Annotated in this window: 203 protein-coding genes, 1 other RNA gene and 8 pseudogenes; 106 read left to right on the forward strand and 106 right to left on the reverse strand. The window is 61.9% G+C overall.

Features of this window, described 5'->3' with window-relative positions; translation table 11 throughout:
* Positions 1-220: 220 nt before the first annotated feature.
* The 3 genes from ACMCNM_RS26710 to ACMCNM_RS26720 are packed head-to-tail and all read right to left on the reverse strand — an operon-like array spanning position 221 to position 5,423.
* On the reverse strand, positions 221-3,274 hold the full coding sequence (locus ACMCNM_RS26710; protein WP_412765722.1) for an efflux RND transporter permease subunit: 3,054 nt from the start codon (positions 3,272-3,274) through the stop codon (positions 221-223).
* Positions 3,271-4,338: an efflux RND transporter periplasmic adaptor subunit gene (locus ACMCNM_RS26715; protein WP_186703100.1), complete on the reverse strand. Its 1,068-nt coding sequence runs from the start codon at positions 4,336-4,338 to the stop codon at positions 3,271-3,273. Before ACMCNM_RS26715 ends, ACMCNM_RS26710 begins: the two co-directional genes overlap by 4 nt.
* Positions 4,335-5,423: an efflux RND transporter periplasmic adaptor subunit gene (locus ACMCNM_RS26720; RefSeq protein WP_412765723.1), complete on the reverse strand. Its 1,089-nt coding sequence runs from the start codon at positions 5,421-5,423 to the stop codon at positions 4,335-4,337. The genes ACMCNM_RS26715 and ACMCNM_RS26720 overlap by 4 nt, the downstream gene beginning before the upstream one ends.
* Positions 5,424-5,812: 389 nt before the next feature.
* On the opposite strand from ACMCNM_RS26720, the gene ACMCNM_RS26725 reads away from it, so the two are divergent.
* A complete protein-coding gene (locus ACMCNM_RS26725; protein ID WP_186681404.1) occupies positions 5,813-6,268 on the forward strand; it encodes an REP-associated tyrosine transposase in 456 nt (151 codons plus the stop codon).
* 105 nt (positions 6,269-6,373) lie between these two features.
* On the opposite strand, the gene ACMCNM_RS26730 is transcribed toward ACMCNM_RS26725, so the two are convergent.
* The 7 genes from ACMCNM_RS26730 to ACMCNM_RS26760 all read right to left on the reverse strand — a co-directional run bounded on the left by ACMCNM_RS26730 (position 6,374) and on the right by ACMCNM_RS26760 (position 14,684).
* Positions 6,374-7,267, reverse strand: coding sequence for an ABC transporter permease subunit (locus ACMCNM_RS26730; protein ID WP_027592258.1), 894 nt, complete (start codon positions 7,265-7,267; stop codon positions 6,374-6,376).
* Entirely contained in the window at positions 7,264-8,184 is a 921-nt protein-coding gene (locus tag ACMCNM_RS26735; RefSeq protein WP_027592257.1) for an ABC transporter permease subunit, read from the reverse strand. The genes ACMCNM_RS26730 and ACMCNM_RS26735 overlap by 4 nt, the downstream gene beginning before the upstream one ends.
* Positions 8,181-9,323 (reverse strand): polyamine ABC transporter ATP-binding protein, encoded by a 1,143-nt coding sequence (gene potA, locus ACMCNM_RS26740; RefSeq protein ID WP_027592256.1) that lies wholly within the window; start codon positions 9,321-9,323, stop codon positions 8,181-8,183. Before potA ends, ACMCNM_RS26735 begins: the two co-directional genes overlap by 4 nt.
* 71 nt (positions 9,324-9,394) lie before the next feature.
* On the reverse strand, positions 9,395-10,489 hold the full coding sequence (locus tag ACMCNM_RS26745) for a polyamine ABC transporter substrate-binding protein (RefSeq protein ID WP_099430737.1): 1,095 nt from the start codon (positions 10,487-10,489) through the stop codon (positions 9,395-9,397).
* Between the two features lie 159 nt (positions 10,490-10,648).
* Positions 10,649-11,746 (reverse strand): polyamine ABC transporter substrate-binding protein, encoded by a 1,098-nt coding sequence (locus ACMCNM_RS26750; RefSeq protein WP_027592254.1) that lies wholly within the window; start codon positions 11,744-11,746, stop codon positions 10,649-10,651.
* Between the two features lie 169 nt (positions 11,747-11,915).
* Positions 11,916-13,277, reverse strand: coding sequence for an aspartate aminotransferase family protein (locus ACMCNM_RS26755; protein ID WP_099430739.1), 1,362 nt, complete (start codon positions 13,275-13,277; stop codon positions 11,916-11,918).
* 48 nt (positions 13,278-13,325) lie between these two features.
* Entirely contained in the window at positions 13,326-14,684 is a 1,359-nt protein-coding gene (locus tag ACMCNM_RS26760) for a glutamine synthetase family protein (RefSeq protein ID WP_027592252.1), read from the reverse strand.
* A gap of 574 nt (positions 14,685-15,258) precedes the next feature.
* Between ACMCNM_RS26760 and ACMCNM_RS26765 the strand changes: the two genes are divergently transcribed.
* Positions 15,259-16,635, forward strand: a complete 1,377-nt coding sequence (locus ACMCNM_RS26765) for a glutamine synthetase family protein (protein WP_027592251.1) — start codon at positions 15,259-15,261, stop codon at positions 16,633-16,635.
* A gap of 346 nt (positions 16,636-16,981) precedes the next feature.
* Here ACMCNM_RS26765 and argA read toward each other — a convergent pair whose 3' ends face one another.
* Both argA and argE read right to left on the reverse strand, forming a co-directional pair.
* Positions 16,982-18,280: an amino-acid N-acetyltransferase gene (argA, locus tag ACMCNM_RS26770; protein ID WP_027592250.1), complete on the reverse strand. Its 1,299-nt coding sequence runs from the start codon at positions 18,278-18,280 to the stop codon at positions 16,982-16,984.
* A 124-nt stretch (positions 18,281-18,404) separates the two neighbouring features.
* Positions 18,405-19,547: an acetylornithine deacetylase gene (gene argE / locus ACMCNM_RS26775; protein ID WP_186681408.1), complete on the reverse strand. Its 1,143-nt coding sequence runs from the start codon at positions 19,545-19,547 to the stop codon at positions 18,405-18,407.
* 114 nt (positions 19,548-19,661) lie between these two features.
* Here argE and ACMCNM_RS26780 point away from each other — a divergent pair, with 114 nt between their 5' ends.
* Positions 19,662-21,038 (forward strand): inorganic triphosphatase, encoded by a 1,377-nt coding sequence (locus tag ACMCNM_RS26780; protein WP_412765724.1) that lies wholly within the window; start codon positions 19,662-19,664, stop codon positions 21,036-21,038.
* Positions 21,039-21,156: 118 nt separating this feature from the next.
* Here the strand turns inward: ACMCNM_RS26780 and ACMCNM_RS26785 are convergent, their stop codons facing one another.
* The gene (locus tag ACMCNM_RS26785; RefSeq protein ID WP_412765725.1) at positions 21,157-21,627 is read right to left on the reverse strand and encodes an Lrp/AsnC family transcriptional regulator; all 471 of its coding nucleotides are present in this window, start codon (positions 21,625-21,627) and stop codon (positions 21,157-21,159) included.
* Between the two features lie 126 nt (positions 21,628-21,753).
* Between ACMCNM_RS26785 and ACMCNM_RS26790 the strand changes: the two genes are divergently transcribed.
* The 3 genes from ACMCNM_RS26790 to ACMCNM_RS26800 all read left to right on the forward strand — a co-directional run bounded on the left by ACMCNM_RS26790 (position 21,754) and on the right by ACMCNM_RS26800 (position 24,240).
* On the forward strand, positions 21,754-22,059 hold the full coding sequence (locus tag ACMCNM_RS26790) for a hypothetical protein (protein WP_412765726.1): 306 nt from the start codon (positions 21,754-21,756) through the stop codon (positions 22,057-22,059).
* A 91-nt stretch (positions 22,060-22,150) separates the two neighbouring features.
* Entirely contained in the window at positions 22,151-23,836 is a 1,686-nt protein-coding gene (locus ACMCNM_RS26795; protein WP_412765727.1) for a GspE/PulE family protein, read from the forward strand.
* Between the two features lie 89 nt (positions 23,837-23,925).
* Positions 23,926-24,240, forward strand: a complete 315-nt coding sequence (locus ACMCNM_RS26800) for a DUF2388 domain-containing protein (RefSeq protein ID WP_027592244.1) — start codon at positions 23,926-23,928, stop codon at positions 24,238-24,240.
* A 28-nt stretch (positions 24,241-24,268) separates the two neighbouring features.
* On the opposite strand, the gene gcvP is transcribed toward ACMCNM_RS26800, so the two are convergent.
* The 10 genes from gcvP to ACMCNM_RS26850 form a co-directional block, all read right to left on the reverse strand.
* Positions 24,269-27,142, reverse strand: coding sequence for an aminomethyl-transferring glycine dehydrogenase (gene gcvP, locus ACMCNM_RS26805; RefSeq protein ID WP_412765728.1), 2,874 nt, complete (start codon positions 27,140-27,142; stop codon positions 24,269-24,271).
* Positions 27,143-27,326: 184 nt separating this feature from the next.
* A complete protein-coding gene (gcvH, locus tag ACMCNM_RS26810) occupies positions 27,327-27,710 on the reverse strand; it encodes a glycine cleavage system protein GcvH (RefSeq protein ID WP_027592242.1) in 384 nt (127 codons plus the stop codon).
* Between the two features lie 51 nt (positions 27,711-27,761).
* Positions 27,762-28,844: a glycine cleavage system aminomethyltransferase GcvT gene (gcvT, locus tag ACMCNM_RS26815; protein WP_027592241.1), complete on the reverse strand. Its 1,083-nt coding sequence runs from the start codon at positions 28,842-28,844 to the stop codon at positions 27,762-27,764.
* A gap of 129 nt (positions 28,845-28,973) precedes the next feature.
* Complete coding sequence (locus tag ACMCNM_RS26820) at positions 28,974-30,590, reverse strand: ABC transporter permease (protein WP_412765729.1); 1,617 nt, start codon at positions 30,588-30,590, stop codon at positions 28,974-28,976.
* A 146-nt stretch (positions 30,591-30,736) separates the two neighbouring features.
* Positions 30,737-31,738 carry an extracellular solute-binding protein gene (locus ACMCNM_RS26825; RefSeq protein ID WP_099430747.1) on the reverse strand — a complete coding sequence of 334 codons (1,002 nt, stop codon included), beginning with the start codon at positions 31,736-31,738 and terminating at the stop codon, positions 30,737-30,739.
* A 102-nt stretch (positions 31,739-31,840) separates the two neighbouring features.
* Positions 31,841-33,058 carry a 2-octaprenyl-3-methyl-6-methoxy-1,4-benzoquinol hydroxylase gene (locus tag ACMCNM_RS26830; protein ID WP_412765966.1) on the reverse strand — a complete coding sequence of 406 codons (1,218 nt, stop codon included), beginning with the start codon at positions 33,056-33,058 and terminating at the stop codon, positions 31,841-31,843.
* Positions 33,059-33,067: 9 nt separating this feature from the next.
* Positions 33,068-33,550 carry a DUF4442 domain-containing protein gene (locus tag ACMCNM_RS26835; RefSeq protein WP_412765730.1) on the reverse strand — a complete coding sequence of 161 codons (483 nt, stop codon included), beginning with the start codon at positions 33,548-33,550 and terminating at the stop codon, positions 33,068-33,070.
* Complete coding sequence (gene ubiH / locus ACMCNM_RS26840) at positions 33,547-34,746, reverse strand: 2-octaprenyl-6-methoxyphenyl hydroxylase (protein ID WP_265968692.1); 1,200 nt, start codon at positions 34,744-34,746, stop codon at positions 33,547-33,549. The genes ACMCNM_RS26835 and ubiH overlap by 4 nt, the downstream gene beginning before the upstream one ends.
* Positions 34,743-36,077 (reverse strand): Xaa-Pro aminopeptidase, encoded by a 1,335-nt coding sequence (pepP, locus tag ACMCNM_RS26845; protein WP_099430752.1) that lies wholly within the window; start codon positions 36,075-36,077, stop codon positions 34,743-34,745. Before pepP ends, ubiH begins: the two co-directional genes overlap by 4 nt.
* A gap of 21 nt (positions 36,078-36,098) precedes the next feature.
* The gene (locus ACMCNM_RS26850) at positions 36,099-36,653 is read right to left on the reverse strand and encodes a YecA family protein (protein WP_027592234.1); all 555 of its coding nucleotides are present in this window, start codon (positions 36,651-36,653) and stop codon (positions 36,099-36,101) included.
* A gap of 181 nt (positions 36,654-36,834) precedes the next feature.
* Here ACMCNM_RS26850 and ACMCNM_RS26855 point away from each other — a divergent pair, with 181 nt between their 5' ends.
* The 4 genes from ACMCNM_RS26855 to ACMCNM_RS26870 all read left to right on the forward strand — a co-directional run bounded on the left by ACMCNM_RS26855 (position 36,835) and on the right by ACMCNM_RS26870 (position 38,207).
* Positions 36,835-37,017 carry a TIGR02449 family protein gene (locus tag ACMCNM_RS26855; RefSeq protein WP_033693939.1) on the forward strand — a complete coding sequence of 61 codons (183 nt, stop codon included), beginning with the start codon at positions 36,835-36,837 and terminating at the stop codon, positions 37,015-37,017.
* Positions 37,014-37,334 carry a cell division protein ZapA gene (locus ACMCNM_RS26860; RefSeq protein ID WP_027592233.1) on the forward strand — a complete coding sequence of 107 codons (321 nt, stop codon included), beginning with the start codon at positions 37,014-37,016 and terminating at the stop codon, positions 37,332-37,334. The genes ACMCNM_RS26855 and ACMCNM_RS26860 overlap by 4 nt, the downstream gene beginning before the upstream one ends.
* 17 nt (positions 37,335-37,351) lie before the next feature.
* Positions 37,352-37,531: non-coding RNA, 6S RNA (gene ssrS, locus ACMCNM_RS26865), on the forward strand.
* Positions 37,532-37,598: 67 nt separating this feature from the next.
* Positions 37,599-38,207 (forward strand): 5-formyltetrahydrofolate cyclo-ligase, encoded by a 609-nt coding sequence (locus tag ACMCNM_RS26870; RefSeq protein WP_027592232.1) that lies wholly within the window; start codon positions 37,599-37,601, stop codon positions 38,205-38,207.
* Positions 38,208-38,226: 19 nt separating this feature from the next.
* Here ACMCNM_RS26870 and ACMCNM_RS26875 read toward each other — a convergent pair whose 3' ends face one another.
* Positions 38,227-38,379: a hypothetical protein gene (locus tag ACMCNM_RS26875; RefSeq protein WP_172960392.1), complete on the reverse strand. Its 153-nt coding sequence runs from the start codon at positions 38,377-38,379 to the stop codon at positions 38,227-38,229.
* 178 nt (positions 38,380-38,557) lie between these two features.
* Here ACMCNM_RS26875 and ACMCNM_RS26880 point away from each other — a divergent pair, with 178 nt between their 5' ends.
* The 4 genes from ACMCNM_RS26880 to ACMCNM_RS26895 all read left to right on the forward strand — a co-directional run bounded on the left by ACMCNM_RS26880 (position 38,558) and on the right by ACMCNM_RS26895 (position 43,892).
* A complete protein-coding gene (locus ACMCNM_RS26880; RefSeq protein ID WP_099430754.1) occupies positions 38,558-39,007 on the forward strand; it encodes an EVE domain-containing protein in 450 nt (149 codons plus the stop codon).
* Positions 39,008-39,101: 94 nt separating this feature from the next.
* On the forward strand, positions 39,102-40,061 hold the full coding sequence (locus ACMCNM_RS26885) for an HlyD family secretion protein (RefSeq protein ID WP_412765731.1): 960 nt from the start codon (positions 39,102-39,104) through the stop codon (positions 40,059-40,061).
* Positions 40,058-42,778, forward strand: coding sequence for a ribosome-associated ATPase/putative transporter RbbA (gene rbbA, locus ACMCNM_RS26890; protein WP_412765732.1), 2,721 nt, complete (start codon positions 40,058-40,060; stop codon positions 42,776-42,778). The genes ACMCNM_RS26885 and rbbA overlap by 4 nt, the downstream gene beginning before the upstream one ends.
* Position 42,779: 1 nt before the next feature.
* On the forward strand, positions 42,780-43,892 hold the full coding sequence (locus tag ACMCNM_RS26895) for an ABC transporter permease (RefSeq protein WP_412765733.1): 1,113 nt from the start codon (positions 42,780-42,782) through the stop codon (positions 43,890-43,892).
* 171 nt (positions 43,893-44,063) lie between these two features.
* On the opposite strand, the gene ACMCNM_RS26900 is transcribed toward ACMCNM_RS26895, so the two are convergent.
* Both ACMCNM_RS26900 and ACMCNM_RS26905 read right to left on the reverse strand, forming a co-directional pair.
* Positions 44,064-44,498 (reverse strand): type II toxin-antitoxin system PemK/MazF family toxin, encoded by a 435-nt coding sequence (locus ACMCNM_RS26900; protein ID WP_099455683.1) that lies wholly within the window; start codon positions 44,496-44,498, stop codon positions 44,064-44,066.
* Positions 44,499-44,718: 220 nt separating this feature from the next.
* A complete protein-coding gene (locus tag ACMCNM_RS26905; protein WP_027592226.1) occupies positions 44,719-45,123 on the reverse strand; it encodes a flagellar basal body-associated protein FliL in 405 nt (134 codons plus the stop codon).
* Positions 45,124-45,280: 157 nt separating this feature from the next.
* Here ACMCNM_RS26905 and ACMCNM_RS26910 point away from each other — a divergent pair, with 157 nt between their 5' ends.
* Positions 45,281-46,258 (forward strand): NADPH:quinone oxidoreductase family protein, encoded by a 978-nt coding sequence (locus ACMCNM_RS26910; RefSeq protein WP_412765734.1) that lies wholly within the window; start codon positions 45,281-45,283, stop codon positions 46,256-46,258.
* Between the two features lie 141 nt (positions 46,259-46,399).
* Here ACMCNM_RS26910 and ACMCNM_RS26915 read toward each other — a convergent pair whose 3' ends face one another.
* The 5 genes from ACMCNM_RS26915 to trxA all read right to left on the reverse strand — a co-directional run bounded on the left by ACMCNM_RS26915 (position 46,400) and on the right by trxA (position 51,750).
* Positions 46,400-47,050 (reverse strand): gamma-glutamylcyclotransferase, encoded by a 651-nt coding sequence (locus ACMCNM_RS26915; RefSeq protein ID WP_099430759.1) that lies wholly within the window; start codon positions 47,048-47,050, stop codon positions 46,400-46,402.
* 246 nt (positions 47,051-47,296) lie between these two features.
* A complete protein-coding gene (locus tag ACMCNM_RS26920) occupies positions 47,297-48,265 on the reverse strand; it encodes a CDP-6-deoxy-delta-3,4-glucoseen reductase (protein ID WP_027592223.1) in 969 nt (322 codons plus the stop codon).
* On the reverse strand, positions 48,265-49,731 hold the full coding sequence (ubiD, locus tag ACMCNM_RS26925) for a 4-hydroxy-3-polyprenylbenzoate decarboxylase (RefSeq protein ID WP_412765735.1): 1,467 nt from the start codon (positions 49,729-49,731) through the stop codon (positions 48,265-48,267). The genes ACMCNM_RS26920 and ubiD overlap by 1 nt, the downstream gene beginning before the upstream one ends.
* A gap of 201 nt (positions 49,732-49,932) precedes the next feature.
* Positions 49,933-51,192, reverse strand: a complete 1,260-nt coding sequence (gene rho / locus ACMCNM_RS26930; RefSeq protein ID WP_003253661.1) for a transcription termination factor Rho — start codon at positions 51,190-51,192, stop codon at positions 49,933-49,935.
* Between the two features lie 228 nt (positions 51,193-51,420).
* Positions 51,421-51,750, reverse strand: a complete 330-nt coding sequence (trxA, locus tag ACMCNM_RS26935) for a thioredoxin TrxA (protein ID WP_009684153.1) — start codon at positions 51,748-51,750, stop codon at positions 51,421-51,423.
* 244 nt (positions 51,751-51,994) lie between these two features.
* Between trxA and ppx the strand changes: the two genes are divergently transcribed.
* Entirely contained in the window at positions 51,995-53,497 is a 1,503-nt protein-coding gene (gene ppx, locus ACMCNM_RS26940) for an exopolyphosphatase (RefSeq protein WP_412765736.1), read from the forward strand.
* Here ppx and ppk1 read toward each other — a convergent pair.
* The gene (ppk1, locus tag ACMCNM_RS26945; protein ID WP_027592218.1) at positions 53,484-55,721 is read right to left on the reverse strand and encodes a polyphosphate kinase 1; all 2,238 of its coding nucleotides are present in this window, start codon (positions 55,719-55,721) and stop codon (positions 53,484-53,486) included. The two genes, ppx and ppk1, sit on opposite strands and share 14 nt — an antisense overlap.
* 216 nt (positions 55,722-55,937) lie before the next feature.
* On the opposite strand from ppk1, the gene ACMCNM_RS26950 reads away from it, so the two are divergent.
* Positions 55,938-56,582 carry a DedA family protein gene (locus ACMCNM_RS26950; protein WP_172961384.1) on the forward strand — a complete coding sequence of 215 codons (645 nt, stop codon included), beginning with the start codon at positions 55,938-55,940 and terminating at the stop codon, positions 56,580-56,582.
* A gap of 501 nt (positions 56,583-57,083) precedes the next feature.
* Here ACMCNM_RS26950 and ACMCNM_RS26955 read toward each other — a convergent pair.
* Positions 57,084-57,710 (reverse strand): annotated as a pseudogene (locus tag ACMCNM_RS26955) (sterol desaturase family protein); the annotation flags it as partial.
* Positions 57,711-57,822: 112 nt separating this feature from the next.
* Between ACMCNM_RS26955 and elbB the strand changes: the two are divergent.
* Positions 57,823-58,491: an isoprenoid biosynthesis glyoxalase ElbB gene (elbB, locus tag ACMCNM_RS26960; protein WP_027592215.1), complete on the forward strand. Its 669-nt coding sequence runs from the start codon at positions 57,823-57,825 to the stop codon at positions 58,489-58,491.
* Between the two features lie 146 nt (positions 58,492-58,637).
* Here the strand turns inward: elbB and ACMCNM_RS26965 are convergent, their stop codons facing one another.
* Positions 58,638-59,093 (reverse strand): YaiI/YqxD family protein, encoded by a 456-nt coding sequence (locus ACMCNM_RS26965; RefSeq protein WP_186703088.1) that lies wholly within the window; start codon positions 59,091-59,093, stop codon positions 58,638-58,640.
* A gap of 199 nt (positions 59,094-59,292) precedes the next feature.
* Between ACMCNM_RS26965 and ACMCNM_RS26970 the strand changes: the two genes are divergently transcribed.
* A complete protein-coding gene (locus ACMCNM_RS26970) occupies positions 59,293-62,151 on the forward strand; it encodes a class I adenylate cyclase (RefSeq protein ID WP_412765737.1) in 2,859 nt (952 codons plus the stop codon).
* A gap of 69 nt (positions 62,152-62,220) precedes the next feature.
* Here ACMCNM_RS26970 and rnk read toward each other — a convergent pair whose 3' ends face one another.
* The 3 genes from rnk to cyaY all read right to left on the reverse strand — a co-directional run bounded on the left by rnk (position 62,221) and on the right by cyaY (position 63,310).
* Entirely contained in the window at positions 62,221-62,631 is a 411-nt protein-coding gene (rnk, locus tag ACMCNM_RS26975) for a nucleoside diphosphate kinase regulator (RefSeq protein ID WP_027592212.1), read from the reverse strand.
* A 132-nt stretch (positions 62,632-62,763) separates the two neighbouring features.
* Positions 62,764-62,976: a DUF1289 domain-containing protein gene (locus tag ACMCNM_RS26980; RefSeq protein ID WP_027592211.1), complete on the reverse strand. Its 213-nt coding sequence runs from the start codon at positions 62,974-62,976 to the stop codon at positions 62,764-62,766.
* Between the two features lies 1 nt (position 62,977).
* Positions 62,978-63,310, reverse strand: a complete 333-nt coding sequence (cyaY, locus tag ACMCNM_RS26985) for an iron donor protein CyaY (protein ID WP_027592210.1) — start codon at positions 63,308-63,310, stop codon at positions 62,978-62,980.
* Between the two features lie 190 nt (positions 63,311-63,500).
* Between cyaY and lptM the strand changes: the two genes are divergently transcribed.
* The 6 genes from lptM to ACMCNM_RS27015 are packed head-to-tail and all read left to right on the forward strand — an operon-like array spanning position 63,501 to position 68,111.
* Positions 63,501-63,704 (forward strand): LPS translocon maturation chaperone LptM, encoded by a 204-nt coding sequence (gene lptM / locus ACMCNM_RS26990; protein ID WP_033693895.1) that lies wholly within the window; start codon positions 63,501-63,503, stop codon positions 63,702-63,704.
* Positions 63,705-63,713: 9 nt separating this feature from the next.
* Positions 63,714-64,961, forward strand: a complete 1,248-nt coding sequence (gene lysA / locus ACMCNM_RS26995; protein WP_027592209.1) for a diaminopimelate decarboxylase — start codon at positions 63,714-63,716, stop codon at positions 64,959-64,961.
* Positions 64,962-64,965: 4 nt separating this feature from the next.
* Complete coding sequence (gene dapF / locus ACMCNM_RS27000; protein WP_027592208.1) at positions 64,966-65,796, forward strand: diaminopimelate epimerase; 831 nt, start codon at positions 64,966-64,968, stop codon at positions 65,794-65,796.
* Between the two features lie 13 nt (positions 65,797-65,809).
* Complete coding sequence (locus tag ACMCNM_RS27005; protein ID WP_099430767.1) at positions 65,810-66,520, forward strand: DUF484 family protein; 711 nt, start codon at positions 65,810-65,812, stop codon at positions 66,518-66,520.
* Positions 66,520-67,419 (forward strand): tyrosine recombinase XerC, encoded by a 900-nt coding sequence (xerC, locus tag ACMCNM_RS27010; protein ID WP_027592206.1) that lies wholly within the window; start codon positions 66,520-66,522, stop codon positions 67,417-67,419. Before ACMCNM_RS27005 ends, xerC begins: the two co-directional genes overlap by 1 nt.
* A complete protein-coding gene (locus ACMCNM_RS27015; protein ID WP_186681443.1) occupies positions 67,416-68,111 on the forward strand; it encodes an HAD family hydrolase in 696 nt (231 codons plus the stop codon). The genes xerC and ACMCNM_RS27015 overlap by 4 nt, the downstream gene beginning before the upstream one ends.
* Before the next feature lie 166 nt (positions 68,112-68,277).
* On the opposite strand, the gene sutA is transcribed toward ACMCNM_RS27015, so the two are convergent.
* From sutA to glnK, 3 genes are all read right to left on the reverse strand, one after another.
* Positions 68,278-68,604, reverse strand: a complete 327-nt coding sequence (gene sutA, locus ACMCNM_RS27020) for a transcriptional regulator SutA (protein WP_027592204.1) — start codon at positions 68,602-68,604, stop codon at positions 68,278-68,280.
* A 431-nt stretch (positions 68,605-69,035) separates the two neighbouring features.
* Positions 69,036-70,367, reverse strand: coding sequence for an ammonium transporter (locus ACMCNM_RS27025; RefSeq protein ID WP_027592203.1), 1,332 nt, complete (start codon positions 70,365-70,367; stop codon positions 69,036-69,038).
* Positions 70,368-70,414: 47 nt separating this feature from the next.
* Positions 70,415-70,753: a P-II family nitrogen regulator gene (gene glnK / locus ACMCNM_RS27030; RefSeq protein ID WP_002555808.1), complete on the reverse strand. Its 339-nt coding sequence runs from the start codon at positions 70,751-70,753 to the stop codon at positions 70,415-70,417.
* 385 nt (positions 70,754-71,138) lie between these two features.
* On the opposite strand from glnK, the gene ACMCNM_RS27035 reads away from it, so the two are divergent.
* A complete protein-coding gene (locus ACMCNM_RS27035) occupies positions 71,139-71,399 on the forward strand; it encodes an accessory factor UbiK family protein (protein ID WP_085272187.1) in 261 nt (86 codons plus the stop codon).
* Between the two features lie 3 nt (positions 71,400-71,402).
* On the opposite strand, the gene ACMCNM_RS27040 is transcribed toward ACMCNM_RS27035, so the two are convergent.
* A complete protein-coding gene (locus tag ACMCNM_RS27040; protein WP_412765738.1) occupies positions 71,403-73,430 on the reverse strand; it encodes a DUF4034 domain-containing protein in 2,028 nt (675 codons plus the stop codon).
* 385 nt (positions 73,431-73,815) lie between these two features.
* Here ACMCNM_RS27040 and ACMCNM_RS27045 point away from each other — a divergent pair, with 385 nt between their 5' ends.
* The 3 genes from ACMCNM_RS27045 to ACMCNM_RS27055 all read left to right on the forward strand — a co-directional run bounded on the left by ACMCNM_RS27045 (position 73,816) and on the right by ACMCNM_RS27055 (position 76,501).
* Positions 73,816-74,280 carry a helix-turn-helix domain-containing protein gene (locus ACMCNM_RS27045; RefSeq protein WP_027592200.1) on the forward strand — a complete coding sequence of 155 codons (465 nt, stop codon included), beginning with the start codon at positions 73,816-73,818 and terminating at the stop codon, positions 74,278-74,280.
* Positions 74,280-74,855, forward strand: coding sequence for a PIN domain-containing protein (locus tag ACMCNM_RS27050; RefSeq protein ID WP_085272185.1), 576 nt, complete (start codon positions 74,280-74,282; stop codon positions 74,853-74,855). Before ACMCNM_RS27045 ends, ACMCNM_RS27050 begins: the two co-directional genes overlap by 1 nt.
* Before the next feature lie 158 nt (positions 74,856-75,013).
* Positions 75,014-76,501: a YifB family Mg chelatase-like AAA ATPase gene (locus ACMCNM_RS27055; protein WP_412765739.1), complete on the forward strand. Its 1,488-nt coding sequence runs from the start codon at positions 75,014-75,016 to the stop codon at positions 76,499-76,501.
* 100 nt (positions 76,502-76,601) lie between these two features.
* On the opposite strand, the gene ACMCNM_RS27060 is transcribed toward ACMCNM_RS27055, so the two are convergent.
* Together ACMCNM_RS27060 and ACMCNM_RS27065 are read right to left on the reverse strand one after the other, a co-directional pair.
* Positions 76,602-76,955, reverse strand: a complete 354-nt coding sequence (locus ACMCNM_RS27060; RefSeq protein ID WP_186681496.1) for a response regulator — start codon at positions 76,953-76,955, stop codon at positions 76,602-76,604.
* Positions 76,956-76,984: 29 nt separating this feature from the next.
* Positions 76,985-77,977 carry a response regulator gene (locus tag ACMCNM_RS27065; RefSeq protein WP_412765740.1) on the reverse strand — a complete coding sequence of 331 codons (993 nt, stop codon included), beginning with the start codon at positions 77,975-77,977 and terminating at the stop codon, positions 76,985-76,987.
* 244 nt (positions 77,978-78,221) lie between these two features.
* On the opposite strand from ACMCNM_RS27065, the gene ACMCNM_RS27070 reads away from it, so the two are divergent.
* Both ACMCNM_RS27070 and ACMCNM_RS27075 read left to right on the forward strand, forming a co-directional pair.
* Positions 78,222-83,324, forward strand: coding sequence for an AAA family ATPase (locus ACMCNM_RS27070; protein WP_412765741.1), 5,103 nt, complete (start codon positions 78,222-78,224; stop codon positions 83,322-83,324).
* Positions 83,325-83,516: 192 nt separating this feature from the next.
* Complete coding sequence (locus ACMCNM_RS27075; RefSeq protein ID WP_099430780.1) at positions 83,517-83,801, forward strand: HigA family addiction module antitoxin; 285 nt, start codon at positions 83,517-83,519, stop codon at positions 83,799-83,801.
* A 3-nt stretch (positions 83,802-83,804) separates the two neighbouring features.
* Here ACMCNM_RS27075 and ACMCNM_RS27080 read toward each other — a convergent pair whose 3' ends face one another.
* Both ACMCNM_RS27080 and ACMCNM_RS27085 read right to left on the reverse strand, forming a co-directional pair.
* Positions 83,805-85,592 carry a monovalent cation:proton antiporter-2 (CPA2) family protein gene (locus ACMCNM_RS27080; RefSeq protein ID WP_252826214.1) on the reverse strand — a complete coding sequence of 596 codons (1,788 nt, stop codon included), beginning with the start codon at positions 85,590-85,592 and terminating at the stop codon, positions 83,805-83,807.
* A gap of 145 nt (positions 85,593-85,737) precedes the next feature.
* A complete protein-coding gene (locus tag ACMCNM_RS27085; RefSeq protein ID WP_412765742.1) occupies positions 85,738-86,712 on the reverse strand; it encodes a GlxA family transcriptional regulator in 975 nt (324 codons plus the stop codon).
* 179 nt (positions 86,713-86,891) lie between these two features.
* Between ACMCNM_RS27085 and ACMCNM_RS27090 the strand changes: the two genes are divergently transcribed.
* Both ACMCNM_RS27090 and ycaC (ACMCNM_RS27095) read left to right on the forward strand, forming a co-directional pair.
* Entirely contained in the window at positions 86,892-87,272 is a 381-nt protein-coding gene (locus ACMCNM_RS27090; RefSeq protein ID WP_412765743.1) for a helix-turn-helix domain-containing protein, read from the forward strand.
* 82 nt (positions 87,273-87,354) lie between these two features.
* Entirely contained in the window at positions 87,355-87,981 is a 627-nt protein-coding gene (ycaC, locus tag ACMCNM_RS27095) for an isochorismate family cysteine hydrolase YcaC (protein ID WP_027592192.1), read from the forward strand.
* Between the two features lie 75 nt (positions 87,982-88,056).
* Here the strand turns inward: ycaC (ACMCNM_RS27095) and ycaC (ACMCNM_RS27100) are convergent, their stop codons facing one another.
* Positions 88,057-88,686 (reverse strand): isochorismate family cysteine hydrolase YcaC, encoded by a 630-nt coding sequence (gene ycaC / locus ACMCNM_RS27100; protein WP_099430781.1) that lies wholly within the window; start codon positions 88,684-88,686, stop codon positions 88,057-88,059.
* Between the two features lie 135 nt (positions 88,687-88,821).
* On the opposite strand from ycaC (ACMCNM_RS27100), the gene ACMCNM_RS27105 reads away from it, so the two are divergent.
* Together ACMCNM_RS27105 and ACMCNM_RS27110 are read left to right on the forward strand one after the other, a co-directional pair.
* Positions 88,822-89,733, forward strand: coding sequence for a LysR substrate-binding domain-containing protein (locus tag ACMCNM_RS27105; protein ID WP_027592190.1), 912 nt, complete (start codon positions 88,822-88,824; stop codon positions 89,731-89,733).
* Positions 89,734-89,895: 162 nt separating this feature from the next.
* Positions 89,896-91,158, forward strand: coding sequence for an OprD family porin (locus ACMCNM_RS27110; protein ID WP_412765744.1), 1,263 nt, complete (start codon positions 89,896-89,898; stop codon positions 91,156-91,158).
* A gap of 163 nt (positions 91,159-91,321) precedes the next feature.
* Here ACMCNM_RS27110 and ACMCNM_RS27115 read toward each other — a convergent pair whose 3' ends face one another.
* The 4 genes from ACMCNM_RS27115 to ycaC (ACMCNM_RS27130) all read right to left on the reverse strand — a co-directional run bounded on the left by ACMCNM_RS27115 (position 91,322) and on the right by ycaC (ACMCNM_RS27130) (position 95,725).
* Positions 91,322-93,163: an amidohydrolase gene (locus tag ACMCNM_RS27115; protein WP_186681499.1), complete on the reverse strand. Its 1,842-nt coding sequence runs from the start codon at positions 93,161-93,163 to the stop codon at positions 91,322-91,324.
* A gap of 390 nt (positions 93,164-93,553) precedes the next feature.
* Positions 93,554-94,372, reverse strand: coding sequence for an alpha/beta fold hydrolase (locus ACMCNM_RS27120; protein WP_085272179.1), 819 nt, complete (start codon positions 94,370-94,372; stop codon positions 93,554-93,556).
* Positions 94,373-94,411: 39 nt separating this feature from the next.
* Positions 94,412-94,978 (reverse strand): antibiotic biosynthesis monooxygenase, encoded by a 567-nt coding sequence (locus tag ACMCNM_RS27125; protein WP_027592186.1) that lies wholly within the window; start codon positions 94,976-94,978, stop codon positions 94,412-94,414.
* 117 nt (positions 94,979-95,095) lie between these two features.
* A complete protein-coding gene (gene ycaC / locus ACMCNM_RS27130; protein ID WP_085272178.1) occupies positions 95,096-95,725 on the reverse strand; it encodes an isochorismate family cysteine hydrolase YcaC in 630 nt (209 codons plus the stop codon).
* 257 nt (positions 95,726-95,982) lie between these two features.
* On the opposite strand from ycaC (ACMCNM_RS27130), the gene ACMCNM_RS27135 reads away from it, so the two are divergent.
* Together ACMCNM_RS27135 and ACMCNM_RS27140 are read left to right on the forward strand one after the other, a co-directional pair.
* Positions 95,983-96,135 (forward strand): hypothetical protein, encoded by a 153-nt coding sequence (locus ACMCNM_RS27135; protein WP_177323865.1) that lies wholly within the window; start codon positions 95,983-95,985, stop codon positions 96,133-96,135.
* A 335-nt stretch (positions 96,136-96,470) separates the two neighbouring features.
* Positions 96,471-97,898: a mechanosensitive ion channel family protein gene (locus ACMCNM_RS27140; RefSeq protein ID WP_099430783.1), complete on the forward strand. Its 1,428-nt coding sequence runs from the start codon at positions 96,471-96,473 to the stop codon at positions 97,896-97,898.
* 107 nt (positions 97,899-98,005) lie between these two features.
* Here ACMCNM_RS27140 and ACMCNM_RS27145 read toward each other — a convergent pair whose 3' ends face one another.
* Entirely contained in the window at positions 98,006-99,292 is a 1,287-nt protein-coding gene (locus tag ACMCNM_RS27145) for an NAD(P)/FAD-dependent oxidoreductase (RefSeq protein WP_412765745.1), read from the reverse strand.
* 181 nt (positions 99,293-99,473) lie between these two features.
* Positions 99,474-100,964 (reverse strand): aldehyde dehydrogenase family protein, encoded by a 1,491-nt coding sequence (locus ACMCNM_RS27150; protein WP_012274799.1) that lies wholly within the window; start codon positions 100,962-100,964, stop codon positions 99,474-99,476.
* A gap of 135 nt (positions 100,965-101,099) precedes the next feature.
* Between ACMCNM_RS27150 and ACMCNM_RS27155 the strand changes: the two genes are divergently transcribed.
* A complete protein-coding gene (locus ACMCNM_RS27155) occupies positions 101,100-101,984 on the forward strand; it encodes a LysR family transcriptional regulator (RefSeq protein ID WP_027592182.1) in 885 nt (294 codons plus the stop codon).
* Positions 101,985-102,209: 225 nt separating this feature from the next.
* On the opposite strand, the pseudogene ACMCNM_RS27160 reads toward ACMCNM_RS27155, so the two are convergent.
* Positions 102,210-102,476: pseudogene (locus tag ACMCNM_RS27160) on the reverse strand (transposase); the annotation flags it as partial.
* 278 nt (positions 102,477-102,754) lie between these two features.
* On the opposite strand from ACMCNM_RS27160, the gene ACMCNM_RS27165 reads away from it, so the two are divergent.
* Positions 102,755-104,149, forward strand: coding sequence for a VOC family protein (locus tag ACMCNM_RS27165; protein ID WP_412765746.1), 1,395 nt, complete (start codon positions 102,755-102,757; stop codon positions 104,147-104,149).
* Between the two features lie 3 nt (positions 104,150-104,152).
* On the opposite strand, the gene ACMCNM_RS27170 is transcribed toward ACMCNM_RS27165, so the two are convergent.
* A complete protein-coding gene (locus ACMCNM_RS27170; protein ID WP_027592180.1) occupies positions 104,153-105,106 on the reverse strand; it encodes a LysR substrate-binding domain-containing protein in 954 nt (317 codons plus the stop codon).
* A gap of 154 nt (positions 105,107-105,260) precedes the next feature.
* Here ACMCNM_RS27170 and ACMCNM_RS27175 point away from each other — a divergent pair, with 154 nt between their 5' ends.
* Positions 105,261-106,649: a NorM family multidrug efflux MATE transporter gene (locus tag ACMCNM_RS27175; RefSeq protein ID WP_412765747.1), complete on the forward strand. Its 1,389-nt coding sequence runs from the start codon at positions 105,261-105,263 to the stop codon at positions 106,647-106,649.
* Positions 106,650-106,680: 31 nt separating this feature from the next.
* Here ACMCNM_RS27175 and ACMCNM_RS27180 read toward each other — a convergent pair whose 3' ends face one another.
* A complete protein-coding gene (locus ACMCNM_RS27180) occupies positions 106,681-108,345 on the reverse strand; it encodes a putative bifunctional diguanylate cyclase/phosphodiesterase (RefSeq protein WP_412765748.1) in 1,665 nt (554 codons plus the stop codon).
* 286 nt (positions 108,346-108,631) lie between these two features.
* Here ACMCNM_RS27180 and rep point away from each other — a divergent pair, with 286 nt between their 5' ends.
* Together rep and ACMCNM_RS27190 are read left to right on the forward strand one after the other, a co-directional pair.
* Complete coding sequence (rep, locus tag ACMCNM_RS27185) at positions 108,632-110,641, forward strand: DNA helicase Rep (protein WP_099430788.1); 2,010 nt, start codon at positions 108,632-108,634, stop codon at positions 110,639-110,641.
* Positions 110,642-110,706: 65 nt separating this feature from the next.
* Positions 110,707-111,279 carry a xanthine phosphoribosyltransferase gene (locus ACMCNM_RS27190; RefSeq protein WP_003253535.1) on the forward strand — a complete coding sequence of 191 codons (573 nt, stop codon included), beginning with the start codon at positions 110,707-110,709 and terminating at the stop codon, positions 111,277-111,279.
* Between the two features lie 116 nt (positions 111,280-111,395).
* Here ACMCNM_RS27190 and ACMCNM_RS27195 read toward each other — a convergent pair whose 3' ends face one another.
* The 5 genes from ACMCNM_RS27195 to dadA form a co-directional block, all read right to left on the reverse strand.
* On the reverse strand, positions 111,396-113,255 hold the full coding sequence (locus tag ACMCNM_RS27195; protein WP_412765749.1) for an acetyl-CoA hydrolase/transferase C-terminal domain-containing protein: 1,860 nt from the start codon (positions 113,253-113,255) through the stop codon (positions 111,396-111,398).
* Positions 113,256-113,483: 228 nt separating this feature from the next.
* The gene (locus ACMCNM_RS27200; protein WP_033693936.1) at positions 113,484-113,888 is read right to left on the reverse strand and encodes a c-type cytochrome; all 405 of its coding nucleotides are present in this window, start codon (positions 113,886-113,888) and stop codon (positions 113,484-113,486) included.
* A 154-nt stretch (positions 113,889-114,042) separates the two neighbouring features.
* Complete coding sequence (locus tag ACMCNM_RS27205) at positions 114,043-114,591, reverse strand: cupin domain-containing protein (RefSeq protein WP_027592174.1); 549 nt, start codon at positions 114,589-114,591, stop codon at positions 114,043-114,045.
* A 123-nt stretch (positions 114,592-114,714) separates the two neighbouring features.
* Positions 114,715-115,788 carry an alanine racemase gene (alr, locus tag ACMCNM_RS27210; protein ID WP_412765750.1) on the reverse strand — a complete coding sequence of 358 codons (1,074 nt, stop codon included), beginning with the start codon at positions 115,786-115,788 and terminating at the stop codon, positions 114,715-114,717.
* A 146-nt stretch (positions 115,789-115,934) separates the two neighbouring features.
* Positions 115,935-117,239: a D-amino acid dehydrogenase gene (gene dadA / locus ACMCNM_RS27215; RefSeq protein ID WP_186681483.1), complete on the reverse strand. Its 1,305-nt coding sequence runs from the start codon at positions 117,237-117,239 to the stop codon at positions 115,935-115,937.
* A 155-nt stretch (positions 117,240-117,394) separates the two neighbouring features.
* Between dadA and dadR the strand changes: the two genes are divergently transcribed.
* The gene (gene dadR / locus ACMCNM_RS27220; RefSeq protein WP_003258963.1) at positions 117,395-117,883 is read left to right on the forward strand and encodes a transcriptional regulator DadR; all 489 of its coding nucleotides are present in this window, start codon (positions 117,395-117,397) and stop codon (positions 117,881-117,883) included.
* A 2-nt stretch (positions 117,884-117,885) separates the two neighbouring features.
* On the opposite strand, the gene ACMCNM_RS27225 is transcribed toward dadR, so the two are convergent.
* A complete protein-coding gene (locus ACMCNM_RS27225) occupies positions 117,886-118,239 on the reverse strand; it encodes a YkgJ family cysteine cluster protein (protein WP_027592171.1) in 354 nt (117 codons plus the stop codon).
* A gap of 195 nt (positions 118,240-118,434) precedes the next feature.
* Between ACMCNM_RS27225 and ACMCNM_RS27230 the strand changes: the two genes are divergently transcribed.
* Entirely contained in the window at positions 118,435-119,727 is a 1,293-nt protein-coding gene (locus ACMCNM_RS27230) for an NAD(P)/FAD-dependent oxidoreductase (RefSeq protein WP_412765751.1), read from the forward strand.
* Positions 119,728-119,755: 28 nt separating this feature from the next.
* Here the strand turns inward: ACMCNM_RS27230 and ACMCNM_RS27235 are convergent, their stop codons facing one another.
* A complete protein-coding gene (locus tag ACMCNM_RS27235) occupies positions 119,756-119,986 on the reverse strand; it encodes a DUF1127 domain-containing protein (RefSeq protein ID WP_412765752.1) in 231 nt (76 codons plus the stop codon).
* Between the two features lie 178 nt (positions 119,987-120,164).
* Between ACMCNM_RS27235 and ACMCNM_RS27240 the strand changes: the two genes are divergently transcribed.
* Positions 120,165-121,595, forward strand: coding sequence for a PLP-dependent aminotransferase family protein (locus ACMCNM_RS27240; RefSeq protein WP_177323868.1), 1,431 nt, complete (start codon positions 120,165-120,167; stop codon positions 121,593-121,595).
* A gap of 60 nt (positions 121,596-121,655) precedes the next feature.
* Complete coding sequence (locus ACMCNM_RS27245) at positions 121,656-123,209, forward strand: phospholipase D family protein (RefSeq protein WP_412765753.1); 1,554 nt, start codon at positions 121,656-121,658, stop codon at positions 123,207-123,209.
* A gap of 121 nt (positions 123,210-123,330) precedes the next feature.
* On the opposite strand, the gene ACMCNM_RS27250 is transcribed toward ACMCNM_RS27245, so the two are convergent.
* Together ACMCNM_RS27250 and ACMCNM_RS27255 are read right to left on the reverse strand one after the other, a co-directional pair.
* The gene (locus ACMCNM_RS27250) at positions 123,331-124,470 is read right to left on the reverse strand and encodes an MFS transporter (RefSeq protein WP_238210126.1); all 1,140 of its coding nucleotides are present in this window, start codon (positions 124,468-124,470) and stop codon (positions 123,331-123,333) included.
* Positions 124,471-124,609: 139 nt separating this feature from the next.
* Positions 124,610-126,103 (reverse strand): aldehyde dehydrogenase, encoded by a 1,494-nt coding sequence (locus ACMCNM_RS27255; RefSeq protein ID WP_027592165.1) that lies wholly within the window; start codon positions 126,101-126,103, stop codon positions 124,610-124,612.
* Positions 126,104-126,299: 196 nt separating this feature from the next.
* Here ACMCNM_RS27255 and ACMCNM_RS27260 point away from each other — a divergent pair, with 196 nt between their 5' ends.
* On the forward strand, positions 126,300-126,659 hold the full coding sequence (locus tag ACMCNM_RS27260) for a cupin domain-containing protein (protein ID WP_027592164.1): 360 nt from the start codon (positions 126,300-126,302) through the stop codon (positions 126,657-126,659).
* Between the two features lie 77 nt (positions 126,660-126,736).
* Here the strand turns inward: ACMCNM_RS27260 and rpmG are convergent, their stop codons facing one another.
* Both rpmG and rpmB read right to left on the reverse strand, forming a co-directional pair.
* On the reverse strand, positions 126,737-126,892 hold the full coding sequence (gene rpmG / locus ACMCNM_RS27265; protein ID WP_003253507.1) for a 50S ribosomal protein L33: 156 nt from the start codon (positions 126,890-126,892) through the stop codon (positions 126,737-126,739).
* An 11-nt stretch (positions 126,893-126,903) separates the two neighbouring features.
* The gene (rpmB, locus tag ACMCNM_RS27270; RefSeq protein WP_003253504.1) at positions 126,904-127,140 is read right to left on the reverse strand and encodes a 50S ribosomal protein L28; all 237 of its coding nucleotides are present in this window, start codon (positions 127,138-127,140) and stop codon (positions 126,904-126,906) included.
* Between the two features lie 360 nt (positions 127,141-127,500).
* Here rpmB and ACMCNM_RS27275 point away from each other — a divergent pair, with 360 nt between their 5' ends.
* On the forward strand, positions 127,501-129,090 hold the full coding sequence (locus tag ACMCNM_RS27275) for an ABC transporter substrate-binding protein (RefSeq protein WP_085272164.1): 1,590 nt from the start codon (positions 127,501-127,503) through the stop codon (positions 129,088-129,090).
* Positions 129,091-129,209: 119 nt separating this feature from the next.
* Here ACMCNM_RS27275 and radC read toward each other — a convergent pair whose 3' ends face one another.
* Entirely contained in the window at positions 129,210-129,890 is a 681-nt protein-coding gene (radC, locus tag ACMCNM_RS27280; protein WP_186681492.1) for a RadC family protein, read from the reverse strand.
* Positions 129,891-130,017: 127 nt separating this feature from the next.
* On the opposite strand from radC, the gene coaBC reads away from it, so the two are divergent.
* From coaBC to argB, 4 genes and pseudogenes are all read left to right on the forward strand, one after another.
* Positions 130,018-131,229, forward strand: coding sequence for a bifunctional phosphopantothenoylcysteine decarboxylase/phosphopantothenate--cysteine ligase CoaBC (gene coaBC, locus ACMCNM_RS27285; RefSeq protein ID WP_027592161.1), 1,212 nt, complete (start codon positions 130,018-130,020; stop codon positions 131,227-131,229).
* Positions 131,230-131,234: 5 nt separating this feature from the next.
* Positions 131,235-131,690: a dUTP diphosphatase gene (gene dut, locus ACMCNM_RS27290; RefSeq protein WP_027592160.1), complete on the forward strand. Its 456-nt coding sequence runs from the start codon at positions 131,235-131,237 to the stop codon at positions 131,688-131,690.
* A 135-nt stretch (positions 131,691-131,825) separates the two neighbouring features.
* Positions 131,826-133,199 (forward strand): annotated as a pseudogene (locus tag ACMCNM_RS27295) (phosphomannomutase/phosphoglucomutase); the annotation flags it as partial.
* Between the two features lie 30 nt (positions 133,200-133,229).
* Entirely contained in the window at positions 133,230-134,135 is a 906-nt protein-coding gene (gene argB, locus ACMCNM_RS27300) for an acetylglutamate kinase (RefSeq protein ID WP_027592158.1), read from the forward strand.
* Positions 134,136-134,313: 178 nt separating this feature from the next.
* Here argB and pyrE read toward each other — a convergent pair whose 3' ends face one another.
* Entirely contained in the window at positions 134,314-134,955 is a 642-nt protein-coding gene (gene pyrE, locus ACMCNM_RS27305; protein ID WP_008091580.1) for an orotate phosphoribosyltransferase, read from the reverse strand.
* An 80-nt stretch (positions 134,956-135,035) separates the two neighbouring features.
* Between pyrE and ACMCNM_RS27310 the strand changes: the two genes are divergently transcribed.
* Entirely contained in the window at positions 135,036-135,815 is a 780-nt protein-coding gene (locus ACMCNM_RS27310; RefSeq protein WP_003253401.1) for an exodeoxyribonuclease III, read from the forward strand.
* Between the two features lie 61 nt (positions 135,816-135,876).
* Here ACMCNM_RS27310 and rph read toward each other — a convergent pair whose 3' ends face one another.
* The gene (rph, locus tag ACMCNM_RS27315) at positions 135,877-136,599 is read right to left on the reverse strand and encodes a ribonuclease PH (protein WP_412765754.1); all 723 of its coding nucleotides are present in this window, start codon (positions 136,597-136,599) and stop codon (positions 135,877-135,879) included.
* A 225-nt stretch (positions 136,600-136,824) separates the two neighbouring features.
* Here rph and ACMCNM_RS27320 point away from each other — a divergent pair, with 225 nt between their 5' ends.
* On the forward strand, positions 136,825-137,688 hold the full coding sequence (locus ACMCNM_RS27320) for a YicC/YloC family endoribonuclease (RefSeq protein WP_085272162.1): 864 nt from the start codon (positions 136,825-136,827) through the stop codon (positions 137,686-137,688).
* Positions 137,689-137,701: 13 nt separating this feature from the next.
* Positions 137,702-138,322, forward strand: coding sequence for a guanylate kinase (gmk, locus tag ACMCNM_RS27325; RefSeq protein ID WP_027592155.1), 621 nt, complete (start codon positions 137,702-137,704; stop codon positions 138,320-138,322).
* Between the two features lie 113 nt (positions 138,323-138,435).
* On the opposite strand, the gene ACMCNM_RS27330 is transcribed toward gmk, so the two are convergent.
* From ACMCNM_RS27330 to ACMCNM_RS27340, 3 genes are all read right to left on the reverse strand, one after another.
* Positions 138,436-139,977 carry an APC family permease gene (locus tag ACMCNM_RS27330; protein WP_027592154.1) on the reverse strand — a complete coding sequence of 514 codons (1,542 nt, stop codon included), beginning with the start codon at positions 139,975-139,977 and terminating at the stop codon, positions 138,436-138,438.
* Between the two features lie 112 nt (positions 139,978-140,089).
* The gene (locus tag ACMCNM_RS27335; protein ID WP_412765755.1) at positions 140,090-140,863 is read right to left on the reverse strand and encodes a gamma-glutamyl-gamma-aminobutyrate hydrolase family protein; all 774 of its coding nucleotides are present in this window, start codon (positions 140,861-140,863) and stop codon (positions 140,090-140,092) included.
* 4 nt (positions 140,864-140,867) lie between these two features.
* Complete coding sequence (locus ACMCNM_RS27340; RefSeq protein ID WP_371097094.1) at positions 140,868-142,211, reverse strand: glutamine synthetase family protein; 1,344 nt, start codon at positions 142,209-142,211, stop codon at positions 140,868-140,870.
* A gap of 244 nt (positions 142,212-142,455) precedes the next feature.
* Here ACMCNM_RS27340 and ACMCNM_RS27345 point away from each other — a divergent pair, with 244 nt between their 5' ends.
* From ACMCNM_RS27345 to ACMCNM_RS27365, 5 genes are all read left to right on the forward strand, one after another.
* A complete protein-coding gene (locus ACMCNM_RS27345) occupies positions 142,456-143,328 on the forward strand; it encodes a LysR family transcriptional regulator (protein ID WP_027592151.1) in 873 nt (290 codons plus the stop codon).
* Positions 143,329-143,507: 179 nt separating this feature from the next.
* Positions 143,508-143,771, forward strand: coding sequence for a DNA-directed RNA polymerase subunit omega (gene rpoZ, locus ACMCNM_RS27350; protein ID WP_012312123.1), 264 nt, complete (start codon positions 143,508-143,510; stop codon positions 143,769-143,771).
* Between the two features lie 59 nt (positions 143,772-143,830).
* Positions 143,831-145,939 (forward strand): bifunctional GTP diphosphokinase/guanosine-3',5'-bis pyrophosphate 3'-pyrophosphohydrolase, encoded by a 2,109-nt coding sequence (gene spoT / locus ACMCNM_RS27355; protein WP_027592150.1) that lies wholly within the window; start codon positions 143,831-143,833, stop codon positions 145,937-145,939.
* Positions 145,940-145,962: 23 nt separating this feature from the next.
* Positions 145,963-146,343, forward strand: a complete 381-nt coding sequence (locus tag ACMCNM_RS27360) for a RidA family protein (protein ID WP_027592149.1) — start codon at positions 145,963-145,965, stop codon at positions 146,341-146,343.
* Between the two features lie 55 nt (positions 146,344-146,398).
* Positions 146,399-147,124, forward strand: a complete 726-nt coding sequence (locus ACMCNM_RS27365) for a hypothetical protein (protein ID WP_099430803.1) — start codon at positions 146,399-146,401, stop codon at positions 147,122-147,124.
* Positions 147,125-147,254: 130 nt separating this feature from the next.
* On the opposite strand, the gene ACMCNM_RS27370 is transcribed toward ACMCNM_RS27365, so the two are convergent.
* Positions 147,255-148,112 carry an SDR family oxidoreductase gene (locus ACMCNM_RS27370; RefSeq protein WP_412765756.1) on the reverse strand — a complete coding sequence of 286 codons (858 nt, stop codon included), beginning with the start codon at positions 148,110-148,112 and terminating at the stop codon, positions 147,255-147,257.
* A 192-nt stretch (positions 148,113-148,304) separates the two neighbouring features.
* Between ACMCNM_RS27370 and exbB the strand changes: the two genes are divergently transcribed.
* From exbB to ACMCNM_RS27400, 6 genes are all read left to right on the forward strand, one after another.
* Positions 148,305-149,276 carry a tonB-system energizer ExbB gene (gene exbB / locus ACMCNM_RS27375; protein ID WP_027592146.1) on the forward strand — a complete coding sequence of 324 codons (972 nt, stop codon included), beginning with the start codon at positions 148,305-148,307 and terminating at the stop codon, positions 149,274-149,276.
* Between the two features lie 3 nt (positions 149,277-149,279).
* The gene (gene exbD, locus ACMCNM_RS27380; protein WP_027592145.1) at positions 149,280-149,708 is read left to right on the forward strand and encodes a TonB system transport protein ExbD; all 429 of its coding nucleotides are present in this window, start codon (positions 149,280-149,282) and stop codon (positions 149,706-149,708) included.
* Complete coding sequence (locus tag ACMCNM_RS27385; protein WP_027592144.1) at positions 149,705-150,436, forward strand: energy transducer TonB; 732 nt, start codon at positions 149,705-149,707, stop codon at positions 150,434-150,436. The genes exbD and ACMCNM_RS27385 overlap by 4 nt, the downstream gene beginning before the upstream one ends.
* Positions 150,437-150,530: 94 nt before the next feature.
* Entirely contained in the window at positions 150,531-151,457 is a 927-nt protein-coding gene (locus ACMCNM_RS27390; protein WP_027592143.1) for a hydrogen peroxide-inducible genes activator, read from the forward strand.
* Between the two features lie 3 nt (positions 151,458-151,460).
* Positions 151,461-153,539, forward strand: coding sequence for an ATP-dependent DNA helicase RecG (recG, locus tag ACMCNM_RS27395; RefSeq protein ID WP_027592142.1), 2,079 nt, complete (start codon positions 151,461-151,463; stop codon positions 153,537-153,539).
* A 78-nt stretch (positions 153,540-153,617) separates the two neighbouring features.
* Positions 153,618-155,021, forward strand: coding sequence for an aminoacyl-tRNA deacylase and HDOD domain-containing protein (locus tag ACMCNM_RS27400; RefSeq protein ID WP_186679410.1), 1,404 nt, complete (start codon positions 153,618-153,620; stop codon positions 155,019-155,021).
* A 131-nt stretch (positions 155,022-155,152) separates the two neighbouring features.
* Here the strand turns inward: ACMCNM_RS27400 and ACMCNM_RS27405 are convergent, their stop codons facing one another.
* The 4 genes from ACMCNM_RS27405 to ACMCNM_RS27420 form a co-directional block, all read right to left on the reverse strand.
* Positions 155,153-155,527, reverse strand: coding sequence for a helicase (locus ACMCNM_RS27405; protein ID WP_027592140.1), 375 nt, complete (start codon positions 155,525-155,527; stop codon positions 155,153-155,155).
* Between the two features lie 147 nt (positions 155,528-155,674).
* The gene (locus ACMCNM_RS27410; protein WP_027592139.1) at positions 155,675-155,974 is read right to left on the reverse strand and encodes an HU family DNA-binding protein; all 300 of its coding nucleotides are present in this window, start codon (positions 155,972-155,974) and stop codon (positions 155,675-155,677) included.
* Between the two features lie 188 nt (positions 155,975-156,162).
* Positions 156,163-157,311, reverse strand: a complete 1,149-nt coding sequence (locus tag ACMCNM_RS27415; RefSeq protein ID WP_186679399.1) for an NAD(P)/FAD-dependent oxidoreductase — start codon at positions 157,309-157,311, stop codon at positions 156,163-156,165.
* A gap of 34 nt (positions 157,312-157,345) precedes the next feature.
* Positions 157,346-157,513 (reverse strand): rubredoxin, encoded by a 168-nt coding sequence (locus tag ACMCNM_RS27420; protein WP_027592137.1) that lies wholly within the window; start codon positions 157,511-157,513, stop codon positions 157,346-157,348.
* Positions 157,514-157,682: 169 nt separating this feature from the next.
* Here ACMCNM_RS27420 and ACMCNM_RS27425 point away from each other — a divergent pair, with 169 nt between their 5' ends.
* Both ACMCNM_RS27425 and ubiA read left to right on the forward strand, forming a co-directional pair.
* Complete coding sequence (locus ACMCNM_RS27425) at positions 157,683-158,240, forward strand: chorismate--pyruvate lyase family protein (RefSeq protein WP_027592136.1); 558 nt, start codon at positions 157,683-157,685, stop codon at positions 158,238-158,240.
* Positions 158,240-159,130 carry a 4-hydroxybenzoate octaprenyltransferase gene (gene ubiA / locus ACMCNM_RS27430; protein ID WP_186679396.1) on the forward strand — a complete coding sequence of 297 codons (891 nt, stop codon included), beginning with the start codon at positions 158,240-158,242 and terminating at the stop codon, positions 159,128-159,130. Before ACMCNM_RS27425 ends, ubiA begins: the two co-directional genes overlap by 1 nt.
* Before the next feature lie 105 nt (positions 159,131-159,235).
* Here ubiA and ACMCNM_RS27435 read toward each other — a convergent pair whose 3' ends face one another.
* Positions 159,236-159,604, reverse strand: a complete 369-nt coding sequence (locus ACMCNM_RS27435; protein WP_186679393.1) for a hypothetical protein — start codon at positions 159,602-159,604, stop codon at positions 159,236-159,238.
* Between the two features lie 172 nt (positions 159,605-159,776).
* On the opposite strand from ACMCNM_RS27435, the gene phoB reads away from it, so the two are divergent.
* The 3 genes from phoB (at position 159,777) to ACMCNM_RS27450 (ending at position 163,299) form a co-directional block, all read left to right on the forward strand.
* Positions 159,777-160,466, forward strand: a complete 690-nt coding sequence (phoB, locus tag ACMCNM_RS27440; RefSeq protein ID WP_003253341.1) for a phosphate regulon transcriptional regulator PhoB — start codon at positions 159,777-159,779, stop codon at positions 160,464-160,466.
* Between the two features lie 45 nt (positions 160,467-160,511).
* Positions 160,512-161,819, forward strand: a complete 1,308-nt coding sequence (gene phoR / locus ACMCNM_RS27445) for a phosphate regulon sensor histidine kinase PhoR (RefSeq protein WP_186679390.1) — start codon at positions 160,512-160,514, stop codon at positions 161,817-161,819.
* Between the two features lie 139 nt (positions 161,820-161,958).
* On the forward strand, positions 161,959-163,299 hold the full coding sequence (locus ACMCNM_RS27450; protein WP_027592132.1) for a hemolysin family protein: 1,341 nt from the start codon (positions 161,959-161,961) through the stop codon (positions 163,297-163,299).
* A 16-nt stretch (positions 163,300-163,315) separates the two neighbouring features.
* Here ACMCNM_RS27450 and ACMCNM_RS27455 read toward each other — a convergent pair whose 3' ends face one another.
* The 8 genes from ACMCNM_RS27455 to ACMCNM_RS27490 all read right to left on the reverse strand — a co-directional run bounded on the left by ACMCNM_RS27455 (position 163,316) and on the right by ACMCNM_RS27490 (position 173,893).
* Positions 163,316-164,212 (reverse strand): peptidoglycan DD-metalloendopeptidase family protein, encoded by an 897-nt coding sequence (locus ACMCNM_RS27455; RefSeq protein ID WP_027592131.1) that lies wholly within the window; start codon positions 164,210-164,212, stop codon positions 163,316-163,318.
* Between the two features lie 237 nt (positions 164,213-164,449).
* Complete coding sequence (locus ACMCNM_RS27460; protein WP_412765757.1) at positions 164,450-165,340, reverse strand: response regulator; 891 nt, start codon at positions 165,338-165,340, stop codon at positions 164,450-164,452.
* 165 nt (positions 165,341-165,505) lie between these two features.
* The gene (gene phoU / locus ACMCNM_RS27465) at positions 165,506-166,276 is read right to left on the reverse strand and encodes a phosphate signaling complex protein PhoU (RefSeq protein ID WP_412765758.1); all 771 of its coding nucleotides are present in this window, start codon (positions 166,274-166,276) and stop codon (positions 165,506-165,508) included.
* Positions 166,277-166,370: 94 nt separating this feature from the next.
* Positions 166,371-167,204 (reverse strand): phosphate ABC transporter ATP-binding protein PstB, encoded by an 834-nt coding sequence (gene pstB / locus ACMCNM_RS27470; protein ID WP_027592128.1) that lies wholly within the window; start codon positions 167,202-167,204, stop codon positions 166,371-166,373.
* A 72-nt stretch (positions 167,205-167,276) separates the two neighbouring features.
* A complete protein-coding gene (gene pstA / locus ACMCNM_RS27475) occupies positions 167,277-168,947 on the reverse strand; it encodes a phosphate ABC transporter permease PstA (RefSeq protein ID WP_027592127.1) in 1,671 nt (556 codons plus the stop codon).
* A gap of 17 nt (positions 168,948-168,964) precedes the next feature.
* Positions 168,965-171,253: an ABC transporter permease subunit gene (locus tag ACMCNM_RS27480; protein ID WP_085272157.1), complete on the reverse strand. Its 2,289-nt coding sequence runs from the start codon at positions 171,251-171,253 to the stop codon at positions 168,965-168,967.
* 139 nt (positions 171,254-171,392) lie between these two features.
* Entirely contained in the window at positions 171,393-172,391 is a 999-nt protein-coding gene (locus tag ACMCNM_RS27485; RefSeq protein WP_027592125.1) for a phosphate ABC transporter substrate-binding protein PstS, read from the reverse strand.
* Between the two features lie 212 nt (positions 172,392-172,603).
* On the reverse strand, positions 172,604-173,893 hold the full coding sequence (locus tag ACMCNM_RS27490) for an MFS transporter (RefSeq protein ID WP_027592124.1): 1,290 nt from the start codon (positions 173,891-173,893) through the stop codon (positions 172,604-172,606).
* Positions 173,894-174,249: 356 nt separating this feature from the next.
* On the opposite strand from ACMCNM_RS27490, the gene ACMCNM_RS27495 reads away from it, so the two are divergent.
* Both ACMCNM_RS27495 and ACMCNM_RS27500 read left to right on the forward strand, forming a co-directional pair.
* Positions 174,250-174,648, forward strand: coding sequence for an acyl-CoA thioesterase (locus ACMCNM_RS27495; RefSeq protein WP_003253317.1), 399 nt, complete (start codon positions 174,250-174,252; stop codon positions 174,646-174,648).
* Positions 174,649-174,720: 72 nt separating this feature from the next.
* Positions 174,721-175,617: a D-hexose-6-phosphate mutarotase gene (locus ACMCNM_RS27500; protein WP_412765759.1), complete on the forward strand. Its 897-nt coding sequence runs from the start codon at positions 174,721-174,723 to the stop codon at positions 175,615-175,617.
* A gap of 280 nt (positions 175,618-175,897) precedes the next feature.
* Here the strand turns inward: ACMCNM_RS27500 and ACMCNM_RS27505 are convergent, their stop codons facing one another.
* The 5 genes from ACMCNM_RS27505 to ACMCNM_RS27525 form a co-directional block, all read right to left on the reverse strand.
* Positions 175,898-176,431 carry a DUF3299 domain-containing protein gene (locus tag ACMCNM_RS27505; RefSeq protein WP_412765760.1) on the reverse strand — a complete coding sequence of 178 codons (534 nt, stop codon included), beginning with the start codon at positions 176,429-176,431 and terminating at the stop codon, positions 175,898-175,900.
* 48 nt (positions 176,432-176,479) lie between these two features.
* Positions 176,480-176,725 (reverse strand): GlsB/YeaQ/YmgE family stress response membrane protein, encoded by a 246-nt coding sequence (locus tag ACMCNM_RS27510; RefSeq protein ID WP_027592121.1) that lies wholly within the window; start codon positions 176,723-176,725, stop codon positions 176,480-176,482.
* 108 nt (positions 176,726-176,833) lie between these two features.
* Positions 176,834-177,916 carry a 5-(carboxyamino)imidazole ribonucleotide synthase gene (locus ACMCNM_RS27515; protein WP_099455735.1) on the reverse strand — a complete coding sequence of 361 codons (1,083 nt, stop codon included), beginning with the start codon at positions 177,914-177,916 and terminating at the stop codon, positions 176,834-176,836.
* 10 nt (positions 177,917-177,926) lie between these two features.
* Complete coding sequence (gene purE, locus ACMCNM_RS27520; protein ID WP_016489856.1) at positions 177,927-178,418, reverse strand: 5-(carboxyamino)imidazole ribonucleotide mutase; 492 nt, start codon at positions 178,416-178,418, stop codon at positions 177,927-177,929.
* 171 nt (positions 178,419-178,589) lie between these two features.
* A complete protein-coding gene (locus ACMCNM_RS27525; protein WP_172960396.1) occupies positions 178,590-179,522 on the reverse strand; it encodes a LysR substrate-binding domain-containing protein in 933 nt (310 codons plus the stop codon).
* A gap of 182 nt (positions 179,523-179,704) precedes the next feature.
* Here ACMCNM_RS27525 and aspA point away from each other — a divergent pair, with 182 nt between their 5' ends.
* The 4 genes from aspA (at position 179,705) to ACMCNM_RS27545 (ending at position 184,669) form a co-directional block, all read left to right on the forward strand.
* Positions 179,705-181,129, forward strand: coding sequence for an aspartate ammonia-lyase (gene aspA, locus ACMCNM_RS27530; protein ID WP_027592118.1), 1,425 nt, complete (start codon positions 179,705-179,707; stop codon positions 181,127-181,129).
* A gap of 177 nt (positions 181,130-181,306) precedes the next feature.
* Positions 181,307-182,299, forward strand: a complete 993-nt coding sequence (locus ACMCNM_RS27535; RefSeq protein ID WP_027592117.1) for an AraC family transcriptional regulator — start codon at positions 181,307-181,309, stop codon at positions 182,297-182,299.
* 223 nt (positions 182,300-182,522) lie between these two features.
* Positions 182,523-183,566, forward strand: a complete 1,044-nt coding sequence (locus tag ACMCNM_RS27540) for a histone deacetylase family protein (RefSeq protein ID WP_252826261.1) — start codon at positions 182,523-182,525, stop codon at positions 183,564-183,566.
* Positions 183,566-184,669: a polyamine ABC transporter substrate-binding protein gene (locus tag ACMCNM_RS27545; protein ID WP_186679361.1), complete on the forward strand. Its 1,104-nt coding sequence runs from the start codon at positions 183,566-183,568 to the stop codon at positions 184,667-184,669. Before ACMCNM_RS27540 ends, ACMCNM_RS27545 begins: the two co-directional genes overlap by 1 nt.
* A gap of 79 nt (positions 184,670-184,748) precedes the next feature.
* Here ACMCNM_RS27545 and ACMCNM_RS27550 read toward each other — a convergent pair whose 3' ends face one another.
* Positions 184,749-185,015 carry a VCBS domain-containing protein gene (locus ACMCNM_RS27550; RefSeq protein ID WP_412765967.1) on the reverse strand — a complete coding sequence of 89 codons (267 nt, stop codon included), beginning with the start codon at positions 185,013-185,015 and terminating at the stop codon, positions 184,749-184,751.
* Positions 184,998-185,174, reverse strand: a pseudogene (locus ACMCNM_RS27555) (glycine/betaine ABC transporter permease); the annotation flags it as partial. The pseudogene ACMCNM_RS27555 and the gene ACMCNM_RS27550, both read right to left, overlap by 18 nt.
* Positions 185,175-185,245: 71 nt before the next feature.
* Here ACMCNM_RS27555 and ACMCNM_RS27560 point away from each other — a divergent pair.
* The 7 genes and pseudogenes from ACMCNM_RS27560 to ACMCNM_RS27590 all read left to right on the forward strand — a co-directional run.
* Positions 185,246-185,506: pseudogene (locus ACMCNM_RS27560) on the forward strand (transposase); the annotation flags it as partial.
* Positions 185,507-185,737: 231 nt separating this feature from the next.
* Positions 185,738-185,911 carry an integrase core domain-containing protein gene (locus ACMCNM_RS27565; RefSeq protein ID WP_412765761.1) on the forward strand — a complete coding sequence of 58 codons (174 nt, stop codon included), beginning with the start codon at positions 185,738-185,740 and terminating at the stop codon, positions 185,909-185,911.
* A 108-nt stretch (positions 185,912-186,019) separates the two neighbouring features.
* Positions 186,020-186,328 carry a transposase gene (locus ACMCNM_RS27570; protein WP_012723623.1) on the forward strand — a complete coding sequence of 103 codons (309 nt, stop codon included), beginning with the start codon at positions 186,020-186,022 and terminating at the stop codon, positions 186,326-186,328.
* Positions 186,329-186,336: 8 nt separating this feature from the next.
* Positions 186,337-186,927, forward strand: a complete 591-nt coding sequence (locus ACMCNM_RS27575) for an IS3 family transposase (protein ID WP_412765968.1) — start codon at positions 186,337-186,339, stop codon at positions 186,925-186,927.
* A 41-nt stretch (positions 186,928-186,968) separates the two neighbouring features.
* A pseudogene (locus ACMCNM_RS27580) lies at positions 186,969-187,930 on the forward strand (IS3 family transposase); the annotation flags it as partial.
* Between the two features lie 241 nt (positions 187,931-188,171).
* Entirely contained in the window at positions 188,172-189,140 is a 969-nt protein-coding gene (locus ACMCNM_RS27585) for an IS110 family transposase (protein WP_186683369.1), read from the forward strand.
* A 110-nt stretch (positions 189,141-189,250) separates the two neighbouring features.
* Entirely contained in the window at positions 189,251-190,534 is a 1,284-nt protein-coding gene (locus ACMCNM_RS27590; RefSeq protein ID WP_412765762.1) for an aromatic ring-hydroxylating oxygenase subunit alpha, read from the forward strand.
* A gap of 167 nt (positions 190,535-190,701) precedes the next feature.
* Here ACMCNM_RS27590 and ACMCNM_RS27595 read toward each other — a convergent pair.
* The 3 genes from ACMCNM_RS27595 to ACMCNM_RS27605 form a co-directional block, all read right to left on the reverse strand.
* A protein-coding gene (locus tag ACMCNM_RS27595; protein WP_412765763.1) for an IS3 family transposase occupies positions 190,702-192,059 on the reverse strand; the annotation gives its coding sequence in 2 pieces (ribosomal slippage) (positions 190,702-191,583 and positions 191,586-192,059; 1,356 coding nt in all).
* A gap of 55 nt (positions 192,060-192,114) precedes the next feature.
* Entirely contained in the window at positions 192,115-193,491 is a 1,377-nt protein-coding gene (locus ACMCNM_RS27600; protein ID WP_412765969.1) for an IS30 family transposase, read from the reverse strand.
* A 391-nt stretch (positions 193,492-193,882) separates the two neighbouring features.
* Positions 193,883-194,833: a LysR family transcriptional regulator gene (locus ACMCNM_RS27605; protein WP_412765764.1), complete on the reverse strand. Its 951-nt coding sequence runs from the start codon at positions 194,831-194,833 to the stop codon at positions 193,883-193,885.
* Positions 194,834-195,319: 486 nt separating this feature from the next.
* On the opposite strand from ACMCNM_RS27605, the gene iacA reads away from it, so the two are divergent.
* Both iacA and ACMCNM_RS27615 read left to right on the forward strand, forming a co-directional pair.
* Entirely contained in the window at positions 195,320-196,489 is a 1,170-nt protein-coding gene (gene iacA, locus ACMCNM_RS27610) for an indole-3-acetate monooxygenase (protein WP_085274412.1), read from the forward strand.
* A 17-nt stretch (positions 196,490-196,506) separates the two neighbouring features.
* A complete protein-coding gene (locus tag ACMCNM_RS27615; protein ID WP_274888830.1) occupies positions 196,507-196,869 on the forward strand; it encodes an IacB protein in 363 nt (120 codons plus the stop codon).
* Positions 196,870-197,669: 800 nt separating this feature from the next.
* Here the strand turns inward: ACMCNM_RS27615 and ACMCNM_RS27620 are convergent.
* The 5 genes from ACMCNM_RS27620 to ACMCNM_RS27640 all read right to left on the reverse strand — a co-directional run bounded on the left by ACMCNM_RS27620 (position 197,670) and on the right by ACMCNM_RS27640 (position 203,204).
* Positions 197,670-199,028, reverse strand: coding sequence for a spinster family MFS transporter (locus ACMCNM_RS27620; protein ID WP_412765765.1), 1,359 nt, complete (start codon positions 199,026-199,028; stop codon positions 197,670-197,672).
* Between the two features lie 94 nt (positions 199,029-199,122).
* Positions 199,123-200,430 carry an MFS transporter gene (locus ACMCNM_RS27625; protein ID WP_238348950.1) on the reverse strand — a complete coding sequence of 436 codons (1,308 nt, stop codon included), beginning with the start codon at positions 200,428-200,430 and terminating at the stop codon, positions 199,123-199,125.
* A 22-nt stretch (positions 200,431-200,452) separates the two neighbouring features.
* Entirely contained in the window at positions 200,453-201,697 is a 1,245-nt protein-coding gene (locus ACMCNM_RS27630) for an OprD family outer membrane porin (RefSeq protein ID WP_412765766.1), read from the reverse strand.
* 114 nt (positions 201,698-201,811) lie between these two features.
* Positions 201,812-202,771, reverse strand: coding sequence for a PDR/VanB family oxidoreductase (locus ACMCNM_RS27635; protein WP_099453744.1), 960 nt, complete (start codon positions 202,769-202,771; stop codon positions 201,812-201,814).
* 10 nt (positions 202,772-202,781) lie between these two features.
* Positions 202,782-203,204: an aromatic-ring-hydroxylating dioxygenase subunit beta gene (locus ACMCNM_RS27640; protein WP_412765767.1), complete on the reverse strand. Its 423-nt coding sequence runs from the start codon at positions 203,202-203,204 to the stop codon at positions 202,782-202,784.
* A 276-nt stretch (positions 203,205-203,480) separates the two neighbouring features.
* On the opposite strand from ACMCNM_RS27640, the gene ACMCNM_RS27645 reads away from it, so the two are divergent.
* The 3 genes from ACMCNM_RS27645 (at position 203,481) to ACMCNM_RS27655 (ending at position 206,209) form a co-directional block, all read left to right on the forward strand.
* On the forward strand, positions 203,481-204,149 hold the full coding sequence (locus tag ACMCNM_RS27645) for a TetR/AcrR family transcriptional regulator (protein ID WP_412765970.1): 669 nt from the start codon (positions 203,481-203,483) through the stop codon (positions 204,147-204,149).
* 307 nt (positions 204,150-204,456) lie between these two features.
* A complete protein-coding gene (locus tag ACMCNM_RS27650; RefSeq protein ID WP_412765768.1) occupies positions 204,457-205,674 on the forward strand; it encodes an acyl-CoA dehydrogenase family protein in 1,218 nt (405 codons plus the stop codon).
* A gap of 13 nt (positions 205,675-205,687) precedes the next feature.
* Positions 205,688-206,209 (forward strand): flavin reductase family protein, encoded by a 522-nt coding sequence (locus ACMCNM_RS27655; RefSeq protein ID WP_412765769.1) that lies wholly within the window; start codon positions 205,688-205,690, stop codon positions 206,207-206,209.
* A 73-nt stretch (positions 206,210-206,282) separates the two neighbouring features.
* Here ACMCNM_RS27655 and ACMCNM_RS27660 read toward each other — a convergent pair whose 3' ends face one another.
* Positions 206,283-207,182: a LysR substrate-binding domain-containing protein gene (locus ACMCNM_RS27660; protein ID WP_412765770.1), complete on the reverse strand. Its 900-nt coding sequence runs from the start codon at positions 207,180-207,182 to the stop codon at positions 206,283-206,285.
* 126 nt (positions 207,183-207,308) lie between these two features.
* Between ACMCNM_RS27660 and ACMCNM_RS27665 the strand changes: the two genes are divergently transcribed.
* The 6 genes from ACMCNM_RS27665 (at position 207,309) to leuD (ending at position 213,180) form a co-directional block, all read left to right on the forward strand.
* On the forward strand, positions 207,309-208,169 hold the full coding sequence (locus ACMCNM_RS27665; protein WP_412765771.1) for a dioxygenase: 861 nt from the start codon (positions 207,309-207,311) through the stop codon (positions 208,167-208,169).
* A gap of 14 nt (positions 208,170-208,183) precedes the next feature.
* Positions 208,184-208,987, forward strand: a complete 804-nt coding sequence (locus tag ACMCNM_RS27670) for a citryl-CoA lyase (protein ID WP_412765772.1) — start codon at positions 208,184-208,186, stop codon at positions 208,985-208,987.
* Positions 208,988-209,229: 242 nt separating this feature from the next.
* Positions 209,230-210,384, forward strand: a complete 1,155-nt coding sequence (locus ACMCNM_RS27675) for a CaiB/BaiF CoA transferase family protein (protein WP_412765773.1) — start codon at positions 209,230-209,232, stop codon at positions 210,382-210,384.
* 2 nt (positions 210,385-210,386) lie between these two features.
* The gene (locus ACMCNM_RS27680; protein WP_412765774.1) at positions 210,387-211,154 is read left to right on the forward strand and encodes a hydroxypyruvate isomerase family protein; all 768 of its coding nucleotides are present in this window, start codon (positions 210,387-210,389) and stop codon (positions 211,152-211,154) included.
* Positions 211,151-212,554 (forward strand): 3-isopropylmalate dehydratase large subunit, encoded by a 1,404-nt coding sequence (gene leuC, locus ACMCNM_RS27685; protein ID WP_412765775.1) that lies wholly within the window; start codon positions 211,151-211,153, stop codon positions 212,552-212,554. The genes ACMCNM_RS27680 and leuC overlap by 4 nt, the downstream gene beginning before the upstream one ends.
* Positions 212,551-213,180: a 3-isopropylmalate dehydratase small subunit gene (leuD, locus tag ACMCNM_RS27690; protein ID WP_412765776.1), complete on the forward strand. Its 630-nt coding sequence runs from the start codon at positions 212,551-212,553 to the stop codon at positions 213,178-213,180. Before leuC ends, leuD begins: the two co-directional genes overlap by 4 nt.
* 353 nt (positions 213,181-213,533) lie before the next feature.
* Here leuD and ACMCNM_RS27695 read toward each other — a convergent pair whose 3' ends face one another.
* Complete coding sequence (locus tag ACMCNM_RS27695) at positions 213,534-214,031, reverse strand: winged helix-turn-helix transcriptional regulator (protein ID WP_412765777.1); 498 nt, start codon at positions 214,029-214,031, stop codon at positions 213,534-213,536.
* Between the two features lie 240 nt (positions 214,032-214,271).
* On the opposite strand from ACMCNM_RS27695, the gene ACMCNM_RS27700 reads away from it, so the two are divergent.
* The 8 genes and pseudogenes from ACMCNM_RS27700 to ACMCNM_RS27735 all read left to right on the forward strand — a co-directional run bounded on the left by ACMCNM_RS27700 (position 214,272) and on the right by ACMCNM_RS27735 (position 220,634).
* On the forward strand, positions 214,272-215,255 hold the full coding sequence (locus ACMCNM_RS27700; protein WP_412765778.1) for an MBL fold metallo-hydrolase: 984 nt from the start codon (positions 214,272-214,274) through the stop codon (positions 215,253-215,255).
* A 6-nt stretch (positions 215,256-215,261) separates the two neighbouring features.
* Positions 215,262-216,155 (forward strand): alpha/beta hydrolase, encoded by an 894-nt coding sequence (locus ACMCNM_RS27705; RefSeq protein ID WP_412765779.1) that lies wholly within the window; start codon positions 215,262-215,264, stop codon positions 216,153-216,155.
* Positions 216,156-216,202: 47 nt separating this feature from the next.
* Positions 216,203-216,613, forward strand: a complete 411-nt coding sequence (locus ACMCNM_RS27710) for a hypothetical protein (RefSeq protein ID WP_412765780.1) — start codon at positions 216,203-216,205, stop codon at positions 216,611-216,613.
* Between the two features lie 56 nt (positions 216,614-216,669).
* Positions 216,670-217,083, forward strand: a complete 414-nt coding sequence (locus ACMCNM_RS27715) for a tautomerase family protein (protein WP_412765781.1) — start codon at positions 216,670-216,672, stop codon at positions 217,081-217,083.
* 345 nt (positions 217,084-217,428) lie between these two features.
* On the forward strand, positions 217,429-218,325 hold the full coding sequence (locus tag ACMCNM_RS27720; RefSeq protein WP_412765782.1) for an alpha/beta hydrolase: 897 nt from the start codon (positions 217,429-217,431) through the stop codon (positions 218,323-218,325).
* 227 nt (positions 218,326-218,552) lie between these two features.
* Positions 218,553-219,494, forward strand: a complete 942-nt coding sequence (locus tag ACMCNM_RS27725; protein ID WP_412765783.1) for an NAD(P)H-binding protein — start codon at positions 218,553-218,555, stop codon at positions 219,492-219,494.
* A 121-nt stretch (positions 219,495-219,615) separates the two neighbouring features.
* Positions 219,616-220,293 (forward strand): annotated as a pseudogene (locus tag ACMCNM_RS27730) (alkene reductase); the annotation flags it as partial.
* 119 nt (positions 220,294-220,412) lie between these two features.
* Positions 220,413-220,634, forward strand: a complete 222-nt coding sequence (locus ACMCNM_RS27735) for a hypothetical protein (RefSeq protein WP_412765979.1) — start codon at positions 220,413-220,415, stop codon at positions 220,632-220,634.
* A 265-nt stretch (positions 220,635-220,899) separates the two neighbouring features.
* Here the strand turns inward: ACMCNM_RS27735 and ACMCNM_RS27740 are convergent, their stop codons facing one another.
* A complete protein-coding gene (locus tag ACMCNM_RS27740; protein WP_412765784.1) occupies positions 220,900-221,190 on the reverse strand; it encodes a Sir2 family NAD-dependent protein deacetylase in 291 nt (96 codons plus the stop codon).
* Between the two features lie 94 nt (positions 221,191-221,284).
* Here ACMCNM_RS27740 and ACMCNM_RS27745 point away from each other — a divergent pair, with 94 nt between their 5' ends.
* The 3 genes and pseudogenes from ACMCNM_RS27745 to ACMCNM_RS27755 all read left to right on the forward strand — a co-directional run.
* Positions 221,285-221,710, forward strand: coding sequence for a hypothetical protein (locus ACMCNM_RS27745; RefSeq protein ID WP_412765785.1), 426 nt, complete (start codon positions 221,285-221,287; stop codon positions 221,708-221,710).
* Positions 221,697-222,110 (forward strand): hypothetical protein, encoded by a 414-nt coding sequence (locus ACMCNM_RS27750; RefSeq protein ID WP_412765786.1) that lies wholly within the window; start codon positions 221,697-221,699, stop codon positions 222,108-222,110. Before ACMCNM_RS27745 ends, ACMCNM_RS27750 begins: the two co-directional genes overlap by 14 nt.
* 341 nt (positions 222,111-222,451) lie before the next feature.
* Positions 222,452-222,577, forward strand: a pseudogene (locus tag ACMCNM_RS27755) (transposase); the annotation flags it as partial.
* A gap of 232 nt (positions 222,578-222,809) precedes the next feature.
* Here the strand turns inward: ACMCNM_RS27755 and ACMCNM_RS27760 are convergent.
* Together ACMCNM_RS27760 and ACMCNM_RS27765 are read right to left on the reverse strand one after the other, a co-directional pair.
* On the reverse strand, positions 222,810-222,998 hold the full coding sequence (locus tag ACMCNM_RS27760) for a hypothetical protein (protein ID WP_412765787.1): 189 nt from the start codon (positions 222,996-222,998) through the stop codon (positions 222,810-222,812).
* A 252-nt stretch (positions 222,999-223,250) separates the two neighbouring features.
* The gene (locus ACMCNM_RS27765; protein WP_412765788.1) at positions 223,251-223,541 is read right to left on the reverse strand and encodes a hypothetical protein; all 291 of its coding nucleotides are present in this window, start codon (positions 223,539-223,541) and stop codon (positions 223,251-223,253) included.
* Positions 223,542-223,569: the final 28 nt, after the last annotated feature.

Consider the following 223,569-nt stretch of genomic DNA (forward strand, 5'->3'; position numbering starts at 1 on the left):
TGAAGGGGATTTGCGCCTGGCTTGAGGGCAATAGTAGTGAGGCGGGGATATTCTTAAAAATACTGTTTAAGAATGTTTATATAACCGTTTTTACAAGCCACACATTTCCCCTGTAGGAGCAGCCTTGTGCTGCGAAGAGGCCGGTACATTCACCCTCAAATACGGATGGCTGTACCGGCCTCTTCGCAGCACAAGGCTGCTCCTACAACGGGAAATGTTGTCAGGATGATTGTTTTTCTGGCTCGCGGATTTTGTACCAGGCCACATACAGCGCCGGCAAAAACAGCAGCGTCAGCAAGGTGGCCACGATGATCCCGCCAATCATGGCGTAGGCCATCGGCCCCCAGAACACCTCGCGGGCAATCGGGATCATGCCCAAGCTGGCCGCGGCCGCCGTCAGCAAGATCGGCCGCCGCCGGTGGTTGGTGGCCTCCACCACCGCATCCCACGGTGACAACCCCTGCGCCTCGAACTCATCGATCTGGGTCACCAGGATCACCGAGTTACGAATGATGATACCGGCCAGGGCCAGAATCCCGAGAATGGCCACAAAGCCCATCGGCGTACCCGTAGGCACCAACGCCAGCACCACCCCGATCAAGCCCAACGGCGCCACGCTGACCACCAGGAACAGCTTCTGCACGCTGTGCAGCTGGATCATCAGGAAGGTCGCCATGAGGAACAGCATCAACGGAATGACCTTGCGGATCGGCCCTTGCGCCTTGGCGCTCTCCTCCACCGTACCGCCGGTCGCCACCTCGAAGCCGACCGGCAGTTTGCTGGCGAACTCGTCGATCTTGGGCTTGAGCTGAGCCACCAGGTCGGTGGGCTGGATGTCGCCATTGACCGACGCCTTGATGGTGATGGTCGGCTTGCGATCACGCCGCCAGACCAACGGCTGTTCCAGCTCGTAACGCACCGTGGCGAAGGACAGCAGCGGAATCGAGGTGCCATTGGGGGTGAGGATCTGCAGGTTCTGCAAGGTATCGGGCGAGCCACGCTCGCTGTCTTCGGCGCGGGCAACCACGTTGACCAGGTAGATGTTGTCGTTGACCTGGGTAATCGGCACGCCGGTGACGATGCTGTTCATCACGTTGGCCACGTCTTCGGACGACAGCCCCAGCTGACGCGCTTTGTCTTGGGCAATCTCGATGCGCAGCACTTTGCCCGGCTCGTTCCAGTCGTAGATCATCTCGCCGATGTGCTCGTTGGCATCAAGCAAGGTGGCGAGCTCGATGGCGTGCTTGCGCACCTGGTCGATGTCCTGGCCGCTGACCCGGTACTGGATCGGCCGGCCCACCGGCGGGCCCATCTCCAGCGATTGCACGTTGGTACCGATGCCGACGAACTCTTCGCGCAGCAGTTTCTGCAGGCGATCCATCATGCCCTGGCGCTCTTCGAAGCCTTTGCTGACGATCACCAACTGCGCGTAGTAGGGGTTCTGCAATTGTTGGTCGAGGGGCAGGTAGAAGCGAATCGCGCCCTGGCCAATGTAGGTGCTCCAGCGCACCAGGTCCGGGTCGTCCTTGATCCTGGCCTCCAGCCGGTCGACGACTTTACGGGTCTCTTCGATCGAGGCGTTTTGCGGCAGGTTGAGGTCGACCAGGATTTCGGGGCGGTCGGATGATGGGAAGAACTGGTTCTGCACGAAGCGCTCGCAGAATATCGCCAGTGCAAACAGCAGCACGGTGCCAATGATGGTCAGCCAGCGGTTGCGCATGCACCACAGCAGGCCGCCCTCGAATGCCCGGCCCACGCGCCCGGGTTCGGCCTCGTGGGCTTTGACCTTGCTGCTGAGGATATGCACGCCCAGCACCGGGGCGAAGAACACCGCCACCACCCACGACACGATCAGCGCCACGGCGATCACCGCGAACAGTGTGTAGGTGTACTCACCTGCCGAACTGGCGTTGAGCCCGATCGGCACGAAGCCGGCCACCGTCACCAGGGTACCGGTCAGCATCGGAAACGCCGTCGAGGTGTAGGCAAAGGTCGCGGCCTGCTCTTTGCTCTCGCCCATTTCCAGGCGTGTGACCATCACCTCCACGGTGATCATCGCATCGTCCACCAGCAGGCCCAGGGCGATGATCAAGGCGCCCAGCGAGATCCGTTGCATGGTGATGCCGCTGTACTCCATGAACACGAAGACCATGGCCAGCACCAGCGGGATCGAGCAGGCCACCACCAGCCCGGCGCGCACGCCGAGGCTGACGAAGCTCACCGCCAGCACGATCACCACGGCCTCGAAGAGTGCGCTGGTAAAACCGCCCACCGCCTGTTTGACCACCACGGCCTGGTCGGACACGGTGTGCACACCCACCCCCACCGGCAAGTCGGCGATCACGCTGTCCATCTTCTTCTTCAGCGCGGCGCCGAACACCTGGATGTTACCGCCCGCCTTCATGCCGATGGCCAGGCCAATGGCGGTCTGGCCGTTGAAGCGGAACATCGGTGACGGCGGGTCGACGTAGCCGCGCTCGATATCGGCAATGTCGGCAAGGCGGAAGAAGCGGTCATTGATCCTCAGGTTGACCGTTTCCAGGTCCTTTTCGGAGGCGAACTGGCCGGTGGTGCGCACCGAAATACGTTCGGGGCCCGCCTCGATCACCCCTGCCGGGGTCACCGCGTTCTGCGATTGCAGCGCCTGCATGACCTGGCGCTGGTCGATACCCAAGGCCGCCAGTTTGCGGGTGGAGAAGTTCAGGTACAGCACTTCGTCCTGGGTGCCGACCAGCTCGATCTTGCCGATGTTGGGCACTTCGCGCACTTCGGCGCGGGCCTGCTCCACGTAGTCCCGCAGTTGCCGCAAGGTCAGGCCATCGGAGGTGAAGGCGTAGATCGAACCGAACACATCACCGAATTCATCGTTGAACGCCGGGCCCTGGATGCCCTCGGGGAACTGGCCGCGGATGTCCTGGATCTTCTTGCGCACCTGGTACCAGATGTCCGGGATGTCCTTGGCCTTGGTGGTGTCGCGCAGGTACACGTAGACCGTTGACTCGCCCGGGCGGGTGTAGCTTTTGGTGTAGTCGAGCGAATCCAGCTCTTCGAGTTTCTTCTCTATGCGGTCGGTGACCTGGTACAGGGTTTCATCCTGGGTCGCACCGGGCCAGCGGGTCTGGATGACCATGGTCTTGATGGTGAACGACGGGTCTTCCTCACGGCCCAGGTTGAAGTAGGAAAAAATCCCCATCAGCAAGCCGACGAACATCAGGTACCAGACGAACGATTGATGCTTGAGCGCCCATTCGGACAGGTTGAAGCTTCCTTTCATTGCGCATCCTCGTCGAAGGTGACCTTCTGGCCAGGCTTGAGGCTGTTGACGCCGGCAGTCACCACGCGCTCGCCTGGCTGCACGCCGGAGGCGATGACGATGTGTTCGCGGGTGCGGTCGATCAAGGCGACATCCCGGGTCGCCACGGTTTTCTGCTGCGTGTCGATCACCCACACCTGGGTCTTGCCGTCACGCTCGAGCAAGGCGCTCAGTGGCAGTTCACTGCGCGGCGTGACCGCAGAACTCAGGCTCACGCTGATCGCGGTGCCAAGGTGGAAGGCGGCCGGTGTGCTGGCCAGGGTCAGGCGTGCACGCCGGGTGCGCGTGGTGGCGTCTGCTTGCGGTTCCAGCTCGCGCAACGAGGCCGTGGTGTTGATGCTGGGGTCGAGCTGCGAGGCCACGGTGAAGGTGAGGCCCTTGTCGAGTTGCTCGCCCACGCCGATCGGCAGGTCGATCACGGCTTCCTTGACGTCTGGCCGGGCCAGGGTCACGACAGCCTGGCCCGCCGTTACCGTTTGCCCAGCTTCGGCCTGCCAGGCAGTGATCACCGCCGCGTGGTCGGTGCGCAGGGTGCTGTAATCAAGCTGGTCACGCGCCTGGCTGACCGCAGAGCGTGCCTGCTCCAGCGCCGCACCGGTGGTTTTCAGGTTGGTCTGGGCAATGTCCAGCTGGGCCTGGGCACCGACACCGCGGTCGTACAGCTGCTGCTGACGGCGCGCGTCGGCCTGGGCGTTTATCCACTGCGCCTGGACCTTGGCCAAGTCGCCTTCGGCGGCGCGCAACTGGTTCTGCTGGTCGGTGGGGTCGAGGGTGGCCAGTGTGTCCCCAGGTTTCACCTGCGCCCCCACATCAAGCCAACGCCGGGCAATACGCCCGGACACGCGAAAGCCCAAGGTGCTCTCGAAGCGCGCCTGAATGCTGCCGGCAAAGCGCCCAAGTTGCGCTTGCACCTGCGGTTCGACCTTCACCGAAAGCACCGGCCGAACGGGCTCGATCGCTTCTTCCTCAGAGCTGCAAGCAACCAGCAACAGCCCGACCGGGAGCATCAACAGCAAGCGCTTCATGGCGCATCCCCCGCAGCCTTTTCATCGATTTTTTCAACCTGCATGCCGGGGTGCAGCAATTGCCCGCCATTGACCACCACGGTCTCCCCGCCTTTGAGGCCGTTGGCGACCACGATCTTGCCGGTGAGGTAGCGCGCCACTTCAACCTTGCGCAGTTCGACCTTGTCGCCCTCGCCCACCACCCAGACGGCAGGCTCATGCAAGGCCTTGGTCAAGGCCGACCAGGGCAGCTCGATGCTGGAGCGCCCCTGGGTATTGGCAGTGGCCGTCACCGGTGAGCCCAGCTGCATGCCGGGCGGCACGTTCCGCAGGCCAACCTTGACCTGCACCGTGCCACTTTGCGCTGAAACGGTTGGCGTCACTTCACGCACGAACCCTTGCGCCTGGACGTTGGGGTCATCGAGCAGCTTCACGATCACCCCCTCATCGCTTGGCGGTGCCACCAGCAACGATTCATACACGTTGAACACTGCATCACGGTCGCCATCGCGGGCGAAGCCGAAGATCGGCATGGTGGCCTGCACCACTTGGCCGACCTCGGCCTGGCGCTCGGTGATCACGCCGGCGGCTTCGGACACCAGCGCGGTGTAGCTCAGCTGTTCATTGGCATTGGCCAGCTGCGCCTGGGCGGCCTTGAGCGCGCTCTGGTTGCTGCGCAATGCGGCTTCGGCGGAGTCGTACTCGCTCTGGCTGGTATAGCCCTTGGGCAGCAGCTTTTGCTGACGCACGAAAGCCGCGGCCGTCTGCGTCACGCGCGCTTGGGCGGCGAACACCTCGGCCTTGGCCGAGTCGACGTTGTTCTGCAGGTCTTTCGGGTCTAGCCGTGCCAGTACCTGGTTGGCCTTGACGTGATCGCCCACATCGACGCTGCGCGAAATGATCTTGCCGCCCACACGGAACGACAAGTCGGTTTGCACCCGCGCTTGTATGTCGCCGGTCAAGGTCACCCTGGCAGCGAAATCGGTAGGCTGGACCTGTTGCACACCGACCCGAGGCAGCATCTCGGGGGTTTCTTCCTTGCTACAGCCGGTGAGCATGTACAGCACACTCAGGCCTGCCAGCACCAGTGGACGCGTCACCCTCATGCAGGCTCCTAGCTTGCGCACAAATGATTTGTGAGATGCGACTGTCAGCGTAGTTCAGGGTTCAGTAAACGGCGATACGGCCTGTTCGCCATATACCAAAGCGCCCCATGCTCACCACAGGAGTCAATGGCGGGTTGATGTGCTGAGTTCACGGGCCTCTTCGCGGGCAAGCCCGCTCCCACAGGAAATTCCACTGGCTTGAAACTGTGATGTACCTGGAAAGTCCACTGGCTTGAAAGCTGTGGTGTACCTGTGGGAGCGGGCTTGCCCGCGAAGAGGCCTTTCGAGACACAGAGCCATCCCTGCCATATCCAGAAACCATCAGCCACCGTGCAATGCCACATCAACCGCTATGTTTCAGGGGGACTTCGCCATCAAGGAAGATCCCGATGTGTCCAGCCCAATCCAAACTGCTTCGCCGGGGCCGCTTTTCAGAACCCGGCAGGCTCTACCTGCTGACGACGATTACCCATCAGCGCATACCGCTGTTTCACGACTTCCATCTTGCTCGCCAAGTGGTTAGGCAGCTACGCCTCTCGGATCACAATCAGGACTGCCGGTCATTGGCCTGGGTGGTGATGCCGGACCATCTGCATTGGTTGGTCGAGTTGAAAGAAGTGACCTTGAGTACGCTGATGCGCAGGTTCAAGTCCCGTACAGGGATAGCGCTGCGCAGAGCAGGCGTAAGGCACAAGCCAATATGGCAGGCAGGCTATCAAGACCATGCACTGCGGCGAGAAGAGAGTGTGGTGCATGTCGCCCGGTACATTGTTGCCAACCCCATGCGGGCGGGGCTGGTCGACAGTGTCAGGGAATACCCCCACTGGGATGCAGTGTGGCTTTGAATTCGTGCTGAAACATTCGCGGGCAAGCCCGCTCCCACATGAACACCACAGACCTCAGGCTTGTGGATATCCCTGTAGAAGCGGGCTTGCCCGCGAAGAGGTGGGTCAGACCGGCGCAGCTGCAGCCGTCGGGCGCTTGACCTGTGGCTGCGACACGTTTGCCGCGGCCCCTTCTTCGATGGCCTGCTGAATCGCCTTGCGACGGTGCTCTTCAGCGCGGCGGCTGAAGTACCAGACCATGAAGGTCACCAGCGACACCGACAACAGGATCAGGCTGGCCACGGCGTTGATCTCTGGCTTCACGCCCAGGCGCACCGCCGAGAACACTTCCATCGGCAAGGTGGTCGAGCCCGGCCCGGACACGAAGCTCGCCAGCACCAGGTCATCCAGCGACAGGGCAAACGACATCATGCCGCCCGCCGCCAGCGATGGCGCGATCATCGGGATGGTGATCAGGAAGAACACCTTCCACGGCTTGGCACCCAGGTCCATCGCGGCTTCCTCGATCGACAGGTCTAGCTCACGCAAGCGTGCCGACACCACCACCGCCACGTACGCCGCACAGAACGTGGTGTGGGCGATCCAGATGGTGACGATGCCACGCTCTTGCGGCCAGCCGATCATCTGCGCCATGGCCACGAACAGCAGCAACAGCGACAGACCGGTGATCACTTCGGGCATCACCAACGGCGCGGTGACCAGGCCGCCGAACAGCGTGCGGCCTTTGAAGCGGGTGACCCGGGTCAACACGAAGGCCGCCAGGGTACCCAGCGCCACCGCTGCCACCGCCGTGTAGCAGGCGATTTCCAGCGAGCGCATCACCGACCCCATCAGCTGGGTGTTGTCGAGCAGGCCGACGTACCACTTGATCGACCAGCCCCCCCACACTGTCACCAGCTTCGAGGCGTTGAACGAGTAGATCACCAGGATCAGCATCGGCAGGTAGATGAACAGCAAGCCGAGCACCAGCATCAGCTTGGAGAAACTGAAGCGCTTCATGCCCTGCCCTCCATTTCTTTGGCCTGGCTGCGGTTGAACAGCAGGATCGGCACGATCAGGATCGCCAGCATCACTACCGCCAGCGCGGACGCTACCGGCCAGTCACGGTTGTTGAAGAACTCTTGCCACAGCACCTTACCGATCATCAGGGTTTCCGGGCCGCCCAGCAGTTCTGGGATCACGAACTCGCCCACTACTGGGATGAACACCAGCATGCAGCCCGCGATGATGCCGTTTTTCGACAGCGGCACGGTGATCTTCCAGAAGCTGTTGAAGGTGCTCGAACCCAGGTCCGATGCGGCTTCCAACAGGCTCGGGTCGTGCTTCACCAAGTTCGCGTACAGCGGCAGGATCATGAACGGCAGGTACGAATAGACCACGCCGATGTACACCGCCAGGTTGGTGTTGAGAATCTGCAGTGGCTGGTCGATGAGCCCCAGCCACAGCAGGAAGCTGTTAAGCAGCCCGTTGTTGCTGAGGATGCCCATCCAGGCGTAGACGCGGATCAGGATCGCCGTCCAGGTCGGCATCATGATCAGCAACAGCAGCACAGTCTGCGACTCTTTGCGGGCGTTGGCGATGGCATAGGCCATCGGGTAGCCGATCAGCAGGCACAGCAAGGTGCTGAAGAAGGCCATCTTCAACGAGCCCAGGTAGGCCGAGATGTACAGCTCGTCTTCGGTCAACAGGCCATAGTTGGCCAGGTTGAGCACCAACTGGATCTTGTCTTCGACGTAGCTATAGATCTCGGTATACGGCGGGATCGCCACGTCGGCTTCGGCAAAGCTGATCTTCAACACGATGAAGAACGGCAGCATGAAGAACAGGAACAGCCAGATGAACGGCACGCCGATCACCAAGTGCCGCCCCTCCGGGGTCAAGCGCTGGAAGGCTCGCTTGAGCTTGCGCAGTTTCATGACCGCAGTACCACGCCGCTGTCGTCTTCCCACCACACGTACACTTCATCGCCCCAGGTCGGACGTGTGCCCTGGCGCTCGGCGTTGGCCACGAACGACTGGACGATCTTGCCGCTCGGCAGCTCGACGTAGAACACCGAGTGGCCGCCCAGGTAGGCGATGTCATGCACCTTGCCGCGCGACCAGTTGTGCTCGCAGGTCGGTTGCTGGGTCGTGACCAGCATCTTCTCCGGACGCAGCGCGTAGGTGATGTGCTTGTCTTCGACCGACGTGGTGATGCCGTGGCCAACGTAGATCTTGCGTTCCAGTTCAGGGCTGGCAATGATCGCGTGGCCTTCGGCGTCGTCGACCACTTCACCTTCGAACAGGTTGACGTTGCCGATGAACTCGCACACCAGGCGGCTGGTCGGGGTCTCGTAGATATCCACAGGCGAGCCGATCTGGGCGATCCAGCCCAGGTGCATGATGGCGATGCGCTGGGCCATGGTCATGGCCTCTTCCTGGTCGTGGGTCACCATCACGCAGGTCACGCCCACACGCTCGATGATTTCCACCAGCTCAAGTTGCATCTGCGAACGCAGCTTCTTGTCCAGGGCGCCCATCGGCTCATCGAGCAACAGCAGTTTCGGGCGTTTGGCCAACGAACGCGCCAGGGCCACACGCTGGCGCTGGCCACCCGACAGCTGGTGCGGCTTGCGCTTGGCGTACTGGGTCATGTGCACCAGCTTGAGCATCTCGGCCACACGGGCGTCGATGTCCGCCTTGGGCAGCTTGTCCTGCTGCAGGCCGAAGGCGATGTTCTGCGCCACGGTCATGTGCGGGAACAGCGCATAGGACTGGAACATCATGTTGATCGGCCGCTCGTAGGGCGGCATCTCGGTGATGTCGACGCCATCGAGCAAGATCCGCCCTTCGGTGGGGCGCTCGAAGCCAGCCAGCATACGCAGCAAGGTCGATTTGCCGGAACCGGAGCCACCCAGCAGGGCAAAAATCTCACCCTTGCGGATTTCCAGGGACACATCGTCCACCGCTACCGTTTCGTCGAACTTTTTCGTGACCCGGTCGATCTTGACCAGCACCTGCTTGGGTTGCTGGCCACCCTCGAGGGCTTTCTTATAGGCTCCGGAGGCAACTGCCATGAGTGAAACTCCCAACAAGATTTTTGTGCCCGCGCGGCCTGTTCTGCAGGGGCCGCGGCGGGTCTGGATTGTTACTTGCCCGACTTGACCTTGGTCCAGCTACGGGTCATCAAGCGTTGCACCTTGGGCGGCAACTCACTGTTGACGAACATCTTGTCCAGCACTTCCTGCGGTGGGTAAACCGCGGCGTCAGTCCTCACGGCCTGGTCCATCAGGTCGCCAGCCTTGGGGTTCGGGTTGGCGTAACCGACGTAATCACTGACCTGGGCGATAACCTCAGGTTTCAGCAAATAGTTGATGAAGGCATGGGCCTCTTTGACGTTCTTGGCGTCCTTGGGGATCGCCAGCACGTCGAACCAGAGGTTGCCGCCTTCTTTGGGAATCGCATACGCCAGGTTCACGCCCTTCTTGGCTTCTTCGGCGCGGGCCTTGGCCTGGAAGATGTCGCCAGAGAAGCCCGCCGCGACACAGATGTCGCCGTTGGCAAGGTCGGTGATGTACTTGGACGAGTGGAAGTAGGTGACGTAAGGGCGCACCGCCAGCAGCTTCTGCTCGGCAGCCTGGTAGTCCTTGGGGTTGCTGCTGTTGGGGTCCAGCCCCATGTAGTTGAGCACCGCCGGGAGCATTTCGTCCGCCGAGTCGAGGAAGGCCACACCACACTTGGAGAGCTTCTTCATGTTCTCGGGTTCGAACAGCACAGCCCAGGAATCGATGGTGTCGACGCCCAGCGCAGCCTTGACCTTTTCAACGTTGTAACCAATGCCGTTGGTGCCCCACAGGTAAGGCACGGCGTACTGGTTGCCCGGATCGTTCTTTTCCAGGCGTTTCATCAGCGCCGGATCCAGGTTGGAATAATTGGGCAGCAGGCTTTTGTCGAGCTTCTGGAACGCGCCCGCCTTGATCTGCTTGCCGAGGAAATGGTTGGACGGCACTACCACGTCATAGCCGGTGTTGCCGGCCAGCAGCTTGCCTTCCAGGGTTTCGTTTGAGTCGAACACGTCCTGCACGGGCTTGATACCCGTTGCCTTCTCGAAGTCCGCGAGTGTGGTCGGGCCGATATAGTCGGACCAGTTGTAGAAATGCACCGTAGGCGCCGCTTGGACGCTGCATGCCAGCGTCAGGCCCGCTCCAGCCATCAAGGCCTTGCGTAATACAGAAATAGACAAGTGGGTGGTCCTCACAATCAGTGCCTGGGTAGCGGCAATGTGGCCGCACACGCAAAACCGGCGCGCAACTTACCTTCGCAGCTTCGATGCCGCAATCATCAATTGCCTTTCATGGCCTCTGGGCCGGGCAACCCCGGCCCAGAGCGCCTTGCATCGGGCTTACTTGCCCGACTTGATCTTGGTCCAGCTGCGGGTGATCACACGCTGCACAGAAGCGTCAGGCGCAGCGATCGCGTACAGCTGCTTCTTCACTTCGGCAGGCGGGTAGATGCTCGGGTCGCTGGTGATGTCTTTGTCCACGAACTGGGTGGCGGCAGCGTTGCCGTTCGGGAAGCGCACGGCGTTGGTGATCTCAGCCATGATTTCCGGCTGCATCAGGAAGTCCATGAACTGGTAGGCAGCGTCTTTATGCTCGGCATCTTTCGGGATGGCGACCATGTCGTAGAAGGTACCGGCACCTTCTTTCGGAATGACGTAGTCCACTTTGACCTTGTCGCCAGCTTCGTGGGCGCGGGCCTTGGACTGCTCCAGGTCACCCGAGTAACCGACGGCCACACAGATGTTGCCGTTGGCCATGTCGCCGATGTACTTGGAGGAGTGGAAGTAGGTGATCGAAGGACGGATCTTGAGGAACAGGTCCTCGGCGGCCTTCAGGTCTTCCTTCTTGGTGCTGTTGCTTGGCAGGCCCAGGTAGTGCAGCGCGGCCGGGATCATCTCGGTCGGCGCATCCAGGAAGCTCACGCCGCAGCTCTTGAGCTTGGCGATGTTCTCAGGCTTGAACACCACGTCCCACGAATCGATCTTGTCCACGCCCAGCGCGGCCTTGACCTTCTCCGGGTTGTAGCCAATGCCGATAGAGCCCCACATGTACGGGAAGGCGTGCTTGTTGTCCTTGTCGCTGGCATCGCCAACGGCCTTGAGCAGGTCGGTGTCGAGGTTCTTCCAGTTCGGCAGTTTGGAACGGTCCAGTTCCTCGTACACGCCAGCCTTGATCTGCTTGGCCAGGAAGTTGTTCGACGGCACGACGATGTCATAGCCCGACTTGCCTGCCAGCAGCTTGGCTTCCAGGGTTTCGTTGCTGTCGAAGACGTCGTACTTGACCTTGATGCCGGTCTGCTTCTCGAACTTGGCGATGGTGTCCGGAGCGATGTAGTCCGACCAGTTGTAGACGTTCAATACCTTGTCTTCAGCCTGAACAGCGGTCGCCATGGCACCCATCAGGGCGGCGGCCAGCAACGTCTTGCCCATTTTCTTCATGCGTCATGCTCCAGATTTTTTTGATTAGCCATCCGTTCAGCTGCCAGGTCCCGCAGTACACGCGTCGGGCGACTGAAACAGTCGCTAGTCTGGCAAGTTACAAGGCGCTGTTTCAAGGAAAGCAGCCCCTTGTAACCAACTAATGTCACAACGCTAGCCTAGCAGGTGCTCATCTGATCGCTTCGAGGGTCAGGTCGAGGCACTTGCGCGCCTTTTCCACCAGCTCGTCGATCTCTGCATGGCTGATTACCAGTGGTGGCGCGATGATCATGGTGTCACCGACCGCGCGCATGATCAGGCCGTTCTCGAAGCAGAAGTTGCGGCAGATCATGCCCACGCCCTTGCCTTCGTAACGGCTGCGGGTGGCCTTGTCCTTGACCAGCTCGATCGCGCCGAGCAGGCCCAGGCCGCGTACCTCGCCCACCAACGGGTGGTCTTGCAGCTCACGCAAACGCTTTTGCAAATACGGTGCCGCTTCTGTGCGCGCCTGCTCGACGATTTTTTCGTCGCGCAGAATGCGCAGGTTTTCCAGGCCTACGGCGGCCGCGACCGGGTGACCTGAATAGGTGAAGCCGTGGTTGAAGTCGCCGCCTTCGCTGATCACCTTGGCCACGGTGTCACGCACGATCACACCGCCCATGGGGATGTAACCGGAGGTCAGGCCCTTGGCGATGGTCATCAAGTCTGGCTTGAGGTCGTAATAGTCGGAGCCGAACCACTCGCCGGTACGGCCGAAACCGCAGATCACTTCGTCGGCCACGAACAGGATGTCGTACTTGGCGAGGATCTCCTTGACCTTCGGCCAGTAGGTTTCTGGCGGGATGATCACCCCACCGGCACCCTGGATCGGCTCGGCGATGAAGGCGGCGACGTTGTCTTCGCCGACCTCGAGGATTTTCTTCTCCAGTTGCTCGGCAGCCCACACACCGAATTCGTCCGGGCTCATGTCGCCGCCCTCACCGAACCAGTACGGCTGCGGGATGTGCACGATGCCCGGAATCGGCAGGCCGCCCTGCTCGTGCATGCCGCTCATGCCGCCCAGGCACGCACCGGCGAAGGTGGAGCCGTGGTAGCCGTTGATGCGGCCGATGATGGTCTGCTTGTGCGGTTTGCCCTTGAGTGCCCAATAGTGACGGACCATGCGCAGCACGGTGTCGTTGCCTTCGGAGCCGGAGCCGGTGAAGAACACATGGGTCATGCCTTCCGGCGCCACGTCGGTGATGGCTTTGGCCAGTTCCAGCGCAGGCGGGTGGGCGGTCTGGAAGAACAGGTTGTAGTACGGCAGCTCGCGCATCTGCTTTTCGGCAGCCTGCACCAGCTCTTCACGGCCGTAACCTACCGCCACGCACCACAGGCCGGCCATGCCGTCGAGGATTTTGTTGCCCTCGCTGTCCCACAAATGCACACCCTGGGCCTTGGTGATGATGCGCGGCCCCTTTTCCTTCAGCTGTTTGTAGTCGCTGAAGGGCGCGAGGTGGTGCTCGCCGCTCAGGTTTTGCCATTCACGGGTTTGCGGGTTTTTGACGCTCATGTGCTTCTCCGTTATCCGACAGCCGCGCTCCTGCGGCACCAGGGTTGATCAGACAGCAAACAGCAGGAACTCACGCTCCCAGGAACTGATGACGCGTTTGAAGTTTTCGTGCTCGGCGCGTTTGGTGGCGACGTAGCCAGTGATGAACTTCTTGCCCAGGTACTGGACCAGCGCACGGCTGATTTCCATGCGTTCCAGGGCGTCTTCGATGGTCAGCGGCAGGCGCAGGTTGCGGCGTTCGTAACCGCGGCCCTGCACCGGTGCACTGGCTTCGATGCCTTCGACCATGCCGATGTAGCCGCACAGCAAGCTGGCGGCGATGGCCAGGTAAGGGTTGGCATCGGCGCCCGGCAGGCGGTTCTCGACCCGGCGGTTTTGCGGGCCGGCATCCGGTACACGCAGGCCGACGGTGCGGTTTTCTTCGCCCCACTCGACGTTCACTGGCGCCGAGGTGTCGGGCAGGAAGCGGCGGAACGAGTTGACGTTGGGGGCGAACAGCGGCAGCGCTTCGGGGATGAACTTCTGCAGGCCACCGATGTGGTGCAGGAACAGCTCGCTCATGCTGCCGTCTTCGTTGCTGAAAATATTCTTGCCGGTGACCACATCAACCACGCTCTGGTGCAGGTGCATGGCACTGCCCGGCTCGCCGGTCATGGGCTTGGCCATGAACGTTGCGGCCACGTTGTGCTTGAGCGCGGCCTCGCGCATGGTGCGTTTGAACACCAGGATCTGGTCGGCCAGGTGCAGGGCGTTGCCGTGACGGAAGTTGATTTCCATCTGCGCCGTGCCGTCTTCGTGGATCAGCGTGTCGAGGTCCAGCTGCTGCAGTTCGCACCAGTCATAGACGTCCTCGAACAGCGGGTCGAATTCGTTGGCGGCCTCGATCGAGAACGACTGGCGGCCAGTTTCCGGGCGGCCCGAACGGCCTACCGGAGGCTGCAGCGGGAAGTCCGGGTCTTCGCTGCGCTTGGTCAGGTAGAACTCCATCTCGGGCGCGACGATTGGCTGCCAGCCTTTGTCAGCGTAGAGCTTGAGCACTTTTTTCAAGACGTTGCGCGGCGACAGTTCGACCGGGTTGCCCTTCTTGTCGTAGGTGTCGTGGATCACCTGCGCCGTCGGCTCGATGGCCCAGGGCACCAGGAACACGGCGTCTTCGTCGGGGCGGCAGATCATGTCGATGTCGGCCGGGTCGAGCAGCTCGTAATAGATGTCGTCGTCGACGTAGTCACCCGTCACGGTCTGCAGCAGCACGCTCTCAGGCAGGCGCATGCCTTTTTCGGCGATGAACTTGTTGGTCGGCGAGATCTTGCCGCGCGTGATGCCGGTCAGGTCGCTGATCATGCATTCGACTTCAGTGATCTTGTGCTCTTTCAACCAATCGGTGAGCTGGTCGAGGTTGTTACTCATAAATACCTCAGGAGGTAAGGTGGTCCGCGCCTTGATTCTGGATGGAGAAGATTGCTAAAGCAAAAACCCCCACGCAGGAGCACAGTGGATACACTGAAAACAAGCGTGTCCGTAATGAGTTTGAAGGGCAGAAAGGCGAATCGAAGCGTGTGAAGCCGCTACGGGGAATGGTCCGGGTGCGCCAAGCGTCAATTATTGCGGCCAGGGCGGCCACACCGTTGACGGTGCGTGCATGAACGACAGGGGTACCCGACGGCACTGCGCAGGCAGTGCTTTCAGGTCGCGACAAGCGGACCATGTGACCCTCGTATTATTGTGTTCTGGGTTGAATCCGAGCTTAGCCTTGTTCATTTTTTTACACAACACCTCCGTAAAAAATAAAACACGGCACGCTTGAGATAGCCCTTCACGCGGGAAATAGCGGATAATGGTTCGCCCCGATATGCAGCAAATCTGCCGTAGATGTGCCATTTCAGGGCATCATGGGGTTGGCTTGACATCAGTAGGGCTTTTCGATTGACTGGTCTTGCAAGCCCCCCTTGATTGATATTTTTAACAACAAAGGTGTTGCATCATGTCGGTACCCCCGCGTGCCGTTCAGCTTAACGAAGCGAACGCGTTCCTTAAGGAACATCCTGAGGTTCTCTACGTTGACCTTCTGATTGCAGATATGAATGGTGTGGTGCGCGGCAAGCGCATAGAGCGCACCAGCCTCCACAAGGTTTACGAGAAAGGCATCAACCTGCCGGCCTCCCTCTTCGCCCTGGATATCAACGGTTCCACCGTCGAAAGTACCGGCCTTGGCCTGGACATCGGCGACGCCGACCGCATCTGCTATCCCATCCCCGATACGCTGTGCAACGAGCCGTGGCAGAAACGCCCCACCGCACAGCTGCTCATGACCATGCACGAGATCGAAGGCGAGCCGTTCTTCGCCGACCCTCGTGAAGTGTTGCGTCAGGTTGTCAGCAAGTTCGACGACATGGGCCTGACCATCTGCGCCGCGTTCGAGCTGGAGTTCTACCTGATCGACCAGGAGAACGTGAATGGCCGCCCGCAACCGCCGCGCTCGCCGATCTCGGGCAAGCGCCCACAGTCGACCCAGGTGTACCTGATCGACGACCTCGACGAATACGCCGACTGCCTGCAGGACATCCTCGAAGGTGCCAAAGAGCAGGGTATTCCGGCCGACGCCATCGTCAAGGAAAGCGCCCCGGCGCAGTTCGAAGTCAACCTGCACCACGTACCAGACCCGCTCAAGGCCTGTGACTATGCGGTGCTGCTCAAGCGTTTGATCAAGAACATCGCCTACGACCATGAAATGGACACCACGTTCATGGCCAAGCCCTACCCGGGCCAGGCAGGCAACGGCCTGCACGTTCACATCTCCGTGCTGGACAAAGATGGCAACAACATCTTCACCAGCGAGGATCCCGAGCAGAACGCCGCGCTACGTCACGCTGTCGGCGGTGTGCTCGAGACCCTGCCCGCGTCCATGGCGTTCCTCTGCCCGAACGTCAACTCGTACCGTCGTTTTGGCGCGCAGTTCTATGTGCCGAATGCACCGAGCTGGGGCCTGGACAACCGCACCGTCGCGCTGCGCGTGCCGACCGGTTCTGCAGACGCCGTGCGCATCGAGCACCGGGTAGCCGGCGCCGATGCCAACCCGTACCTGATGATGGCGGCCGTGCTGGCCGGCGTGCACCACGGCCTGACCAACAAGATCGAGCCGGGCACGCCGATCGAAGGCAACTCGTACGAGCAGTTGGAGCAGAGCCTGCCGAACAACCTGCGCGATGCCCTGCGCGAGTTGGACGACAGCGAGATCCTCAACAAGTACATCGATCCGAAGTACATCGACATCTTTGTCGCGTGCAAGGAAAGCGAGCTGGAGGAGTTCGAGCACTCGATCTCCGACCTCGAGTACAACTGGTATCTGCATACCGTGTAACTGAAAACGCCGCCCACAAGGGCGGCGTTTTTCTGAAACCGGTGTCGCCTGCTTCGCGGGGCAAGCCCGCTCCCACAAGTCCTGCGCAAGGCTCAGGCCTAGTGAGATTCCTGTGGGAGAACTTGCCGAACAACCTGCGCGGCTGAGCACTCGATCTCCGACCTCGAGTACAACGGGTATCTGCATACCGTGTAACTGAAAACGCCGCCCACAAGGGCGGCGTTTTTCTGAGACCGGTGTCGCCTGCTTCGCGGGGCAAGCCCGCTCCCACAAGTCCTGCGCAAGGCTCAGGCCTAGTGAGATTCCTGTGGGAGCGGGCTTGCCCCGCGAAGAGGCCGGTACAGGCTTACAAGGACTTCTCGAAAATCTTGGAGTTGCGCTGGTAGTTGTACAGCGATGCCCGCGCCGCCGGCAGCCGCTCCACGCCACTGGGCGCAAAGCCCCGCTCACGGAACCAGTGCGCAGTCCGCGTAGTCAGCACGAACAACGTATTCAGCCCCATCTGCCGCGCACGGCTCTCGATGCGCTCCAGCAACTCATCGCCCCGCCCGCCATGCCGGTACTCCGGGTTCACCGCCAGGCACGCCAACTCCCCCGCCTCGGAATCGGCAATCGGGTACAACGCCGCGCACGCGATGATCATGCCCTCGCGCTCGACCACACTGAACTGCTCGATTTCCCGCTCCAGCACCTCGCGCGAACGGCGCACCAAGATGCCCTGCTCTTCCAGCGGGCTGATCAGCTCCAACAGGCCGCCCACATCCTCGATGGTCGCCTCACGCACGACTTCGAACTGCTCCTGCGACACCAGCGTGCCGCCGCCACCGCGGGTGAACAGCTCGGTCAGCAAGGCGCCGTCTTCGGCATAACTGACGATATGGCTACGCGCCACGCCGCCCTTGCAGGCCTCGGCGGCCGCATCCAGCAATTCGCCCTGGTAGTCGCTGCCCAGGCGCAGCAAATGCGGCGCCACCTGCTGTGGACGCAGCTCACGCACCAGCTTGCCCTGCTCATCCAGCAGGCCCGGTTCGGCGCCGAACAGCAGCAGCTTGTCGGCACCCAGCTCGATGGCCGCGCGGGTGGCCACGTCTTCGCAAGCCAAGTTGAAAATTTCGCCTGTGGGCGAGTAACCCAACGGCGACAGCAATACGATGGAACGCTCGTCGAGCAGGCGGCTGATGCCTTTGCGATCGACCCGGCGCACTTCACCAGTGTGGTGGTAGTCCACCCCCTCGAGCACACCGATCGGCCGCGCCGTGACCAGGTTGCCGGACGCCACGCGCAGGCGCGAGCCCTGCATCGGCGAGGCGGCGATGTCCATCGACAGGCGTGCTTCGATGGCCAGGCGCAAGGCACCCACGGCATCGATCACACAATCCAGGGTCGCCGCATCGGTGATGCGCATGCCACGGTGGTAGTGCGGGGTCAGGCCACGGTCGGCCAGGCGGCTCTCGATCTGTGGGCGCGAGCCATGCACCAACACCAGCCGCACGCCCAGGCTGTGCAGGAGCACCAGGTCGTGGACGATGTTGCCGAAATTAGGGTGGTCCACCCCATCGCCAGGGAGCATGACTACAAACGTGCAGTCGCGATGGGCATTGATGTACGGGGAAGCATGACGCAGCCAGTTGACGTAATCGGGCATGACAGGGCCTGTGGATAAGTGGACGGAGAACGGCGATACAGGGGGCGTTCAAGATCATCGTCGGAACAGGCTTGCGGTCACGCGCGGTCTCCTCTAGGCAGGAACGAATAAGCTCAATGGACGTTTAGTGCAGGCAATAGTGCCGAATCAAGTCACGCAATAGACGCACGGTAGGCTCGATTCGTGACATTTCCAGGTACTCGCCGGGCTGATGGGCACAGGCGATGTCGCCAGGGCCCAGCACGATGGTCTGGCAGCCCAGCTGCTGAAGATAAGGTGCTTCGGTGCCAAACGCTACCGCTTCGGCGCGGTGACCGGTCAGGCGTTCGGCCACCTGTACCAGCTCGGCGTCCGCAGCCTGCTCGAAGGCAGGCACTTCCGGGAACAGCGGGGCATAGTCGATGCGCACCTCGAACCGCTCCGCCACCGGCGCCAGCTTCTGGCGAATCGCTGCCCGCAGTTGCTCGACATCCATCCCCGGCAACGGCCGCAGGTCGAATTCCAGCGCGCATTGGCCGCAGATACGGTTGGGGTTGTCGCCGCCATGGATGCAGCCGAAGTTCATCGTCGGTGTAGGCACGGTGAACTGTGGGTTGCGGAAGGTTTGCTGCCATTCGCCGCGCAACTGCATCAGTTCGCCCATCGCAGCGTGCATAGCCTCCAGGGCGCTGCGCCCGAGGGACGGGTCCGACGAATGGCCGCTGCGCCCGAGGATGTCGATGCGGTCCATGAGGATGCCCTTGTGCATGCGGATCGGCCGCAGGCCCGTGGGCTCGCCGATCACTGCGGCGCGGCCCAACGGTTGGCCGGCCTCGGCCAAGGCACGCGCGCCGGACATGGAGCTTTCTTCGTCGCAGGTGGCGAGAATCAGCAGCGGCTGCTTGAAGTCATGCTCCAGCAACGGCACCACCGCCTCGATGACCAAGGCGAAAAAGCCCTTCATGTCGCAGCTGCCCAGGCCCACCCAACGGCCATCGACTTCGGTCAGCTTCAGCGGGTCGCTCGACCACAGCTGCTCGTCGTAGGGCACGGTGTCGCTGTGCCCCGCCAGCACCAGGCCACCCGGGCCGGTGCCACGGCTGGCCAGCAGGTTGAACTTGCCGGGGCTGACCTGCTGGATGTCGCACGTGAAACCCAGGTCACCCAACCAGCCGGCCAGCAGGTCGATGACCTGACGGTTGGACTGATCCAGCGCAGGCTGGGTACAACTGACCGAAGGTGCGGCGATCAAAGCGGCGAACTGGTCTTTCAGCGTCGGCAACGGCATGCCTGTACTCCTCGGAAGCGTTGCCCATCATAGGACCATCTGCCGTCTGGAATAAACCGTTGACGGCCGACTCCTGTAGACTCTCTGCCAACGAGCCCCTCCTTCGAGCCTGCGATGCACAAAGAAACCGAACTCAAGCTCCGCGCCAGCCGCGAGACCCTTGCCGCCCTGCGTGAGCACCCCCTGCTGAAAAAGCGCAACAAGTCCGGTTGGCAGACCCGTGAACTGCTCAACCAGTACTTCGACACCCCGGAGCGCGAGCTTTCCGCCGCCCGTGTCGCCCTGCGCCTGCGCCGCGATGGTGATGCAATCATCCAGACCTTGAAGTGCCGCGGGCAAAGCGTGGCCGGGCTGTCCGAGCGCAACGAGTACGAGTGGCACCTGGACAAGGTCAAGCTCGACCTGAAAAAGCTCGACGGCACCTGCTGGCCCGAGCAGTTGGCTGCGCTCGACAAGAAAACCATCAAGCCGCTGTTCACCACCGACTTCAGCCGTGAATACGCCGAAATCGCTTGGGGCCGCGGCAAGAGCAAGGTCGTGATCGAGGCCGCGCTGGACCAGGGCTTCGTGATCGCCGGCAAGCGCAAGGAAGAAATCTGCGAGTTGGAGCTCGAGCTGCGCGAAGGCGCACCTGAAGCCCTGCTGGAACTGGCCGCCGAGCTCGCCGCCAGCCTGCCGCTGATGCCTTGCGACATCAGCAAGGCCGAGCGTGGCTACCGCCTGCTGGAGCCCGAAAGCTACGAGCTGGGCCTGCCCCAGACCGAGCTGGACGCCGAAATGGCCCTGGACGATGCCTTCGCCGCCCTCGCCTGGCAGTTGCTCGGCAGCAGCCAGCGCCTGGCCGAGCAATACCGCCACAATGGCCACTGGCGCCTGTTGCAGGACTGGGTGCAGTCCCTGGCCGAACTGCGCGCACTGGTCGCCAGCCTGGGCCAGGCCGCACCGCGCGCCACCACCCGCGAACTGCGCGCCAGCCTCGACGCGCTGCTGGAAGACTGGCGCCCACTGGTGCAGGCCGGCAACGATGACGAAGACATCCGCCGCGCTGCGCCTGAGCAATTTGCCGAAGAACTCGAAGACGTGCGTTGGGGCCAGTTCTCGCTGGAAACCTCGCGCTGGCTGCTGGCCCGTGGCTGGACCGTCGAGCGCAAAGGCCGTGGCGAACGCCAGGGCAAGGCGCAGCTGGCCAGCTGGATGGCGCACCTGCTGGGTGAAGAAGGCCGTTCGCTGAAACTGCCGCTTTACACCCAGCGCCCGGAAGACCTGGCCGAACAGCTGCCGCGCATCGAACAGCTGCTCGCCTGGCTGCACCATGCCCGCCAGGTGCTCGAAGCGCCGCAGATGGACCGCCTGTACGGCGACCTGAAAAAGCTGCACGAGCTGGCTGAACTGCCGCTGTCCGAAACGCCCGTCGAGCTGCTTGAAGCCCGTATCGAGCAGGCCCGCGCGGTTGATCAGAGCCGTGGCTGGAAGTACCTGCTCAAGGCCTGATCGGCGTCGCTAGCCCTGTAGGAGCAGCCTTGCGCTGCGAAGAGGCCTGTTTTGCCATAGATTTTTTCTGGTCAAACCGGCCCCTTCGCAGCACAAGGCTGCTCCTACAGGTCGTGTGCTACCTCGACAGTGGCAGGCTGGTGGTGGATTTGATCTCCGAAAGCGCCACGATCGAATTGACCTCCTGAATCCCCGGCACATTCGACAATTTTTCGAAGAAAAACCGCTCATACGCCTCAATGTCCGAGGTAACGATACGCAGCAAGAAGTCCACCGAGCCCATCAGCACATAACATTCCAGCACCTCCGGAAAACCTCGGATCGCCTCGGTGAACTCGGTGAAATTGGAGCGCCCGTGCGCGTTGAGCTTCACCTCTGCAAAAATCTGCGTGTTCAGGCCGATCTTCTTGCGGTCGAGCAGCGTCACCTGCCCACGTATCACCCCCTCCTCCTTCAGCCGCTGAATGCGCCGCCAGCACGGCGACTGCGAAAGCCCCACACGCTCGGCGATCTTTGCGCTGGACAGCGAAGCGTCCTCCTGCAGCAATTCAAGGATGCGCCGGTCATAGGCGTCCAATTCGCTGTGCATGAATAATTCTCCAGATCACGATATTTCGAATAGAACAATCTGCCATACCGGCTAATTGATCGAATCATAGCGAAAAAATACCCGCCTCAACGTGCAAGAATTTCTCTCACATTTGCGGAGACCAGCATGAACGCACTGCCACGTACCGACGCCTGGGCCGCCAGCAACGCCCACAGCACCGTGCACTACCGCCTGCAGGCCGAGGCCGAGCCCGACAGCTTGTGCCGGGTGCTCAACCTGTTTGCCTTGCAGTTTCTGACCCCACACCACGTGCAGGTCAGACAACAGGATGACTGGCTCGCCATCGAGATCGGCATTGGCGGGCTGAGCTGGCACCGGGCCGAGGTGATTGCGCAAAAATTGCGCAACTTGGTGTGTGTGGGCGAAGTTAGCCTGATGAACCTGGCGCGCGTGGAGCTGGCGGTGGTCTGACACCGCAAGATCCAGAAACCCTTTGCCCGCCGTAAGCGCACCACACCCGGCTAGCCTTTAACAGGACTCCCCTCCTGGCAAGGACGCCGCCATGCATAGCCCCGACAACCAAGCCCTCGACCTCAAGCGCCTGCTCCAGGCCTTGCTCACCGACCGGCACCTGGACGCCAGCGACACCCTGCTAGTACTGGAGCAGGCCGCGTCACGGCCGACCTGCCACCCTCTGGAGCTCATCGCCGCCCCCGGCCTTGAAGACCGCAAGCACCCCGGCCAGCCCCTGGACCTGGACCGCCTCTGCCAATGGCTGGCTGACAAGATCGGCCAGCCGTTCCTGCGCATCGACCCCATGCAACTCGACATGGCCCAGGTCAGCGGGCTGATCTCCCCCGCTTTCGCCCAGCGCCATGGCATTCTCGTCGTCGCCGCCGACCCCTCCGGCGTCACCGTGGCCAGCGCACAGCCCTATCAGGATGACTGGCAAGCGGACCTGGCCAGGAGCCTGGGCAGGCCCATCCGCCGCGTGCTGGCCAGCCCGCTGCAGATCCGCCAGCTGGGGCAGTCGTTCTTCCGCCTGGCCCAATCGGTACAGGGCGCGCAGCACCAGCAGTCAGCCAGCCTGGGCGAGCTCGAACACCTGCTGGAGCTGGGCAAACGCCAGGCCGAAGCCAGCGCCGACGATGCCCATATCGTGCACATCGTCGACTGGCTGCTGCAGTACGCCATCGAGCAACGCGCCAGCGATATCCACCTGGAGCCCCGTCGCGAAAAAGGGCAGCTGCGCTACCGCATCGACGGCCTGCTGCACACCGTCTACGCCTTCCCCGCTGGCGTCACCCTGGCGCTGGTCAGCCGCCTCAAACACCTCGGGCGCATGGATGTGGCAGAGAAACGCCGGCCACAGGACGGCCGGTTGCAAAGCCGCCTTGCCGGCGGCGGCGAAGTGGAATTGCGCCTGTCGACCTTGCCGACGCCCTTTGGCGAAAAACTGGTACTGCGCCTGTTCGACCCGCAACAGCTGCATGAAGGCTTCGACCGCCTGGGCCTGGAAGGGCAGCAACTGGAGCAATGGCGCGCGCTGCTGGGCCAACGCCAGGGCATCATCCTGGTGACAGGCCCCACGGGTTCAGGCAAGACCAGCACGCTTTACGCCAGCCTCAAGCTGCTGGCCACCCCGCAAGTCAATCTGTGCACCATCGAAGACCCCATCGAGCGGCTGGAGCCGGCCTTCAACCAACTGCAAGTCCAGCCCGCACTGGGCCTGTGCTTCGCCGACGGCGTGCGGGCGATGCTGCGCCAGGACCCGGACATCATCATGATCGGCGAGATCCGCGACCGGGAAACCGCCCTGGTGGCCGTGCAGGCAGCCCTCACCGGGCACCTGGTGCTGTCGACCCTGCACACCAACGATGCCTGCGGCGCGATCACCCGGCTGCAGGAACTGGGCGTGGCTGATTACCTGATCAAGGCAACGCTGATCGGGGTCATGGCGCAGCGCCTGATTCGCACCTTGTGCGGCGATTGCCAGGGTTGTGCCTCGGCAGCCAGCGGCCAGCCCTGCCGCACCTGTCGCGGTACCGGTTTTCAGGGCCGTACTGGCCTGTTCGAACTGTTGATACCCAGCGAAAGCCTGCGCGCGCAGATAGGCCCACACACCGACCTGGCACAGTTGCGACGCCAGGCGCTGACCGAAGGCTTGGTAGACCTGCGCCGCTGCGGGGAGGCGAAAGTGGCCCGGGGCCTGACCGCTACAGAGGAAGTGCTAAGGGCCTGCTCCTGAGCAAAAAACCCTTGTATTCAAGGAACTTGCACCCCCTCGGCAGGATCAAACCGCGCATCTTCAACCCTCACCCTTCGAGGTGTTTCAACATGCGTCTCAAAACCGCCATCGCGACCGCTGCCTTGCTTTCGCTGCCAATGGGCTCCGCCATGGCCGATACCTTCTGGCGTAACGTGATTTCTTCCGGTGCAACCACGGCGTCGACCTACCTGACGTCGAAGGATCACAAACTGGTAATGGCCGCGCAGGATGACGCCGGCAGCTTCGTGGCCAGTGAAGGCGCAATCCGCGGGCCGTTCCTGGAATCGGCGATGCGCCAGGTGCGCGCTGAAAACCCAGGGATGCAGGCCAGCGACATGGAACTGGCCAATGCCATCTTGGCCAAGAACGCGGTAGCCGAATAAGTTTTTGGGGGGCCAGCCCCCCCAAAAATCAGCGATAAGCCTCCACCGGCACACACGCGCAAAACAAATTCCTGTCCCCATACACATTGTCGACCCGGTTCACCGCTGGCCAATACTTGTGCTGGCGTACGTGAGCGCTGGGGGCAATGCCTTGCTCCAGGCTGTACGGCCTGTTCCACGGTGCCAACACGTCAGCCAAGGTATGCGGCGCATGCTTGAGCGGGTTGTCTTCGGCCGGCCAGTTGCCTTCCTGTACCTGAGCGATTTCTGCACGGATCGCCAGCATCGCTTCGACGAAACGGTCCAGCTCGGCTTTCGACTCACTCTCGGTTGGCTCGACCATCAGCGTGCCCGGTACCGGGAATGACATGGTCGGGGCATGGAAGCCGTAGTCCATCAAACGCTTGGCCACGTCTTCCTCGCTGATGCCGGTCTGCGCCTTGAGCGGCCGCAGATCGAGAATGCACTCGTGGGCCACGCGCTGGTTACGCCCGCGGTAAAGCACCGGGAAAGCCCCGCCAAGTTGGCTGGCCAGGTAATTGGCCGAGAGGATCGCCACCTCACTGGCATCGGCCAGTTGCGGGCCCATCATGGCGATATACATCCAGCTGATCGGCAGAATGCTCGCACTGCCCCAAGGCGCGGCACTGACCGCGCTGTTGTTCGGGTCCAAACCCGGCACCGGCACCACCGGGTGGCTGGCGACAAAGGGCTTGAGGTGGGCGCGGATACCGATCGGGCCCATGCCGGGGCCGCCGCCCCCGTGGGGGATGCAGAAGGTCTTGTGCAGGTTCATGTGCGACACATCGGCGCCGATGTCGGCTGGGCGCGTCAGGCCGACCTGGGCATTGAGGTTGGCGCCGTCCATGTACACCTGGCCACCGTGTTGGTGCACCACGTCGCAGATTTCGCGAATACCCTCTTCATACACCCCGTGGGTCGAGGGGTAGGTGACCATCAGGCACGACAACCGATCCCCGGCCGCTTGCGCTTTGGCCTTGAGGTCCGTGAGGTCGACGTTGCCGTCGTCGTCGCAATCGACGATCACCACCTCCATGCCGGCCATCTGCGCCGAGGCCGGGTTGGTGCCGTGGGCGGAGGACGGAATCAGGCACAAGGTACGCTGAGGCTGGTGGCGGCTGCGGTGGTAGCGGGTGATGGCCATAAGGCCGGCGTATTCGCCCTGCGCGCCGGAGTTGGGCTGCATGCAGATGGCGTCGAAGCCGGTGATGGCGCATAACCAGCTTTCCAGCTCGTCGATCATCGCCTTGTAGCCCACTGCCTGGGCAGCCGGGGCGAACGGGTGCAGCTGGGCGAAGGCTGGCCAGGTGATGGGGATCATCTCGCTGGTGGCGTTGAGTTTCATGGTGCAGGAGCCCAGCGGGATCATTGACTGGTTCAGCGCCAGGTCCTTGTTTTCCAGCTGCTTGAGGTAGCGCAGCATCTCGGTTTCGCTGTGGTGCAGGTTGAAGACCGGGTGCGCAAGGATCGGCGTGCGCCGCACCAGCCCCGCCGGGATGCCTTCTGACAGCGCCAACTGGTCGAGCGCGGCAATGTCCAGGCCGTGATCGACGCCGAGGAAAATATCCAACAGGCGCAACACGGTCTGCTCGTTGCAGGTTTCGTCCAGGCTCACGCCCAGGTGCCCGCGCCCGAGGATGCGCAGGTTGATACGCGCGTGCTCGGCACTTTCGATGATCGCCGCCTGCGCGCCGCCCACCTCCAGCGTCAAGGTGTCGAAGAAATGCTGGTTGAGCCGCTTGATGCCCTTGGCCTCCAGGCCGGCCGCCAGAATGAAGGTCAGCCGGTGCACCCGCTGGGCGATGCGCCGCAAGCCTTCTGGGCCATGGTAGACAGCGTAGAAGCCGGCGATGTTGGCCAGTAGCACCTGGGCCGTGCAGATGTTGGAGTTGGCCTTCTCGCGGCGGATGTGCTGCTCGCGGGTCTGCAGGGCCATGCGCAGTGCGGTGTTGCCCCGGGCATCGCGCGACACACCGATGATGCGCCCGGGCATGGCCCGCTTGAAGTCGTCGCGACAAGCGAAATAGGCGGCATGAGGGCCGCCGTAGCCCATCGGGACGCCAAAGCGCTGGGTCGAGCCCAACACCACATCGGCGCCCAGCTCACCGGGTGGCGCCAGCACCACCAGGCTGAGCAGGTCGGCGGCGACGCAGGCCAAGGCATGCTGGCTGTGCAGATGATCGATCAGCGGGCGCAGGTCGCGTACCTCGCCGTGGGTGTCCGGGTACTGCAGCAAGGCGCCGAATACCGAATGCTTGGCCAGGTTATCCACAGAATCGACGATCAGTTCGAAGCCAAACCCTTCGGCGCGGGTTTTCAGCACCGAGAGGGTTTGCGGGTGGCAGTGCTCGTCGGCGAAAAACGCGTTGCTCTTGTTGCGTGCCACGCGCTTGGCCAGCGCCATGGCCTCGGCAGCGGCGGTGGCCTCGTCGAGTAGCGAGGCGTTGGCCAGGGTGAGGCCGGTGAGGTCGATGACCATCTGCTGGAAATTCAACAACGCTTCCAGCCGGCCTTGGGCGATTTCGGGTTGGTAAGGCGTGTAGGCGGTGTACCAGCCAGGGTTTTCCAGCACGTTACGCAGGATGACGGTCGGCGTGACGGTGCCGTGGTAGCCCATGCCGATGAGGCTGGTCCAGACCTGGTTCTGCTCGGCATAACCGGCGAGCTTGGCCAATGCGGCCTGTTCGTCCAGCGCCGGCGGCAGGTCGAGGGGGCGATTGAGGCGGATCCCCGGCGGGACCGTCTGCTCGATCAGCTCGCTGCGGCTGGCAACACCCAACGCGCTGAGCATGGCCTGCTGCTCCGAGGCATCGGGGCCCAGGTGGCGACGCAGGAACGGGTTGAGCTCTTGCAGTTGATGCAGGGACGGCGACTGGGACATGACGACGCTCTCTTCCTAGACCAGGCCTCATGGAGACTTATAAGTCTAGGAAGGATTGCCGATTGTGCGGGGAAACTTGCTTGCAGGCCCGGCCTCATCGCGGGCAAACCCGCTCCTACAGGGGTATCAGCTGCAGTGCAGTACCTGTGGGAGCGGCTTTAGCCGCGAAGAAGGCGACGCGGTATTACTCGCCGATGGCAGCCTGATAACCCGCAGCATCCAGCAGCTTGTCCAGCTCAGCCTTGTCGCTTGGCTTCAGCTTGAAGATCCAGGCACCGTAAGGCTCTTCGTTGAGCAGCTCTGGGCTGTCGGCCAGTGCTTCGTTGACCGCGATCACTTCGCCACCGATCGGGGCGTAGATGTCGGAAGCAGCCTTGACCGACTCGACCACGCCAGCCGCGTCGCCTTGGGCGAACACCTTGCCGACTTCCGCCAGTTCGACGAACACGACGTCACCCAGGGCTTCCTGTGCGTGGTCGCTGATGCCAACGGTCACTGTGCCGTCGCTTTCCAGGCGTGCCCACTCGTGGCTTTCGGCAAAACGCAGTTCGGCGGGGATATTGCTCATGTCTTGAATTCCTCGATTGGCTCAGCGGTCGGCCCGCCGGTTAAAAATTATTCAAATCAGGATTTTGCCGTGGCGCACGAAGGTCGGTTTGACCACCCGCACCGGGTACCACTTGCCGCGAATCTCGACCTCGGCGCGGTCGCCGGTGGCCATGGGTAAACGCGCCAGGGCAATAGACTTGCTCAGCGTAGGAGAGAAACTACCACTGGTGATCTCTCCTTCGCCAATGCCGGCAACGCGAACCACCTGATGGGCACGCAAAACGCCGCGTTCTTCCAGCACCAGGCCAACCAGTTTTTCCTTCACACCTTGCTCGATTTCCGCCAGCAGGCCCGCGCGGCCGATGAACTCGCGCTCAGCCGGCTCCCAGGCGATGCTCCAGCCCAGGTTGGAGGTGAGTGGGGTATGGGTTTCGTCGATGTCCTGGCCATAAAGGTTCATGCCGGCTTCCAGGCGCAGGGTGTCACGGGCGCCCAGGCCACTGGGGGCGATGCCGGCGCCGACCAGGTCGTTGTAGAAGGTAACGGCCTCGTGGCCTGGCAGGATGATCTCAAGGCCGTCTTCACCGGTATAACCGGTGCGGGCAATGAACCAGTCGCCGTCGGCAATGCCTTCGAACGGGCGCAGCGCGCGAATCAGCGCGGCGCGCGAGGCGCTGAGCAAGGCGGCGACCTTGTCCCGCGCCTGCGGGCCTTGGATGGCCAGAATAGCCAGGTCCGGGCGCACCTCGAAATCGACCGAGAACCCGCTTTGCTGGGCCTTGAGCCAAGCCAGCACCTTGGCGCGGGTAGCAGCGTTGGTGACCAGGCGGTAGCCGGCTTCGGTGCGATAGGCGATGAGGTCATCGATGACCCCGCCCTCTTCGTTGAGCAGTGGGCTGTACAGCGCCTTGCCGACACTGTCGAGGCGGGCAACATCGTTGGCCAGCAAATGCTGCAACCAAGCGGTAGCATCACGGCCACTGATGTCGATCACGGTCATATGGGAAACATCGAAGACCCCGCAGTCACTGCGCACCTGATGGTGCTCCTCGACTTGCGAGCCATAGTGCAGGGGCATGTCCCAACCGCCAAAATCGACCGTCTTGGCGCCGAGCGCCAGGTGCAGGTCATACAAAAGCGTGCGCTGTCCCATGGGTTTCTCCTTCCGGGCGTGGCGAAGCGGCGGCGGTCGATGACGTTTGGTCGTCAGCTCTTCTTGTAGGACCCGCCGCGCGAATGCCGCGCATTGTAGCCGCATGGGCGCAGGCTGGCATCCTTACTGTCAGTGACCGGGGCGCCGAGCTGAGCGGCGAATCAGCCCGATGACCGGCAGCAAGCCCACCAGCACCAGGGTCAAGGCAGGCAGCGAGGCACGCGCCCACTCGCCCTCGCTGGTCATCTCGAACACCCGTACCGCCAAGGTGTCCCAGCCGAACGGGCGCATCAGCAAGGTGGCCGGCATCTCCTTCAACACATCGACGAATACCAGTAGGGCAGCACTCAGTGCACCGGGCACCAGCAACGGCAGATACACCTTGAAAAACAATGCCACGCCGCCGACGCCCAAGCTGCGCGAGGCCTCCGGCAATGAGGGCCGGATACGCTCCAGGCTGCTTTCCAGCGGCCCGTAGGCCACGGCGATGAAGCGCACCAGGTAGGCCAGCAGCAAGGCCGCAAGGCTGCCCAGCAGCAAGGGTTTGCCAGCGCCGCCCAGCCACGTCGAAATCGGCACCACCAGCTGGTTATCGAGGTAACTGAAGGCCAGCATGATCGACACGGCCAGCACCGAGCCTGGCAGGGCATAACCAAGGTTGGCCAGGCCGACCCCGGCGCGGATGCCGCCGGTCGGCGCCTGGCGCCGGGCGAAGGCCAGCAGCAGCGCCACGCTCACCGTGATCAATGCAGCCATGCCGCCCAGGTACAAGGTGTGCAACACCAGGCCGACATAACGCTCGTCCAGGTCATGCCGCCCACGCTGCCAGCACCACACCAGCAGTTGCAGCAGCGGTATGACGAAGGCACAGGCGAACACCAGCAGGCACCAGCCGCTGGCCAGCAGCGCCTTGGCCCCACGCAGGTGATAGAGCGCCTTGCCGCGCGCGCGCTCATTACCCGTGCGGCTCGCGCCGCGGGCACGGCGCTCGCCATACAGCACCAGCATCACCGCCAACAGCAGCAGGCTGGCCAACTGGGCCGCGCTGGACAGGCTGAAGAAGCCGTACCAGGTCTTGTAGATGGCGGTGGTGAAGGTGTCGAAATTGAACACCGCCACCGCACCGAAGTCGGCCAGGGTTTCCATCAATGCCAGGGCGATACCGGCACCGATGGCCGGCCGCGCCATGGGCAGTGCGACGCGCCAGAACGCCTGCAGCGGTGACAGCCCCAGTACCCGGGCCGCCTCCATCAGCCCCCTGCCCTGCGCCAGGAAGGCCGTGCGCGCCAGCAGGTAGACATAGGGGTAGAACACCAGCACAAGCACGATGATCACCCCGCCCGTGGAGCGCACGCGCGGCAGGCGCATCGGCCCGAACACTTCGCGCAGGGCGCTTTGCACCGGGCCGGCAAAATCCAGCAGGCCGACGAAAACGAATGCCAGCACGTAGGCGGGGATGGCAAACGGCAGCATTAGCGCCCAGTCCAGCCAGCGCCGGCCAGGGAATTCGCAGAGGCTGGTGAGCCAGGCCAGGCTGACCCCCAATACGGTCACGCCGATGCCTACGCCTACTACCAGGGTCAGGGTGTTGCCGAGCAGGCGGCTCATCTGGGTGTCGAGCAGGTGTGACCAGATCTGCAGGTCGATCGACTGCCATGACAGCAGCAGGACGCTCAGGGGCAACAGCACCAGGGCGGCGACCAGGGCGACCGGGACGTACCAGCGACGTTGGGGGGTGTGGGGCAAGTTCAGAACTCTCGGTTGCGATTGCGACCGCTGCGCGGTCGTTCGCGGGCAAGCCCGCCCCCACAGGGTTTACACACGCTTCAGTGGAAAACCTGTGGGAGCGGGCTTGCCCGCGAAAGGGCCCTTGCAGGCCCCGGAAGGATAACTTAGTTCCAGCCAGCCCGATCCATCAAGCGAATCGCTTCGGCCTGGCGCTTGCCAGCGATTTCGACCGGAATGCTGTCAGCCTTGAAGCTGCCCCAGGCCGCTACCTCGTCCGATGGCTTGACCTTCGGGTTGGCCGGGAACTCCTGGTTGATGTCGGCGAACAGCTTCTGCGCGTCCTCGCCGGTCATCCATTCCACCAGCTTTTTCGCAGCCTCAGGGTGCGGGGCATGCTTGGTCAGGCCGATACCCGACAGGTTGACGTGCACACCGCGGTCACCTTGGTTGGGCCAGAAGATCTTGACCGGCAACGTGGGGTTTTGTTTGTGCAGGCGCCCGTAGTAGTAAGTGTTGACCACGCCCACGTCGCACTGGCCAGCTTCGATGGCCTGGATCACGGCGTTGTCATCGGAGAACACGTCGGTGGACAGGTTATTCACCCAACCTTTGACGATGGTTTCGGTTTTCGCCTCGCCGTGGTTCTCGATCAAGGTGGCGGTCAGCGACTGGTTGTAGACCTTCTTCGCAGTGCGCAGGCACAGACGCCCTTCCCACTGCTTGTCGGCCAAGGCTTCGTAGGTGCTCAGCTGCTCCGGTTTGACCCGGTCGGTGGAGTAGATGATGGTGCGCGCGCGCAGGCTCAGGCCGGTCCAGTCATGGGACGAGGCCCGGTATTGCGGCGGGATGTTCTGGTCGATGATGTCCGATTTGATCGGTTGCAGGATGCCCATCTGCTCGGCCTGCCAGAGGTTGCCGGCATCGACAGTCAGCAGCAGGTCGGCCACACCGTTCTCGCCCTCGGCCTTGATGCGTTGCATCAACGGGGCTTCCTTGTCGGTGATGAACTTGACCTTGACCCCGGTCTTGGCGGTGTAGGCGTCGAACACCGGCTTGATCAGCTCGTCGATGCGCGAGGAGTACACCACCACTTCTTCCGCTGCCTGGGCAGTGCCGCCGAACAACGTCAGGGCCAGGGCGGCCAGTAGGGGCTTGCGTGGCAACATGAAATGCACTCCTCGGATCGTATGAGAGGCGCAAATGGTAGTGAATCCCATTTTGTCCCTCACCCTCGGAGCCGTTACCGGATGTTGCAGGCCGTGCTAACGTCAGGGCTTGGCCAATTCTGGCAGGTCTCCGCTCAAGCCCAACGCTTGGCGCACGAACAATGCCTTGGCCTCTGGCATCTGCTCCACCAGCTTCAAGCCACTGTTACGCAACCAGCGCAACGGCAGCGGATTGGCCTGGAACAGCCGCTCGAACCCTTCCATGGCGGCCATCAGCCCCAAGTTGTGCGGCATGCGCCGGCGCTCATAGCGGCTCAGCACCTTTACATCTGCCAGCCGTTCGCCGCGCTCGCTGGCATTCACCAGCACCTCGGCCAGCACGGCGGCATCAAGGAACCCCAGGTTGACGCCCTGCCCGGCCAACGGGTGAATGGTGTGCGCGGCATCGCCGATCAGCGCCAGGCCCTCAGCCACATAGCGCTTGGCATGGCGCTGACGCAGCGGCACGCACACGCGTGGGTCGGCCTGTAGCGCCTCGCCCAGGCGCCCCTCGAAGGCCCGCTCCAGGGCCTTGAGGAAGGCCGGCTCGTCCAGCGCCATCAGTTGCTCGGCATGCTCTGGCGTGGTCGACCAGACGATCGAGCACCAGTCCTGCTGGCCCTCACGTGTCAGCGGCAGAAACGCCAGCGGGCCCTCGTCGGTAAAGCGTTGCCAGGCCGTGGCCTGGTGCCCCGCGCTGCAACGTACGCTGGTGACGATGGCGTGGTGCAGGTAATCCCACTCACGGGTTTCGCAGCCGGTCAGGCGGCGTACCGCCGAGTTGGCGCCATCCGCCGCCACCACCAACGGCGCCCGCAGTTGGCGGCCGTCGGCCAGGGTCAGCAGCCACTCGTCACCGGAACGGCGCAGTTGCTCGAGCCGCGCGTTGGGCAACAGGCCGATGTCGCTGTCATGCAGACGCTCCAGCAAGCCATCCTGCACCACCCGGTTTTCGACGATGTGGCCGAGCACCTGGGCATGCACGCTGGCCGCCGAGAAGTGGATCTGGCCCGTACCGCTGCCATCCCAGACGTGCATGTCGGTATACGGCGTGGCCCGTCGCCGGGCGATGCCATCCCAGGCGCCTAGGCGCTCCAGAATGCGCTGGCTGGCCGCCGACAGGGCACTGACGCGCGGCTCGAACGGCGCTTCGGTATCGAAGGGTTTTACCGACAGCGGGCTGCCGTCGAGCAGGAGAATGTCCAAGCCACTGTGGCGCAATGCCAGGGCCAGGGCGCTGCCGACCATACCGGCACCGACAATCAACAGATCTGCGCGCATTTCCATGCCTTACGCCTGCCTCGCTTGCGGCTTGAGCCGCACGTATAGGGTTTTATCGACCCGCGCTACCAGTTCGCCGGCGCCGTCGCGGATGTCCACCTGCAGCCGCGGCAGGCACTTCTTGCCGGTGGCGGTCTGCTGGCGAATGTCGTCGAGCAGGGCGTCATCGAGGTGGAACTCGGCGTACACGGGGCCTTTGCCCGGCGAGATGAAATCGATGCTCGCCGCCTTGTCCCAGACGATGTACTCGCGCCCCAACTGCTCGATCAGCAGCAGCATGTAGAACGGGTCGACCATCGAGTAGAGGCTGCCGCCGAACTGGGTACCGACGTAGTTGCGGTTCCAGCGGGTAAGCTTCATGCGGACCTTGACGCTGCGCATGTCCGGGCTGATGTGCTGCACGCGGATACCGGCGCCCAGGTACGGCGGGTAAAAGTTCAGTAACCAGCGCAACATGCGGGCCCTGCGCGCCAGTCTGCGCGGATTGCTCATGCCTGGCCCCGCGGATCGGGGCGCGTACCCAGGCCCATGGCCTGGCGGGCAAACCAGCTTTTTGCCGGCGGCAGCAGGTCGAGCCCGAGCAGGCCAATGTTGCGCCCGGCAGCCAGCAACGGCTGGTTGCTGCCGAACAGGCGGGTGACCTGGTCGGAGAAGCCGATGGTCAGCGCCTGGTCCAGGCGCTGACGCTGGTGGTAGGCCCGCAAGGTGCCCAGGTCACCGGGGTGCTGCGGGCCCGCCAGCAGAGCGTGTGCAAGCACCTGGACGTCACGCAGCGACAGGTTGAAGCCCTGGCCGGCAATGGGGTGCAGGCTGTGCGCAGCGTTGCCCAGCACCACCAGGTGCGGACGTACCTGTTCTTCAGCCTCGACCAGTGCCAGCGGGTAGAGATGCCTTGCACCCACTTGGCGTAAGGCCCCAAGACGATAGCCGAAGGCGTCCTGCAGTTCGCGCAGGAAGCTGCGTTCATCAATTTCGGCCAAGCGCTGAGCGTCCATGCCCTGACGGGTCCAGACCAGCGCGCAGCGGTTTTCCGGCAGTGGCAGCAGGGCCATCGGGCCGGTTTCGGTGAACCGCTCGAACGCCTGGCCGCGGTGGGCTTCGCCAGGCGTGATGTTGGCGATCAGGGCGCTTTGCTCATAGGGCGTGCGGCGCACATGAATACCCAGCTGCTCACGCAGGCCAGAGCGGCCGCCATCGGCCAGCACTGCCAAGTCGCATTCCAGGCTGGTGTCATCATCCAGCTGCAGGCGATAACCGCCTTCGATGGCGTGCATCGCCCTCACTTCGGCGGGGCAACGCCAGCTCACCACCTCAGGGTCCAACCCCTGCCACAGGCACTGCCCGAGCCAGGCGTTTTCCACCACGAAACCCAGCGCTGGCACGCCTTCTTCGTGCGCATCGAGGCGCGTGGCACCGAACCGGCCACGGTCCGATACCTGAATCTGCAGGATAGGCTCGGCGCGCTGGCTGATGGCCTGCCACAACCCCAACTGCTGGTAGATCTGTTGCGTGCCATACGACAACGCCGACGAGCGTGCATCGTAGCTGGGCTGGAAGCTATGGCCGGGTGCGAACGGCTCGATCAGCAGGATCTTCCAGCCTCGCGCCTTGGCCCCGGCCTGCAGGGCCAACGCCAGGCTCGCGCCGACCAGGCCGCCACCGATGATCGCCAAGTGGACCCGGTTCATGCCGCGTCCTTGCGCGCAGCCTGCATCAGCGCCTCAATCTCGGCGACTGTGCGGGGTACACCCGACGTCAGAATTTCACAGCCCTGCCTGGTCACTACCACGTCGTCCTCGATCCTTACGCCGATGCCGCGCCACTTCTTGGCCACCGCCTGGTTGTCGGCGGCGATGTAGATGCCCGGTTCGACGGTCAGCGCCATGCCGGGCTCCAGCACGCGCCACTGGCCGCCCACTTTGTATTCGCCCACATCGTGCACATCCATGCCCAGCCAGTGCCCGGCGCGGTGCATGTAGAACGCGCGGTAGGCTTCGCTTTCGATCAGCCCCTGCACATCGCCCTTGAGCAGCCCCAGCTCCACCAGGCCCTCGGTGATGACCTGCACGGTCGCCTCGTGGGCGTGGTTCCAGTGCTTGCCGGGGGCGATTTCGGCGAAGGCTGCCGCCTGGGCCTTCAGCACCAGCTCGTAGATGGCCTTCTGCTCGGGCGAAAAACGCCCGCTGACCGGGAACGTACGGGTGATGTCGCTGGCATAGCAGTCGATTTCGCAGCCCGCATCGATCAACACCAGGTCGCCGTCCTTGAGCGGGGCGTCATTCTGCTGATAGTGCAGGATGCAGCCATTGCGCCCGGCCGCGACGATCGAGCCATAGGCCGGCATTTTCGCGCCGCCTTTACGGAACTCGTAATCCAGCTCGGCTTCCAGGCTGTACTCATGCAGCCCGGCACGGCAGGCCTGCATGGCACGCACGTGGGCACGGGCGGAAATGTCTGCGGCAGCGCGCATCACCTTCACTTCTGCCGCCGATTTATACAGGCGCATGTCGTGCAGCAGATGATCCAGCGCAACGAACTCGTTCGGCGGCTGGGCACCCAGGCGCGCCTTGGAGCGGATCACGTTGATCCAGTCCATCAGCCGGCGATCGAATTCCGGGTTGCTGCCCATGGCGCTGTACACCCGCTCCCGGCCCTCGATCAGGCCCGGCAGGATCTCGTCGATGTCGGTGATCGGGAAGGCATCGTCGGCGCCAAAATCACGCACCGCACCTTCCTGGCCGGCGCGCAGCCCTTCCCACTGCTCGCGCTCAGGGTTGCGCTCGCGGCAGAACAGCACGTACTCGCCATGTTCACGGCCCGGGATCAGCGCAATCACCGCCTCGGGCTCGGGAAAGCCGCTGAGGTACTGGAAATCGCTGTCCTGGCGGTACACGTGCTCGACGTCGCGGTTGCGAATGGCAACGGCGGCGGCGGGCAGGATGGCGATGCTGTTGGGGACCATCTGCGCCATCAGCGCCTTGCGCCGACGGGCATACTCGGCCTTGGGAATGTGGCTCATGGGCAGACTACCCCCGGTTGATCAGTGCAACGATGGCTTGGACGCAGGTGCGGCCGGCTTGGCCAGTTCGGAGAACAGCAGCAGCGGCGCGACGCGCAGGTATTCCATGACTTCCATGTAGTCGCTCTCGCCGTCTTCGGACTCTTCGAGGGCTTCTTGTACCTGGGAGATTGCCACCAGGTCCTGCAGCACGTCTTTGGCTTCGGTGGACAGGTCCTTGCCACCGGCGTTCAGGCCAAAGCCCGTGATGAAGCCTTGGCACCACTGGCCCAGCGCCTCAGCACGGTCAGCCAGCGCGGCATCATCGGTCGGCAGCAGCAGGACGATGGCCATGTCATCGCTGGTGAGCTCGCCCTTGACCATCTCTTGCAAGCCGATCAGGGCGTTGCGGACGGTGTCACCGGGTTCGTTTTCCAGCAGTTGGGCGGCGTCGGCCAGCCAGGCGTCGGCATCGAAGCCGGCACCGGCGCAGCTGCGCCCGACCAGCAAGCCGTGCAGCTCGGCAGGAGTGACAGGGTGGCCGTTGCTGGTAAGCAGCATGGCGAAGGCAATGTAGGGCGATTGGGTATTGGGCATGGGCAACTAGGCGCCAGACGGCGCAATGACTAGAATGGAGACCTTGTATCCTAGCACCGGCAGGCGCGCCAAGACCATCGGCACTGGCCGTCGCGGCCCGGGGAGAGGCATCATCGCCAGGTGACTCAACGACGGAGCGATTCGAGTGCAACCCACGCAAGAGAACGACCTGCAAGCGCTGATGAGCCGATTCGAGTTGCTGATCGAACGTGTCGAGCAACTAAAACGGCAAAATGCACTCCTAGTAGCTCAGGAAAAATCCTGGCGCGAAGAGCGCGCCCACCTCATCGAAAAGAACGAGATCGCAAGGCGCAAGGTCGAGTCGATGATTTTACGCCTCAAGGCTCTGGAGCAAGACTCATGAGTTCAAGCAATAGCGTCACCGTGCAGATCCTCGACAAGGAATACTCGATCATCTGCCCGCCGGAAGAGCGCAACAACCTGGTCAGCGCCGCGCGCTACCTGGACGGCAAGATGCGCGAGATCCGCAGCAGCGGCAAGGTGATCGGCGCCGACCGCATCGCGGTCATGGCTGCGTTGAACATTACCCACGAGATGCTGCACCGCCAGGAAGACCGTAGCGCTGCCCCGGTCGCTGGCACCAACCGCGAACAGGTGCGCGACCTGCTGGATCGGGTCGATAAGGCTTTGTCCGACGACACGGATACCAAAATCGGCTGAGATTGGTATACTGGCGCCACTCCCTGGGGGATGCGCCAGTCGGTTATGTCCCTGAGCCGATACGCACAACCACGGGGGTTGCACGCTGGGGCCGGTGTGCATGTCCGCTCGACGGAAAGCCTTAACGCCCCCTGCAATCTCCACCTTGAACTTTCGGGTTCAAGGGCTACACCGATAGCGGTCTTATCGGGGAGCCTTATTTTTTTGTCCGCCCTTGCTGCGGGCATACCCCTACCAGTCGCGACAACTGGGAACGCCTGTGCCATGACCGACACCGCGCCGCTCACCCGCCCCCAGCTTCGTCGCCTGCTCCGCAATGCCCGCCGCGCACTGACGCCTGCCCAGCAGCGCCAAGCCGCCCTTGGCCTATACCGCCAGCTGGCGCAAGACCCGCTGTTCCGCCGCGCCCGGCACATTGCCCTGTACCTGCCCAACGACGGTGAAATCGACCCCTACCTGCTATTGCGCGAAGCCCAGCGACGCGGCAAACGTACTTACCTGCCGGTGCTGCACGCCTGGCCGCGCACACGCATGGTGTTTCAGCGTTTCGAACAGGGTGAAAAACTCAAGCGCAACCGCTTCCGTATTCCAGAGCCACTGACCGACCGCAAACGCCAACGCCCGATCTGGGCTCTGGACCTGATCCTGCTGCCGCTGGTGGGTTTCGATGAAGTGGGTGGCCGCTTGGGCATGGGCGGTGGTTTCTATGACCGCAGCCTGGCCTACCAGGCGCGCCGCAAGACCTGGAAGAAACCTTTGCTATTGGGGCTGGCGCATGAATGCCAGAAGGTCGAGCGGCTGGCACAGGCCAGTTGGGATGTACCATTGCAAGGCACGGTCTCGGACCGCGACTGGTACCTGGCGCCGAACTGAGCGGCGCCAGCGGAGGGCATCAACGTTGCGGCTGGCTGGCGTCGACCGGCATTTGATAGGCGGTGTCCAGCTTACGTTCCAGGAACCCTTGCGCATAACCAGTGGTGACCACACCCAGGCCAAAAATGAACACCAGGATCCACAGCAGATCCGGCTTTTTGCGTTGATTCATCGAAGATTGCCCCCCAGGCAAACTGTTTCGGCTTGGCGATTTTCTGAGTATCGCCAGAGCATCTCGCTTTAAACGGGGCGCATTTTCCGACAACCTGCGCCCACACGCAAACATTGGCGCCAACCGGCTGTCGGTTTCGTGCAACAGGTTATTTCAAACCTTTTCAGGAGCAGCATGCATGGCCTATTGGCTGATGAAATCCGAGCCCGACGAGCTCTCGATCGAAGCCCTTGGCCGGCTGGGCGAAGCGCGCTGGGACGGCGTGCGTAACTACCAGGCGCGCAACTTTTTGCGGGCCATGAGCGTGGGCGACGAGTTCTTCTTCTACCACTCCAGCTGCCCGCAACCGGGCATTGCTGGCATCGCCCGCATCACTGCGGCGGCCTACCCGGACCCGACCGCACTGGACCCAGAAAGCCACTACTACGACCCCAAGGCCACCGCCGAGAAGAACCCGTGGAGTGCGGTGGACGTGGCCCATGTGAAAACCCTGCCCAAGGTGCTCGACCTTGGCAGGCTCAAACAACAGGCTGCACTTGCCGAATTGCCGCTGGTGCAAAAAGGCAGCCGCCTGTCGGTGATGCCGGTTACCCCTGAACAATGGGCGGCCATTGTCGCGCTGAAGTGAAGGTGGGCTAGGATCAAGGGGTTTGACCGATATCAACACGCCATGGATAGCCGCACGCCACGATAGGGGCGTGCATTGAGCAGGATGCTGACTGATGAATCGATATGCCCCCAGGGTCTTCGCCACTGCATTGATCGCCCTTCTGGCGACCGCGGCAGGGCTGGGTTACTGGAAGTCGCTGCATGACCAGCTGCCGGAAGGCCTGAGCATGGGCAACGGCCGTCTCGAGGCGACCGAAGTGCAAATTGCCACCAAGGTCCCCGGGCGTTTGGCCGAAGTGCGGGTCGACGAAGGCGACAAGGTGATCCGTGGCCAACTGCTGGCCCGTATCGACACCCGCACAATGGAAGCCCAGCGCAACCAGGCCGAGGCCGAAGTGCTGCGCGCCCAGGAAAACTACGCGGCGGCCCAGGCCAGCGTGCAACTGCGCCAGAGTGAGCTGCTGCTCGCCGGCCAGGAACTCAAGCGCGTGCGCGAGATTTTCAAGCGCAACTATGCCAGCCAACAACTGCTCGACCAGCAGCAGGCCCGCTTCGACACCGCGAACGCGGCGGTGGTTGCGGCGCGCGCCCAGCTGGCAGCCGTCAAGGCCGCCATCGGCGCCGCCCAGGCCCAAGTCGCCCAGCTGACCAGCGAGATCGACGAGAGCAGCCTGCGCGCGCCCATCGACGGCATCATCCAGCTGCGCCTGGCCGAGCCGGGTGAGGTCTTGGGCGCTGGCGGTCGCGTGTTGATGCTGATCGACCCGAGCGACCAGTACATGAACCTCTACCTCCCAGCCTCCACCAGCGGCCGGCTGACCGTTGGCGATCAGGCACGCATCGTCCTCGATGCGCTGCCCGATCAGGCGTTGCCGGCGAAGGTAGCGTTTGTCGCCGCCAAGGCGCAGTTCACCCCGAAACAGGTCGAAACCCGCGATGAGCGGCAGAAACTGGTGTTTCGCGTAAAACTGCGCCTGAGCGACCCAAGCGCCGTGCCGCAAGCCAAGCCGGGCATGCCGGGCGCTGGCTATGTGCGCACGGCTGACGTGGACTGGCCGGCCAACCTGCAATGAACGCGCCGGCACTGCTGGCCGAGGGCATCAGCCACCGTTATGGTGACCTGATCGCCTTGCAGACGCTGGGTTTCAGCCTGCCCAGCGGCACCCGCTGTGCACTGATCGGGCCTGATGGGGCCGGCAAATCGACCCTGCTCGGGCTGATCGCCGGCGTAAAACGCCTGCAGCAGGGCGAGTTGCAGGTGCTGGGCGGCTCGATCCGCCAACGACGCCACCGCGCTGCGCTGTACCCCAAGGTCGCGTTCATGCCCCAAGGGCTGGGCAACAACCTGTACCCCGAGCTGTCGATCAGCGAGAACATTCGTTTTTTCGCCACGCTGTTTGGCCTGGGCCGGCAAGAATGCGAACAGCGTATGGCCAACCTGCTGCAGGCCACCGACCTGCATCGCTTCGCCGAGCGCCCGGCCGGCAAGCTGTCGGGCGGCATGAAGCAGAAACTGGGCCTGTGCTGCGCGCTGATCCACGAACCTGACCTGCTGATCCTCGACGAACCCACGACCGGGGTCGACCCCCTGTCGCGGCGACGCTTCTGGGAACTGGTCGAGCAGGTACGCGAACAACGCCCGCAATTGACGCTGCTGGTGGCCACTGCCTATATGGAGGAAGCCGAGCAGTTCGAGCATTGCCTGATGCTCGATGGCGGCCGGCTGATTGCCGCGGGCCCCAGCCACACATTGGCGGGCGTCACGCCCAGCGGCAAACTGGACGATGCCTTCACCCATTTCCAGGGGGCAGGCAGTACGCAACATGCGCCGTTGGCTATCCCGCCACGCTCGGCAAATGACGGCCTGATCGCCATCGAAGCGCATGACCTGACCCTGCGCTTTGGTGACTTCACCGCGGTCAACAAGGTCAGCTTCGCCATTGGCCGTGGGGAAATTTTTGGTTTTCTCGGCTCCAACGGCTGCGGCAAGACCAGCACCATGAAAGTGCTTACGGGCCTGGTTCCCGCCAGCGAGGGCAGTGCTAGCCTGCTGGGCCGCCCGGTGGACGCCAGCGACCTGGCCACGCGCAAGCGGGTTGGTTTCATGTCGCAGAGTTTCTCGCTGTATGGTGAGCTCAGCACCCGTCAGAACCTCACGCTGCATGCGCGCCTGTTCGACCTCCCCAAAGCCGACAGCGCGCAGCGCATCAGCGAACTGATCGAGCGCTTCGGCCTGCGCGACATCGCCGACCAGCCGTCAGGCGCCCTGCCCCTCGGCCTGCGCCAGCGCCTGTCACTGGCCGTCGCGGTGCTGCACCGCCCTGAAGTGCTGATCCTTGACGAGCCGACTTCCGGCGTCGACCCTGCCGCCCGGGATGACTTCTGGCGACTGCTGGTGGAGTTGTCGCGCGAGCAAGGCGTGACCATTTTCCTCTCTACGCACTTCATGAACGAAGCCCAGCGCTGCGATCGCATTTCGTTCATGCACGCCGGGCGCGTGCTCGCCTGTGACACGCCTGATGCCCTGCAACGCCAGTACGCCGGCGAAACGCTGGAAGACGCCTTTGTGCGCTGCCTGGAGCAAGCCCAGGAGGCCGTACCCCAGGCCCCGCAAAACACTGTGCTGGAACAGCCGGCAGCGGCCACACCACCGTTGCGCCAAGGTTTCAGCCTGCGCCGCCTGCTGGCGGTGGCCAGCCGGGAGGGCAAGGAGCTGCTGCGCGACAAGGTGCGCCTGGCCTTCGCCCTGCTCGGCGCCGTGTTCATGATGGTGATCTTTGGCTATGGCATCTCGCTGGATGTAGAGAACCTCGCCTTCGCCGTTCATGACCAAGACCAAAGCCCGCAAAGCCGGGCCTACCTCGAAGCGTTTCGCGGATCACGGTATTTCGCTGAGCAGGCGCCGATTCGCGATACCCGTGAAATGCACCAACGCCTGCAACGTTCCGAAATCAAACTGGCGCTGGAGATCCCACCCGGCTTTGGCCGTGACCTTTACGCCGGTCGCCAACCGGTGGTGGCTGCCTGGCTCGACGGCGGCATGCCGTTCCGTGCGGAGACCAGCCGCAACTATGTTGAAGCGGTGCACCAGGCGAACCTCGAACAATTTGCCGCGGCCAGCCAGCAACCGGTGCAGCGCCAGGAGCCGGTGCGCCTGGAAACACGCTTCCGCTACAACCAGGACGTGGTCAGCGTGAATGCCATCGGGCCCGGCGTCATGGCGCTGATCCTGGCGTTCATCCCGGCCATGCTCACCGCCCTGGGCATCGTCCGGGAAAAAGAACTTGGCTCCATCACCAACTTCTACGCCACGCCCCTCACCCGCCTGGAGTTTCTGCTCGGCAAGCAGCTGCCCTACCTGGCCGTAAGCCTGGTCAACCTGGCGTTGCTGGTGGCGATGAACCGCTGGTTGTTTGCCGTACCGCTCAAGGGCAGCGTGCTGGCCCTGGCCTGCGGCGGCGTCGCCTACCTGCTGGCGACCACCAGCCTGGGCTTGTTGATCTCGGCCTTCACCCGCACCCAGATCGCGGCCATCCTGGGCACCATGATCATCACCAGCCTGCCGACCATCCAGTTCTCCGGCCTGATCGTGCCACGCTCGTCGCTCGATGGCGCCGCGGCAGTGATGGGCCAACTGTTCCCGGCGGGTTACTTCCTGGACATCGCGGTCGGCACCTTCACCAAAGCGCTGGGCCTGCGCGAGCTGTGGCCGCAGTGCCTGATCCTGCTGAGCTTCTTCGCCGTGTTCACCGGCCTGAGCCTGGCCATGCTGAAGAAGCAGGAGGCCTGACATGTCGCGCCTGAACCATACCCTGCGCCTGGGCCTGAAAGAGCTGACCAGCCTGCGCCACGACAGCGTGCTGCTGCTGTTTTTGCTGTATGCCTTCAGCGTGGCGATCTACATGCCGGCGGCGGGCTCGGTGATCGGCGTGCACAACGCCAGCGTTGCCGTGGTGGACGAAGACCATAGCCAGCTCTCGCGCAAGCTCACCGAGTCACTGCAACCGCCCGAGTTTCAACCTGCCGTGCCGCTGCCCCCAGACCGCCTGGACCAGGCCATGGACAGCGGCCAGTACACCTTCGTGATCAATGTGCCGGTGAACTTCCAGAGCGACCTGCTGGCCGGGCGCTCACCCGAGCTGCAGATCAACGTCGACGCCACGGCCATGAGCCAGGCGTTCATGGGCGCCGGCTACATCGGCCGGATTTTCGAGCGTGAGCTGCTCGACTATGCCCAGCGCACCACAACCCAGAGCCCCGTGCTGATCAACCCCAAGGCACTGTTCAACCCCAACCTGGAGGGTGGCTGGTTTCTGGCCGTGATCCAGATCATCAACAACATCACCATCCTGGCGATCATCCTCACCGGCACGGCGCTGTTGCGCGAGCGTGAGCACGGCACCCTCGACCACTTGCTGGTGCTGCCGCTAACCGCTTTGGAAATCATGCTGGCGAAAATCGCCAGCAACGCGCTGGTGGTGGTGCTGTGTACCTGGGTGTCGCTCATCGTGGTGGTCAAAGGCGCCCTGGGCGTGCCGCTGTCTGGCTCCATGGGGCTGTTCCTGGCCGTGACCGCGCTGTACCTGTTCGCCAGTACCGCATTGGGCATCTTCCTCGCCACCCTGGCGCGCTCGACACCTCAATTCGGCCTGCTGGCGATCCCGGTCATCATCCCGATGCTGTTGCTGTCTGGCGGCAGTACCCCGCTGGACAGCATGCCGCAGTGGCTGCAGTGGGTCATGCAGGGCTCGCCGTCGACGCATTTCGTCAGCCTCGGCACCGCGATCCTGTTCCGCGACGCCGGCGTGGCCGTGGTATGGCCAGACATCCTGGCCCTGGCCGTGATCGGCCTGGTGTTCTTCAGCGTGGCGCTGGCGCGCTTTCGGCGGACGCTGGCGTCCTGAGAGAGTGTCGCTGGGGAATATGAGAACGACACAAAGACAAAGGGCGCCTTCCGGCGCCCTACTCACAGACAGGTCGGCTTGTCATCGCCATCTACCTGCCCGGCTCTGTGATTGCTGGTTAACCAGGATCCGCAGAGTCTTACAAGCCCCTTACGGGAACAGGATGGATTATCACGCATCAGGTGCTTTATTGACAACAGACTGCACTGTTGCTGGATGTGTGAAGCCCAGCGTGAAGCAAACGGCGGCCCTAACAGCGGCAAAATGCTCGGGCTGCATTGTAAAAGTCATATATTCCCGGCCACCTCCCTGCCGCGACTTGACGCGGCATCTGTCCAGCCTGGAGGTTGCAACCGTGTAGATCATGTCGCACTTGGCCCAGCATGTCAGATCAGGGCCAGGCAAATAACTCGGCAGGACAACGTGATGCCTGGCCAAGTGATCAGGAGCAGTGGTGCTCAACGGGATTATCGTCACCAACTGGCGATTTTGACTGTGCTTGCGAAGAACGACGACGGGCCGCACCTTGATCATTTCAGGTGCTTGAAATCCTGAAAAATCGCACATCAGTACAGTCGCCTCTTTCGGTTGGTACTTCAAAGGCATTGCCAATACTCTCGAGCAACTGAAGACGAGGCACAATTTAACGCGGCCATCGCATCAGAAACTGTAAATTGGCGGACGTACAAGGAAGACAGAAAGGTCCTACGACTAGGGTTAGTCTGAGCTCGTTTCAGACACAAATGACGAGGCCCTGCTGGAGGCCTGCGCCCTAATAGAAGCCGCTGTCGCCGGCTTGCCGGCGATGGGCCCCAAGGGTTTCAGGTCACTGCACAATCAGGTTGTTGAACAGCAGGTCTTCGACAATTGGCTTGCCCTCTTCCGCTTCCATCACCTGCTGCACCTGCTTCAAGGCTTCCTGGCGCAGTTGCTCCTTGGCGTCGACGTTGCTCATCTTGTCCACCGTCTGCTGGGTGAACAACGCCACCAGCTGGTTACGGATCAAGGGCTCGTGGTGTTTCACAGCCTTGGCGGCTTCATCACCGGTCACGCGCAGGGCTACGTCGGCCTTGTAGACACGCAGCTTGGGGCTGCCGTCGAGGGCATAGTTACCGACAAAGGGTGGGCTCAGGGTGATGTAGGCGACCTTGGGCGCCCCTTCCTTGGCTTCTTCGGCCACGGCCGCAACTGGCAGCATCAGGGCCAGCACCATCAAGATCCACGCTTTCACGAATTCGCTCCTCAATACAATTGGCGCCAGCTTACCCAGCACACCGCTCAAACCCAAGCCCTGGCTTATGCCGGCCCATCAGGGTAGGCCATGCTCGTTGACCAGGCAGGTGGCCCTCCTACACTTATCGGCCACTACCCGCAAAGGAATAGCCCCGATGAAAGCTGTGTTGTGCAAAACCTTGGGCCCGGCGCGCGACCTGGTACTGGAAGACGTCGCCAGCCCCGTGCCGAAAAAGAACGAGATCCTGCTGGATGTGCAGGCTGCGGGCGTCAACTTCCCCGATACCTTGATCATCGAAGGTAAATACCAGTTCCAGCCACCGCTGCCGTTTTCCCCAGGTGGCGAAGCGGCCGGTGTGGTGGTTGCGGTCGGCGAGAAGGCCGGTGCGTTCAAGGTGGGCGATCGGGTCATGGCCCTCACGGGGTGGGGTGCGTTCGCCGAACAGGTGGCGGTGCCCTTCTACAACGTGATGCCGATCCCCGAGCACATGGACTTCACCACCGCCGCCGCCTTCGGCATGACCTATGGCACCTCGATGCATGCACTCAAGCAGCGCGGTCACCTACAGCCGGGTGAAACCCTGCTGGTGCTGGGGGCCTCAGGGGGTGTGGGCCTGGCGGCCGTGGAAATAGGCAAGGCCATGGGCGCCCGGGTGATCGCTGCAGCCAGCAGCGCCGAAAAACTGGCCGTGGCCAAGGCTGCCGGCGCCGATGAGCTGATCGACTACAGCCAGGCCAGCCTCAAGGACGAGATCAAGCGCCTGACCGGCGGCCAGGGCGTGGACGTGATCTACGACCCGGTGGGTGGCGAGCTGTTCGACCAGGCGGTAAGGGGCCTGGCCTGGAATGGCCGGCTGCTGGTGGTGGGGTTTGCCAGCGGGGCGATCCCACAGCTGGCGGCGAACCTGGTGCTGCTCAAGGGCGCAGCGGTCGTGGGGGTGTTTTGGGGGGCGTTTGCCCAGCGTCAGCCGGAGCAGAATGCAGCTAACTTCCGTCAGCTGTTTGCCTGGCTGGGTGAAGGCAAGCTGAAGCCGCTGGTGTCGGAGACTTATCCACTGGCTGAGGCGGGGGCTGCCATTGAGAAGCTGGGGCAGCGGCAGGCTGTGGGTAAGTTGGTGGTGCTGACTAGCTAGCGTCTGGCTGCTTGATTGCCTGCTCGGGCCTCTTCGCGGGGCAAGCCCGCTCCCATAGATTATCCACTGCCCTCAAGTCGGCTCGGGTGCCTGTGGGAGCGGGCTTGCCCCGCGAAGAGGCCGGTACTGCCAGTCAATAAATCAGACTTCCCGCAGGTTATGACAGCGCCTGAACCGCGCCTCCAGGTTGCGATCCGGCATTTGGTGGCTGCGCAACGCATTCAACGTCTGTTCCACATACTCGCGCGTGGTGCCATATCGCCCCTTGGCACTGGCTAGGATCTGGCTGAGCAGTGTGTCGGGCAAATTCCCCGCATAGCACGGCAAATGGCGCTCCAGCACAAACCCCAAGGCCTGCACCTTGCTGCCATCACCCAACCGGCAGCTGAGCCAATGCGGGCGGTAGGCCGGGTACGGCATCTCGCGTTGCCACAGGGCCATCAGCGAATCATCCAGGTTGCTTTCATCCAGCCGATAGGCAAAACCACTGCATGACCCACCACGGTCCAGGCCAAACACCAGGCCGGGCGTTTCCGGTGTGCCACGGTGCTCGTGCGACCACAGGTACAGCCCACGGTGATAACCGTGCACCCGTGCGCGCTGCCGCTCTACCGAACTGCACTCCGGTCGCCAGATCAACGAACCATAGGCGAACAACCACACCGGCCCGCCTTCATGGCGTGACATGGTCAGTTGCATGGAGTTGATCAATTGCTCGCGGGTCAGTTGCTGGCCGAAGTCGAGCGCCGGAGGGTAAGCACTTGTCCAGGACAAACTTTCAATTGCCGACATACGCTGCCGCCATTATTCCCTGTGAACTACAGATGAATCGAGAATCGCTGTGTGCCGGGGTTTGCGCCCCGCACCTAAGGTGTCTGCATTAACCTTAGGATAGAAACGCGCCAACACTCAAGCCTGAAAGCTAAAGTTTCACGCGAACTTCCGACGATTGGAGAGCATTGTTTCGAGCGCAGTGAAAGTTATTAGCCAAGGCGGTAACAATTACCGCCTTATACCCACTCGGTTGAACTTGAGTTATTAGCCGCGCGGCGCGTAGGCAAATACATCGGCGCGCATGCGGTGTGCATCCATACCGGCCTCGACCAGGGCATCGAGGGTGGCATAGACCATGTTTGGCGAGCCGCTGGCGTAGACGTGCACGCCGTTGAGGTCGTGGATGTCTTCGCAAACGGCCTCGTGCAGCATGCCGCAACGGCCTTCCCACCCACACAGGTCACTGACGACCTTGTGCAGGAACAGGTTGGGCAGGCGCAACCATTCGTCCCAATGCTCGATCTGGTAAAAGTCCTCAGGCCGACGCACACCCCAGTAAAGGTGTACCGGATGCTTGAAGCCCTGGGCACGGCAATGCTCGACCAGGCTGTGCATCTGGCCCATTCCCGTACCGGCGGCGATCAGCACCAACGGCCCGTCTGGCAACTCGGCCAGGTGCGCATCACCGAAAGGCATTTCGATGCGCGCCAGGCGATCACGCTGCAGTTGCTCGATCAGCTGCAGCGCGCTGGGCTCACGCGCCAGCACGTGCAGTTCCAGCTCACGCCCACCATGGGGCGCAGAGGCCAGGGAGAACGCCGCCTGCTTGCCGCCCTCGCGCTCGATCATCAGGTACTGACCGGCGTGATAACGCGGCGGCTTGCCGGCAGGCGCACGCAGGCGCACGCGCCAGACGTCGCCACCGACCTCGACGCATTCGCTCACGCTACACGCCAGCTTGCGCACTGGCAGCTCGCCCAGGGCGAGCACACCGTCCCAGAGCAACACGCAATCCTCCAGCGGTTCGGCAATACAGGTGAACAGCTCGCCATGGTCGCGTACTTCGCCGTTCTGGCGGACGCTCCCTTCCACCAGTAACGCGGCGCAAACATGGCAATTGCCATTGCGGCAGCTGTTCGGGCAGTCATAGCCGAGCCGCCGCGCTCCATCCAGGATCCGTTCCCCGGGTTCAAGCGCCAGCACTGCCCCGGACGGCTGCAACGTTACCTGCATCAATCTATTCCCAACTGATCCCACAGCTCATCGATACGGCGGGTGACGGCCTCGTCCTTGACGATGACCCGTCCCCATTCGCGTGTAGTCTCGCCCGGCCACTTGTGGGTGGCGTCCAGGCCCATCTTCGACCCCAACCCGGACACCGGCGACGCGAAGTCCAGGTAGTCGATCGGGGTGTTGTCGATCATCACCGTATCACGCTTGGGGTCCATGCGCGTGGTGATGGCCCAGATCACATCGTTCCAGTCGCGGGCGTTGATGTCATCGTCGGTGACGATAACAAACTTGGTGTACATGAACTGTCGCAGGAACGACCACACACCCAGCATCACGCGCTTGGCGTGGCCTGGGTATTGTTTTTTTATGGTCACCACCGCCATGCGGTACGAGCAACCTTCCGGTGGCAGGTAGAAGTCGACGATTTCCGGGAACTGCTTTTGCAGGATCGGCACGAACACTTCGTTCAGCGCCACGCCGAGAATCGCCGGCTCATCCGGCGGGCGGCCCGTGTAAGTGCTGTGGTAGATCGGTTTTTGCCGGTGAGTGATGCGCTCGACCGTGAACACCGGGAAGCTGTCCACTTCGTTGTAATAGCCGGTGTGGTCGCCGTAGGGGCCTTCCGGCGCCATTTCGCCCGGGTGAATCACACCTTCGAGAATGATCTCGGCGGTGGCCGGTACCTGCAGGTTGCTGCCACGGCACTTGACCAGCTCGGTGCGGTTGCCACGCAGCAGGCCAGCGAAGGCGTATTCGGACAGGGTATCCGGCACCGGCGTCACGGCGCCCAGGATGGTTGCAGGGTCTGCGCCCAGCGCCACGGCCACTGGGAACGGCTGGCCGGGGTGCTTCTCGCACCATTCGCGGTAATCCAGCGCGCCGCCACGGTGGCTCAGCCAGCGCATGATGACCTTGTTGCGGCCGATGACCTGCTGGCGGTAGATGCCCAGGTTCTGGCGGTCCTTGTTCGGGCCGCGGGTAACGGTCAGGCCCCAGGTAATCAGCGGGGCCACATCGCCTGGCCAGCAGTGCTGGATCGGCAACTGGCCAAGGTCGACGTCGTCACCTTCGACCACCACTTCCTGGCACACCGCATCCTTGACCACCTTCGGCGCCATCGACACGACTTTCTTGAAGATCGGCAGCTTCGACCAGGCATCTTTCAGGCCTTTCGGCGGCTCTGGTTCTTTGAGGAAGGCCAGCAGCTTGCCGATTTCGCGCAGTTCTTCGACCGACTCGGCGCCCATGCCCATGGCCACCCGCTCGGGCGTGCCGAACAGGTTGCCCAGTACCGGGATGTCGTACCCCGTGGGCTTCTCGAACAGTAACGCCGGGCCTTTGGCACGCAGGGTGCGGTCGCAGACCTCGGTCATTTCCAGGACGGGAGAAATCGGAACCTGGATGCGCTTGAGTTCACCGCGCTGTTCCAGGCCACGGATGAAGTCGCGCAAGTCGCGATACTGCATGCAGGAGCCTCGTGTTGGCCGTATCGGTCGGGGTGCAGAGTGTAGCGCCGTTCGGCGCCTAATGGCCAAAAATGACTTGGGGCCGCTTCGCGCCCCATCGCGACACAAGGCCGCTCCTACAGGTAATGCATAATCCTGTAGGAGCGGCCTTGTGTCGCGATGGGGCGCGAAGCGGCCCCAATCGATTCCAGCCTGAAACGCTTACTTACGCTTCATCGACAAGAAGAACTCGTCGTTGGTCTTGGTCTGCTTGAGCTTGTCGACCAGGAACTCGATGGCGGCGATTTCGTCCATCGGGTGCAGCAGCTTGCGCAGGATCCACATGCGCTGCAGTTCGTCGTCGGCGGTCAGCAGCTCTTCGCGGCGGGTGCCGGAGCGGTTGATGTTGATGGCCGGGAACACACGCTTCTCGGCGATACGACGGTCCAGGGGCAGCTCCATGTTGCCGGTACCCTTGAACTCTTCGTAGATCACTTCGTCCATCTTCGAGCCGGTTTCGACCAGCGCGGTGGCGATGATGGTCAGCGAACCGCCTTCTTCGATGTTACGCGCGGCACCGAAGAAACGCTTCGGCTTCTCCAGGGCGTGGGCGTCGACACCACCGGTGAGGACCTTGCCGGAGCTCGGGATCACGGTGTTGTAGGCACGTGCCAGACGGGTGATGGAGTCGAGCAGGATGACCACGTCTTTCTTGTGCTCGACCAGGCGCTTGGCCTTCTCGATGACCATCTCGGCAACCTGCACGTGGCGGGTTGGCGGCTCGTCGAAGGTCGAAGCGACCACTTCGCCGCGCACGGTGCGCTGCATTTCGGTCACTTCTTCCGGGCGCTCGTCGATCAGCAGGACGATCAGGTGGCACTCGGGGTTGTTACGGGTGATGTTCGCCGCGATGTTCTGCAGCATGATCGTTTTACCCGCTTTCGGCGGGGCGACGATCAGGCCACGCTGGCCTTTGCCGATCGGGGCGCACAGGTCGATGACGCGGCCGGTCAAGTCTTCGGTGGAACCGTTACCGGCTTCCATCTTCAGGCGCTTGTTGGGGAACAGCGGCGTCAGGTTTTCGAACAGGATCTTGTTCTTCGCGTTTTCAGGGCGATCGAAGTTGATCGTGTCGACCTTCAGCAGGGCGAAGTAACGCTCCCCTTCCTTCGGCGGGCGGATCTTGCCGACGATGGTATCGCCGGTACGCAGGTTGAAACGGCGGATCTGGCTAGGCGAGACGTAGATGTCGTCGGGGCCGGCCAGGTAGGACGCATCAGCCGAACGCAGGAAACCGAAACCATCCTGGAGAATCTCCAGCACGCCGTCACCCGAGATCTCTTCGCCGCTTTTCGCGTGCTTCTTCAGCAGGGCGAAAATCACGTCCTGTTTGCGCGAACGGGCCATGTTTTCGATGCCCATCTGTTCGGCCATTTCCAGCAGATCGGTAATCGGCTTTTGCTTGAGTTCAGTCAGGTTCATAAGGGGAGTGACGTAATCATGTATGAAGGGAGGATTAAGCTTCTGGCTTAATGAAGCCGCGCCGCTAGAAGGCGATAGGATCGCGCACAGATTCTAATTAGGAGTGCGTCGGCGACGGCGTGCAGGGGGCACTGGAGAAGCAGTGCGAGGCCGAATGTAACACTTGCTTTTTTCGACGTCTAGTGGGTTGGAAAAGAAAAGCCCCGGTATTTCCGGGGCTTTTTCACATCACAGGTGGGCGTCGAGGAACGCGGCCAGCTGCGATTTGGACAGTGCGCCGACCTTGGTAGCCTCGACGTTGCCGTTCTTGAACAGCATCAGCGTCGGGATGCCACGCACGCCATGCTTGGCCGGGGTTTCCTGGTTGTCGTCGATGTTCAGCTTGGCGACAGTCAGTTTGCCTTCGTAGGTGGAAGCGATGTCGTCCAGAACCGGAGCGATCATCTTGCATGGACCGCACCATTCAGCCCAGTAGTCGACCAGCACCGGGCCTTGGGCTTGCAGGACTTCGGCCTCGAAGGTGGCGTCGGTGACGTGTTTGATCAGATCGCTGCTCATGGATATCTCCGGGGTCGTAAGCATAAAAACGTGGCCCATCATAGCCGCAGAGGCTGACTACAGGAAGTCACAGACGATTGAGTGTAACTATAGTTGTGCAAGACGCCGCGAATCGAAACTGTCATATGCGTGTCATAACATCGAATGGCACATTGCCCTGCATCAAGCCTTGGCGTGCCACGCGTTGGCGACAGCCCCGTATCGTGTCACGATTGCCAGGTTAACGACCGAGAACATCCAGATCATGCCGCATACCAACGCGAAGAACCTGTCTCTGATCGCCGCCATCGACCTTGGCTCCAACAGTTTTCACATGGTCGTGGCCAAGGCCCACCACACCGAGATCCGCATTCTCGAACGGCTGGGGGAAAAGGTTCAGCTGGCCGCCGGCATCGACGAAGAGCGCAAGCTCAGCGAAGAAGCCATGGAACGGGGCCTCGAATGCCTCAAGCGCTTCGCCCAACTGATCAACGGGCTGCCCGCGGGTGCGGTGCGCATCGTTGGCACCAACGCCCTGCGCGAGGCGCGCAACCGCAACGAATTCATCCAGCGCGCCGAGGCCATTCTCGGGCACCCGGTGGAAGTGATTTCCGGCCGTGAGGAAGCCCGCCTGATCTACCTCGGCGTCTCCCACACCCTGGCCGACAACCCCGGTAAGCGCCTGGTCGCCGACATCGGCGGCGGCAGTACCGAGTTCATCATCGGCCAGCGGTTCGAGCCACTGCTGCGCGAGAGCCTGCAAATGGGCTGCGTCAGCTTCACCCAGCGCTACTTCCGCGACGGCAAGATTACCCCGGCGCGTTATGCCCAGGCCTACACCGCCGCGCGGCTGGAGCTGATGAGCATCGAAAACGCCCTGCACCGCCTGACCTGGGACGAAGCCATCGGTTCGTCCGGCACCATCCGCGCCATCGGCGCAGCCATCAAGGCCAGCGGCCTGGGCAATGGCGAGGTCAACGCCGAAGGGCTGGCGTGGGTCAAACGCAAACTGTTCAAGCTGGGCGAGGTCGACAAGATCGACTTCGAAGGGGTCAAGCCAGACCGCCGCACTATCTTCCCGGCAGGCCTTGCGATTCTCGAGGCCATCTTCGACGCCCTCGAACTGCAACGCATGGACCACTGCGACGGCGCCCTGCGCGAAGGCGTGCTGTTCGACCTGCTCGGCCGCCATCACCACGAAGACGTGCGCGAGCGCACCCTCAACTCCTTGATGGAGCGTTACCACGTCGACCAAGGCCAGGCCGCGCGCGTCGAGCGCAAGGCACTGCACGCCTTCGACCAGGTAGCAAAAGCCTGGAAGCTGGAAGAGGGCAATTGGCGCGATCTTCTGGGATGGGCCGCGAAAGTGCACGAAGTTGGGCTGGACATCGCCCACTATCACTACCACAAGCACGGCGCCTACCTGATCGAGCACTCCGACCTGTCGGGCTTTTCCCGTGAGGATCAGCAGATGATGGCCCTGCTGGTACGCGGCCATCGCCGCAACATCCCCAAGGACAAGTTCGCCGAGTTCGGCGATGAAGGCGTGCAGCTGATTCGCCTGTGCGTGCTGCTGCGCTTCGCCATCCTGTTCCACCACATTCGTGGCACGCAGCAAATGCCGAAGGTACAGCTGCAAGCAGGCGACAACAGCCTCGATGTGGTCTTCCCTGAAGGCTGGCTGGAGCAGAACCAGCTGACCCAGGCCGACTTCGCCAACGAGGCGGAGTGGCTGGCCCGGGTCGGCTTCGTCCTCAGCGTACGTTGAGGACCGGGTTGCTCAGGCGCTCCAGCAGGGTCGCCTGGGCACTGCGCGGGTTCTGGTTGCCGGTCGGGGTGCTGCGCACGTAGCGCCCATCCGACTGCAGCGTCCAGGCATGGGTGTTGTCGGTCAGGTAGCTTTCCAGCTCTTTCTTCACCCGCAGCAACAGCTTCTTGCCTTCGACCGGGAAGCAGGTCTCGACGCGCTTGTCGAGGTTGCGCTCCATCCAGTCGGCACTGGACAGGTAGATCTGCTCCTCGCCGCCATTGAGGAAGTAGAACACCCGGGTGTGCTCCAGGAAGCGGCCGATGATCGAGCGCACGTGAATGTTGTGCGAAACCCCCGGAATACCTGGCCGCAGGCAGCACATACCGCGCACCACCAGGTCGATGCGCACCCCGGACTGGCTAGCCTTGTACAGCGCCTTGATGACCTTGGCATCGGTCAGCGAGTTGAACTTGGCGATGATGTGCGCAGGCTTGCCGTCCAGTGCGAACTGGGTCTCGCGGGCAATCATGTCGAGCATGCCCTTCTTCAGCGTGAAGGGTGCGTGCAGCAGCTTTTTCATGCGCAGGGTCTTACCCATGCCGATCAGCTGGCTGAACAGCTTGCCGACGTCTTCGGTGAGGGCGTCGTCAGAGGTCAGCAGGCTGTAGTCGGTGTACAGGCGGGCGTTGCCGGCGTGGTAGTTGCCGGTACCCAAGTGCGCATAGCGGACGATTTCGCCCTGCTCACGCCGCAGGATCAGCATCATCTTGGCGTGGGTCTTGAACCCGACCACCCCGTAAATCACCACCGCACCCGCCGCTTGCAGGCGGCTGGCCATCTGCAGGTTGGACTCTTCGTCGAAACGCGCGCGCAATTCGATCACCGCAGTGACTTCCTTGCCGTTACGGGCAGCGTCCACCAACGCGTCGACGATCTCCGAGTTGGCACCGGAGCGATACAGGGTCTGGCGCACGGCCAGCACATGCGGGTCCTTGGCGGCCTGGCGCAGCAGGTCGACCACCGGCGTGAACGATTCGAACGGGTGCATCAGCAGCACGTCCTGCTTACTGATCACGCTGAAGATGTTGTCAGCGTTCTGCAGCAGCTTGGGGATCGCCGGGGTGAACGGCATGTATTGCAGCTGCGGGTGGCTGTCGAGGCCGGTGATGCTGAACAGGCGGGTCAAGTTGACCGGGCCATTGACCTGGTACAGCTCGCTCTCGCTCAGGCTGAACTGCTTGAGCAGGTAGTCCGACAGGTGTTTCGGGCAGGTATCAGCCACCTCAAGCCGCACGGCATCACCGTAACGGCGCGAGAACAGCTCGCCGCGCAGGGCGCGGGCCAAGTCGTCGACTTCTTCGGAGTCCAGCGCCAGGTCGGCGTTTCGGGTCAGGCGGAACTGGTAGCAGCCCTTGACCTTCATGCCCTGGAACAGGTCGTCGGCGTGCGCGTGGATCATCGACGACAGGAACACATAGTTAGCGCCCGGGCCACCGACTTCTTCCGGCACGCGAATGACCCGCGGCAACAGGCGCGGCGCCGGAATGATCGCCAGGCCCGAGTCGCGGCCGAAGGCATCGACGCCTTCGAGCTCGACGATGAAGTTGAGGCTCTTGTTCACCAGCAAGGGGAACGGGTGCGTCGGGTCGAGGCCGATCGGGGTGATGATCGGCGCGATCTCGTCACGGAAGAAGCGCCGCACCCAGGTCTTGAGCTTGGGCGTCCAGTGACGGCGACGGATGAAGCGGATGTGGTGTTTTTCAAGCTCTGGCAGCAGCACGTCGTTGAGGATCGCGTACTGGCGATCCACCTCGGTGTGCACCAGCTCGCTGATGCGCGCCAGCGCCTGGTGCGGCTGCAAGCCGTCGGCCCCGGCCTGTTCGCGGGCGAAATTGATCTGCTTCTTCAGGCCGGCGACGCGGATCTCGAAGAATTCGTCGAGGTTGCTGGAGAAGATCAGCAGGAATTTCAGACGCTCGAGCAGCGGGTAGCTCTCGTCCAGTGCCTGCTCCAGCACCCGAATGTTGAACTGCAGCTGCGACAGCTCGCGATGAATGTACAGGCTGCTGTCGTCAAGGCCCGGGACGGTGATCGCCGGTGCCGGCGCGGGGGCCGGTGCCGCGGCCTCGACCACAGGCTCGGGCTCTGGCGCCGGCGGCAGGTCTGGCGGGGTTTGCACCATCTCTTCGGGGACTGCCTGGGCGTCCTTGATCGCGACAGGGGTGAGCACTTCATTATTCATCTGGACGTTCCTGGAGGACGTTAACGCCCTATCATCAATTGAGCGGGACGATAAGCGGCCATTATGACGCCTGTGTTACACCCACTGGCAAGCCTGCGACTTGTGGCCGAAGGCATTGTCCTTGTAGGAATTGTTCACGTCGAGACACATTTGGACACTTTCATCCACGCGCGCGAAGGGGTAGGCTGCGCGTTCATTTCGCCAGCACCTCAGAAAATGCTTCAACAATTCCTGCAGGATTTCGGCTACTTCGCCCTTTTTCTAGGCACCTTCTTTGAAGGCGAGACCATCCTGGTGCTTGCGGGTTTCCTCGCGTTCCGCGGTTACATGGACATCAAGCTGGTGTGCCTGGTGGCCTTCTTCGGCAGCTATGCCGGCGATCAGCTGTGGTACTTCATGGGCCGTCGCCATGGGCGCAAGATCCTGGCACGCAAACCGCGCTGGCAGGCCATGGGTGATCGGGCGCTGGACCACATCCGCCGCCACCCCGACATCTGGGTGCTGAGCTTCCGCTTCGTCTATGGGCTGCGCACGGTCATGCCGGTGGCCATTGGCCTGTCGGGCTATCCGCCGCGCCGCTATCTGCTGCTCAACGGCCTCGGTGCCGCCATCTGGGCGCTGGCCCTGGGCGCAGCGGCCTACCACTTCGGCGCCATCCTCGAAGGCTTGCTGGGCAATGTGAAGAAGTACGAGCTATGGGTGCTCGGCGGCCTGTTGTTGCTCGGTGTCCTGCTCTGGCTGCGCCGGCGCTTCCGCACCCTGCGTGCAGAGCGCAAGGCGGCAGCACTGGCTCAGGCCCCAGAGGCTGAGCAGGCTGTAAGCCAGGAGCAGGACCCACCCAAGCGGCGTGATCACCGCTAAGCCCAGAGCGCCAGCCAGGTACAGCGCTGGCGCATTCGACAGCAACCGCGCCCGCTCCAGGCGCACGGCCCAGGGCCGGTTCTCTAGCAGCGCGCCGAGCACGAACAGGCCCAAGGCCATGACCGACCAGCCCAGTATCAGGGCGGCGGCAGGCACGCGCTCCGCGGCCTCCATCAAATAGCTGCCCAAGGCCACATAGACGACGAACTGCGCCGCTACATAGGCCTGCTGCGCCCGCCCCAGGGCAACCTCGAACTTGCGAAACAGCGCCAGGTCCGGCTTGGCCTGCGGGTAACGCGCCGCGACATCGGCCGGGCGCCAGCCCGTGGGCATGAACCAGATCCGCCACTTGTCCCACACGCTGCGCGTGCGCCGGGCATCACGCCACAGCTGGGCGTAGAACTGCAGGTTGGCCCACAGCGGGTTCCAGCTGGCCAGTGGCGTGGTCACGCCGAACACCACGGGCTCGGCCGGGTCCTCTTCCTTGAACGTTCCGAACAGGCGGTCCCAGAGAATGAACACGCCGCCGTAATTGCGATCCAAGTAAACAGGATTTTGCGCATGGTGGACGCGATGGTTGGATGGCGTGATGAAGATCCACTCAAGCCAACCGAGTTTGGCAATGTGCCGGGTATGCACCCAGAACTGGTACAGCAGGTTCAGCGACGCCACGGTGATGAACACCAGGGGCGGCACGCCGATCAGCGCCAATGGCAGGTAGAAGATCCACGAAAAGATGAAGCCGCTGCTGGTCTGGCGCAGCGCCGTGGTGAGGTTGTACTCCTCGCTCTGATGGTGCACCGAATGGGCCGCCCACAGCACGTTGCGTTCGTGCCCCAGGCGGTGCAGCCAGTAGTAGCAGAGGTCGTACAGGACGAACGCCAGCACCCACACCCACCACGCTTGCTGGGGCAAGCGCAGCAGCGCCAGATGCTCCCAGGCCAAGGCATAGGTCAGCAGCCCGACCCCTTTGGTCAACAGGCCAGTGCTGGTCGACAAGACGCCTGTACTCAGGCTGTTGATCGCGTCGGCCAAGGTGTAATTACGCTGGCCACGCACGCGGTCAGCCACCAGTTCAACGGCGATCAATACGAAGAAGAACGGCACGGCCAGCAGTATCAGGTCCATGGTGACGACCTCAGGCGTTATCCACAAAGATTAGGCCGCGACCGCGGGAATCCCTATGGCTACATCTGCCAAACTAGAGGACATTTAGCGCCTCGACACTGGAGTAATGAGCATGACGAAAAAAGTAGCGGTGATACTTTCCGGCTGTGGCGTCTATGACGGCGCCGAAATCCACGAAAGCGTGATCACCCTGCTGCGCCTCGACCAGCGCGGGGCGCAGGTGCAGTGCTTTGCGCCGAACATCGCGCAGATGCATGTGATCAATCACCTGACCGGCGAAGAAATGCCCGAGTCGCGCAACGTGCTGGTGGAGTCGGCGCGTATTGCCCGTGGCGAGGTCAAGGACATCCGCGAAGCCAATGCCGAAGACTTCGATGCACTGATTGTGCCCGGTGGTTTCGGGGCGGCGAAAAACCTCTCGAACTTTGCCGTCGAAGGCACCAACTGCAGCGTCAACCCAGACGTACTGGCCCTGGCCGAAGCCTTTGCCGATGCCTGCAAGCCGGTTGGGCTGATCTGCATCTCGCCAGCGCTGGCGGCGAAGATCTACGGCCCAGGCGTGGTCTGCACCATCGGCAACGATGCCGGCACGGCTGCTGCGGTAGAGAAGATGGGTGGCAAGCATGAAGAGTGCGATGTGCACGACATCGTTGAAGACACCCAGCGCAAGCTGGTGACGACCCCGGCCTACATGGTTGCGAAGTCGATCAGCGAAGCGGCCGGTGGGATCTACAAGCTGGTAGACCGGGTGCTGGAGCTGACCCACGAGGGCGACCAATAACCCAAGCCTGCCCTGCCTTTGTAGGAGCGGCCTTGCGTCGCGAAAGGGCTGCGCAGCGGCCCCGGCAATTATGCCTGATGCGCAGATCGTGGGGCCTTGCGCAGCCCTTTCGCAGCACAAGGCTGCTCCTACAAAAGCCGTGGACGTCAGGTGGGCTTGGACAAGCGCGCGATAATCCGGTCCAGCGCATTGGCGAATGCCTGCTTCTCGCGCTCGCCATAAGGCGCCTGCCCTCCCCCGACCTGCCCTTGCTCGCGCAAATCGGTGAACAGGTTGCGCGTCGCCAGCCGGTCACCCATGTTGCGCTCGTCAAACTCGCGCCCGCGCGGGTCCAGCGCCGCCACGCCTTTCTTGACCAGCCGATCGGCCAACGGCACGTCGCTGCAGATCACCAATTCACCCGGCGCGGCGTTGTCGACCAAATAGTCGTCGGCCGCATCCATACCGCTGGGTACCACGATCAGCCGCACACAGGCAAAGGCCGGTTTGCTTTGCGCCTGGCCGGCCACCATCACCACCTCGAGTTTGCGCTTGAGGGCGAACTTGACGATCAAATCCTTTGCCGCCTTGGGGCAAGCGTCGGCATCGATCCATACACGCATCCGTAAACACCTCTAAATCAGCGAGACTACGCTCATGCAGCCCATCATGCCCGAAGCGGGCTGAAAGCTGGAGTCGGCGGGTTTCACCCACACGCAAGGACGCTGGAAAAATGACGCCAACAAATCGATTTAGCGCTTATCCGACTGGTTCACTCAGGCTAAACTCGCCGCAGCCCTACTGGCCTGCCACGAGCGCGCAATGAACCACCCCCAAGAAATCCGCCCAGACCTGGACGAAGGCATCGACCGGAAAGTTCTGGCGACCTTGCGTGCGCGCTTTCTGACACTCAACCAGGGTCGCCTGCAACGTGCGATGGAGGGGCTGTCGACGCGCCAGCAACAGGTACTGACACTGTTGCCGCTGCTGTTCCACGTCAACCACCCACTGCTGCCCGGCTATGTCTCGAGCAGTACGCCCGCCGGGGTGGCCGGTTTCGAGCCTGCCGACGACCTGGTCGCCGAAGCGCAACGGCTGGCACGCTCGTTCGCCTACAAGGCTCGCCAGGGGCAGGCAGCGCGCCCAATCCATGGCGTGTTCCTGATGGGCAGCCTGGGCTCGCTGGCCCAGGCCGAACAAAGCGACATGGACTTGTGGGTCTGCCATGCGCCAGGCCTGGGTGATGACCTGCTGAACGAACTGCGCCGCAAATGCCAACTGCTGGAAACCTGGGCCGCCAGCCTAGGCGCCGAAGCACACTTCTTCCTCATCGACCCGCAAGGCTTTGCACAAGGCGAGCGGGACGGCCAGCTTGGCTCCGACGACTGCGGCACCACCCAGCATTACCTGCTGCTCGACGAGTTCTACCGCACCGCCATCTGGCTGGCTGGGCGCACGCCGCTGTGGTGGCTGGTGCCGGTCTACGAAGAGCACAACTACAGTGCCTATACCCAGACCTTGCTCAGCAAGCGCTTCATCCGCAGCCAGGACGTGCTCGACCTCGGCAACCTGGCGCATATCCCCCCCGGCGAGTTCGTGGGTGCTGGGCTGTGGCAACTGTTCAAAGGCATCGACTCGCCCTACAAATCGCTGCTCAAACTGCTGCTGACCGAAGCCTACGCCAGCGAGCACCCCGCCGTGCGCTGCCTGAGCCTGGACTACAAGCATGCGGTGTTCGCCAACCAGCTCGACCTCGACGAGCTGGACCCTTACGTGATGGTCTATCGGCGCATCGAGCACTATCTGCGGCAACGCGGCGAAACGGCGCGCCTTGAGCTGGTCAGGCGCAGCCTGTACCTGAAGGTCAACAAGAAACTCAGCGGCCAGGTGCGCGCCAACGGTTGGCAGCGCCAATTGCTGCAGCGCCTGGCGGACGAATGGGGTTGGGACGAGCGCCAGCTGGCCCTGCTCGACAGCCGCAGCCAATGGAAGGTTGGCCAGGTCGCGGTCGAACGCCGCGAGCTGGTGGCTGAGCTGAACCACAGCTACCGCTTCCTCAGCCAGTTCGCCCAGACCCGCAACGCCAGCAGCCGCGCCGACCAGCGTGACCTCAATGTGCTGGGCCGGCGCCTGTACGCCGCCTTCGAGCGCCGTGCCGGCAAGACCGAGGTGATCAACCCAGGGATCGCCCCGGACCTCGCAGAAGGCACCCTCACCCTGGTCCAGGCCCCCAACCGCAAAGAGCCGGGCAGCCACCACTGGGAGCTTTACACCGGCAACCTGAGCACGCACGAGGTCACGCATTTCAGCCCGATCAAACGCTGCCGCGAGCTGCTCGAACTGCTGACCTGGGCCCATCGCAATGGCGTCATCGACAGCAGTACACGCTTCGCCGTGCACCCTGGCGCCAGTGACCTGCGCGAGCTCGAGCTGTTCAACCTGCTGGGCAGCTTGCAGCAGACCCTCGACCTGCCGCTGCCGACCGTCAGCGAAGTCCGCCTGCTGCAACCCAGTGTGGCCGACGAGATTCTGTTGCTGATCAACGTCGGCATCGACCCGCTGCGCCAGCACCGCGACCTGAACATCCTGATGACCACCGAGCGCACCGACTCGCTGAGCTACGCCGGCGTGCGCGAAAACCTGGTGCTGACGCTGGACCAGGTCACCCTCAACAGCTGGAACGAAGTGCTGGTACAGCGCTACGACGGCGAGCACGCGTTGCTGCGCTGCCTGCGCGATTACCTCAACAGCCTCGGCCAGCGCGGCCACCGCCCCCGGCTACGGGTACGCTGCTTCTGCCACAACCGCGCCCAGGCCATCGAGCAGCGGGTCGAGGAGGTGTTCGCCACGGTGCAACAGTTGCTCGACCAGGGGGCGAACTATCGCTACCTGCTGCAGGTAGCCCAGCACACCCATGTGCTGGAGCTGCTGCCCGGCCAGGTAAGCCTGGCGACCCTGGCTGACCACCAGGCGCTGCTGGACTACCTGAGCGAAGAACGCAGCCGCTACAGCCCGCTGCACCTGGACGCCAATGCCCTGCAGGACCACGACCTGGCACTGGTGCTGGAGCAGGGGCGGCCCGCGTGCATCCAAGTGTTCTATCGCCTGCAAGGCGCCTGGGCCGATCTGTATGTGCTGGATGAGTACAACGCGCTGTGGCAACAGCGCCTGCCATTGCAGGATGAAGCCCATCTGCTGCTGCCACTGCAACGCTTCCTGCGTTCGGTGCTGATGCGCCGCGATACTCAACTGCCGCTGGACGCCCTGCGCCCCGCTTCGCTGGATATCCACTATGGGCAGTTGTTGCCGTCAGGCCCGGGCAGGGCGCGCAGCATCGAGCCACGGCTGGTGCCTGTCGAGGGCAGCGGCCAGCCGTACTATGAGGTTCAGGCGATTATCCAGGGCGGTGCCGCGGGCGCCGTGACGGTCACCTTGTACTGTGACCAGCAGGAGTTCTCCGAGCTGGACCATGGCGATCAGCTGTACGCCGTGGTCGCCCGGCAGATCATCGGGCAACGCCGCAGCGCCGGTCATTACCGCTGCTACATTACCGACCTGGATTTGTCCGAACTGCTGGGTGATGAGCTGGGCGCGACCGTTTTGTACCTGCGTTACAAGCGGGAGCTGGAACAGGCGCTGAATGAGGGGCTAGAGCAGTTGCAGGCAGCGATCGGGGGATGAACCAGCGGGGCCGTATGGGAGCGGGCTTGCCCGCTGCCACAGGAGACTTGGCGCAGCGGCCCTCAAGGCTCACAGGTCGAAATCACCCGCCGCTTCCGGCTGGTACTCGACTTCCAGCAGCTTCAGCTTGAGGGTCTTGCCGCCCGGCGCCGGCCAGTCGATCTGCTCACCGACCGAAAGGCCCAGCAAGGCACAACCAATCGGCGCCAGGATCGACACCTTGCCTTCCGGCCCAGCATCCTTCGGGTACACCAGGGTCAAGTGGTAGTCCTTGCCGCTGGCCTCTTCACGGCAGTGCACGCGCGAGTTCATGGTCACCACCCCGGCCGGGACGTCCTCGTGACCGACCACCTGTTCGGCGCGGTCAAGCTCGTCCTGCAGGGCGAGCACACCCGGCGTACTTTCGTCGAGGCTGTCGATCAGACGCTCGAGACGTTGTACGTCCAATCGGGTGAGGATGAGGGAAGGCTTGGTGCTCATGATCCAGTCAGACTCCTTTGAACAGGCAATTTTCGTCGGGCAAATAAAGCAAAACCCCGCCCAAGGGCGGGGTTTATGATGACTTTGGCGTCACCGACGCAGAACCTGACACTACCACAGCCGGGCAAATACTCAAGCCCGTGCGCGCAAGGCCTCGGCTTCGCGGCAGATCTGCCGGCGCCGCTCGTCGTCTGCAGACCGCCATTCGCGGATGTGCTCCACAGGGCGGTGGCAGCCGGTGCAGACACGCTGCTCATCCAGGCGGCAGACGCTGATGCACGGCGATTTCACGGCCGTGCTGACATTGCTGTAGAGCGGCTTGGGCGGCCGCGGCTGCTCACTCATCTCAGATCTCGTCAAAGTCCAGCTTCTCGCCGGCCCGCTCCCAGACGATGCGCTCCAGCATCTCGCCGAGCAGCTCTTCGCTCTTCTCGCAGATCCACTTCTTGCTCTCTTCGTCGTAGTCGAAGTGGAAGCCACCCGACTTGTCCGCCAGCCACAACTGGCGCAGGGGCTCCTGGCGGCTGAAGATCAACTGGCTGCCGTTGTCGAACTTGATGGTCAGGACACCGGCGGAGTTCTCCATGTCCAGGTCCATGCCGCTCTCGTCGAACAGGTCTTCCAGGGCCTGTTGGGTCGCGTCGACCAGATCATGGAAACGCGCTTCGCTCAAACTCATTGCAGGAACCTCGAAATTGGCTGCGTTACAGGCAAGCCGGGCAAGATACGGGCGCTTGCCGCCGAATGCAAAGATTAGCCATTGCAGGCGGCAAGAATAGCCCGCCCGGCGGACCGGCTCTTGCATAGGCAATCCGCCGGTCGCTCGGTATACTCGGGCGCAATACTGCATATTTCAAAGGATTTCACCCATGAAGCGCCTGATTTCCTCGCTCGCGGCGCTGGTCGCGGTTGCCTGCCTCGTTTCGGCCTGCGGTCAGAAGGGCCCCCTGTACCTGCCGGAAGACGGCAAGGACGGCAAGGGCAGCCAGAAGTCGCATCAGCACAAGCACGCTCCGGCGGTACAGCCGCAAGAAGAGCAGCCTATCCAGCCCGAGCAAACGCCAGAGCAGTAAGGAAATCAGATGAACGCTTTCAATTACCGCGACGGTGAACTGTTCGCGGAAGGTGTGGCCCTGTCGGCCATCGCCGAACGTTTCGGCACCCCGACCTACGTGTACTCGCGTGCCCACATCGAAGCCCAGTACCGCAGCTATACCGACGCGCTGCAAGGCGTCGAACACCTGGTGTGCTTTGCAGTCAAGGCCAACTCCAACCTCGGTGTGCTGAACGTGCTGGCCCGTATGGGCGCAGGCTTCGACATCGTCTCCGGCGGTGAGCTGGAGCGTGTACTGGCCGCTGGCGGCCGTGCTGATCGCGTGGTGTTCTCTGGTGTGGGCAAGACCCGCGAAGACATGCGCCGCGCGCTGGAAGTCGGCGTGCACTGCTTCAACGTCGAATCCACCGACGAGCTTGAGCGCCTGCAAGTGGTGGCCGCCGAGATGGGCAAGGTTGCTCCGGTCTCGCTGCGGGTCAACCCGGACGTCGACGCCGGCACCCACCCGTACATCTCCACCGGCCTCAAAGAAAACAAATTCGGCATCGCCATCGCCGACGCCGAAGCCATCTACGTGCGTGCCGCCCAGCTGCCGAACCTGGACGTGGTCGGTGTCGACTGCCACATCGGTTCGCAGCTGACCACCGTCGAGCCGTTCCTCGATGCCCTCGACCGCCTGCTGGACCTGGTCGACCGCTTGGCCGACTGCGGCATCCACCTGCGCCACCTTGACCTGGGTGGCGGCGTTGGCGTGCGCTACCGCGATGAAGAGCCGCCTTTGGTGGCTGACTACATCAAGGCCATCCGCGCGCGCGTCGGCGACCGCGACCTGGCCCTGGTCTTCGAGCCGGGCCGCTACATCGTGGCCAACGCCGGTGTTCTGCTGACCCGCGTCGAGTACCTCAAGCACACCGAACACAAAGACTTCGCCATCATCGATGCGGCGATGAACGACCTGATCCGCCCGGCCCTGTACCAGGCCTGGATGGGCGTCAGCGCGGTCACCCCACGCGAAGGCCAAGGCCGCGCCTACGACCTGGTCGGGCCGATCTGCGAAACCGGCGACTTCATTGCCAAGGAGCGCGAGCTGAACCTGGCCGAAGGCGATCTGCTGGCTGTGCAGTCTGCCGGCGCCTATGGTTTTGTCATGAGCTCGAACTACAACACCCGTGGCCGTTGCGCCGAAATCCTGGTCGACGGTGACCAGGCGTTCGAAGTACGCCGCCGCGAAACCGTCGCCGAACTGTATGCTGGCGAAAGCCTGCTGCCGGAGTGAGCCCATGCTGCTGCGTTTCACCAAGATGCATGGGCTGGGCAATGACTTCATGGTCCTCGACCTGGTCAGCCAACACGCACACATCCAGCCCAAGCATGCCAAGCAATGGGGCGACCGCCACACCGGCATCGGCTTCGACCAGCTGCTGATCGTCGAGGCACCGAACAATCCAGAAGTGGACTTCCGCTACCGGATCTTCAATGCCGATGGCTCCGAAGTCGAACAGTGCGGCAACGGTGCGCGCTGCTTTGCCCGCTTCGTGCTGGACAAGCGCCTGACCGCGAAAAAGCGCATCCGCGTCGAAACCAAGAGCGGCATCATCGAGCTGGACGTGCAGAACGACGGCCAGGTGAGTGTCGACATGGGCCCGCCGCGCCTGGTGCCGGCCGAAATCCCCTTCGTCGCCGACGAGCAGGCACTGAGTTACCCACTGGAAGTCGACGGCGAGGTTCACGCCATTGCCGCTGTGTCCATGGGCAACCCACATGCCGTGTTGCGCGTCGATGACGTGCATACCGCGCCTGTGCATGCACTGGGCCCGAAGATCGAAAACCATCCGCGCTTCCCGCAGCGGGTCAACGCTGGCTTCATCCAGGTCATCGACCGTCACCGTGCCAACCTGCGGGTCTGGGAACGCGGTGCCGGCGAGACCCAGGCCTGCGGCACCGGCGCTTGCGCTGCGGCCGTGGCGGCTATCAGCCAAGGCTGGATGGACTCACCGGTGACCCTCGACCTGCCGGGTGGCCGCCTGCACATCGAATGGGCCGGCCCCGGCAAGCCCGTGTTGATGACCGGCCCGGCCGTACGCGTCTACGAAGGACAGGTTCGTCTCTAAGCGAGTAACCGCCATGACCGATCAGCCCAAGGTTGTACCCCAGCAGTCCACCGAGCTCGATGCCGAGGCGGTGGTCGCGTACCTGCGCGCCCACCCGACCTTCTTCGCCGAGCACGACGAACTGCTGGTCGAGCAGCGCATCCCCCACCAGCGTGGCGACAGCGTGTCGCTGGTGGAGCGCCAGCTCAAGCTGCTGCGCGACCGCAACATCGAGATGCGCCATCGCCTGTCGCAACTGATGGACGTGGCGCGAGACAACGACCGGCTGTTCGACAAGACCCGCCGGCTGATCCTCGACCTGCTCGATGCAGGCAGCCTGGAAGAAGTGGTGATGGCGGTCGAAGACAGCCTGCGCCAGGAATTTCAGGTGCCCTTCGTCAGCCTGATCCTGTTCGGCGATAACGTCGCGCCAGTGGGCCGCTGGGTCAGCAACGCCGAGGCGCACCAAGCCATCGGCGGCCTGCTGGGGGGCGGTAAAACGGTCAGCGGCAACCTGCGCGACCATGAGCTGGCGTTCCTGTTCGGTGAAGATCAGCGCCTCGAAGTCGGCTCCAGCGCCGTTGCCGCCCTCGAATACCAAGGGCTGCACGGCGTGCTGGCGATTGGCAGCCGCGACCCGCAACACTACAAGAGCAGCGTCGGCACCCTGTTCCTCGGCTACATTGCCGAGGTGCTGGGCCGTGTCGTGCCGCGCGTTACCCAGACCCTGCGTCCGGTGCGCTGATGGAACGCCAGCTGGAGGCTTATTGCGCACACCTGCGCAATGAGCGCCAGGTGTCCGAGCACACCCTGCTGGCTTACCGCCGTGACCTCGACAAGGTCATTGCCTACTGCAACGATCAGGGCATCGCCGGCTGGCAAGCGCTGCAAATCCAGCAGCTACGCCAGTTGATCGCCCGCCAGCACCACCAAGGCCAATCCTCTCGCAGCCTGGCGCGCCTGCTGTCGGCCGTGCGCGGCTTGTACCGATACCTGAACCGTGAAGGGCTGTGCCAGCACGACCCGGCCAGCGGCCTGTCTGCGCCCAAGGGCGAGCGCCGCCTGCCCAAGACGCTGGATACCGACCGCGCCCTGCAACTGCTCGACGGCGGCGTCGACGACGACTTCATTGCGCGACGTGACCAGGCCATCCTCGAACTGTTCTATTCGTCAGGCCTGCGCCTGTCCGAACTGGCTGGCCTCGACCTCGAATACCTCGACCTTGCCGGCGGGCTGGTGCAGGTGCTGGGCAAGGGTGGCAAGGCGCGCGTACTGCCTGTCGGCCGTAAAGCCCGCGAGGCCCTGCAGGCGTGGTTGCGCCTGCGCGGCATCGGCGGCCCACGCGACAGCGCCGTGTTCATCACGCGCCAAGGCAATCGCTTGAGCCCACGGGCTATCCAGATGCGGGTCAAGGTCGCCGGCGAGCGTGAGCTGGGCCAGCACCTGCACCCGCACATGCTTCGCCATTCTTTCGCCAGCCATCTGCTGGAATCGTCCCAGGACCTGCGTGCGGTGCAAGAGATGCTCGGCCATGCCGACATCAGCACCACGCAAATCTACACCCACCTGGACTTCCAGCACCTGGCCGCGGTGTACGACAGCGCCCACCCCCGGGCCAAACGCAGCAAAGGCACAGACTCATGAGCATCAAGCTGATCACCTTCGACCTCGATGACACCCTGTGGGACACCGCGCCGGTGATTGCCAGCGCTGAAGTGGTCCTGCGCGACTGGCTCGAAGCCAACGCGCCGATCCTCGGCGGCGTACCGGTCGAACACCTGTTCGCCATTCGCGAGCGCCTGGTGCAGGCCGAGCCCGGCCTCAAGCACCGTATCAGCGCCCTGCGCCGGCGGGTGCTGTTCCATGCCCTGGAAGAGGTCGGCTACAGCGAAAAGCACGCGCAGGCGCTGGCCAACGAAGGCTTTGAAGTGTTCCTGCATGCACGCCACCAGGTGGAAATTTTCCCTGAGGTGCAGCCGGTGCTGGAAATCCTGCGCCACCAGTACACCCTGGGGGTGGTCACCAACGGCAACGCCGATGTGAGCCGCCTGGGCTTGGCGGACTACTTCCGCTTTGCCCTGTGCGCCGAGGACCTGGGCATCGGCAAACCGGACCCGGCACCGTTTCTGGAGGCGCTGAAACGTGGCGAGGTCGAAGCCAGCGCGGCGGTGCATGTGGGTGACCACCCCGGCGATGACATTGCCGGCGCCCAACGGGCCGGGCTGCGGGCCGTGTGGTTCAACCCACAAGGCAAGGCCTGGGTCGGTGAGCGGGCACCCGATGCCGAGATCCAGCGGCTTTCGCAACTGCCTGAGGTAATGGCGCGCTGGCGCTGACAGGGGCCGCTTCGCGGCCCATCGCCGGCAAGCCAGCTCCCACAGGTATGCGCTGCGCCTAAGGTAGCTTTATCCTGGGGGAGCTGGCTTGCCGGCGATAGGGCTCCTAAACCCAACACGCACAAAAAAGCCCGCAGCGACGGCGGGCTTTTTTGTGGGCGACCACTCAGATAGGGCGGCTGCCGTATTTGTTGTCCGGCTTCTTGGGCGGATCGGCGACCACGTTGGCCTCCACTTCCTGCACCTTGCCACCGCGCGAAAGGAACTCTTCCATCGCTTTGGCCAGCGCATCGCGCTCCTTCTGCTTGGCTTCCATGCTCGGCATCTCGTCTACCGAGACAGCGGCCTTGGACTTGCCTTTGGCAGTGGGCGCAGGGCTATCGTCTTCGCCAGCGTCTTCCGCAACGTCGTCAGCCGCTGCTTCGAGACCCTCATCAGCCTCATCATCGTCGCCTACTTCGAGGTCGTCGTTTTCCAGATCATCGTCGCTCATGTTCTACCTCATGACTTGCGAAAAGCAGGTTGGTTATAGACCAGTGCAGCCGTAGACCGGCAGCCACCAGTGAAAATTCAACTGGCCGTGGGTTGGCCACTGCCTTGGGCATCCACCTCCTGATGGGAGGGTCGTACCCTGCAGGCCCTGCTCCTGGCAGGACCTGACGAAATCCTTGAGCCACCTGCTGGCCACGCGCTAATGGCAAGCCTAGCAAAGGCTGGGGAAGCGTGCGGACTGCATGTCAAACACCCTTCGGCGCGCATTCTAGCGCGCCCGTGGAAAAAGCAAAGCTCCATAAACGCTCGGCATCTTGTAAGTTTTCTGCCTACGTCGCGAACGTGACGGATAAACCGTTTGCCGTGCGGGAAATGGCAAAAATCAGGCGAAAAAATGCCCGGCGAACCGGGCAAGTTTTTACCGCGTCGCAGTTACAGGTTGTAGCCGCGTTCGTTGTGCTGAGCCAGGTCGAGGCCGACCGACTCTTCTTCTTCGTTGACCCGCAGGCCCATCACCAGGTCCAGCACCTTGAGGATCACGTAGGTGACGATGGCGGTGTAGACCACGGTGAAAATCACGCCTTTGGCCTGGATCCAGACCTGCATGCCGATATCGGTGACCGTGCCGAAGCCGCCCAGGGCCGGTGCGGCGAACACACCGGTAAGGATGGCGCCGACGATACCGCCGATACCGTGTACGCCGAAGGCATCCAGCGAATCGTCATAGCCCAGCTTGCGCTTCAAGCTAGTCGCGCAGAAGTAGCAGATCACACCCGAAGCCAGGCCGATCACCAGGGCGCCCATCGGGCCCACGGTGCCTGCGGCAGGCGTGATTGCGACCAGGCCGGCGACCACACCCGAGGCGATGCCCAGGGCACTCGGCTTGCCGTGGCCAAGCCACTCGGCAAACATCCAGCCCAAGGCCGCAGCGGCGGTGGCGATCTGGGTCACCAGCATGGCCATGCCAGCCGTGCCGTTGGCGGCGGCGGCAGAACCTGCGTTGAAGCCGAACCAGCCGATCCACAGCATCGCTGCGCCCATCAGGGTGTAGCCCAGGTTGTGCGGGGCCATCGGCGTGGTCGGGTAGCCTTTGCGCTTGCCCAGCACCAGGCAGCACACCAGGCCAGCGATACCTGCGTTGATGTGCACCACGGTGCCGCCGGCGAAGTCCAGCACGCCCCAGTCCCACATCAGTGCGCCATCACCGCTCCACACCATGTGCGCGATCGGTGCGTACACCAGGGTGAACCAGATGCCCATGAATACCAGCATCGCGGAGAACTTCATGCGTTCGGCGAAGGCACCGACGATCAGCGCCGGCGTGATGATGGCGAAGGTCATCTGGAAGGTGATGAACACCGCCTCAGGGAACAACGCGGTGGCCGAAGTCAGGCTGTCGGGCGTGACGCCGCTGAGAAATGCCTTGGAGAAGCCACCGACGAAGGAATTGAAGTTGAGCACGCCCTTTTCCATACCACTGGTATCGAAGGCCATGCTGTAGCCGTAGACGACCCAGAGAATGCTCATCAGACCGGTGATCGCGAAGCACTGCATCATCACCGAAAGCACGTTCTTGGAACGCACCATGCCGCCATAGAACAGGGCCAGGCCCGGGATGGTCATGAACAGCACCAGCGCCGTAGCGGTCAACATCCAGGCGGTGTCGCCGGAGTTCAGCGCTGGGGCAGCTTCCTCTGCCAGGGCGAGCCCGGGCATTACGAGGGACAATAGGGCTCCTAGCCCTGCGATCTTACGCAGAGTCATGTTGTTTTCTCCTGGGGCGTTGGGTTTGGTGAGGCTTTTTTTGTTACTTAGATCGCGTCGGTATCGGTTTCGCCGGTACGGATGCGGATCGCCTGCTCCAGATTCACCACGAAGATCTTGCCGTCACCGATCTTGCCGGTGTTGGCTGCCTTGGTGATGGCTTCGATTACCCGATCAAGGTCCTTGTCGTCGATGGCGACGTCGATCTTCACCTTGGGCAGGAAGTCGACCACGTATTCAGCACCGCGATACAACTCGGTGTGGCCCTTCTGCCGACCGAAGCCTTTGACTTCAGTGACGGTGATGCCCTGCACGCCGATTTCCGACAGTGACTCGCGCACGTCGTCCAGCTTGAACGGCTTGATGATGGCTGTGACTAGCTTCATGAAACTCTCTCCCGATTTGGTGGACTTGCCCCAGGAAAACAAACCCGTCTCAAGTCTAAGCGCAGCGGTTGGCTTTGTAACGCGTCGTCGGCATCCGGCTCCGCGTGCGCACTGCCTGGTCACAAGGAACTGCATCAGTGCATGGCTCGTACAGGTCATTGCAGAAACCTTGCCAGTTCCACTAAAACGCCAGAAAACAGCGAGTTGCACGAAATAGTCGGGATTGGCCAGTCGCCAGCATTGAAAAGATGCACGATTTCGGTGCGCGCCGGCTTGGCCCACTGCGCGAAAAATGTGCAGTGCGCACTGCTTGCTCACTGGCCAAACCGCGTTTTGCTGCGTGTTACACTGCGGGTCATTTTTCAGTTTCAGTGGACAGCCGAACATGCTCGCGCCCAAAGCCCTTCTCGATGCCCTGAGCGACCAGGCCTCACGCCTGTTCAGCAGCGATACCGCCCAGCCCCGCGCCGAACTGGAAAGCCAGTTCAAAGTGCTGATGCAGGGTGCCTTCAGCAAGCTGGACCTGGTCAGCCGCGACGAATTCGACAGCCAGATGGTCGTGCTGGCCCGTACCCGCGCCCGCCTGGAGGCCCTGGAGAAGCAGGTCGCTGAGCTGGAAGCGCGGATGGCGCCGCCCAGCGAATAAGGCTCAGGCGGAGGCCTGCAATCGATCCTCGCGCGGATTACCTGGTTTCGGCGGTAACTCGCTGGCGTGCAGCGTGCCGCGAAACAGTGTCGCGCCGCACAAGGTGAACAGCGTCTTCATCCGGTTGTGCGAGTTGAGTATCTCGGCCTGGATATGTTCGATGTCGTTATCCGCCGGCTGCAATGCGACCGCACGGTTGATCCACTCGATGGCGGCGAAGCGGCTTTGCTTGCGCGTGCCCTGCCCTTGCATCCAGGCCAGCCCTAGTTCAGCACTGGCGCGAGCGGCAATACTGGCGTCCGGGTGCTCGACCAGCGCCTGCAAGTAGTCGACGGCTTCGGCCTGTTCCTGCGGTTCGCCGAACTGACGCAGCAGAATACCCAGCTGCAGACGCGCACTGGCAGCGGTCTGCAAATCGCCCAACGCATCGTTCAACAATCGCCTGACGGCCAACATGGCACTGCGCTCATTCAAGGCTTCTGCGCTTTGCATGCGACGGCAGGCCAAGGTGTATTTCGCCTGCTTGCAACCGGTCTCTACCGCGCGCAACAACCAATAGTCGGCAGCACTCGCGTCCAGGTACTGCGCGGGGGTGTTGGGCAGCGCGCCTCGGTACAGGTCATGAAGGCTAAGGGCAGCCTCTGGCAGGCTCAGCTCGGCACAGCGTTCATAAAGGTAGAACGCTGCCTCGTGCTGGTTGGCAGCCCAGAGCAGGCGTGGCACTTCAAGCACGTCCAAACCCGGCCCTTGGCGGCCACATTGGCGCTTTACCGCAGCCAGTGACCACACACGTGCCTGCTCGTACGAGCACTGAAAACCCCACAGCCCAAACGCATGCCCAACCGCCCGCAACGCACAGGCGGCGGGGTGCGAGCGGCTCGCGCAGAGCTGCTCGATAGTGATACGAAAGGCCTGCTGGTCATCCTTCACTGCGTGGAACAGCATGACGCAGACAAAACTACGGAAGGGCTGGCCGATGCCCGGGACGAACCCAAGGTCAGGGTAAAGATTTACACTGGCGGCAAAATCGCGCAGGGCGCCGGCGTAATCCTGCTGAGCACAACCACGCAAAGCACCACGCCAGGCCAGCAAGTTGGCGCGTTCCCTGGGCCTGAGTGCTCGCAGCGACCATGCCTTGAAGACCTGCAGCCACACAGCGATCGACTGTGACTGGCCGGCATGCGGCAGTTCGAGCTGGTCCTCGATAGCCAGCCAGCGCAGTGCATTACGCTGTTCCTCGGGCCAACGCTCACACAGCGGCCCAATGGCCAGGGCGTCGATCGCGGCGTCACTGCCTCCCCAGCAGGTCAACAGGTAGGTTGCATAAGCCTGAATCGCTTCGAAACAGCCGGGGAATGCGCCAAGTGCTTGATGCAGCCAATAGTGCTGGACGTTTTCTCGCCCCTGCTCGGCCCGCTCGCACAGGCACGCCGGTAAGGCCTGAGGTAGTTCGGCCAGAGGTAGCAGGCCGTATTTCACCAGCAGCAGCGCTGCAGCCTCTTGCACCTCCACGTCGGCCTGAGCACAGGGGCTGAAGCGCACCGGCTGGCCGTCGAACAGGCCCAGCAACCAGCCTGGCTCCGCGAAATGCGCACTGATCTTCAGCATGCCGATCGCCGCTGCCACGGGTTGGTTTGAGCGCCCCATGGCACGCAGCAGGTGCGCCGCGCCAATCTCGCAAACCTGTTCCGCCGCCAGCCGACGCTCGGCGCTGATGGGCTCGGTGTTGGCAGACTCGCGGATATGGCAGGCCCGGCTGAAACAATGAAAGCCCATCACCACCTGAGGGTGATAGGCCTTGGGGCAGGCATCGATCCAGGCCTTGAGGATCTGCGTCAGGGCCTTGTCACCCTGGCTGTCCCAATCGACCAGCATGTATCCTTCGACGGCCTCCAGGTAGGCCGGGAACTCGCCGGGCGGCGACTGCCGCCAGCGCACTTCGAGGATGTCGAAGAAGCGGTTGAGTTCAACGAATGCACTGGCCTGCACCAGTTCACGGATTGCCTGGCGAGTGCGAGTGAGCGTTTGCACGGGGCAATACCTCAAGTCCATTTGTAGGAAGTTGTGTTGCCATCCCATGGCAATCACAGTAGCCCTTCAACACTAAGCCATACCCTGGATCTGCGCAAAAATAATTGGATCCATTTGTGTCGAATTCTAAGAAAACCCAGGGGAAATACCTGACCTGAAAAACCAGGACGCACACTTATTGCGCTGATCCTGGCTGCCGCCGCTAAGCTTGCCCAAGCCTCGCCCAGCTCAGCCTGCAGCCACCGACGGACAGCTGCATCACAGCGCCCAAATCATCTAGCGTTTCGTTTATTTCGACTATTGCCTGTTTCGTTTGTTTCGAATATAAATCGGATACCTGTCGTATCAGCCGCCGGGGATTCCTATTAGCTACTGGAGAACACCGATGACCACCGCCGACTTCGCCCGAACCATCCTTCCAGATGAAAAAGCGATCGCTGCGGCCACTGAGTCAAGTCGCCAGATTGCCGCTTTCGTCTCAACGAAGCTGGATACTCAGCGCATTGAGCTCGTAGATGAAAACCAGCAGCGCCAGACCGTTGAACTGCCGACTTTCGCGCTCAGACTGCTCGGCGACATCCTCAACGAACTGGCCTCGGGCAACACCGTTAAGGTGGTGCCTATCCATGCAGAACTTACCACTCAAGAAGGCGCCGACCTGCTCAACGTCTCACGTCCTCATCTGGTCAAGCTGCTGGATGAAGGGCTAATCCCGCACACCAAAACCGGGAGCCACCGCCGCATAAAATTCACCGATCTTATGGCTTACAAAGCCGATCGTGATAAAGCGAGCCAGGCCGCCATGGAAGAACTGGCGGCACAAGCTCAAGCACTTAATATGGGGTATTGATGAGGCACTCACCCTTTACCGTCATTTATGACGCCTGCGTTCTATATCCAGCGCCCTTACGTGATCTGCTGATGCATCTGGCGCTGACGGGTGTGTTTCGCGCTCGCTGGTCCGAGCAAATTCACGATGAGTGGACGCGCAATGTGTTGAAAAACCGCCCTGACGTATCGCCGACACAACTTCATCGCACAGTCGCATTCATGAATCAGGCTATTCCTGACTCCTTGGTGAACGACTATGAGCCGTTGATACATGGGCTGGACCTTCCTGACGAAGACGATCGACACGTCTTGGCGGCAGCAATCAAATGCGGCGCCACGGTGATCGTCACGTACAACCTCAAAGATTTCCCGTCCGAAATCTTGAAACGTTTTGAGATCGAGGCATTGCATCCCGATGTGTTCCTTTCCGACATTTGGGACCTTGACCAAGCAGCCGTGCTCGAGGCCGTCCAGAAGCAGCGCGCGGCACTTAAAAACCCTGTTTACACCCCCCGCGAACTAATGGATTCGCTCCTCAAACAGCGACTCCCAGAGATCGTCAAGCTTCTCTCGAACTACGAACTGCTGATCTGACCATACTGGCCAGGTGCATCCGTCCAACCCTCGCCTGCGACCGCTTCACAATGAGCCTGAAAAACCCCGACGCACACTTATTGCGCTGATCGTGGCTGTCGCCGCTAAGCTTGCCCAAGCCGCAGGAAGCGGCCCCATTCCGCGACAATGGAGCGTCCATGTCACTTGCTCTCGTCCACAGCCGCGCCCAGGTCGGCGTGCAGGCAACGGCGGTCAGCGTCGAAACCCACCTGGCCAACGGCCTTCCCCACCTGACCCTGGTCGGCCTGCCCGAAACCACGGTCAAGGAAAGCAAAGACCGGGTCCGCAGTGCCATCGTCAATTCCAGCCTGGATTACCCAGCCAGGCGCATCACGCAAAACCTGGCGCCTGCCGACCTGCCCAAGGATGGCGGGCGTTATGACCTGGCCATTGCCTTGGGCATCCTCGCCGCGAGCGGGCAGGTGCCGGTGGCCACCCTCTGCGACATCGAATGCCTTGGCGAACTGGCGCTGTCCGGCCAGTTGCGCCCCGTGCAGGGCGTGCTACCGGCGGCGCTGGCGGCACGGGAAGCAGGCCGGGCGCTGGTAGTCCCGCGGGAGAACGCCGAGGAAGCAAGCCTGGCAGGCGGGCTGGTGGTGTATGCCGTCGGGCACCTGCTGGAGCTGGTCGCCCACCTGAACGGCCAAGTGCCCTTGCCGCCGTATGCCGCCAATGGCCTGGTCTTGAACAGCCGGCCCTACCCCGACCTCAGCGAGGTACAGGGCCAAATCGCGGCCAAGCGCGCCTTGCTGCTGGCGGCCGCCGGGGCCCATAACCTGCTGTTTACCGGCCCGCCTGGCACCGGCAAGACCTTGCTTGCCAGCCGCCTGCCAGGGCTGTTGCCGCCACTGGACGAGCGCGAAGCGCTGGAGGTGGCAGCCATTCAGTCAGTCAGCGGCCATGCGCCGTTGAACAGCTGGCCGCAACGCCCGTTCCGCCACCCACACCACTCAGCCTCGGGCCCTGCGCTGGTAGGCGGTAGCAGTCGGCCGCAACCCGGCGAGATCACCTTGGCTCACCATGGTGTGCTGTTTCTCGATGAACTGCCCGAATTTGAGCGGCGTGTGCTGGAGGTATTGCGCGAGCCGCTCGAGTCCGGCGAGATCGTGATTGCAAGGGCCCGGGACAAGGTACGTTTCCCTGCGCGGTTCCAGTTGGTGGCCGCGATGAACCCCTGCCCTTGTGGCTATCTGGGCGACCCTACCGGCCGCTGCCGCTGCAGCACCGAACAGATCCAGCGCTATCGCAACAAACTGTCGGGCCCACTGCTGGACCGCATCGACCTGCACCTGACCGTGGCGCGTGAAACCACCACCCTCAACAACCAACCCAGCGGCGAGACCAGCGCCGCTGTCGCCGAACGGGTGGCCGAAGCACGCGAGCTGCAGCAACGCCGACAAGGGTGCGCAAATGCCTTTCTCGACCTCAACGGCTTGCGCCGCCATTGCCCGCTGGAGGCGGCGGACCAAGCCTGGCTGGAGACAGCCTGCGAGCGGTTGACCCTGTCGTTGCGCGCGGCCCATCGGCTGCTGAAAGTGGCACGCACGCTGGCGGATCTGGAAGGTGTGGCGTCGATTACCAGGGCTCACCTGGCCGAGGCGCTGCAGTATCGGCCTGGGAGCTGATCTGAATCCGCGATTTTGGGGCCGCTTTGCGGCCCATCGCGACGCAAGGCCGCGCCTACACGTACAGCGCCCGCCTCCGCCCGGGGGAGGCTGTGCGGCGTTATCGGTCGACCAACGCCGCCTCCACCGCCGCCAGCAACGCCTCTTCAGAAAACGGCTTGCCCAGGCACGCCACCGCCCCATGGCGCTGCGCAGCCTTCAGCGCCATGTCGTCCCAATGCGCCGACATGCAGACGACCGGCAGCCGCCAGCCCCTGCGCGCCAGCTCACGCAGCACGTCTAGCCCGGAAAGCCCAGGCATCTTCAAGTCCAGCAACGCACACCCGGCCTCGCGCGCCAGCGTCGAGGCCAAGAACTCTTCGCCCGAACCAAACAGCAATGCGCCGAAGCCTGTCGCTCGCAGCAGGTTGGCCAGGCTTTTGCGCACAGACGCATCATCGTCGACGATGCACACCCACGCCCTGTCGCGTTCGACCTCGGGGTTCATGCGGCGCCCTGGCCCTCGGCACGGGCCTCGAGCACGTTGTGCATGGCGACCAGTTCGACCAGCGAGCGGGACTGCATCTTGTTCATGATGTTCTTTTTGTGCACCTTGGTCGTCACCTCGCTGGTGCCAATCTCTTTGGCAATCTGTTTGTGCGACAACCCGCCGACCACCAGCGCGAACACCTGCCGCTCACGTTGGGTCAGGCGCGCGTACTTTTCCCTGACTTGCCGTGTATGCCGCCATGCGCGCCCAGCCGTCAGCGCACGGGCACGCAGCGCCGTCAGCAGGGTCAGCAATTGCGCCTCATCAAAGGGCTTGGTCAGGAACTCCACAGCACCCGCACGCATCGCCTGAACGGTCATGGGAATAGTGCCGTGGCCGGTCATGAACACGATCGGCCAGGGCAGGTCGAGCCGACGCACCATCGCCTGCAGCTCCAAACCGCTGGCCTCAGGCAGGTTCATGTCCAGCAACAGGCAGGCATAAGGCGTGTCGGCATGCGCTTCAAGCAGCGCCTCAGCCGAGGCGTACAGGCGATGCACAATGTCGTGCGAGCGAAAGAGGCGCCCCAAGGCGTTGAGCACCGATGGGTCGTCATCCACCACCAGCACGGGCACCGCTGCGCAATCAGCCGCGGGCTCAGCCGTATCGAGGTCGAAGGCTAGCGAAGCGTTGCGCAAGGGTCTCGCCGGCAGGTCGAGGGCCACTTCAGATGCCAGCCGATAGCCGCGGCGTGGCACGGTCTGGATCAGGCCGCGGTCACCGAACGCCTTGCGCAACAAGGAGATCTGCACCTGCAGGTTGTTGTCTTCGACCACCGTGCCGGCCCACACCTGGCTGAACAGCTCGTCCTTGCCAACCACACGGCCTTTGGCGCGGATCAGTGTTGCCAGCACCTCGAAAGCGCGCCCGCCCAACACGATCGGCTTGCCGTCGAGAAACGCTTCTCGTCGCTCCAGCGACACCTGGGCATTGCCAAATCGGATCATGGTCTTCTCGAGTCTCACGGGTCCGGGCGGTTGCGCAGCCCCGTGCAATCTAGGCCAGCGCCCGCATTCATACAATTATCCCGAGGGATAGGTTGGCCTTGGACTATACAAGCGCCCGCCACGGCCAAGGGGACGATAACGGTCAAGATGGTTCCCGTTCCTGCCAAGCCGTCTGGCCCGCGCATGCGCGGGGGGATCGCTGCGTATACTCGCGCCCTTGGATGTGGTTAGCAGGGGGTGCTTGATGCTCGATGAACGCCTCGCTTACAGGCCCATCGATTATGACCAGTCAATCGACGAGGGCTGGTTGAATCGGTGCGACATCACTCGCCTGGGGCAGGAAGGCGAGCTGACCTACTTCCGCCTGTGTGACCCCGGCACGGGGCAGGCCTGGATCGCTGTGCGGGCCCCGATCGAATCCCCTGCTGCCTGCCAGCGCCTGGAGCGCGATTATCGCCTGCGCCTCGACCCGGAGTGGGCGGTGATGCCCTCGGCCTACGTGCGTTCGGCTGAAGGGCCGCTGCTGGTGTATCCGGGCGGCCGCTCGGTCGCCGACCTCATCGCTCAAGGCCCGGCAGCGCTCCCCGGCTTCCTCGACATCGCCGTCAAAGCCGCATCAGCATTGGCGCTGGCACACGCTGCCAACGTACTGCACGGTGCCTTGCAACCCGCGCATATCTGCGTGCAGCACGCGCAGCGGGTGAGGCTTGGCGGGTTTCGCGCGGATGCGCACTCGCTCATCAGCGAGCAAGGCGCCCCCATTGGCAACTGGTCCTACCTGGCGCCGGAACAGATCTGCCCCCTCGGCTCCAGCAGCGACCAACGCAGCGATATCTATGCGCTGGGTGCCATCCTGTACCAGCTTTTGCTGGGCGAGTTGCCGCTCGCCGGGCGCGACACACTGCACTGGCGCCAGCTGCATGCCGGCGTGCAGCCACGGGCGGCCATCGAGGTCGACAACCGCGTGCCGCAGCCGCTCAGCCGCATCCTCGCCAAGGCCCTGGCCAAAGAGCCCGATGCCCGCTACCAGACCGCCCGTGCGCTGGCGGTGGACTTTGCTCACTGCCAGCGGCAGTGGCTGGCGGCCCAGGCCATCGAAGATTTCGAGCCTGGCAGCGCTGACCCCCTTTCGCCCAACCACGAACGCCTCTATGGCCGCACAGCCGAGCAGAAGGTCATCACCCTGCTGCTCAAGGCATTGCGCCGCGACAGCGCGCCCCAGGCCCTGTTCATCAAGGGCGCTACCGGCATGGGCAAGTCCAGCCTGGTACAGGCAGCGCTCAAGGGCGGCGCCGAGGGTTATTGGGCCAGCGGCAAGTGCAACAGCCTGGAACGGGCGGTGCCCTATGGGCCCTGGATCGAGATTCTCGGTTCGCTGACCACCCAGTTGCTGGCCAAGAACCGCGATGACCTTGACGCGTTACGCCGTGAAATTCTGCGGCGCATCAAAGGCCGCGGCCGTTTGCTGGGCAAGCTGGCCCCAGACTTGAAGCTGGTGATCGGGCCCATGGCCGAGTTCCCGGAAAAGCCCACACGGCTGGCCTTGCAGAAAGAGCTGCGAGCGATCGTCGAATTCCTGCAGGTGTTCAGCCGCCCCGGGCGCCCATTGGCGCTGTTTCTCGATGACATGCAGTGGGCTGACGACGCCACGCTGCACTTGCTTGATGAGCTGCTGGAGCAAGCACCCAGCAACCTGCTGTTGATCTTCGCCCGGCGCAGCGATGCACCACCCGGCAGCAAGCCCTTGGTTACCCCGGCGTCCATCCGTAGCACCACCCTAGACCTACGCCCCCTCACCGTCGGCGCCGTGATGGAGATGATCAGCGAGCGCTACCACGCCGCGCCTGACGCTGCCTTGCAGCTCGCCGAGCTGGTGCATGCGAAGACCGCTGGCAACCCGTTCTTCATCCACCAGATCCTCGGGGCGATGGTCGAGGACCAGTTGTTCACCTTCGACACCCAGACCATGCGCTGGTCGTGGTCGCTGCCAGCAGTAGCGCAACACCGCTATGCCGACAACGTCGCCGACCTGATGGTCCATCGCCTGGCACGCCTGCCTGAAGCCCAGCGCACTGTGCTGCGCTTTGCCAGCGCCGCGGGTGGCCGATGCGACGAACGCCTGCTGCGCCGCATGCTGCCACTGCCCGCCGAGCAACTGGCCGAACAGCTCAAAGCCTTGATTGGCGCGGGCTTCCTGCTGCCGGGGCACAAGGCGCTGGTGTTCTCGCATGATCGCGTACTGGACGCCGCCTACGCGCTTACCCCGTCGCGCGAGCGGCCGGCGCTGCACGCGCATATTGCCCAAACCATGCGGGCGGCCTGGCAAACGGCTCAACACGACGCGGTGTTCGAAATCGCCAACCAGGTGCAGTTGGCCAGCCCGCATGCATTTGCTGCCAGCGACTGCGAAGGGTTTCTGGTGCTGCTGCAGGAGGCCGCGTTGCGGGCGCGCGACAATGCCGCCTATGAGCAGGCCGCCGGCTACCTGCAGGCGGCCGACGAACTGCTGCGCCTCGGCATCACGCTCGGCAGCCAGGCGAACCACGCCTTTACCATCGCCTGCCTGGCCGCAGAGTGCGACATGCAACTGTCACGCATGCCACAAGCCGAAGTTCGCATCCTCGAATGCCACCAGCGTGCGCTATCGGCGCTCGACAAGGCCCGGGTATGCAAGCTTGAAGCACGCCTGCATACCTTGCGTTCGGACTACCCAGCCGCCATCGCCTGCGCCATCGGCGGCCTTGAGCTGTTGGGCATCACGCTTGCCCAGGGCATCCACCCCGAGCAAGTCGAGGCAGCCTATGGCCGTGTCCACGCCCTGATCGAGAACAAGGGCCGTCATTGCCTGGAATCGTTGCCCAGGGCCGATTCGGAAGACGCGGCGGTGGCAATCGCGCTGCTGGCGACCCTGTCATCATCGTTCTTCGTCAAGGACGACCTCTGCTTCCTGCACCTGGCCAAGATCATGGAGCTGTCATTGCTCCACGGCGTCGCCCCCGGCAGTACTTATGGCCTGGCTTGGTTCGGCGTGATGGCGGCTGAGCGCTTTGCCGCCTACCACGACGGCCATGCTTACTGCCTGGCGGCGCTCAAGCTGATCGAGCGGCACGGTTTCGAGGCCGACTTGACCAGCGCCCTGCTCGCCCTCGACCAGGTCAGCGCCTGGACGGCGCCGATGGAGTTTGCCCGGCGCACGGCACTGGAAGCGGTCGAATCGCCGCGCCTGAGCGGCGACTTGGCGATGGCCTGCTATGCCCGCAATCACCTGGTTTCCGACTCACTGTTCATGGGCCAACCCTTGCAGGAAGTCAGCGGCGAAGTGGAGCAAGGGTTGGTCACCGTTCGCGGCTACGGCTACAGCGATGTCGAACACATCCTCTTGGCCCAGCAAGCGTTCGTCGCTGTCATGACCGGCAGCAGTGGCAGAGTCGGCCTTGCGTCGCGCTCGGGGTGCGAAGCGCCTGCCGAAGCCCGCGTGCACAGCATAAAGTCCTGCACCACGCTGTTCTTCAAGCACCTCTACGCCGGCATGTCGGCCTTTTACCTGGGCGATATCAATCAGGCCGTACACCTACTCGCCAGCGCCGGCAGCCATGCCTGGGCCGCCCCTGCACACATCAACCTGGCCGACTACCACCTGTTCCGCGGCCTGACCCTGGGCAGCCCGGAAGCCCCGGGCAGCGCGATGGGCAAATTGGCTGCGCTGCACGAATTGCGCGAGCGCTTTGCTGCGTGGGCGAGCTTCAACCCGGTCACCTTCCGCAACAAGCTTCTGCTGATCGAAGGTGTGATCGCCAAGCTCAGCGGCGATGGCCTGGCTGCCATCCGCTGCTTCGACCAGGCCCAGATCGCCGCCACGGCCGCCGGTTTCATCCATGAGCAGGCCCTGGCCCACGAGCAACTGGCTGAAGTGTGCATCCCCAGTGGCTTGATCTCTGGCGCCAACCTGCACCTGCGCATTGCCCGTGACTGCTTCCACATCTGGGGTGCCACGGGCAAGGTGCGCCAGCTCGAAACCCTGCACCCGTTCTTGCGCACCCAGCCCGTGCAGGAGACCTACCGCTCTGCCAGCCAGGCCAGGCTCGACCTGGAAGTCGGCCTGGAAGCCGCGCGCGCGCTGTCCGAAGAGGTATTGCTAGAGGGCCTGATCGAAACCTTGATGGGCCACCTGACCCAGCACTCCGGCGCCGACCACGGTGCCCTGCTGATCGTCAGCGGCGCCGAGTTCCAGATGGCCGCGCTGGCCTACATCGACGATGCCGGTCTGCACGTGCGCATGGACAATTGCCAGAAGTTCCTGACCCAGGCGCCGCTGTCGATCATCAATGCCACCCTGCGCACCAAGAAACCCATGGTGTTGAACGACGCCCTCAGCGACTGCCCAGAAGCGTTTCGCCAGGAGCTGCACGCACGCAACGCCCGCTCGGTGCTGTGCCTGCCGCTGCTGCTGCAGGGTGTGCTGATCGGCCTGGTCTACCTGGAAAACCGCCTGGTGCCGAACCTGTTCGGCAGCCAGCGCCTGGCCATGCTGGAGATTCTCGCTTCGCAGGCTGCGGTATCGCTGCAAACGGCCAAGTTCTATACGCGCCTGGCCGAGGACAACCAGAGCCGCGCGCAGATGGAGGCGGAGCTGCGCCGCTCACGTGCAGAGCTAGCCCGCAGCGCGCACCTGCAGGTGATGAACGAGTTGTCCGCCTCCATCGCCCACGAGATCAGCCAGCCCCTGCTCGGCATCGCCGCCAATGCGGCCGCCAGCCTGCGCTGGCTCAAGCGCGGCCAGCCCGACCTGGAAGAAGCCATCGCCGGCCTGGAAGATATCCGCAACGACAGTGAACGGGCAGCCAACATCGTCCGCGCACTGCGGTCGCTGGCCAAACAGTCGCCGATGCAACTCAAGCCGGTGAAGCTCGATGCGCTGATTCTGGAAGTGGTGCGCCTGACATCCTCGGATGCCTTGAAAGGCGGCGTGAAGGTGCAAACCCGGTTGCAGGCCGCAACGAGCCTCATGGCCGACCCTGTGCAGTTGCAGCAGCTGATCTACAACCTGATCACCAATGCCCTGGAAGCGCTGGCGGGGTTCCGCGACGATGGCCTGTTGCGCATCACGTCTGCCGTGGTCGAGGCGGGGGTGGAGATTTGCGTGGACGACAATGGGCCAGGGATTGCGCCAGAGGAGCTGGAGCGGGTGTTTGGTGCGTTCTACACCACCAAGAGTGGCGGGCTGGGGATGGGGCTGGCGATCTGCAGCTCGGTGATTCAGGCCCATGGTGGGCAGTTGCAGGCTCAGGTTTCGGAGCTGGGCGGGTGCCGGATCAGGTTGACGGTGCCGGTTCGGGCGGATGATTGACCTGTTTTAGCCTGCGCCGGCCTCTTCGCGGGCAAGCCCGCTCCCACAGGGCCGTGTGCTTGCCCTGCAGCCCCGATTCATGATTGAAAAACTTTGGGAAACATCCCACGTAGATAGCGGACGGTATCACCGCGCAAAATAAGATCCTTGAGAACAGACTGACTCTGGACTACCAACCGGAAGCTGAAACCCATGCCTATGTATGATCCACCCCATCCCGGTGAGTCTCTGCGCGAAGACGTTTTGCCTGCTATAGGCATGAGTGTCTCGGGGCTTGCACGCCATCTCGGCTATTCGCGGGGGCAACTGTCCACCGTACTCAATGGGCGTGCCGCCCTATCTGCGGACCTGGCTTATCGTCTTGAACTGGCGGGCCTCGGCGATGCGCGGCAGTACCTTGCCGAACAGGCGGCTTATGATCTCTGGCAAGCCGCGAACCGTGAGCACCCCCAGATTACGCGGCTGGTGTTTGCCTGAAACTCAATCCGCATCCGAATCAAACAACCGCTCCAACTCCACCCGCGCTTCCTTCGCCGTCTGCATCACCTTGGCCCGGTCATCGCGCACCTGCCCCTGCGCCTCCAGCACTTCTTCGTCATGCTGGGTGAACCGCGCAATACGGTCCGCCGCTTGTTCGTCACTCAACCCTAACCCCACCAGCGCACGGCGGGTCAGCTCCAGGCTTGAGTAGAACGTCTCGCGAATGGGCTCGGCACCCACGTCCACCAGCTTGTGCACATGCTGGCGGTTTCGTGCCCGGGCCAGCACTTTCAGGTGCGGGTACAGGCGCTTGACCCGCTCCGCCGTGCGGGTGGTGACTTCCGGGTCGTCGGTGGTGATCACGAAGTACTCCGCCTCGCCCACCTTGGCCGCATGCAGCACTTCGGGGCGCAGGGGGTCGCCGTAGAACACTGGGGCCTGCTCGAACATGCGGGTCATCTCGATGGCGTCCACCGAGGTTTCCAGGGCGATGAAGGGGATCTTCTGAGCACGGAGGATGCGCGAGACGATCTGCCCCATGCGGCCCATGCCAACGATCACCACGCGCGGTGCATCGGTCTGGATCTGCTTGTACTGTTCGGGCACTTCACGCTGCGGTTGCGGGCGCTTGAGGGCACGGGCGCAGCCGAGCATCAACAGGGGCGTGATGGCCATCGACAAGGTGATGGTCATCATCAGCAGGTCGTAGGTCTGGGTGTCGAACAAGCCTTGGTCCTTGCCCAGCTTGAACACCACGAAGGCGAACTCGCCACCCGCCGCCAGCACCATGCCCAAGCGCAGGGCGCTGGCGCTATTGAGGCCGCCGGCCAGCCGGCCGACCACTATCAGCAAAGTCAGCTTGACCGCGATCAGCAGCAGGGTCAGGCCCAGCAGCACCAGCGGCATTTCCAGCAGCAGGCTGAGGTTGGCGCCCATGCCGACACTGATGAAGAACAGCCCCAGCAGCAGCCCTTTGAACGGTTCGATCTGCGATTCCAGCTCATGCCGGTACTCCGAGTCGGCCAGCAACAGGCCGGCCAGGAATGCACCCAAGGCCATGGAGATACCGGCCTCTTCCATCAGCCAGGCGGTGCCGATCACCACCAGCAGTGCGGTGGCGGTTGAAACTTCTGGCAGGCCGGTGCGCGCGACGATGCGGAACACCGGGCGCAGTAAGTAGCGGCCGCCCACGATGACCACGGCGATGCTGGCGAACACCTTCAGTGCATGTTCAAGGCTGTCACCGTGGCCGGTATCCGGGCCGCTGGCGGCCAGCAGCGGGACCAGGGCAATCAGCGGAATGGCAGCGATGTCCTGGAACAGCAGGATGGCAAACGCCAAGCGACCGTGCGGCGCGTTGAGCTGCTTGCTTTCGGCCAGGCTCTGCAGGCCCAGGGCGGTGGATGACAGCGCCAGGCCCAGGCCCAGCACCAAGGCGGCGGCCAGTGACTGGGCGAAGCCGAACAGGGCGATGGCGCCAATCACCGCGCCGGTCAGCAGTACCTGCGCAGCGCCCACGCCGAACACCGACTTGCGCATCAGCCACAAACGCTTGGGCGACAGTTCCAGGCCGATGATGAACAACAGCAGCACCACGCCGAGTTCAGAGATGTGCGCGACGCTTTCGGTATCGCGGATCAGCCCCAGTGCCTGCGGGCCGATGGCCACGCCGGCCAGCAGGTAGCCGATCACGGCGCCCAGTTGCAGGCGCTTGGCCAGGGGAACAGCAAGGACCGCAGCGAGCAGGAAGATCACTGCGGTTTGCAGAAGGCTGCCTTCGTGTGGCATTGGCTCGTACTCCATGAGCTGCCGGGGCAGCGTTGAACAATGTGGCCGGCAATTCTGGGCATTGTGCGGGCGTCAGACAATCCGGCTTGCAGGAGAAACATTGTCCCGCTTAACAAGACAATCAGCTGATCGCACGCGCATCGGCTCAGCTCTCGCCAAACTGCGCCCGGTACTGTGCCGGCGTCATGCCGATGCGCTCGCAAAACACCTTGCGCATATGCCGATCACTGCCAAACCCACAGCGTGCCGCCACCACCTTCAACGGCAGGTCGCTGCCTTCGAGCAGTTTGCGCGCCTGGTCAATGCGCGCATTTTGCAGGTACTGCAACGGCGTGATGCCGACCTCGCGCTGGAATGTACGGGCAAAGTTGCGGCTGCTCATGGCCACCAGGTCGGCCATTTTCTGCACGGTAAAGGCCTGGTCTATATGGTCGACGATATAGGCCTGCACCCGCGCGGTTGGCGAATCATCACGCGGCACGGCCGCCAGCAACGGCCCATACGGGGTTTGCCCGCCCTGACGATGGCGAGCGACCAGCAGCACCTTGGCCACTTCCAGGGCCAGGGCCTTGCCGTGGTCTTCAGCGACCACGGCCAGCGCCAGGTCGATACCGGCGGTGATGCCGCCCGAGGTGATCAGGCAGCGGTCGATCACGTAGATCTGTTCGGTCTCGACGTTCGCCTCAGGGAAGGCCCGCGCCAGCCGTTCGACATAGTTCCAGTGGGTGGTGCAGCGATAGCCGCCGAGCAGGCCGGCCCGGCCCAGCAAGAACACGCCGGTGCAGATGGCGCCAAATCGCTTGGCCCCGCGCACGGCCTGTGGCAGCCAGTGCTCAAGGCCCGGCAGCGCGACGTCATAGGCCCCTGGGCCGCCGGGTACCAGCAACAGGTCGACGGCTTCGGGCAGCTCTTCCAGGCGCAGGTCGGCCATCACCCTCAGCCCGCATGAACCGCGCACCGTACCCTGGCCTTCGGCCAAGGTGATCAGCCGGTACTGCCGCTCAGCGGGCAAAAACCGGTTGGCGATGGCAAAGGCGTCCATGGGGCCGGTGACATCCAGCAACAGCACATCATTGAACAGCACCATCGCCACGGTGCGGTGGGCGGAATTTTCCTGCATGCCTCTTTCGCCTTGAATGCGGGCCGCCGGTAGCGGCCTGAAACTGAATACGCGCGCATCTTAAGGTATTGGTATAGCGGTCAGGGCCAGCACTGCACAATTAAGAACTCTTCAGGTTTGGCTCAGGACTTTGTCATGTCGCGGGGGCGAGACTTTCCTCATTGAACAGGAGAGTCGCCATGAGCCCTCTGACGATCCACAGCACCTCACCGGCCCCAGGCGCGCTGACCACTGCGCGGCTGCGCCAGGCCAAGGAACTGATGCTGCACAGCCCTTTGTCGATCATCGAGATCGCTGGTGTGTGCAACCTGACCCGCAGCCATTTCTCGCGCGCGTTCAAGGTCAACACCGGTTTGTCGCCCCAGGCCTGGCGCCTGCTGGCGCGCATGGAGAAGGCCAAGCGCCTGCTGGCCACCGAGGTGCCGATCACCCATGTCAGCCTCGAATGTGGTTTCTGCGACCAGTCCCATTTCACCCGGGCATTCAGCCGCCTGGTCGGCCAGCCGCCCAAAGCGTGGCGGTTGACCACGCAAGGTGCCGCATCCGGCCCGCATTCTTAAGCGCCTTTTATCCATTGGTATACCACCTTCGGGTAGTACGCCTGAGTTTCACACCCTAAGCCCAATGCAAGGAGTTACCCTCATGAGCCAACCGGATTACAAGCGCCTGAACAAAGACGACGCCGTGGTGCTGCTGGTCGACCACCAGACCGGCCTGATCTCCCTGGTGCAGGACTTCTCGCCCAACGAGTTCAAGAACAACGTACTGGCCCTGGGCGACCTGGCCAAGTTCTTCGGCCTGCCGACCATCCTCACCACCAGCTTCGAACAAGGCCCCAACGGCCCGCTGGTGCCCGAGCTGAAAGAGATGTTCCCAGACGCGCCGTACATTGCCCGCCCTGGCCAGATCAACGCCTGGGACAACGAAGACTTCGTCAAGGCGATCAAGGCGACAGGCCGCAAGCAGCTGATCATCGCCGGCGTGGTCACTGACGTGTGCGTGGCCTTCCCGACCTTGTCGGCGCTGGCTGAAGGCTTCGAGGTGTTCGTGGTGACCGACGCTTCCGGTACCTTCAACGAAACCGTGCAGCAGGCCGCGTGGGTACGCATGACCCAAGCGGGCGCACACATGATGAACTGGTTCTCGGTGGCCTGTGAGCTGCACCGCGACTGGCGCAACGACATCGAAGGGCTGGGCAATCTGCTGTCGCAGCGGATTCCCAACTACCGCAACCTGATGAACAGCTATGCGGCGTTGAGCGCTCGCTGATCCACGCCTGCACAGCGACAAAAAAGCCGGCGCCCTCACAGGGCGCCGGCCTTTTCGTTTGCCACTAGCGGGTGATTACTTACCCGCCGTCAGCGCGTTGTAGCTGGTCATCAAATTCCGATAATCCGGAATGTGGTTGGAGCACAGTGCTGCCAACCCTTCGACGTCATTGCGCCAGTCGCGGTGCAGCTCACAGGCCACGCCGAACCAGGTCATCAGCTGCGCACCGGCACGGCTCATGCGGTCATGGGCGGCATCGCGGGTCATTGCATTGAAGGTGCCGGAAGCGTCGGTCACCACGAACACCTCGAACTCTTCTTCCAAGGCTGCCAGCGCCGGGAATGCCACACAGACCTCGGTCACTACACCGGCGATGATCAGCTGCTTCTTGCCAGTGGCCTTCACTGCCTTGACGAAATCTTCGTTGTCCCAGGCGTTGATCTGGCCTGGGCGGGCAATGTACGGGGCCTCTGGGAACAGCGCTTTCAGCTCGGGGACCAGCGGGCCGTTGGGGCCTTGCTCGAAGCTGGTGGTGAGGATGGTTGGCAGATTGAAGAACTTGGCCAGGTCCGCAAGGGCCAGTACGTTGTTCTTGAATTTGTCCGGTTCGATGTCACGGACCAGGGACAACAGGCCAGCCTGGTGGTCGACCAGCAGCACAGCGGCGTCATCTTTGTTCAGGCGGTTGTAGGTGAATTTGCTCATGGTCCGTGCTCCTAAAAGGCTTCGATGTTTTCAGTAAGTGGGGTGTTTCGCGTTGATGGGCACAGATTAAATTCATCACCTTTGCTGCGGTAGACTGCGAAAATTGCCCTTAGCGTTCCATTTGGAGAACGATCATTGGAAGACCTCAACTCCCTCTACTACTTCACCCAAGTCGTCGAGCACGGCGGCTTCGCCCCGGCCGGGCGGGCGCTGGACATGCCCAAGTCAAAACTCAGCCGGCGCATTGCCGACCTTGAGGACCGCCTGGGCGTGCGCCTGCTGCACCGCACCAGCCGGCACTGCTCGTTGACCGAAATTGGCCAGGCCTACTACAACCGCTGCCTGGCCATGCGCGTGGAAGCCGAGGGCGCGGCGGAGATCATCGAGCGCAACCGCAGCGAGCCTCGCGGCCTGGTGCGCATCAGCTGCCCGACCACCCTGCTCAACTCCTGGGTCGGGCCAATGCTGACCCGTTACATGCTCAAGTACCCGCAGGTGGAGCTGTTCATCGAAAGCACCAACCGCCGCGTCGACCTGCTGCACGAAGGCTTCGACGTCGCGCTGCGCGTGCGCTTTCCGCCACTGGAAAACACCGACATGGTGATGAAGGTGCTGAGCAACAGCACCCAGTGCCTGGTGGGGCATCCGCAGTACCTGGCGCAACTGCCCGAAGGCTTCGACCCGCAGCTGCTTGGCACGCTGCCCAGCGTGCATTGGGGCAGCGCCCAGCGTGAGTACCAATGGGAGCTGTTCCAGGGCGAGGACATGAGCCGCAGCATCGTGATCCCGCACACGCCGCGCATGGTCACCGACGACCTGTTCGCGCTGCGGCATTTTGTAGTGGCCGGGGTTGGCATCGCGCACTTGCCACGGGTGGCCGTGCGCGAAGACTTGGCCGAGGGCCGGCTGGTGGAGTTGCTGCCGGAGTGGCACCCGCGGTGCGGCATCGTGCATGCGATCTTCCCGTCACGGCGCGGGTTGTTGCCGTCGGTGCGGTCGCTGATCGATCACCTGGCCGAGGAGTTCGCGATCAGCGACATGGCCTGAGTCAGTTGCTGTCCGTACCGGCCTCTTCGCGGGGCACCAGCGCCCTGGAGACCACGCGATTCCTGTGGGAGCGGGCTTGCCCCGCGAAGAGGCCAGCACACCCTTACAAGACCTTGGCCTACGCTTGCCTCACAGTCTCGGATCATCCACCCCGGAGCCCTCATGATCCGCGCCAATCACGGACCAGGCCGCGCCCTGCTCGCCTCCCTCGCCCTCTACCCCGCACTTAGCCAGGCAGATGAACCCGGCTGGTCGCTGCTCAGCCGCAACTACTTCCTGCACAGCGACTTCCGCTCGCCTTCCGGCAGCGGCCAAAACTACCGCCAGGAATGGGCCCAAGGCTTCATCGGTGAAATCCGTTCGGGGTTCACCGAAGGCACGGTGGGTGTTGGCATCGACGCGCATGGTTTTCTCGGCCTCAAGCTCGACGGTGGCCGCGGCCATGCCGGTACCGGCTTGCTGCCGCGTGACAGCGATGGCCGTGCCGAGTCCGACTATTCCAGCGCCGGTGCAGCCCTCAAGCTACGCCTGGGCAATAACCTGCTGCGCTACGGCGAGATGACTGTCGAGACACCGGTGTTCGACACCGGCGACAAACGCCTGCACCCCGAATACGCCACGGGTTGGTTGCTGGAGAACACCGACCTGCCCGACTGGCGCCTGCAGGCGGGCCGCTTCACTGCGTTCAACAACCAGGACAACAGTTCGACCCACGACGATTTCGCCGGCTACGGCGCCACCACCCATGGCCGCGCTATCAGCCTGGCCGGCGCCACGTTCGCCCCCGATGGCCCGTTCGGCGGTGCGCTGTACACCAGCCAGCTGCAAGACACCTGGCGCCAGGCCTACCTCAATCTCAACCTGGCCGAGGGCAATTGGCGCCTGGACGGCAACCTCTACAAAACCCGCGATACCGGCAACGCCAGCGCTGGCGCCATCGACACCACCGCCTACAGCCTGGCGGGCAAGTACCGCTTCGGTGCCCAGGCGCTGACCCTGGCCTACCAGAAGGTCGAGGGCGACACCCCCTTCGACTTCGTCGGCGGCGACTCCATCTACCTGGCCAACTCGATCAAGTACGCCGACTTCAACGGCCCCGGCGAGCGTTCGTGGCAACTGCGTTACGACCTCGACTTCGTCACCCTCGGCATGCCCGGCCTGAGCCTGATGGGCCGCTATGTCAGCGGCCGCGGTGTCGATGGCACGCATGCCCCGGCAGGTGGCGCCTACACCGCGCAACAGGGCCAGGGCGGGCGCCACTGGGAGCGCGATGTCGACCTCAAGTACGTGGTGCAGTCCGGCGCCGCCAAAGACCTCAGCCTGGCGCTGTCCCACGTCAGCCACCGCGCCAACCAAGCCCAGGCGGGCGATGATATCGACCGCTTCTACGTGATCATCGAATACCCACTCAAAGGCGGCTTCTGAAAAAAAGGGGGCCGCTGCGCGGCCCATCGCAGGCAAGCCAGCTCCTACAGGTGAGCGAAATGCACAAGAAATACGCTCTCCCTGTAGGAGCTGGCTTGCCTGCGATGGGCTGCACAGCAGCCCCAATTAAGGCCAATGAGCGCGCCCTTTTCCTCACCTCAACTTAGAACGCAAAACACGAACACCCCAACGCCCCCCAGAACCCTTGGAAGTCGTTCACCGGCACGCTGGAATGCCGCGCCTTTTCGTGGCTGTGTGCATGCACCCCACACGGCCCGCTGCACTGGTGCACCGCCGCGGCCAGCGATGGCGTACCCACACGCCAGTGCCCCGGCACCTTGGCCACCGGCGACCATTCCGGCAGTACCGGTACCTGCGGTGGGCCGAGCCTGTCGAACTCGCCAGCAGCGTACACGACCTTGCCGTCAACGATGGTCAGCACCGACTCGATGCCCTTGATCGCTTCTTCCTCGACACTGAAGAAGTCCAGCGACAACGCCGCCAAGTCCGCCAACTGGCCAACCTTGATCTGGCCCTTCTTGCCCTGCTCGCTGGAGAACCAGGCGCTGCCCTGCGTGAACAATTGAAGCGCGGTGTCGCGGCTCAGGCCCTCGGGGTACAGCTCCATGCCGCCGACGGTTTTGCCGCTGACCAGCCAGTACAGCGAAGTCCACGGGTTGTAGCTGGAGACGCGGGTTGCGTCGGTACCGGCCCCAACCGGCACGCCCATGTCGAGCATGCGCTGGATCGGCGGGGTCTGCTCGGCAGCCTTGGCGCCGTAGCGGTCGACGAAGTACTCACCCTGGAAGGCCATGCGGTCCTGGATGGCGATACCGCCGCCCAAGGCGCGCACGCGCTCGATGTTCTGTGGGGTGATGGTCTCGGCGTGGTCGAAGAACCACGGCAGGCCATTGAACGGAATGTCGCGGTTGACCTTCTCGAACACATCCAGCATGCGCGTGATGGATTCGTTGTAGGTGGCGTGCAGGCGGAACGGCCAGCGCTGCTCGACCAGGTGGCGTACCACCGGTTCCAGCTCTTCTTCCATGGTTTGCGGCAGGTCCGGGCGCGGCTCGAGGAAGTCCTCGAAGTCGGCCGCGGAGAACACCAGCATCTCACCCGCGCCGTTATGGCGCAGGAAGTCGGTGCCGCTGTGCAGCTTGACGCTGGAGGTCCACTTCTTGAAGTCGTCGAGTTCTTCCTTGGGCTTCTGGGTGAACAGGTTGTAAGCGATACGCACGGTCAGCTGGTTGTTGTCTGCCAGCTCCTGGATCACCGAGTAATCGTCGGGGAAGTTCTGGTAGCCGCCCCCCGCATCGATGGCGCTGGTCAGGCCCAGGCGGTTGAGCTCACGCATGAACTGGCGGGTCGAGTTGACCTGGTACTCCAGCGGCAGCTTCGGCCCTTTGGCCAGGGTGGCGTAGAGGATCATCGCGTTAGGGCGGGCGATGAGCATGCCGGTCGGCTCGCCGAACTTGTTGCGCTGGATCTCGCCACCCGGCGGGTTCGGCGTGTCCTTGGTGTAACCCACGGCTTTGAGCGCGGCGCGGTTGAGCAGCGCGCGGTCGTACAGGTGCAGCAGGAACACTGGGGTATCGGGCGCGGCCTGGTTGATTTCTTCCAGGGTCGGCATGCGCTTTTCAGCGAACTGGAACTCGTTCCAGCCACCGACCACACGCACCCACTGCGGGGTCGGGGTACGGGCGGCTTGGTCCTTGAGCATGCGCAGGGCATCGGCTACCGAAGGCACGCCTTCCCAGCGCAGCTCCAGGTTGTAGTTCAGGCCACCGCGGATCAGGTGCAAGTGGGAGTCGTTCAGGCCCGGGATGACCGTGCGCTGCTTGAGGTCGATGATCTGCGTGGTGGCGCTTTTGTGGGCCATGGCTTCGGCGTCGCTGCCGACGGCGATGAAGCGGCCGTCCTTGATGGCGACGGCGGTGGCGGTGGGCTTCTCACGGTCGACAGTGTGCAGTTTGCCATTGAACAGAATGAGGTCGGCGGTCATGGAGCCTCCTTGAGTGGATGCATGGGCGGAACCGGCGGAGCCGGCGAAGGGCAATGCGGACCAGAGCGCGCCGGCGGCACCGAGCACGGTGCTGGTGGCGAGGAACTGGCGACGGCTCTTGTCGTTAGGGTCCTGGGACATGGTCTTCTCCGTCTGGGTGCGGCAGCGGCAAGCGCAACTGCGGAGCATGCCGGCTCAAGCCTGGTCAGGGATTGCATGGATGTGCGGTGGGTTGAAGAAGGTTAGCCCTGTTCACGTTTTGTGCTGCCAGGGCCGGCCTCTTCGCGGGCAAGCCCGCTCCCACTGGGGCATCACATGCCCCAAAAGCTGTGTTGATCCTGTGGGAGCGGGTTTACCGGGGCGCCGGACCGCCGCGAATGCCTCACACCGTCATCGCTGGAGGAACGCCAACAAGTCTTCATTCAGCTGCTGCGCATGCGTCACGGCAAACCCATGCGGCGCACCTTCATACACCTTCAGCTCGGCCCCACGAATCAACTCGGCGGCTTTCTTGCCCGTGGTCTCGAACGGCACGATCTGGTCCGCGTCACCGTGAATCACCAAGGTCGGCACCTCGATCTTGGCCATGTCCGGGCGGAAGTCGGTCTTGGAGAACGCGGTGACGCAATCCAGCGTGCCCTTGATCGAGGCCAGCAGCGCGATGTTCAGGGTCTGCGTCAGCACCCCCTGGGACACCTGCTGCCCTTGGTTCAAGCCATAAAACGGCGTGGCAAAATCGGCGATGAACTGCGCCCGGTCGGCACGCAAGCCCGCCTGAATACCCTCGAACACCGCAGCCTCGACCCCCTCAGGGTTGTCATCCCGCTGGCCAAACACCGGCGTCACCGCCCCCAGCAGCACAAGCCCGGCCACCCGCTCGTTACCATGGCGCGCGATGTAGCGGCTGACATCGCCACCGCCCATGGAGAAGCCCACCAAGGTCACTTCACGCAGGTCGAGGTGTTCGATCAGTTGGGCGATGTCATCGGCAAACGTGTCGTAGTCATAGCCATTCCACGGCTGGCTCGACCGGCCGAAACCACGGCGGTCGAAGGCGATGGCGCGGTAGCCACGGCTGGCCAGGAATTCCATCTGCGAATCCCACATGTCGGCGTCCAACGGCCAACCATGGCTGAACAGCACGGGCTTGCCGCTGCCCCAGTCCTTGAAATAGAGCGAAGTGCCATCGCGGGTTACGAGTGTGCTCATATCGGTATCTCCTTGAAAGTCTATGGGGAAGGGGCTGAATCAGCCACGCAGCCAGTTGGCGCAGCGGCGGGTTACCCACGGCATGATGTAGAACACCACGGGCAGGATGACAAACAGGTTGACGATCAGGTTGCCGGTGATCGCGCCGCCCAAGTGCGGAAAGCGCGCGAACAACGGCGCCAGCAGTTGCGGAATGACCATGGTCATCGGGCAGATCACCAGGTAGGTCAGCAACGCTTGCTTCCAGCGCGGCGGTTGTGCCGCCGTGGTGCTCGGTGGGGTGAACCAGAACTCTGGGTCTTCGTGAACCTGGGTGTTGTCGCCCTCCTCCAGCAGCGGCAGCACCTGGCTGACCAGCGTCTGGCGCTCGGTGGAGTTGACCCAGGCCTGCAGCAGGCTGGCATCGCTGAAGCGCACCACGGTGGTGAAGTGGCGGCCGCCGTCTTCGGGGCGGATCACGTTGACGTCGAGGTGGCCGGGTTGGCGGCGCGCGGCACTGACCGTGTGCTTGAGCCAGTCCTCGTAGCCGGCCAGCGCCTCGGCGCGAACCTTGTGCTGGATGACCAGGGTGACCACGTTGCGGTTGTCTTGGAGTGCGGTGTTCATCGACATTCCTTGGGATGAGCTGGCCCGCACTCACTGTGCAACAGCGAACGGGCGGAGGATTGAATGGGTGTGCTGCCCTTGCCGGGCACCGACGGTCGGTGCCCGGTGCGCGGCGGGTTACTTGCCGGCGTTGAAGGCGTTGTAGCTGGTCATCAGGTTGCGGTAGTCCGGGATGTGGTTGGAGCACAGCGCCGCCAGGCCTTCGACGTCATTGCGCCAGTCGCGGTGCAGCTCACAGGCCACGCCGAACCAGGTCATCAGCTGCGCACCGGCCTGGCTCATGCGGTCATGGGCGGCATCGCGGGTCATCGCGTTGAAGGTGCCGGACGCATCGGTTACCACGAACACCTCGAACTCTTCTTCCAAGGCTGCCAGGGCCGGGAAGGCGACGCAGACCTCAGTCACTACACCAGCGATGATCAGCTGCTTCTTGCCGGTCGCTTTTACCGCTTTGACGAAGTCTTCGTTGTCCCAGGCGTTGATCTGGCCTGGGCGGGCGATGTAAGGGGCGTCTGGGAACAGCGCTTTCAATTCAGGCACCAGCGGGCCGTTGGGGCCTTGCTCGAAGCTGGTGGTGAGGATGGTGGGCAGGTTGAAGAACTTGGCCAGGTCGGCCAGGGCCAGCACGTTGTTCTTGAACGCGTCTGGCTCGATGTCGCGGACCAGGGACAGCAGGCCAGCCTGGTGGTCGACCAGCAGCACAGCGGCGTCGTCTTTGTTCAGGCGGTTGTATTTGAATGGGGCCATGGTCGTTGCTCCTAAGGGTTTTGATGTTCAGTAAGTGGGGTGTTTCGCGTTGATGGGAGAAGATTAAAACCATCACCTTTGGAGCGGTAGATAGCGGTTTTTGGCTTTAGCGTTCTGTTTTGTGAACGATTGATTGGCAGGCCTGTAAACCGGCAAGCCGGCTTCATGGACGCTGGGCTTGTTGAAGACCACAAGCCAATTCCTACGCCATTGCTTCGTCTGAAGAAAATCCAGGGGGATATGAAGCCAAGCGGCAGATGCTGGCGATCGTTACGCTCGAGAGCGGAAAAATACTGTGGAATTTCATGCAGTGCGACGCGAAAGCACTCAACAAGCACCGCCATGGCGAACTGCTGTACAAGCGCTATGAGTTTCTGCCGGGCAAAGAAAAGGGCCACTGTCACCAGTAGCCCTGAATAGACGCTTGATATTCATATACACACCCTCAAGCCGGGGTGTGGAGGTCTCACCCTGCGCTGATGATTCAGCCATCGACGGGGTTCCTACGCCAGTTACTGCCGCTGAATGGCAACTGGTTTCGCGCTCGGGTAAAACGCTATCACAGTCTTTGAGCAAGTCAACAGCTTTGCGGCAATGCGGGATGTAGTTGGAGCACAGCCCGCGACCCCTTCGACCACAGGGCAACGGCCTTGACCGTCAGATACAACTTACCCGTCCCCCATTGCCTGCCTGCCCAACCTGCTCTATTACTACGCACAGCCCTCCCCTCACCCCCGAGACCACCATGCTGGCTTTCATCCAGTCGTCCCCGTTGTTGCTCGGCACTTCACTGATCCTGCTCGACCTGATTCTCTGGCAACTGATCCCCCTCCAACGCCGGGCCTGGCGTATCGGCTCGCGGCTGGTGATTTTCCTGCTGTTCAGCTGGGTGCTGCTGGCCGCGGGCATGAGTCCTTTGCAGCCGCCGCCATGGCCTGACGATGTGTCGCGCAACCTGATGGCGACAGTGCTGACGATCGGCTGGTGGCTGTTCGGTGCGCGCACGGTGACTGTGGTGTTCGGGCTGTTGCTGGTGGCGCGTGGTAGCCATGGCGGGCGGTTGCTGCAGGATGTGCTGGGGGCGCTGATCTTTTTGGCGGCGGTGGTGGCGGCGGCGGGCTATGTGATGCAACTGCCGGTGAAGGGGCTGCTGGCCACCTCCGGGGTGATGGCCATCGTCATCGGCCTGGCGCTGCAAAGCACCTTGGCCGACGTGTTCAGCGGCATCGTGCTGAACACGACGCGGCCGTATCAGATCGGCGATGCCATCTCCATCGACGGCACCGAAGGCAAGGTGCTGGACATCGACTGGCGTGCCACGCGGCTGCTGACCAGTGCCGGCAGCCTGGCGGTGATCCCCAATTCGGTGGCGGCCAAAGCCAAACTGCTCAACCACAGCCGCCCGCCTGACGTGCATGGGGTGTCGATCAGTGTGGTGGTGCCGGCCAAGGTGCGCCCCAAGCGGGTGTTCGATGCGCTGGAAAAGGCCCTGCAGGGCACGCGCGCGATACTCGCCACGCCCAAGCCCAAGGTCACGGTGAAGGCTTCGACCCTGGAGTCGGTGGAGTACGAAGCCAGTGGCTTCATTGCCGACATGGGCGGCAAGACCGACGCGCGCAATCAGCTGTTCGACCTGGCCCATCGGCACCTGGAGGCCAGTGGCGTGATGTGGAACGTCGACCTGGCCCTGCCGCCGCGCAGCCGCCAACGCGAGGTGCTGGATGAAGTGCGGGTGTTCCGCTCGCTGAGCGATGAAGAGCGCGATGCGCTGAGCCAGCGCATGACGGCCGTGGAATACCTGGCGGACCAAGTGATCCTGGGTGTGGGCGAGCGCTCGGACCACCTGCTGGTGATTGGCAGCGGCGTGGTTTCAGCGTCGATTCGCGATGGTGACAAGCTGCTGGAGGCCGGGCGCATGGGGCCGGGGGAAGTGCTGGGGATCGAGGGCATCATCGACGAAGACGACGGCTTTGCCGAGTTCCGCACGCTGACCAGTTGCGTGCTTTACCGCATCGACAAGGAACAGGTGAAGAGCTGCCTGGTGCAGCGGGGCGAGGTGCAGACGGCGTTGAGCAAGTTGCAGCGGTTCAGGCGGCAGAGCCGGGAGTCGTTGTTGCTGCAGAAGCCGACCCTGATCAAGAAAGGTGGCTTTCTCAGTTGGTTGCACAAGTAAATATGCACCGGCCTCTTCGCGGGCAAGCCCGCTCCCACAGGTAATCCACAGTTGCTGAAGGCTGTGAAAACCTGTGGGAGCGGGCTTGCCCGCGAAGAGGCCAGTAATTACAACACCACCCTCAAGCACTGCCCCGCGTGGTACAGCGAGAACCCGGACTCGTAGAACGCCGTGCGCAGCGACGGGGCGCTCACCCCGGTCATCGGCGAGAACGGAATCGGCAGGCTGTCCGCTTCGCCCTTGAGCAAGAACTCGGCAAACGCTCGCCCGATCACGGTCCCGGTGGTGTTGCCGCGACCGTTGTAACCGGTCACCGCCACCAGCCCCGGCGCCGGCTCGAACAGGCGCATCAGGTGGTCGGGGGTAAAGTCGATGCAGCCGGTCCAGTGCATCTCCCACTCGACCTTGCCCAGCTCAGGGTAGTAATGGCTCTGAATACGGTCAGCCCAGCTGCGCACGAACCAGGCCGGCTTGTTGTCGACCCGGCCCAGGCTGCCGAGCAGCAGGCGGCCCTGGTCGTCGCGGCGGATGCTGCTGAGCACAGTGCGGGTGTCCCAGGAGCCCTGGCCATGCGGCAGCACCTTGTCAGCGGCAGCGCCGTGCAGCGGCTTGGACGCGACCTGGTAGTAGTAACCGCGGAAGAACTGCTTCTGCAGGTTGCTCCAGTCGCCTTCGGTGTAGGCACCGGTGGAAATCACCACCTTGTCGGCGCGCACCGAGCCACGTGCCGTTTTCACGCGCCAGCCATCGCCTTCGCGCTCCAGGCCCTCGACCGAGGACTGCTGGAACACCTTGCCACCCAGGCGCGAAACCGCAGCGGCCAGGCCTTGGGTGTAACCCATGGGGTTGATGGTGCCGGCGCGGCGGTCGAGCAGCGCGGCGGAAATCTTGTCGGTACCGCAGTATTCCTGGCACTGAGCGCCGGTCAGCAGCTCGACGTCAGCACCGCGGCGGCTCCATTGTTCATGGCGGGCTTCGAGGTCGGCAATGCCGGTGGCGTTGTGCGCCATGTGCAGCGTGCCTTTGTGCTGGGCTTGGCAGTCGATGCCCAGGCGCTCGATCATGGCGAATACCTCGCCCGGTGCTTCGCCAAGCACTTTGTTCAAGCGGCTGCCCTGCTTCTGGCCGAGGGTCGCCTCGACGTCGTCGGGGCGGATCCAGGTGCCGGCATTGACCAGGCCGACGTTACGTCCGGAGCCACCGTGGCCGATCTTCCAGGCTTCCAGCAAGATCACCGACTTGCCCTGTTCGAGCAGGTGGATCGCTGCGGACAGGCCGGTGATGCCGCCACCGATGACACAGACATCGGCCTTGTGCTCACCGGCCAGAGCCTGGGCGGCGACGGTCGGTTTGCTGACGAATTCCCACAAGCATTGTTGACGCAGTTCGGACATGGCCGGCTCCAGCAGTGTTGTTCTTATTGCGGGTGCATCTGGTTTTGTTGGGGCCGCTTTGCGGCCCATTCGCGGGACAAGCCCGCTCCCACAGGGACCACACAGGCCTGAAAGGCAGCGGGGATCCTGTGGGAGCGGGCTTGCCCCGCGAACCGGGGGCAAAGCCCCCGGCCATGCAGCATCAGTCGAACACGATACCCTGCGCCAGCGGCAGCTCGCGCGAGTAGTTGACGGTGTTGGTCTGACGACGCATGTAGCCTTTCCAGGCATCCGAACCGGATTCACGACCACCGCCGGTTTCTTTTTCGCCACCAAACGCACCGCCGATCTCGGCGCCGCTGGTGCCGATGTTGACGTTGGCGATGCCGCAGTCGCTGCCCGAGGCACTCTGGAAGCGCTCGGCTTCACGGATGTCGGTGGTGAAGATGCACGAGGACAGGCCTTGTGGCACTTCGTTGTTCAGGCGCAGGGCCTCTTCGAAATCATCGTAGGCCAGCACGTAGAGGATCGGCGCGAAAGTCTCGTGGCGAACCACGTCGCTCTGGGCCGGCATCTCGGCGATGGCTGGGGACACGTAGTAGGCGTTCGGGTACTGGTCAGCCAGCTGACGCTCGCCGCCAAACACCTGGCCACCTTCGTCGCGGGCCTTGGCCAGCGCGCCCTGCATGGCGTCGAACGACAGTTTGTCGATCAGCGGGCCCACCAGGTTGTCTTTGCGTGGGTCACCGATACGTACTTTGCCGTAGGCGGCTTTGACGCGGGCAACCACTTCGTCCTTGATCGAGCGGTGCACGATCAGGCGGCGCAGGGTGGTGCAGCGCTGGCCCGCAGTACCCACGGCGGAGAACAGGATGCCGCGCACAGCCAGGTCCAGGTCCGCGCTCGGGGCCAGGATCATGGCGTTGTTGCCGCCCAGTTCTAGAATGCTGCGGCCGAAGCGTGCGGCAACACGTGGGCCGACTTCACGGCCCATGCGGGTGCTGCCCGTGGCGCTGACCAGCGGCACACGTGGGTCATCGACCATCGCTTCGCCCGCTTCACGGCCACCGATGACCAGTTGCGCCAGGCCAGCCGGTGCATCGCCAAAGGCTTTCAGGGCTTTTTCGAACAGCGCCTGGCAGGCCAGGGCGGTCAGTGGGGTCTTTTCCGACGGCTTCCACACCACCGAGTTACCGGCCACCAGGGCCAGCGCGGTGTTCCAGGCCCAGACGGCAACCGGGAAGTTGAAGGCGCTGATCACGCCAACCACGCCCAGCGGGTGCCAGGTTTCACGCATGTGGTGGCCAGGGCGCTCGGAGGCGATGGTCAGGCCGTACAGCTGACGCGACAGGCCGACGGCGAAGTCGCAGATGTCGATCATTTCCTGGACTTCACCCAGGCCTTCCTGGGTGATCTTGCCAGCTTCGATCGAAACCAGTTCGCCGAGGTCGGCCTTGTGTTCACGCAGCACTTCACCGAACAGGCGGACCAGCTCGCCACGGCGTGGGGCCGGCACGGTGCGCCAGGCGTCGAAGGCGCTTTGCGCCTGATCGATGCGGGCGATGGTCTCGGCCTTGCCGAGCAGTTTCACCGAGGCGATCTGGCTGCCGTCGATCGGCGTGTGAACAGGGTAGTCGCCCTGGGTGTAAGCCTCGGCGGCAACGCCAAGGCGCTCGAGCAATCCAGCAACCATTTGTGCATCTCCTACATCGGTGATGGGGTGGAAAAATGATGTGGATCAGTATTAATCCGATCACACCAGTGCAACAAACGACCTTTATTCCGCATATCATTCCGTCAGGTAATGATTTGAGCCGCAGAGACCGCTATGTCCAAACGCCTGGTGCCCTCCATGACCGCCCTGCAGTGCTTTGAAGCTGCAGCCCGTCATTTAAGTTTCACCCGTGCCGCCGAAGAGCTGCACCTGACCCAGAGCGCGGTCAGCAAGCAAGTGGCGCAACTCGAAGACATGCTGCGCCACCACCTGTTCCTGCGCATTCGCCGCCGCCTGCAACTGACGCCAGCGGGCAGCCTGTACCTGGCCGAGGTCAACAAGATCCTCACCCAGGTGGACATGTCCAGCCGCTACGTACTGACCTATGGCGAGCAGACCGAGATATTGAAGGTAGCCACTCAACCGAGTTTTGGCGTGCGCTGGCTGATCCCCCACCTCAAAGGCTTTGGCAAGCGCCACACCAATATCCACCTGGACATCCGTAACGAGATGGAACCATTCGCTTTGCTGCAAGGCTCGGCGGATGTGGTGTTCTTCTATGGGCAAGGCACCTGGCCGGGGGCGACCTGCGTGGAGCTGTTCCGCGAAGAGGTGGTGCCAGTGTGCGCGCCGGAGCTGTTGGCCGGGCGGGCGCTGGCCGATGCCGGTGAGTTGGCCGAGCTGGTGCTGCTGCAAAGCACATCGCGGCCAGAGGCGTGGCATGAGTGGTTTCTGGAGCTGGGGCTGCAGAGTGTGAGCGCCTACCATGGGCCCCGGTTCGATACGTTCTATATGGCCTTGAGCGCGGCGCAGGCGGGCTGTGGGGTGGCGCTGGTGCCGCGGTACCTGGTGGCCAAGGAGCTGAATGAAGGCAGCCTGGTCATTGCCTGGAATCATGCGATGAAGAGCACCGGGGCGCATTACCTGGCGTATGCCGAGCATGCGGCGGAGGTGCCGAAGGTGCGGGCGTTGGTGGAGTGGATTCGCGAGCAGTTGTAGGTTTGAGATTGCTGGGGGCCGCTTTGCGGCCCATCGCAGGCAAGCCAGCTCCCACCCGAACTATGTAGTCTCCAAGGCTAGCGCCGTACCTGTGGGAGCTGGCTTGCCTGCGATGAGGCCGGAACAGGCACCACAAGACAGTTGCTCCCAAAGGCATTGCGCAGCACCTCGAGGTTGTCTAGTCCTGAAATAGGTTTACACCTTTTCAGGTGAGGCCGTTAGGCCTCAGAGCGCCCGATGCACCGCATCGGGCGTTTTGTTTTTCAGGGCCATATGTGGCCGCTCCGTATTGTAGATTTGCACTGCCTCGTCAACCATCTGCCTCGCTTGTTCCAGGTCTTCAGGGCTGCTCAACAGTAGCTCCATCTTAAGAATTCCGTTGATTCGCTCAGCTAGCGCGTTCTGGTAACAGTCATATCCATCAGTCATCGAGCATTGAACTCCGTACCGCTGATGAAGGGACTGGTACAGCGCTGAGCAGTATTGGGCGGATTCAATCGATCGTCGCAACACAAGATTGTTGAACAGATTTTAGATACTCATTCAGAGCTTCAGCGGGTGTTTTCCAGCCGAGGGGAGTAATCACGCTGAGTACGCTTAACACCTTGCGCCATCTGGATCTCCGGAAATTCGGGATGGGAGGTGTAAACCTTATTCAGGACGGGACAGGTCGATCAAAAAAGGAATGACACTCGCACTTTTTTTCGCTTGTGAGCCATGTGCATTCCCAGCTTTCATGTAAGCGTCCGAACCCAATCAGGAAGCTAGCGATGCCCGCCCACGATTTCGTCAGCCCAGACAGCATCCGCGCGCAGTTCTCTGCCGCCATGTCGCTCATGTACAAACAGGAAGTGCCGCTGTATGGCACGCTGCTGGAGCTGGTGAGCGAAATCAACCAGCAGGTGATGACCCAGCAACCAGAGGTGGCCGAAGCGCTGCGCTGGACCGGCGAAATCGAGCGCCTGGACCAGGAACGCCACGGCGCCATCCGCGTCGGCACCGCCGAAGAACTGGCCACCATCGCCAAACTGTTCGCGGTGATGGGCATGGAGCCCGTCGGCTACTACGACCTCAGCTCTGCAGGCGTACCCGTGCACTCCACCGCCTTCCGCGCCGTGCACGAGCAGTCCCTGCATATCAGCCCGTTCCGGGTGTTCACCTCGCTGCTGCGCCTGGAATTGATCGACAACCCGCAACTGCGCGAACTGGCACAGGGCATCCTGGCCAAACGCAAGATTTTCACCCCGCGCGTACTCGAGCTGATTGCCCAGTGCGAGCGTGACGGCGGCCTCAGCGCAGCCGACGCCGAGGCGTTCGTGCAGGAAGCGCTGCACACCTTCCGCTGGCACCATGACGCCACGGTAACCGCCGAGCAGTACCAGCAACTGCACGACCAGCACCGTCTGATTGCCGATGTGGTGGCCTTCAAGGGCCCGCACATCAACCACCTGACCCCGCGCACCCTGGACATCGACGCGATCCAGGTCGGCATGCCGGCCAAGGGCATTCCACCAAAGGCCGTGGTCGAAGGCCCGCCCACCCGCCGCCACCCAATCCTGCTGCGCCAGACCAGCTTCAAGGCGCTGCAGGAAAAAGTCGCCTTCAGCGGTCAGCAAGGCAGCGAGGGCAGCCACACCGCGCGTTTCGGCGAGATCGAACAACGCGGTGCCGCACTGACGCCGAAGGGTCGCCAGCTGTACGACAAACTGCTTGATGCTACCCGCGCCGCCTTGGGCGGTGTGCCAGCCGAAGCCAATGCCGAGCGTTACAGGACGCTGTTGAGCCAGACCTTCGCCGAGTTCCCCGACGACCTGGCGCAGATGCGTGAACAGGGCCTGGCCTACTTCCGTTACTTCGCCACCGAAAAAGGCCTGGCCGCTCGCGATCACAGCGACCGCCCGACCACCCTGCAAGGGCTGATCGATGCGGGGCATGTGCACTTCGAGGCGCTGGTGTACGAAGACTTCCTGCCAGTGAGTGCAGCGGGGATCTTCCAGTCCAACCTGGGCGATGATGCGCAGGCAGAATACGGCAGCAACGCTAACCGTGAGGCGTTCGAAGCTGCATTGGGGCTGAAGGTGCAGGATGAGCTGGCGTTGTATGCGCAGAGCGAGCGCCGCTCGTTGCAGGCGTGTGCACAGGCGCTGAACCTGGGGTCGATGTAAGCCTTAGGGTCGCATTGGGTCGCGCTGCGGCCCAAGCGTCGGCAGGACCTGCACATCTGGCAGGTCCATCGCCGCCACCTCCGCGTGCAAGAATTCGCTCAAGCGCCGCAAACGCTCGCCACCCGGCCGGGTGCGCGGCCACACCAGGTAGTAATCCATGCCGCTGGGCACCGCCGTTGGCCAGGGCAAGCTCAAACGCCCCTGCGCCACATCCTCGGCCACCATCAGCAAATCCCCCATCGATATGCCATAGCCACGCGCCGCTGCGATCATGCCCAACTCCAGGGTATCGAACACCTGGCCGCCCTTAAGCGACACCTTGTCGCTAAGCCCCATGCGTTCCAGCCATTCGCGCCAGTCACGCTTGTCCACGGTCGGGTGCAGCAGTTCGATGCAGGCCAGCCGACGCTCGTCCCACGGCCCATCATCGAGCAGGTCCGGGGCGCCCACCGGGATCAGCAGTTCGGGAAACAACCGGCGCACTTCCCAATGCGCCGGGAACACGCCATCGCTGAGCAACACGGCGCAATCGAAAGGTTCCTGGTTGAAGTCGACATGGTCGACGTCCATCCAGGCACTGGTCAGCTGCACTTCGTTACCGGGCTGCAGGTGACGAAAACGGCTAAGGCGGGCCAGCAACCAGCGCATGGTCAGGGTAGAGGGCGCTTTCATGCGCAAGATGTCATCTTCGCCGCGCAAGGTGTCGCAAGCCCGCTCCAGCGCGGCGAAGCCTTCGCGCACGCCGGGCAGCAACACCCTGGCCGCTTCGGTCAATTGCAAGCTGCGGCCGCTGCGCACGAACAGGCGGCAAGCGAAGTGTTGTTCAAGGGTGCGGATATGGCGGCTGACCGCACTCTGGGTAATCGAAAGCTCTTCGCCGGCACGGGTGAAGGAGCTCAGTCGCGCAGCGGCTTCGAATGCGCGCAAGGCATACAACGGTGGAAGCTGACGAGACATTAGGCACCTGCCATGCGGGCTGGGGAACGGATCGCTGACAGCATAAACACATGAGTCAAACTCATGCCAATGATCGTTTTTATCCTTTTGTGCAAAGCTGACCAAAGCCTCAGAATCGCCCTTCGCTCACGGGATCAGGAAAAGGACCACACGCATGCATGTAGCGCCTACCACCGAACTCAAGGCTTTGCTGCGCCTGGCTGGGCCGCTGATCGCCTCGCAGTTGGCGCACATGCTGATGGTGCTGACCGACACCCTGATGATGGCCCGCATCAGCCCGCAAGCCTTGGCGGGCGGCGGTTTGGGCGCTGCGAGCTACTCGTTCGTGTCGATTTTTTGCCTGGGCGTGATCGCCGCGGTCGGCACGCTGGTGGCCATCCGCAAGGGTGCCAACGACATCGAGGGCGTCACACGTCTGGCACAAAGCGGCCTGTGGCTGGCCTGGGGCCTGGCCCTGGTCGCGGCGCTGGTGCTGTGGAACCTGGAGCCGGTGTTGCTGATGTTTGGCCAACAGCCGGAGAACGTCGCCTCGGCCGCCGAATTTCTCACCCTGCTGCCGCTGGCCCTGCCCAGCTACCTGACCTTCATGGCCCTGCGTGGCTTCACCAGCGCGCTTGGCCGCTCGACGCCGGTGATGGTCATCAGCGTGATAGGCACGGTGCTCAACTACCTGCTCAACGTTGCGTTGATCGAAGGCATGTTCGGCCTGCCCAAGCTGGGCCTGATGGGCATCGGCCTGGTCACTGCCGTGGTGTCGCTGGGCATGGCGATTGCCTTGGCCCTGTACATCCGCTGGCATTCGGCCTATGCCGCCTACCCGCTGCGCCAGGGCCTGTCACGCCCTTCCTTGCCGGCCCTGCGCGAGCTGTGGCGGCTGGGCCTGCCGATTGGCGGCACGTACATGGTGGAGGTGGGCCTGTTCGCTTTTGCCGCACTGTGCATGGGCGTGCTCGGCAGCACGGAGCTGGCGGCGCATCAGATCGCGCTGCAGATCGTTTCCACGGCGTTCATGGTGCCCACCGGGCTGTCTTATGCCGTAACCATGCGCGTGGGCTTGTACTACGGCGGCGGCAACCTGCTCGCGGCCCGCAGCGCAGGCCGGGTGGGGATCGGTTTTGGCGGGATGATCATGTTCGCCTTCGCCGCGCTGTTCTGGCTGTTGCCGGATGCCCTGGTGGGGTTGTTCATCGACCGCAACGACCCCGCGTTCGCGGCCATCTACCAACTGGCCGTGCAACTGGTGATGGTCGCGGCCTGGTTCGAGCTGTTCGACGGCATGCAGACCATCTCCATGGGCTCGATCCGTGGGCTGAAGGATGCCAAGACCACCTTCCTGATCGGGCTGTGCTGCTATTGGCTGGTGGGCGCCCCCAGCGCTTGGCTGTTCGCCTTCAACCTGGGAGGCGGCGCGGTCGGGATCTGGTGGGGGCTGGCGTTAGGGCTGGCCTGTGCGGCAGTGGCGCTGACCCTTGGCTTTGAATGGCGGATGAAACGGCTGTTGAGAAAGGCGAGTTTGCCTGACAGGTCTGCACTGCCTGTGTGATTGCCGGGGCTGCTTTGCAGCCCTAGCCGCTTTACAGGCTAACCAGATGCGGCCTTCCACAGTCCTGCAAAAACGCCATCAACTCCGCCACCGGCAGCGGCTTGCTGACCAAAAATCCCTGCACCTGGTCACAGCCGAACTCGCGCAACAACGCCATCTGCGCTTCGCTTTCCACTCCCTCGGCAACCACTTCGAGGTTGAGGTTATGCGCCAGGTTGATCATGGCGTGCACCAGCTTGCGGTTCTCCTCGCGCATTTCCATCTCGGCGACAAAGCTGCGGTCAACCTTGAGCAAGGCGATTGGCAGGCTGTTCAAGTGCACGAACGATGAGAAGCCGGTGCCGAAGTCATCCAAGGAAAAACGCACGCCCAAGCGCCCAAGGGCATCCATGGTCTGGCGCACCTGTTCGTTGCGGCGCATGACCGCCGTCTCGGTCAGCTCGAACTCCAGCCAGCGCGCATCGACGCCGTGCTCGATGATCAACCGGCTCAGGGTGGCCAGCAGCTGGCTGTCCTGAAACTGCCTGAAGCTCAGGTTCACCGCCATGTGCAGCGGCGGCAGGCCATGCTCGCACAGCGCCTGCATGTCACGCAGCGCGCGCGATATCACCCAGTAGCCAAGCGGCACGATCAGCCCGCTCTGCTCGGCCAGCGGCACGAACTCGCTGGGCGGCAACAGGCCGCGCTCGGCATGGCGCCAGCGCACCAGCGCCTCGAGGCCAACGATGCGCCCATCGGCCAGGTTCAGCCGTGGCTGGTAATGCAGCTCCAGCTCGTCACGGCGCAGGGCCCGGCGCAGCTCGCTTTCCAGGTCGGCGAGGCTGCGGGCGTTGCGGTTGATGCGTTCGTTGAAGACATGAAAGGTACAGCCCTGGCTACCCTTGGCCTGGCGCATGGCGATGTGCGCATGCCACATCAGCGGGTCGGCGCCGCCCTGCGCCCGGGCGTGAGCCAGGCCCAGGCTGCAGCCGAGCAGCAGGCTTTCGCCGTCGATCCAGTAGGGCTCGGCCAAGGCTTCGATGATGCGTTCGGCCATCCACTCGGCGCGGTTCGGGTCGCGGCGGGTATCGATCAGCAGGGCGAATTCGTCACTGCCCAGCCGGGCCAGCTGGTCGCCGGCCTCCAGTTGCAGCTTGAGCCGTGCCACCACCTGCAGGATCAGCCGATCGCCGCTTTGATGGCCAAGCGCGTCGTTGACGTGGCGGAAGTTGTCCAGGTCGAGGTGGCCGAGGGCCAGGCCACGGCCATCCCCCTCTGCCAGGCGCGTGGTCAGCAAGGCCTGGAAACCCTGGCGGTTGGCAATACCGGTCAGCGGGTCCTGCTCGGCCAGGCGTTGCAAGGTGGCAACCAGCACGCCGCGCTCGCGAACGTGGCGCAACGAGCGGCGCAAGGCATCGGCATTGAGGTGGTCACGCACCAGCCAGTCGCTGACCCCGGTGGGCGCCACTTCAGGCTCGTGATCGAGCAGCACGACCGTGGGCAGCTCGCAGCGGCCGGGGGCTGGCAGCAAGGCCGGGGTGGCCAGGATCACGGCTTGGCGGTCGTGGCTGAACAGGCTGTCGACCGACTCCCAGTCAGGTGCGGTCAACAACACCGCGCTGCCGCTCAGTGCCTGCACGCACTCGCGCAACAGCACGGCCCATTCCGGCTCATCAGCCAACAGCAGCAAACGCAACGGTTCGACAGGCGTGGACAAGCGGGCTCCTTAGGGCATGGGCGGGTGCAACGGCAGAGGCCAAGTATGCCACTGCATGAATGAAAATGATTTACGCTTTTATATATGTAGGCAACGACACATTTCGTCGTGCATCGTGCGCGAAACCAGGCCAACCGGCAAATACGATTTTTTCGGTGAATAGCATGAGCCTGACTAATACTTATGCACTGATAAAAGTCTGACTCAGACGTCAGACGGTCGCGCCATTACCGGCCCATGCCTGTTAGAATGCGCGGCTATTTTCTGGCGACCCCCGGTTTCTAGCATGTCCCGACTCAATCCCCGGCAACAGGAAGCCCGAGACTACGTCGGCGGCCCTCTTTTGGTGCTCGCCGGTGCAGGTTCCGGCAAGACCAGCGTCATCACGCGCAAGATTGCCCACCTCATCCAGAACTGCGGCATCCGTGCCCAGTACATCGTGGCGATGACCTTCACCAACAAGGCCGCACGCGAGATGAAGGAGCGGGTCGCCACCTTGCTGCGCCCAGGGGAAGGCCGCGGCCTGACGGTGTGCACCTTCCACAACCTGGGTTTGAACATCATCCGCAAGGAGCACGACAAGCTGGGCTATAAGCCAGGCTTTTCGATCTTCGACGAGTCCGACATCAAGGCGTTGCTGTCGGACATCATGCAGAAAGAGTATTCCGGCGACGACGGCATCGACGAGATCAAGAACATGATCGGTGCCTGGAAGAACGACCTGATCCTCCCACCCGAGGCCCTGGAAAAGGCCCGCAACCCACGCGAGCAGACCGCCGCCATCGTCTACACCCACTACCAGCGCACGCTCAAGGCGTTCAACGCGGTGGACTTCGACGACCTGATCCTGCAGCCGGTCAAGCTGTTCCAGGAACACCCCGAGGTGCTGGAGCGCTGGCAGAACCGCGTGCGCTACCTGCTGGTGGACGAATACCAGGACACCAACGCCAGCCAGTACCTGCTGGTGAAAATGCTGATCGGCATGCGCAACCAGTTCACGGTGGTCGGCGACGATGACCAGTCGATCTACGCCTGGCGTGGCGCGCGGCCCGAGAACCTGATGCTGCTCAAGGAGGACTACCCCTCCCTGAAGATCGTCATGCTCGAGCAGAACTACCGCTCCACCAGCCGCATCCTGCGCTGCGCCAACGTGCTGATCGCCAACAACCCACACGCGTTCGAGAAGCAGCTGTGGAGCGAGATGGGCGTGGGCGACGAGATCCGCGTGATCCGCTGCAAGAACGAGGAAGCCGAGGCCGAACGCGTGGCCATGGAAATCCTCACCCTGCACTTGCGCACCAACCGCCCGTACAGCGACTTCGCCATCCTTTACCGCGGCAACTACCAGGCCAAGCTGATCGAACTGAAGCTGCAGCACCACCAGGTGCCGTACCGCCTTTCAGGTGGCAACAGCTTCTTCGGCCGCCAGGAGGTCAAGGACCTCATGGCCTACCTGCGCCTGCTGGTAAACCCCGACGACGACAACGCCTACCTGCGCGTGATCAACGTGCCGCGCCGGGAAATCGGCTCCACGACCCTGGAAAAGCTCGGCAACTACTCGACCGAACGCGGTATCTCGATGTACGCCGCCAGCGAAGAGCTGGGCCTGGGCGAGCACCTGGACGCTCGTTACACCGAGCGCCTGCAGCGCTTCAAGCACTGGCTGGACGGGGTGCGCCACAAGGTGGCGCTGGATGACCCGATCGCCGCGCTGCACGAGATGATCCGCGACATCGACTACGAGAACTGGATCCGCCAGCAAACCGCCAGCGACAAGGCGGCGGAGTTCCGCATCAGCAACGTCTGGTTCCTGGTCGAAGCGCTGAAAAACACCCTCGAGAAGGACGAAGAGGGTGACATGACCATCGAGGACGCCATCGGCAAGCTGGTGCTGCGCGACATGCTCGAGCGCCAGCAGGAAGAGGAAGAAAACGCCGAAGGTGTGCAGATGATGACCCTGCATGCCTCCAAGGGCCTGGAATTCCCATACGTGTTCATCATGGGCATGGAAGAAGAGATCCTTCCGCACCGCTCCAGCATCGAAGCCGACACCATCGAAGAAGAACGCCGCCTGGCCTACGTGGGCATTACCCGCGCGCGCCAGACCCTGGCCTTCACCTTTGCGGCCAAGCGCAAGCAGTACGGCGAGATCATCGACTGCACCCCGAGCCGGTTCCTCGACGAACTGCCGCCGGACGATTTGGCCTGGGAAGGCCTGGACGATGCGCCCGTCGAAGTGAAAGCCGCGCGTGGCAACAACGCACTGGCCGATATTCGGGCAATGCTCAAACGCTGATCAACCCTTACTCTTTAACCGTTGCCGCTGTTGCGGCCACCTTTGCTACATCGAGGAAAACCACAGTGGAAGCACTGCATCAGAAGATTCGCGAAGAAGGCATCGTGCTTTCCGATCAGGTTCTTAAAGTCGACGCGTTTCTCAACCACCAGATCGACCCTGCGCTGATGCAGTTGATCGGTGACGAGTTCGCCCGCCTGTTCGCCGACGCCGGCGTGACCAAGATCGTCACCATCGAAGCCTCGGGCATCGCCCCGGCGGTGATGACTGGCCTGAAGCTGGGCGTGCCGGTGATCTTTGCGCGCAAGCACCAGTCGCTGACCCTGACCGAGAACCTGCTGACTGCCTCGGTGTACTCCTTCACCAAGCAGACCGAGAACACCGTGGCCATCTCGCCGCGCCACCTCAACAGCAGCGACCGCGTGCTGGTGATCGACGACTTCCTGGCCAACGGCAAGGCGTCGCAGGCACTGATCTCGATCATCAAGCAGGCCGGCGCCACCGTGGCCGGCCTGGGTATCGTCATCGAGAAGTCGTTCCAGGGCGGCCGTGCCGAGCTGGACAGCCAGGGCTACCGCGTTGAATCGCTGGCCCGGGTGAAGTCGCTGGAAGGCGGTGTGGTCAGCTTCATCGAGTGACGGCCATTGGGGCCGCTTTGCGGCCCATCGCGGCACAAGGCCGCTCCCACAGGAAAACGCGATCCCCTGTAGGAGCGGCCTTGCGTCGCGAAAGGGCTGCGCAGCAGCCCCCGCTATCACCCGGTCGCCGCCAACCCCGCCAGCAGCAACCGCTGATAGATCTCTTCTTTCAGCCCCTGGGGGTCATCCAGCCCCATTCGCACCAGCTGCGCCCCATACCCCTCCGGCCCCGGCGCATCCAGCGCGGCCTTCCCCAACTCCAGCGCCTCGCTCAGCCTGAACTTGCTCTTCAACCAGTTCAGCGCCCGCAGCAAGTCCCGCTCCTCAGCCGTGAAATCAGTCCCCAGCGGATACTCCGGAAACAACCCTGCATGCCGTGCCCGGATGGCCTCGAGCCGCTCCGGCGTATTGTCAGTGAAGCGTGATTCCAGCTCGAAATCCTTGGCCAGCTTGCCGGCCTTCTTGGCCTGCGCCATCAGCTCGCCCTGGAAGCGTGAGTCACTGACCGCCAGCAGCCGCGCAATCACCTCACTGTCAGTCTGCCCACGCAAATCGGCGATGCCGTACTCGGTTACCACGATGTCACGCAAATGCCGGGGAATGGTGCAGTGGCCGTACTGCCAGAGCAGGTTGGACGTCACCTGCCCGCCCGCCTCACGCCAACTGCGCAGCAGCAAAATCGAGCGCCCACCCTCCAGCGCGTGGCCTTGGGCGACGAAGTTGTACTGCCCGCCCACGCCGCTGAGCACACGGCCATCCTCCAGCTGGTCGGCAACCCCCGCGCCGAGCAAGGTCATGGTGAACACGGTGTTGATGAAGCGGGCATCCCGACGTTGGCGGCGTTTCAGTTCCTCTTGGCCATACAGCTCGTTGATGTAGCTGATCCGCGTCATGGCAAAGCGTGCGCGCTGCTCCAGCGGCATTTCGCGCAAGCGTTGGTAAAACGCCCGCGGGCCAAGGAAAAACCCGCCATGCACCAGCACGCCCTGCTCGTCCGCCGGGCGCCGCACCACGCCTGCCTCGGCCAGCGCCAGCAGGCCGTTGACGAACATCTCGCTGCAACCGTAGAGGCCTTGGGCGAAAGCATCCAGCCCCCCTTCGCGCTCGATCAGGGCCTGCCACGGGCCGACATCCAGTTCATCCATCAAGGCCCGGTAGCCAGCGTTGTCGCCCTGCCTGGCCAGCAACGCGGCGGCCACGGCATCGCCCATGGCGCCAATGCCGATCTGTAGCGTGCCGCCATCGCGCACCAGCGTGCTGGCGTGCAGGCCAATGCAGTGGTCCTGGGTGTTGACCGGCATGTTTGGCGTAGAGAACAGCCGACGTTGCTCCACCTCGTCAATCAGCAGGTCGAAGGCGTCGATGCTCAGCTCCGCATCACCCGGCATGTAGGGCAGTTCGGCATGAACCTGCCCGAGCATGAGAATGGTCTCGCCGGCCGCGCGGCGCTTGGCGATCATCGGCAGCAGGTCGAGGGTGATGTCGGGGTTGCAGGCCAGGCTCAGATGCACGGGCTTTTCGGGCGTGGCAGCCACCAGCTGGGCAATCAGGTTCAGGCCCTTGGCGTTGATGTCGCGAGCGGCGTGGCTGTAGTTGCTGCTGATGTAGTCCTGCTGGGCAGTCTCGCTGTGCAGCAGGCTGCCGGGCTGCATGAAGAACTGCTCGACGCGGATGTTCGAGGGCAGGCAGTCGTTGCGCAGGTCAGCGAGGTAAGTGAGTTCTTCGTAGTCGGCAAACACACGCTCGACGAAGGGCTCGAGAAAGCGCCGCTGCAGGCCATCACCCAAGGGTGGTCTGCCAAGGGACAGAGCGGTGTAGATCGTCAGCTGGCGCTCGGGCAGTTCGCGCACCCGGGCGTACAGGGCGTTGACGAAGGCGTTAGGTTTGCCAAGGCCCAGTGGCAGGCCCATGTGGATATGGGCCGGCAGGCGTGACAAGACCTGCTCGACAGCCTGATCGATGGCGCAGAGGTGCATCTTGGCCTCCTGAGTCTTCCATGGGTTCAGGGGTTGGACATGGGATATGGCGGGTTGGTTGCCTGTGCGGGCCTCTTCGCGGGGCAAGCCCGCTCCCACAGGTACACCGCAGCATTCAAAGACTGTGAGGTCCCTGTGGGAGCGGGTTTACCCGCGAAAGGGCCGGCACAGGCAGCACAAAAACAAAGCCCGCCATCAACGGCGGGCCTCGTGCAATTCAGCTGTTACTCACAATCCCGACATCTTCTTGATCGCCCCTTTCAGGTCATCATCCGAGCAATCCGCGCACGTGCCTTTAGGCGGCATGGCGTTGATGCCGGTAATGGCCTTGGCCAGGATGCCATCCAGGCCGCCCTGGTGGTCGGCGCGTTCTTTCCACGCGGCGGTATCGCCGATTTTCGGCGCGCCGAGCAAGCCGGTGCCATGGCAGGCATTGCAATGCTTGGCGATGATGTCGTCTGGCGTCTTGGCACCGCCGCCGCCTGCAGCAGCGGCCACTTCCATGCCCTTGCACTCCTGGCCTTGGACGCACACTTGGCCAACCGGCTCCAGGCGCTTGGCGATGTCGTCGTTGGTCGCAGCGGTTGCGCTCATTGCCCAGAGGGCGAATACGGCTGCTGGTACGGCCAGCATCTTCTTGATTTGGTTCACGCGTACACCCTCATGGTGGCTAATCACGCTCGCGGCCACGGGTCGGCGAGCGTTGAAAAGTATAGCGGGAACCCAGAGACCGTGAAACGACCCTACACAGGAAAGGGGTATTGCCGAATCAATGCACTGCGCTGGATCAAAAGTTTGAAGGCGTCGCCGCGCTGATCAGCCGGGCCGGCGCGTCGAAGGGGTTGCGAAAGCGGTGCGGGCGGGTGCTTTCGAAGTAGTAACTGTCGCCTTCTTCGAGGATGAACACCTCGTTGCCAACCACCAGTTCAAGCCGGCCTTCGAGCAGGATGCCGGTCTCTTCGCCGTCGTGGGTGAGCATTTCGGCGCCGGTGTCGGCACCCGGTGGGTAAACCTCGGTGAGAAACGCGATGGCCCGGTTGGGGTGCGACTTGCCCACCAGTTTCATGGTCACCGCGCCGTCCGAGATATCGATCAGCTCATCGGCCTTGTAGACGATCTGCGTCGGGCTCTCGACAGCCAGTTCGACCGAAAAGAATTCGACCATCGACATCGGAATGCCGCTCAGCACCTTGCGCAGCGAACTGATCGAAGGGCTGACGCTGTTTTTCTCGATCATCGAGATGGTGCTGTTGGTTACGCCCGCGCGCTTGGCGAGTTCACGTTGTGACAGGCCCTTGAGCTTGCGGATGGCTTGCAGTCGTTCGCCGACGTCCAAAGCTGGAGCCTCCTGAAACGGGTAGAAATAGGGGTGGATGTGAACGATATCATGGCAATGCCGTTCAGTATTTACAACACACCACCCCTCAAGCTGTCCGCTTCAGCGTCTCATTCGTCGCACTTACTCACCGCAGTAGTCTTTCGGCACCCGCTTCAGGTTGCAGAAGATCTGGTAGGGGATGGTGCCGGCCTGCGCAGCCACTTCGCTGGCCAGCACCTGCTTGCCCCACAGCTCTACCGGGCTGCCGACGTTAGCCTCTGGCACATCGGTCAGGTCAATGCAGAGCATGTCCATCGAGACCCGGCCGATCAGCTGGGCGCGCTTGCCGGCGACCATCACCGGGGTGCCATTGGGGGCTTGGCGCGGGTAGCCATCGGCGTAGCCCATGGCGACCACGCCGACACGGGTCGGCCGCGGGCTGGTGAACTTGGCGCCGTAGCCAACCGGCTCACCGGCGGGCAGTTCGCGCACGCTGATGACGCGCGACTGCAAGGTCATCACCGGTTGCAGGCGTTGCGCCTCGGCCTGGGCGACTTCGAAGGGGGTGGCGCCATACAGCATGAGGCCTGGGCGTACCCAGTCGCCGCCAGCTTGTGGCCACGCCAACACGCCGGGCGAGTTGCGCAGGCTGCACTCGGCAGCAAGGCCCTGACGCGCAGCCTCGAACACCGCGATCTGCTCGGCGGTGGCGTCGGCGTCCAGTTCGTCGGCACGGGCAAAATGGCTCATCAGTACGATGCGCGCCACCTTGCCGCTGGCCAGCAGGCGCTGATACGCCTCGTGGTAATCCTTGGGGTGCAGGCCGACGCGGTGCATGCCGCTGTCGAGCTTCAGCCAGATCGTCAGTGGCGTGTGCACCGGGGTCTTTTCGATCGCTTCAAGTTGCCACAGCGAATGCACCACGCACCACAGGTCGTGCTCGGCGATCAGCGCCAGCTCGCTGGCCTCGAAAAAACCTTCGAGCAGCAAAACGGGGGCTTTGATGCCCGCGGCGCGCAGCTCCAGTGCTTCTTCGATGCAGGCCACGGCAAAGCCGTCGGCTTCGGCTTCCAGCGCCAGGGCGCAACGCACCGCGCCATGGCCGTAGGCATCGGCCTTGATCACGGCAAGGGCTTTGGCGCCGGTCAGTTCACGGGCGAGGCGGTAGTTGTGGCGCAGGGCCTGGAGGTCGATCAGGGCGCGGGCGGGACGCATGGCGGCATGCCTTATGGTGGTTCAGTTTAAAAACAGTGTCTGCTTCTTCGCGGGCAAGCCCGCTCCCACAGGTACTGCACAGTGTTCGATAGCTGTGCGGTCCCTGTGGAGCGGGCTTGCCCGCGAAGAGGCCGGTACAGGTGAACTTATTGCTGGTGAACGGGCGCGGTCTGCCCGTGCTTGGCCACTTCCCGGCTGTTGCCATACCGGGAAATATCCAGCCCTTCGGCACTGATCTGCGGCTTTTTACGTGCAATCAGGTCCGCCAGCAGGCGACCGGAGCCACACGCCATGGTCCAGCCCAAGGTGCCGTGGCCTGTGTTGAGGAACAGGTTACGGAACGCTGTGGCACCCACGATCGGCGTACCGTCCGGGGTGGCCGGGCGCAGGCCGGTCCAGAAACTGGCTTGGCTCAGGTCACCGCCGCGAGGATAAAGGTCGTTGACGATCATCTCCAGCGTTTCGCGCCGACGCGGGTTGAGCGACAGGTCAAAACCGGCGATCTCAGCCATGCCGCCAACGCGGATGCGGTTGTCGAAACGGGTGATGGCAACCTTGTAGGTCTCGTCGAGAATGGTCGACGTCGGCGCCATCTCGGCGTTGGTGATCGGCACGGTCAGCGAGTAACCCTTGAGCGGGTAGACCGGCGCCTTGATGCCCAGTGGCTTGAGCATTTGCGGCGAGTAGCTGCCCAGGGCCAGCACGTAGCGGTCGGCGGTTTCCAGCTTGCCGTCGATCCATACACCGTTGATGCGGTCACCGGCAAAGTCCAGGCGCTGGATGTCCTGGCCAAAGCGGAACTCCACACCCAGCTTCTGCGCCATGTCGGCGAGCTTGGTGGTGAACAGCTGGCAATCGCCGGTCTGGTCGTTGGGCAGGCGCAGTGCACCGGCGAGGATGTCTTTTACCCCGGCCAGGGCCGGTTCGACGCGAGCAATGCCATCGCGGTCGAGCAGTTCATACGGCACGCCGGACTGTTCGAGCACAGCGATATCCTTGGCTGCGGCATCGACCTGCGCCTGGGTGCGGAACAACTGGGTAGTGCCCAAGGTGCGGCTTTCGTAGGCGATGCCGGTTTCGGCGCGCAGCTCGTCGAGGCAATCGCGGCTGTACTCGGACAGGCGCACCATGCGCTCCTTGTTCACCGCATAGCGGCTGGCGGTGCAGTTGCGCAGCATCTGTGCCATCCACAGGTACTGGTCAACGTCGCCGGTGAGCTTGATGGCCAGTGGCGCATGGCGTTCGAGCAGCCACTTGATGGCTTTGAGCGGCACACCCGGGGCAGCCCAGGGCGAGGCATAGCCGGGCGAGATCTGGCCTGCGTTGGCGAAGCTGGTTTCCATGGCCGCCGCTGGCTGGCGGTCGACCACCGTCACTTCAAAACCTTGCCGGGCCAGATAATAGGCACTGGCGGTTCCGATGACACCGCTACCAAGTACCAGAACTCGCATTGTTGATCCCTCGCACGCGGCGCACCGCAGTCTTTTGTTGAAATGGCATGGATGCGCGCAGTATAAAAATTACAGACCAGTGCAATTCACTATATAAAAGCCTATATTTGGCGAGAATTCTCGGCAATATTGCCTTTCACGGAGGGGCATCCCCTATGAGAACCCAGCACCAGAGCAAGCGTGAACTGGACAAGATCGACCGCAACATACTGCGGATCCTGCAGAATGACGGCCGTATTTCCTTCACCGAACTGGGCGAGAAAGTTGGGCTTTCCACCACCCCGTGCACCGAGCGCGTCCGCCGCCTGGAGCGCGAGGGCATCATCATGGGCTACAACGCCCGGCTCAACCCGCAGCACCTGAAGGGCAGCTTGCTGGTGTTCGTCGAAATCAGCCTGGACTACAAGTCTGGCGACACCTTCGAGGAGTTCCGCCGCGCCGTGCTCAAGCTGCCCCATGTGCTGGAGTGCCACCTGGTCTCAGGCGACTTCGACTACCTGGTGAAAGCGCGCATTTCGGAAATGGCCTCGTACCGCAAGCTGCTGGGCGACATCCTGCTGAAGCTGCCGCACGTGCGCGAGTCGAAGAGCTACATCGTGATGGAGGAGGTAAAAGAGAGCCTCTGCCTGCCGATTCCGGACTGAGGCTAGACCAGCACTTGGCGGGTGGTGGCGATGAACTGGTGAACGAGCTGCTCGGCCTCGGGCTCGATCATCTGTTCAGGGCCGCGACCGCGCGGGCAGGCCATGCGCGGGGTAGTGCCGAACAGGCGGCAGATCATCGGCCGCTCTTCATACACCGTGCAACCATTGGGGCCCAGGTGCACGCAGTCCAGGTGCTCCAGCGCAGCGGCCTGCTCCGCCTCGGTCTTGCGCGGCAGGCGGGCCATTTCTTCGGTGGACGTGGTGACCGGGCCGCAGCAATCGTGGCAACCGGGCTCGCACTCGAATGAGGGGATGAGCTCGCGCAGGAAGTGGATCTTGTGGCGGTTGCAGGACATGGCGGGTACACAATGAGGGTCAAGGTCGAATTATAGGGCCAATCGCCGGCAAGCCGGCTCCCACCAGTACACCGCTTATCTCAAGGGCAGTGCAGCCCCGGTGGGAGCCGGCTTGCCGGCGATTGGGCCAGTTGCCCCACCACAAAACCCCAGCTTATCCTCCCCCCTTCTGTTTTCCTGCCCAGGACCTGCCCCATGATCCACAGCGCGCAGCACGCCGCCTCCTATTACGCCGCCAGCAGCGCGCCCCACCCCGACCACGCTTTCCTGCAAGGCGAGCACAGCGCCGACGTGTGCATCGTCGGCGGCGGCTATTCAGGCCTGAACACCGCCATCGAACTGGCCGAACGTGGCCTCTCGGTGATCCTGCTGGAAGCCCGCAAACTCGGCTGGGGCGCCAGCGGGCGCAACGGCGGGCAACTCATCCGCGGGGTCGGCCATGGCCTGGATCAGTTCCTCCCGGTGATCGGCGAAGAAGGCGTGCGCAGCATGAAGCTGATGGGCCTGGAAGCCGTGGAGATCGTTCGCGAGCGGGTCGAGCGCCACGCCATCGCCTGCGACCTGACCTGGGGCTACTGCGACCTGGCCAATAAACCTGCTGAGCTGCTGGGCTTTGCCGAAGAGGCTGAAGCACTGCGCAGCTTGGGCTACGAGCATGAGCTGCGCCTGGTCGGCAAAGACGATATCCACAGCGTGGTCGGCGCCGAGTGCTATGTCGGCGGCCTGATCGACATGGGCTCGGGCCACCTGCACCCACTCAACCTGGCACTTGGCGAGGCGGCCGTAGCCAGCCGCCTAGGCGTGCGCCTGTATGAGCAGTCGGAAGTCACCCGCATCGAGTATGGCCCTGAGGTCAAGGTGCACACCGCTCAAGGCCAGGTTCGCGCCAAGACCCTCGTGCTGTGCTGCAATGCCTACCACAACGACCTCAACCGCGAGCTGGGCGGCAAGGTGCTGCCCGCCGGCAGCTACATCATTGCCACCGAGCCACTGGGCGAGGAACGCGCGCGCACACTGCTGCCACAGAACATGGCCGTGTGCGATCAGCGCGTAGCGCTGGACTACTATCGCCTGTCTGCGGACCACCGGCTGCTGTTCGGCGGTGCCTGCCACTATTCCGGCCGCGACCCGCAAGACATCGCCGCCTACATGCGGCCGAAAATGCTCAAGGTTTTCCCGCACCTGGCCGATGTGCGCATCGAGTTCCAATGGGGCGGCATGATCGGCATTGGCGCCAACCGCCTGCCGCAGATCGGCCGTTTGGCCAGCCAGCCGAATGTCTATTACGCCCAGGCATACTCCGGCCATGGGCTGAACGCTACCCACCTGGCCGCGCGCCTGCTGGGCGAGGCCATCAGTGGCCAGCAAAGCGGGCGCTTCGACCTGTTCGCCAAGGTGCCGCACATCACCTTCCCAGGCGGCAAGCACCTGCGCTCGCCACTGCTGGCACTGGGGATGCTCTGGCACCGGCTGAAAGAGCTGGTCTGAACGCTGCCGCTCCTACAAATTGGGCCGTTTATGCCTTCCAGAAGGGTTTGCGCCCTTCTGTACGGGCCTGCTCCCAGCTCAGCCCGACATCGCGCAACTCATCGTCTGTCAGCTGCAGCAGCGCCTTGCGGGTATGCCAGCGATGCACCATCAGCCCCCAACGGCTCAGGCCCGCTGGCGCATTGAAGACCTTGGCCCGCTGCCCGGCTTCCAGGTCCTTGGCCATCAGTTGCAAGCGCATATCGCTCATGCCACCCATCACTGCGTTCTCCCGTTCAGTTGATACCGTGGAGCAAGCATGCGCGTTGGCAATGGTGACAATACAGATCCACTAGCGGCTTATTATTCCCATACAGAATTGGCGAATCGACGCGTGAATGCTGTATTTTCAACGCAACTGTACTGGTCGCTGTATGCAGGCGACGCTGGAGTATGCCGTGACGCTCTACCTCAACCTCGCCGAGCTGCTCGGCGCCCGTATCGAACAAGGCCTGTATCGCCCCGGCCAGCGCCTGCCTTCGGTGCGCGCCCTCAGCATGGAACACGGCGTCAGCCTGAGCACCGTGCAGCAGGCCTACCGCATGCTCGAAGACAGCGGCATGGTCTCGCCGCGGCCCAAGTCGGGCTACTTTGTCAGCGAACACCGCCACCTCCCTGCCCTGCCCGCCGTCAGCCGCCCGGCCCAGCGCCCTGTGGATATTTCCCAGTGGGAACAGGTGCTGGAACTGGTCCGCAGCACCCCGCGCCAGGACGTGATGCAACTGGGCCGCGGCATGCCCGACGTCAACAGCCCGACCCTCAAGCCGCTGTTGCGCAGCCTCGCCCAACTGAGCCGGCGCCAGGACATGCCTGGCCTGTATTACGACAACATCCATGGCAACCTGGCCCTGCGCGAGCAGATCGCCCGCTTGATGCTGGACTCCGGCTGCCGCCTGGGCCCGGCCGACCTGGTGGTGACCACCGGCTGCCATGAGGCGCTGTCCTGCAGCATTCGCGCGGTGTGCGAGCCGGGCGATATCGTCGCGGTCGACTCGCCCAGCTTCCATGGCGCCATGCAAACCCTCAAGGGCTTGGGCATGAAGGCACTGGAGATCCCCACCGACCCGGTCACCGGCATCAGCCTCGAAGCGCTGGAGCTGGCCCTGGAGCAGTGGCCAATCAAGCTCATCCAGATCACCCCGAGCTGCAACAACCCGCTCGGCTACATCATGCCCGAGGCGCGCAAGAAGGCGTTGCTGAGCCTGGCCCAGCGCTACGACGTGGCCATTCTGGAAGACGATGTGTACGGCGACCTGGCCTACACCTACCCGCGCCCGCGCACCCTCAAGTCGTTCGACGACGACGGCCGCGTGTTGCTGTGCAGCTCGTTCTCCAAAACCTTGGCCCCCGGCCTGCGCATCGGCTGGGTCGCGCCGGGGCGTTACCTGGAGCGGGTGCTGCACATGAAGTACATCAGCACCGGCAGCACCGCCAGCCAGCCGCAACTGGCCATTGCCGACTTCATCAAGGCCGGCCATTACCAGCCCCACGTGCGCCGCATGCGCAGCCAATACCAACGCAGCCGCGACGTGATGAGCGACTGGGTCACCCGTTACTTCCCACCGGGCACCCGGGTCAGCCGGCCCCAGGGGGGCTTCATGCTGTGGGTCGAACTGCCCGAACATTTCGACACGCTGCGGCTGAACCGCGCTTTACTGGAGCAGGGGGTGCAGGTTGCCGTGGGCAGCATTTTCTCGGCCTCGGGCAAGTTCCGTCACTGCCTGCGCATGAACTTCGCCGCCCAACCTACGCCGGCAATCGAGGCCGCCGTGCGCAACGTGGGTGAAACCGCCCTTCGTCTACTGGATCAGGACGACGCCTGCGCGTAACTTTGCGCCGCCCTCCACGGTCCAACCCCTTAAGCCTTTGCTGTACAGGACGCGCTTACCTTGAGATTGCAGCAAGCTCTGCCGCTTCTGCTGACGCTACTGCTCGGCCTTGCAGGCTGTGCCAGCGTCGGCACCCCTCGCGAAGTCAGCCAGGCGCTGCCGGCCAACGATTCCGCCTTCGGCCGCTCGGTGCTGCGCCAGGCGGCACCTTATGAGGGGCGCTCGGGCTTTCGCCTGTTGCCCAACAGCAACGAGGCGTTTCGCGCGCGCGCCGAGCTGATCCGCAACGCCCAGGCCAGCATCGACCTGCAATACTACATCGTCCACGACGGCCTAAGCACCCGCGCGCTGGTGCATGAGCTGCTGCGTGCCGCCGACCGTGGCGTGCGCGTTCGCATCCTGCTGGACGACACCACCAGCGATGGCCTGGACACCATCATGGGCACCCTCGATGCCCACCCGAACATCCAGATCCGCGTCTTCAACCCGCTGCACCTGGGGCGCAGCACCGGCGCCACGCGGGCCGTAGGCCGCCTGTTCAACCTGTCGCGCCAGCACCGGCGCATGCACAACAAACTGTTCCTGGTGGACAACAGCATGGCCATCGTCGGCGGGCGCAACCTGGGTGACGAGTACTTCGATGCCGAGCCCAACCTCAACTTCACCGACATCGACCTGCTGGGCGTAGGCCCGGTGGCCGAACAACTTGGCCACAGTTTCGACCAGTACTGGAACAGCGCCCTGAGCCGGCCGATCGGCGATTTCCTCTGGCGCCTGCCGGATGCCGACGACCTGCGCGCCAGCCGGCACCGCCTGGAAGTTTCCCTGGCCGAGGCGCGGACGCGGCGCAAGGCCTTGTATGACCGGTTGATGGCGTACCAGTCGCAGCCGCGCCTGGATATCTGGCGCAACGAGCTGATCTGGGCCCACAGCCAAGTGCTGTGGGATGCGCCGAGCAAGGTGCTAGCCGATGACGAGCCCGACCCGCACCTGCTGCTGAGCCAGCAGTTGGCGCCGGAGCTGGCCAACGTGCACAAGGAGCTGATCCTGGTATCGGCGTACTTCGTGCCGGGCGAGCCGGGGTTGCTGTACCTGACCGGCCGTGCCGATGCCGGGGCGTCGGTCAGGCTGCTGACCAATTCGCTGGAAGCCACCGATGTGCCAGCGGTGCATGGCGGCTATGCGCCCTACCGCCGTGCGCTGCTCGAACATGGCGTGCAACTGTTCGAGCTGCGCCGCCAGCCGGGCGACCCGAGCGCCGGGCGCCTGAGCTTCCGTGGCAGCTCCGATTCGAGCCTGCACAGCAAGGCGATCGTCTTCGACCGGCGCAAGACGTTCATCGGCTCGTTCAATTTCGACCCGCGTTCGGTGCTGTGGAATACCGAGGTGGGGGTGCTGGTGGACAGCCCGGAGCTGGCCGAATACACCCGCGAGCTGGCCGTGCAGGGCATGGCGCCCGCGCTGAGTTATCAGGTCAGGCTGGCCAATGACAAGCTGGTCTGGGTGACCGAGGATAATGGCCAGCTGCACACGCTGACAGCAGAGCCTGGCGGGCTCTGGCGGCGCTTCAATGCCTGGATCAGCAAGGCGGTTGGCCTGGAGAAGATGCTGTAGTTCAGATGGCGGGGGGCGCTTTGCGCCCCATTCGCAGCACAAGGCTGCTCCTACAGAGCACCGCGTATTCCTGTAGGAGCAGCCTTGTGCTGCGAAAGGGCCGCAAAGCTTCCAAAGAACATCAGGCAGGCGCAGGTTCGAAGGCACCGCGCCGACGGGTCAACACCACCAGCCCTGCGGCCCCGATAGCCATCAACAACGGCAACGCATGCCCGCTGATCCACTGGCTACCCGCCCCGGCCAACAGCGGCCCGAGCAGGCAACCGATGCCCCACAGCTGCGCCACATGGGCATTGGCACGTACCAGCGCATCATCCCGATAACGCTCGCCGATCAGCACCAGCGACAGGGTGAACAACCCCCCGGCACTGGCCCCGAACAGCACCCACAGCGGCCAGATCACCGGCGTGTGCAGCAGCAACGGAATCGCCAGGCTGGAGCACATCAAGGTCACCGCACAACCGGTGAACAGGGTGCGCCGCGACATGTGGTCAGCCAGCGCGCCGATCGGCAACTGCAGCACTGCATCGCCTACCACCACCGTGCTCACCATGAACAAGGCAACCTCGGTGGTGAACCCTTGCTGCAGGCTGTAGACCGGCAACAAGGTCAGGATCATCGCCTCGAACGAGGCAAACAGGGCGATTGCCCAGGCGATCACCGGCAGGCGGCGGCAGAAAGCGACCAAGTCGCGGAAGGTGACGCTGTAGGCTTCAGTGGTCGGCGCCCCGCCGCGGCCCAACAGCACCAGCGGTGCCAGCAACAGCAAGCCGGTCGCGGCCCAGAACCCAAAGTCGTCGTCCGAACCGAGAAAGCCCAGCACCAGCGGCCCGGCCAGTTGGCTCAAGGCATAGCTGCTGCCATACAGCGCCACCAGGCGGCCACGCCATTGCTCGACCACCAATTGGTTGATCCAGCTTTCGCCGAGGATGAACACCACAGTCAGGGACATACCGATCAGCAGGCGCAGGGCCAGCCACAGCGGGTAGCTTGGCAGCACCGCAACCAGGCCGATCGACAGCGCGCCGCCCCAGAGGCACAGGCGCATGGCCGAAGGCACGCCGACCCAACCAGCCAGGCGGCTGGCCAGGCTGGCACCCAGCAGTACGCCCAAGGCGGGCATCGCTGCCATTACGCCGATGGCGAAGCTACCGTAGCCCCAGGCCTCCAGGCGCAGGGAAACCAGCGGCATGCTCACGCCGAGCGCAAGGCCGACGCTGAGTACGGATGCCAGTACGGCGAAGTAGGTGCCCCAGCGCATGTGCTCCCCCTGTTGGATTTTCTTGGGCCCATTCGCGGGACAAGCCCGCTCCCACAGGTACTCCGCGATTGTGAAATCAGCGGTGAACCTGTGGGAGCGGGCTTGCCCCGCGAATGGGCCGCATCGCGGCCCCAGCGATTTACAGCTTGATCCAGGTCGCTTTCAGCTCGGTGTACTTCTCCAGCGCATGCAGCGACTTGTCACGGCCGTTGCCCGACTGCTTGAAGCCACCGAACGGCGCGGTCATGTCGCCGCCGTCGTACTGGTTGACCCAGACGCTGCCAGCGCGCACGGCACGGGCGGTCTTGTGGGCCTTGGAAATGTCCGAAGTCCAGATGCCAGCCGCCAGGCCGTACGGCGTGTCGTTGGCAATGGCGATGGCTTCTTCGGCCGTGTCGAAGGTGATCACCGACAACACGGGGCCAAAGATTTCTTCCTGGGCGATCTTCATGGCATTGGTCACGCCGTCGAAGATGGTCGGCTCGACATAAGTGCCGCCGGTTTCTTCGAGGATGCGCTTGCCACCGGCCAGCAGTTTGGCGCCATCCTTGTGGCCAGCGTCGATGTACGACAGCACGGTGTTCATCTGCTGGGTATCGACCAGCGCGCCAACGGTGGTCTGCGGGTCCAGTGGGTTGCCCGGTTTCCAGCCTTTGAGGGCCTCGACCACCAGGGGCAGGAACGTGTCCTTGATCGAGCGCTCGACCAGCAGGCGCGAACCCGCGGTGCAGACTTCGCCCTGGTTGAAGGCGATGGCGCTGGCAGCGGCTTCGGCAGCAGCTTGCAGGTCCGGTGCGTCGGCGAAGACGATGTTCGGGCTCTTGCCGCCGGCTTCCAGCCAGATGCGCTTCATGTTCGATTCGCCAGCGTAGATCATCAGCTGCTTGGCGATCTTGGTGGAGCCGGTGAACACCAGGGTGTCGACGTCCATGTGCAGGGCCAGGGCCTTGCCGACAGTGTGGCCGTAGCCTGGCAACACGTTCAGCACACCGGCCGGGATGCCGGCTTCGATGGCCAGCTGGGCGATGCGGATGGCGGTCAGTGGCGATTTTTCGGACGGCTTGAGCACCACCGAGTTACCGGTGGCCAGGGCCGGGCCGAGTTTCCAGCAGGCCATCAGCAGCGGGAAGTTCCACGGCACGATGGCGCCGACGACGCCCACCGGCTCACGGGTTACCAGGCCGAGTTGGTCATGCGGTGTCGGTGCGACTTCGTCGTAGACCTTGTCGATGGCTTCAGCATTCCAGTGCAGGGCTTGTGCCGCGCCTGGGACGTCGATGGTCGAGGAGTCGCCGATCGGCTTGCCCATGTCCAGGGTTTCGAGCAGTGCCAGCTCTTCGACGTTCTTGCGCAGCAAGTCGGCGAAGCGGATCAGCTTGGCCTTGCGCTTGGCCGGAGCCAGGCGCGACCAGACGCCGGAATCGAAGGTGGCGCGGGCGTTCTCGACGGCACGGTTGGCGTCAGCCAGGTCGCAGCTGGCGACCTTGGCCAGGAAGCGTCCGTCGACCGGGCTCAGGCACTCGAAGGTCTCACCGGATGCGGCGTCGGTGTATTCGCCGTTGATGAAGGCACGGCCTTCGATCTTCAGTTGCTGGGCACGTTGTTCCCAGTCCGCACGAGTCAGGGTGGTCATACGAAACTCCTCCTCTTGTTTAGGTGCAACGCCGCACTGAGGACTCACTGGCGTTGTCAGAATTCTGGCCGGGCGACGCGCGCGCACGGGCAAACGACACCCTAAACCAGCCTGTGTAAACTATCAATATATTTGACACGAAAGGCCTAAAAGCCTACTGATGTGCATTTTATTAAACAACAACAGGAGCCGCACCATGAGCATCGCCAGCATCATCGACTTCGCCCAGGTTCTGACCGAGGCTGAACGCTACCGCCCGGCGGCAGAGAAAATCCTCAAGGGCGAGCCCGACCAGGCCGTCTATAACCACTACTCCAGCCCGTGCGGCCAGTTTGCGGCGGGTGTCTGGGAAGGTGAAGTCGGGCAGTGGACCGTGAACTATACCGAGCACGAATACTGCGAGATCGTGCAGGGCGTTTCGGTGCTGCGCGACCAGGATGGCGGCGCCAAGACCCTGCGCGCCGGTGATCGGTTCGTCATCCCGGCCGGCTTCAAAGGCACCTGGGAGGTGCTGGAGCCTTGCCGCAAGATCTACGTGATGTTCGAGCAGAAGTAAGGGTCTGGGGCCCCTTAGCAGGCAAAAAAAAACCCGCGTCCTTTCGGATGCGGGTTTTTTTTAAGGTTGCCGATCAATTACTTGATCTTGGCTTCCTTGTACACCACGTGCTTGCGAACAACCGGATCATATTTCTTGATCTCGATTTTGTCCGGAGTGGTGCGCTTGTTCTTGTCGGTGGTGTAGAAGTGGCCGGTACCGGCACTCGAAACCAGACGGATCAATTCACGCATGATGTTCTCCCTTAAACCTTGGCGCCAGCTTTACGGATGTCAACCAGAACGGCGTCGATGCCGCGCTTGTCGATGATACGCATGCCCTTGGCGGAAACGCGCAGACGCACGAAACGCTTCTCGGACTCAACCCAGAAACGGTGGTGCTGCAGGTTCGGCAGGAAACGACGACGGGTTTTGTTGTTTGCGTGGGAAATGTTGTTCCCGGTTACTGGACCCTTACCAGTAACTTGACAGACTCTCGACATGACTCAGCCCTCTAAAACCACATGCCCAACCCGGCATGGGTTGGCCGCTTAATCTCTCAGTCTTTGGCGCCAGGCGCCGTGATTCTGGAGGTCTTATCGACCGGATCCGCTGATGCGACAGGCCGAGCCCCTAGAAAAGAGCGCTGCTTTATACCAGAAAGACTGCATTGCAACAACAGATGATGAGCATCTAGCTGAGGCAAATCGTGCGCGAGCAGCATAGCGACTAGCGCGGCGCACTGTCGACCACTCGTCGCCAGCCGACAGAAAAAGAGGGTGGTCATTTGCTGATGCGCGCACTAGGGTAGGACGTTTCCAGACTGCACTGGCAGATGGGCCACTGACAGCCAAGGAGTCACGATGCGTGCCGCCGCCTTTTCCTTATTGTTTACCTCCCTGTTTGCCGCCGGCATCGCCCAGGCAGCCCCGCTGAGTGTCTGCAGCGAAGCCAGCCCCGAAGGCTTCGACGTGGTCCAGTACAACTCGCTGACCACCACCAATGCCTCGGCCGACGTGCTGATGAACCGGTTGGTGGAGTTCGACGCCGGCCAAGGCAAGGTTGTTCCCAGCCTGGCGGCGAGCTGGACGGTGTCGGCAGACGGCCTGATCTACGACTTCAAGCTGCGCGATGACGTGAAATTTCACACCACCGCCTACTTCAAACCGACCCGCGAGCTGAACGCCGACGACGTGCTGTTCAGCTTCCAGCGCATGCTTTACCCGGCCCACGCCTGGCACAAGACTGCGCCGGGCGGTTACCCGCATGCGCAATCGCTGCAACTGGGCAGCCTGATCAAGTCGATCGATGCCCCCGAGCCGCACACTGTGCGCTTCACCCTGACCCACCCGGATGCCACGTTCCTGGCCACCTTGAGCATGGGCTTTGCCTCGATCTATTCCGCCGAGTATGCCGACAAACTGCTCAAGGCGGGCACGCCGGACAAGCTCAACAGCCAGCCGATCGGCACCGGGCCGTTCGTCTTCCAGCGTTTCCAGAAGGACGCCGTGGTGCGCTACCGCGCCAACCCCGACTACTTCGCCGGCAAGCCTGCGGTCGACCCGCTGATCTTCGCCATCACCACCGATGCCAACGTGCGCCTGCAAAAACTCAAGCGCAACGAGTGCCAGGTGGCCCTCTCGCCCAAGCCGCTGGACATCGCTGAAGCCGGCAAGGATGGCAACCTCACGGTAGCCAGCACGCCGGCCTTCATGACCGCCTTCGTCGCCATCAACAGCGAACACCCGCCCCTGGACAAGCCAGAGGTGCGCCAGGCCATCAACCTGGCCTTCGACAAACAGGCTTACCTCAAGGCGGTGTTCGAAGGCACCGCGACGGCCGCCAACGGCCCCTACCCGCCCAACACCTGGAGCTACGCCAAGGACCTGCCCGGCTACCCCTTGGACCTGAAAAAGGCCAAGGCCTTGCTGACCAAGGCTGGCCTGCCTGACGGCTTCAGCACCACAATCTGGACCCGCCCTTCGGGCAGCCTGCTCAACCCCAACCCCAGCCTTGGCGCGCAGATGCTGCAGGCCGACCTGGGCAAGATCGGCATCAAGGCTGAAATCCGCGTGATCGAGTGGGGCGAGCTGATCCGCCGCGCCAAGGCCGGCGAGCATGACTTGCTGTTCATGGGCTGGGCGGGTGACAACGGCGACCCGGATAACTTCCTCAGCCCGCAGTTTTCCTGTGCGGCGGTGAAGTCGGGGACTAACTTTGCACGGTTCTGCGACAGCCGCCTCGACCAGCTGATCAACGCGGGGCGCACCACCAATGACCAGAGCGTACGCAGCCGGCTGTACCAGCAGGCACAGACGCTGATCCAGCAGCAGGCGCTGTGGGTGCCGCTGGCGCATCCGACCGCGGCTACCCTGCTGCGCCAGGGCGTCGAGGGGTACCAGGTGAGCCCGTTTGGGCGGTTGGATTTCAGCAAGGTTTCGGTGACCAAGTAAGCCTGTGCCGGCCTCTTCGCGGGCAAGCCCGCCCCCACAAGGACCTCACAGCCTTTGAATGCTGTGCGGTACCTGTGGGAGCGGGCTTGCCCCGCGAAGAGGCCGGCACAAGTACACCGCTAAGCAACGATCCACCCCTCCTCCACCATCGACAAGGGCTCGCCATCGCCCACGATGATGTGGTCGAGCACCCGCACATCGATCAGCCCTAACGCGCGCTTTAGCGCCAACGTCATGTGCACATCATCCTGGCTGGGCTCGCTGTTGCCCGACGGGTGGTTATGGCACAGGATCAACGCCGCTGCGTTGTGCAGCAACGCGCGGCGCACCACTTCCCGCGGGTAGATACTGGCCCGGTCGATCGTCCCCCTGAACAGGATCTCGAACGCCAGCGGCCGGTGCTTGGTATCCAGAAACAGGCAGCCAAACACTTCACTGGCCTCATGGCGCAGCATGGCCTTGAGGTAGCGTCGCACCGCCTCCGGGCTCTCCAGAGCCGGCGTGCGCTCGATCGTCTCATCCAGGTAGCGCCGGCCAATCTCCAGAAGTGCCTGCAACTGGGCGTACTTCACGGGCCCAAGACCTGGCTCGCGCAAAATGGCTTGGCGATCAGCCTCCAGAAATGGCCTCAGGCCCCCAAAGCGAACCAGTAACCCCCGCGCCAGCTCCAGCACGTTACGCCCGGCAACGCCCGAGCCCAGTAGCACCGCTACCAGCTCGGCGTCCGACAGCACCGCAGCCCCCCGCAACAACAACTTCTCCCGCGGCCGTTCTTCAGCCGGCCATTCCCTGATACTCATCCCCACTCCTTGGTCCTGCTGCGGCACGTTTGGGCCCTGTGTTAATCTATTTCGCCTCGTACATGCGACGTTCTGCCGCAGGCAGTTCTTGTCGCCGCCCGCTTTCACTGGAAAAAGGCAAAAGCCTATGCAGCGGCTGTATCACAAGCGCATCGTCCTCGGCGTCGGTGGCGGCATTGCCGCCTACAAAAGCGCCGAACTGATCCGCCGACTCCTGGAGCACGGCGCGCAGGTGCGCGTCGTCATGACCCGTGGCGGTGCAGAGTTCATCACCCCGCTGACCCTGCAGGCGCTGTCCGGCCACCCGGTGCACATGGACCTGCTCGACCCCGCCGCCGAAGCGGCCATGGGCCATATCGAACTGGCCAAGTGGGCCGACCTGGTCCTCATCGCCCCCGCCACGGCCGACCTCATGGCGCGCATGGCCCAAGGCATGGCCGACGACCTGCTGACCACCCTGATCCTGGCCACCGACGCCACCGTTGCCGTCGCCCCGGCCATGAACCAGGCGATGTGGCGTGACCCGGCCACCCAGGCCAACCTCGACCTGCTCAAAAGCCGCGGCATCCAGGTGTTCGGCCCAGCTTCGGGCAGCCAAGCCTGTGGCGACGTAGGCCTTGGCCGTATGCTCGAAGCCACCGACCTGGCCTGGTGCGCCGCCGAAAGCTTCAAGCGCCAGACGCTGACCGGCAAACACGTGCTGATCACTGCTGGCCCAACCCAGGAAAACATCGACCCGGTCCGCTACATCACCAATCATAGCTCCGGGAAGATGGGCTTCGCCCTGGCTGAGGCGGCCGCCGAAGCCGGTGCTCGGGTGACCCTCGTCACCGGCCCGGTGCACCTGCCGACCCCCGACCGGGTCAACCGCATCGACGTGGTCAGCGCGCGGGACATGCTCGCGGCCTGTGAAGCGGCCATGCCCTGCGACCTGTTCATTGCCTCGGCAGCGGTCGCGGACTACCGCCCAGAGGTAGTTGCCACGCAAAAACTCAAGAAAGATCCTACGACCGGCGACGGCATGCTGCTGCAGATGGTGCGTAATCCCGATATCCTTGCGACCATCGCTGGCCGTGGCGACCGCCCGTTCAGCGTCGGCTTCGCCGCCGAAACCGAACACCTGCTCGATTACGCCACACGCAAGCTGAAGGACAAGAACCTCGACCTGATCGTCGCCAATGATGTGGCCAACCCCAGCATCGGCTTCAACAGCGAAGAGAACGCCTTGACCGTGATCGACCGCCAGCAGCACCAGACCCTCTTTGCGCAGACCAGCAAGGGCAAGATCGCCCGGCAGTTGGTCGCCTTCATCGCCGAACGGCTCAACCAGGTTCAATAAGTTACATGCACGCTCTTCAAGCCAAGATCCTCGACCCACGCCTGGGCACCGAATTCCCCCTGCCGCAGTACGCCACCCCAGGCTCTGCCGGCCTGGACCTGCGCGCCCTGCTCAAGGAGGACACCGTCCTCGAGCCCGGCCAGACCTTGCTGATCCCCACCGGCCTGTCGATCTACATCGGCGACCCGGGCCTGGCAGCCATGATCCTGCCGCGCTCGGGCCTGGGCCATAAGCACGGCATCGTGTTGGGCAACCTCGTCGGCCTGATCGACTCGGACTACCAGGGCGAGCTGATGGTGTCGTGCTGGAACCGCGGCAACACCCCGTTCACCATCGCCATTGGCGAGCGTATCGCCCAGTTGGTGCTGGTGCCGGTGGTGCAGGCGCATTTCGACATCGTCGAAGCCTTCGACGAAAGCCAGCGTGGAACTGGCGGCTTCGGCCACTCCGGCAGCCACTGAGCCGACAGCTGACCGTTCAGGCCAAGGATGGCGAACTCTCTGGCGAAACCACCGTCCAAGCGTTCAGTTTGCGCCTGCCCAGACAGCCTTTGACTAATGGAGCTTCCAGAGATGAACGAAATGGCCCACCTGGTCCCCGCACTGCCGGACAGCATTTTCCGCGCTTATGACATTCGCGGCGTAGTCGGCAAGACCCTCCATGCCGAAACCGCCTACTGGATCGGCCGCGCCATCGGCGCGCAGACCCTCGCCCAGGGCGAGCCCAAGATTTCCGTTGGCCGCGATGGCCGCTTGTCCGGCCCAATGCTGGTGGAACAGCTGATCAAAGGCCTGGCCGACGCTGGCTGCCAGGTCAGCGACGTCGGCCTGGTGCCGACCCCGGCGCTGTACTACGCCGCCAATGTGCTGGCCGGCACATCGGGCGTGATGCTCACCGGCAGCCACAACCCGTCGGACTACAACGGCTTCAAGATTGTCATCGCAGGCGACACCCTGGCCAACGAACAGATCCAGGCCCTGCAGACCCGCCTGAAAACCAACGACCTGAGCCGTGGCGAAGGCAGCGTGGAAAAGGTCGAAATCCTCGAGCGCTATTACCAGCAAATCGTCGGCGACGTGAAGCTGGCGAAAAAGCTCAAGGTGGTGGTGGACTGCGGCAACGGCGCTGCCGGCGTCATCGCCCCGCAGCTGATCGAAGCCCTGGGCTGCGACGTTATCCCGCTGTTCTGCGAGGTGGACGGTAACTTCCCTAACCACCACCCAGACCCAGGTAAGCCGGAAAACCTTGCGGACCTGATCGCCAAGGTCAAGGAAACCGGGGCCGACATCGGCCTGGCGTTCGACGGTGACGGCGACCGCGTAGGCGTGGTGACCAACACCGGCACCATCGTCTACCCCGACCGCCTGCTGATGCTGTTTGCCCAGGACGTGCTGTCGCGCAACCCGGGCGCCGAGATCATCTTCGACGTCAAATGCACCCGTCGCCTGACCCCGCTGATCGAACAGCATGGCGGCCGCGCGCTGATGTGGAAGACCGGCCACTCGCTGATCAAGAAGAAGATGAAGCAGACCGGTTCGTTGCTGGCCGGCGAGATGAGCGGGCACATCTTCATCAAGGAACGCTGGTACGGTTTCGACGATGGCATCTACAGTGCCGCACGCCTGCTGGAGATCCTCAGCAAGGCCGGGCAGGACGCCGAAAGCCTGTTCGCAGCGTTCCCGAACGATATTTCCACGCCGGAAATCAATATTGATGTGACCGACGAGGGTAAATTCAGCATCATTGATGCACTGCAACGCGACGCCGACTGGGGCGCGGCCAACCTGACCACCATCGACGGTGTGCGGGTCGACTACGCCCACGGCTGGGGCCTGGTACGCGCCTCCAACACCACGCCGGTGCTGGTGCTGCGCTTCGAGGCCGACAACGACGCCGAATTGCAACGTATCAAGGATGTTTTCCGCGCCCAGTTGCTGCGGGTTGCCCCTGAGCTGCAACTGCCGTTCTGACCGACTATCTGTTCCTTACAGGAGCCCTGCATGACCCTCGATCGCGATGCCGCTTCCCATGTAGCCGAAGTTTTGTCCGAAGCACTGCCTTACATCCGCCGCTTTGTCGGCAAGACACTGGTGATCAAGTACGGCGGCAACGCGATGGAGAGCGAGGAGCTCAAAACCGGCTTCGCCCGTGACATCGTGCTGATGAAGGCTGTGGGCATCAACCCGGTGGTGGTCCACGGTGGTGGCCCACAGATCGGTGACCTGCTCAAGCGCCTGTCGATCGAAAGCCACTTCATCGACGGTATGCGCGTGACCGACTCGGCCACCATGGACGTGGTCGAGATGGTGTTGGGCGGCCAGGTCAACAAGGACATCGTCAACCTGATCAACCGCCACGGCGGCAGCGCCATCGGCCTGACCGGCAAGGACGCGGAGCTGATCCGCGCCAAGAAGCTGACCGTCAGCCGCCAGACGCCAGAGATGACCACCCCGGAAATCATCGACATCGGCCATGTCGGCGAAGTCGTGAGCGTGAACACCGACCTGCTGAACATGCTGGTCAAGGGTGACTTCATCCCGGTGATCGCGCCGATCGGCGTGGGCGCCAACGGTGAGTCGTACAACATCAACGCCGACCTGGTGGCGGGCAAGGTAGCCGAAGCACTGAAAGCCGAGAAGCTGATGCTGCTGACCAACATCGCCGGCCTGATGGACAAGCAGGGCCAGGTGCTGACCGGCCTGACCACTGAGCAGGTCAACGAACTGATCGCCGACGGCACCATCTACGGCGGCATGCTGCCGAAGATCAAGTGCGCACTGGATGCGGTGCAGGGCGGCGTGAACAGCTCGCACATCATCGACGGCCGCGTGCCGAATGCGGTGCTGCTGGAGATCTTCACCGACAGCGGCGTGGGTACCCTGATCACCAACCGCAAGCCGCGCTGAGTGATTGCTTAGTCTGTCCCGGCCTCTTCGCGGGGCAAGCCCGCTCCCACAAGACCTGCGCTGAACCTGAATTCAGCGGGCACCCTGTGGGAGCGGGCTTGCCCCGCGAAGAGGCCGGAACAGGCAGAAACAAAAAAGGCGACCCGCAAAGGTCGCCTTTTTTATTACCGAGCCGGAATCAGATCCCGTACTGCGCCCGATACGCCTCAACAGCAGGCAGATGCTGCTTGAGCTGCGGATCATCGGCGAGGAACTCCAGCACCTGGGTCAGCGAAACGATGCTGACCACCGGAATACCAAAGTCACGCTCCACTTCCTGGATCGCCGACAACTCGCCATTGCCGCGCTCTTCGCGGTTAAGCGCGATCAGCACGCCAGCGGCCTTGGCCTGCTGGGCATTGATGATCTGCATGACTTCACGGATGGCCGTGCCGGCCGTGATCACGTCGTCGATGATCAGTACGTCACCCGCCAAAGGCGCGCCAACCAGGCTGCCGCCTTCGCCGTGATCCTTGGCTTCTTTACGGTTGAAGCACCATGGCACGTCGAGCTGATGCTGATCGGCCAGGGCCACGGCGGTGGTCGCCGCCAGGGGGATACCCTTGTAGGCCGGGCCAAACAGCACGTCGAACGGGATCTTGCTGTCGACGATGGCCGCCGCGTAGCAACGGCCCAACTGCGCCAGTGCAGAACCTGTGTTGAACAGGCCGGCATTGAAGAAGTACGGGCTGGTACGCCCCGATTTCAGGGTGAATTCGCCGAAGCGCAGAACGCCGCGGTCGATGGCAAAACGAATGAAGTCGCGCTGATACGGCTGCATGGAAAGTCCCGGACACCACGGATTTAGCTAAATGAGTTGAGCTCGGGTATCATACACGCACGAGATTTTTGGGGCCATTTATGCGGATCATCAGTGTGAACGTAAATGGCATTCAGGCTGCGGCCGAGCGTGGTTTGCTCAGCTGGCTGCAAGCCCAGAATGCCGACGTCATCTGCCTTCAGGATACCCGCGCCTCGGCCTTTGAACTCGACGACCCAGCTTTCCAGCTCGATGGCTATTTCCTTTATGCCTGCGACGCGGAGGTGCCCGCCCAAGGTGGCGTAGCCCTTTACTCGCGCATGCAGCCCAAGGCAGTCATCACCGGCCTGGGCTTCGAGACAGCCGACCGTTACGGGCGTTACCTGCAAGCAGATTTCGACAAAGTCAGTATTGCCAGCCTGCTGCTGCCTTCGGGCATGAACGGCGACGAAGACTTGAACCAGAAATTCAAGTTGATGGACGACTTCGCCAAGTACCTGGACAAACAGCGGCGCAAGCGTCGCGAGTACATCTATTGCGGCTCGTTCTACGTGGCGCAGCAGAAGCTCGACATCAAAAACTGGCGCGACAGCCAACAATCGCCTGGCTTCCTGGCACCGGAGCGTGCCTGGATGGACGCGATCACGGGCGAGATGGGCTATGTGGATGCTCTGCGTGAAGTCAGCCGTGAAGGCGACCAGTACAGCTGGTGGCCGGACAACGAACAGGCCGAGATGCTCAACCTGGGCTACCGGTTCGACTACCAGATCCTCACCCCAGGCCTGCGCCGCTTCGTACGTAACGCCCGCCTGCCGCGTCAGCCGCGCTTCTCGCAGCATGCGCCGCTGATTGTGGACTATGACTGGACGTTGACCATCTGAGTTGTATTCAGATACGAAAAAGCCGACATCAATGTCGGCTTTTTCGTATCTACAGAAACAGTCAGTCGGCCAGGGCGGCCTGCTGCAGTTCGAAGATCTCGTTCATGCCCTTCTGCGCCACGGCGAGCATGGCGTTCAGGTCTGCAGGCTGGAACGGCGCGCCCTCGGCGGTGCCCTGTACCTCGATGAAACCACCGGTGCTGGTCATGACCACGTTCAGGTCGGTCTCGGCGGCGGAGTCTTCCAGGTAGTCCAGGTCCAGCACGGCCTCGCCTTGGTACATGCCCACGGAAACCGCGGCGATCATGTGCTTGAGCGGGTTGCCAGCCTTGAGGCCGCCACGCTTCTTGATCACGGCCAAGGCATCGCACAGGGCGACCATGGCACCGGTGATCGACGCGGTGCGGGTGCCACCGTCGGCCTGAATCACATCGCAGTCGATGTACAGGGTGATGTCACCGAGCTTGCTCATGTCCAGCGCGGCGCGCAGCGAGCGGCCGATCAGGCGCTGGATTTCCAGGGTGCGGCCGCCCTGCTTGCCACGGCTGGCTTCGCGCTGGTTACGCTCGCCGGTGGAGCGCGGCAGCATGCCGTATTCGGCTGTCAGCCAGCCTTGGCCCTGGCCTTTGAGGAAGCGGGGCACACCATTCTCCACGCTGACCGTGCAGATGACCTTGGTGTCACCGAACTCGACCAGTACCGACCCTTCGGCGTGCTTGGTGTAGTTGCGGGTGATGCGGATCGAGCGGAGCTGATCGGCGGCGCGACCACTTGGACGTTTCATCTGGGATACCTGTACTGGGACTTGAATCTGCCGAGCATTATAGAGCTCGCAGCTGCGGGAGGACACGCCTATTGTCGCGCCCCTGACAGCCTGTCGCCTTTTCCCACTGCGCATTTCGCCCTCTGTAACATGGCTGGATTGGGCGCCGAGGCCCCACTGCGCTACAATCCTGCGCCTTGCAGCCGAGAGGCTTCCCTGTTCATTCATCTACGCGAGGTACTCCCCATGGTGCACAGCATGACCGCTTTTGCTCGTGTCGAGCGCGCCGGCAGCCAAGGCACCCTGGTCTGGGAGCTGCGCTCGGTCAACCACCGCTACCTGGAGCCGCACCTGCGCCTGCCCGAGGCCCTGCGCGACCTCGAAGGCGCGGTACGCGAAGGCCTGCGCCAGGGGCTGTCGCGCGGCAAGGTGGAATGCACCTTGCGCCTCAACGAAGACAGCACCGGCAAGCCACTGAAAGTGGACCGTGAGCGCGCCGCACAGCTGGTCGCCGCCGCCGAAGAGGTGGCTGGCCTGATCAAGCAGCCGGCCCCGCTGAACCCCCTGGAAGTGCTGTCGTGGCCGGGCGTGCTGGTCGCCGACGCCAGCGACCCGCAAGCGCTGAACGCCGAGGCCGTGGCGCTGTTCGACGACGCGCTGGCCGAGCTCAAGGCCGGGCGCCTGCGTGAAGGCCAGGAGCTGGCCCGGCTGATCAACGAACGCCTGGACAACATGACCACCGAGGTCACCACACTGCGCGCCCTGGTGCCGCAGATGCTGGCGGCCCAGCGGCAGAAAATTCTCGACCGCTTCGGCGACATGCAGGCTGAGCTCGACCCGCAACGCCTGGAGCAGGAGATGGTGCTGCTGGCGCAAAAAAGCGACGTCGCCGAAGAGCTCGACCGCCTCGCCACCCACGTCACCGAAGTGCGTCGCGTGCTCAAGTCGGGCGGCGCGGCCGGCCGGCGCCTGGACTTCCTGATGCAGGAACTCAACCGCGAAGCCAATACCCTCGGTTCCAAGGCATTCGACCCGCGTAGCACGCAAGCGGCGGTCAACCTGAAGGTATTGATCGAACAGATGCGTGAACAAGTACAGAACATCGAGTAAGGCCACCCCCACCATGAATCACAGCAGCGGCACCCTCTACATCGTTTCGGCCCCTTCGGGTGCCGGCAAGACCAGCCTGGTAACGGCCCTGACCCAGGACGACAAGCAAATCCGCGTCTCGGTCTCGCACACCACTCGCGCCATGCGCCCGGGTGAGCAGCACGGGGTGAACTACCACTTCGTCGTGCACGAAGAATTCAAGGCACTGATCGAGCAAGGCGACTTCCTCGAGCATGCCGAAGTGTTCGGCAACTTCTACGGCACGTCGCGCAGCGCACTGCAGCAGACCCTCGACCAGGGCTTCGACCTGATCCTGGAAATCGACTGGCAAGGTGCCCAGCAGGTGCGCAAGCTGATGCCCGAGGCACTCTCGGTGTTCATCCTGCCACCCAGCCAGGAAGCGCTGCGTCAGCGCCTGGATGGGCGTGGGCAGGACAGTGAGGAGATCATCGCCGGGCGCATGAAAGAAGCGGTCAGCGAGATGGTGCATTACGACGAGTACGATTACCTGATCATCAATGATGACTTCGGCGTCGCGCTGGAGGAGTTGAAGGCGGTGTTCCGCTCGAACCGCCTGCAGTTGAAGAAGCAACAGCAGCGCCACGGTGGGCTGCTGAAAGAACTGCTCTCCTGAGAGACCGAGCGGGGCTGCTTTGCAGCCCATTCGCAGCACAAGGCTGCTCCTACAAAGGCAAGGATGTAGGAGCAGCCTTGTGCTGCGAATGGGGCGCAAAGCGCCCCTCTGCATTACTCCGCCAGCGGCAGGGTCGCCTGCTGACGCAGGGTCGCCCCCAGGAAGTACGCCGGCGCCCGCATCCGCGACAGCAGCATCAGCCCGATGCCGAGCACCGAAATGATCGCGGCAATCACGAACACCAGCCCCAGCCCACCCACATGCGAGCCGCTGCCGAAGTCTGGCGAAGCGCTGTCGATCGCGGTACGCGCGAAGATCACCGACAAGATGACCCCACCGACCAGCGGGCACAGGCCGCGCATGACGAAGTGGCGCACGCTGTCGAACAGGCTGTCGCGGAAGTACCAGACGCAGGCAAACGCAGTCAGCGAATAGTAGAAGCAGATCATCATGCCCAGCGCGGTGATGGTGTCGGCCAGCACGTTCTCGCTCAGGGTACGCATGGTCACGTAGAACAGGCCGGCGGCCAGGCCAGCGCAGATGGTGGCGTAGCGCGGGGTTTGCGAACGCGGGCAAACGCTGGCGAACTTAGGCGGTACCGCACCGTAGTAACCCATGGCCAACAGGGTGCGCGCCGGTGCCACGAAGGTCGACTGCAGCGACGCTGCGGTGCTGGCCAGTACGGCGATGGACATCAGGATCGCCAGCGGCCCCATCACCGGGCCGGCCAGGTGGGCAAAGACGTTCTCCTGGATGCGCGGGTTGTTCAGGCCCAGGCCCGTTTCGCTGATACCGGCAAACTGCAGGGTGGCGATGGCGGTGAACAGGTACAGGCCGAGGATCAACATCACGGTCCAGGTGGCGGCCTTGCCCGGCACCTCTTCGCTGCCCACCGACTCTTCGCTGACGGTCAGGCAGGTGTCCCAGCCCCAGAAGATGAAGATCGACAGTGAAAGCCCCGCGGCAAAGGCCGAGAACGACTCGACACCGAACGGGTTGAACCAGGCGAAATCGAATTCCAGCGGTGGCGGCGCAGTGGTGCCACCGAAGGCGGCGAAGGCAAAGCCGATCAGCACCAGCAACTGCAGGGCCACCAGGCCGTACTGCACCGTCATGGTGGTGGCTATGCCGCGACAGCAGATCCACACCGCCAGGGCGATGAACACGCAACAGGTACTGATGTTGATCAGCAGGTTATCCGCCAAGGCCGCCAGGCCATGGTTGCCGGTGATCTGCCCCAGGAACAGGTAGAAGAAGTCGACCGCCACGCCTGCCAGGTTCGACAGCACGATGGTGGTGGCGACCACCAGCCCCCAGCCCCCGATCCAGCCGATCATCGGGCCAAAGGCGCGCGCCGACCAAGTGAACGAGGTGCCGCTGTCCGGCTCTGCCGAATTCAGCTCGCGATAGCCGAGGGCGACCAGCAGCATCGGCAGGAAGCCGACGATGAATACCGCAGGCAGGTGGGCACCGACCTCTCGCACGGTTGGGCCAAGCGCGCCGGTCAGGGTATAGACCGGGGCGATGGTGGAAATGCCCAGCACCACGCTGGCCAACAAGCCCAGGCGGCCTTTGGCCAAGCCCTTGCTGCGCTGGGTGTTGCCCGCGTCGGCCGCCACATCGGGTGGGCGGCCGGCTTCTGTGTAATCGCTCATGAGTATGTGCCGTAAATTTTGGAATTGTTTTCGCGGGCCTTGCGTACAAGGCCCGCTTTCACTCATTGAAAGCTTGCAACAGGGGGGCGTCATCCGAGACTTTCGGGTGACGTCAGAATGCTTTCTGGCGCGTACCCTCCCGTGCAGCATGGGCAATACAGGCCTCGCGGAACGCCTGGAAAAGGCGCCGGGAGACCGGGTTTTCGGCAAAACGCCATTCAGGGTGCCACTGCACGCCAAGCACGAAGCCCGGCGCATCTGGCATCGACACCGCTTCGATCAGGCCATCCGGGGCCCGCGCCTCGACCCGCAGCCCAGGGGCCAGGCGGTCGATTCCCTGGCTGTGCAACGAGTTGACCTCGAATTGCGCAGCCAGGCCCAGGCGCTCGAACAACCCGCCAGGCGCGATGCCAACGGGGTGACGAGGGCCGTATTGCACCTCCAGGGGTGCGTCCTCAGGTTCGCGGTGGTCAAGGTAGCCAGGCAGCTCCTGCACACGCTGGTGCAAGGTGCCGCCAAGGGCCACATTCAATTCCTGGAACCCACGGCAAATGCAGAACACCGGCACACCGGCGGCAATCGCCGCCTGCAGCAGCGGCAGGGTCAGGCGATCGCGCGCGCGATCATGCCGGGTACCCTCCACGCTGGGGGCGCCATTGTAATGATGCGGTTCGATATTTGAAGGCGAGCCAGTAAAAAGAATGCCGTCGAGCTGGGCCAGCAGCGCGGGGGTATCACTGCCCTCGTCGCGCGCCGGCAAAATCAGCGGCAGCCCGGCAAAGCCGGCCGCCTCGACATACTTGTCGCCCACCGTGTGCGACGAGTTCTTCCCCACCTGCTGGCGGCAGGCGCTGATACCGATCAAGGGGACCGCATTTGCGCTCATGGGCTTACACCGTGTGCAGGTACCAGTTGTACTCGAGGTCGGAGATCGACACTTCAAACTCGGCCAGCTCGCTTTCCTTGCAGGCGACGAAGATATCGATGTAATCCGGGCTGATGTATTGATTGAGCACTTCGCTGTCATCCAGCGCGCGCAGGGCATCGCGCAGGTTGTTCGGCAGGCTCTGTTCCAGTTGTTCGTACGAGTTGCCTTCAATCGGTTCACCCGGCTCGACCTTGCTGGTCAGGCCGTGGTGGATACCGGCGAGAATGGCCGCGAGCATCAGGTAAGGGTTGGCGTCAGCGCCGGCCACACGGTGCTCGATGCGCACGTTCTCGCTGCTGTCGGTCGGCACGCGAACCGCCACGGTGCGGTTGTCCAGGCCCCAGCTCGGCGCGTTGGGCACATAGAACTGCGCGCCGAAACGACGGTACGAGTTGATGTTCGGGCAGAGGAAAGCCATCGACGCCGGCATGGTCTCCAGCACGCCACCGATGGCGTGGCGCAGCGCGTCGCTTTCCAGCGGGTCGCTGCTGGCGAAGATGTTCTTGCCGGTTTTCTTGTCCAGCAGCGAGATGTGCACGTGCAGCCCGTTGCCCGCCTGGCCCGGGTAGGGCTTGGCCATGAAGGTGGTGTCCATCTCATGGTCGTAGGCCACGTTCTTGATCAGGCGCTTGAGCAGGATGGCGTAGTCGCAGGCCTTCAGCGGGTCGGCAACGTGGTGCAGGTTGACCTCGAACTGCGCCGGGGCGCTTTCCTTGACGATGGCATCGGCCGGCAGGCCTTGCTCCTTGGCCGCTTCGAGCATGTCTTGCAGGCAGTCGGCGTATTCGTCGAGGTCGTCGATCAAGTACACCTGGGTCGACTGCGGGCGCTTGCCCGAAATAGGCGAGCGCGGCGGTTGCGGGCGGCCGTTGAGGTTGTCCTGGTCGATCAGGTAGAACTCAAGCTCGAACGCGGCACAGATATCCAAGCCCAGGTCGTCGAACTTGCTCACCACCTGGCGCAGCACTTCGCGCGGGTCGGCGAAGAAAGGCTGGCCTTCGATCTCGTGCATGGTCATCAGCAACTGGGCGGTCGGGCGTTTCTGCCACGGCTCGTTGCACAGCGTGCCGGGGATCGGGTAGCAGATGCGGTCGGCATCGCCAATGTCCAGGCCCAGGCCGGTGCTTTCCACGGTCGAACCGTTGATGTCGAGGGCAAACAGTGACGCCGGCAGGTTGATGCCTTTTTCGTACACCTTGTGCAGGCTGGCCCGCTCGATGCGCTTGCCGCGTACCACGCCATTCATGTCGGAGATCAGCAGATCGACATACTGCGTATCCGGATGGGCCTGGAGGAAGTCTTTCATCTCGCTGGAAGAACTGGCGCACGGGGTGACCGACGTCATGGTGTACATCCTTTGATTTGCTGCGGCGATGTGGGGATACGGCTGGCGCCTCACGGGCGACGATGGTTGCAGCTGTTGTTTTTTTCACTTTCCCATCGTGGGGATTGGTTGCCCGACCGGGCGCATTGATTCCCAGGGGCGGTTCCACTATAAAATGGCCTCAACGCAACAGACATTGGCATTTCGGCAAGCAGAGCGTGCATCAATGCAATATCAGATTACCCACGCCGACCTCTCCCTGGTCCTGGCCCTGGAACGTGGCCGCTCGTTGGCCAAGGCTGCCGAACTGCTCAAGGTGGACGTCTCGACGGTGTTCCGCTCGATCCGTCGCCTCGAGTCGGCACTGGGCACCGCGCTGTTCGTCAAAAGCCGTAAAGGCTACCTGCCCACCGACACCGCCCAAGCCCTGGCCGAGCAGGCCGAGCGCGCCGAACAGGCCCTGGAGGCCGCGCGCATCGCCATGACCAGCGGCGAACAGGTGGTCAGCGGTACGGTGCGGCTGACCTGCACCGAGGCGGTCATGCACAGCCTGCTGCTACCGGCATTGGCCGACTTCATGCCCAATTACCCGGCGTTGTCGCTGGAAATGGGCACCTCCAACACCTTCGCCAACCTCAGCCGGCGCGATGCCGACATCGCCCTGCGCCTGACCAATACGCCACCCGAACACCTGGTAGGCCGCTGCCTGGGTTCGACCTCCTACGTGATCTGCGGCCAGCCGCAGTGGCGCGAACGGCTGACCGAGTCGGCCAGCAGCGTGCCGTGGATTGCCCCGGACGACTCGATGCAGGACCACCCGACCGTGGTCTGGCGCAACCAGCAATACCCTGGGTTGAGCCCACGCTACCAATGCAGCGGCATGTCGACCATTGCGCAACTGGTCAGCACCGGGCTGGGCGTGGCGGCGCTGCCCGACTACATGGTGCATGCCTTGCCTGGCGTCGATGCGCTGAGCGGCCCGCTGCCCGGTTGCGACACCCAACTGTGGCTGCTGACCCGGCCCGATTGCCGGGCGTTGCGCTCGGTGCAGACATTGTTCGAGGAATTGACCCCGCGGTTGCGCGACGCGATGTTGTGAGATACAAGAGGAGGGTGTCTGTTGCGGCCCTTTCGCGGCTAAACCCGCCCCCACAGGGGCTGGCCTGATCCGCGCGTGGCAAAACAGCGCTTCCCTATTGGCTGGTGAATTTTTATACTATCGAGTCCGCCTGCCCATATTGGGCTGCACGCCCACCGCAATTGCTACTGAGGAAGACCATGGCCCGCGTAACTGTTGAAGACTGCCTGGAACACGTGGATAACCGCTTTGAGCTGGTCATGCTCTCGACCAAGCGCGCCCGTCAGCTGGCGACCGGCGGCAAAGAGCCACGCGTCGCGTGGGAAAACGACAAGCCGACCGTTGTTGCCCTGCGTGAAATCGCCGAAGGCATCGTCACCAACGAGTTCATCGCTGCTGAAGAGATCGTCACCGAGGATCCGGTCTTCGCCGCGTTCGAGGACGAGTCCAACGAGGCTGTCTGATTGATGCCAGGTCGACGTCGCGCGGCACAAGGCCCTCTTCCTCTGCAAGAGGTGAACCCATGCCGGGTATAGAAGCCTTAGCCGAACGGCTGTCGACCTACCTGGGCCCCGAACAGGTCAACCTGGTTCGGCGCGCCTATTTCTACGCCGAGCAGGCCCACGACGGGCAGCGCCGCCGCAGCGGCGAGCCCTACGTGACCCACCCGCTGGCCGTGGCCAGCATCCTCGCCGACATGCACATGGACCATCAGAGCCTGATGGCCGCCATGCTGCACGATGTGATCGAAGACACCGGCATCGCCAAGGAAGCCCTCTGCCAGCAATTTGGCGAGACGGTTGCCGAACTGGTCGATGGGGTCAGCAAGCTGACCCAGATGAACTTCGAGACCAAGGCCGAGGCGCAGGCCGAGAACTTCCAGAAAATGGCCATGGCCATGGCGCGCGATATCCGCGTGATCCTGGTCAAGCTGGCCGACCGCCTGCACAACATGCGCACGCTGGAAGTGCTGTCCGGTGAAAAACGCCGGCGCATTGCCAAGGAAACCCTCGAAATCTACGCCCCCATCGCCAACCGGCTGGGCATGCACACCGTGCGCGTCGAATTCGAAGACCTTGGCTTCAAGGCCATGCACCCAATGCGCTCGTCGCTGATTCACCGGGCGGTCAAGAGCGCCCGCGGCAACCGCAAAGAGATCGTCGCCAAAATCGAACAATCGCTGGCCAACTGCCTGGCTGCCGACGGCATCCAGGGCGAGGTCAGCGGCCGGCAGAAACACCTCTATGGCATCTACAAGAAGATGCGTGGCAAGCGCCGCGCCTTCAACGAGATCATGGACGTGTATGCCTTCCGCATCATCGTCGACAAGGTCGACACCTGCTACCGCGTGCTCGGCGCCGTGCACAACCTGTACAAGCCGCTGCCCGGTCGTTTCAAGGACTACATCGCGATCCCCAAGGCCAACGGCTACCAGTCGTTGCACACCACGCTGTTCGGCATGCACGGCGTGCCCATCGAAATCCAGATCCGCACACGCGAGATGGAAGAGATGGCCAACAACGGTATCGCCGCCCACTGGCTGTACAAGTCCAACGACGACGAGCAGCCAAAAGGCAGCCACGCGCGGGCCCGCCAGTGGGTCAAGGGCATCCTCGAACTGCAGCAGCGCGCGGGCAACTCGCTGGAATTCATCGAGAGCGTGAAGATCGACCTGTTCCCGGACGAGGTCTATGTCTTTACGCCCAAGGGCCGGATCATGGAGCTGCCGAAAGGCTCCACGGCCGTCGACTTCGCCTATGCGGTGCACACCGACGTGGGCAACAGTTGCATCGCCTGCCGCATCAACCGCCGCCTGGCGCCACTGTCTGAGCCCCTGCAAAGCGGTTCGACGGTAGAGATCGTCAGCGCGCCGGGCGCCCGGCCGAACCCGGCCTGGCTCAACTTCGTGGTCACCGGCAAGGCACGCACGCACATCCGCCACGCCCTCAAGCAACAGCGCCGCTCCGAGTCCATCAGCCTCGGCGAACGCCTGCTGAACAAGGTGCTGACCGGCTTCGACAGCAGCCTCGAAAAGATCCCGCAGGAACGCATTCAGGCGATTCTCGCCGAGTACCGCCTGGAGCTTATCGAAGACCTGCTCGAAGACATCGGCCTGGGCAACCGCATGGCCTATGTGGTGGCGCGGCGCCTGCTGTCGGCCGAAGGCGAACAGCTGCCGACGCCGGAAGGCCCGCTGGCCATTCGCGGCACCGAAGGCCTGGTGCTCAGCTACGCCAAATGCTGCACGCCGATCCCCGGTGACCCAATCGTCGGCCACCTGTCGGCGGGCAAAGGCATGGTCGTGCACCTGGAGAACTGCCGCAACATCAGTGAAATTCGCCACAACCCAGAGAAGTGCGTGCAGCTCTCCTGGGCCAAGGACATTGCTGGCGAATTCAATGTCGAGCTGCGTGTCGAGCTGGAGCACCAGCGCGGCCTGATCGCGCTGCTGGCCAGCAGCGTCAATGCCGCAGACGGCAACATCGAGAAGATCAGCATGGACGAACGCGACGGCCGTATCAGCGTGGTCCAACTGGTGGTCAGCGTGCACGACCGCGTGCACCTGGCACGAGTGATCAAGAAGCTGCGTACCTTGACCGGTGTGGTCCGCATCACCCGCATGCGTACGTAGTCCGCCAACCGCAAGGAGTCATCATGAGCAAGTCCGTCATCAACAGCGACAAGGCCCCTGCCGCCATCGGTACCTACTCCCAGGCAATCAAGGCTGGCAACACCGTGTACATGTCGGGCCAGATCCCACTGGACCCCAAGACCATGGAGCTGGTCGAAGGCTTCGAGGCCCAGACCGTGCAGGTCTTCGAGAACCTCAAGGCTGTGGCTGAAGCCGCGGGTGGCTCGTTCAAGGACATCGTCAAGCTGAACATCTTCCTCACCGACCTGAGCCACTTCGCCAAGGTCAACGAAGTGATGGGCCGTTACTTCGAACAGCCTTACCCAGCCCGCGCCGCCATTGGCGTTGCCGCGCTGCCAAAAGGCTCCCAGGTCGAGATGGACGCGATCCTGGTCATCGAGTGATGCCCCTGGTGACGGGCGCCCTGCCCGTCACCTTCTCTCCCCAAGGTTACCCACCATGCGTCAAGCACTGCCCCTCGCGCTGGCAGCCCTGCTTCTGAGCGGTTGCGCCAGCCATAAACCCGAAGACTTCAACGGCACCTGGATCAACCAGGACGCCATCAAAGCCGCCGTCAAAAGTGGCAGCCTGCGTCAGGCACTGAATGAACACGGCCCTGTGTTCGAGTGGAAACTCGACGTGGCTCACCAACAGGCCAGCTTCAGCAATGGCTTCGAGGCTGCCGACGGCCAGTTGAGCGCCAACGAGAAGCAATGGCTGGCCAGCTTCCAGGACGGCCAGACCGAGCAGCTGGCGCTGGATGGCGACGAGCTGAAAACCACCGCGCAGTCCGGTACCGAACAAACCTTCGTGCGCGTCAAGCAACCCGGGAATGCACCGCTGGGTGGCAGCTTCGAGAAGGCGCTGTACCAGGCCTACCTGGGCGGTGAATGGAAAATCATCGACGGCCAGGGCAAAGGCACCGCCGTTCGCTTCAGCGACACCGGTAACGTCAGTGGCCTGCCTGGCCCGGACCGTTTTGCCCTGTGCCTGGCCGGCGATTGCGCGACCATGGGCGGCAGCAACGACAGCCTGTGGCTGGAGCGCAAACAGCGCGGTGCGCCGTTTATCATCAAGCGTGATGGCGACACGCTGGAGATTTTCCAGGCCGTTAACCGCGCGAAGCCGGATGAAATGCCGGTATTGGCGGCCGGTGCTCGGCAATGGGTGCTTGAGAAGGACTGAGGCCTGCCAGGATCTCTACCCGTCACACCGGCCCTTTCGCGGGTAAACCCGCGCCCACAGGTACCCCGCTGACAACAGAATCAGCGCTCACCCTGTGGGAGCGGGTTTACCCGCGAAGAGGCCGGTAGACTCACCCCTTACCCTGCAGAATCGCCGCATACCCTTCTTTGTAACTGGGGTACTCTGGCACCCAGCCCAACGCCCGCACACGGGCATTGCTGCAGCGCTTGCTGCCCGTCCGGCGCACCCGCTGCTCATCCGACCACTCGGTAACGCCCAGGTACCCACGCAACCAGCCCACCACATCGGCCAGCGGCGCCGGGTCGTCATCGACACCTATATAGCAGTCATCCAGCGCCACGCCGTCGGCATCGGCCTGCAGCAGGTAAGCCAGCAAGCTTGCGGCGTCTTCGGCATGAATACGGTTGCCATACAGCGGCGGCTCTTCAGCCACACGGTAGCCCTGACGCACCTGGCTCAGTAGCCATTCACGGCCCGGCCCGTAGATGCCGGTCAAGCGCACCACGCTTGCCGGGATACCACTGGTCAGCGCCAAGCGCTCGGCGTCGAGCATGATCCGGCCAGAGTACCCTTCAGGCTCGGTGGCCGCCGTCTCGTCGACCCACTCGCCGTCTTTTTGCGCAAACACGCTGCTGCTGGACACAAACAGCAAGCGACGCGGGTGCTGACCACGTTCGGCAAGCCAGGCCAGCACATGGCGCAACCCGTCGACATAGGCCGACTGATACCCCGCCTCGTCGTGCTGGCTAGCCGCCACGCAATACACCAGGTAGTCCGGCGCTCGCTGTGGCCACGCTGGCGGGATGGTGGGTTCGGCCAGGTCGGCAGCCACCGGCCCAACACCCGCTGGCAGGTGCTCGACCGCGCGGCGCAGGCCACTCACCTGCCAGCCACGGGCCAGCAATTGCTGGGCCAGACGGCCGCCCACATCACCACAACCTACGACCATTACTGAAAGGTCTGACATCTCAAAACTCCCTAGACCAGTTGATCAAACCCGCCACGCTACACGATGAGTGGCTAGACCTTAGGTGAAAAAAGCAACAAGATTACTTTTGTTAACAAGAATTACTTGCAATAATGGCGCCCCTATCTGTTCTCGGCCTATCTCGAGGCCTTGGAGAACGTTCACTCTTTTTCTTCATCAGGTCCGGCCAGCATGACACGTACTCAACCCTCCGCTTCGCCAACCCCGTCGCGCGCCTGGCGTGCCATTGCCGCGCTGATGTTCAGCCTGGTGCTGGCCCCAGTGGCCATGGCCGATGAGCCAACTGCCAACGCCAGCACCCCGGCTGCCGCTGCCGCCCCGGCTAACACCGCCGCTGCCCCAGCCGCAGACGGCTCGGCACCTGTCGCCAACGCCCCGGCCGATGCGCCAGCCGCTGCAGACCCAAGCGTCGAAGCACTGGTCGAAGATACTACCCTGGGCATGGCGCACGACCTGTCCCCATGGGGCATGTACAAAAACGCCGACATCGTGGTGAAGATCGTCATGATCGGCCTGGCCATCGCCTCGATCATCACCTGGACCATTTGGATTGCCAAAGGCTTCGAGCTGATGGGCGCCAAGCGTCGTCTGCGCGGCGAGATCGCCCAGCTGAAGAAATCCGCCAGCCTCAAGGAAGCTAGCGACGTCTCGAACAAGGAAGGCACCTTGGCTCACACCTTGGTCCACGATGCGCTCGAAGAGATGCGCCTGTCGACCAATGCACGTGAAAAAGAGGGCATCAAGGAGCGCGTCGCCTTCCGCCTCGAGCGCCTGGTAGCCGCCAGCGGCCGCAACATGAGCAGCGGCACCGGCGTGCTCGCCACCATTGGTTCGACCGCACCCTTCGTCGGCCTGTTCGGCACCGTGTGGGGCATCATGAACAGCTTCATCGGCATCGCCAAGACCCAGACCACCAACCTGGCAGTGGTTGCCCCAGGCATCGCCGAAGCCCTGCTGGCAACCGCCTTGGGCCTGGTTGCAGCAATCCCGGCAGTGGTCATCTACAACGTCTTCGCCCGCTCCATTGCCGGCTACAAGGCTCAGGTGTCTGACGCTTCTGCCCAGGTGCTGCTGCTGGTCAGCCGTGACCTGGACCACCAAGGCAGCGAGCGCGCCGCCCCGCACATGGTGAAAGTGGGGTAAGCCATGGGCCTGCATCTCAACGAAGGTGGCGACGACCTCGCCGAAAACCACGAAATCAACGTTACGCCGTTTATCGACGTGATGCTGGTACTGCTGATCATCTTCATGGTGGCGGCGCCCCTGGCCACGGTCGACATCAAAGTCGACCTGCCGGCCTCGACCGCCAAACCAGCGCCGAGGCCCGAGAAACCGGTGTTCGTCAGCGTCAAGGCCGACCAGAAGCTGTATGTCGGCGACGATCAGGTATCTGCGCCCGACCAGCTTGGCCCGATGCTCGATGCCAAGACCAAGGGGGACAAGGAAACCACCATCTTCTTCCAGGCCGACAAGGGCGTGGATTACGGTGACCTGATGGAAGTGATGAACAACATGCGCGCGGCCGGCTATTTGAAGGTCGGTCTGGTAGGTCTCGAGACGGCAGCCAAGAAATGACGAAGACGCGGCACAACCTGGCGCGTTACAGCGGCAGCCTGGCACTTGTGCTGGGTGTCCATGCCGTCGCTGTGCTGCTCACGCTCAATTGGTCCGTGCCTCAGGCCATCGAGCTGCCGCCGGCAGCCATGATGGTCGAGCTGGCACCTTTGCCGGAGCCTGCGCCACCACCTCCTCCAAAAGCCGTCCCACAGCCGCCGGCACCGGTTGAAGAACTGCCGTTGCCCAAGCTGGTGGAAGCCCCTAAACCCAAGATCGCCATCGCCAAGCCGCCCAAGCCGAAGGCCAAGCCCCAGCCGCCCAAGCCCGAGAAAAAGCCTGAGCCGCCGAAGGAAGCGCCGCCGACCGAAAGCGTGGTAGACGCACCGCCAAGCAACACGCCGCCGCAGAAGTCCGCGGCACCGGCACCGAGCATTGCGTCCAACAGCAACGCCCTGCCTACCTGGCAGAGTGACCTGCTGCGCCACTTGGCCAAGTACAAGCGTTACCCGGAAGACGCGCGTCGTCGCGGCCTGCAGGGCATCAACCGCCTGCGCTTCGTGGTCGATGCCGAAGGCAAGGTGGTGTCGTACGCCATGGCCGGTGGTTCGGGCAGCGCGGCACTGGACCGGGCGACCCTGGAAATGATCCGTCGTGCCGGCACGGTACCCAAGCCGCCACCCGAGTTGTTGAACAACGGCACGATCGAAGTCGTGGCGCCGTTCGTCTACTCGCTGGACCGCCGCTGAGACTTTTGTTTCTGTCACAAATCGGCAAGTCTGATAACGTGCGTCTATCGATTGCAGCCGCTATGCTGGGCTCGCAACTTCATGGACGCACGTTATGACCCTCACAGAATTACGCTACATCGTCACACTCGCCCAGGAACAACATTTCGGCCACGCGGCCGAACGTTGCCACGTGAGCCAACCGACCCTGTCGGTCGGTGTGAAGAAGCTCGAGGACGAGCTTGGCGTGCTGATCTTCGAGCGCAGCAAGAGCGCAGTGCGCCTGACCCCGGTCGGTGAAAGCATCGTCGCCCAGGCGCAGAAGGTACTGGAACAGGCCCAAGGCATCCGCGAGCTGGCCCAGGCCGGCAAAAACCAGCTGACTGCCCCGCTCAAGGTCGGTGCCATCTATACCGTCGGCCCTTATCTGTTCCCGCACCTGATCCCGCAGCTGCACCGTGTGGCGCCGCAGATGCCGCTGTACATCGAAGAGAACTTCACCCATGTACTACGCGAAAAACTGCGCAACGGCGAACTCGACGCAGTGATCATCGCCCTGCCGTTCAACGAAGCCGACGTGCTGACCCTGCCGCTGTACGATGAGCCATTCTGCGCCTTGATGCCTGCCGACCACCCATGGACGGCGAAAAAGACCATCGACACCGCCATGCTCAACGACAAGAGCCTGCTGCTGCTCGGTGAAGGCCACTGCTTCCGCGACCAGGTCCTGGAAGCCTGCCCGACATTGAACAAAGGCGGCGAAGGCTCCCGGCACACCACGGTGGAATCCAGCTCCCTGGAAACCATTCGGCACATGGTTGCCTCGGGCCTTGGCGTCTCGATCCTGCCGCTGTCGGCAGTGCACAGCCACCACTACGCGCCAGGCATCATCGAAGTGCGCCCGCTGACTGCGCCAGCACCGTTCCGCACCGTGGCCATCGCCTGGCGTGCCAGCTTCCCGCGGCCCAAGGCCATCGAGATCCTCGCTGACTCGATCCGCCTATGCTCGGTCGCCAAACCTCCTGTGGAACAGCCGGCCTGAGTCATGAGTGAGCTGTCGAAGGTCCCGGTCACGGTGCTCAAAGGGGTGGGCGATGCCATGGCGGAAAAACTCGCCAAGGTGGGCCTGGAGAACCTGCAGGACATACTCTTCCACCTGCCCTTGCGCTACCAGGACCGCACCCGTGTGGTGCCCATTGGCGAGCTGCGCCCGGGGCAGGATGCCGTGATCGAAGGTGTAGTAAGCGGTGCGGACGTCACCATGGGCAAGCGCCGCAGCCTCGTGGTGCGCCTGGGTGACGGCAGCGGCGTATTGAGCCTGCGCTTCTATCACTTCAGCAATGCGCAAAAAGAAGGCCTGAAACGCGGCACGCACCTGCGCTGCTATGGCGAAGCCCGCCCCGGCGCCTCTGGCCTGGAGATCTACCACCCGGAGTACCGGGCGCTCAACGGCGACGAGCCACCGCCCCCCGTGGAACAGACCCTGACGCCGATCTACCCGTCCACCGAAGGCCTCACCCAGCAACGCCTGCGCCTGCTCTGCCAGCAGAGCCTGGGCATGCTTGGCCCGCGCAGCCTGCCAGACTGGCTGCCCGATGAGCTGGCCCGGGACTACCAATTGGCGCCGCTGGACGATGCCATCCGCTACCTGCACAACCCGCCGGCCGATGCCGACCTCGACGAACTTGCCGAAGGCCAGCATTGGGCTCAACACCGCCTGGCCTTCGAAGAGCTGCTGACCCACCAGCTGTCGCAGCAACGCCTGCGCGAGAGCCTGCGCAGCCTGCGTGCCCCCGTACTGCCCAAGGCCAGCCGGTTGCCGGCGCAGTACCTGGCCAACCTGGGCTTCAAGCCGACCGGCGCCCAGCAACGGGTGGCCAACGAAATTGCCTACGACCTGGCCCAGGCCGAGCCCATGATGCGCCTGGTACAGGGCGATGTCGGGGCCGGTAAAACGGTGGTCGCCGCACTGGCGGCACTGCAAGCGCTGGAGGCCGGTTACCAGGTGGCGTTGATGGCCCCCACCGAGATCCTCGCCGAACAGCACTTCATTACCTTCAAGCGCTGGCTCGAACCGCTGGGCATCGAGGTGGCATGGCTGGCCGGCAAGCTCAAGGGCAAGGCCCGGGCCAGCTCGCTGGAGCAAATCGCCAACGGCGCACCGATGGTGGTGGGCACCCATGCGCTGTTCCAGGAAGAGGTCAAATTCAAGCACCTGGCCCTGGCGATCATCGATGAACAGCACCGGTTCGGTGTGCAGCAACGCTTGGCCCTGCGCAAAAAAGGCGTGGCCGGCGAGCTGTGCCCGCACCAGCTGATCATGACTGCGACGCCGATCCCTCGGACCTTGGCGATGAGCGCCTACGCCGACCTCGACACCTCGGTCCTCGACGAGCTGCCACCCGGGCGTACGCCGGTGAACACCGTGCTGGTGGCGGACAGCCGCCGCTTCGAGGTGGTCGAGCGGGTACGCGCCGCCTGTGCCGAGGGGCGTCAGGCCTATTGGGTGTGCACCCTGATCGAAGAGTCCGAAGAACTGACCTGCCAAGCGGCCGAGAGCACCTATGAAGAGCTTGGCAGCGCCCTGGGCGAGCTACGCGTCGGCCTTATCCACGGGCGCATGAAGCCTGCGGAAAAGGCCGAGATCATGGCCCAGTTCAAGGCCGGTGAGCTGCAACTGCTGGTGGCAACCACGGTCATCGAGGTGGGCGTGGACGTGCCCAATGCCAGCCTGATGATCATCGAGAACCCCGAACGCCTGGGCCTGGCCCAACTGCACCAGCTGCGTGGCCGGGTTGGCCGGGGCAGCGCGGTGAGCCACTGCGTGTTGCTGTATCACCCGCCACTGTCGCAGATCGGCCGCGAACGCCTGGGGATCATGCGTGAAACTAACGATGGCTTCATCATCGCGGAAAAAGACCTGGAACTGCGCGGCCCCGGCGAGATGCTGGGAACACGCCAGACCGGCCTGCTACAGTTCAAGGTCGCTGACCTGATGCGTGATGCCGACCTGCTGCCAGCCGTACGTGATGCCGCCCAAGCGCTGATCGCGCGGTGGCCGGACCATGTCAGCCCGTTGCTTGACCGCTGGCTGCGGCACGGCCAGCAATACGGCCAAGTGTGACGCCAGTCCCACAATGGATCCAGATTTGCGGCGGGACTGGTTATACTTCGCGTTTAAAAGAATTAGTGGATACGGACCATGACTGAAGTTGCCCTGGACACCGCAACCCCACACACGCCCTCTGTCATCCGGCTGCTGCTCGATAAGGTTGGCGTCACCTACCGCGAAGTGCTCGAGCATGCGCAATTGCCTGCCGCCTCGCGGGTGCAGGCGGTGCTCCTCGACGACGAAGTCGGCGCCCTGATGGTGTTGTTCCCGCAGAGCCAGCTGCTTGACCTGAATCGCCTGACCGAGCTGACCGGCCGCAAGCTGACCGCCGTATCGGTCCCCCGGCTCAAGCAGATGCTCGACAAGCACCACCTCAAGCGCCTGCCGGGCATTCCGGCGTTGACCAGCTCGCCGTGCCAGTACGAAAAAAGCCTGCTCGACTGTGAGACGGTGCTGATTCAGTCCGGCGAAGCCGGGCTGCTGCTGGAAATCGACCGCACGGACTTCAAGCGCATGCTCGCCAAGGCCAGCGCCAGCAGCTTTGGCCAGGAGGTGAAGGCCATCAGCCCCAACCTCGACCGGCCTGATGACGACTCCCACGAAATCACCCAGGCGGTCCAAGCCTTTACCGCGCGACGTATCCAGAAGCGCCTGGAAGAAACCATCGAAATCCCGCCGTTGGCCGACACGGCGCAGAAAATCATCAAGCTGCGGGTAGACCCTAACGCCAGCATCGATGACATCACCGGCGTGGTCGAGACCGACCCTGCGCTGGCTGCGCAGGTGGTCAGCTGGGCGGCATCGCCCTACTACGCCTCGCCAGGCAAGATCCGTTCAGTAGAAGACGCCATCGTGCGCGTGCTGGGCTTCGACCTGGTCATCAACCTGGCTTTGGGGCTGGCCCTGGGCAAGACCCTGAGCCTGCCCAAGGATCACCCGCAGCAGGCCACACCGTATTGGCAGCAGTCGATCTACACCGCAGCCATCATTGAAGGCCTGACCCGCGCCATGCCCAGGGCAGAGCGCCCGGAGTCCGGCTTGACGTACCTGGCGGGGCTGCTGCACAACTTTGGCTATCTGCTGCTGGCGCACGTGTTCCCGCCGCACTTCTCGCTGATCTGCCGGCACCTCGAGGTTAACCCGCACCTGTGCCACACCTATGTGGAACAGCACCTGCTGGGCATCAACCGCGAACAGATCGGCGCGTGGTTGATGAAGCTGTGGGACATGCCGGAAGAGCTCTCGACGGCGCTGCGCTTCCAGCATGACCCGTCTTATGACGGCGACTATGCGGCGTTCCCCAACCTGGTGTGCCTGGCGACTCGCCTGCTGCGTTCGCGCGGTATTGGCTCGGGGCCTCAGGAAGAGGTACCCGATGAACTGCTGGAGCGGTTGGGGGTGACTCGGGAGAAGGCCGAGGATGTGGTGAACAAGGTGCTGGAGGCCGAAACCCTGCTGCGGGAACTGGCATCGCAGTTTCACGCCCCGCACTAATAGCTTGGGGCGTCCTGCGCACCCGTTGTAGGAGCAGCCTTGCGCTGCGAAGAGGCCGGTGAAAACACAGTAAATCTTCGCTGCAGTCACCGGCCTCTTCGCAGCACAAGGCTGCTCCTACAGGGCCAGGCTCAGCGCTTTTTCTTCGGCTTGAGGTACTTCATCAAGCCCTGGAACCACATCACCAACGCCGGATTGCCCTTGATCTGGATGTGCTTGTCCTGAATCCCCTGCATGAAGGCCAACTGCTTGTTGCTTGCCTGCAGCGTGGCGAACCCGTAAGCGGCATCTTTGAACGCAATGGCGAACGCCGGCTGCGGGTGCACACCACCTTTGCTGCTGATGCGCTCGTCGCTGACGATGAAGTGCCGTGCGATTTTGCCATCCAGGGTCTGCATCTGGAAAACCAGATCCTTGTCCTTGAGTTGCTGCTTGAACGCCGGGTTGTTACGGCTGGCCCTGGCCATCAACAGCCCCATGGCCCAGAGAAGAAAGCGGAACTTCATCAACGCGCCTCGAATAAAAAATGACTGAGTGGCGCATTTTATCCTCTTCCAGAACTATTTATGCAAGTTCGCAACATATGCCTACAGAAAGCACAACGGGCGCCCTGGGGCGCCCGCTGAACCGACACTGGGGATGTCAGGATTCGATCACTTGCCTTTCTTGGCTGGCTTGGCCGGCACGTTGACGCTGTCACGCAGGTTCTTGCCGGGCTTGAAGGCTACGGTGTTGCTGGCCTTGATCTTCACCGGCTCGCCGGTCTGGGGGTTCTTGCCGGTACGCGCACCACGGTGACGTTTTTCAAAGGTGCCGAAACCGACCAGGGTCACGGTGTCCTTGTCCAGCGCACCGGTAATGCTGTCGAGGATCGCATTCAGCACCACGTTGGCCTTTTCCTTGGTCAGATCGGCCTTTTCGGCGATGACAGCGGCGAGTTCTGGTTTGCGCATAGTGAAGCCTCTTTGACGGGATTTTTTGTTGTTATGCCGTGCTGCCTCTGGGAGCAGCGCTCAAGGCACCGCAGGCTCTAATCTGCGGCAGACGGGAGTGAGAATGGCACGCCCACCGAGGCCGCGCCAGTATCTGGGCGGCCATTGTGTGAGCAATAACAGGATAAACCCGACAGAACGCCCGCTATTTACGCCATAACCGGGGGTAACTGACGATTCAGGGCCAGCTTTTCCATCACGGCCGCACCGGTCAGGGCATAGCCCAGCAGCTTGCCGTCGGCATCGTGGCAGAGCACCTTGAGGTCGCTGCCCTGCCCCTCCACCTGCCAGTTGCCGTCGTGCCCTTGCGGGGGCGGCGAGACCACCAGCGGGCACGCTGGGGTCTTCACGGTGATCGGCATCGCCCCGTAACTGACGGCCGTTGGGTTACCGACCAGGGTTTGCGCCAAGGCGCGGGCACAGCTCATCAGCGGCATCACATAGAGCAGATTGATGCCGTCCACCTCGGCGCAGTCGCCCAGGGCGAAGATATTGGCGTGGGACGTGCGCAACTGCCGGTCCACCACCACGCCGCGATTAGTCTGCAGGCCAGCAGCGGCGGCAAGATCAGTACGGGGGCGCAAGCCGATGGCTGAAACCACCAGGTCGCAGGCGATCACGCTACCGTCGGACAAGTGCGCCTCAAGGCCCTGCGCAACCTGCTGCAGGCGCGTCAGCACCGGGCCCAGGTGGAAGCGCACGCCAAGGCCTTCTAGCCCGGCCTGCACGGCAGCGGCGGCGGCTGGGTGCAACAGGGTCGGCATCACCTGCTCGCACGGGGCCACCACCTCGACCTGGAACCCACCCAGGCTCATGTCATTGGCGAATTCGCAGCCAATCAGGCCTGCGCCCAGAATCAGCACGCGCTGCTTACCGGCAGCGGCGGCGCGAAAGCGTGCGTAATCCTCCAGGTCGTTGATCGGGAAGACCTGCCCGCCAGCGTCACCCTCGATCGGCACCTGCACAGTCTGGGCGCCCCAGGCCAACACCAAGTCACGATAGGCCACGGCCTCTTCACCGATCCACAGGCGCTTGTGGCCGGGGTCGATGCCGCTGATACGGGTGTGGGTACGGATTTCGGCCTTGAGCTGCTCGGCCATCGCGCCAGGCTCGGCCATGCACAGCCCATCGGCATCCTTGAGCTTGGCAAAACCCGTGGAGAGCATGGGCTTGGAGTAGGAACGACCATCGTCGGCGGTAATCAACAGCAGCGGCGTCTCGCCATCGAGCTTGCGAAATTCACGGGCCAGGTTGTAGCCGGCCAGGCCAGTACCGATGATGACTACGGGGGACGTCATGTCGTGCTTACCTCAGGGTGGGAACAGGGGATTATCAGCCGATGGCGATCATTTCGAAGTCGCTCTTGCCGACGCCGCAGTCGGGGCACAGCCAGTCTGCAGGCACGTCTTCCCAACGGGTGCCGGGGGCGATGCCGTCGTCGGGCCAGCCTTCGGCTTCGTCATAGATCAGACCACAGACAATACATTGCCATTTTTTCATCGGTACGGATTCCTCGTTTCAGGCTCGGGCTTGTGTCGCTGCTGATGGCCCGCCAGGGGGCCGCCGCGCAATCTTTGGGGGCTTTTTACTGGCCCTGCCAGCAGTATGCAAGCAGTCGGGGCAATCATGCTAAGCTCGCCGCCTCTCTGGCTGTAACAAGCATACCGACGTGTCGTACGAATCCCCGCAAGCAGCCGCTGTCGCGTGGCTGCCGTATTCACAGCTGGCGACCGAGATCGACCAGCCGACCCTGGACTGGCTGTTCGACGAGGGCTCGCTGACCCGCCGCCTGACCCGCCTGTCCCACGATCATTTCTCCGTCACCCCGCTGCTGGAAGGCTGGCAGCCACTGCGTGATGACGAATGCCTGGCCCTGGGCATCGCGCCGGGGGCGCAAGGCTGGGTGCGCGAGGTGTACCTGCGTGGCCACGGCCAGCCCTGGGTGTTCGCCCGCAGCGTGGCCAGCCGCAGTGCCCTGGAGCGCGGTGGCCTGGACCTCGAGACCCTGGGCAGCCGCTCGCTGGGCGAGTTGCTGTTCTGTGACCAGGCGTTCATTCGCCACCCACTGCAAGTGTGCAGTTATCCACAAGCCTGGTTACCGACCGAGGCCCGCCATGATGCGCTTTGGGGCCGACGCTCACGCTTTGAACGGGACGGCCTGGACCTGCTGGTAGCCGAGGTGTTCCTGCCAGCCCTGTGGCAAGCGGCCAAGGAGGAAAACCGCTGATGTACCTGCAACTGCTCAAGTCGCTCAACCGCGTGCACCCGCGCGCCTGGGACTTTGTCCAGCTCAGCCGCATGGACCGCCCCATCGGCATCTACCTGCTGCTGTGGCCGACCCTGTCGGCCGTGTGGATTGCAGGGCAAGGTTCGCCGACCCTGGCCAACGTGCTGATCTTCGGCCTCGGCGTGGTGCTGATGCGCGCTGCAGGCTGCTGCATCAATGACTTTGCCGACCGCAAGGTCGATGGCCACGTCAAACGCACCGCCGACCGCCCCTTGGCCAGCGGCCGGGTCGAGCCGCGCGAGGCACTGGCACTGTTCGCGATCCTGGTCGGGGTGAGTTTCCTGCTGGTGCTGTGCACCAACAGCCGGACCGTCTGGCTGTCGTTCGGCGCCGTGGCCTTGGCGTTCTGCTACCCATTCATGAAGCGCTATACCTATTACCCGCAGGTGGTGCTGGGCGCCGCGTATTCCTGGGGTATCCCCATGGCGTTCACCGCTGCCGGGGGCGAGCTGCCGGCCAGTGCCTGGCTGCTGTACATCGCCAACCTGCTGTGGACCGTGGGCTACGACACTTACTACGCCATGGTCGACCGCGACGATGACCTGAAGATCGGCGTGAAATCGACGGCCATTCTGTTTGGCGAAGCCGATCGGGTGATCATCCTGACCTTGCAGTTGCTGTCGTTGGCTTGCCTGCTGTTGGCCGGGAGCCGCTTCGAGCTGGGCGGCTGGTTCCACCTGGGGCTGCTGGGGGCGGCGTTGTGCTTTGCCTGGGAGTTCTGGTCGACGCGCAAGCTGGACCGCGAGTCGTGCTTCAAGGCGTTTCTGCACAATCACTGGGCGGGGTTGCTGGTGTTCATTGGGGTCGTGCTGGATTACGCACTGCGCTGACTTTTCCGGCCCTATCGCCGGCAAGCCGCCACAGAGTTTGCATAGCTGCTGCCCCTGTGGGAGCCGGCTTGCCGGCGATAGGGCCGCACAGCGGCCCCGGCTATCTCACGGCTTGGCCACGTGCCAGACGTCTTTCATGCCGTCACCGGTGGTATCGCCAGCCTTCTTGTCCTTGACGAAGGTGTACAGCGGCTTGCCGTCATAGGCCCATTGCATCGTGCCATCGTCACGCTTGATCTGCGTCCACTTGCCCTCTGCCTTTTCACTCGCTTTAGCCGTCAACGGCGGCCAATTCTTTGCGCAATCGCCATTGCACATCGACTTGCCCCCAGCGTCTTTGTCAAAGGTATACAACGTCATGCCGGCATGGTCGACCAGCATGCCGTTCTTCACCATCTCATGGTCGGCCGAGGCCACCCCCGGGAGTGCCAGCGCAGCAAGAAGGGCCATCCAGCTCAGCGTATGTCGTGTCATTGGATTCACCATTGTTTCCGGGGAAATGAGTTCTGATAGCCGCCGCAGCGGCCCTTTCAAGCCTAGTTCAGTCATGGAATGTCGCCAGAACAGCCAATGCTCTGTCACACAGCTGCAATAATTCCGTTATCTAATGCGGGCCAGACACGATTTTCCAGGAGAGGTTTTGAGCATGGTTGGCAGGAACATTCTGATCGTCGACGACGAAGCGCCTATTCGCGAGATGATCGCCGTTGCATTGGAAATGGCCGGCTACGACTGCCTGGAAGCGGAGAACTCGCAACAGGCACACGCGATCATCGTCGACCGCAAGCCTGACCTGATCCTGCTCGACTGGATGCTGCCGGGCACCTCGGGCATCGAACTGGCCCGCCGCCTGAAGCGTGACGAGCTGACCGGGGACATCCCGATCATCATGCTCACCGCCAAAGGTGAAGAGGACAACAAGATCCAAGGCCTGGAAGTGGGCGCCGATGACTACATCACCAAACCCTTCTCGCCCCGCGAGCTGGTCGCCCGCCTGAAAGCCGTGCTGCGTCGCACCGGCCCGAGCGACAGCGAGGCGCCGATCGAAGTCGGTGGCCTGCTGCTTGACCCGATCAGCCACCGCGTGACCATCGACGGCAAACCGGCCGAGATGGGCCCCACCGAATACCGCCTGCTGCAGTTCTTCATGACCCACCAAGAGCGCGCCTACACCCGTGGCCAGTTGCTGGACCAGGTTTGGGGCGGCAACGTCTATGTCGAGGAGCGTACTGTCGACGTGCACATCCGCCGCTTGCGCAAGGCGCTGGGTGAAGCCTACGAAAATCTGGTACAAACCGTCCGCGGCACTGGCTACCGTTTCTCGACCAAGAGCTGACACGCCTGCACGCCTGGCTGCACGACGTTGTACAAGGACCGTCAATTGAACCAGAACTGGCACGCGACCCTGATTCGCCACCTGCTGCTGCTGATCTCTGTCTGCCTGCTCGGTGGGCTGGTCAGCGGTTATTACGGCTGGAGCCTGGCCATCGGCCTGGCCCTTTACCTGGGTTGGACCCTCAAGCAGCTGCTGCGCCTGCATGACTGGCTGCGCAACCATCAACCCGACGAGGCCCCGCCAGACGGCTACGGCCTGTGGGGCGAAGTGTTCGACAGCATCTACCACCTGCAACGTCGCGACCAACGCGTACGCGGCCGCCTGCAGGCGGTGATCGACCGGGTGCAGGAGTCCACTGCCGCGCTGCGCGACGCGGTGATCATGCTCGACAGCGACGGCAACCTGGAATGGTGGAACCGCGCCGCCGAAACCCTGCTGGGCTTCAAGACTCCGCAGGACGGCGGCCAGCAGGTGACCAACCTGGTGCGCCACCCTCGCTTCAAGGAATATTTCGAGGCGGAGAACTACGTCGAACCGTTGGAAATCCCTTCGCCGATCAATGACCGGATGCGTGTGCAACTGCACATCACCCGCTACGGCAATAATGAGCACCTGATGCTGGTGCGCGATGTCACCCGCATCCATCAGCTCGAACAGATGCGCAAAGACTTCGTCGCCAACGTTTCCCATGAGTTGCGTACGCCGCTGACGGTGATTACCGGCTACCTGGAAACCTTGCTCGACAACGTCGAGGACGTGAACCCGCGCTGGACCCGGGCCCTGCAGCAGATGAGCCAGCAAGGCTCACGCATGCAGACCCTGCTCAATGACTTGCTGTTGCTGGCCAAGCTGGAGGCCACCGACTACCCCTCCGACAACCTGCCCGTGCCCGTCGATGCCCTGCTGCAGTCGATCAAGGGCGATGCCCAGGCGCTGTCCGGCCCGCGTAACCAGCGCATCAGCCTGGAAGCCGCACCCGGCGTCAGCCTCAAGGGCAGCGAGGCAGAGCTGCGCAGTGCGTTCTCCAACCTGGTGTTCAACGCGGTCAAGTACACCCCGGACGAGGGCAGCATTCGCATCCGCTGGTGGGCCGATGACCAGGGTGCGCACCTCAGCGTGCAGGATTCGGGTATCGGCATTGATGCCAAGCATTTGCCACGGCTGACCGAGCGCTTCTACCGCGTCGACTCCAGCCGGGCGTCCAATACCGGGGGCACCGGGTTGGGCCTGGCGATCGTCAAGCATGTGCTGCTGCGCCATCGCGGGCGCCTGGAGATCAGCAGCGTGCCGGGGCATGGCAGCACCTTTACCTGTCACTTTGCGCCGGCACAATTGGCCAACGGCAAGGGTTGAGAAGGCTGCACCGCAACCCCATCAAGACCATCACCCTTTGCTTTTGCGGTTTCAACCGCTACATTGGACCCCCTGTGCCAGCCTGTGCTGGCACTTTTTTTCTCCATTCCCCAAAGACGGACCCCGTAAAAACTCCATCATGGACCCTTCCCCTGGTATCAGCCTCACCTCGTTATTCGCCGATTTCGGCATGATCATCTTTGCCTTGCTCCTGGTACTGCTCAACGGCTTTTTCGTTGCCGCCGAGTTCGCCATGGTCAAGCTGCGCTCAACCCGCGTCGATTCCATCGCCGAACTGCACGGCTGGCGTGGCAGCATCCTGCGCAAGGTGCACAACCAGCTCGACGCCTACCTGTCCGCCTGCCAGCTGGGCATCACCCTCGCCTCCCTGGGCCTGGGCTGGGTCGGCGAGCCGGCGTTCGCCCACCTGCTGGAGCCGCTGCTGGCCTACATGGGCGTGGACACGCCAGAGCTGATCAAGGGCATTTCGTTCTTCGTCGCCTTCTTCGTCATCTCTTACCTGCACATCGTGGTCGGTGAGCTGGCGCCCAAGTCCTGGGCGATCCGCAAGCCCGAGCTGCTGTCGCTGTGGACCGCGGTGCCGCTGTACCTGTTCTACTGGGCGATGTACCCGGCCATCTACCTGCTCAATGCCAGCGCCAACACCATCCTGCGCATTGCTGGCCAAGGTGAGCCTGGCCCGCACCATGAGCATCACTACAGCCGCGAAGAGCTCAAGCTGATCCTGCACTCCAGCCGTGGCCAGGACCCGAGCGACCAGGGCATGCGCGTGCTGGCCTCGGCAGTGGAAATGGGCGAGCTGGAAGTGGTCGACTGGGCTAACTCCCGCGAGGACATGGTCAGCATCGACGCGCACGCGCCGCTCAAGCAGATCCTGGCCCTGCTGCGCCGCCACAAGTTCAGCCGTTACCCGGTCTACGACGCCGAGCGCGAAGAGTTCACCGGGTTGCTGCACATCAAGGACCTGTTGCTGGAGTTGGCCGAACTCGACCACCTGCCCGAAACCATCGACCTCGAAGACCTGGCCCGGCCGCTGGAGCGGGTTTCCCGGCATATGCCGCTGTCGCAGTTGCTGGAGCAGTTCCGCAAGGGCGGCGCGCATTTCGTGCTGGTCGAGGAAGCCGATGGCAAGGTAATCGGCTACCTGACCATGGAAGACGTGCTGGAAGTACTGGTCGGCGATATCCAGGATGAACACCGAAAGACTGAGCGCGGCATCCTCGCCTACCAGCCGGGCAAGCTGCTGGTGCGCGGTGATACGCCGCTGTTCAAGGTCGAGCGCCTGCTGGGCATCGACCTGGACCACATCGAGGCGGAGACCCTGGCTGGGCTGGTGTATGAAACGCTCAAACGCGTCCCCGAAGAGGAAGAAGTGCTTGAGGTTGAAGGCCTGCGCATCATCATCAAGAAAATGAAAGGGCCGAAGATCGTGCTGGCCAAGGTGCTGAAGCTGGATTGACCTTACGGTCCCTCGTTCAGGGGTTGCCCGCCGTAAAGTCGGGCAGCCCACTGATCGGCCTGTCGAACTGATAGGGTATCGACTCCAGCGCCAACCCCACGTTGCGCTGCACCACAAAATGCAGGTGCGGGCCGGTGCTGTTGCCGGTGTTGCCGGACTTGGCCAGCATCTGCCCCTGCTTCACCCGCTGCCCCTCAGCCACTACAACCGAACCGCGCATCAGGTGCAGGTACACGCCCATGGTGCCGTCGGCGTGCAGGACCCTGACAAAATTGCCCGACGGGTTGCTGCCACGCCCGGTCTGGCTGTTCTCGACATTCACCACCACCCCTTCCCGGGCCGCAATGATGGTCGTGCCCTCAGGCATGGCGATATCCATGGCATAGCGCCCCTTGGGGCCAAAATGGCTGAAGCGCCCGTTGGGCCCCTGCGTCACCCGAAACGGCCCGCCCAGCCAGGGGAAGGCATACCGATAACCCTGAGGCCGCAGCCCCGGGTCGCCCATTGCCTGCAGCAGCGTCGAGCGATAGCCCAGCAACGTCCCAGGGCGGCCCCGCAGCACGCTGAGCATCTGGGTTGAACGCCCTGGCAGCACCCTGCGCACGATCCGCGGCGCATTGCCGCCTTGGGCGTTGATCAGCTTGTCCAGGTGCAATTCGACCTGCACCGGCACATGCGATTCATTGCGCGCAGAAAAGCTCACGCCGCCCTGGAACACGATCGCGTTGAGCCGCACCTGGCTTTCCTGCCGCTCGACCATGGATTCATGCAGCTCGATCGGCTTGGCCCCGGGGCCTGGCCGGTCGGTATAGGCACCCACACCGTTGGCATCGGTAATCGGGTAGAGGGTCACGCCCAGGCTCGACGCCGAGGCCATGAGCAATGCACAGAACAGCAGCAGGCGGGCGGGCATGATAGTGGCTTTTTGACAGTTGTGATCTGTCGAAGCCTAGCAGCCGGTTTGGCGGGGGATATGACAGTTGGTCGGATGGTTATTCCGCGCCAAATACGATCCCTTGTAGGAGCGGCCTTGCGTCGCGAAAGGGCCGCAAAGCGGCCCCAGCAATATCTGCGTCAACGTCGAAATCGTGGGGCTGCTGCGGCAGCCCTTTCGCGACGCAAGGCCGCTCCTACAAAGGGGCAGCGTGGATCAGGCGCCGGGCGTGAAGTGCTTCTGCGCCGTGCCGCGGGCAATCAGCCGCGACAGGTAGTCGAGCTTCTGCGCATCCTGATCGACAAACTTGAAGGTCAGCTGCAGCCAGTCACTGTCTGGCTTGGGCTCCAGCGCCGCAACGGCATGCAGGTAACCGTTCAGGCGCGCGACTTCGGCGTTTTCGCCTTGCTCCAGGTCCAGTACCGCGCCCTCCAGCACCTGCGGCAGCGCTTCGCTACGGCGCACCACCAGCAGCGCCTCTTTCAGGCTCAACGCCTTGATCACGCACGGCTGTGTGCCGCTAGACAGGCGCAACTGGCCTTGGCCACGGCCACTGGGTGCAGCCGCAGGCGGTGCCGGCGCGTTGATCAACGGCTTGGCCGGCACGGCAGCAGGCGCCGCGACCTTGACGGCTTCAGGCTTGCCGCCCGTCAGCGCGCTCAGCGAATCGTTGGCAAACGCCGAATTCGCCCGCGCAGGCCCAGTGGCCATCAGGCTGTCGAGTTTGCCGATCTTGCTCAGGGCTTTCTTTACCTTGGTCAGCAACTGCTCGTTGGTGAACGGCTTGCCGACAAAATCGGACACACCGGCCTGAATGGCCTGGATCACGTTCTCCTTGTCACCACGGCTGGTCACCATGATGAACTGCAGGCTCTTCAACGCGGGCTGCTGACGGCACCAGCTGAGCAGCTCCAGGCCCGACATCTCAGGCATTTCCCAGTCACACAGGACCAGGTCGAACGGCTCCTTGCCCAACATGGCCATGGCCTTGCGACCGTTGACCGCATCGTCGATGACCATGCCCGGAAAGGCATTGCGCAGGCACTTCCTGACCAGATCGCGGATGAACGGGGCGTCATCCACGACCAGCACATTGACTTTACTCATCGATACTCCTCTTGAATCCCGACTAGCCTACCGGCAAGTGACGGCTACTTGCCACAACTGCGCGTGGAGCGGGACTTCTTCACACCGTTCGCGGGTGCCTGATGGCTGCTCGACCGCAAACGAAAACGCCCGGCCTAAGCCGGGCGTTGAGGCTCGGGAGCAATACTATTTATCGTCCGCTTGGCCCGGAACATTAGCGCTTTCGGCCTCATCGCCGCTGGAGCCCTGCACTTCCGCCTTCATGCGCTTGAGGCCCATGTGGCGGACGTCGGTGCCGCGCACCAGGTAAATCACCAGCTCGGAAATGTTGCGGGCGTGGTCGCCGATACGCTCCAGCGAACGCAAGGCCCAGATGACGCTCAGCACCCGCGAAATCGAACGCGGGTCTTCCATCATGTAGGTCACCAGTTCGCGCAGCGCAGTTTTGTACTCGCGGTCGATGGTCTTGTCGTACTGCGCCACCGACAACGCCAGGTCGGCATCGAAGCGGGCAAAGGCGTCCAGCGCGTCGCGCACCATGTTGCGCACCTGGTCGCCGATGTGGCGCACCTCGACGTAGCCGCGTGGCGACTCGCCTTCTTCGCACAGCTGGATGGCGCGACGGGCGATCTTGGTCGACTCGTCACCGATGCGTTCCAGGTCGATCACCGACTTGGAGATGCTGATGATCAGGCGCAGGTCGGACGCCGCTGGCTGGCGGCGGGCGAGGATGCGGACGCACTCCTCGTCGATGTTGCGCTCCATCTGGTTGATCTGCTCATCGACCTCGCGCACCTGCTGGGCCAGGCCCGAATCGGCCTCGATCAGCGCGGTTACCGCGTCGTTGACCTGTTTCTCGACCAGGCCGCCCATGGCCAGGAGGTGGCTGCGCACCTCTTCAAGCTCGGCGTTGAACTGCTGGGAGATGTGATGCGTAAGGCTTTCTTTGTTGATCATCGTTTCGCTCCGCGAAAAAGCTGCAAGCCTCAAGCCGCAAGCTTCAAGTCGTTCGTGTTATCCCTTGGCCCCAGGCCTGCGGCTGGCAGACCGACTAGCCATAGCGACCGGTGATGTAGTCTTCGGTCTGCTTCTTCGCCGGGTTGGTGAACAGGGTGTCGGTGTCCCCGAATTCGACCAGTTTGCCCATGTACATGAAGGCGGTGTAGTCCGAGACGCGCGCCGCCTGTTGCATGTTGTGGGTCACGATGACGATGGTGTACTTGGATTTCAATTCGTAGATCAGCTCTTCGACCTTCAGCGTCGAGATCGGGTCCAGTGCCGAGCACGGTTCGTCGAGCAGCAATACTTCTGGCTCCACGGCGATGGTGCGGGCAATGACCAGACGTTGCTGCTGGCCACCCGACAGGCCCAGGGCCGAATCGTGCAGGCGGTCTTTGACCTCATCCCACAGGGCGGCGCCCTTCAGTGCCCATTCGACGGCTTCGTCGAGGGTGCGCTTCTTGTTGATGCCCTGGATGCGCAGGCCGTAGACGACGTTCTCGTAGATGGTCTTGGGGAACGGGTTCGGCTTCTGGAACACCATGCCCACACGGCGGCGCAGCTCGGCCACGTCTTCGCCCTTGCGGTAGATATTGGTGCCATACAGGTTGATGGCGCCCTCCACGCGGCAACCGTCAACCAGGTCGTTCATGCGGTTGAAGGTACGCAGGAGGGTCGACTTGCCGCAGCCGGACGGGCCGATGAAGGCGGTCACGCGCTGCTTGGGGATATTCATGCTGACGTCGAACAAGGCTTGCTTGTCGCCGTAGAACAGGCTCAGGCCCGGTACTTCGATGGCCACGGTCTCTTCGGCCAGGCGCAGGCTCTGCTTGTCGCGGCCCAGGGCAGACATGTCGATGCCGTGGGTATGGGATTCGTGCTGCATGGTCAACTCCATACGCTATCAATTCGTTTCAAAGGGCCGCCCGGCTTGCAGGCGGCACGCTTGTAATCAGGATCAGTGGTCCAGCGCCTTGTACTTCTCGCGCAGGTGGTTACGGATCCACACCGCCGAGAGGTTGAGGGTGGCGATCACCAGCACCAGCAGCAGCGCGGTGGCGTACACCAGCGGGCGCGCGGCCTCGACGTTAGGGCTCTGGAAGCCGACGTCATAGATGTGGAAGCCCAGGTGCATGATCTTCTGGTCCAGGTGCAGGTACGGGTAGTTGCCATCCAGTGGCAACGACGGCGCCAGCTTCACCACACCCACCAGCATCAGCGGCGCCACTTCACCGGCGGCGCGGGCCACGGCGAGGATCATGCCGGTCATCATGGCCGGGCTGGCCATCGGCAGGACGATTTTCCACAGGGTCTCGGCCTTGGTCGCGCCCAAGGCCAGCGAGCCCTCGCGCACGGTGCGTGGAATCCGCGCCAGGCCTTCTTCGGTGGCCACGATCACCACCGGTACCGCCAGCAGCGCCAGGGTCAGCGAGGCCCACAGCAGGCCCGGGGTACCCAGGGTGGGTGCCGGCAGCGACTCGGGGAAGAACAGCCGGTCGATCGAGCCACCCAGTACATAGACGAAGAAGCCCAGGCCGAACACGCCGTAGACGATCGCCGGTACACCCGCCAGGTTGTTCACCGCGATGCGGATCAGGCGCGTCACCGGGCCCTGCTTGGCGTATTCGCGCAGGTAGACTGCAGCCAGCACGCCGAACGGGGTCACGATCACGGCCATGATCAGGGTCATCATCACGGTACCGAAGATGGCCGGGAAGATGCCGCCCTCGGTGTTGGCTTCACGCGGGTCGTCGCTGAGGAACTCCCAGACCTTGGCGAAGTAAGTGCCCATCTTGGTCAGCCCGGACATGCCGTTCGGCTGGATAGCGTGCACCACCTTGCTCAGGTTGATCTCCACTTCGCGGCCGTTGGCATCACGTGCCACCAAGCTGTCACGGGAGAAGGCCTGGTGCAGGCCGCTGAGGCGGTCTTCGATGGCCTTGTAGCGGCTGTTCAGCTCGGCACGCTCGGCGTCCATGTCGGCCTGGGCAGCGGCGTCGAGCTTGCCCTCCAACTCCAGCTTGCGGCTATGCAAACGCAGGCGTTCGAGGCCATGGTTGATGGCGCCGATGTCTTTTTTCTCGAGTTGCTGCAATTCGCCATTGAGCTGGTTGGCGCGCTTGAGGCGGGCCTGCAGTTCGTTCCAGGCAGCAGGGCCTTCGGCGACCACGCGGCCTTCTTCCTTGACGCTGACCAGGTAGCCGTAGAAGTTGCCCCACTCGCGGCGTTCCAGCGCCATCAGGTCGACCGGGCGTTGCTCATCGACCAGCCAGTCGCCCACCACCCAAGTGAAGTCGCTGCCGTTGAGGTCGCGGTTACCGACCTTGATCAGCTCACGGGTCATGAATTCCGGGCCCTGCTCAGGTACCGGCAAGCCGGCACCCTTCAGGCGTGCACGGGGCACTTCTTCTTTTTGCACCACTTCGCCGACGACGATGTGATCAGCCTGGCCAGGCACCTTGTAGGTGGCCTGGACCAGGTCGGCCGGCCAGAAGTGGCCCAGGCCTCGCACGGCGATGACCGACAGCAGGCCGATGGTCATGATCACCGCCATGGCAACCGCGCCACCGCTGATCCAGACGCCTGGGGCGCCGCTCTTGAACCAGCCTTTGAGGGAATCCTTTTTCACGGATCTCTACCTTTCTATCAAAGCGACGAGTATTTCTTGCGCAGACGCTGGCGAATCAGCTCGGCCAAGGTGTTCATGATGAAGGTGAACATCAGCAGCACGAGGGCCGCCAGGAACAGCACGCGATAGTGGCTGCCACCGACTTCCGACTCCGGCATTTCTACCGCCACGTTGGCGGCCAGGGTGCGCATGCCTTCGAACAGGTTCATCTCCATCACCGGGGTGTTGCCGGTGGCCATGAGCACGATCATGGTCTCGCCCACCGCACGGCCCATGCCGATCATCAGCGCCGAGAAGATACCCGGGCTGGCGGTGAGGATGACCACGCGGGTCAGGGTCTGCCACGGCGTCGCACCCAGGGCCAGGGAGCCCAGGGTCAGGCTGCGCGGCACGCTGAACACGGCGTCTTCGGCAATCGAGTAGATGTTCGGGATAACCGCGAAGCCCATGGCGATACCGACTACCAGGGCGTTGCGCTGGTCGTAGGTGATGCCCAGGTCGTTGGTGATCCACAGGCGCATGTCGCCGCCGAAGAACCAGGTCTCCAGGTAAGGGCTCATGGTCAGGGCGAACCAGCCGGTGAACAGGATCACGGGGATCAGGATCGCCGCTTCCCAGCCATCCGGCACGCGCAGGCGGATCGACTCCGGCAGGCGGCTCCAGACGAAACCGGCCAGCAGGATGCCGAACGGCATCAGTACGAACAGGCTGAACACACCCGGCAAGTGGCCTTCGAGGTACGGCGCGAGGAACAGACCGGCGAAGAAGCCGAGGATCACTGTCGGCATCGCTTCCATCAGCTCGATCACCGGCTTGACCTTGCGGCGCATGCCAGGGGCCATGAAGTAGGCGGTGTAGATGGCGGCGGCAATGGCCAGCGGGGCGGCCAAGATCATCGCGTAGAACGCAGCCTTCAGGGTACCGAAGGTCAGCGGCGACAGGCTGAGCTTGGGCTCGAAGTCGGTGTTCGACGCAGTCGACTGCCAGACGTACTTGGGCTCGTCATAGTTCTCGTACCAGACCTTGCCCCACAGCGCGCTGAAGGAGACTTCCGGGTGCGGGTTCTTCAGGCTCAGCGGCAGCAGCTTGCCGCCTTCCTCGATAATGATGCGGTTGGCACGCGGCGACAGGGCCAGGATACCCGCGCCTTCTGCAGCCGGCTCGACCAGCAGGGTGCGGTGCGCGGTGCTGTGGAACACACCAAGCTTGCCTTCGGCGTCCAGGGCGATGAAGCCCTTGCGGCGCTCTTCGGCATCGATCTGGACGATCGGCGCGTTGCCCATCTGGAAGCTGCGGATCAACTTGAAGCGCGACTCGCCATCGGGATCGCGGGCCATGAACCACTGGTTCAAGCCACCTTTGGAGTCACCGAAGATCAGCGAGATACCGCCCACCAACTGGCCACTGGCCGTGATCTCGGCATTGCCATCTTCCAGCAGCTTGTAGCGGCCGTTGAGGCTCTTGTCACGCAGGCTGAAGACGTCGGCGGTGGCACGGCCGTTGACCACGTACAGCCATTGCTGGCGCGGGTCGACGTAAATGGCCTTGACCGGCTCGGTCATCTGCGGGAGGTCGATACGGTTCTGCTCGCTGGTGACCTCGCCGGTCATCATGTTCTCTTCGCGGGTCAGTTGGGTGACCTGCAGGTGCGAACCGGTGGAACCTGCCAGCAGCAGGGTTTCGCCGTTGACGTTGACGCTCACGTGCTCCAGAGGGCGGCCCTGGTCGTCAAGCACGAACGCGTCCTTGCCGTAGGGGTAGTCGATGCCTGGGGTGATGGTCTTTTTGTTGTCCGGGTAGGTGATCTTGTAGGTGTGGTGGAACACCAACGCCTGACCATTGGACAGACCCAGCACAACCAGCGGGCTACCCGGCTGATCGGTGCTGATGGAGCTCACCTGGGTACCGGCCGGCAGCGGCAGGTCGACGCGCTGCAGCTCGGCACCGGTCTTGGTGTCGAAGAACAGTGCCTGCCCCTTGTCGGAAACCCGCATGCCCACCAGGTTCTGCTCTTCAAGCGCGATCATCAGCGGCTTGCCGACATCCTGTTGCAGCCAGGTCGGCTCCAGGGCCTTCTTGCTGGTCAGCTCAGCGCCCTGGAACAGCGGCAGCACCACGTAGGCCAGGTAGAAGAAAATCAGGGTAATTGCCGCCAATACGGCAAGCCCGCCCACCAGTACATACCAGCGGGTCAGGCGGTCCTTGAGCGCACGCATGCGGCGCTTGCGTTGCAACTCGGGCGTATTGAAGTCAATCCGCACGGGTTGGGAATTTTGGGTCATGGTGGAGTTGGCCAGATCATTCATGCGCACACCCTAGCGGTCCCGTATGACAAAAACATGACAATGCAGTGACGCAAGAAAGCCCGACGCTCAGGGGTTCTGGCTTCGGACTGAGAATTCGTGGAAGCGGCCGGGCTTAGGCACCGGCCGCTTCCTCAGTTATTTACTTCTTTGCGACGTTACCAGCGTGGGACAGGCCCAGGTCAGCCAGGGTCTTGTCGACCACTTTGGCCGGCAGCGGGATGTAGCCATCCTTCACCACGACCTGCTGGCCAGCTTGCGACAGCACCAGCTTGATGAACTCGGCGTCCAGCGGGGCCAGAGGCTTGTTCGGGGCCTTGTTGACGTAGACGTACAGGAAGCGGGACAGCGGGTACTTGCCGTTCAGGGCGTTTTCTTCGTTGTCTTCGATGAACTCGCCGCCTTCTTTCTTGGCCAGGGCTACGGTCTTGACGCTAGCGGTCTTGTAGCCGATGCCCGAGTAGCCAATGCCGTTCAGCGAGGAACTGATCGACTGCACGACCGAAGCCGAGCCAGGCTGTTCGTTGACGTTAGGCTTGAAGTCGCCTTTGCACAGGGCTTCTTCCTTGAAGTAGCCGTAGGTGCCCGATACCGAGTTACGGCCGAACAGCTGCACTGGCTTGTTGGCGAGGTCGCCGGTCACGCCCAGGTCGCCCCAGGTTTTGACATCGGCCTTGGCGCCGCACAGGCGGGTGGACGAGAAGATCGCATCGACCTGAGCCATGGTCAGGCCCTTGATCGGGTTGTCCTTGTGGACGAATACAGCCAGGGCGTCAACGGCGACCGGGATGGCGGTCGGCTTGTAGCCGTACTTCTGCTCGAAGGCCTGCAGTTCGACGTCCTTCATCTTGCGGCTCATCGGGCCCAGGTTGGCGGTGCCCTCGGTCAGCGCGGGTGGCGCGGTGGAGGAGCCGGCGGCCTGGATCTGGATGTTTACGTTCGGATATTCCTTCTTGTAGGCCTCGGCCCACAGGGTCATCAGGTTGGCGAGGGTGTCCGAACCGACGCTGGAGAGGTTGCCCGAAACACCGGTGGTCTTGGTGTAGGTCGGGATTGCTGGGTCGACAGCGGCTACCGCATTGGCGGTTGCAACGCCAGCGGCGGCGAAGGTAAGGGCCGCCATCAAACGCTTCAGTTTCATGCCTTGCTCCTAGCAGGAATATTGGGGGTGTTGGATGGATCGGGCCCAAGTATCTGCAGGCCGCATGAATACGATATGACTTCAATGTGACAATTGGATGAAAGGCCATCACCCGGTGCCGGGGATGGCCTTTTCAAGATGTTGCAGAGGCGCGGGGTAACCGCTCAGGCTCTTCGACTACCCCAATGAGGGAGGCAATTGATGCAAGCCGATCAGCGCTTATTGGCGAACAGATAAACGCCTACGGCCAGCCCGACAGCACACAGCCCCGCCACATAATAGGCCGGCGCCATTGGGCTGACCTTCAACAGCGCGGTCACCACCATCGGCGTCAGCCCGCCGAAGATGGCGTAGGCGACGTTGTAAGAGAACGACAAACCGCTAAAACGCACCACCGGTGGGAAGGCCTTGACCATCACATAGGGCACGGCGCCGACGATACCGACGCACAGGCCGGTCAGCGCATACAACGGGAACAGCAGGTCGGGGCGGGTCGGCAGGCTGTGGTAGAAGGTCCAGGAGCTGGCCAGCAACAGCAGGCTGCCGACGATGAACACACGCCCAGCGCCGATGCGGTCGGCCAGGCTACCGGCACCGATGCAGCCGAGGCTGAGCAGCACGATGGCCAGGCTGTTGGCCTTGAGCGAGTCGGTCGGGCTGATTTGGTAGAAGCTCTGCAGCAGCGCCGGGGTCATCAGGATCACCACCACGATGCCAGCCGACAGCAGCCAGGTCAGCAGCATCGACAAAATGATCGCGCCACGGTGATCACGCAGCACGGCACGCAGCGGCAGCTCTTCGGCCAGGGCCTTGCGCTGCTGCATCTCGGCAAATACCGGGGTTTCGTGCAGCCAGCGGCGCAGGTACACCGAGAACAGGCCGAACACACCTCCCAGCAAGAACGGTATACGCCAGGCGTAATCGGCAACTTCACCTGGGGTGTAAATGCTGTTGATCAGGGTCGCGACCAGCGAGCCGAGCAGAATGCCCGAGGTCAGGCCGGCGGTCAGCGTGCCGCAGGCGTAGCCGGTATTGCGCGCTGGTACGTGCTCTGAGACGAACACCCAGGCGCCCGGCACCTCGCCACCAATCGCCGCGCCCTGAATCACGCGCATCAGCAGCAGCAAAACCGGTGCCCACAGGCCAATCTGCGCGTAGGTCGGCAGCAGGCCCATGATCAGGGTCGGCAGCGCCATCATGAAGATGCTCAGGGTGAACATCTTCTTGCGCCCGAGCAGGTCACCGAAGTGCGCCATGACGATGCCGCCCAGCGGCCGCGCCAGGTAGCCGGCGGCGAAGATGCCGAACGTCTGCATCAAGCGCAGCCATTCCGGCATGTCGGCAGGGAAGAACAGCTTGCCGACCACCGTAGCGAAGAACACGAAGATGATGAAGTCGTAGAACTCCAGTGCACCGCCCAGGGCGGACAGTGAAAGGGTCTTGTAGTCGCTGCGGGTCAGCGGCCGTGAAGGCTGCTCGATACTGCTCGGCACGGAGGTCATCGATCTTTCTCTTGTAGGTCATGCAGGCCGCTTGGCGCGCGACTTCTGGATTGGTAGACGAGCGAAGATAGCAAATTGCCGAGGCGCGCCGAAAGCGATACAAAAACCATACAGATATTCATGAATGCGCGGTCGTCGCTGGCCGTTATGCTCTATATACTGGCCGTTCGTAGGAAAAGGTTGCTCCTAGCGTGGGATGTTGTGCGAAAACGCCGGTCTGCATGTCAGGCGGTTTCGCAGAGTTTCCCTACGGCCGCCCAGTGAAACGAAATCGGCGTAGTATGTTTCCAGCTGAATCGTTTACCCGGCCTTTGCGCCACACCAACGAAAGCGTCACGGGTCAGAGGCCCCATCGCATGATTGAGCTCGAACAAGAAGATCCAATCCCGCAAGGCGACCTGGCCTTGCAAATCACCGCACTCCCTCGTGAGACCAACGGCTTTGGTGACATCTTTGGCGGCTGGCTGGTCGCCCAGATGGATTTGGCCGGCACTGCCATGGCCAGCCGTGTCGCGGGTGGCCGTGTGGCCACGGTGGCCATCGATCGCATGGCCTTCCTGGTGCCGGTCGCCGTGGGTGCCCAGCTGTCGTTCTATACCCAGACCCTGGAAATCGGCCGCAGCTCGATCCAGATGATGGTCGAAGTGTGGAGCGACGACCCGCTGTCCAGTGAATGGCGTAAGGTGACCGAAGCGGTATTCGTCTTCGTCGCCATCGACGGCAGTGGCCGCACCCGCTCTGTGCCTCGTCGCTGAGCCACGCCGGCGGTAAACTCATTGCACGTGCCCGGGTCCAAGGCCCACAGGGCAATCAATGAGACGAGTGCAATGGCTACTTTCAAGGTCGACACCGAGCAACACGGCGAACTCAATTGCTGGCGCATCACCAGCGAGCATGCCGAACTACTGATCGCCCAGCAGGGCGCGCAGATCCTCAGCTACCAGCGTGTGGGCGAACCGCCGCTGCTGTGGCTGAGCGACCAGGCCATTTTCCGCCAGGGCAAATCCGTGCGCGCCGGGGTACCGGTGTGCTGGCCGTGGTTTGGCAACTTGCAGCGCAACCCCCAGGCTGTTCAGGCCATGTACCACGACGAGCAGGCGCCTGCCCACGGGCTGGCGCGCTCGCGAGACTGGCAGCTGCTGGGTATTGAGAAAGCGGGCAACGGCCTGCGCATCGAATTCGCACTGCCTGAAGCGCGGGGCGACCTGCCCGGCTGGCCTCATGACGTCGAGCTGAAGCTGGTGGTGGAGCTGGATGAGGCGTTGAAGCTGAACCTGACCAGCCGCAACATGGGCAATACCCCCGTTACCATCAGCCAGGCCCTGCACAGCTACTTTGCCGTCAGCGACGTGCGCCAGGCGCGGGTCGAGGGTGTGGACGGGTTGAGCTACATCGAGACCTTGGCCGATTGGGAGCAGCGCCAGCAGCAAGGTGCGCTGGCATTTGCCGGGGAGACTGACCGGATCTACCTGGCTACCCCGCAAACCCTGAGCATCGTCGACCCGCACTGGGCGCGGCGGATTACCCTGACCAGCAGTGGCTCGCGCTCGGCGGTGATCTGGAACCCGTGGACCGAGCGGGCGCGAGAGCTGCCGGACATGGCGGATGATGGCTGGCAGCGGATGCTGTGCATCGAGACGGCGAATGTGTGGGATGACGTGGTGACGCTGAGGCCTGGGACGAGTTGCTCGCTGAGCGTCAGTATCGGCAGTGAAGCGATCTGAGCCTTGCGTTGATTTTACCGGCCTCTTCGCGGGGCAAGCCCGCTTGTATGGTTAGACTTGAAGGGGTGGTGGGACTAAATGCCCGATTCTGACTGTTCGCAGCAGTACAGACCCTCGCGTAGCATTCGCCCTGATGAAAAATCAGGACGAATATGTCACCAAAGCGAGCAAACCGGCTTGCTGAAAACCATAGAATCTCCCACAGGATCATCATAGGTCCCGAGCATTACGGGACCTGTGGGAGCGGGCTTGCCCCGCGAAGAGGCCGGCACAGACCCACTCAGAGGTCAGCGTCCTCCACCACCCTCACCTTCTGCGCATCCAGCGCATAGGCCGCATCCGCCAGGTCGTTGCTGACCTTCTCCACCTTCAACGCCCCGCTAACCCACAGCGGCGTGTAGATGTCGTCGATTTTCAGCCCCTTCGGATAGCGTACCAGCACCAACTGGTTCGGTGGCGGTGGCGGCACGTGGATGCAGGCGCCCGGGTACGGCACCAGGAAAAACAGCGTGCTGTTGCCCTTGGCATCGCTCTCCAGCGGCACCGGGTAACCGCCCAGGCGAATCTGCTTGCCGTTCATGGCGGGCACGGTCTTGGTCGAATACATCACCGCCGGCAACCCTTTGCTCTGCTTGAGGCCGCCCTTGTCGGTGAAGGTGCCCATGGCCTCCGGCGAGTTGTGGTCGATTTCGGGCATCTGCTCAAGGGCCTTCTGGTCCGACTTGGGCATCAGCTCCAGCCAGTCGGTTTCGGGCAGCTCGGCACGGGCCAGGGTGCTGGCCAGAAGCAAGGGGATGAGAAATAAGGCACGCATGAAAATGCTCGGCAACTCGGATGAATTGCCGAGCATTCTAAACGGTATTCAGCGTTTCTTGATTAATCCGTAGATCACCAGAAGGACGACGGCACCGACCAGCGCGCCGAAGAACCCTGCGGCCTGCCCAGCCTGATAAATGCCCAGTGCCTGACCGCCGTAGGTGGCGAGCAAGGAGCCGGCAATACCCAGCAGGATGGTCATGATCCAGCCCATGCTGTCGTCGCCCGGCTTGATGAAGCGGGCCAGCAGGCCAACGATGAGGCCGATGAAGATGGTTCCAATGATGCCCATGGCAATCCCTCTGCAGTGAAGATGGAACAAGCCAAAGCCTAGACGGGCTTTGGCCTGTTGCCATGTTCAGAGGGCAAGCCGCTTGCAGAAGTTCGATTTACAGCCCGATCAGTTGCTGATCAGCGCCTCTACTTCGGCAATCTTGCGCTTGAGGGTGGCCATGTCCTGGCAACGCAGGGTGGCATGGCCAACCTTGCGCCCGACCTTGAAGGCCTTGCCATAGTGGTGCAGGTGGCAGTCTTCGATAGCGACCACTTTATCCACCGCAGGTACTTCGCCGATGAAGTTGAGCATGGCGCTTTCACCGACCTTGGCGGTCGAGCCCAGCGGAAGGCCGGCGACAGCGCGCAGGTGGTTCTCGAACTGGCTGCACTCGGCGCCTTCGATGGTCCAGTGCCCGGAGTTGTGCACACGCGGGGCGATTTCGTTGGCCTTGAGGCCACCGTCGACTTCGAAGAACTCGAACGCCATCACGCCGACATAGTCCAGCTGCTTCAGCACACGGCCGACGTAGTCTTCGGCCAGGCCTTGCAGCGGGTGCGCTTCGCTGGCCACCGACAGACGCAGGATGCCGCTCTCGTGGGTGTTGTGCACCAACGGATAGAAGCGGGTTTCGCCATCGCGGGCACGGACGGCCACCAGCGAGACTTCGCCGGTGAACGGCACGAAGCCTTCCAGCAGGCACGGCACGCTGCCCAGCTCGGCGAAGGTGTCGACCACGTCTTCAGCACTGCGCAGGACCTTCTGGCCCTTGCCGTCGTAGCCCAGGGTGCGGGTCTTGAGCACGGCTGGCAGGCCGATGCTGGCGACCGCGGCGTCCAGGTCTGCCTGGGAGAGGATGTCGGCAAAGGCCGGGGTCGGAATACCCAGGTCGCGGAACATGCTCTTCTCGAACAGGCGGTCGCGGGCAATACGCAGCGCTTCGGCGCTTGGGTAGACCGGGACGAACTGCGAGAGGAAGGCCACGGTTTCGGCCGGGACGCTTTCGAACTCGAAGGTCACCAGGTCGACTTCGTCGGCCAGCTGGCGCAGATGGTCCTGGTCACCGTAGTCGGCGCGCAGGTGCTCGCCCAGAGGGGCGGCGCAGGCATCTGCAGCCGGGTCGAGGAACGCGAAGTTCATGCCCAGCGGAGTACCCGCCAGGGCCAGCATGCGGCCGAGCTGGCCGCCACCGATTACACCGATCTTCATGGGGTCAGCCTCAAGCCTGGCGCGGGTCTGGATTGTCCAGCACGGTGTCGGTCTGTTCCGTGCGGAACTGCTTGAGCGCCGCGTGGTACTGCGGGTACTTGGCGCCCAGGATGCTCGCCGACAGCAATGCAGCGTTGATCGCGCCCGCCCGGCCGATCGCCAAGGTCGCGACCGGAACGCCCGCCGGCATCTGCACGATCGACAGCAGCGAATCGACACCCGACAGCATCGACGACTGCACCGGCACGCCCAGCACCGGCAGGTGGGTCTTGGCGGCGCACATGCCTGGCAGGTGGGCTGCGCCACCGGCACCGGCGATGATCACCTCGATGCCACGGCCTTCGGCCTCTTCGGCATACTGGAACAGCAGATCCGGGGTGCGGTGGGCGGAAACCACCTTCACTTCGTAAGGAATGCCGAGTTTTTCCAGCATATCGGCGGTGTGGCTAAGGGTGGACCAATCGGACTTGGAGCCCATGATCACGCCAACCAGTGCACTCATCGTCGAGCCTCTTCGCTTGTGCGCCCTTGGGCGCGTCAAAAAACAACAAGCCACGCGGGACGACCGGCGTGGCTTGTTTGCTGATCAGGACCGGAGCTATCCGGTCTAAAGGCCGCGCAGTATACCGTAACCCTGGGCGATGCTGGCACCCCCGGCGACCAACTGTCGGCCTTATTTTTCGGGGCTTTGGCTGACTTTTGGGTCAACCGCCGCCGCCCCCTCCAGCTTGCGCCACAACAAGCGCACGTTGGCCTTACGCACCAGGGCGCAGCGGTACAGGCGGATTTCCAGGGGCACGTGCCATTGGCTGCCACCGCAGATGGCCAGCTCACCCCGCTCCAGCTCGCCGCGCATCGACAGGCGTGGCACCCAGGCAATGCCCATGCCCTCCAGCGCCATGCTCTTGAGGCTGTCGGCCATGGCGGTTTCATAAACAGTGGTGTAGCGCAGGTTGCGCTGGCGCAGCAACAGGTTCACCGAACGGCCGAGGAAGGCACCGGCGGTGTAGGCCAAAAGTGGCACGCTGCCCTCGCCTTCCAGATCGAACAAGGGCTGGCCGTCGGCATCCACAGCACACACCGGCAACATTTCGGTGGTGCCCATGTGCAGCGACGGGAAGATCTCGGCATCCATCTGCAGCGCGGCATCGGGGTCATAGAAGGCCAGCATCAGGTCGCAACCGCCTTCGCGCAGGGCATGCACCGCATCACCCACGTTGGTCGCCACCAGACGGGTGGCAATGTTCAACCCGTCGTTGCGCAACTGGGCCACCCAACGTGGGAAAAACCCCGACGCCAGGGAGTGCGCCGCCGCCACTTGGATAACCTCGCCTTGGCCACCTTCGAGGTGGTGCAAGTGGCGCAGAATTTCGCTCAACTGGTCGACAACGGTGCGCGCCGTGACTAGAAACAGCTGCCCGGCCTCGGTCAGTTCAATCGGGGTGCGGGAACGATTCACCAGCTGCAGGCCCAAGGCTGCTTCGAGGCTGCGAATACGTCGACTGAAGGCCGGTTGAGTGACGAAACGCCGCTCTGCCGCTTGCGAAAAACTGCGCGTGGCAGCCAGGGCGCTGAAGTCTTCCAGCCATTTGCTTTCCAGGTTCACGAAGCACATCTCCCGGCATGCACCAAAATGGAACACGCTCGAATGTCAATTGGCGTCACATGAAACACTATGCCGTTTGTGCATAGGTTAGCGTGCAACAGCATTGGCCGCAAAATCCTCTTCGGGCCTAGGATTAGCGCCATTCCGGCATGTGCCGGGTCAAATTCGAGATGATATACATCATGTCTGCCGCTGCATCGTTCCGCGTCGAAAAAGATCTGCTGGGTACCCTTGAAGTTCCTGCTGATGCCTACTACGGCATCCAGACCCTGCGCGCTGCCAACAACTTCCACCTCTCCGGTGTTCCGCTGTCGCACTACCCGAAACTGGTAGTGGGCCTGGCGATGGTCAAGCAGGCTGCTGCTGACGCCAACCGAGAGCTGGGGCACCTGAGCGATGCCAAGCACGCCGCCATCAGCGCCGCCTGCGGCCGGCTGATCAAAGGCGACTACCACGAGCAGTTCGTGGTGGACATGATTCAAGGCGGTGCTGGTACTTCTACCAACATGAACGCCAACGAAGTCATCGCCAACATCGCGCTGGAGGCCATGGGCCACCAGAAGGGTGAGTACCAGTACCTGCACCCGAACAACGACGTGAACATGGCGCAGTCGACCAACGACGCCTACCCGACTGCGATCCGTCTGGGTCTGCTGCTGGGTCATGACGCCCTGCTCGCCAGCCTCGACAGCCTGATCCAGGCCTTCGCCGCCAAAGGTAAAGAGTTCGACCACGTACTGAAGATGGGCCGTACCCAGCTGCAGGACGCCGTGCCGATGACCCTGGGCCAGGAATTCCGCGCCTTCGCCACCACCATGACCGAAGACCTCAACCGTCTGCGTTCGCTGGCGCCGGAGCTGCTGACCGAAATCAACCTGGGTGGTACTGCCATCGGTACCGGCATCAACGCCGACCCGGGCTACCAGATGCTCGCCGTACAGCGCCTGGCAACCATCAGCGGCCAGCCGCTGGTCCCGGCTGCCGACCTGATCGAAGCCACCTCCGACATGGGCGCCTTCGTGCTGTTCTCCGGCATGCTCAAGCGTACCGCGGTCAAGCTGTCGAAGATCTGCAACGACCTGCGCCTGCTGTCCAGCGGCCCGCGTACCGGCATCAACGAGATCAACCTGCCAGCGCGTCAGCCAGGCAGCTCGATCATGCCAGGCAAGGTCAACCCGGTTATCCCGGAAGCCGTCAACCAGGTGGCCTTCGCCATCATGGGCAACGACCTGGCCCTGACCGTCGCCGCCGAAGGTGGCCAGCTGCAGCTGAACGTGATGGAGCCGCTGATCGCCTACAAGATCTTCGACTCGATCCGCCTGCTCCAGCGCGCCATGGACATGCTGCGCGAGCACTGCATCGTCGGCATCACTGCCAACGAACAGCGCTGCCGTGAACTGGTCGAGCACTCGATCGGCCTGGTCACCGCCCTGAACCCTTACATCGGCTACGAAAACGCCACCCGTATCGCCCGTGTTGCTCTGGAAACAGGCCGCGGTGTGCTGGAACTGGTACGCGAAGAGAAGCTGCTGGACGAAGAGATGCTCAACGACATCCTGCGCCCAGAAAACATGATCGCACCGCGTCTGGTTCCGCTGAAGGCGTAACCGACCGCTTCAACTGTCTCACCAGGTCGAGGGACTAGACACCTCTCAACCTTTCAAAGGCCCGAGCGCATGCATCGGGCCTTTTTTTTGCCTGCATGATCTAGCGCGGTTGCGCTGCCCCAGGTTTGCGGCACACAACTTGCTCCATAATGCATCCCAACCAACGGGATACCGAGCATGCTGCACAGCCACCTAACCACCCTCAACGCGGTTTCGCTGATCCTCAACGTCTTTCAGGCAGAGGGTTGCGAGGCTTCGGCCTTGCTCGCCGGCAGTGGCATCGGCCCGGCGGACCTGGGGCATGCAGACGCGCGCATCACCACCCAGCAAGAGCTGCAGGTGTGTGCCAATGCCGTCGCCCGGCGCGAAGACATCGGCCTGGAACTGGGCCAGCGCATGCACGTGTCGTGCTATGGCATGCTCGGTTACGCCCTGCTCTCCAGTGCCACTTTGGGTGACGCCTTGCGCCTGGCGCTGCGCTTTCCGGCACTGCTGGGAACAGTCTTCCAACTGCGCCTGATCGACGACGGCCAGCGTGTCTGGCTCAGCGCCAGCGATTACCGCGACAGCCCGGCGCTGACTGCTTTCAATGCAGAGTTCTGCCTGGTCTCGCTGAAAGTGATTTGCGACGACTTGCTGGGCCGGCCCCTGCCACTGCTCGGCAGCCGCTTCGAGCATGCCCGGCCGGGCTACCACAGCCTCTATACCCGTGCCTTCCAATGCCCAATCGGCTTCGAGGCCGAGGACAACGCGTTTGCCTTCGAGCGGCGCTGGCTGGATACCCCGCTACCGTTGGCCGACCCCATTACCCACAAAGCCATGAGCGAGCGCTGCCGACGCCTGAACCTCGAGTTCACAGGGCGTCAGGCCTGGCTGGGCAAGATACGCCAGCTGCTGGCCCAGCAACTGGACGCAGCGCCGGGGCTTGAGGGTTTGGCGCGGCAGATGAACTGCTCATCGCGGACCTTGCGCCGGCACCTGCAGGCGCTGGGCAGCAGTTATCAACAGCTGCTCGATGAGCTGCGTTTCGAGCGGGCCAAGCAGTTGTTGGCCGATGAGCAGATGCCGATCTACCGGATTGCCGAAACCTTAGGGTTCAGCGAAACGGCCAGCTTCCGCCATGCATTCCAGCGCTGGAGTGGCGTGGCGCCCAGCCACTTTCGCGGTTGACCTGGGCGGGCCTCTTCGCGGGCAAGCCCGCTCCCACAGGATCTCCACAACTCTGGGATATTGTGGTGTACCTGTGGGAGCGGGCTTGCCCGCGAAGAGGCCCGCACATTAAACCCGGCCAGCGACCTTGGCCACATCGATCCCCTTTTGGCCGTTTGCGTCGTTCTCCGCTACCGGGCTGCCCCTGAAAATGGGCCCACGCCAGTCCAACCGGAGAACAACAATGCTGACGATCTATTCCGATGACCACCGCCTGCACCACGGCCGCTGCGAGCTGATCGACGGCAAGCTGATGCCCTGCTTCGAAATGCCTTCGCGCGCCGACCATGTGCTCGATCAAGTGAACAAGCGCCAGCTGGGCGACGTGAAGGCGCCGGACGACTTCGGCCGCGCGCCGCTGCTGCGCGTCCACAGCGCCGACTACCTGGACTTTTTTGAAGGCGCCTGGGCGCGCTGGGCCGCGTTGGGCCACGAAGGCGACCTGCTGCCTTTCACCTGGCCAGCCCGCACCCTGCGCCAGGTTAAACCCACCGGCCTGCATGGCGAGCTTGGCTACTACAGCTTCGACGCCGGTGCACCGATTACCGCCGGTACCTGGCAAGCCGCCTACAGCGCCGCCCAGGTCGCGCTCACGGCCCAGGCCGCCATCCAGCAAGGCGCCCATTCGGCGTTCGCCCTGTGCCGCCCACCGGGGCACCATGCCGCCGGCGAAGTCATGGGCGGTTACTGCTACCTGAACAACGCTGCCATCGCTGCCCAGGCCTTCCTGGACCAAGGCCGCGCCAAAGTCGCCATCCTCGACGTCGACTATCACCACGGCAACGGCACCCAAGACATCTTCTACAGCCGCAGCGATGTGTTCTTCGCCTCGATCCACGGCGACCCGCAGGACGAATTCCCGTTCTTCCTCGGCTATGCCGACGAAACGGGCGAAGGCGCAGGTGAAGGCTGCAACATCAACTACCCGTTGCCGGCCGGCAGTGACTGGGCCGCCTGGAGCGCAGCGCTGGAAGACGCGTGCCAGCGCATCGCTGCCTACGACGCCGATGTGCTGGTGATCTCGCTCGGGGTGGACACCTTCAAGGACGACCCAATCTCCCAGTTCAAGCTGGACAGCCCTGACTACCTGGAAATGGGCAAACGCATCGCCCAGCTCGGCAAGCCGACCCTGTTCGTGATGGAAGGCGGCTACGCTGTGGAAGAAATCGGCATCAACGCGGTCAATGTGCTGGAAGGTTTTCAGCGCGCCCAGCCAGGAGCCCGATAATGGCCCGACTCAAGCGTCTGCTCGCCCCGATCATCGCTGCCACCCTGTTCACCGGCGCCCTGCAGGCCCAGGCCGAACAGCGCACCCTGCGGGTCTACAACTGGTTCGACTACATCACCCCGCAGACCTTGGTCGACTTCCAGAAAGACAGCGGCGTAAAGCTGATCTACGACATTTTCGACACCAACGAGGCACTGGAAGCCAAGCTGCTGACCGGCAACTCCGGGTATGACGTGGTGGTGCCGTCCAACGTGTTCCTTGCCAAGCAGATCGAGGCTGGCGTGTTCCAGCCACTGGACCGCAGCAAGCTGCCGAACTGGCAACACCTGGACCCGGCACTGATGAAGCTGATCGAGGCCAACGACCCCGGCAACACGTTTGCCGTGCCCTACATGTACGGCACCGTGCTGATCGGCTTCAACCCGGCTAAGGTCAAGGCTGCGCTGGGTGAGAACGCACCTGTGGACAGCTGGGACCTGATCTTCAAGGAAGAGAACATCGCCAAGCTCAAGCAGTGCGGCGTTGCCTTGCTCGATTCGCCCTCGGAGATCTTGCCACTGGCCCTGCAATACCTGGGCTTGCCGCCCAACAGCGACAAGCCGGCCGACTACAAGAAGGCCGAGGAGCTGCTGCTGAAGATTCGCCCGCACGTGACGTATTTCCATTCCTCCAAGTACATGGCCGACATCGCCAACGGCGACATCTGTGTGGCGGTGGGCTACAGCGGTAGCTTCTCGCAGGCCGCCAACCGGGCCCGCGATGCGAAGAATGGCGTGGTGGTCGACATGCGCCTGCCCAAGGAAGGTGCGCCGATCTGGTTCGATATGCTGGCCATTCCGAAAAACGCCGCCAACGCGGAAGACGCCCACACTTTCATCAACTACCTGCTGCGCCCGGAGGTGATTGCGCCGATCAGTGATTTTGTCGGCTATCCGAACCCGAACAAGGACGCCACCGAGAAGGTGAACCCGGCGATTCGCAATAACCCCAACCTTTACCCGACGGCGGAAGCGATGGCCAAGCTGTACACCCTCAAGCCGTTGCCACGCGATGCCGAGCGCGCGCGCACCAGGGCCTGGACGCGCATCAAGTCCGGCACCTAATGGGTATGTAGGCCACAGCCCACATCGCTGTAATCGATGGACTCGCCCCCGCCGAGGCATCACAGTGCCACGGTGGCGTTCAAAGAAGCCAACGGCAGCGAGGGCGAGACCATGAAGAAGCAACGGTGAAGGTGGCCGTGACGACTTTGCCGTTGCCATCGCTGACGCTGTACTGGAACACCTCGGTCAGTTGGTCGGCATCGGTGCGCAGGGCCTGGACCGCAGCGTTGCTGTTGTCCACCACGTAGCGGTAGTTGCCTTGGGCATCCAACACCAGGCTGCCGTAGTTGCCGGCCAGTGCTTGGCCCGGTGTGCCATTGATGCCATTTGGGGGGATGCTCTGCAGGGTGAACTCGATGCCGTTGAGCACCTGGTCGATCGGCCAGCGGATGGCGCGAAACACCTCACGGAAGTTGTGCACGAGGAAGTTGAGGGTAGCGGTGACCCAGTCGCCCAGGGGGATGGTGGCCGCCTGGAACGGGTCGAGCAGGCTGAATTCGGACATGGGGCAAACCTCGCGGGGGTCAGTGGCGGCTCAGGGACTGCAACGGCGTGCTGTTGGCCATTGAATCCGCCCAATACTGCTCAGCGCTGTACCAGTCCCTTCATCAGCGGTACGGAGTTCAATGCTCGATGACTGATGGATATGACTGTTACCAGAACGCGCTAGCTGAGCGAATCAACGGAATTCTTAAGATGGAGCTACTGTTGAGCAGCCCTGAAGACCTGGAACAAGCGAGGCAGATGGTTGACGAGGCAGTGCAAATCTACAATACGGAGCGGCCACATATGGCCCTGAAAAACAAAACGCCCGATGCGGTGCATCGGGCGCTCTGAGGCCTAACGGCCTCACCTGAAAAGGTGTAAACCTATTTCAGGACTAGACATCCTCGCCCCGTTAATTTTTGCATCCATCCTGCGGGTCGCCCCATAAACACCTCGATCAAGGTGTTGCGACGACCAGTTGAATCCGCCCAATACACCAGTCAACGCTTCCAGTCTGAGCTGCTTGGACATGGCATAACCCAAAGCATGAGCCGCAGAGGCCAATGCTGGGACAACGCACCAATGGAGCGATTTTTCGGCACGCTCAAGTCAGAATGGGTGCCTGCCAAGGGCTACTCAGAAATTGAAGAAGCTAGACAGGACATGACCAGCTTCTTTATGCGTTACAACCGCATTAGGCTCCACAGCTACAACAACTACCTGTCGCCAATAGCCATGGAGCAGCAAGCGGCTTGATCACCGTAATCGGTGTCCGGAAAAACTTGACCAGAACACCTTGTGAACTGGCCTAATGATCCCGGACACCTCTTAAGGGCGATATGATTCGCCCATTCAGGAGGTTCCATGCAAGAGCGTAAGACCTATACCCGCGAGTTCAAGCAACGTGCTGCGAGCATGGTTCTTGATGACAATTGCTCAGTTCCTGACGTCTGCGCGTCGATGGACGTCGGCCCTACGGCGCTACGCCGCTGGGTGGATCAGGTTCGGAAAGAGCGTCAGAAAGGTCAGCCAGTGGCAGGCACCAAGGCAATCAGTGACGAACAGCGAGAGCTCCAACAGCTGCGGGCCAAGGTCAAGCGCCTGGAAACCGAGGCTGAAATCTTAAAAAAGGCTACGGCTCTCTTGATGTCGGATCCCGATCGTTTTTCCTGATTGAGGAACTGAGAGAGTCCGGTTCGTATCCGACCAGCTTGCTTTGCAGTGCTCTGGGTGTTTCCCGCAGCGCATTTTATGACTGGGCGTATCGCCGCTCAAAACCTAATACCGAGCGTGATGCGCTCAGGGCAAAGGTTGTGCAGCTGCATGCTGAAAGCAGAGAAAGTGCCGGGGCGAGAATGATCTCTCAGTATTTGAAAGCGCAGCAGCTCAAGGTTGGAAGGTATCTAGTGGGAAGGCTCATGGCCGAGGCGAACCTGGCTAGCAGGCAGCGTCGCCGCCACCAATATCGCTCTAGGGGCGTCGAGGCATTTGTGGCCAAGAACCTGCTCGAACGCAACTTCGAGCCAACGGCCATCAATCAGGTTTGGTGCGGCGACGTTACCAGCCTGATGGTCGGGAAGCGTTGGTATCACTTGGCCGTAGTCATTGACCTGTTTGCCCGTCGGGTCGTTGGCTGGGCATTTTCTCTGGTCAATGATGCCAACCTGGTCACCAAGGCTCTGAGAATGGCAGTGGAAGTTCGGGGCGCCCCTGCGGGTTTGATGTTTCATTCGGATCAAGGCTGCCAAGGCGGATTCAATGTCCCGTCCTGAATAAGGTTTACACCTCCCATCCCGAATTTCCGGAGATCCAGATGGCGCAAGGTGTTAAGCGTACTCAGCGTGATTACTCCCTGTCTTTTAAATTGGCAGTGGTTGATCAGATCGAAAAAGGCGAGATGACCTATGGCCAAGCTCAGGAGCGGTATGGCATCCAGGGACGGTCGACGGTTCTGGTATGGTTGCGTAAGCATGGTCGGCAGGATTGGAGCCAGGGGGCCTCGATCCGAGACGAGAGGAGCTGCGCGATGTCTGACCCCAAAACGCTCACTCCAGAGCAGCGGATCAAAGAGCTTGAGCAGCAGCTTGAGTTGATGAGCCAGAAGGCCCAATTCTTTGAGACGGTCGTTGATGTCTTGAAAAATGACTACGGTGTCTCAGTCGTAAAAAAGCGATCCGGCAAGTCCTCTCGCAAGGCCAAGTCGCAGGACTGAGCATTGCCAGGGCTTGTCAGTTTCTAGGCATCAGCCGACAGGCTTACTACAAGCGCAATCGAGCCACTGACCGCAAAACGCTTCAGGCAGACCGAGTCGTTGAGTTTGTTCAGCAAGTCCGGATGCGCCAGCCTCGGCTGGGCACTCGCAAGCTGCACTATCTGCTGCACTGCCAGCCTGACAGACGGTTCAAGGTCGGCCGAGATCGGTTATTTCAGGTCTTGGGAGAGCGTCGTTTACTGGTTCTGCCTAAGCGGGCATATCACAAGACAACACAAAGCTTTCATCGCTTCTACCGCCATCCCAACCTACTCAAACCCGGCCCAAATCAGATCGTCCCGACAGGGCCGGAACACGTCTGGGTCGCAGACATTACGTACCTACCCGCGAGCAGCGGCCCGCTGTACCTAAGCCTGGTAACGGATGCGTACTCTAGAAAAATTGTTGGCCACCATGTTCATGAAAGCCTGCATGCCGAATCTGTGGCACAAGCCTTCAAGCAGGCATTACGAAGACGATGTCGTCGCCAGCCACTAGTCCATCATTCGGATAGAGGCATCCAAGGCGGATTCAAATCGCCGGCAAGCCGGCTTGTGTCTTGAGGGGGTATTAGAATCAGGAGTGAGAGCGGTGAATGGCAAGCTGACTGCCGGAGGTGCTGCGAGCACGAGTGGGAGCACACGCTGCCATTCACCGTTCCACTTTGGCGAGAGCCCGAACAGTTGGATGCGGCTCTGATCTCGAATCACAAGCGTGGGCCAAGCCAAAGTTCTCTCACTCTGCTGAGTCTAGGAGATTTTGGTCATGGTTTCCTTCGTGGGTATCGATGTTTCCAGCACGTCATTGGATGTGGCGGTGCGGCCTCAAGGCATCAAATGCAGTGTCAGCAATGATCCGGCAGGCTTTGAGGAGCTGGAGAGTTGGCTTCGAGGATTCAGCATCAAACGTATCCTGCTTGAGGCTACGGGCGGGTACGAACGCGATATCCTGCACTTTCTGCAGGACGCGAGTTACAAGGTTATCCGCGTCAATCCCAAACGAGCCAGGTCGTTCGCTGACTCCATGGGCATCAAAGCCAAGACCGACGCGATTGACGCTGAGGCTCTGGCGCATTTTGCTGAAGTCATTCCCGACAAACCCACCTTGCAGGTCAGCCCAGACAGGGCTTTGCTGCGTGAATTTCTGCAGCAACGTGATCGCTTCGTTCAGCAGCGCGATGATGATCGCCGACGCCTCAAACAAGCGCAGTCACAGGTGGTTGTCGACCTTCTGAAATCCCATATTCAGCACCTCAGGCTGCAGATCAAGCTGGTTGAAAAGGAAATCAAGCAACAGACCACGACGCTTAATGACGAACGGATCGCTCAGCTGATTCAAGTCAAGGGCATCGGGATGGTGACCGCCGCCAAGCTGGTGGCGCTGCTACCAGAGCTGGGGCGTGTGGAGTCTAGGGAGATCGCCTCATTGGTCGGAGTTGCGCCGTTCAACCACGACAGTGGGAAATCGGTGGGCAAGCGCTATATCTCGGGTGGCAGATCGCAAGTCAGGCGTGCGTTGTACATGGCGTGCTGGGTAGCGGTGAGGCACAACCCGGGCATGAAGGCGCGTTATGACGCACTGAGAGGGCGAGGAAAACTCGCCAAGGTTGCTATCGTGGCGTGTATGCGGGTCTTCATCGTGCAACTCAACGCGATGATCCGGACGGGTACGCCATGGCGAGAGCAACCGCCGACAAAGCCTGAAAGTACAGCGCAAGCTCAAGGCGCAGCGTGATGTCTGTAGGAATGGGTTTGCCCGCGAAGGAGGCACCACCTTGGATGGCACGGGCTTCGCCCGTGTTCGCGGGTAAACCCGCTCCCACAGGGTCAGCAACTCGCTTACCCGTGAGCAACCTGATCCCCGCCGTCAACCTGACGGTCGACCCGGCCGAGCTGGTCCAGCCCGACCGTGTCCACACCTCCCTCTACACCGACCCGGCCCTGTTCGACGCCGAACTGCAGAAGATCTTCCACAGCACCTGGGTCTGGGTCGCCCACGAGAGCGAAGTCCCCGAGCCCGGCAGCTACAAGACCACCTTCATCGGCAAACAGCCGGTGATCGTCGTGCGTGACCGCAAGAAGGCCATCAACGTGCTGCTCAACCGCTGCCGCCACCGCGGCGCCACGGTCTGCGAGCACAAGAAGGGCAAGACCAACAGCTTCGTCTGCCCCTACCACGGCTGGGGCTACGCCCTCGACGGCTCGCTGCGCGGCATTCCCCACCCGGAAAGCTACGGCGACTGCCTGGACAAGGCCGAGCTGCCACTGGTCAGCCTGCGCGTCGAGAGCTACGCCGGCATGGTCTTCGCCACCTTCAAGGACGACATCGAACCGCTCGAAGACTTCCTCGGCGCAGCGAAGAAGTGGATGGACCTGTTCATGAAGCAAGGCGCCGGCTACGGCATCAAAGTCCCCGGCGAGCACCGCTTCCGCTTCCCCGGCAACTGGAAGATCCAGCTGGAAAACACCACCGACGCCTACCATTTCCCGTTGGTGCACAAAAGCTTCCTGTCCTCGGTCGACGAGCAGACCCTGGAGCTGTTCGACTTCGTCAAAGGCCCAGGCTACGTCGAAGACCTCGGCAACGGCCATAGCGTGATGGTGATGATCCCCGAGCTGGTCGACCTGGAAGCCGACCTCGACAAGCCGATCCCCGAGCGCTTCGAGTCCCTCGCCGCCGAACTGCGTGACGAAGGCATCGACGAGCAGCAGGTGCGCCGCATCGTCCGCGCCGTCGGTGGCTCGGGCTTCAACCTCAACCTGTTCCCCAACGTCGCCTGCTCGATGGCGTTTTTCCGCGTGCTGCAGCCGATCTCGGTGACCGAGACCGAAATCCACCACTCGGTGATCACCATGGACGGCGGCCCAGCCGCAGCCAACCGCTACCGCCTGCGCCTGCACGAGCACTTCCAGGGCCCGATGGGCTTTGGCACCCCGGACGATTCCGAAGCCTGGGAGCGCGTGCAGAAAGGCGCCCGTGCCGGTGAAGACCTGTGGATCATGCTCAACCGCGGCCTGCCGGGCGAGAAGCCCAGCGCAGACGGGCTGGTGTCCGACGTGAGTGCCGAAACCGGCATGCGCGCAGCGTACCAGCAGTGGAAGAAGATGATGACGGCGGAGAGCAAGTGATGGATCTGAACCTACTGAACGAAGTCACCGCCTTCATCTGGCAGGAAGGCGACATGCTCGACCACGGCGAGTACGACACCTGGCTCGGCCAATGGACCGAAAAAGGCACGTACATCATCCCCATCGACCCGCGCGAGAGTGGACTGCCCCCAGAAAGTTGGACAGTTTCAGCTAGCAGCCTGAGCCCTGTAATCAACAGGGCTCAGGCCGTTAAGCCTTAGCTTGATGCGGTCATGGTTGTAGTAATGAATGTACTCATCCAGACCCGCCTTCAGTTCTTCGACGCTTTCAAATCGCTTCAGGTGGAAAAACTCTGACTTGAGCGTACCAAAGAAGCTTTCCATGGCCGCGTTGTCCAGGCAATTTCCTTTGCGCGACATGCTCTGTTTTACGCCGCGCTGATAGAGCTTGTGACGATACTGAGGCTGTTGATAGTGCCAGCCCTGATCCGAGTGCATCACCAGCTTTGGCGTCTCGCCCAGCCTCTCAAGCGCCTTGTCCAGCATGTTTCCAACCAGGCTGTAACAGGGCCGGCTGGCCATTTCGTATGCCACGACCTCGGCGTTGTACAAGTCCATGACGGGTGAGAGGTAGAGCTTTTGCTCGGCGACCTTGAACTCGGTTACATCGGTTACCCACTTCTGATTGGGCCGTTGAGCCACGAAGTTACGCTCTAAAAGATTCATTGCCACTTTGCCCACTACGCCCCGGTAGGAACGGTATTTCTTGGGCCGCACGACCGATCTCAGGTCTAGCTCAGCCATCAACCGCTCAACGACCTTCTTGTTAACCAGGGTCCCGTTGTTTCTGATCACGAGCGCCACGCGTCGATAGCCATACAGCTTTTTGTGCTCGTGATAGACACGCTGTATCTGCTCTTTGAGCTCAGCATGCTTGTCCGGCTTCTGTTGGCTTTTGAGCTGGTAGTAGAAGGTGCTGCGCGCCAGCCTGACCATCCGCAGGAGGTCAGGTAGAGGAAATCTGCGCTTGAGCTTGCAGACGATCAGGACTTTTTCGTTTGTATTCGCTCCTTCTCCTCGCGCATAGCTTTGAGCTCCTTTAGGACAGCGTTCTCCATGCGCAGGTATTCGAGCTCAGCCAGCAGCTGCTCGCGGGGCTTTTGCGCGTCATCGATATCAGTGGGCTCGACTGGCTTAATTTTCTTTGGCACGTGAGTAGGCTTTCTTGGTTTGGCGGCAGTAGGCGCTGCGGGGCTACCACTGTAGTACCGTCGTTGCCAAATGCCTATCTGCGAAGACTGTCCGAGATCAAAATGGGCGGCTGTTTGGCGCAAAGAGAGCCGATGTTCATGCATGTACTTCAACACCCGATGCTTGAACTCTTCGCTATAACGCCGGCCGTGAGGGCGTCGGCCGATGCTGGAGTCGGCTTGGTGGCTGGCCACCCAGCGCCTCAGCAGGCTGAAATCGATGCCAAAGTGACGAGCCACTTTTCGGAAGCCGTGGCTGCCATCAAGGTAGGCTGCAATCGCCTTGAGCTTGAACTGCTCGGTGTACTTGCCCATAGATCCCCCAAGGGTTGGATTGGTGTCCAACCTCTTGGGGGCAGTCCAGGCGGATTCAATCGATCGTCGCAACACAAGATTGTTGAACAGATTTTAGATACTCATTCAGAGCTTCAGCGGGTGTTTTCCAGCCGAGTGTTTTTCGGGGCCTCGTGTTCAGTACCTGGGCAACGGCTTGGATCTCTTGAGCATTCCAGCGAGACAGGTCGGTACCTTTGGGGAAGTATTGGCGCAGAAGACCATTTGTATTCTCATTCGTACCGCGCTGCCATGGGCTATGAGGATCAGCGAAGAAGACCTTTACTCCGGACTCGATAGTAAACCGAGCGTGATCCGATAGCTCCTTTCCACGATCCCAGGTTAAAGATCTCCACAGTTCAGCCGGAAGATCAGTCACCGTCTTCTTCAGTGCATTGGCCATGCTAACTGCCCCGTAACCAGCAAGTGCCGGGCCATTCTTCGTTCGGGGAACTAGCCCGTAACCTTCTTCGCGAGGCAAATGGACGAGCATGGTAAATCGAGTTGAACGCTCGACCAGTGTTCCAATCGCAGAGCGGTTTAGACCAATGATCAAGTCGCCCTCCCAATGCCCTGGTACAGCTCGGTCTTCAACCTCAGCAGGACGACTGGAGATCATGACCTCTTCGCTGACATGTGCCCACGCTTTGGCTTGTGCTCTGGCTCTCGGTACGCGCAATGCTCTTCCCGTGCGCAAACAGATAACCAGTTCGCGCTTGAGAGCTCCTCGTCCCTGAATGTAGAGCGCCTGATATATCGCTTCGTGAGAGATGCGCATAGATTCATCGTCCGGAAAATCGATCTGTAGCCGATTGCTAATCTGTTCAGGCGACCAGCCTCTGACCCATTTACGATCGCTGCGATGTGGTTTATTTCGGCCCTTGAAAGGAGCATGTCTAGGCCCTGAGATCTCACAGCCATCAGCGTCGTGGACCTTACCCTCCAGACGGTCTTGCACGTAGTGATGCAGTCGTGGGTTAGTCACCAGCTTCGCTGGCTTCGGCCTTTTGGCAACCAATTCCGCCTTCCATTGCGCGACTGAGGCTCGATACTCAAGCCGACCGCACCGAGTTGCAGCATTACGTGTCAGCTCCCTTGAAACTGTCGATGCGCTTCGCCCAAGACGCCGGGCAATCTCGCGCACGCCAACACTTTGTGCCCGAAGCAGTCCAATCTCTTCTCGTTCTGCGAACGATAAGTACCTTCCAGATATCTGGTTAGACATAAATAACGGCATCCCGCCTCGATGACGGAACCAGCGTGTGCCTACTGCGGTAGATACGCCAACAGCTTGTGCGGCCTTTTCGCTTGTGATGCCGGTCGCGATCTGCACCCAAAACAGCCGCTCGATCTCATTACGAAGTGATGGCGCGCCTGGCGAACGCATCGCTCCTCGCCCCGTTAATTTTTGCATCCATCCTGCGGGTCGCCCCATAAACACCTCGATCAAGGTGTTGCGACGACCAGTTGAATCCGCCGGGTCGGTGTAGAGGGAGGTGTGGACACGGTCGGGCTGGACCAGCTCGGCCGGGTCGACCGTCAGGTTGACGGCGGGGATCAGGTTGCTCACGGGGGTCACCTATGGGGCGTTTTCTTATGGGAGCAACGCTAAAGGGCAGGGGGGTGGGGCTCAATGACAGGGGGGATCAATGTTGTTGCGTTTTTTGCAATGGGGGGTGGCTATGCGTTCGGCGTAGTTTTTTTGTGGGGGCGGACATCGAGCGCCGCGCGGGCGGCGCTCGATCTCATAGGCGCTGCATCTCCCAAAACAAGCACCAAGACAAACACCAAGACAAACACCAAGATCACAACGCCATCCGCACCGCCTTGGCCATCTCTGTCGCCAATTCTCGGCTCATGCCATCCAAGGTTCGCCCACGGCGCGTAACAATCTGGATATCGGTCGCGTTCATCGCCTCGCAATCGATGGCCAGGGCCTTGAAGGTGCCGTTCTTGAGCTCGTCGATGATCGGCAGTTCGGCCAGCAAGGTGGCGCCCAGCCCCGACCGAACGAAGTCCAGAATCACCGCCAGGGAGTTGGAGGTGAGGGTGGGCACGATGGCGAACGGCTGGTCCTTGCAGGCGGCATCCGCCAGCTCCCGCACGCGGAAGTTGGCGCCGGGCAGCACCAGTGATTCGCGGGCCACTTCGGCGAGGCTGACCGTGGAGCGCTCGGCCATCCGGCTGTCACGGTGAACAATCATCCGCAATGGCTGCGCCAGGCTGAACAGGCGCGTCAGGCCGGCCGATGCGTTAGGCGCAAAGACCACGCCGAGGTGCGCCTCGTCGTTCATCACCATGCGCTGCACCTCCAAGGACGGGGCGCTGATGATCTCGGCCTTGTGCGCATTGTGCGCGTGCAAAAAGCCCTGCAACGAATTGATCGCCCGGGCTCCCAGCAGGCCTTCGCCGATGGCGATCACCGTCGAGGCTTGCTGGCGGCTTCGCAATTCATCCAGCCGGTCGACCAGCAGCGCGTGTTGACGAATGCGTTCGATGTAGTAGTCCACGGCAGCCTCGCCCGCGGCGGTCAGGCTGATGCGGTGGGTGCCGGGGCGCACCAGTTCGATGCCCAGTTCTTCTTCCAGCCGGGCGATCTGCCGGCTGACCGATGAGGTGGCGACGCCGAGCACTTCGGCAGCGGCGCGCATGGAGCCCTTGTCATGGCTCAGGTGCAGGTAGCGCAGGCGGTGGTCCTGCAGATCGATATGGCGGGTGGGCATGACCTCGACCTCGGGGGTAATCACGGCAGGCATTGGCGTGTCCCCATCCATCCTGGTGGGGCGTTGGCTTGTTTTTTTTGTGTGCTCGGCGTGGGTGGCCGGCGTTGTCGCGCTCCATGCCAGGCCATCGTACACGCGTTTTTTTCTGTCCGAAATCATGTGAAAAAGGCGCTAAAAATTTTTCGTGATATCGGCGCGGGTCGTTAGTTTTTTTAGGCGCGTTGAAACCGGTTTTTGAAGTCGCATAAATCCATTTAAATCATGTAGATAGCCAATTTTTAGAGGGTTTATCCGTTAGGGATAGGTAAATTTTTCTCCTGTTTTAGCGTGAAAATTCAATTGACAATTCACGTAAATCGCCGCAAATATTTGTCACCGGCACCTAAAACAAGAGAGACAGACCATGCCGCCCGAACCTGCCTTCGCCCCTCTGTATGGCCAGTGCTTGCCTTACACGAGCCCAGCCAACGCCCCCCACAAGCATCAGTACAAAAACCGCGCCTGAGACGGAGAATGTCCATGGATTCGCTTTGCCTGCGTGCCGCGCCTGTGTCGGCGCTCGCCTCTGGCCCTGCTTTCGAGGCCTTGCTTGACGGTGTTCGTGATCGTGCTCGCCTCGGTGAGTTCGACCGCCAGCGCTACATATCCCGCGATGTGATCGACGCGTTCAAGGCCCATGGCGTGTACCGCGCCTTGGTGCCTAAGCGCTTTGGTGGGCTTGAGTGCTCGCCGGGGGCCTTCTGTGAAATGATCGAACGCATCTCCCATGCAGACGGCTCTGCCGGCTGGGTGGCCAGCTTCGGCATGAGCCCCGTGTACCTGGCGGCGCTGCCGCTGGAGACCATCGCCGAGATCTACGGCAACAGCCCCGACACGGTGTTTGCCGGGGGCATCTTCCCGCCACAACCGGCCGAGATCGTGCCCGGAGGCTTCAAGGTCAACGGCCGCTGGAAGTACTCCAGCGGGTCCATGGGCGCGGACATCGTGGGTGTCGGGATTGCCCCACGCAATGGCGACAAGCTCGACCTGCCGCGCCTGGCCGTGATGCCGCGCCAGCAGGCGCGCATCGAAGAAACCTGGGACACCGTCGGCCTGCTCGGCACCGGCAGCCACGACCTGGTGGTCGAGGACGTGGTGGTGGGCGAGCAGTGGACCTTCGTGCGCGGCGGCAAGCCCAACCTGGACGAGCCGTTCTTCCGTTACCCATCGCTGTCGTTCGCCACCCAGGTGCTCTCGGTGGTCGGGCTGGGCATTGCCCGCGCTGCATTGGACGAACTGTCAGGCATGGCCAGTGGGCGCATCTCGGTGACCGGCGCCCCGGCACTGGCCGACCGGCCGCTGGCCCAGGTCGATGTGGCCAAGGCCGAGGCGGCGCTGCGCTCGGCGCGGGCGTTCTTCTACGAGTCCATCGAACGTGCCTGGGAGCACGTGCTGGCGGGCGACCCGGTACCGGTCGACGTCACCAACCTGTTGCGCCTGTCCTCCACCCATGCCGCCCGTGTGGCCGCTGAAGTGGCACGCAGTGCGCAGATGCTCTCGGGCATGACCGGCATCTACAACGAAAGCCCGCTGGCCCGCTGCGTCAACGATGCGCAGGTGGTGACCCAGCACGCCTTCATGGGCGACGTCACGTACCAGAACGCCGGTGCGATGTTCTTCGGTAAACAGCCCCTTCCGGGCTACCTGTAACTTTCGGGAATTTTGTCATGAGCGATAAGAAAGCGTTGCGTGTGCTGTTCTGCATGGGCATCAACCAGAACTTCTTCGATGCCCCCCGTGAGGAGCAGCTGCAGGTGTGGGCCGCCTTCAGCGCGATGTGGAATGGCATTCACGACCTGGCCGGGGTGAACGTGCTGGGCAACATGGACGATGACCAAGGCATGGTCGGCCCGTCCGATGGCTTCCCCTGGACCACCTACCTGCTGGCCGACGTACCGGACATCGAGACCGTGCACGCTGCCTGCAACCTGTTCCGCTGCACGGCGGTGGGCGACGGGCCTTACAAGCTGTGGCGCTACGCCAAGGTCGAGGCCCGTGTCGGCCGCGAACTGATCATCCAGCGCGCCTGAGTCGAGGACGATACCGTGAGCAACCTGATCCCCGCCGTCAACCTGACGGTCGACCCGGCCGAGCTGGTCCAGCCCGACCGTGTCCACACCTCCCTCTACACCGACCCGCTTCCTCGAATAGGCCTGATACATAGATGCAACCGGGTTCCTAAGTTCAAAAGCAGCTAGACAGTGTGGGCGAGTCCATACATAGGAGCAGCCAGCCTCCACAGTATTCACCGTTTATGCCTGGGCCTTTCCGTGCGGGGAGGGTCCGGGCTTTTTTGTGTTCACAAGGAATATTGGGGAAGCGGGCTGCTATGTGCTTGTTGGCAGACAGGGTGAAGGCGGCCAGGTGCTTGCCTTGGGCTTGGAGGTGGGGCGGATATCGAGCGCCGCCCGCGCGGCGCTTCGCGGGGCAAGTCGGACCGCCGCACCGCCGCTCCCACATCTGTTTCGGGACAGTCTCGCCTGTAATAGAGGCGCGCGGCCCCTTGTTCGTACGACGCGATATTGAGGTGGGCGAGAAAAGGGGGCGCGAGCCAATGCTTCAGGAATAACTGGCCCGAAACAGATGTGGGAGCGGGCTTGCCCCGCGAAGCGCCGCGCGGGCGGCGCTCGATCTGATAGGCGCTGAAAATGCCGAGCCAGGCACCTGGTTTGTCGGCAGACAGGGTGAAGGCGGCCAGGTGCTTGCCTTGGGCTTGGAGTGGGGCGGATATCGAGCGCCGCGCGGGCGGCGCTCGATCTGATAGGCGCTGAAAATGCCAAGCCTGGCACCCAGTGCCTCCGACTACAATCGGGTCATGCTGGCCAACACTTCAGGCCGCGACGGGGTGCTCACGCTGCATGCTGTGTCGGAAGCACTTGCAGCCTTTGGCCAGCAACACGATGGCCAGCAACGACGCGACGAAGCTGACGATCGACATCGAAGAACCGACCGCAGCCGGTACGCCGAAGTAGCGGTCGGTGATCAGCGCCACCAGCGTGGTGCCCAAGCCCAGGCCCAGCAGGTTACTGATCAGCAGGAACACCGCCGATACCTGCGCACGCACCTGGTTCGGCGAGAGGATCTGCATGGCCGCAGTGGACGCCGGCATGGGGAACGAGGCGAAGAACATGGCCGGTACCAGCAGGGTCACCGACAGCCACAGTTGGTCCACCTGCGAATACAGCACGGCCGGCACGATCATGCCCAGCGCGCCGATGACCCCGGTACGCATGGCCGCATCGCTGCGGCCGCGCTTGGCCAGGTGGTCGGTCAACCAACCGCCGAACACCACACCCGTGGTGTTGGCCAGCAGCAGGATGGTGCCGAGCATGAAGCCAGCTTGCTCGGGGCTCATGCCGAACTTGCGGATGTACAGCGCCGGTGTCCAGCTCATCATGCAGAACAGCGCCATGGCGTAGAACGAGAAGCCCAGGTAGTGGCAGCTGAACGTGGCCCGGTGACGGCCGATGAAGCGCAGGCCGTCGGTGAGCTTCACCTTGCGCACATTACCGTCGGCGTCCAGCTGCGCGCCCTTGCGCTCGGGGTTGCGCACGGTCAGCCAGATCAGCAGGCCCACGATCACCCCAGGCAGGCCGACGATGAAGAACGCCAGTTGCCAGGCCTTCATGGTGCCAAGGAAGGCCACCTCGATGGTCTGTGCGTCCTTGAGCAAGGTGATCACGTAGCCGCCGACCAGAAAGGCAATGCCGCCACCGACGAACGACCCGATGGAGTAGATGCCCACTGCGCGGCCGAGCTTTTCCTTGGGGAACAGGTCGCTGAACATCGAGTAGGCCGAAGGCGACAGGGCCGCTTCGCCGACGCCCACGCCGATACGGGCAAGGAACATCTGCGTGAAGTTCTTGCTCAGGCCGCAAGCGGCGGTGGCGAAGCTCCAGAAAATCACCCCGACTGCGATGATGCGTGGCCGCGAGAAGCGGTCGGCCAGGTAGGCGATGGGCATGCCCATGAAGGCGTAGAACAGCGAAAACGCCAGGCCGTGCAGCAGGCTGAACTGGGTGTCGCTCAGCTGCAGGTCGGCTTTTATCGGCTCGATCATCAGGGCCAGAATCTGCCGGTCAACGAAGGAGAAGATGTAGGCCACCATGCACAGGATGACCACATACCATTCGTACACGTAACGTTTTTGGGTGTGCTTGAGGTGTTGCGCTTCGGTCAGGGTATTCATGCTTGCAAGTTCCTGAGGGGACAGCCCTGATTGGGACAGCCTGATGGCCCCTTCGCAGCCCAAGGCCGCTCCTGCGAAGGGGCTGAACACGCGGTCAGTTATTGTCTGCAGAGGCTTGTGGCTTGATGGAAATCACCGCCAGGGTGGTGATCGCGCCCATCACCACGAGCATCACCGACACCGGCCAGGCATCCTTGTAGATGCTGAACAGCGCCGTTGCCGCCAGTGGCGCCAGGCCGCCGGAGAAGATCGAGGCAATCTCGTGCCCCATGGCCAGCCCCGAATAGCGCACCTTGGCCGGGAACAGCTCACCCATCAGCGCCGGCTGGGTGCCGATCATCGCGCCGTGACAGAAGGCCATGCCCAGCAACGCCGCCAGGTATACCCACACCGGTGAGTGGGTATCGAGCATCCAGAAGAACGGGAACGCCAGCATCATCAAACCGACCGAGCCGATGGCATACACCACCCGCCGGCCAATGATGTCCGACAGCCAACCCCAGAACACGATGGTGCCGGCTTCGACGATCATCGCCACCATCACGCTGGCCAGCACCAGTTGCGTATCCAGGCCGGTGAACTTGGCGTAGGCGATGGTGAAGGCGAGGAACAGGTAGGCGCTGCCGTTTTCGGCAATGCGGATACCCATGGCCTGCAGCACGGCCTTGGGGTGGTTGCGCAGCACTTCCATGGCCGGCATGTGCTCGGGCTTGTCCTGCTGGGCCTGTTCCTCGACGAAGGCTTTGCTCTCTGGCAGGCGACGGCGGATGTACACCCCTACGCCAAAGATCAGGATGCTGGCCAAAAATGGCACCCGCCAGCCCCAGCTCATCATGTCTTCGACGGGCAGCATCTGCACCAGGTAGAACGCAGCGGCAGACAGTACGAACCCGCCGGAAACACCCAGCTGGCTCCAGGCCGCATAGAAGCCGACGCGGTCCTTGGGTGCGTTCTCGCTCAGCAGCAGCACGCCGCCGCCCCATTCGCCGCCCGAGGCAACGCCTTGCAGTACGCGCAGGATCACCAGGCAGGCGGGGGCCAGGTAGCCGACCTGTTCGAAGGTTGGCAGCAGGCCCATGGCGAAGGTTGCCGCACCCATGATCGCCAGGGTCATCACCAAGGCCTTCTTGCGCCCGGCCTTGTCGCCGATATGGCCAAAGATCAGGCCACCCAGCGGGCGCGCCAGAAAGCCCACGGCGAAGCCGGCAAACGAGGCCATGGTGCCAAGCACCGGGTCGGTGCCGGCGGGGAAGAACAGCGGGGCGAAAATCAGTGCTGCGGCCGTGCCGTAGAGGAAGAAGTCATACCATTCCAGGGCATTGCCCAGGACCGAGGCGATGACAATGCGGCGCATGGTGCGCGGGTCGGTATCGCGGGTGATGCTGGTGTTCAGGTTACTCATGAGCCATCTCCATGCGGGCCGGTCACCAGAACTTCCAGGTGTAGGAAGTGATCAGGCGATACTCGTTGTAGTCGTTGCCGTACTGCTGTTGGGTACGCATGTTCTTCAGGTCGAAGGCCAGGTCCTTGAGCGGGCCGCTCTGGATCACGTAGCTGAGCATGATGTCGCGCTCGCTTTCCTGGTCCCTTGCCAGGCCCGGGCCGCGGTCGATGTCGGTGCCTTTGATGTAGCGGGTGAACAGCTTCAGCCCGGGCAGGCCCATGGCGGCGAAGTTGTAGCCATAACGCACCGACCAGCTGCGTTCATCCGGGCGAATGAACGGCAGGCCCGCCCAGTTCGGCAGCCACAGCTGCGGCACGTAGCCGTTCAACGTCGGGAACACGGTATCGCCGGTCATGCGCTGGTAGCTCAGGCCCAGCATGTGCCCGCTTTTTTCCAGGGTGACCAGGCCGAAGTAGGCGCGGTTGTCCACGGCGCCGCTGCGTGCGGCGCCGTCTTCACGGTTGTTGAAGTACCCCACGTCGGTTTTCAACTGGTAGCCGTCGGCGAACTTCAGGGCGTGCTTGATGCCGCCGTAGTCCTGCTTGTAGATGTCGTTGAGCACACCATGGAAGTAACTGGCTTGCAGGTCTGGGGTCAGGGCGTAGGTGGCGCCGGCGAAGTCCAGGCCATCACTGTCCAGGTCGTCGCGGGTGCCGTAGCGGTAGAGGCGCTCATGGTTGGACGACTCGCGGGTGACGATGGACCAGAAGCGCCCGCCAACGAGGGTCAGGTTGTCGATGTCGCGTGATTCGATCACCGCGCCCTGGTAAATCGTGTCGAGCTGCCGGCTGGGGTCGTTGGAGGCGACGGGGTAGAAAGGTTTCTGATCGCCGATCAGTACCTTGGTGTTGGCGTACTTGAGCTTCAGGGTCGCACCGCCGCGGCTGTAGTCGTTGGCGGCCTGCTGGCGGTGCTTGCTGAAGGGCAGCGAGCCATCGTTGCCTGTGGAGTCCAGGCGCACGGCGTATTGGCCGTTGAGGTCGAGACCGACCGCCACGGGGGTATCGGTGTAACCGGATTCGAACTGCAGGTCGAAGCCCTGCGACCAGTTGCCGACCTTGGACACCGGCGCGCTGGGGTTGGTGAAGTTACGGTTCAGGTAGAGGTTTCTGAAATTGAGCGAGAGGTGGCTGTCATCCACCACATCGGCCAAGCACGTCAGGGGTAATACGGCGCCCACACACAAGCAAAACGGTTTCGCACGCAACGGCCATTTGAGTTCCATGGGGTAATCCTGGAAGTGTGATCAGTACAAGTCCTGGGCAGTCGAGCAACTGGGCAGAAGGGCTGCAGGTCTTGCGCCCGCTTGTCTGTCACGTATTGTTTTTGTTTTTGTTTCTCAGATATCCAGCACCAGGCGCTTGCCGCGCGCCCGGGAACAGCACAGTACGATCTGCTCGTTGGTGTGTTTCTCCTCTTCGGTCAGGTAGTGGTCACGGTGGTCGGGTTCGCCTTCGAGCACGTCGCACAGGCAGGTGCCGCACACACCTTGCTCGCAGGACACCTCGACCTTGATCCCGATACTGCGCAGGGCGGCGGTCAGGGGCTGGCCTTCCTGCACCTGCACGGTCTTGCCGCTGCGTGCGGCGACCACCTCGAAACTGCCGCCCGAGGTGTCGACCTCGGCCTGGAAGTACTCGTGGTGGATGTGTGGGTCGTCGTAGCCTTGCTGGCGCGCCCCTGCGATCACCCAATCCATGAAGCCCGCCGGGCCGCAGGTGTACAGGTGCACGCCAGGCATGGCGGGGCCCAGCACCTGGGCCAAGTCCAGGTGCTGCTCAGGGCCTTCATCGCTGAAGTGGGTGAACACGCTGGCCGCGAACGGTGCGCCGAGCAGTTCGTCGACGAACGCGCAGCGGCTGCGTGAGCGGCCGCGGTAATGCAGCTCGAACGGTTTACCTTGGGCATGCAGGGCATGGGCCATGGCGATCATCGGGGTGATGCCGATGCCACCGCCCAGCAAGATCGAGCGCGTGGCGTCGCAGGCCAGCGGGAACAGGTTGCGTGGCGCGCTGATGCGCATTGGCGTGCCGGGCTGCAGCTGCTCGTGCACCGCCACCGAGCCACCACGAGACTGGCTGTCCTTGAGCACGCCCAGGCGGTAGACATTGGCATGCGCGGGGTCGCCGCATAGCGAATACTGCCGCACCAGGCCGGGCGCCAGGTGCAGGTCGACGTGGGCGCCTGCCGCAAAGCGCGGCAGGGCCTGGCCGTCGACCGCGGCTAGCTCCAGTACGACCACGTCGCCGCCTTGCACTTCGCGGGCTTGCACGATCACATCGAGCAGTTGTTCGCTCATGGTCGTGGCCCTAAAGGATGTAGCCGATACCGGCGAGGGTATCGTCACTGTTGATCAGGCTGATCACCTTGCGGTGGATCTTGAAGCTGCCTTGCGCCCGTACCAGGGTGTAGGTCAGGTCGGCGCTGTAGTGCTTGAGGCTCTCTTTGCGGAACTCACGCACGTTCTGTGCGCAGCGCACGGTGACGTTGACGCCGTCGTCGCCCAGCACCCGGAAGCGCGAAATCGTGCGCACGGTTCGTGGTTGCGGGCTGGTGGAAATCGACTCGCCGCCGATTAACCGCTGCACGCGCAGGCCACGCATGTGGTGGTCGTCGTAGGCGTAGTTGAGGGTGTTCTCGTAGTCACTCTCGCGCGGGTCGATGGGGATGATGTACGTGCCTTTTTCGGTCCATTGGCCGAGCCAGGTGTCGTACTCGCCGTGGTCGAGCATGTCGCCTTGGGACCGCCCCCCCCCCCCCTAAACCGACGGCGCTGAGGAGATCAGCGCCGTTTTTGTTCACGCACGGCAGCGCCATGACGTGTTCCACAGGAATCGATATAGACTGCAAATGAGGTGACTGACGGCCACGAAGCCACTGATGTCATCCTCGGCAGGAGCCTGAGTCTTGCGCTACGCACCTCTTCAAAAATTACAACAACGGCTGATCCTATGTCTCATCCAAGAGTTGATAAAACAGAGCGAAAAGCCCCGATTCGAACCAGACTCATGGATGCAGCCTTGAACCTGATCGAACAGGACATGGATTGCAAACTGACTATCGACGAAACGGTGAAGGTTGCGGGGGTTTCCAGAGGAAGCTTTTACAACTATTTCGAAAGTATCGAGGAATTGCTTCATGCGCTCAGCCATGAGCTGAGTGACCAAATGGTGCAGGATATATTACCAATGTACGGCGTTCTTATGGAGCCGTGGCAGCGTATCTCGGTGGGCTATAGACTTTTCATGGTTCGCGCATTTATGGATCCAGCATGGGCGACTTTCGTGACGCGCCATGAAGCCTGGGAGCATAACACTCTGGTTTCTAATTACGTGGCCAAGGATATTCAGGAAGGTGTGGCAAAAGGATTTTTTAAAGTCAAATCCATTGTAGCTGGGACAGATTTTCTGATGGGAGCATCTGCTAGGGCGGTAGACTCCATAAGGCGAGGAGTTCAGTTTCCAGGCCTGTATATGGAGACCCAGGTTCAGATGATCATCAACAGTATGGGCTGCCCTCGTGATCTGAGCGAAACCGCTGCAGAGTTCTCTCTGACCTATCTTAAGATGTGGGCCAAGGGCGGATTAATTGGCAAACCATCAAAACCTTTCTGGGCAAGAAACATACACTCATCCTTGGGAAAAGCCTTTCTTCAATTTGGAGATACCGACCGTTGACTAGGTAGGCGGCGCGAGTTCCCATGCGCGCCATCGATTCATACAAGTGACTGCATATCTCCACCGGAAATCGTTGTAGCCTAGTTCAAGCTATGATTTTGACAAAATGTCAATTTCTAATTGTTTTTTTCTTAAAAAACAGTGGCTTATGCGAAATTCTACGAATTTGCAGTCCCGTAATCGTCTCTTTATCTTGGTTTGTAAGACGGACTGCTACACCGGCCCGGCTGATTAAGAGCTTTCTTATGGTTTTAACAAGCCAGACAGAGCTCCAAGAAATCCCAAGAACAATAAAGAGAGAATTACCATGCTTAGCAATGCTACCAAACTTCGTGAAATCTCCCCTTCCAACGATGTCTCTCTGACACTCCTTAAGGAGCGCCTTGTCGGTATCCAGAGCACTCTATCCAAGAACGCTGCTGAGTCCGAGCAAAAACGCCGGGCACACGAGGAAAACATTCAGGCGATTGCTGAAGCAGGCGGCTTCAAGCTGATGGTACCCAAGCGCTTCGGTGGCATGGAATCCACGATTCGAGCTCACTTGGAAGTGACCGGTATCCTGGCAGAGGCCTGCGGCGGAACCGCCTGGGTGACGGCCCTGACGAACGTATGTGCCTGGTTGTCTGGACTTTACTGCGAGCAGGCCCAAAATGACATTTTCGGCCATAACCCGGACGCTCGCGTAGCTGGAGTGTTTGCTCCGTCCACGGCGACACAACGAGTTGCTGGCGGGTTGCGTGTCAGCGGCAAATGGTACTCTTCATCCGGAATCCTTCACGCTGACTGGGCAATGGTTGGAGTGCTCGAGATGGATGACCAGGAGCAAGTCGTCGGCCATTACATGGCCCTAATTCCTAAGCAGGATTTTTCGATTGACGACACTTGGTTCACCTCTGGCATGAGGGCCTCGGGTAGCAACTGCATTGTAGCGTCTGATGTGTTTGTACCAGACCATCGCCTCCTCGACATGCGCGCTGCGCTCTCCAGCGACTATGCGACAGAATTCTCGTCCGAGACGGCCTATCAGAAACCGTTGATGCCCATCGCCGCTCTCATTCTGGTGGGGGCACAGCTTGGCCTGGGACGCGCCGCCTTGAAACACGTACTTAGTAAGGCACACCAGCGCGGCATCGCTTACACCAACTATGGTCGCCAATCGGACTCCGTCATCTTCCAAGCACAGGTCGCTGACGCTGCCATCAAACTCCACACCGCAGAACTGCTGGCTCTGAGCGCTGCCGATGAAATTGATGCTTGTGGTGCCGATCTACGCAAGATGGACTACGTCGACCGTGCGCGTATTCGGGCAGTAACCGGTGAGGTCGCCAAGATCGTGACCGATGCCATTGATATTCTCGTTTCCGCCCATGGCGCTGGCACTTTTGCTGAAACGAACCCGCTTCAGCGTTACTGGCGCGATGCCAACGCGGCTGCGCGACACGCCATTGTGCTCCCAGCTGTAGGCAAAGAGGTCTTTGGCGAGGCTCTGCTTGGGATCGAAAGCAAAGTCACCAATTTGGTCTGAAGGGAGCAAAGTCATGCATCTGGCAAAATTGAATGTAACCGAAGCAGCCCCAGTTACGATTGATGGCATGCTCATGCGGAAGGCGATGGGCACCTTCGCGACTGGCGTGACTGTAGTTACTTTTTTCGCAGAAGGTGAGCCAGCGGGAATGACTGCCAACGCTTTCATGTCGGTATCCTTAGATCCGGCCCTTGTCCTGATATCAGTGCGTAAGCAATCTCGATTCAACGAATGGGTGAAGAAAGGCGTCAGCTACGGTGTGAACATTTTGGTCGAAGATCAACTGCACATGAGCTCTCATTTCGGTGGGAAGCACAACCCGGAACTCGTGCTCCCATTCGAGGTTGACCATGATGCGCCACTTCTTACTGGGAGCATGACTCATGTGATCGCCCGAACCAGGGATATCCATGATGCTGGTGATCACTTTCTGTATGTGGGCGAGGTTCAGTACCTGCATACCAACCCTGAAAAGCAACCTTTGCTGTTCTTCAGTGGCGCTTACGGAAAGTTGCATGCCCCCAAAGTGGGTTGATCAAGCTTCGAGTAGTGCCAAGCCGACAGTCATGTCGGCTTGGCCGCTCAGCAACAAGGCCTTTAACCAAACTTTAAGTTTCACCTGGCTGAGCGCTGGACTCCGTCGCTCGACGAACAACAGCTGCAAACTGCCGAAGCATTGGGTCGTCTGACCCTCCTTTCTTCCACAGCAATCCAGGGGTACGAATGGGGGTGGGGTTTTCCAATGCGATGACGGCCAGGCCTTCTCTTGCACCAACGGCAGCGTCCGCCACGATGCAGGCTAGGTCGGTATTTCGTACAAGCTCGACCATGGGCATGAGAGTGTTCATCTCTACGACCACGATTGGTTCGGCGCCGGCTGAACGAAAACATTCGTTCAGTTGTTTGCGGGTGCTGAATGCCTTGGGAAGCAGGGCCATACGCAAGTTGTGAAGCTCAACCATGCGCAGCCTTTTGCGTTTGGCCAAAGGATGAGAGGAGCTGACAACGAGTTTCAGCTCCTCGTTGTAAAGCGGCTCGAACCAGAGCTGCTTACCTTCAGTGGGACGATAAGCAATGCCTAAGTCAAGCTCACCGGCCACCAGGCGCTCAACAATCATGTCTTGCGATAACTCTTCTGCCAGAACCCTGACCTCAGGGTTTCGCATCAGAAAGTTGGCAATACAGCCCGGAACCAAGCTGACGTTGAAGCTGTAGGTAGCACCTACCCTCAGATGCCCTGTTGCCGATCCCGGTTTGAGGGTTAGCGCATTGGTCGCAAGATCGATCTGCTTGAGTGCGGGAAGGATCTCTGACAAGAGCCTGTCGCCGGCTTCGGTGATCAAGACTCGTTTTCCGATCCTGTCGAACAATGAAACACCAAGCTCCTCTTCCAGCTGTTTGATCTGATGGGAGAGCGTCGACTGAGTGACATGAGTGCGTTCCGCAGCTCGTGTGAAATGGAGCGTTTCAGCCAGGGCGGCAAAGTACCTGAGGTGACGGAGTTCCATAGAGCACCTTTAACGAGTGATGCTATCGATTATTTTTATGGATATTAATCATTTTTATCTGTGGATGTCTCGTTTTAATCTCACCTTCAACCACCGTGATCGCTAATAACAAAAAGGATTCCCGAAATGGCCGAGTTTGATACCAAAGCCCACCTGGACGAGGTTCTTCGCAGCTTCGACCAATGCCCTGACCCACGCTTCCGACAGATCATGACTTCCGTGGTCACTCACCTCCATGCATGTATTGCGGAAGTCAAACTGCAGCCCGAAGAGTGGATCGCCGCCATCCAGTTCCTAACTGCCACCGGGCAGATCTGCACGTCGAAGCGCCAAGAGTTCATCCTTTTATCCGACCTGCTGGGTGCATCCACCCTCACCATCGGCATCAACCAGCATAGAGGCGACGACTGCCTCGAAGAAACTGTTGAGGGCCCGTATTACTGGGAGGGTGCCCCAACGCGAGCCATGGGTGATGACATTTCGGAAGGTGTGAAAGGCGAAAAAACCCTATATCACGGTCGCGTCCTAGATGGTGCCGGCAAGCCCATCACAGGCGCGCTCCTAGATGTTTGGTCTGGCGATGGTGAGGGCAACTATGACATGCAGATGGGTGACGACGTAGGGATGCTCGCCAGGGGTAAATTCCTGACAGATGAGAAGGGCTGCTACAGCTTTTGGTCTATCAAGCCGACCTACTACCCAATTCCTACTGATGGGCCAGCAGGCCTGATGCAGTCGAAACTTGCACGCCATCCGAACCGGCCTGGGCATATCCACTTCAAGCTCTCGGCGCCTGGATTTCACCCCATCAATACCCAGCTGTTTCCTGGAGATGGCCCATACCTGAGCTCGGATTGCGTCTTTGGTGTGAAGCCCTCTCTGATCGTCGACTACGTTCAGCACGCACCAGGTTATGCGGCGGACGGCAGACGCCTTGACCAAACGTTTTACAGCGTCCCCTTCGATTTCCGCCTCACCGAAGTTTGACCCGGAGCCTGATCATGAAAATTGGTAAAGAAACGATCCCTCGCAGTGCCATCTGCACTTCGAACGAAGAAACCATCGTCGTGCGCGGCCTCGATTTGTGTCAGGACGTGATCGGCAAGACCTCCTTCAGCGAGTATTTCTTCTTGCTGCTGACAGGTCAGAAGCCAAGTGCTTCCACCTTGGCAGTGCTGGATTCAACCCTGGTTGCAATCGCCGAACATGGCTTGGTACCCAGCGTTCAAGCTGCGCGTATGACCATGGCCGCATCGCCGGAAGCTTTGCAGGGCGCCGTTGCTGCGGGCCTGTTGGGCTGCGGTTCCGTCATCCTCGGAGCCTCTGTCAACGCAGGCGTCATGATCAGCGAGGTCAAAGCGTTGGTAGACAACGGTACTGATATCGATGCGGCGGCTCATGAAATCGTTAGCAGCTACCGCACAGCGAAACGTCCGATTCCAGGTTATGGACATCCACTTCATAAAGACCGCGACCCGCGTGTCTCCGCTCTCTTCAACACCGCCGAATCAGTGGGCTCGGATTTGAGCTACGTGCATATTGCTGAGGCCATCGAGCGCGTCATTCCGAGCATTGTGGGCAAAGAGCTGAAGCTCAATGTCTCAGCCGCTATCCCCGCCGTATTGCTGGGTGCGGGCTTCCCTTTGCAGGCCCTTCGAGGCGTACCGATCCTGGCCCGGAGCGCCGGCCTGGTTGCGCACCTTTATGAAGAGCAGACGTCTTCGCCGATAGGTTTCGCCCTTTCTTATCAGGCGACTCGCGAATACGAGTACACCGGCACCACTCCACCTGGGTACGAGCCTTAAGGGTTGGTTCGTATTCTTCTTCAACAATTGGCTCGTCATGCGACACGTTTGAACATCGGCTGTGTGCCATTGAACCTTCGTTTCGCTGCGGCCTGGCGCAAGGCAATCGGCAACGCTCAGCGATGTGTCGCCTAACGTCCCCAGACACGCGCCGTCCGCATAGGTCGTGAAGCAGTCGATCAAAGTGGTCTTTCAGCGTAAGCCCCGGACTCGACTTTCCACCGGTAATCAAGGCAAAGATAATGGCTAAAGTTCTCTCAGGTGTACGTGTAATCGAACAAGGTACGTTCATCACTGGCCCCAACGCGGGCATGCTCCTCGCTGATCTTGGAGCCGAAGTCATCAAGATCGAACAGCCTGGCACCGGTGACCCATTCCGGGCATTCCAAGGCGAGTTGTACAGTCCTCATTTCCAAACTTACAACCGCAACAAGCGAAGCGTTACCCTCAATACCAAAAATCCCGAAGACTTGGCGATCTTCGATGAGCTCATTGCCAGCGCCGATGTTTACATCCAGAACTTCCGGCCAGGTGCCGCTGAGCGCCTCGGGGCGGGTGAAGAACGCTTGCGCAAGCTGAATCCACGCTTGATCTATTGCGCCATCAGCGGGTTCGGACAAGATGGGCCAGCAGCAACCCGGCCTGCCTACGATACCGTCGCCCAAGCTGCGAGCGGATTCCTCAATCTGCTTATCAACCCGGCCAACCCTCGTGTTGTGGGCCCGGCCATGGCAGACTCGCTGACGGGTTTCTACGCGGCCTTCGGCATCTTGGGCGCGCTTTATGAGCGCAACGCAACCGGCCTGGGCAAGACGGTCGAGGTGTCGATGTTGGAATCGATGTGCTACTTCAACCTGGATGCCTTTACCCACTTCTTCTCCGCCGATGAAGTCATGGGGCCGTACAGCCGACCCAGCGTGTCTCAGTCTTATGTCATCAAATGCATGGATGAGAAATGGATCGCCTTGCACATGTCATCGCCTGAGAAGTTCTGGCAGGGGCTCGCTAATGCCATTGAAAAACCCGATCTGTTTCAAGATCCTCGATTCTGTGACCGCACTCAGAGAATCAAGAATCAGGAGTTGTTGATTGAGCTTCTGAGCAACGTCTTCGCCACCCATGATCGCGCAGAATGGTGTCGCCGTCTGGAGGCCGAAGATGTACCTCACGCTCCCATGTACGACACTAGCGAAGCCCTAGAAGACCCGCAGGCCAAGCATCTTCAACTAGAGGTCAGCGCACCTCACCCTACTGAGGGTACTTGGCGCTCCGTGCGATTCCCTGTCTCTTACGATGGCCAGCGCTCGCTGGATATCACTGCCCCACCATTGCTCGGTGAATACGATGCAGAAGTTCGTGATCTTTTTGGTGCCCGGAAGAAAACCCGAGGAGAATGATCATGTCCCCACGCTTCGCAGCCAACTTGTCGATGATGTTCATCGAGTGGAAGTTTGAGGATCGCTTCGCCGCTGCACGTGACGCTGGCTTTGAAGGTGTCGAATTCTTTCCAACCGAAGGAGTGAGTGGTGGCCAATTAAGCAGGCTGCTGCAGCAGAACGAGCTGGAGCTTGTTCTTGCCAATATGCCGCTCAGAGCTGGAAGTAAGGGCTTTGCCGCTCTTCCTGACGCCGAGGCTGCCTTCAAAGTCGATTTTGACCTCGCTCTCGAGTTGGCATTGGCATGCGATGCTCCACTACTGCATGTGACAGCAGGCTTGGTAAGTGCTGCGGACAGGGTAGTAGCAAGTGACGCTTTCAAACGCAATATCGACTGGGCAATGACACGCACCGGTGGAAAAGTCGCCATTGTGATAGAAGCAATCAACCAAACAGCTGCACCCGGATACTTTATCCATTCTCTAGAGGACGCCCGTCGCTGGACTAGGGAGATACCGGGTTTGCGATTGATCATGGATGTTTACCACGCAGCCATGGAAGGCCTCGACGTGATCGCCGCAATCAACAGCACTATCTCAGACGTGGCTCATGTACAGCTCGCAGGTTGGCCTGGAAGGCATGAGCCCGATGTAGGTCAGCTTCCTTTTGAAGCAATCCTCCAGAACATTGAGGCATTGGGCTATCGGGGATGGGTTGGCTGTGAGTACGTCCCTCAGACTCATACCCTGGATGGCCTCGGCTGGATCAAACGGGGTGCATCACTGCAATGAGCCAGACCCTATATGACAAACTCTGGGATAGCCACGTTGTCGACGAGGACAGCGATGGCAACAGTATCCTGTATATCGATAGGCACCTGATCAATGAAGTGACAAGCCCACAGGCATTTGAAGGCTTAAAGTTGAGTCAGCGGACGCCTTGGCGCCCCCAGAGCATCATTGCTACTGCTGATCACAACACACCTACTGATACCGATGTGATCGACGACAAGCTCGCTGAGCAACAGGTTAAAAAGCTCGACTCGAACATTCTGGAAACTGGTGCTCTGGCTTACTTCCCTTTTCGTCACGAAGATCAAGGTATCGTGCATATCGTTGCGCCGGAGCTGGGTATCACTCAGCCTGGCATGACTATTGTCTGCGGTGACTCTCATACCTCAACGCATGGGGCGTTTGGGGCCTTGGCCTTTGGCATCGGCACAACCGACGTTGAGCACGTATTAGCAACGCAGACTTTGCAAACCAGAAAATCCAAGAACTTCAAAGTGAATATCACCGGACGCCTGCCTAAAGGCACCTACGCCAAAGATCTCGCCTTGGCTGTGGTAGGTCGGATTGGCGCTTCAGGAGCAGTTGGACACGTTCTGGAGTTCTCAGGTGGAGCCATTTCCGAGATGAGCATGGAGGCACGCATGACCCTATGCAACATGTCCATTGAGGCCGGCGCCCGCGCAGGATTGATTGGAGTCGATGAGACCACAGTCAGGTATCTCAGAGGTAAGCGCTACACGCCACCGTCAGTGCATTTAGCGGATGCGGAAGCTTATTGGCAGACATTTGTTTCAGACCCATTGGCACAGTTTGATAAGGCGGTAGATATTGATGTGGCATGCCTCAAGCCGATAATTACTTGGGGGACATCCCCAGACATGCAAATTGAGGTCGATGGCTGCGTTCCCAACCCTGACGACGAAGCTGACCCACTCAAGCGCCAAGCCTTAGTACGAGCGCTGCGCTACATGGGTCTGACTCCCCATTCACGTCCTTCCGACATGATCGTCGACAAGGTCTTTTTCGGATCGTGCACCAATGCTCGAATCGAAGACTTGAGGGTCGCCTCCAGCATGGTAAAGGGAAACCAAGTGGCGAAAAGCGTCCAGCAAGCAATCGTTGTGCCGGGCTCTGGAGCAGTTAAGCGTCAAGCCGAGGAAGAAGGCCTTCATGAGATTTTCTTAAGTGCCGGTTTTGAATGGCGAGCGCCTGGATGTTCGATGTGCCTAGGTATGAACGCCGACCGGCTGAACCCCGGTGAAAGATGCGCCTCGACTTCCAATCGTAACTTTGAAGGCCGACAAGGCTCAGGAGGAAGGACTCATCTGGTGAGCCCTGTTATGGCTGTACTGGCAGCAATCCATGGCAGGTTTGTTGATGCTAGGGAGTACATTCAATGACTGTGATGACCGTGATTTCAGGAATTGCGGGGTTTCTCGACCGTGACAATGTAGATACCGACGCTATCCTACCGAAGCAGTTTATGAAGTCGATCAAGCGCACCGGGTTCGGTAAGTTTGCCTTTGACGAATGGCGTTATTTGGACAAGGGCGAGCTCGGGATGGACTGTTCTACACGCCCCCTCAACCCCGACTTTGATCTGAACAATGAGGCATACCAAGGAGCAGGAATTCTAGTGACGCGGAGCAACTTCGGCTGCGGATCGTCACGTGAACACGCGCCATGGGCGTTAGCAGAATATGGCTTCAAAGCGCTAATAGCTGAAAGCTTTGCGGATATCTTCAGAATTAATTGTTTGCGAAACCGTATTGCACCCATTGTGCTGTCTGCTGGCGACATTGACGCTCTTTTTCGATTGACCAGACAACGCACCACCATCACGGTTGACCTTGAGCAACAGGCAGTCGAATGCAACGTAGGTGTCTTTAGGTTTTCTATGACTGATGCTGACAGGAATCGGCTAATCCAAGGTATGGATGAGATCAGTTTGACGTTGCGCTTGGCAGACAAAATCCGGGGCTATGAGAACCGACGCTTTGAGAGTTTGCCATGGCTGAGTGGATAGCTTGTGAATGGGATCGATGTCGATTCCAATGCAGAGTTTGATCAAGAAATGCACCAAGAAACTATCTTCCAACGCCTGAGCGCCTCCAGAAGCTGCTGATAGTTATAGCTGGCGCGCCACGCTGCAGAGATGGTGTCGCGAACCAAACCCCCAGCCAGTCAGACTTTGGTTCTTGCGGTTTCCATCCTTAAAATTCTGGCCCATCAAAGCTGATGTCCCCCCTGCGATCTTTATCGCTAGGCTGAGACGCACCTTGCCTTGAATACAAGAGCAATGCCCCCCACGCCGTGGGGCTGAGCAGTCTGTGCGTTGGTGGGTTTGACTATTGGAGGCAGCCTCGGGCCCCTCGAGCGTTACGCACGACCATCAACAGCAGATGGCGCCCGATCTTTGGCCCGCAGGTTGCCAAATGCAGAGTGGGCCGGACGCGGCGCACCTAAATGTAAGTGTCGTAACTCATCCATTAAGGCACTCCAAAGCGACGGGCCGCCCTTTTCAAGAACCTGCGCGCGTAGAGACGCCTCCTCGCTCGGATCCGTATGCCTAACACCCCATGCAGCCAGATGCGCCAATAAAGGTACAAGCTGTATTGCTGCTTCCGTGAGGCTGTAAATTACCTTCTGCTGATGATTCGGATCCGGGGATCTAGTCAACAAGCCGGCTGCGGTCAAATGCTTTAGCCGGCTCGCGAGGATGTTAGTGGCAATACCTTCTTTATTTTGCTCCAGCAGCGTGCCGTAACTGCGTCTATCCTCGAACATGACATCGCGGATAACAATCAGACTCCATCGGTCGCCGATCTGTTCAAGCGTCAGGTTGATCGGGCAGCCCGACCGTCTTGTTTGCTGCACAGCAAATCTCCTTCAGATTTCCACTTGCATTATGCAAGTAGTGGGGTTACGCTTTCAACCACTTGCACTATGCAAGCGGAAATTAAGCTTCAGAGGATCACTTGGCATTGATGCCGGTGGCAGCTGACAGCATCACTCAGAACGTTGCCTGAAGCGAGCAAGAGCATTCGCATGGCGACACGTAAGCTTTTAGTCGAAAACGCTCACCCCCGTAATCACTAGCGCTGCCCGGAAACCACTATGAAATTATCCACCATCTCTTCGCGCACATTGCTTGCTCTATCATTAGCATTAGCTGGCACCCTCGCTGCAACAGCACCGGTTCAAGCGGCGGCACCGATGCAGCACCAGCAGGTTCCGGGCTTCTATCGCACCATGCTCGGTGATTATGAGGTTACAGCCCTCTATGATGGCGGCGCTACCATCGACTCAAACCTCCTGAAAGGTGACCCTGAACTCATCCAGTCCCTTTTGGCTCGCTCCTTTCAAAACGATCCCAAGCACGTCTCGGCTACCGTCCAAGGTTTTCTCGTCAATACTGGATCTAAGCTCGTCCTCATTGATACCGGCACGGGTGGCCACTGGGGGCCTTCTGCCTTGGGCAAGTTAGTTAAAAATCTGAATGCTTCTGGCTACAAGCCGGAGCAGGTTGACTTGGTACTGCTGACTCATCTTCATGGCGACCATGCTGGCGGTATCTACCAAAACGACACTCGCGTTTTTCCAAACGCGACCGTGATGATGAAAAAGGCGGACGCTGATTTCTGGCTGTCAAAGGAAATCATGGCCAAAGCCCCTGAAGAGGCAAAAATCTTCTTCCAAATCGCACAGGCTGGTTCCGCACCTTACATCGCTGCAGGTAAATGGAAACCCTACGAAGGGATGGGCGAGATCGTCCCAGGCATCGCTCCGTATGCCATTCCCGGCCATACCCCTGGTCACACTGGCTACATGATTTCCTCAAAGGGCCAGTCGCTCCTGGTATGGGGCGACGTTGCTCATGTTGCCGCCGTCCAGATGCCACATCCGGAAGTAGGTATTGCGTTCGATTCTGACAGCGTAACGGCTATCAAAACTCGCGAAGCCCTTCTGGTAAAACTCGCTGCGGATAAAACGATGATTGCTGCAGCCCACATGCCGTTCCCTGGTCTAGGCCGTGTTCGCAAGGCTGACAGCAGCGCGGGCTACGAATGGGTACCAACGACTTTCCTCGACTTGGAGTGACTAATCATGACCTACGATTCATCTTCAATTCGTAAGCTCCGTGATGCGATGTTCGCTTTCGATTTTGCGCACCCCGTGCAGACCATCGAAACGCTCCGCGTTGGCATGGAGGCAATTTCACAACAAAACCCTCCGCAGGCTGACTTAATAGTTGAGACAACCGACCTCGGTGGCGTGCCTGCGGTAGCGATCACGGCACCCGGCGCATCCAAAGATCGAGTCATCTACCATTTTCATGGTGGTGGCTGGGTGGCTGGCTCTCCTGCGTCGCATTTGGGCATGCTCGGAGAGCTGTCTCGAGCGGCGAAGTCCCAAGTCATCGTTCTAGACCACTCCAAGGCACCCGAGCATCCATTTCCGGCGTCCTACGACGAATCCATACGTGGCTACGAAGCACTTCGTGCACTTGGCAAGCCGTTCGCTGTGACAGGTGACTCTAGTGGTGGTGGTATGGCTCTCAACGTTCTGGTCTATGCAGCCTCGAAAGGCCATAAGGACACTCGAGCAGCGCTCCTCATTAGCCCGTGGGCAGACTTAACATTGACGCTGCCCTCGTTGACCCAACTGGCCCACCGCGACCCAATGGTCAACGTGAACGGGATGCGGGACATGGTAGCGGCTTACGCTGGGAATCACGACTTGAAGGATCCGCTCATCTCACCTCTGTTCGCCGACATGCGTGGTTTTCCTCCGGTGCTTATACATGTCGGAAGCGACGAAGTACTTCTCGACGACGCGCTTGAAATCGACCGAAAAGTGCGCGCAGCCGGCGGTGAGTCGCACCTTGAGGTCTGGCCGGAGATGCTGCACGTTTGGCACATTCAGACGGCTTCATTGCCTCAAGCCCATGACGCGCTCCAGAGAGCTGGCGAGTTTCTCTTCGGGCACCTTGATAGCTAGTACGGGCACAGCCTCGTCAAACCGCAAACAAAAAATAGGAGAAGATAATGACCACCAATACCAACCCACCGGGAACGGCATGGATGCAAATCGTAAAGCAAAAAGGAACCAGCGATTTCGCAAAGTCGTTTACCGCTGACGCCAGCCTTCAGACCTCAGCCCTCAACAAGGCAGTGGTAGGCCCGACACATATCGGCGCATTTTTTACCGCGACGAGCACGATGTATGCAGACTTCGTGTTTTCTGCAGAGACCGTTGACGGTACGAAGACTTACCTTGAGTGGGAAGCTACCTATGGTGGCAAGCCAGTGGCTGGCATCACTATTGTCACTCGAAATGAGTCGGGCCTCGTCCACAATATCAAGCTCTTCCAAAGCCCGCTCCCCGTGGTTCGTGAGTTCTCAGCTGGCCTGAAAGAGAGGCTCGAGGAAACACTTGGTCAAGACTTCTTTAGCTAAGCAGGGCCGATGCATTGCCGGGTATTAGCTGAACGATACAATCTGAGGAAACACGCATGCCAATTTTTCATGCCCATATTCCAGCTCAGAAGTTCTCTAGCGAACAGAAACGCGCGCTGGCGGATGCCTTGAATCTCGCCCTTCATGAAGCCATGGATACGCCCAAGGATGACCGCTTCGTCATCATCAGTGAGCACAAGGACGATGAACTTTTCATACATCCGACTTTTCCTGACGTGGAGAGATCTGACATGCGCCTGGTCGTAACGGTGACAATAGGCGCGAGCAGGACAGTGGAACAGAAACGCAAGCTCGCGGAGCTGGTCACCCGTTATGCGGTAGAAATGGTGGGCGTCAGCCAAGACGATATCAGCCTGATCATGTATGCCATTCCCCTTGAAAACATGAGTTTCGGTGGCGGCAAGCTAGTCTCTGATATTGACCTTTCTATGCCTTGGGTAAACAAGTAGCAGGCCGGAGCTGCACTATTCTTTTAACGGTGCAGCAAATTTGGATCTAACAAACACCTCGCTCGACTTTCTGGCGGCTGTCGCATGGGTTCGGATCCGTAGCCACTTTCGAATGGGTATCGGGATGATGCAGTCACCACTCTAAGCATTACCCTCCGCGCCTTCGTTAAATGCACGGTCGATCCTGCGCGGAGTTGGGCTACCGCACTACGGCGAATTCGCAGAGGACGACATTTCAAGCTTGAGCGGTCAAGCAGTTGATTTGCATCAACTGCCTAACGCGACAAAACGTGCAAGCGGTATACAGCTATGGCGCTGCCCGATTCCATTAGAAGGAGTGTCTACATGTTTGAACGTACCGATATCGAGATCGAAGCTGAAGGCGGGATCACGCTGCGTGGATGGCTTTACGTTCCTACAGGTGGCACAGCCCCCTACCCCGCTATCACGATGGCCCATGGTTATGCCGGCGTGAAAGAACATGGCCTGGAGCGATTTGCAGAAAAATTCGCTTCCAATGGATTTGTAGTCCTCCTGCACGATCATCGCAACTTTGGCGCCAGCGAAGGTACACCACGCCAGGATATCGACCCTTGGCGCCAGATCGCTGATTGGCGACGTGTGATCAGCTTTCTCGAAAGCCAAGACGTCGTTGACGCGAACCGAATCGGCTTGTGGGGCACAAGCTACGCCGGCGGTCATGCGCTTGTGCTTGGCGCCACCGAACGCCGCATACGTGCAGTTGTAGCGCAGGTGCCTACGATCAGCGGCTTCGAACAAGGACTGCGCCGCATCCCGCCAAATGCAGTCGTGATTCTCGAGGAAGCCTTCGCTGCGGACGAGCGCGCGCAGGCACGCGGTGAGCCACCGCACAGACAGACTATTGTCTCTGCTGATCCTGCTGTTCCTGCTTCGTATCGCGATAAAGATGCTATCGAGTTTTATCTGCAGCCTGTGCCCGACGGCGCTTGGCAAAACAGTGTCACGGTACGCTCAACTCGCGCTGCGCGCATGTACGAGCCAGGCGCGTGGATTGCCCGTGTGTCCCCTACGCCGCTACTAATGGTCGTCGCCCTGCAAGATTCAATCACGCTCACTGATCTTGAACTGGCAGCCTACGAGCGCGCCCTTGAACCAAAGCGACTCGTGACGATTCAAGGCGGCCATTTCGATCCATATACTACAAAATTCGATCAATCAAGCTACGCTGCCCTTGATTGGTTCAAGGAACATCTTTCTTAGAGTTTTGAAACTAAGAACGCACCGGTAGGACATGTTAAATTTAACTATTCCTCAAGCATTCTAATCTATGCCCCTTATGCACTATGGGGTGAAAGCCACGCCGTCCTGCGCCCGGATCATCTGTTAAAAACCTGATAATAGCGACACTTTATGACCAGGGATTGGCTTGCCAAGTAAAAAGCCAGATTCTTTTGGGACTTTACACACACAGGAACGATAATTCCATATTGTCTGGAATTATCGTTCCAATATGCATTCGGGAGCTTGAAGTGCCTCAAATATCTTTTACCTCTGCTCACACTCCCCGCGTAGCGGTCGCCGGTGCAACAGGTCGCGTGGGATCGGCTTTGATCAGTGCATTGAGCAATGATCCGATCAAATTAATTGCACTTACGCGTAAACCAAATCCGGCGCACTTCGCCAGTAATGTCGCTCAAGCAACCGTAGATTTTGATAATTTGTCTACGCTTCGAGATGCGCTGCAGGGCGCTGAACGACTGTTTTTGGCACACGGTACCTCACCTCGGCAGGCTAAAAACGAAATCGCTTTGATTGATGCTGCCATCGACGCTGGTGTACGCCACATCGTCAAGCTATCCGTGTTCGGCCCTCCATTGAGGCTGCACCCATACGATTGGCATACGCATATTGAGTCTCACCTGTCTACTTGCGAGATCGGTTACACGCTGCTACGCCCTACAACTTTTTTCGACGTTCTCGCGCTCGGGGGCGAGTCGATTATGAAGGATACTTGGGGCGGTGCCGCAGGAAACGGGACGGTGAGCCTAATTGATACGCGTGACATTGCCGACTGTGCTCGCGCTGTATTGCTCGACCCCAATAGTAACGACTACCAACGAGCCTTTCATCTAACCGGGGAACATGCTTGGAGCATGCCCAAGATCGCTGAAGAACTGTCTTTTTTTCTGGGGCGTAACGTTCGCTATCATCACCGAAGTTTAGCAGAGCACCGAAAACATCTGCTTTCATCTGGAAAGAATGAATTGGTAACAGACGTATTAGTTGGCTTGGATCTAATAGTTTCTCAATCGGTGCTTAGCGAGAACACTTCCACAGTTCAGGTATTGACCGGACATGCGCCGAGAACATTGCCAGCATGGCTACTGGAAAATATAGCGATGTTCGGCGAACTCGCGCAAGAACGATGAAGTAATTTTACTTTTGCCAAGCCAATCGCTTAGACACCTAAAGTTATAACGAGGTTTTGAAATTACAAGCCTTCTTGATCCGATTACAGTCGGTGCTCTTAGCCTCCCGAATCGTATTTTTATGTCCCCGCTCACCCGACTTTGCGCGCCGGGTAATTTAGCCAACAATATTATGGCCGAGCATTATCGATTGCGCGCATCGGCAGGTCTGATTATTTCGGAAGGTATTCCGATCATGCCTGAGGCAGTGGGTACCCCCATGTTCCGGGAATCTGGAGTGACTCACAGGTCGCAAGCTTGAGCGGGGTCACCAACGCCGTCTCTGAAGCGAGCGGGAGGATTTTTTGCTCAACTCTGGCATGTAGGGAGGGGCTCTAATCCGGCCCTCGCTGGTACTAAGCTGCCGGTCGGGCCTAGCTCAATTGCGGCAGCAGGTCACATTCCTTTTACCCGTCCCAAGAAGTCTTATGAAGAACCGCATGCTCTAACAGAAGCAGGGATCCAAGATCGGGTGGCAGCATTCCGTTCAGCAGCCGTTAACGCGCAAAGGGCTGGTTTTGAAGGAGTTACCATACATGGTGCGAACGGTTATCTCCTCGACCAATTTCTGCAAGACCGCTCCAATCATCGCAGTGATAGATACGGAGGCTCGGTCGAGAACCGCACGAGGTTTATGCTTGAGATAGTCGATGCTGCAGTCTCAGTTTGGGGTGCAGGGCGTGTGAGTATCAACCTGGCCCCGCGCTCACCTAGCCATGACGGCGGAGAAAGTGATCCGACACAAACCTTTAGGTACGTTGCCCATGAGCTCGGTAAACGTCACCTATTCGGGAAATACCTGGGCCAGATTCGCTTTTACAGGACATCAAGCAGGCGTTCAGCGGCGTTTGTGTTGTCAATGATGGGTTCGATATCGACATGGCTAAAGAGGCAGTGGCGACCGGGGCAGCCGATGCTGTTGGCTTTGGTCGCCTCTATATTGCGAATCCGGATTTGGTTGAGCGGATTCGTGTTGGAGCCCTCCTTAATACCATTAATTCTGAAACGATCTACGATATTGAAAACCCTGGTTCGGTCGGCTACAACGACTACCCACGCTTGAACGAAAAACGCTATGCTGGGGTTGTGTGGCCGCTTTAAACTCTCAAAAGAAAAAATATTGGCTGCTTTTGAAATATATCAATTGCGCATATAAATTCTCTTGGGAACTCTTGATAGGTGGTTGGCGTTGCAATTGGCTGTCAGGATAATCAGCGAAAGATAAAGTGATGCTGGGCAGAATGAACACAAGAGATAAACAGGATTCTAGGTACACAGTCGTGCATGGCTTGAAGAAGCTCCCCTTGGCTCCAGATGAAGAACATTTGAGCGGCAAACCCCATATGACGAAAGGTTTTTTGTTAACTCAGTCATCATTGAGGAAAGAAGTGGGCTGCTTCGAGCTGACGCCCAACTCCACATGATTGAAGTGAACCGCAGCCCCCCTTTGCCCAAACATGTCACGGAAGCTCGCTTGCCCGGTAGACAATCTGGGAGATACAGGCAGCATCTCACCAAACCAGACGACTTCAGGCCGAACATGACCGTTGCATTCGGAGCATCGCGGGGACTCAAGTGCGTCCGCCTGTCTAGCCTTGCTCGGTTTTGAATTTTTGCGAAAATTTAGCGCAACCCGCATGGCGACCAAGAGGGACATGGCTGAAATGGATAACAATCTGGCCCCATTTCGCTACACGTGTTAGGCACTATCACTGTTAAATAGTGAATGCAATACAAATGAGTACTGCTCAATGCAGCATTTCTCCACCGCCTTGGGGCTTTTCAGTAAATTAGCTTTTGGGTTGACGACTTTCGTGGGCGCTGTGCTGGTTGTAGCCCTCCAGTTGATCTCATATGTGAACCACAACGTAAAGGCGCACGGCACAATGCCAACAGTGACACCTAAAGCCAACGCTTTGTGGATGTTTTTCAATCCTCTACGGCGCCTAGATTTTTACGACTCTACTCGCGGTAATTGGAACAGTCCGCTCACAATGGAGGCGCTGCCCCTTGGAAGTCTTCTGGTCATATTGGACAGTCTGTCCGTTGCCTTCGACCCGCGATGGCGATCACATGGCTCCCTCGGCATTGTTCTCATCACCCTCACTGGATTTTTCCCAATCGCGGCCACATGGCGTCATCTAATGTCAAAAGGAGCACAGCATGTCGATGAATAGTTCACAATTTCCTTTCGTCTGGATAAGACTTGGTCAATCCTCCGGGGAGGATACTCAGAAACATTTTGATGAATTTGAAGCCAATCTTAAGCGCGGTGAGCCGTTCGTTCTTTTGAGCGAGACCGCACCAACCGATGATCATGATCATTCGGCAGATGATAAAAAACGCACGACACTTTGGATGAAGAGCCACAAGCAAGAACTTCGTAAGCTGGTTCTGGCGATGATTATGGTTGAATCCAATGCGGCAAAACGCCTAGGTTTGAAGGCGTTCGCGATCGTGTTCGCTAAGTTCTGGGGCTACCCTCTACTGCTTGCCGCCTCACGTGACGAGGCTATGGATATCGCAAGAGGGCTCAAAGCGGCATCCGCCCCTGCAAGTTGCACTGCTGGATACTGACCAATCAACGGTCGCGGTAGCGACGGTAGTTACCTGCCGCCCCCCCGACAGATCCGTACGTGCGGAACTACCGCATACGGCTCCTGCCTCGGGCATGTGACGCGAAGCGATCCTTAGGATAAGAATGTGCGTTTCTAGGTCGAGGTGTGTAGAGGTCGGGGTCTGGTTGATTCGCCATTTCTTACTAGTATCGAACTTTCGTCGATTGTCCTCCGCCAGCTTTAACTGGCGCACTAAGCGTCCGGCGAACTCACCTTCCGAACTCCAGCTTTAACGGCGATGGTGTCCGCGTATTTTTAAGCGGACGCGATCACCCTTGTCGCCAGGATTTCCATGCGCCAATGAGGCTCTTACTCGAAACCGTTCAAAGCCCCCAGGTCGTTCAGGAACGCCTGCAACCTGGTGCAACGGTGTCCAGTGTCGCCACCAGCCACGGTATCAACGCCAATGTCATCCGCAAATGGCTGCCGCTTCATCGAGACCAGCCCGTATCAGCCTCGCTACCAGCCTTTGTCCCGCTGAAGGCCACCCCTAACGCTCAGCATCGTATGCTTCTATCGGCAAGACCATCGCTTCGAAAACCTCGGCATCTTCGATACCAGGTTCTGGCTCTTGTCGTACAGAGGCGAGACCTGTCTGAAGGCCGCTCGGTACTCATTTTCGTTACGGATTTGGCGGATAGTCACAGTTGCATCTACATCAATGAATTGACTCACCCATGGCGCCAGATCTGTGTAATTGGTAGTCGATTACTGTCTGGTAGAGATGATCAGCCTCCAGTCGGAGGCGTTCGATTTCCTCCGCTGGTAGCCCTTGATCCTCTGCATCATGATGAGCTCGGATTGCCGCCAGTGCTTGCCGCATCAGCGGTTCGCCGGCTTCAGCCATACCCAACGAGGTTCTCTTCACGTCTTCAGCCTCAACGAGGTGGCATCCTTTATCCAAGGTCTTAGTTTACTAGCCCACCGGTCTGCAGCGAGATGATGTAGCACCCGAGCAGCAACTGCACCATAAGAAATCCGCAAAACAATCCGCAGCATTTCCAGCGCTTTTCCAGCTACAGCCCAAGCATACGAAGGTCTTTATAGCTCAGAAAAATCCGCGAAATCCGGCAGCCGAGAATGGAGATACGGGTGGCAATCACAGCAGCGATCTTTTGACGTCTTCGGCCCATCGCTGCGGATCAGCGAGTCCACCAACCCGTGCCGCCAGTTGCTGCGAGAGGGAGCAAAGCTTGGCCGTCGCCCTACCTCTGGCGATGCCCACAACCTGATGATCCTTGATGCAGGGATTCGCGGAGCTGCTGACCTCCTCGGCATCCAGGTCGTAGCGACGCGCATGGCTGATATCGAGTCTGGCCTTCAACGCGAGATTGAATCGATCGAGATCTTCCAGGATGCACTCGATGCCATCAACCTCCTCCGTGAGCACGGGATCGCCACCGCTGTCTGCACCAATC

The sequence above is a fragment of the Pseudomonas sp. NGC7 genome (assembly GCF_047159675.1).
GTDB lineage: Bacteria > Pseudomonadota > Gammaproteobacteria > Pseudomonadales > Pseudomonadaceae > Aquipseudomonas > Aquipseudomonas kermanshahensis.

What these genes read in the sequence shown, in the direction of transcription:
- pepP (WP_099430752.1), bottom strand. Translation starts at nt 36,077, where the DNA reads ATGAGCCACATTCCCAAGGCCGAGTATGCCCGTCGGCGCAAGGCGCTG.
- ACMCNM_RS27585 (WP_186683369.1), top strand. Translation starts at nt 188,172, where the DNA reads ATGGTTTCCTTCGTGGGTATCGATGTTTCCAGCACGTCATTGGATGTG.
- dut (WP_027592160.1), top strand. Translation starts at nt 131,235, where the DNA reads ATGCACGCTCTTCAAGCCAAGATCCTCGACCCACGCCTGGGCACCGAA.
- ACMCNM_RS26715 (WP_186703100.1), bottom strand. Translation starts at nt 4,338, where the DNA reads ATGAAGCGCTTGCTGTTGATGCTCCCGGTCGGGCTGTTGCTGGTTGCT.
- leuC (WP_412765775.1), top strand. Translation starts at nt 211,151, where the DNA reads ATGAGCCAGACCCTATATGACAAACTCTGGGATAGCCACGTTGTCGAC.
- ACMCNM_RS26915 (WP_099430759.1), bottom strand. Translation starts at nt 47,050, where the DNA reads ATGTCGGCAATTGAAAGTTTGTCCTGGACAAGTGCTTACCCTCCGGCG.
- argE (WP_186681408.1), bottom strand. Translation starts at nt 19,547, where the DNA reads ATGCCGTTGCCGACGCTGAAAGACCAGTTCGCCGCTTTGATCGCCGCA.
- exbD (WP_027592145.1), top strand. Translation starts at nt 149,280, where the DNA reads ATGGGCCTGCATCTCAACGAAGGTGGCGACGACCTCGCCGAAAACCAC.
- ACMCNM_RS27450 (WP_027592132.1), top strand. Translation starts at nt 161,959, where the DNA reads ATGGACCCTTCCCCTGGTATCAGCCTCACCTCGTTATTCGCCGATTTC.
- ACMCNM_RS27745 (WP_412765785.1), top strand. Translation starts at nt 221,285, where the DNA reads ATGCAGCATTTCTCCACCGCCTTGGGGCTTTTCAGTAAATTAGCTTTT.
- aspA (WP_027592118.1), top strand. Translation starts at nt 179,705, where the DNA reads ATGTCTGCCGCTGCATCGTTCCGCGTCGAAAAAGATCTGCTGGGTACC.
- phoB (WP_003253341.1), top strand. Translation starts at nt 159,777, where the DNA reads ATGGTTGGCAGGAACATTCTGATCGTCGACGACGAAGCGCCTATTCGC.
- ACMCNM_RS27230 (WP_412765751.1), top strand. Translation starts at nt 118,435, where the DNA reads ATGATCCACAGCGCGCAGCACGCCGCCTCCTATTACGCCGCCAGCAGC.
- ACMCNM_RS27175 (WP_412765747.1), top strand. Translation starts at nt 105,261, where the DNA reads ATGCATGTAGCGCCTACCACCGAACTCAAGGCTTTGCTGCGCCTGGCT.
- ACMCNM_RS26755 (WP_099430739.1), bottom strand. Translation starts at nt 13,277, where the DNA reads ATGAGCGTCAAAAACCCGCAAACCCGTGAATGGCAAAACCTGAGCGGC.
- ycaC (WP_099430781.1), bottom strand. Translation starts at nt 88,686, where the DNA reads ATGAGCAAATTCACCTACAACCGCCTGAACAAAGATGACGCCGCTGTG.
- ACMCNM_RS26825 (WP_099430747.1), bottom strand. Translation starts at nt 31,738, where the DNA reads ATGTTGCCACGCAAGCCCCTACTGGCCGCCCTGGCCCTGACGTTGTTC.
- ACMCNM_RS27715 (WP_412765781.1), top strand. Translation starts at nt 216,670, where the DNA reads ATGCCAATTTTTCATGCCCATATTCCAGCTCAGAAGTTCTCTAGCGAA.
- ACMCNM_RS27660 (WP_412765770.1), bottom strand. Translation starts at nt 207,182, where the DNA reads ATGGAACTCCGTCACCTCAGGTACTTTGCCGCCCTGGCTGAAACGCTC.
- ACMCNM_RS27025 (WP_027592203.1), bottom strand. Translation starts at nt 70,367, where the DNA reads ATGACTCTGCGTAAGATCGCAGGGCTAGGAGCCCTATTGTCCCTCGTA.
- ACMCNM_RS27650 (WP_412765768.1), top strand. Translation starts at nt 204,457, where the DNA reads ATGCTTAGCAATGCTACCAAACTTCGTGAAATCTCCCCTTCCAACGAT.
- ACMCNM_RS27065 (WP_412765740.1), bottom strand. Translation starts at nt 77,977, where the DNA reads ATGATCCGATTTGGCAATGCCCAGGTGTCGCTGGAGCGACGAGAAGCG.
- ACMCNM_RS27675 (WP_412765773.1), top strand. Translation starts at nt 209,230, where the DNA reads ATGGCTAAAGTTCTCTCAGGTGTACGTGTAATCGAACAAGGTACGTTC.
- ACMCNM_RS27035 (WP_085272187.1), top strand. Translation starts at nt 71,139, where the DNA reads ATGCTCGCGCCCAAAGCCCTTCTCGATGCCCTGAGCGACCAGGCCTCA.
- purE (WP_016489856.1), bottom strand. Translation starts at nt 178,418, where the DNA reads ATGAGTGCACTGGTTGGCGTGATCATGGGCTCCAAGTCCGATTGGTCC.
- ACMCNM_RS27075 (WP_099430780.1), top strand. Translation starts at nt 83,517, where the DNA reads ATGCCTATGTATGATCCACCCCATCCCGGTGAGTCTCTGCGCGAAGAC.
- ACMCNM_RS27750 (WP_412765786.1), top strand. Translation starts at nt 221,697, where the DNA reads ATGTCGATGAATAGTTCACAATTTCCTTTCGTCTGGATAAGACTTGGT.
- ACMCNM_RS27080 (WP_252826214.1), bottom strand. Translation starts at nt 85,592, where the DNA reads ATGCCACACGAAGGCAGCCTTCTGCAAACCGCAGTGATCTTCCTGCTC.
- ACMCNM_RS27085 (WP_412765742.1), bottom strand. Translation starts at nt 86,712, where the DNA reads ATGCAGGAAAATTCCGCCCACCGCACCGTGGCGATGGTGCTGTTCAAT.
- rpmG (WP_003253507.1), bottom strand. Translation starts at nt 126,892, where the DNA reads ATGCGTGAATTGATCCGTCTGGTTTCGAGTGCCGGTACCGGCCACTTC.
- ACMCNM_RS26875 (WP_172960392.1), bottom strand. Translation starts at nt 38,379, where the DNA reads ATGAATCAACGCAAAAAGCCGGATCTGCTGTGGATCCTGGTGTTCATT.
- ACMCNM_RS27110 (WP_412765744.1), top strand. Translation starts at nt 89,896, where the DNA reads ATGATCCGCGCCAATCACGGACCAGGCCGCGCCCTGCTCGCCTCCCTC.
- leuD (WP_412765776.1), top strand. Translation starts at nt 212,551, where the DNA reads ATGACTGTGATGACCGTGATTTCAGGAATTGCGGGGTTTCTCGACCGT.
- ACMCNM_RS26965 (WP_186703088.1), bottom strand. Translation starts at nt 59,093, where the DNA reads ATGCGTGTATGGATCGATGCCGACGCTTGCCCCAAGGCGGCAAAGGAT.
- ACMCNM_RS27275 (WP_085272164.1), top strand. Translation starts at nt 127,501, where the DNA reads ATGCGTGCCGCCGCCTTTTCCTTATTGTTTACCTCCCTGTTTGCCGCC.
- argB (WP_027592158.1), top strand. Translation starts at nt 133,230, where the DNA reads ATGACCCTCGATCGCGATGCCGCTTCCCATGTAGCCGAAGTTTTGTCC.
- ACMCNM_RS27365 (WP_099430803.1), top strand. Translation starts at nt 146,399, where the DNA reads ATGCGTCAAGCACTGCCCCTCGCGCTGGCAGCCCTGCTTCTGAGCGGT.
- lptM (WP_033693895.1), top strand. Translation starts at nt 63,501, where the DNA reads ATGAAGCGCCTGATTTCCTCGCTCGCGGCGCTGGTCGCGGTTGCCTGC.
- ACMCNM_RS26970 (WP_412765737.1), top strand. Translation starts at nt 59,293, where the DNA reads ATGAACCACCCCCAAGAAATCCGCCCAGACCTGGACGAAGGCATCGAC.
- ACMCNM_RS27565 (WP_412765761.1), top strand. Translation starts at nt 185,738, where the DNA reads ATGGAGCGATTTTTCGGCACGCTCAAGTCAGAATGGGTGCCTGCCAAG.
- ACMCNM_RS26920 (WP_027592223.1), bottom strand. Translation starts at nt 48,265, where the DNA reads ATGCAGGTAACGTTGCAGCCGTCCGGGGCAGTGCTGGCGCTTGAACCC.
- ACMCNM_RS27255 (WP_027592165.1), bottom strand. Translation starts at nt 126,103, where the DNA reads ATGACCACCCTGACTCGTGCGGACTGGGAACAACGTGCCCAGCAACTG.
- ACMCNM_RS26735 (WP_027592257.1), bottom strand. Translation starts at nt 8,184, where the DNA reads ATGAAACTGCGCAAGCTCAAGCGAGCCTTCCAGCGCTTGACCCCGGAG.
- ACMCNM_RS26880 (WP_099430754.1), top strand. Translation starts at nt 38,558, where the DNA reads ATGGCCTATTGGCTGATGAAATCCGAGCCCGACGAGCTCTCGATCGAA.
- ACMCNM_RS27670 (WP_412765772.1), top strand. Translation starts at nt 208,184, where the DNA reads ATGAAAATTGGTAAAGAAACGATCCCTCGCAGTGCCATCTGCACTTCG.
- ACMCNM_RS27635 (WP_099453744.1), bottom strand. Translation starts at nt 202,771, where the DNA reads ATGAGCGAACAACTGCTCGATGTGATCGTGCAAGCCCGCGAAGTGCAA.
- ACMCNM_RS26720 (WP_412765723.1), bottom strand. Translation starts at nt 5,423, where the DNA reads ATGAGGGTGACGCGTCCACTGGTGCTGGCAGGCCTGAGTGTGCTGTAC.
- ACMCNM_RS26750 (WP_027592254.1), bottom strand. Translation starts at nt 11,746, where the DNA reads ATGAAGAAAATGGGCAAGACGTTGCTGGCCGCCGCCCTGATGGGTGCC.
- xerC (WP_027592206.1), top strand. Translation starts at nt 66,520, where the DNA reads ATGGAACGCCAGCTGGAGGCTTATTGCGCACACCTGCGCAATGAGCGC.
- ACMCNM_RS27135 (WP_177323865.1), top strand. Translation starts at nt 95,983, where the DNA reads ATGCTGGCGATCGTTACGCTCGAGAGCGGAAAAATACTGTGGAATTTC.
- ACMCNM_RS27600 (WP_412765969.1), bottom strand. Translation starts at nt 193,491, where the DNA reads ATGCAAAAATTAACGGGGCGAGGAGCGATGCGTTCGCCAGGCGCGCCA.
- ACMCNM_RS26900 (WP_099455683.1), bottom strand. Translation starts at nt 44,498, where the DNA reads ATGCCTTTGAAGTACCAACCGAAAGAGGCGACTGTACTGATGTGCGAT.
- glnK (WP_002555808.1), bottom strand. Translation starts at nt 70,753, where the DNA reads ATGAAGCTAGTCACAGCCATCATCAAGCCGTTCAAGCTGGACGACGTG.
- iacA (WP_085274412.1), top strand. Translation starts at nt 195,320, where the DNA reads ATGGATTCGCTTTGCCTGCGTGCCGCGCCTGTGTCGGCGCTCGCCTCT.
- ACMCNM_RS27335 (WP_412765755.1), bottom strand. Translation starts at nt 140,863, where the DNA reads ATGAGCGCAAATGCGGTCCCCTTGATCGGTATCAGCGCCTGCCGCCAG.
- ACMCNM_RS27165 (WP_412765746.1), top strand. Translation starts at nt 102,755, where the DNA reads ATGCCCGCCCACGATTTCGTCAGCCCAGACAGCATCCGCGCGCAGTTC.
- recG (WP_027592142.1), top strand. Translation starts at nt 151,461, where the DNA reads ATGAGTGAGCTGTCGAAGGTCCCGGTCACGGTGCTCAAAGGGGTGGGC.
- ACMCNM_RS27320 (WP_085272162.1), top strand. Translation starts at nt 136,825, where the DNA reads ATGGTGCACAGCATGACCGCTTTTGCTCGTGTCGAGCGCGCCGGCAGC.
- elbB (WP_027592215.1), top strand. Translation starts at nt 57,823, where the DNA reads ATGACGAAAAAAGTAGCGGTGATACTTTCCGGCTGTGGCGTCTATGAC.
- ACMCNM_RS27145 (WP_412765745.1), bottom strand. Translation starts at nt 99,292, where the DNA reads ATGTCCGAACTGCGTCAACAATGCTTGTGGGAATTCGTCAGCAAACCG.
- ACMCNM_RS27490 (WP_027592124.1), bottom strand. Translation starts at nt 173,893, where the DNA reads ATGACCTCCGTGCCGAGCAGTATCGAGCAGCCTTCACGGCCGCTGACC.
- ACMCNM_RS27015 (WP_186681443.1), top strand. Translation starts at nt 67,416, where the DNA reads ATGAGCATCAAGCTGATCACCTTCGACCTCGATGACACCCTGTGGGAC.
- ACMCNM_RS27495 (WP_003253317.1), top strand. Translation starts at nt 174,250, where the DNA reads ATGATTGAGCTCGAACAAGAAGATCCAATCCCGCAAGGCGACCTGGCC.
- ACMCNM_RS26950 (WP_172961384.1), top strand. Translation starts at nt 55,938, where the DNA reads ATGCTTCAACAATTCCTGCAGGATTTCGGCTACTTCGCCCTTTTTCTA.
- ACMCNM_RS27400 (WP_186679410.1), top strand. Translation starts at nt 153,618, where the DNA reads ATGACTGAAGTTGCCCTGGACACCGCAACCCCACACACGCCCTCTGTC.
- ACMCNM_RS27125 (WP_027592186.1), bottom strand. Translation starts at nt 94,978, where the DNA reads ATGAACACCGCACTCCAAGACAACCGCAACGTGGTCACCCTGGTCATC.
- ACMCNM_RS27405 (WP_027592140.1), bottom strand. Translation starts at nt 155,527, where the DNA reads ATGAAGTTCCGCTTTCTTCTCTGGGCCATGGGGCTGTTGATGGCCAGG.
- ACMCNM_RS27620 (WP_412765765.1), bottom strand. Translation starts at nt 199,028, where the DNA reads ATGAATACCCTGACCGAAGCGCAACACCTCAAGCACACCCAAAAACGT.
- ycaC (WP_027592192.1), top strand. Translation starts at nt 87,355, where the DNA reads ATGAGCCAACCGGATTACAAGCGCCTGAACAAAGACGACGCCGTGGTG.
- ACMCNM_RS26860 (WP_027592233.1), top strand. Translation starts at nt 37,014, where the DNA reads ATGAGTTCAAGCAATAGCGTCACCGTGCAGATCCTCGACAAGGAATAC.
- ACMCNM_RS27645 (WP_412765970.1), top strand. Translation starts at nt 203,481, where the DNA reads ATGGATGCAGCCTTGAACCTGATCGAACAGGACATGGATTGCAAACTG.
- pstB (WP_027592128.1), bottom strand. Translation starts at nt 167,204, where the DNA reads ATGCAGCACGAATCCCATACCCACGGCATCGACATGTCTGCCCTGGGC.
- coaBC (WP_027592161.1), top strand. Translation starts at nt 130,018, where the DNA reads ATGCAGCGGCTGTATCACAAGCGCATCGTCCTCGGCGTCGGTGGCGGC.
- ACMCNM_RS27045 (WP_027592200.1), top strand. Translation starts at nt 73,816, where the DNA reads ATGACCACCGCCGACTTCGCCCGAACCATCCTTCCAGATGAAAAAGCG.
- ACMCNM_RS27250 (WP_238210126.1), bottom strand. Translation starts at nt 124,470, where the DNA reads ATGCGCTGGGGCACCTACTTCGCCGTACTGGCATCCGTACTCAGCGTC.
- ACMCNM_RS27625 (WP_238348950.1), bottom strand. Translation starts at nt 200,430, where the DNA reads ATGAGTAACCTGAACACCAGCATCACCCGCGATACCGACCCGCGCACC.
- ACMCNM_RS27720 (WP_412765782.1), top strand. Translation starts at nt 217,429, where the DNA reads ATGTTTGAACGTACCGATATCGAGATCGAAGCTGAAGGCGGGATCACG.
- ACMCNM_RS27515 (WP_099455735.1), bottom strand. Translation starts at nt 177,916, where the DNA reads ATGAAGATCGGTGTAATCGGTGGCGGCCAGCTCGGCCGCATGCTGGCC.
- ACMCNM_RS27340 (WP_371097094.1), bottom strand. Translation starts at nt 142,211, where the DNA reads ATGAAAGACTTCCTCCAGGCCCATCCGGATACGCAGTATGTCGATCTG.
- rpoZ (WP_012312123.1), top strand. Translation starts at nt 143,508, where the DNA reads ATGGCCCGCGTAACTGTTGAAGACTGCCTGGAACACGTGGATAACCGC.
- ACMCNM_RS27485 (WP_027592125.1), bottom strand. Translation starts at nt 172,391, where the DNA reads ATGAAACTGAAGCGTTTGATGGCGGCCCTTACCTTCGCCGCCGCTGGC.
- rph (WP_412765754.1), bottom strand. Translation starts at nt 136,599, where the DNA reads ATGAAACGTCCAAGTGGTCGCGCCGCCGATCAGCTCCGCTCGATCCGC.
- ACMCNM_RS26725 (WP_186681404.1), top strand. Translation starts at nt 5,813, where the DNA reads ATGTGTCCAGCCCAATCCAAACTGCTTCGCCGGGGCCGCTTTTCAGAA.
- ppx (WP_412765736.1), top strand. Translation starts at nt 51,995, where the DNA reads ATGCCGCATACCAACGCGAAGAACCTGTCTCTGATCGCCGCCATCGAC.
- ACMCNM_RS27090 (WP_412765743.1), top strand. Translation starts at nt 86,892, where the DNA reads ATGAGCCCTCTGACGATCCACAGCACCTCACCGGCCCCAGGCGCGCTG.
- ACMCNM_RS27420 (WP_027592137.1), bottom strand. Translation starts at nt 157,513, where the DNA reads ATGAAAAAATGGCAATGTATTGTCTGTGGTCTGATCTATGACGAAGCC.
- ACMCNM_RS27500 (WP_412765759.1), top strand. Translation starts at nt 174,721, where the DNA reads ATGGCTACTTTCAAGGTCGACACCGAGCAACACGGCGAACTCAATTGC.
- spoT (WP_027592150.1), top strand. Translation starts at nt 143,831, where the DNA reads ATGCCGGGTATAGAAGCCTTAGCCGAACGGCTGTCGACCTACCTGGGC.
- ACMCNM_RS26780 (WP_412765724.1), top strand. Translation starts at nt 19,662, where the DNA reads ATGCACAAAGAAACCGAACTCAAGCTCCGCGCCAGCCGCGAGACCCTT.
- ACMCNM_RS26910 (WP_412765734.1), top strand. Translation starts at nt 45,281, where the DNA reads ATGAAAGCTGTGTTGTGCAAAACCTTGGGCCCGGCGCGCGACCTGGTA.
- trxA (WP_009684153.1), bottom strand. Translation starts at nt 51,750, where the DNA reads ATGAGCAGCGATCTGATCAAACACGTCACCGACGCCACCTTCGAGGCC.
- dadR (WP_003258963.1), top strand. Translation starts at nt 117,395, where the DNA reads ATGAGAACCCAGCACCAGAGCAAGCGTGAACTGGACAAGATCGACCGC.
- ACMCNM_RS27545 (WP_186679361.1), top strand. Translation starts at nt 183,566, where the DNA reads ATGGCCCGACTCAAGCGTCTGCTCGCCCCGATCATCGCTGCCACCCTG.
- ACMCNM_RS26885 (WP_412765731.1), top strand. Translation starts at nt 39,102, where the DNA reads ATGAATCGATATGCCCCCAGGGTCTTCGCCACTGCATTGATCGCCCTT.
- gcvP (WP_412765728.1), bottom strand. Translation starts at nt 27,142, where the DNA reads ATGTCCCAGTCGCCGTCCCTGCATCAACTGCAAGAGCTCAACCCGTTC.
- ACMCNM_RS27735 (WP_412765979.1), top strand. Translation starts at nt 220,413, where the DNA reads ATGGCTAAAGAGGCAGTGGCGACCGGGGCAGCCGATGCTGTTGGCTTT.
- ACMCNM_RS27140 (WP_099430783.1), top strand. Translation starts at nt 96,471, where the DNA reads ATGCTGGCTTTCATCCAGTCGTCCCCGTTGTTGCTCGGCACTTCACTG.
- ACMCNM_RS26710 (WP_412765722.1), bottom strand. Translation starts at nt 3,274, where the DNA reads ATGAAAGGAAGCTTCAACCTGTCCGAATGGGCGCTCAAGCATCAATCG.
- ACMCNM_RS27415 (WP_186679399.1), bottom strand. Translation starts at nt 157,311, where the DNA reads ATGACGTCCCCCGTAGTCATCATCGGTACTGGCCTGGCCGGCTACAAC.
- dapF (WP_027592208.1), top strand. Translation starts at nt 64,966, where the DNA reads ATGCTGCTGCGTTTCACCAAGATGCATGGGCTGGGCAATGACTTCATG.
- ACMCNM_RS27170 (WP_027592180.1), bottom strand. Translation starts at nt 105,106, where the DNA reads ATGTCTCGTCAGCTTCCACCGTTGTATGCCTTGCGCGCATTCGAAGCC.
- ubiD (WP_412765735.1), bottom strand. Translation starts at nt 49,731, where the DNA reads ATGCAGTATCGCGACTTGCGCGACTTCATCCGTGGCCTGGAACAGCGC.
- ACMCNM_RS27370 (WP_412765756.1), bottom strand. Translation starts at nt 148,112, where the DNA reads ATGTCAGACCTTTCAGTAATGGTCGTAGGTTGTGGTGATGTGGGCGGC.
- ACMCNM_RS27700 (WP_412765778.1), top strand. Translation starts at nt 214,272, where the DNA reads ATGAAATTATCCACCATCTCTTCGCGCACATTGCTTGCTCTATCATTA.
- rpmB (WP_003253504.1), bottom strand. Translation starts at nt 127,140, where the DNA reads ATGTCGAGAGTCTGTCAAGTTACTGGTAAGGGTCCAGTAACCGGGAAC.
- pyrE (WP_008091580.1), bottom strand. Translation starts at nt 134,955, where the DNA reads ATGCAGCCGTATCAGCGCGACTTCATTCGTTTTGCCATCGACCGCGGC.
- ACMCNM_RS27115 (WP_186681499.1), bottom strand. Translation starts at nt 93,163, where the DNA reads ATGACCGCCGACCTCATTCTGTTCAATGGCAAACTGCACACTGTCGAC.
- ACMCNM_RS27460 (WP_412765757.1), bottom strand. Translation starts at nt 165,340, where the DNA reads ATGAGTAAAGTCAATGTGCTGGTCGTGGATGACGCCCCGTTCATCCGC.
- ACMCNM_RS27665 (WP_412765771.1), top strand. Translation starts at nt 207,309, where the DNA reads ATGGCCGAGTTTGATACCAAAGCCCACCTGGACGAGGTTCTTCGCAGC.
- ACMCNM_RS26855 (WP_033693939.1), top strand. Translation starts at nt 36,835, where the DNA reads ATGAGCCGATTCGAGTTGCTGATCGAACGTGTCGAGCAACTAAAACGG.
- gcvH (WP_027592242.1), bottom strand. Translation starts at nt 27,710, where the DNA reads ATGAGCAATATCCCCGCCGAACTGCGTTTTGCCGAAAGCCACGAGTGG.
- ACMCNM_RS27540 (WP_252826261.1), top strand. Translation starts at nt 182,523, where the DNA reads ATGCTGACGATCTATTCCGATGACCACCGCCTGCACCACGGCCGCTGC.
- ACMCNM_RS27480 (WP_085272157.1), bottom strand. Translation starts at nt 171,253, where the DNA reads ATGAATGATCTGGCCAACTCCACCATGACCCAAAATTCCCAACCCGTG.
- ACMCNM_RS27640 (WP_412765767.1), bottom strand. Translation starts at nt 203,204, where the DNA reads ATGCTCGACCACGGCGAGTACGACACCTGGCTCGGCCAATGGACCGAA.
- ACMCNM_RS26980 (WP_027592211.1), bottom strand. Translation starts at nt 62,976, where the DNA reads ATGAGTGAGCAGCCGCGGCCGCCCAAGCCGCTCTACAGCAATGTCAGC.
- ACMCNM_RS26895 (WP_412765733.1), top strand. Translation starts at nt 42,780, where the DNA reads ATGTCGCGCCTGAACCATACCCTGCGCCTGGGCCTGAAAGAGCTGACC.
- ACMCNM_RS27570 (WP_012723623.1), top strand. Translation starts at nt 186,020, where the DNA reads ATGCAAGAGCGTAAGACCTATACCCGCGAGTTCAAGCAACGTGCTGCG.
- ACMCNM_RS27225 (WP_027592171.1), bottom strand. Translation starts at nt 118,239, where the DNA reads ATGTCCTGCAACCGCCACAAGATCCACTTCCTGCGCGAGCTCATCCCC.
- dadA (WP_186681483.1), bottom strand. Translation starts at nt 117,239, where the DNA reads ATGCGAGTTCTGGTACTTGGTAGCGGTGTCATCGGAACCGCCAGTGCC.
- ACMCNM_RS27705 (WP_412765779.1), top strand. Translation starts at nt 215,262, where the DNA reads ATGACCTACGATTCATCTTCAATTCGTAAGCTCCGTGATGCGATGTTC.
- alr (WP_412765750.1), bottom strand. Translation starts at nt 115,788, where the DNA reads ATGCGTCCCGCCCGCGCCCTGATCGACCTCCAGGCCCTGCGCCACAAC.
- sutA (WP_027592204.1), bottom strand. Translation starts at nt 68,604, where the DNA reads ATGAGCGACGATGATCTGGAAAACGACGACCTCGAAGTAGGCGACGAT.
- ACMCNM_RS27740 (WP_412765784.1), bottom strand. Translation starts at nt 221,190, where the DNA reads ATGTCCCTCTTGGTCGCCATGCGGGTTGCGCTAAATTTTCGCAAAAAT.
- cyaY (WP_027592210.1), bottom strand. Translation starts at nt 63,310, where the DNA reads ATGAGTTTGAGCGAAGCGCGTTTCCATGATCTGGTCGACGCGACCCAA.
- ACMCNM_RS26870 (WP_027592232.1), top strand. Translation starts at nt 37,599, where the DNA reads ATGACCGACACCGCGCCGCTCACCCGCCCCCAGCTTCGTCGCCTGCTC.
- ACMCNM_RS26790 (WP_412765726.1), top strand. Translation starts at nt 21,754, where the DNA reads ATGAACGCACTGCCACGTACCGACGCCTGGGCCGCCAGCAACGCCCAC.
- ACMCNM_RS26760 (WP_027592252.1), bottom strand. Translation starts at nt 14,684, where the DNA reads ATGAGTAACAACCTCGACCAGCTCACCGATTGGTTGAAAGAGCACAAG.
- ACMCNM_RS27655 (WP_412765769.1), top strand. Translation starts at nt 205,688, where the DNA reads ATGCATCTGGCAAAATTGAATGTAACCGAAGCAGCCCCAGTTACGATT.
- ACMCNM_RS27385 (WP_027592144.1), top strand. Translation starts at nt 149,705, where the DNA reads ATGACGAAGACGCGGCACAACCTGGCGCGTTACAGCGGCAGCCTGGCA.
- ubiH (WP_265968692.1), bottom strand. Translation starts at nt 34,746, where the DNA reads ATGAACCGGGTCCACTTGGCGATCATCGGTGGCGGCCTGGTCGGCGCG.
- gcvT (WP_027592241.1), bottom strand. Translation starts at nt 28,844, where the DNA reads ATGGGACAGCGCACGCTTTTGTATGACCTGCACCTGGCGCTCGGCGCC.
- rho (WP_003253661.1), bottom strand. Translation starts at nt 51,192, where the DNA reads ATGAACCTGACTGAACTCAAGCAAAAGCCGATTACCGATCTGCTGGAA.
- ACMCNM_RS27310 (WP_003253401.1), top strand. Translation starts at nt 135,036, where the DNA reads ATGCGGATCATCAGTGTGAACGTAAATGGCATTCAGGCTGCGGCCGAG.
- ACMCNM_RS27710 (WP_412765780.1), top strand. Translation starts at nt 216,203, where the DNA reads ATGACCACCAATACCAACCCACCGGGAACGGCATGGATGCAAATCGTA.
- exbB (WP_027592146.1), top strand. Translation starts at nt 148,305, where the DNA reads ATGACACGTACTCAACCCTCCGCTTCGCCAACCCCGTCGCGCGCCTGG.
- potA (WP_027592256.1), bottom strand. Translation starts at nt 9,323, where the DNA reads ATGGCAGTTGCCTCCGGAGCCTATAAGAAAGCCCTCGAGGGTGGCCAG.
- ACMCNM_RS26795 (WP_412765727.1), top strand. Translation starts at nt 22,151, where the DNA reads ATGCATAGCCCCGACAACCAAGCCCTCGACCTCAAGCGCCTGCTCCAG.
- ACMCNM_RS26835 (WP_412765730.1), bottom strand. Translation starts at nt 33,550, where the DNA reads ATGAGCAATCCGCGCAGACTGGCGCGCAGGGCCCGCATGTTGCGCTGG.
- ACMCNM_RS27390 (WP_027592143.1), top strand. Translation starts at nt 150,531, where the DNA reads ATGACCCTCACAGAATTACGCTACATCGTCACACTCGCCCAGGAACAA.
- ACMCNM_RS27155 (WP_027592182.1), top strand. Translation starts at nt 101,100, where the DNA reads ATGTCCAAACGCCTGGTGCCCTCCATGACCGCCCTGCAGTGCTTTGAA.
- ACMCNM_RS27630 (WP_412765766.1), bottom strand. Translation starts at nt 201,697, where the DNA reads ATGGAACTCAAATGGCCGTTGCGTGCGAAACCGTTTTGCTTGTGTGTG.
- ACMCNM_RS27360 (WP_027592149.1), top strand. Translation starts at nt 145,963, where the DNA reads ATGAGCAAGTCCGTCATCAACAGCGACAAGGCCCCTGCCGCCATCGGT.
- ACMCNM_RS27680 (WP_412765774.1), top strand. Translation starts at nt 210,387, where the DNA reads ATGTCCCCACGCTTCGCAGCCAACTTGTCGATGATGTTCATCGAGTGG.
- argA (WP_027592250.1), bottom strand. Translation starts at nt 18,280, where the DNA reads ATGCCCGATTACGTCAACTGGCTGCGTCATGCTTCCCCGTACATCAAT.
- ppk1 (WP_027592218.1), bottom strand. Translation starts at nt 55,721, where the DNA reads ATGAATAATGAAGTGCTCACCCCTGTCGCGATCAAGGACGCCCAGGCA.
- ACMCNM_RS26830 (WP_412765966.1), bottom strand. Translation starts at nt 33,058, where the DNA reads ATGCGCGCAGATCTGTTGATTGTCGGTGCCGGTATGGTCGGCAGCGCC.
- ycaC (WP_085272178.1), bottom strand. Translation starts at nt 95,725, where the DNA reads ATGGCCCCATTCAAATACAACCGCCTGAACAAAGACGACGCCGCTGTG.
- ACMCNM_RS27120 (WP_085272179.1), bottom strand. Translation starts at nt 94,372, where the DNA reads ATGAGCACACTCGTAACCCGCGATGGCACTTCGCTCTATTTCAAGGAC.
- rep (WP_099430788.1), top strand. Translation starts at nt 108,632, where the DNA reads ATGTCCCGACTCAATCCCCGGCAACAGGAAGCCCGAGACTACGTCGGC.
- ubiA (WP_186679396.1), top strand. Translation starts at nt 158,240, where the DNA reads ATGTACCTGCAACTGCTCAAGTCGCTCAACCGCGTGCACCCGCGCGCC.
- ACMCNM_RS27505 (WP_412765760.1), bottom strand. Translation starts at nt 176,431, where the DNA reads ATGCGTGCCTTATTTCTCATCCCCTTGCTTCTGGCCAGCACCCTGGCC.
- ACMCNM_RS27510 (WP_027592121.1), bottom strand. Translation starts at nt 176,725, where the DNA reads ATGGGCATCATTGGAACCATCTTCATCGGCCTCATCGTTGGCCTGCTG.
- ACMCNM_RS27345 (WP_027592151.1), top strand. Translation starts at nt 142,456, where the DNA reads ATGCAATATCAGATTACCCACGCCGACCTCTCCCTGGTCCTGGCCCTG.
- ACMCNM_RS27535 (WP_027592117.1), top strand. Translation starts at nt 181,307, where the DNA reads ATGCTGCACAGCCACCTAACCACCCTCAACGCGGTTTCGCTGATCCTC.
- ACMCNM_RS27330 (WP_027592154.1), bottom strand. Translation starts at nt 139,977, where the DNA reads ATGAGCGATTACACAGAAGCCGGCCGCCCACCCGATGTGGCGGCCGAC.
- rnk (WP_027592212.1), bottom strand. Translation starts at nt 62,631, where the DNA reads ATGAGCACCAAGCCTTCCCTCATCCTCACCCGATTGGACGTACAACGT.
- ACMCNM_RS27760 (WP_412765787.1), bottom strand. Translation starts at nt 222,998, where the DNA reads ATGGCTGAAGCCGGCGAACCGCTGATGCGGCAAGCACTGGCGGCAATC.
- ACMCNM_RS27455 (WP_027592131.1), bottom strand. Translation starts at nt 164,212, where the DNA reads ATGCCCGCCCGCCTGCTGCTGTTCTGTGCATTGCTCATGGCCTCGGCG.
- ACMCNM_RS27050 (WP_085272185.1), top strand. Translation starts at nt 74,280, where the DNA reads ATGAGGCACTCACCCTTTACCGTCATTTATGACGCCTGCGTTCTATAT.
- ACMCNM_RS27605 (WP_412765764.1), bottom strand. Translation starts at nt 194,833, where the DNA reads ATGCCTGCCGTGATTACCCCCGAGGTCGAGGTCATGCCCACCCGCCAT.
- ACMCNM_RS27615 (WP_274888830.1), top strand. Translation starts at nt 196,507, where the DNA reads ATGAGCGATAAGAAAGCGTTGCGTGTGCTGTTCTGCATGGGCATCAAC.
- ACMCNM_RS26765 (WP_027592251.1), top strand. Translation starts at nt 15,259, where the DNA reads ATGTCGGTACCCCCGCGTGCCGTTCAGCTTAACGAAGCGAACGCGTTC.
- ACMCNM_RS27195 (WP_412765749.1), bottom strand. Translation starts at nt 113,255, where the DNA reads ATGCACCTCTGCGCCATCGATCAGGCTGTCGAGCAGGTCTTGTCACGC.
- gmk (WP_027592155.1), top strand. Translation starts at nt 137,702, where the DNA reads ATGAATCACAGCAGCGGCACCCTCTACATCGTTTCGGCCCCTTCGGGT.
- ACMCNM_RS26800 (WP_027592244.1), top strand. Translation starts at nt 23,926, where the DNA reads ATGCGTCTCAAAACCGCCATCGCGACCGCTGCCTTGCTTTCGCTGCCA.
- ACMCNM_RS27005 (WP_099430767.1), top strand. Translation starts at nt 65,810, where the DNA reads ATGACCGATCAGCCCAAGGTTGTACCCCAGCAGTCCACCGAGCTCGAT.
- ACMCNM_RS27260 (WP_027592164.1), top strand. Translation starts at nt 126,300, where the DNA reads ATGAGCATCGCCAGCATCATCGACTTCGCCCAGGTTCTGACCGAGGCT.
- ACMCNM_RS26850 (WP_027592234.1), bottom strand. Translation starts at nt 36,653, where the DNA reads ATGCCCAATACCCAATCGCCCTACATTGCCTTCGCCATGCTGCTTACC.
- ACMCNM_RS27055 (WP_412765739.1), top strand. Translation starts at nt 75,014, where the DNA reads ATGTCACTTGCTCTCGTCCACAGCCGCGCCCAGGTCGGCGTGCAGGCA.
- ACMCNM_RS27070 (WP_412765741.1), top strand. Translation starts at nt 78,222, where the DNA reads ATGCTCGATGAACGCCTCGCTTACAGGCCCATCGATTATGACCAGTCA.
- ACMCNM_RS26785 (WP_412765725.1), bottom strand. Translation starts at nt 21,627, where the DNA reads ATGCACAGCGAATTGGACGCCTATGACCGGCGCATCCTTGAATTGCTG.
- ACMCNM_RS27235 (WP_412765752.1), bottom strand. Translation starts at nt 119,986, where the DNA reads ATGGGTGGCATGAGCGATATGCGCTTGCAACTGATGGCCAAGGACCTG.
- ACMCNM_RS27150 (WP_012274799.1), bottom strand. Translation starts at nt 100,964, where the DNA reads ATGGTTGCTGGATTGCTCGAGCGCCTTGGCGTTGCCGCCGAGGCTTAC.
- ACMCNM_RS27435 (WP_186679393.1), bottom strand. Translation starts at nt 159,604, where the DNA reads ATGACACGACATACGCTGAGCTGGATGGCCCTTCTTGCTGCGCTGGCA.
- ACMCNM_RS27200 (WP_033693936.1), bottom strand. Translation starts at nt 113,888, where the DNA reads ATGCTGGCCGTACCAGCAGCCGTATTCGCCCTCTGGGCAATGAGCGCA.
- ACMCNM_RS26730 (WP_027592258.1), bottom strand. Translation starts at nt 7,267, where the DNA reads ATGAAGCGCTTCAGTTTCTCCAAGCTGATGCTGGTGCTCGGCTTGCTG.
- ACMCNM_RS27410 (WP_027592139.1), bottom strand. Translation starts at nt 155,974, where the DNA reads ATGCGCAAACCAGAACTCGCCGCTGTCATCGCCGAAAAGGCCGATCTG.
- lysA (WP_027592209.1), top strand. Translation starts at nt 63,714, where the DNA reads ATGAACGCTTTCAATTACCGCGACGGTGAACTGTTCGCGGAAGGTGTG.
- radC (WP_186681492.1), bottom strand. Translation starts at nt 129,890, where the DNA reads ATGAGTATCAGGGAATGGCCGGCTGAAGAACGGCCGCGGGAGAAGTTG.
- rbbA (WP_412765732.1), top strand. Translation starts at nt 40,058, where the DNA reads ATGAACGCGCCGGCACTGCTGGCCGAGGGCATCAGCCACCGTTATGGT.
- phoU (WP_412765758.1), bottom strand. Translation starts at nt 166,276, where the DNA reads ATGATCAACAAAGAAAGCCTTACGCATCACATCTCCCAGCAGTTCAAC.